Consider the following 192,334-nt stretch of genomic DNA (forward strand, 5'->3'; position numbering starts at 1 on the left):
CTTGTTCGCCTTCTGCACCTTCGGCATCTCGACCTTCGCGGCCTGCTCCTCGGTGATGAAGCCTTCGTCGGTCATCGACTTGACGACATAGTTGAAACGGTCCTCATACGCCTCGGGGTTCTCCGAAGGATCGGCGGCGCCCGGGCGCTGGATCATCGCGGCCAGAAGAGCAGATTCGCTGACATCGAGATCCTTGGCCGGCTTGTCGAAGTAATTCTGTGCGGCCACCTCGATGCCGTAGGAGCGCCGACCGAGGTAGATCGTGTTCAGGTAGTTCGCGAGGATCTGGTCCTTGGACTGCTGCTGGTCGATCTTCAGCGAGATGAACATCTCCTTGATCTTGCGATCGAAGGAGTGCTCATTCGTGAGGTAGAAGTTCTTCACGTACTGCTGGGTGATCGTCGACCCGCCGCCCGCGTACTTATTCGTCGCGACGCCGACAACAGCGCGGGAGAGGCCCTTGATGGAGATGCCGCGGTTCTCATAGAACGAGGTGTCCTCGGCCGCGATCGCGGCCTTCTGCATCGGCTCGGAGATCTCGTCGATGTCAACGGACTTGCGGTCCTCCACCTTGTACTGACCGATCGGCGTCTTGCCGTCGCTGTAGAAGATCGTCGAGGTCTGACCGGTCGCCTCGAGGTTCGGCTCGGGGATGTCGGTCGAGGCATACCCGATGGCGAAGAGCACGCACAGGGCGATGATGACGCTGAGCCCGCCGACGACGAGTACGCGGATGCTCGGCAGGTAACGAGTCCAGCCGCTGACACCCGCTCGCGGGTAGTTGAGCAGATTCTTCGTGTTCCTGCCGATGTTCTTCGCTGTGTGTTGTCCCTTAGCCACCCAAGGTCCTCCAGGTCAGTCAGCCTGCCGCATTGCGTGGCGACGAGGTCCGAAAAAGGTCAAAGACGCCAATCAGTCTCGCACGCATTCTTTAGTAGAGCGTGAAAAACTGCTGAACCCCGCGCCGAATCACCGGGCGAGGTTACCGAATGGTTCATCGAGTAACCCTGTTCAAGGCATCTCATCAGGCATTTTAATTCAAGCCCTGAGAATCAACCACGCCGTGTGCGTGTTTGCTCACATTCAAAGACTCAGTCTCTCTCACCTGCTGCTCGCCGAGGCGGCCCCGAGTGGGCACCGGACGGCGGCTCAGCTCTTGAGATCGAAGTCCGTGTCCGCGTACTCATTGCCCTCGACCACGGGCTCGCCGCTGAAGGGGTGCAGCTGGTCCTCGCGCGCACGCAGCTCGACACGGCGGATCTTGCCGGAGATCGTCTTCGGCAGCTCGGCGAACTCGAGACGGCGGATGCGCTTGTACGGCGCGAGGTTCTCCCGACAGTAGGCGAGGATCGACCGGGCGGTCTCGGCGTCGGCCTCGAACTTCTCGGAGACGACGACATAGGCCTTGGGCACGGCCAGACGCACCGGGTCCGGCGAGGGCACGACAGCCGCCTCGGCGACGGCCTCGTGCTCGATGAGCACGCTCTCGAGTTCGAACGGGGAGAGGCGGTAGTCGCTGGCCTTGAACACGTCATCGGCTCGCCCGACGTAGGTGATGAACCCGTCCTCATCGCGTTCGGCCACGTCGCCGGTGTGGTACACGCCATCGGCGAACGCCTCGGCGGTCTTCTCCTCATTGCTCCAGTAGCCGCTGGTCAGGCCGATGGGGCGAGGGTCGAGTCGGAGGCAGATCTCTCCTTCGTCGCCTTCTTCACCGGTGGCCGGGTCGATGAGGACCACGTCGAAGCCGGGCAGGGCCTTGCCCATCGACCCGTATTTCAGCTCCTGGTCCGGAGGGTTGCCGATCTGCAGGGTCGATTCGGTCTGGCCGAAGCCGTCGCGGATGAGCACACCCCAGTCACTCTTGACGCGGTCGATGACCTCGGGGTTGAGCGGCTCTCCGGCGCCCAGGGCCTTCGTCGGCGGTGTCTTCAGATGCTTCAGGTCGGCTTGGATGAGCATGCGCCACACGGTCGGCGGGGCGCAGAAGCTCGTCACCCCGACCCGGTCCATGGTCTCCATGAGCGCGTTCGCGTCGAAGCGTGAGTAGTTGTAGAGGAAGACGCAGGCCTCGGCGATCCACGGGGTGAAGATGTTCGACCAGGCGTGCTTGGCCCAGCCGGGCGAGGCGACGTTGAGGTGGACGTCGCCGGGGGTCAGGCCCATCCAGTACATCGTCGACAGGTGGCCGACGGGGTAGGACACATGCGAGTGGGCGACCATCTTCGCCTTCGAGGTCGTGCCGGAGGTGAAGTAGAGCAGCAGCAGATCATCGGCCCGCGACTTGCCCTGCGGGTCGAATTCGGTGCTCTCCTCGGCGGCTTCGGAGTAGGTGTAGTCCTGCTGGCGGGTGGCTTCTCCGCCGACGACGATGCGCACGACCTCGAGCTCGACCTCGTCGAATTTCGCGGCGTCCTCGGTGCCGGCGACGACGAATTCGGCCTTGCCGCGTTCGACCCGGTCATTGAGGTCGATGGGGCCCAGCTGCGTGGTTGCGGGCAGGAGGACGGCACCGAGCTTGATGCCGGCGAGCATCGTCTCCCACAGTTCGACCTGGTTGTTCAGCATGACCATGACGTGATCACCGCGCTTGACTCCGGCCCGACGCAGGTAGTTCGCGACCTGGTTCGACCTCGCGGAGAGCTCGGCGAAGCTCCACTTGCCCTCGGATCCGTCCTGCTCGACGATCCACAGCGCCGGATCGTCATTGTTCTCCGCGATCCGGTCGAACCAGTCGAGTGCGAAGTTGAAATGTGTGAAACGCGGCCATTCGAACTTCTCACGGGCGGTGTCGTAGTCGCTGCGGAGCTCGATGAGCTGATCTCGGGCTGCCCGGAACTCGTCGGTCACTGTCATTGCTGTCTCCTCACATCGTCGCCCGCGTCACAGCGTGTGACGTCTGGCACAAATCTACGCGATACCGAAGCTATCAGCACCACGCAGACGGGAGCTCAGCGGGGGTCGGTCACCGACCGTTGTCCTCCCACCAGGACCGCAGCTCTGCCTCGGCGCGTTCGGGACCCAAGGGACCATGTTCCATCCGCAGCTCGAGCAGATGCTTGTAGGCCTTGCCCACCAGGGGTGACGGTTCGATGTCGAGGATCGCCATGATCTGCCGGCCGTCGAGGTCCGGACGGATCGAATCGAGCTCCTCCTGCTCGGCCAGAACCTCGATGCGCTCTTCGAGATCGTCATAGGCGAACGCCAGCCGATCGGCCTTCTTCTTGTTCCGCGTCGTCACATCGGCGCGGGTGAGGATGTGCAGTCGGGTCAGCAGCGAGCCGGCGTCCGTGACGTAGCGGCGCACCGCCGAGTCCGTCCACCCGGCATCGCCGTAGCCGTAGAAGCGCAGATGGAGCTCGACGAGGCGGCCGACCGCCTTCGTCGTGTCCTTGTCGAAGCGCAGCGTCTTCATCCGCTTGGCCGTGAGCTTCGCCCCCACCGCGTCATGGTGGTAGAACGTCACAGCGCCCCCGGGCTGGAAGCGCCGGGTCGCGGGCTTGCCGACATCGTGCATGAGGGCGGCGAAGCGGACGACGAAGTCCGGGACGTGCAGGCGCTGCGGGTCCCTGTCGTCCATGCCGGCTTCCCGCTGTGCGGCGGCGTAGCGCTGTTCGAGGTCGATGGCCTGACGGAGCACGGTCAGCGAATGCTGGTAGACGTCCTTGTGCCGATGGTGCTCATCGGTCTCCAGACGCAGTCCGGACACCTCGGGCAGCACATGGTCGGCGACGCCCGTGCGCACGAGCAGATCGATGCCGGCTGCCGGGTCAGTGCCGGTCATGAGCTTGACGAGTTCGACCTGGACGCGTTCGGCGGAGATGATCTCGATCCTCTCGGCCATCTCACTCATCGCCTCTTCGACCTCGGCGACGGGAGCGAGTCCGAGCTGGGAGGTGAAGCGAGCCGCGCGCATCATCCGCAGCGGGTCGTCGGAGAACGAATCGGCTGCCGTCCCCGGCGTGCGGATGCGTCCGGCGATGAGATCCTCGAAGCCGTCGTGCGGGTCAACGAAGGTCTTGCCCGGCAGGCGGATCGCCATCGCCCCGATGGTGAAGTCACGACGGACGAGGTCGGCATCGAGATCCTTGCCGAAACGCACTGTGGGCTTGCGCGAATCCTCCTCGTAGGCCTCGGCGCGATAAGTCGTGATCTCGATCTGCACGCCGGACTTCACCGCGCCGATGGTGCCGAACTCGCGACCGATGTCCCAGTGCGTGTCGACCCAGTCCGCGATCAGCGCGAGGATGTCGTCCGGTTCGGCGTTCGTCGTGAAGTCGAGGTCGGGCATGGGACGGCCGAGCAGCGCGTCGCGGACGGAACCGCCGACGAGGGCGAGTTCGAAGCCGGCCGCAGAGAACCTCTGTCCCAGGGGGCCGAGGATGTGCTCGAGCTCATCGAGCTTGTCGTGCAGTCGGGTATGCGCGGTCTGCGGATCCACCGAGCTCCTTCTTCCAGCTGTCTGCTCTTGCTCCACCGCCTCGGTGCAGGCGGAAGTTCTGGCCTCCATAAGCCTACCGGGAGCCGATGACACGGAACTTCCAAGATTCGCCTACTAAGGTAGGAGAATGACCACACCGATGCCCAAGCCGGGACCCCGCACGTCCCGCCGCACCACTGTGGAGGAGATCTCCGCCGGTGGCATCGTCGTCGACTTCTCCCACCCGAAGCGCACCGTGGCCGTCATCGCCCGCATCAATCGGGCCGGTCGGATCGAATGGTGCCTGCCGAAGGGCCATCTCGAAGGCACGGAGACCCCCGCCGAGGCGGCCCGCCGCGAGATCGAGGAGGAGACCGGGATCCGCGGCCAGATCATCTGCCCGCTCGGCACCGTCGACTACTGGTTCACCGTGACCGGGATCCGCATCCACAAACTCGTCCACCATTTCCTCCTCCGTGCACAGTCGGGGACCCTGACCGTGGATAATGATCCTGACCAAGAAGCGATCGATGCGGCGTGGGTGCCCTTTGACGACCTGCGTTCGCGACTCTCCTTCGCCAATGAGCGCCGCATCGTCGCCGCCGCCCGCCCGATGGTGTCCCAACTGGAGCAGTGAAACCCATTCCCATCCGCCACATGCGATTCCTCACCGCCCTGCTGAGCACCCTCCTCCTGCTCGCAGGGCCGGTTTTCGCATTTCCCGTCCTGTCCGCGGCGCCCGCGGCGGCGAGCACGACGGACGGTGCCGCCGACGATGACGTCACGATCACCCTCGACGAGGTGACCCCCTGGGTCGACGAGGAGGGGACGCTGACGGTTCGCGGACACGTCTCGAACACGACGAAGAAGCCGATCGAGAACCCCAGCCTGAGGTTGGAGATGTCGACCCGCACGCTCGATTCGGAGTCCCGCCTGAGCTCCTGGAAGAAGAGCCAGGCCCGGCACCGGACCATCGCCGATCTCGAGGACGACGGTCCCGAAGCGCGCAAGAAGGCGGAGAAGGACGGCGGCGAGGACGAGAGCTCGCCAGGGACGAGCGTCGACGCGTCCTTCGACGACCGGATCGATCCCGGCGCCTCCGCTGAGTTCACCGTCACCGTGCCGGCGGACGACCTCGGGCTGAAGAAGTCCTCGCCCGTGAGCTCCTGGGGTCCGCGGGGCCTCGCCGTGCAGCTCGGCGACGAGTCCGGACTGCGTGCCTCGGAGATCGGCTTCACCACCTGGTATCCCGATCCGAAGTTCGATCAGACGAAGGTCAGTCTGCTCGCGCCCGTCACCCTGCCCGGTCACACCGAAGGCGGGCTCATCGATCCCGATCGGCTCGACAAGGCCATCGCCGAGGGCGGTTCGCTGGCGACGATCGGTAAGCTGCTCGAGAAGAAGGAGGTCGGACTGGCTATCGATCCTCGCGTCATCGCCTCCTTCGAAGCCGCGGTGGCCGAACCGCCCGACGCCGACGGCGAGGCACCCGAGGAGACCGAGGAGCCCTCCGACAAGGACGGCGGGCAGACCCGTACGCCGCAGGTCCCCGCCGCCGAGAACGACGAGGGCGATGTCAGCGCCGCCGAGCTCGAAGCCGAAGCCGATCAGCGCAAACGCCTCGGCTCCTGGTACCGGGACTTCGTCTCGGCGGCACAGAAGCACACGATCATCGCCCTGCCGTTCGGAGATCCGGACCTCAGCGCGCTGCGCGGCAGCAGGATCGAGCATCTGAGCACGTACGCACAGAAGCAGCGCGGACTCGTCAAGGACGTGTTCCCCGAGGCACGGACCGACATCGCCTGGCCGGTAGCCGGCAGCGCCACGAAGAACGGGCTGCGGGCGCTTGAGAAGACGGGCAACAGCGCAGCGATCATCAGCGATGAGCAGCAGCCTTCGATCACCGGCATCCACGACGACGCGCATTCGCAGACGACGATCACGGACGACGGGGAGTCGACGATCGACACTCTCGTCACCGATTCGAAGCTGACGGATCTCAGCGCCGAGGCGATCGCCTCGGATCATCCCGCTTCGGAACTGTCCGAACTCATCGCCGAATCGGCCGCGATCCAATCCGAAGCCCCGTATCGCACGCGTCGGCTGCTCGTCCCTCTGCCGCGCGCGGCCGCCTCGGAGGGGTGGGAGCAGACGGTCGAAGCACTCAACTCCGCACCCTGGATCGATCCGACCGGGCTCGATGAGCTCCTCGACTCGCCCTCCGAATCGCGGGGACTGCTCCAGTCGCAGTCCGATGCGCCGCACATCCGGAAGAAGGCGGTGAGATCCCTGGCCGAGACCCGCGCCGGCCAGGCGGAGTTCAACAGCGTCTTCACTGATCGCGAAGGCGCCGACATCCGGTTGGACCGTGAACTGCTCAGCTGCACCTCGGCGGCGTGGACGCTGGGCAGGAATGCGAACATCTGCGCCGATGCCGCGCGCGAGCAGAGCCGGAAGCTCATGGACAGCCTGCACCTGCGCAAAGGATCGTCGGTCCTCCTCGTGACCGGGGAGAAGACGACGATCCCGGTGACCATCGTCAATGATTCGCCCGCCGAGGCGACTCTGCGGATCCGGATGAAACCGGCCACTCCGCAGCTGCGGGCGCAGACCACGGAGACCGTGAAGGTGCCGGCAGCGGAGACGATGCGCGTCGACGTTCCCGTCGAGGGCCTGGCCAACGCCGATGTGCCGACCACGATCGAGATGGTCACGGCAGACGATGTCGTCCTTCCCAAGCACGAATCGCTCATGGTCAGGGTCCGCGCCGACTGGGAGAACATCGGCACCGCCGTGATCGGATTGGCCCTGGCCGCCGTGTTCGTGATCGGCTTGGTCAAGACGATCGCGCGCGGGCGCCCGAAGATCCCCGAACAGCAGCTGGCCGATGCGATGGCGCGCGCCCAGACCGACGAGAACGAAAAGAGGTAGCGCTTGTCCAGCTTCTCATCCTTGGCCCGGTCCTCGGCGATCATGACCGCGGGGACCATGACTTCGCGCGCACTCGGCTTCGTCAAAGCCTCGATGCTGGCCACGGCCATCGGCGTCACCGCCGTCCAAGCCGATGCCTTCGACGTCGCGAACAAGGTGCCCAACACCCTGTACATGCTGCTCGCCGGCGGTGTGGTCAACGCCGTGCTCGTCCCGCAGATCGTGCGTGCCTCCAAACGGGAGGACGGCGGCGCGGACTTCACGAACCGTCTGCTCACCCTCTCGTTCATGATCCTGGCCGGGGTGAGCATCGTCGCCACCGCAGCCGCTCCCGTCCTCGTCTGGCTCTATTCCTCGGGGTGGAGCGACGAGCAGATGGCGCTGGCCACGGCCTTCGCGTTCTGGTGTCTGCCGCAGCTGTTCTTCTACGGCCTCTACACGCTGCTGGGCCAGGTGCTCAACGCGAAGTCCTCGTTCGGTCCGTACATGTGGGCCCCCGTGCTCAACAACGTCGTCGCGATCCTCGGACTCGCAGCCTTCATCCTCATCTTCGGGACGAACAGCGCCTCCCCGCATGACCTCGACACCTGGACTCCGGACAAGATCGCGCTCATCGCCGGTACGGCGACGCTCGGTGTCGTGGCCCAAGCGCTCATCCTCGTCTGGCCGCTCAAGCGCATCGGCTTCAAGTACAGACCGACCTTCGGCTTCCGCGGCGTCGGCCTCGCTTCGGCCGGAAAGGTCGCGTTCTGGACGTTTGCGGCCATGCTCATCGGCCAGCTCGGCTTCCTCATCATCTCCCGCGTCGCCGCCGGAGCCTCGGTGCCCGGAGACGGGAACGCCTCGAACGCCGCCTATACGACCGCGTACCTCGTGTTCATGCTCCCGCATTCGCTCATCGCGGTCTCCCTGGCCACGGCCCTCTTCACCTCCCTGGCCAGAGATGCGGCCGAAAAGGACACCGCGGCGGTCGTCGGCGACTTCTCGATGGGCGTGCGGATGGTCGGTCTCGTCAACTCCTTCGCCGCCATCGCCTTCATCGTGCTGGCCTCACCGGTGGCCATGATCATCGCCGGTGAGGGGCGGGAACAGGCGACGGCGATCGGGCTGGTCATCATCACCATGGTCTTCGGCCTCGTGCCCTTCAGCGCGAACTATCTGGCCCAGCGCGTCTTCTACGCCTACGAGGACGCGAAGACCCCGTTCCTCATCCAGCTGCCGCAGATCGTCTTCCAGTCCCTGGCCGTGCTCTCGGCTTCGATCTTCCCGAAGTCGGTGACGGTCGCGATCATCGGCCTGGTGATGAGCCTCGGGTACCTGTTCGCGATGATCGTGTCGTTCGCCATCCTCAAGAAGCGCCTCGGCGAGATCGATCTGCGGGAGATCCTCACCTCGCATCTGAAGTTCCTGCTGGCCGCCATCGTCGCCGGCGGTGCGGGCTACGGTCTGCTCTGCTTCTTCCCGGACTTCACCCTGGCCGGACGCTGGCAGGCCTTCGCGACGACGGCGCTCGTCGGCACCGTGATGCTCGGGTTCTTCATCGGAGCTTGTTATTTGCTCAGAGTCAGAGAGTTGCATTCGATTATTGGCGTGGTTGCTGGAAAACTAAGAAGAGCAGCCTGAGCCCTTGAATCCCCACCGGAGGTGGTCGCCCTGATCGATATCGAACCCGGCATGGTGGTGGCCGGCCGTTACGTCGTATCGACTGTCGACCGCAGGTGGCTGCCCGAGAAGCCCGAAGTGGGCGCCGTCTGCACGGGACTGGATGCGATCCTCGACGAACCCGTGCTCATCCTCGTCGCCGATGCCGATGGGTCCAATGACGTCCTCGAGGCCGCCCGCCGCGTCTCGATCCTCGGCGACCCGCGCATCGCCCCGACCCTCGATGTCGGTCATTCGAACGGTCTCGACTACATCGTCATCAAGCGCATCGCGGTGACGCCTTTCAATCAGATCCTGCCCCGGTCCCCGCTGCCCGTCGACGCCGCCTGCGCCCTCATCGGCGAGGTCGGCTCGGCGCTGGTGACCTCGGCCAGACGGGGGCTCTTCCATATGTTCCTACGTCCGAGCGTCGTGGGGCTGACCTCGAAGGGTGCGGTGGTCATCGCCGGCATCGGCATCGATGCCGCACTGGCGCTGGACACCGGGCTCGTCGATCCTCAGGAATACACCCCGACGAAGGCCTCGCGTCAGGATGCCGCCGACCTCATCCATCTCTTCTACGCCGCTCTGACCGGCTATTGGCCGGGTGAGGATGCCTTCGAAGGCATCCCCGCGGCCGAGAAGGAGAATGCTCGCATCGCCCGGGTGAAGGCGCTCAACCCCGAGGTCTCCGACGAGCTCGACGACTTCGTCAGCGGAATCATCACGGGCGCGGATCCCGGTCCCGGTTCGGTCGCCGAGATCCTCGGCTATATCGACACCTGGGACGCGGAGCTGCTGCGTTACGTCAACCGCGCACCCGTGGCCGAGAACGAGTCTCTGTTCGAACAGTCACCGCGCAGCTTCGACGAGGCGACCAGCCTGCCCACGGCACGCTCCCGATCCATCGGCCCCGGCCCCGCAGGTTCGGCCAGCGCCAGTGAAGATCAGGTACAGGCCGCCCTCGTGCGCATCGGCATCACCCGTCCCGGAACCCGCGGTCTGGCCGCAGGAGTGGTCGGGCACACGACGGGCCGTTACGCCGATCGGATGCAGATGCGAGAGGCCTCGAGCTTTCCCATCGCCAAAGAGGAGCTCGACAACGCGGCTCAGGATTGGGACGAGTGGGAGCCGGAGCAGACCTATTCGGAGTACTCGGAGTACGCCGCACACGAATACGATGCGAACCTCACGACCCCGATCATGAGGCGGGAAGAGGATCCCGACCCCGACACCCAGGCGCTCGAGATCGTCCCGGAGGACGAGGGCGATGAGAACGACACGCGCGTGATCATGGACAACGACGAGGACGAGGACGACGGGTCCTGGTTCCTCGGCGGCATGTTCGAGACCAATGAGCAGCAGCGCGAGCATCAGCGCCGAGAGTACGAACGCGAACGCCGCATCGCGCAGGCCAAGGAGGAAGAGGCGCGCAGACGCCTGGCCGCCTTCGAAGCGAGCTCGGCAGCCAGACAGGCCGAAGCCAATGCCGCAGTGCCGCCGAAGGAGATGCGTCGGCTGTCTCCGGACACAGTCGACGACCAGACCGCCGAGGCGACCGCGAGTTCGTCAACCGTCCGTCCGGCCGAGCGCAAGGCCGCGGGCACCCCACGTCAGCAGCACAGCGAGTCCGCCGGCGCTTCGTCTTCGAAGCGATCGGGTGCCGGAGCCGGAGCTGTCGGAGCGGCGGCAGTCGGCTCAGGAGCGGCGGGCGCAGCGGCATCCGCCGGTGGTTCAGGCGCAGCCGGCGCCGATGCCGCCTCCGGCGGAAGCGGTGCCTCGGGGGGTTCGGACTCCTTCGATCGTGATCCCGCGGCCACGCGCAAGCCCTTCCTGTGGCTGGTGCTCGGCCTCTCGGTCATCGCCGTCATCGTCCTCGGCATCGTGATCATCAATCTCAACTCCGGCGACGACGAATCCACGCCGGTCACGGAGACCTCGGCGCCGAGCGAGAAGCCGACGAAGACGGAGGCGAAGAAGACCCCCGAGGCCGCTCCGCCGAAGATCGAGTCCGTCGAATCCCTCGATCCCGAGGGCGATGGTGAGGAGCACGACAGCGAGACCGAGAACGTGATTCCGAAGACCGAAGGCTCGTGGAACACCGATCGCTACAACTCGGCGAAGTTCGGCAACCTCAAATCGGGAGTCGGTCTGCTCATCGGATTCGAGGACGAATCGACTGTCAAGCAGGTCAAGGTCAAATCCGGGAACTCCGGCGGCAGATTCGAGATCCGCGACGGGGACGATCCGGAGGATGCCGAGGTCATCGGCGAGGGAGTCTTCGACGCCGATGGTGGTGTCACGGTCAAGTTCGACGAGGAGGTCACCACCGACAAGCTGATCCTCTGGGTCACCGAACTGCCCGAGTCCGAGGGCGGGTACAAGGCCACCGTCAGCTCCGTCATCTTCAAGTAGGCGATCGGACCGGTTAAGGACCGGCGATCGCCCCTCCGGCGGGTCTCGGAGGTGCCGGATCGCTGGTCAGGCGGCCGCAGGTGCGGAATAGTCTTCGGCCCCGTACGGTTATAGATACGAATGTCATTCCCGCGACACGCCATGGCGCGCCGGGCACAGCAAGCAGAAACAGGGATCTTTTCACATGACTGATACTCAATTGGTGATCATCGGCTCCGGTCCGGCCGGCTATACCGCAGCTGTCTATGCGGCGCGCGCGAATCTCTCGCCGGTCGTCATCGCGGGCTCGGTCACCGCAGGCGGCGAGCTCATGAACACCACCGATGTCGAGAACTTCCCCGGGTTCCCCACCGGTGTGCAGGGCCCCGAGCTCATGGAGAACATGCGCGAGCAGGCGGAGAAGTTCGGCGCCGAGGTGATCTACGACGATGTCTCTAACCTCAGGCTCAACCCTGGTGCTCATGAGATCGAAACCGCTCTGGGTGCCCGTTACACGGCGAAAGCCGTGATCCTCGCAACCGGTTCGGCCTATCGCGAGCTCGGACTGCCGAATGAGAAGCAGCTGTCCGGTCATGGTGTGAGCTGGTGTGCCACCTGTGACGGATTCTTCTTCCGCGACCAGCACATCGCCGTCATCGGCGGTGGGGACTCGGCGCTCGAAGAAGCAACGTTCCTCACACGATTCGCTTCGAAGGTCACTCTCGTCCATCGGCGGCAGGAGCTGCGCGCCTCGCAGGCCATGCAGGATCGCGCCCGTGCGGACGAGAAGCTCGAATTCCTCCTCGACAGCGAAGTGGTCGCAGTCCACGGCGAGGATTCCCTCACCGGACTGACCGTGCGCAGCACCGTGACAGGAGAGACCACAGAACTGCCGGTGACCGGCATGTTCGTAGCCATCGGCTCCGATCCGAGGACCAGTCTGTTCGCCGACCAGCTGGACCTGCGACCAGATGGTTATCTCAGCGTCGACGGGCGCACCTCGAAGACCTCCGTCGAGGGCGTCTTCGCTGCCGGAGATGTCATCGACTCCGTCTACCGGCAGGCCATCACCGCCGCCGGCTCCGGCTGCTCCGCGGCACTTGATGCGGAGCACTACCTCGCCGACCTCGAGGCCGCAGCGAAGCCGGCGACAGTCGAAGCGGCCGTCGCGTCCTGATGCGGTCTGCCCCGCTCAAAGGCAGGGAATGAAACCGAACGTCCTGCTGTTCCTGCTAGAGAAAATCGTTGTGAAGGAAGGTTAGCCATGTCGACAGAAGTCACTGACGCCACATTCGAAGAGACCGTTCTGAAATCCGACAAGCCTGTGCTCGTCGATTTCTGGGCTCCCTGGTGCGGTCCCTGCCGCATGGTCAGCCCGATCGTCGATCAGATCGCCGAAGAGCACGGCGAGAAGCTCAACGTCGTCAAGGTCAACACCGACGAGAACCTCGAGACGGCGAGCACCTACGGCATCACATCGATCCCGGCCCTCTACGTCTTCAAGGACGGCGAAGTGGCCAAGACGATCATCGGCGCCCGACCGAAGCCGGCCCTGGAGGATGAGCTCGCCGAGTTCATCTGATCAAGCTCTGAGGCGCCTGTTGTACTATCAACAGGCGCCTTAGGCATATCTGCGCCTCCCTACCCAGCACTTGACCCGTTACCGTTACACCGAAGATTGGCAACGCATTGATGAACACGACCAAACCGCGCTACACGCGTGGCGACATTTCTGAGATGCTGCCGAACATCAAATCGCAGATGGCTCGTCTGGGACTCAAAGTCGGAGACATCGAATCAGCGGATTTCGATCGGCCCTTCGAACTCGGCGTGCGCCAATTCCAGCAGGACAGGGGCATCCTCTGCGACGGAGTGCTCGGTCAAGAGACGTTTTCCGAGCTCGAACAAGCCCGATACCAGCTGGGTGACAGAGTGCTCCGTTTCGACCCCGTCAGGGTCCTCACAGGAGACGACGTCGTCCGCCTGCAGACGAAGCTCGCCGGTCTCGGCTTCTACCCGGGCCGCATTGACTCCGAATATGCTGCGCGAACCGAATCGGCAGTCAAGGAGCTGCAGATGAGTCTTGGGACCAAAGTCGACGGAGTCACCGGCCCGCAGACACTGCGCGGTCTCAACGCTATCGACCGCAATCACGACACCGGCAACCTCTTCGCCCTCCAGGAGCGCGCCCGTGTTGCAGCATCGGGCACCTCGCTCGTCGGGCGGACCTTCATCATCGAGGCCGCAACTACAGTTGTAGATTTCGAGACGCTCCCGATGACCGACGAGCAGAGCACGCTGGAAAGGCAGCTCACTCTCGATATAGCAACCCGCCTTGTCGGCCGCCTTGAAGCCATCGGTGCCGGTGCAGTGCTTCTCGAAGGTGACGCCGTCGAGGTGAATCGCGCAGACGCGCTCGGTGCGTCCGCGGTGGTGACGGTGACCGCTGATGTGAGCAAGTCCAAAGACGCGAACGGAATCGCAAGTTTCTATTTCGGACATGAACGCAACTCTGATCTGAACTCGCCAACCGGGCAGAAGCTCGCAGAACTCATCCAAGGTGAAGTCGTCGCCCGTACGGGAATGCTTGACTGCCGAGCGCACGCTCGCACCTGGTCATCTCTCAAGAGGCTCAAGACACCTAAGGTCCACGTTGTCACAGGCTACCTCACCAATCCGGGCGACCTGGAAAGTCTCCAGGACCCTTACGTTCGTGATGCCATCGCCGACGGGATCGCCGCAGGTCTGCAGCGCCTCTACATCCGAGAAGACAATGACCCTCAGACAGGGACCCTCAGCCTAGAGGCCATCAAGGCTCTCGGGTGAAGCCGCTGCCCACTGGCCCTATACTTCGCATACTTCCCTCGGATCACTAGACCGCCGGACCTGTTCAGTTCGACAGAGACGTGTCCCAAGCGACTGCTCCGCCATCAGTCAGCGGTAGCACACTCGTGCGCTTGTGCGACATCACAGACCACCTCTTGATCTCGGGCAATTTGAGCCGCTGACTGACTTCACCCGTTAGACAATCAGCCCTCAACATCTCCAGCCAATGGGGAAATAGACAACCCCCTTCCTTCAGTACACCTCGTCGATTGATGCAAACCGACCGGTCGAACCCAAAAGGCGTTCTGAAGACATTCGTCAACTCTCAGAATCACAGATGGCGTTCCACGTGAAACACAATCTCGCTCGAGCCGCCTGCCCGGTTAGAACACAAGGTCTGAAAGGCTCTTCCACCACACATAGACCAGCCCTTCGCGCCCTTCTTTCGTAACGTACACGCCGATGCCCACCAAGGGCGAGAACCGGAACGGCTGCACAATACCTAAGGCAACGAAGAGAAGTTCGTGACGCAAGAGAACATGCCGGGCACTGAATTCATTACAATTCAGCTCGCCGAGGGGTCCGGAGATGAAGGACCTTAGCGCAGTACAGTCCCCGAAATTGCTCGATGAAGTGATCCCTAGCTACCCGTTCCATTGAGCTCTCTTCTCGCCTACCCCTCGCAATTTCCGCAGATGTTTCCGCTAATAGCACTCCCAATGCAAGACCCACGAAAAATTGAGCTACTTGCCCCGGGAGCAGTACGGGATTCCTAAAGAGGTGATGACCGTACGGCGTCCACGAGATGTACCTGGACGATCTCCGTCGTCTGTTTCACGTGAAACATCTATTGTACGAGCGCGACCGTCTACTACTCGAACAGGAGGGAGGAGAGGGAGGTTCGAAGGGAGCAGTGATACACCTATTAGACGCCAACCAGTATCCGGAGAGGACGGAGCTTGCCGCGTAGATACAAGATGACCGGCGAGCCATCCAGCCTGTGCCTATCGCGTTCAGGATTGTACTCCGTTCGGAACGAGCTCTACTTCCGACACAATCGGACGAGTCGGATCTCGGCATATCCACTCTATATGTTCCACGTGAAACGTATCTATTTGTATGCCGGAGGAGCACAGCGCGACGTGTTCTCTCCGTTTCAGACCGGAATAGAAGCCCACGACTGCCCAGCGGGGCGAGACGAAAAGACCACAACCAACGGCCTATTGATACAGCCTGCTCGAACCTTCACATCAACTGACTAACTCCACAGGCGGCTGAAGCTATCCGATGCAGCGTTTCACGTGAAACGCGGTCCAAATGCATATTACGCGGACCAGTGCGCCTTTCGGTTGGCTTGTCGTCGGTGGGCGCGGCGTACAAGGGCTGCTGACAGCACACATTGGATGCATGGCGGATTTCCGTCACTTCTGATTCTCGCAATAGCGCCGGGCTAAGCAGCTGACAAGCAATCATGATGGCTTTTACCAGAAAAACAATACGGGCATGAAATCTACGTCGGTTCTCTTCACTCAAGGACGTAGCCTTTACAGATCGGTGCGCCTAGATTGCGGGAGGAATGCAAGTGATGCACTTACAAAGATGTACATGCGGGGCGTTGAGAAATCGGCTCCTACTCGTCACCACACCGACAGGTTGGTTCAGGGAACTTGGTTTCACGTGAAACCGGTTGTCTCGGTTTCACGTGAAACATTCTGATGGCCTTCCTCCGAACTACTGATTCTTCTGCGGAAAAAAGGCCCCGAAAGAGAGGACCTGTTGAATCGCCGTATATATGCCCTTCTTTCAGCCACCGCTGGGGACAGGCTGGCTGCGCCCGAATGCGATAGCGGCTCGCAGTTGGTGGGGATAGAAGCCGTGCGGTGGAGCAATAGCTATTTCACGTACACTAAACCACGTAGAAATAGACTTGGGACTGCGGCCGTTCCACGTGAAACGTCATTGTGCGGCGATCTCTTTTCTCTTGTGCCGGCATCTCTCTTCTATGAAGACATGAATTGCTGCACTCCACGGCAAATAGAGATAACAGCCCCGCGCGCACGCCGGCGCACGCAGTATGTTTCACGTGGAACGTAGACCTAATGGCCCAATAGATGCTTAAGGTTGCTAGAGCTGCTTCCACTCACCCCCGCACGTCCGCACGGTTCCGGTTGCAAGCCGGAGACGCAAAAGGCTCTCGGCGATACCGGCCTTCGATAACACAGCGGATTGCTACCCGCATACGCATTATCGAACGTAGCCGAGTGCCGGGAACTCCGGCACGTCGTACCGGAGTTCCCGGCACTTCCTGCAAGAGTTCGGTCACGGCAAAGCAACTAACGGGAGGAGATTTTCAACAGGTTCCGGCGGCCCCGGTAATTCGGTACCTCCTTCTTTCGTCAATGAGGACGCTACCCGGCTACTACATGGGAGGCGGTGTTGAAACAGGCGGTTTCACGTGAAACGCAGAAGGGGATAGTTACAAGGTAAGCGGACATCCTCGGCTATCGATAGAACTGTCCAGAGCTGCTTCTTCCGCCAAAGAAGCAATACCGGATGCCGCAACCAGAGAAACCAGCAAGAGGAAGATTGACGCCTCGCTTGCCTCAAAGACCGTTCTGCGCCGGCAACGACAGGTCGCTATGTCTGGGGTGTAGAAAGGGGCGACGTGGGTGCTCATGAATACCAGAAGGGGCCCGGAATCACCCGGGCCCCCATCGGATTGATCTGATAGAGCTACATTGGATCCGCTTCTGCTATACCGAGCAGGCCAAGGATGCGATCCAGATCTTCGTGGTTCGCAAACTCGACGCTCAGCTTGCCCTTCTTCTTACCGACGGAAATGTTCACCTTCGTATCCAGTCGATCTCCGAGACGCTCTGCAACCGCCAGGAACTCAGGCGCGACCTTCGTCGTTGCACGTGAAACATTGATCGAGTCGCCCCTGTTAAGGAGAACGACGGCTTCTTCCGAAGCCCGAACCGAAAGCCCTTCCGCGACGATTCTCTGGGCGAGAACCTCCATGTGCTCGGGGTCCCGAAGACCAAGAATCGCACGGGCATGACCGGCGGAGATAACGCCGGCAGCGACGCGGCGCTGCACCAAAGGCGGCAGACGCAGCAGACGGAGGGTGTTGGAGATCTGAGGCCGCGAGCGGCCGATGCGCTCGGAGAGTTCCTCCTGGGTGCAGCCGAAGTCTTCCAGCAGCTGCCCGTAAGCGGCAGCCTCTTCCAGGGGATTGAGCTCGGCACGATGAAGATTCTCGAGCAGAGCATCCCTGAGCATATCGGTGTCTTCGACATACCGTATGATCGCTGGGATTGTCGTCAGACCGGCGTCTTTCGTCGCACGAAGGCGACGCTCACCCATGATGAGTTCGAAGCGCGAGCGGTCGCTCGGCTTCTGACGTACAACGACCGGCTGCAGCACACCGATCTCGCGAATGCTGTGCACCAGTTCTGAAAGCAGGTCTTCGTCGAAGACCGTTCGTGGCTGCCGAGGGTTCGCGTCGATCAGGTCGACATCGATCTCGCCGAATTCAGTGTCTGCAATCGACTCGACACCCCCGGAGACATTTTCGTCACTCTCGACACCGCCTGCTGATTCTTCAGAAGCGTCGGCGTCGGTCTCAGAAGAGGCGTCAGGAGCTGTCTCAGTGGTTGATGACGCTGCGAGATCATCAGGATCGTCTGCCGCTTCAACTCCTGTCGCTGATTCTACTACACCAGTAGTGTCAGGCGTGACGGATTCTGTTTCGGGCTCGGCTCGACCTGTCGAGTCCTGATAGCCGGAGGATGTGTAGACGCCAGGATGCGTTTCGCGAACGTCCTCGCTCGCATCCTGCTCTGTCGCGGACTCAGTCACACCGTCGTCTGCCGCATCCTGTTCGTCCGCGCTGCCAGTAGTCTTCAGCGCGGTCTCTGGGGCGTCATTGAGGGGCGTTGATGCGATAGATGATGTCGATGCCGACTCAGAGGCCGACGCGGCTTCCGGGACACTTTCTACGGCCTGCGAGTCCGAGACCGTTGAATCCTTCGCAGAGGCGGGAGAGGACGCGGCGCCGGACGAGGCCGTCTCCGCTGGGGTGTTCTCCACCGGCTTCGAAGCGGCGGCCTTCGTACCTGCATTCCTGGTCACGGGGGCCTTCGCCTTCGCGGGACTGCTGACGGCCGTCGACTCAGCGCTCGATGTCTTCTTCGACGCTGCTGATGCTCTTGATTTCCTCTTCGCGGGAGTCGGCGCACCGTTCGTCTTACTCGAGCTCGTCTTCGCTGACGAGGAACCGGGGCCTGCGGTCTTCGAAGGTGTTGCCTTCGATGCTGGCGTCTTCGAAGGTGCCGTCTTGGAACCAGACGCCGAAGGGACCTTCGTCCTCTCCGCGGTCGACTCAGGCGACTTGGCCGATCCGCCTGCCTTCGTCTTGCGTCGTCGAGAGGACTGCATGGACGCAGCCGGATCATTGCGTGCAGTACGCGAGGTCTTCTGCTCCTTCTCCGTTTCCTCCCCACTGCCACCGGAGAAGAACACATCGACCGGACGATCGTTGGAGTTCGCGTCGGGGATCAATGCTCCGAGTCCTCGACCCAGGCCTCGTTTCTTGCGTTCAGCCACGACTTACTCCTCGATTCGCGATTTCTTCAGCGGCTTCTCGATACGAGAGGGCGCCGCTGGAATTGGGGTCATATGAGATCACTGTCTGTCCGTAGCTGGGAGCCTCGGAGATCCTCACCGACCGCGGGATCGCTGTGCCGAGAACCTGTTCTGGGAAGTGGGTGCGCACATCTTCGGCGACCTGGGCACTGAGATTGGTGCGCCCGTCGTACATCGTCAGCAGGATCGTCGTAATGGCCAGTTCCGGATTGAGATGCTTTTGGATGAGCTGGATGTTCTTCAGCAGTTGGCTCAGTCCCTCGAGCGCGTAGTATTCGCACTGGATGGGGATGAGGACCTCGCGCGCAGCGACGAAGGCATTGACGGTGAGCAGACCCAGACTCGGCGGGCAGTCGACGATGATGTAGTCGACGCGCCGACCGGCTTCCTCCTCTTCCCTGAGGTAGATCCCCAATGCCCGCTGCAGCCGCTGTTCACGGGCGACCAGGGACACCAGTTCGATCTCCGCGCCGGCCAGATCGATCGTCGCGGGCACACACTTGAGTGTGTCGAAGTCCGGACACTGAGCCACGGCCTCACGCATCGGCACGTCGTCGATGAGGACATCATAGATGCTGGTCACCTCGGAGTAGTGATCGATTCCCAAGGCTGTGCTCGCGTTGCCCTGCGGATCGATGTCGACGAGCAGAACGTTGAGGCCCTGATTGGCCAGAGCCGCCGCGATGTTCACCGCCGTCGTGGTCTTTCCGACGCCGCCCTTCTGGTTCGCGATCGTAAAGATGCGGGTCGAGTCCGGTCGTGGAAAGGTCGTCTGAGACAGTCGATCAGCCCGCCGGTTGTCCCGTGCGATCGCGGCACCAATGGGAGACGACTCATCCATGATCGGCATAGGGCGCACTCCATCATCCATCGGTTTCACAAAGCTCTATTCAGCCTAGACCTACTCTACTTCGTCCTATTTCTTCACGATCTCGACGACACGACTCGGGACTTCGAGGAGACCGTCTGCATCCACGACATGGATCTCGGGCTGAGACAGGCGATAGCGTTTGACCAGCTTCTTCGCCTTGACCAGCTCGCCCTCGACAGAGGCACCCTTGAGGGCGAGGATCCGGCCGCTGGGGCTGATGACCTCGCGAGTCCACTCGATGAGAGTCGTCATCGCCTTCACCGCCCGAGCGGTCACCACGGTGAACATCTCTTCGTCGACGAGCTCCTCGACCCGCGCTCGCACAATGCGCACATTCGACAGCCCCAGATCCTGGACGACCATGGTCAGCCATTCGACACGTCGTTCCATCGGCTCGATGAGAACGATCTTCGCCTCCGGGCGCAGCAGCGCGATCGGGATTCCCGGCAGACCGGCACCGCTGCCGACATCACCGACGACGTCGTTCTCACCGATGAACTCGGCAACCACAGCGCAGTTGAGGATGTGCCTCGTCCAGAGGCGGTCGACCTCACGCGGACCGATGAGGCCCCACTCGATGCCGGTGGTGGCCAAGTGCTCGGCATACCGCCGGGCTGTGGGGAATGCGGCACCGAAGTACTCCTCGGTGCCGGTTGGGGGAGTTTCGATCTCAGGCAGATCGGCGGCGGTGTCGGGCAGGTCAGTCATCGGCGAGCCGGATGACGACATGACGGCCGTCGCCCTCACCCTCGGACTCCGAGATCAGACCGGCGCGCGCCGCCTGATCGTGGATGATCTTGCGTTCGAAGCTGTTCATCGGTTTGAAGGCGAACTGCTCGCCCCCGTCCTTGACCTCCTCGATGGCCCGCTTCGCCTTCTTGATGAGCTCGTCACGACGGTTGTTGCGGAACCCGTCGATGTCGAGCATCAGCCAGGAACGCTGGCCCGTCTGGGTCTGCACGGCCAGACGGCTGAGCTCCTGCAGGGCACCGAGGGTACGTCCCTCCCTGCCGACGAGCGTGCCCAGATTGGAGTCCTCATCGTCCTCGCAGACGATGGACAGCTGTGCCCGGCCATCCGCGACGTCGATGTCGATATCGCCATCGATATCGGCCAGATCCAGCAGCTCTTCGAGGTAGTCCGCGGCGATCTCGCCCTCTTCCTCGAGGAGTTCGGCGCGGCTCGGCTTCGTCGAGGTCTCCTTCGAAATCTGTTCGGAGGTCTCTTCGGTCTTCTCTTCGGTCATGATCGTCCTCAGCGCTTCTTGTTCTTCTTGCGGTTCTTGCTCACGGGCTGCTGCCGTTGGCCGGTCTTCTTCGGGGCCTCCTCGGCGACAGTCTGTCCCTTGACCTCGTCCTGTTTCACGGGCTTGCCCTTGCGAGCCTTGCGCTCAAGCATCTCCTTCTCGGCCTTGGAGCCGGGAGCGGGCATATTGCGGATGACCATGTGCTGCTGAGCCATGGTCCAAGTGTTCGAGACCAGCCAGTAGATGAGGACACCGAGCGGGAAGTAGATGCCGCCGAAGCCGAATACGAGCGGCATGACGTAGAGCAGCATCTTCTGCGACTGCATCATCGGGTTGGCCATCGCGGCCTCCGACATGTTCTTCGCCATCATCTGCTTCTGCGTGATGAACATGGTGCCGGCCATGATGACGATGAGGACACCAGTGAGGAACTTGACACCGATTCCCGGGTCGGTGAAGACCGCAGACAGATGGATGCCGAAGACCGAGGACTGCTCCGCCTGCACCGCAAGGTCCCTCGTGAAACCGCCGATGGCACTCATCGACCCATCGGCGACCTGCGGCATATTCCGGATGACGCGGAAGAGGGAGAAGAAGATCGGCATCTGCACGAGCAGCGGCAGGCAGGAGGCCCACGGACTCGTCTTGTTGTCGCGGAACAGCGCCATCTGCTCCTCGGCCATCGCCTGGCGGGAGTACTGGTCCTTCTTGCCCTTGTACTTCGCCTGCAGGCGCTGGATCTCCGGCTGGAGCAGCTGCATCTTGCGCTGCGACTTGATCTGGTACACGAAGAGAGGGATCAGCAGAGCACGGATGACCACGGTCAGTCCGGCAATCGACAGCACCCAGGTCCAACCGTTGTCGGCGGGCAGGCCGATGGCGGTAAAGATCTCGTGGAAGATCGCGAGGATCCAAGCAACTACCCACTGCAGCGGGTAGAGCAGCTTGTCCATCAATCCCATTCAGTTCTCCTCGTTACAACGATTCTTCACGATCGTTCATTTTGCCATTGTTCACAGGTCTTCGCGACACGACGCCGGTGCCCCGAAGAAGTCCGCTGATCCGCTCTTCGGCGGGGACTGCGTGTCCGGAAGCATTCAGCTGCGGCCCTCGTCGCGGTGGATGGTTTTCGATCTGGCCTCCCGCGCCGAACCCGGCACATGGTCGACGCCGCCGTGGGACAGAGGGTTGCATCGCAGTATGCGCCACCCAGTCAACACCATCCCCTTGAGAACTCCGTGAATCTCGAAGGCTTCGAGGCCGTACATGGAGCAGCTGGGATAGTAGCGGCACACCTGACCGTAGAGCGGAGAGACGACGAGGCGGTAGGCCCGGATGAACCACACGAAGGGCATCCTGGGCCCGATCCTCAAGATCCAGCCGAGTGTGGGCCAGAAGCCTCCGGGACGGCGGGGCACCTCAGAGATATGTCTGAGATCATGCTCGGCGTCCACGACGGTCCAACTTCCTCCGGGCCTTGACGAGCAGTTCGTCGACCTCGGCCTCGAGGGACGAGAAATCCGCTTCGGCCGCATGCGGCAGGGCGCGGACGACGAAGAGCTCACCCGCGCTCAGCTCATCCAGACGGACGCGCATGATCTCACGCAGACGCCGCTTGGTGCGATTGCGCACTACGGCATTGCCGACGGCCTTGGATACGATGAAACCCACGCGAGTGGCGTGGGCATCATCGGTGTCTCTCAGGCTGTGTGCCATGAGATGCTCTGAGCGCACCCGGACTCCGGCTCTGAAGACTCGTCGGAAGTCTTCGCCGCTGCGAATCCGGTGTGCCGCGCTGAGCACACTCAGGCCGAAACTTCGGAACGTCCCTTGCGACGACGTGCGGCCAGGATCGAGCGGCCCGCACGGGTGCGCATACGCAGACGGAAGCCGTGCTTCTTGGCGCGCTTGCGATTGTTGGGCTGGAATGTACGCTTGCTCACTTCAGTCTCCGATTTCTAGGTTGCGGGTGAACGCCGGTGCGTTCTCACAAAAAACGGCGGTGAGAGTCTCGACCGCCGAGCACTCCTGTGCATGAGAGCCAAAAGATGATCAGGATAATCGGATGAAGCCCGGTACACAGGACACTCAATCATAGCGAGCGCGAATCCTGGCGGTCAAACGCGGTCGCCATGTTCCGCGTCACTTCCTCCCGAAGTCCACCTCGGTCCACCGCACGAAATCCGCCGTTCCTCACCGCCGCGATACCCAGGCTCGTCCACAAGTCACACCCATGTAGTTTTCCACAAGCTTATCCACGAGTGTGGAGAATTGCAGGGCCGAGTCGGCATGAGTCCACAAACTGTGGAAAACTATGTGGAAGTCATGCACAGGTGTGGATCGCACCGAGAACGAATTTTATGGAAGTTGAGGAGAAGTGACGGTGTCGAACTCCAAGAATGAGCTCATCAGCCGCTGGCGCACGGTGGTCTCAACCCTGGATCAGGACCCGGAACTCACGGCCCATCAGAAGGGATTCCTCTCCCTGGCCGTGCCCAAGGCGCTCGTGGACAATGCCCTCGTCCTCCTGGCTGTGCGGGACGAGCATACTCGCCGCACCATCGAGACGCGACTGCTCGGACCGCTGACCAGGGAGTTCTCAAAGGTGCTCGGTTTCGACGTGACCTTCGGCTTCGTCGTCGATCCCGAACTCGACGTGCCCATCCGCTTCGAGGACCTCATCGGGGAATCGACCCCGGGACCGCAGGTGCCCATCGATCCCGTCACCTCCACCTCGACGACGGGAGCGCCGACGGCAGCACATCAGCTGCATTCGCAGCCCCCGATGCCCCAGCAGCCGGGCGCAGACCAACCGAGCGCACCCCAGCCGCGCACGGAACCGCCCCGCACCGAGGCGGCGCCGCTGACTGACTCGGCCCCGACCGATCATTCCGGTCATCCCGTCCCCGGCTCCGCGCCGACGCAACCGGCGCAGGCGTACGCTCCGTCACCGGCTGCCGCCCCGTCGCCGAGTGCTCCGGCCACCTCGCGGATGACCGAACGCGAACTCAAGATCGCCGAGGCGACCGCCGCCCCCATGGTCCCGCCGGTCGATGCCCCGGGCGTAGCTCAGCTCAACCCGAAGTACACCTTCGACACCTTCGTCATCGGCGCCTCGAACCGCTTCGCCCATGCCGCCGCGTTCGCGGTCGCCGAGGCCCCGGCCAAGGCCTACAATCCTCTGTTCATCTACGGTGATTCGGGGCTGGGCAAGACCCACCTGCTGCATGCGATCGGCTACTACGCCACGCAGCTGTTCCCAGAGATCCGAGTCAAATACGTCTCGAGCGAAGAGTTCGTCAACGACTTCATCAATACGATCGGCTCCTCAAAGACTTCCAACGCGCTCCGGCCGGCCTTCCAGCGCCGCTACCGCGAGGTCGACATCCTCATGATCGACGACATCCAGTTCCTCCAGGGCAAGGACGCGACCGTCGAGGAGTTCTTCCACACCTTCAACGCCCTGCACAACGAAGCCAAACAGGTCGTCATCACCTCCGACCAGCCGCCCAAGATGCTCAAGGGCTTCGAGGAGCGGCTGCGTTCGCGCTTCGAGTGGGGTCTGCTCACGGACGTGCAGCCGCCGGACATGGAGACCCGTTTCGCGATCCTGCGTCGCAAGGCCGCGGCCGAACACCTCGACGTCCCCGACGATGTGCTCGAGTACATCGCCTCCCGTGTGTCCTCGAACATCCGGGAGCTCGAAGGCGCCCTCATCCGCGTCACCGCCTTCGCGAACCTCAATGATCAGCAGATCGACGCCTCCCTGGCCGAGACCGTGCTCAAGGACTTCATCACGCAGGACGACACCCCTGCCGTGACCGCCGCCGACATCATGGGACAGACCGCCGCCTACTTCAGTCTCACCCTCGACGACCTGTGCGGAACCTCCCGATCCCGCACCCTGACCACGGCCCGGCAGATCGCGATGTATCTGTGCCGCGAACTCACTGATCTGTCCCTGCCGAAGATCGGTCAGGCCTTCGGCGGACGCGATCACACGACCGTGATGCATGCGAATAAGAAGATTCGAACTCAGATGGCCGAACGACGGGCCGTCTACACACAGGTCACCGAACTCACAAACCGCATTAAACAACAGCACCGCCTATAGAACACGTCATGCACATCTGTGGATAACCCTGGGGACAGTCGCTCACAGCTGGGGACGAAGCGGTGGACAGAGCTGCTTATCGGGTGGAAGGATGTGAACTACATGCTTGTGTTTACCCAAGCGCCCACCGCGGCCCCCGTCGCGGTGCACAGCGCATCCACATGCACGTGAGCCGCTTCATCCCTTGATTACTCAGGGGTAGACAGCACTTGTCCACAATATCCACAGGTGCTGATACTTCTGCCAAGTGAATTCAACTCTCAAGAGGGCGACCGCCATCGACTGCTTCGCTCGGTGCGGAGGGCGCACGGGACTCGGTCAGCTGAGGTGTTGACGAGACGGAGAGTATTCGAACACAGCATCTCGGGCGATTCTCGAATCCGAGATCTGCCCGTCGTCACCCGCTTTTCGCTGCGCACTGCTGAGGTGGGCAGAAATCCGATAGGCTGTGTAAAGTTTTCCGAGCAGTATCGAGCCAGTGCCTCGCAAACCCGGAGTCTTGTGCCAGATGCCTTGAGTAGGTCGGGAGGCCACCCCGAAGGAGTAAAGTGAACGCGGAAGCATCCCCCTTGAAGTTCAAAGTCAATCGCGACGTTCTCGCCGACGCGGTGACCTGGGCAACCAAGACTCTGCCCAACCGCCCTTCCGCTCCGGTCCTCACCGGCATCCTCATCACCGCCGAATCCAGCGGCACCGTGCGTCTGGCCGTCTTCGACTACGAGGTCTCCTCCCGCGTGGAGATCGCCGCTGATGTCGCCTCTGCCGGCACCGTCCTCGTCTCCGGCCGGCTGCTCGCCGACATCTCCAAGGCTCTGCCCAACCAGGACGTCACTCTCGAGCAGATCGACTCGAAGGTCGACGTCACCTGCGGATCCTCCCGGTTCTCGCTCGTGACCATGCCGGTGGCCGAATACCCGGCGCTGCCGCAGGTGCCGGAGGACTCCGGCACCGTTTCCGCCGGTGAGTTCCAGAACGCCGTCTCCCAGGTCACGATCGCGACCTCGAAGGACGATACGCTGCCGATCCTGACCAGTGTCCGCGTCGAGATCGAGGGTGAGAAGGTCACCCTGCTCGCCACCGACCGCTACCGTCTCGCCGTTCGCGAATTCACATGGAATCCGGGTCGCCCGGACGTCTCCGCCGTGGCGCTGCTGCGCGGACGCACACTGTCCGACGTCTCGAAGTCACTCGGCGGCGACGTCACCATCGGCCTGAGCACCGATGCGGGCAAGGACCTCATCTCGTTCACCTCGGCCGGCCGGGTGACGACCTCCCTGCTCGTCGAGGGCGAATACCCGAAGGTCCGTTCGCTGTTCCCCGACTCGGTGCCGATCCACGCGATCGTCGAGACCGCAGTGCTGCGCGAAGCCGTGCGCCGCGTCTCGCTCGTGGCCGAACGCAACACCCCGCTGCGCTTCGAGGTCACCGACGGCCTGCTCACCCTGCACGCCGGGACCGGTGACGATGCGCAGGCCTCCGAGGCCGTCGAGGCGACCCTCCAGGGCGAGGAGATCACCGTGGGATTCAACCCTCACTACATCGCCGAGGGGCTCGCCGCAGTCGAGAGCCCCTATGTGAACTTCTCCTTCACGCAGCCGATGAAGCCGGTCATCATCGCCGGGCAGAAGGAACTCGACGCCCCCGCCGACGAGTCGTATCGCTACCTGCTCATGCCCACGCGCATCTGAATGTGGATATCCCGACTCTCCCTGCGTGACTTTCGGTCCTATCCGGAGCTCGATCTCGAGTTCGCTCCCGGGGTCACCACATTCGTGGCCGACAACGGGACGGGAAAGACCAATATCGTCGAGGCGATCGGATATCTCGCCCACCAGCGTTCCCACAGAGTGGCCTTCGACGCCCCGCTCGTGCACGAGGGCGCTTCGACGGCGACCGTATCCGCCCTGGTCAATCGGGATCAGCGGCATGCGACGGTCGAGGTGACCATCCAGGCCAAAGGGGCCAACCGGGCTCGGGTCAATCGGAACGCGGTCAAGCTCAAGGACATTCTCGGTCTCGTCTCCTGCGTCATCTTCGCGCCCGAGGATCTCAGCCTCGTCCGAGGTGAACCGGCCGAGCGCCGATCATGGATCGACACCCTCGTCGTGGCCCGCAATCCGCGCTACTCCTCGGTGATCACGGACTTCGAACGCGCACTCAAGCAGCGCAACGCCCTGCTCAAGCGTCTGCGCGAGGAGCGCGATACCGGCCTCGAGGCGACCCTCGACATCTGGAACATGGCCTATGCGGACGCCGCGGCCGAACTCGTCTTCGGCCGGCAGCGGATCCTCGCCGATATCGCCGGGCCGCTGCAGGAGAACTTCGCCTTCATCGCCGCCGATGCCCGGCTCGAACGGCAGGGAGCGCACATCGCATACGATTCGCGCATCGACTATGCGCAGGCCGAATCCGCCGCCGAGTGCCGGGAGCTGCTGCTCGCAGCCCTCGACCGGCGCCGGACTGCGGAGATCGAACGCGGACTGACTCTGCACGGTCCGGGCCGCGACGATCTCTCGCTCACCATCGGAAGCCATCCGGCCAAGGGATATGCCTCCCACGGGGAGACCTGGTCGCTGGCCCTGGCGATGCAGCTGGCCGGCTGGGATCTGCTGTCGGCCGATGCAGGGTCGGCCGCGGAACAGCCCGTCCTCGTCCTCGATGACGTCTTCGCCGAGCTCGACACGGGCAGGCGCAGCCGGTTGGCGTCCCGGATCACCGCCGCGGAGCAGGTCTTCATCACCGCCGCGGTCGACTCGGACCTGCCCGAGGGTCTCGAAGGGACGCGGATCGACGAGGCCACGCTCCTGGGCGGGCCCGGATCATGAGCGGCATCGCCAGAGACTTCTCCACCCCGGTCGCCGCCCTCGAAGCACTCGATCGGGTCCGCCGCATGGAGGTCACGGAAGCGAAGTTCGTCCGCAGCAGGCGGCGGTCCCGTCTGCGCGGTGAAGTCGTCTACTCCGGCTCCGGCCGGGACGGCCGGGATCCGAAGTCGGTCTCCTCGGTGCTCGGTTCGCTCATCTCCGACCGCGGCTGGTCGTCCTCACTCGACATCGGCAAGGTGCTCGGGCGATGGCCCGATCTAGTCGGTCCCCAGGTCGCCCAGCACGCCACCCCGATCGACTTCTCGCCCCCGCTGCTCGTCATCGCTGCGGACTCGACGACCTGGGCGACCCAGCTGCGCGTGCTCAAGCCGACGATCCTGCGCAGGCTCGAGGAAGGGCTGGGCTCGCGCACGATCACGGAGATCGAGATCAGAGGCCCGCAGGGACGCAGCTTCAAGAGGGGCCGCCGATCGGTGGCCGGCCGCGGTCCGAGGGACACCTTCGGATGAGGGGCCGCATACGGATGAGCGGGGACGGATTCGGGTGAGCGCGGGGCCGCCTCGGCGGATTTCTGCGACGAACGCAGAGGGCCTCAAACGGCCACAGCCGCTGTCGTGCGTGCCCGGGGGTACATCTGCGGCGTGAAAATTCGGGAAATCCGCCTTCACAGGCCGCTTACGGGCATTTCAGCCTCTGGCGCGGTAGAATGGGGAGCTGATAGCGACCATCCGAACAAGGAGTCACATGACGACCGAGGATCAGCCTCATTATGATGCCGGCGACATCACGGTACTCGAGGGTCTCGAGGCAGTCCGGAAGCGACCCGGCATGTACATCGGTTCGACCTCGGAACGCGGTCTCCACCACCTCGTGCAGGAGATCGTCGACAACTCGGTCGACGAGGCGATGGCCGGCTACTGTGACCACATCGAGGTGACGATCCTCGCCGATGGCGGCGTCCGAGTCAAGGACGACGGGCGCGGAATGCCCGTGGCCATGCACCCGACGGAGAACAAGCCGACAGTCGAGGTGATCCTCACGATCCTCCACGCCGGCGGCAAATTCGGCGGCGGCGGATATGCCGTGGCCGGCGGTCTGCACGGTGTCGGCTCGACCGTCGTCAACGCCCTGTCCGAGCGGCTCGAGGTCGAGGTCAAGCGTGACGGCTACACGTGGACGATGGACTTCTTCCGCGGCGTGCCCACCGGCGAACTGCAGCGTGGTGAGGAGACCGAGGAGACCGGGACGACGGTGACCTTCTGGCCGGACTCCACGATCTTCGAGACCACGGACTTCTCCTATGAGTATCTGCGTGCGCGGTTCCAGCAGATGGCGTTCCTCAACAAGGGACTGAAGATCAGCCTCACCGACGAGCGGCACAACGAGGTCGACGACGATGACGTCCAGATCGACGAGGACGAGGACCAGGAATGGAAGCCGCGGTCGGTCACCTACGAATACGAGCATGGTCTGCTCGACTACGTCCAGTACCTCAACTCGACGAAGAAGGCCGAGCTCGTCCACCCCGACGTCATCGTCTTCGAAGCTGAGGAGGGCGAGCAGACGCTGGCACTCGAGATCGCGATGCAGTGGACGACGTCCTACACCGAAGCCGTGCACACCTACGCCAACGTCATCAACACCCACGAGGGCGGTACACACGAAGAGGGCTTCCGCACCGCCCTGACCTCCCTGGTCAACAGCTACGCCAAAGAGCAGAAGCTGCTCCGGGACAAGGATCCGAACCTCACCGGCGACGACATCCGCGAAGGCCTGACCGCGGTCATCTCGGTCAAACTCGGGGATCCGCAGTTCGAGGGCCAGACGAAGACCAAGCTCGGCAACTCCGAGGTCAAGGGCTTCGTCCAACGCGTGGTCCGCGACGAACTCGGGCACTGGTTCGAGTCGAATCCGGCCCAGGCCAAGGACGTCGTGCGCAAGGCCCTGCAGGCCTCCCAAGCGCGGATGGCCGCACGCAAGGCCCGCGAGGCCACCCGCCGCAAGGGCCTGCTCGAGTCCTCGGGCATGCCGGGCAAGCTCAAGGACTGCCAGTCGAAGGATCCTTTCGTATCCGAGGTATTCATCGTCGAGGGCGACTCGGCCGGCGGTTCGGCCACCCAGGGCCGCAATCCGAACACCCAGGCGATCCTGCCGCTGCGCGGAAAGATCCTCAACGTCGAGAAGGCCCGCCTCGACCGGGCGCTGGGCAACAACGAGGTCCAGGCGATGATCACGGCCTTCGGCACCGGCATCGGCGAGGAGTTCGACCTCGAGAAGCTGCGCTATCACAAGATCGTCCTCATGGCCGATGCCGACGTCGACGGCCAGCACATCACCACTCTGCTGCTGACCCTGATCTTCAGGTACATGAAGCCGCTCATCGAACACGGATACGTCTACCTCGCGACTCCGCCGCTCTACCGCATCAAGTGGTCGAACGCTCCGCACCAGTTCGCCTACACGGACAAGGAGCGCGACGGCCTGCTCGAGACCGGACGGGCCGAGGGCAAGCGTCTGCCCAAGGACCTCGCGATCCAGCGCTACAAGGGCCTGGGCGAGATGAACTACGAGGAGCTGTGGGAGACGACGATGGATCCCGACCACCGTCTGCTCAAGCAGGTCTCCCTCGACGATGCGATCGTCGCCGACGAGATCTTCACCGTCCTGATGGGCGATGACGTGGATTCCCGCCGTCGCTTCATCCAGGAGAACGCGAAGGACGTCCGCTTCCTCGACATCTGATCGCACACCGGATGCCTCGAACCCGCACTCTTTGAACTGACCAATCGCCGCCGCACCCGGCTGAGACCCAGCCGGCCACGGTTAAGACACAAGGGAAGAGCCCACATTGGCCGACGAGAACGATATCGGAACAGAAATCAGCCGGATCGAACAGGTTGATCTCAACCTCGAGATGCAGAGGTCCTACCTCGATTACGCGATGAGCGTCATCGTCGGTCGTGCCCTGCCGGACATCCGCGACGGACTCAAGCCCGTCCACCGTCGCGTGCTCTACGCGATGTTCGACGGCGGCTACCGCCCCGACCGCAACTTCTCGAAGTGCTCGCGCGTCGTCGGCGACGTCATGGGCCAGTACCATCCGCACGGTGACACGGCGATCTACGACGCCATGGTCCGCCTCGTGCAGCCGTGGACGATGCGCTATCCGCTGGTCGCCGGCCAGGGCAACTTCGGCTCCCCGGGCGATGACGGCGCAGCCGCACCTCGTTATACCGAGTGCAAGATGGCACCGCTGGCCATGGAGATGGTCCGGGACATCGAAGAGGGCACCGTCGACTTCCAGGACAACTACGACGGGCGCAACCAGGAACCGGTGGTTCTGCCCTCGCGATTCCCGAACCTGCTGGTCAACGGCTCGGCGGGCATCGCTGTGGGCATGGCCACGAACATCCCCCCGCACAATCTCCGCGAGGTCGCCGCCGGCGCACAGTGGCTGCTGTCCCACCCCGAGGCGAGCAAGGAGGAGGCACTCGAGGCGCTGCTGGGCATCATCAAGGGCCCGGACTTCCCGATGGGCGCGACGATCCTCGGTCGCAAAGGCATCGAGGACGCCTACCGCACCGGACGCGGGTCGATCACTCAGCGCGCCGTCGTCGAGGTCGAGGAGATCCAGGGCCGGACCTGTCTCGTCGTCACCCAGCTGCCCTATCTCGTCAATCCCGACACCCTGGCCGCGAAGATCGCCTCCTATGTCAAGGACGGCAAGGTCGCGGGCATCGCGGATCTGCGCGACGAGTCCTCGGGCCGTACCGGTCAGCGTCTGGTCATCGTGCTCAAACGCGATGCGGTGGCCAAGGTCGTGCTCAACAACCTGTACAAGCACACCTCGCTGCAGGAGAACTTCTCCGCGAACATGCTCGCGCTCGTCGACAGCGTGCCGCGCACGCTGAGCATCGACTCCTTCCTGCGCCTGTGGGTCAAGCACCAGATCGAGGTCATCGTCAGGCGCACCCAGTTCCGCCTGCGCAAGGCCGAGGAGCGCGCGCACATCCTGCGCGGCTACCTCAAGGCCCTCGACGCCCTCGACGAGGTCATCGCCCTCATCCGCCGTTCCCCGTCCTCGGACGAGGCCCGCACCGGGCTGATGGAGCTGCTCGAGGTCGACGAGATCCAGGCGAACGCGATCCTCGACCTCCAGCTGCGCCGACTCGCCGCCCTGGAACGTCTGAAGATCCAGGAGGAGGCCGAGAAGATCGAGGCCCTCATCGCCGAGTACAACCATATCCTGGCCACCCCCGCCCGCCAGCGCGAGATCGTCTCCGAGGAGCTCGACGAGATCGTCGAGCGCTACGGCGATGACCGCCGGACGAAGATCCTCGCAGGATTCGACGGGGACGTGTCGATGGAGGACCTCATCCCCGAGGAGGAGGTCGTCGTCACCATCACCCGCGGCGGCTATGCGAAGCGGACCCAGACGAACCTCTACCGGGCCCAGCACCGCGGCGGCAAGGGCATCAAGGGCGCTCAGCTGCGCGGCGACGACGTCGTCGAGCAGTTCTTCGTCACGTCGACCCACAACTGGCTGCTGTTCTTCACGAACACCGGCCGGGTGTACCGGGCCAAGGCCTATGAGCTGCCCGAGGGCTCACGGGATGCCAAGGGCCAGCATGTGGCGAATCTGCTGGCGCTCCAGCCCGGCGAATCGATCGCGAAGGTGCTGTCCATCCGCGATTACGAGGAAGCGGAGTTCCTCATCCTCGCCACCCGCTCGGGTGTGGTGAAGAAGACGCGGCTGAGCGAATACGACTCGAACCGCACCGGCGGTGTCATCGCCATCAACCTGCGTGAGTACAAGGGCCAGCCCGATGAGCTCGTCTCGGCCCGGATCGTCGGATCCGAGGACCATCTGCTGATGATCTCGCGCAAGGGCATGTCCATCCGCTTCGCCGCCGATGACGACTCGATCCGTCCCCTCGGCCGCGTCACCGGAGGCGTGACCGGCATGAAGTTCAAGGACGACGACGAGCTGCTGACGATGGACGTCGTCCAGCCCGACACCTATGTCTTCGTCGTCACCGAGGCGGGCTACGCCAAGCGCACTCCCGTCGACGAATACCGGCTGCAGGGCCGCGGCGGCCTGGGCATCCGGGTTGCGAAGATCACCGAGCAGCGCGGAGACTTGGTGGGTGGGCTCATCGTCGAGGACGGCGAAGAGGTCCTCGTCGTCATGGAGAAGGGCAAGATCGTCCGGTCGAGTATCGACGAGGTTCCGGCGAAGGGACGCAACACCATGGGTGTGGTGTTCGCGAAACCCGGCAAAAAAGACCGTATTATCGCAGTGACCCGCGGTCCCGAGGCCGAGGTCGAAGACGAAGACGATGCCGAAGTCCCGGAAGGTGAGGTCGACGAGCCTCAGACCGGCAGCGAGGATGTGGAAGAGTGAGCGATAGCAACAAGCCAGGCTCAGGGAAGATCATACGCACGTCGAGCGGCTCCACCCGTCTGACGGCAGGATCGTCGAAGAACGAGACGAAGTCCGGCGAGTCGAAGCCCGCGGAGTCGACCGGCTCCGCGCAGGGTTCGGGTCAGGCCGAACAGAAGGCGACCGTCGTCGCTCCTCCCGCACCGAAGGCTTCGCCGAAGCCCAATCACGCTCCCACCACCGGTTCGGGACCGAAATCCGGGTCGACTCCGAACTCCGGCTCCGGAGCCGGCGCAGGCTCCACCTCGTCGCAGGCGACAGGGTCGTCGGGTGGCAACCGCACGGCCACCTCGGTGATGGGGAACGCCGCGAACACCGTCCGCGCCAGCTCCGGCAGCGTGAAGATGGGTGTGAAGAACATGGTCGACAGCGGTCAGGGCAAGAAGAAGAAAGGCCCGCGCACCGTTCGTCTCACCGTCTCTGCGGTCGATCCGTGGTCGGTGATGAAGATGTCGTTCCTCATGTCCGTGGCCATCGGCATCGCCACGATCGTCGCCTTCATCGTGCTGTGGATCGTGCTCCAGGCGACCGGTGTGATGAGCGGGCTCGAAGCGACCATGAGCGAACTCGCCGGCGCCGAATCGGCCGAGCGGATCGTCGGGATCTTCGGCTTCGGCCGTGTCGTGGCCGCAGGCTTCATCATCGCTGTCATCAACATCGTGCTCATGACCGCGCTGTCGACCCTGGCCGCGTTCATCTACAACATCGGCTCCCTCATCGCCGGCGGCTTCAATCTGACTTTGACAGACGACTGACCACCTTCCTCCCCGCACCCCGGGGAGGAAGATGTGAGGCGAGTCACTGGTAGTCGATTTGTATTTGTCAGTCCGGGTTCGGTATCGTTTTACATCGGGTTCACCCCGATAAGGGCCTATAGCTCAGGCGGTTAGAGCGCTTCGCTGATAACGAAGAGGTCCCTGGTTCAAGTCCAGGTAGGCCCACGTCCTGTCACAACAGGATGACCTTTCGAGGAGGATCATGAGGAAATGGATTCTCAGCGGTCTCACAGTCGTGGGGCTGGGAGTGTTCTTCCGGTGGCGGCGGCAGAACCAAGTCGCTCAGGCCGAATGGTCCAAGCACACCGACTCGGTGTGAGGGTGAGAACCCGCACGGGGGTATGGCGCAATTGGTAGCGCATCTGCTTTGCAAGCAGAGGGTTAGGGGTTCGAGTCCCCTTACCTCCACTCGAGAAGCTTTGAGACAGCACTCGTGACGAAGGCTCCGGACCACTGCGGTTCGGAGCCTTCGTCGTTTCATCCGCGTGCGGAACCTCATGCGCCGAAGTGGGGTTCTCCCCCTGTCCGTGCGAGTGCGGAATAGGCTAGCGTAGGTTTCCGTTGATCTCTCTGTCTGAGTGCAGCGTCGGCTGCTGCGCGCAGCGTCACAATCGCGCCGCCCGGGCCGGGGCGATGACAATCCACTTTCGAACGGAGCACCTCCTTGTCCAGCGACAGCTCACACTCACGCGCAGAGTCCGCGCCGCCTGAGACCATCGACCCCGCCGGAATGAGGGTCATCTGGCTGCTGCTCGTAGCCGCATTCGTCGCGATCCTCAATGAGACGACGATGGCCATCGCCATCCCCGAGCTCAATGCCTCTCTCGGCATTCCGCCGGAACTCGGCCAGTGGATGACGAGCGCCTTCATGCTCACCATGGCCGTGGTCATCCCGACCACCGGATTCCTGCTCCAGCGGTTCACCACGCGCCAGATCTTCCTGGCCGCTATGATCCTCTTCACTTCGGGCACACTCATCTGCCTGCTGTCTCCGGGCTTCGCGGTGCTGCTCGTCGGCCGCGTCGTCCAGGCCGGCGGCACCGGCATCATGATGCCCCTGCTCATGACCACGATGATGAATGTCGTGCCCGCGCATTCGCGCGGTCGCATGATGGGCCGTGTCGGCCTCGTCATCTCGCTGGCCCCGGCCATCGGTCCGACGATGTCCGGCATCGTGCTCGACACCCTCGGCTGGCGCTGGCTCTTCGGCATCGTTCTGCCCATCGGCCTCATCGCTCTGGCACTCGGCGCGAAGTGGATGACCAACCTCGGCGAATCCACCCATTCCCCCATCGATGTCATCTCCATCGTGCTCTCGGCGTTCGCCTTCGGCGGCATCGTCTTCGGGCTCAGCCAGTTCGGTTCCGGCGGTGAGACCGGTGCCTCGACCGCGGGCCTGGCGTGGGGCGCGATCGGCGGTGGTGCGGTCGTCCTCGCCCTGTTCGTATGGCGGCAGCTGGTCCTGCAGCGACGGGACGGAGCGCTGCTCGATCTGCGCGTCTTCAGCTCGCGCAACTACGTCGTCGCCGTGGTCATCATGGCCGTGGTGGCATTGGCGATGTTCGGCACCTTCTCCCTGCTGCCGCTCTACCTGCAGGACGTCGCCGGTCTCAACGCCACCCAGTCGGGTCTCGTGCTCCTGCCCGGGTCGGTCCTCATGGGTCTGCTCGGCCCCCTCATGGGTCGCATCTACGATGCGATGGGCCCGAAGACCCTGCTCGTGCCCGGCACGATCCTCATCGCAGCGGCGATGTTCTCCTACTCGATCGTCACCCCGGACACACCCACCTGGGTGCTCGTCGTCGTGCAGACCGGCATGTCGGTGGGTCTCGCAGCCTCTTTCACGCCGCTGTTCACAGCTTCGCTGGGCTCGCTGGATCGGCATCTGTACTCGCACGGATCGGCGGCGCTCAACACCCTGCAGCAGGTCGCGGGTGCGGCAGGCACGGCCCTGCTCATCTCGATCTACTCCGCCGCGCTCCACTCGGGGCAGGCCGCAGGCCGCAGCGTCGTCGACGCCGGTGCTCCGGGAGCTCACGCGGCGTTCCTCCTGGCCGCGATCATCGCGCTCGTGCCCGTCGTCCTCGCCTTCTTCATCAAGAAGCCCGAGGACCAGGAGGATCGCTCCGCCGAGGTGGTCGACACCGTCGAGACGGCACCGGGCGACTGATCGCACGATACCGAACGGAAAAGACCCGGCCGGCAGCGTTGATTTCGCTGCCGGCCGGGCCTTTTCCGGTGGTGCCGCTCAGGCGTGCACGCGGATGAGATGCTCGTTCGTGAAGGCCTGGAAGGCCCACTGGGCGTTCTCGCGACCGTAGCCGGAGCGGTTGATCCCGCCGAAGGGGTATTCGGGGCCGGACTCCATGTGGCCGTTGACGAGAGTCATGCCCGCGTTCACCTTGGAAGCGAAGGCCTGTCCCTTCTCGAGGTCATCGGTCCACACCGAGCTCATGAGACCGTACTCGGTGTCATTGGCCAGGCGCAGAGCATCCTCTTCGTCCTTGGCGCGGTAGACCATGACGGCAGGTCCGAAGAGCTCATTGCAGCCGAGATCCGACTTCGGATCGATATCGGACAGCACGGCAGGCGACATGAACCAGCCGGGACGGTCGAGCTTCTCGCCGCCGGTGTGCAGGGTCGCACCGTCGGTCACGGCCTTCTGGATGCGCTCGACGATCTCGTCACGGGCGCCCTCGGAGGAGACCGGACCCATGCCGACCTCGGGGTCGTCGAAGGTCGAGATCTTCGTCGCCTCGACGGCTTTGATCGTCTCAGCGAGGAATTCGTCATAGAGATCGTCGACGACGATGAAGCGCTTCGGCGAGGTGCAGACCTGGCCGGCGTTCGCCAGACGCAGCCCGACGAGCTTCTGTGCCAGCGCCGGCACGTCCTGCGAGTCGAGGACCACAGCCGGATCGTTGCCTCCGAGTTCGAGGACGGCGCGCTTGTAGTACTTCGCGGCGATCGCCGCGACCGAGGCGCCGGCACCTTCGGAACCGGTGAGCGAGAAGCCCTTGACGCGGAAGTCCTTGAGCACTTCCTCGGCGTGTGAGCTGTCGAGGTAGATGTTCTGGTACACGCCCTTCGGCAGGCCCGCCTCGGTGAGGAGGTCCTCGAAGAGCTGGGAGGACTCGGGACAGATCGAGGCCTGCTTCATCATGATGGTGTTGCCGACCATGAGGTTGGGCAGCACGAAGCGGGCGATCTGGTTGTACGGGAAGTTCCACGGCATGATGCCCAGCAGCACGCCCAGCGGCTGATGCTCGACATAGCTGCTGGCGGCTCCGGCCGCTTCGAGGTGGGTCGGCGCCAGGTTCGCGGCGGCGTTGTCGGCCATCCAGCGAGCCGTGCGGGCGACCTTGTCGACCTCGGCGAAGCCCTGCTTCTTGATCTTGCCCATCTCCCGGCCGATGATGTCGGTCATCCGATCGGCGTTGTCGTCTACGAGGTCGGCGAACGTGCGCAGGATGGCCGCGCGTTCGTGCAGCGGCGTGTCCTTCCACGACAGGAATGCCTCATGGGCGCGATCGATGTAGTCGGGGATCTCCTCGACGGGAACGGAGTCGAACTCCTTCTCGACCTCACCGGTGTTGGCATTGGTGACAGCGAATTTGCTCATGGAACGTCCTTTCACGGATTGACGATCTGTGCTCGGTAACAAACTATCGTCTCGCGCAATTCCACAACACTTGTGTCCACCTTCGGGCTGGAATCAGCGGATGCGCGCCGCTCGCAGTCGGGCCACCTCGACGGTTCGGGAGTAAAGGCGGCATCGACTCCTCAGGCAGTGATGTCGGGGGAAGTGACGTCGGGGGAAGTGACGTCGTGCAGGTGGTGCTGGACCTCGTGCAGCCCGTAGCGGGTCAGCGAGGCGATCGTGAACTCGCGGCCGTCGGCGCGCAGACCAGTTCTCCTCCACTGGTCCTCGCCGATGTCGGCCAGAGTCGCCGCGTATGCGGCTGCCGCGGTCTCGAGACCGGCGAGCACGTCAGCGGAGTTCTGGCTCCGGTAGTCGGATTCGACAGCCACCGCATCCCCGTCGAAGTTCGGCAGGGTGGGAGCCTCCTCGGCGAGCATGAGGAGGGTGCGGGCGCGGAACTCGGTGAGGACGTCTCTCAGGTGGGCGGCATATTCGACGGTTGACCAGCGGTCCTCTCGGATCCGTTCGGAGGCGTTCGGCGCACCGAGCGATGGAGTCCAGGCGGCGGCCGCCTCGGCGATGGTCGTCCGGACCCCGAGCAGATCCTCGTTTCCCGTGAAACCGCACTCCTCGCATCCCTCGTCGAGCACCGCTGCCCAGTCCCTGGTATCCGGTTCGATCGTGCTCATCCGTGCTTCCCGCTGTCCAAGGTCTTCTTGAGCACCGCGGCCTGGCTGATGTCGTCGCGCTTCGATGCGGTGAGCAGGGTCAGCGGACCCGAGCCGACAAGAGATTTCAGCTGTTCGAGCGCCTCGGCGCGGCTCTCGTCCTTGAGCTCCTCGCGATAGCGCCGGGCGAACTCGTCGAACTTCTCCGGATCGTGGGAGTACCACTTGCGCAGCTCGTCCGAAGGGGCGATGTCCTTGAGCCATTCGTCGAGCTCGGCCTTGTCCTTGCTGATCCCGCGGGGCCACACCCGATCGACGAGGATGCGCTTCCCATCGGTGGACTCGGCGTCGTCGTAGATGCGCCGGACCTGGATGTGCCGGTTCGCCGATTCCTTCTTCCCTGTCATCGTCGCTGACTCCTTTCGCTGGCCGGACTCCCAGTGTAGGACTGTGAGCGGCCGCGGAGCCGATGGATTCTTCTGCCGAGAACGCGCCAGTCTCTGCAAGGTCGATCTGTAGTCAGCAGTGTCAATACAGATTGTTCGAATTATTCGCGAAACCCTATGGACAATGATTTCCTATATGAAGTAGAATGGGGAAAAGCATTCACAGCGTCGTGAAGGGCAGGTGGGACCGATGAAGGATCAGCAGGATCCGGGCGACGACGAGTTCGACCCTGCCTCGAATGCTTCCTCTTCTGGGCCGGTGCCCGATTCCGGGCAGATCGGTTACGTTCAGCGTCCGTCGAGCATCGGCCCCGACTCCCCGAGGCGGCTTGCCATCGCTCCCGATTCCCCTATGGCGTCGGTGGCAAAGGTGCTGAGCCTGAGCACGACTGTGCAGCTCGCCGAGCTTCAGACCATCGCCAAGGCCTTCCTCGCCGAGGTCGTCGAGCGTCTCAGCTGTGCTTCGACCGAGGGAGGCAAGGTCCCTCAGCACGCCCCGTTCAGGCAGACCCTCGACCGCTCCCTCGCCGCCGACGAAGCGGCAGTCCGTGCGAAGACCGGAACGGATGGGACCGGAGTTCCGGTGCGTGGCACGACCGGCGCCGAAGCCGCGCTGGAGACGGCGATCAGGGCGATGCCGGACTTTCCTCGCTTCCGACTCGGACAGACTTTCGACAGGTGGGTGCACGAACTGGCTCAGACCGAGGACGTGGCCGAACTGTCCGCGCTGCTGGGCGCGACGTCCACTCATACGTTCGGCAGGATCATCATCGCCGTCACCCTCGTGCACGGGCTGCCACAGTTCCTCAGACGGTGCGAGGGCGGAGAATTCACCATCGAACACGTGCACGCGGCTGCCAGGGTGGCCAAGGACCTGCCGTTCGAGGACCTGCCGGAACTCGACGAGTATCTGGGAAGGCGGCGGGCCGATGTCACGATCGAGACTTTCAAGAAGTCGCTGGCGATGAAGGCCGCTTCCATGCAGGACGAAGACGACAGGTCCGCGCTGGCGTCGAGGCGCCGCAGGGTGTCGATCACGACCTATGAGGACGGGACTGCCTCGGTGACTCTCACGGGTCCCGCTGCGGAGCTCAAGGCGTTCCACCAGCGGCTCGAGGCATTTGCGCGAGCGATCAGGCATGGGAACATCGCGTCCCTCACCGCGGCAGACCCCGGCGACGTGGATGTGAGCGCTCTCGGCAGCATCGATTCGCTGATGTTCGACATCGCGACCCGTGTGACTCCGCAGCTGACCATCGAAGTCACTGCCCATGACACGGAGAACGGGACATCATCGGTCAAGGAGATCCCTCTGGAGCTGCCCGACCAGGGCGTTCCGACCGCGGCCAGGATCGTCAGCCTCGTCAACGATGCGGCGGCCGCCGCACAGGCAGAAGCCGAAGACGCGGCATCGTCCGGGACCGCAACCGCAACTGCTGCACCGGCCGGTGAGACAGCCGGCGATCGGGTCGATCAGCCAGCCGGCAGTGGTCGCACAGAGGTCTCAACAGTCGTCAAGCTCGTCATGCCCACGCACGGTCAGTGGATCCGGGAACAGGCGAAGATGCTGGTCACGGTGCCGTTCCTCACACTGACCGACCAGTCGCAGCTGCCGGGCATATTCTCCGATGGGGCACCGATCCCCGCCTCTGTGGCCCGATCGATCGCCGGGCAGTGCTCGACCTGGACGCGGATCATGACGGACCCAGTCACAGGCACTCCGCTCGACGCGCGGGCGCAGAGCTATCGCATCCCCATGGATGTGCGACTGCCATTGACCGCAAAATGGAGAGGATGCACCATGCCGGGCTGCACTCGTGATGCGGAGACGTCCGAAGTCGACCACATCATCCCCTTCGACCATGACAGCCCCGCAGCCGGCGGGCAGACCTCATTCGAGAACACCCACCCTCTGTGCCGGCCGCACCACCAGGCGAAGACAGATCGGAAATTCAGCATCCGGAAGACCTCGGACGGGCCGGTGGAGTACGTATTCTCCCATGGTGTGACCACCGAGGCGGCGCCGCCGGACGATCCGATCAACGCTCGGCACGCCGAACTCTTCGCGGATCTCGGTCCTCCGCCGGTGCGACAGCTCCGGCAGCGTGCACCGAACCGGAAGGGTCGACACGGCCGGAAGCGCGGGACAGGGCGTCCAGATCGTCGGCCGGAGCAGACGATCGATCCCTGGTCCAGCTCACGGATCGGCACCATCAGATGGGATTCCGGCGACCCACCGCCGTTCTGAATCGAGGCCTCCTCCGGTCTCGACGGTGCAAGAATGGACGCAGGAGCGGAGGGCAGGGCGCTCATCGGTGCCGGCGTCGTGCTGCTCGCCTTCGCGAGGTGGGCATTGGTCCCGGACTGAGCGTCAGTCCTCGGCCGGAGCCTCGCCCTTCCCGAGCGGCTGCACCCGCGGGGGCGGGAACTGAGGCGGCTGGGCGGCAGGCGTCGTCTCCAGGCCGGCGAACACCTCGGCGATGGCACGATCGAGCTGCGGATCGTCCTCGGCGAAGAGCTGCCCGGGATCGTGCTCGACCTCGATATCGGGGTCCACGCCGCAGTTCTCCACGTCCCAGCCCTTGCCCTCGAGCCAGAAGGCATAGCGGGGCTGGGTCACCTCGGTGCCGTCGACGAGTTCGTAGCGGCCGTCGATGCCGACGACACCGCCCCAGGTGCGCACGCCGATGACCGGGCCGATTCCCCTGGCCTGGACACGGGCGTTGATGATGTCGCCGTCGGAGCCGGAGAACTCATTGGCCACGAAGACCACGGGCCCCCGCGGTGCGTCCTCCGGGTCGGGGATCATCCGATCGTAGCTGCGGGCCGCGCTCCAGGCGATGACCCGATCGGCGAAGCGTTCGGCCACGAGCGAGCTCGTGTGCCCGCCCCGATTGAACCGGACATCGGCGATGACGCCTTCGCAGCTCATGGCCTGACGGAGGTCGCGGTGCAGCTGCGCCCATCCGTAGGAGGTCATATCGGGGATGTGGACATAGCCGATGCGTCCCTGAGACTTCTCGGCCACGTACTCCCGCCGTGAGCGCACCCAGTCCTGATAGCGCAGGGTCTCCTCACTCGCCAGGGGGATGACGGCGACCGTGCGGTCCCTGCGACGGCCCCGGCGCAGAGTGAGCGAGACGATGGTGTCCGCGGCTCCCTGCAGATGTGCGGCGGGCCCGGTCGCCTCGTCGACCGGCTGACCGTCGACGGCGACGATGACATCGCCGACCTGTGCCCCGACGCCGGCCTGCCGCAGCGGCGACCTGGCGTTCGGTTCGCTGCTCTCACCGGGCAGGATGCGAGTGATCGTCCACCCCTGCGCGGTCTTGGCCAGATCCGCGCCGAGGAAGCCGAGCTTCTTCGACTGGTCACCCGGGCTGGTGGGTGGGGAGACATAGGCGTGCGAGGTGTTGAGCTCGCCCACGGTCTCCCACAGGATGTCGACGAGGTCGTCGTGGGTCAGCGCCTTCGCGGCCACGGCCCGCCAACGCAGGGTCACGGACTCCCAGTCGACTCCGTTCATGTCCTCACGCCAGTAGTGGTCGCGCATGATCCGGGCGTTCTCCTCGAACATCTGGAGCCATTCGGCCCGCCGATCGAGCTCGAAGCGCAGGCGGGAGACATCGACGATGACTCTGTCATCGTCATCGGCCTCGACCTTCCGGTTCGCCGGGACCACGGTGATCTCATCGTCGGTGCGCACGACGATGAGCTTGCCGTCTCCGGACACCTCATAGTCATCGGCCGCGTCGACGACGGTGGTGAGCTTGCGTTTGGCGAAATCGAAGAACTGGATGACCTCGGCAGGCTTCTCACCGGCATCGCCGGCATGCTTGGAGCCGAGTTCTCCGCCCTCGGCATCTCCCTTGCGCATCCACAGCACGCCGCCCTCGACGGCCTCGAGGTCGCGGAAGACCCCGGAGGACACGGGAAACGGCAGGATCCGCTCCTCGGCTCCTTCGATTTCGAGCTCGGCGGTGGTCACGGGCTTCTCGCCCCGTGTCCGTTCGGTCTTCGCATCGTCGGCGACCTCGCCGATCGCCCAGCCGGAGGCGCTCGGGCCGAAGGGGGCTGCTTCGTCGGCGGTCAGCGGCAGCAGCCAGGGCCGGGTGACGCCGTTGAAGGACAGGTCGAACGAATGCTGGTTGTAGGCCGGGTCGAAAGTGCGGTCCGAGAGGAACGCAAGATACTTCCCATCGCGAGTGAATGTCGGCGAGAAGTCGTTGTACTTGCCCGTCGTCAGCGGCTGGGCCTGCCGGTCGGACTTCACATCGACGATCATCAGCTGGGCCAGCAGCTCCTCGCCCTGCGTCGGCTGCGACCACACGAGGTATCTGCCGTCGGGTGAGAAGCGCGGGCTGCGGGCCTCGCCGAAGCCCGAGTGGCCGACCAGCCGGGTGCGTCCGTTGCCGACGTCGACGAGGCGGATCGACCCGTCGTGGGAGATCGTGACGAGCGTCTTCCCCGCCGGGTCCGCCTGCAGGTCGAGAACCCGCCCCAGGGCACCGGCCCCGATCCGCCGAGGCAGCTTGTCCCCGGACAGGGACGCGACCTCGATCGCGTCCTCACCCTCGACATCCGTGATGAAGGCCGCCTGCCCGGTGGCACCGAGGACGACGGGCTCGCGGGTGCGGATCGACGAGTCCGCGCACAGGGCCCGGGCCGGACCCTCGCGGTGGGCCAGCCAGAAGGTCTTGCCGCGCCATTCGAGCACCGAGGCATTGCCCTCCCGGTCCGGGCTGATGCGCGAGATCCCGGTCTTCGGATCGAGGCTGAGCGGCTGCACCTGCGTGCCCGGCAGGGTCACCTCGAGGGTGCGCACGCTCGCATCGAGGCTGTCGAGGATCTTGATCTGCCCGCGGCTGTGCCACACGATGCGGGTGCCGTCGGTGGCGGCATCGCGGACATAGCCCTCGGCCTCGCCCTGATGGGTGAGCTGGCGGGCCTCGGAGGCCTGGGAGGTCGCCAGACCGTCGACGATCCACAGGTTCGCCTGCTCTCCGGCCCGGTGCGGGAAGCTCGCGGCCCGGTCCGAGGTGAACACGAGCGAATCGCCGACCCACAGCGGATCCGTCAGCGAAGCAGGCTCCTCGCGCAGCATCCGCTGCCATCTCGCCCCGGAACCGTCGTCAGCGCCGTCGCGGTCGAGCCACAGCCTCGGCGCGGTGCCGCCGCGGTAGCGCTTCCAATGGGCGGGCGGACGGCTGAACGGCGTCGTCAGGGCCGTCACGCCCGTGTGATGCCGGGCCAGGCCCGAGGCACGACCGAGCTGGAGGCGTTCGACGGATCCGTCGAGACCGACGGACCGCACGACATGGCTGCGCACCTCGAACTCACCGGCATTCGCCGCGACGAGGACGTGGGAGGCGTCCTGCCAGCCGAGCATCGTCATGGTCGTCGACCCCAGCCAGGTGAGCCGGCGCAGGGCACCGGTGGCCACCTCGGCGACCATGAGCTCGGGCTGGCCGGTCCGGAACGACACGAAGGCCACACGCGCCCCGTCCGGGGAGAACCGCGGCGAGCGGACCGGCACATGATCCGAGGTCAGCCGCCAGGCACGGCCTCCGGAGGAGTCGACGAGCCAGACATCGTCGTCGGCGATGAAGGTGATGAGATCGGCATGGACGTGGGGATAGCGCAGATAAGTCACGTGACCCACATTACAAGCAAAGGCGCCGCCCGGCCGCAGCCGAAGAACCGATGCCCAGGCAACTTGCACGCGGCAATAGAATGGCCCCATGCCATCTTTGACTTCCGTGCTCAGCGTCCGTTTCGCCGCCGCCCTCTCCCGCGCCTTCGGTGAGGACTTCGCACGACGCGACCCGGTCATCAGAAGCAGCCAGTTCGCGGACTTCCAGGCCAACGTGGCCCTGCCGCTGGCCAAGGAGCTGAAGTCGAAGCCGCGCGACATCGCCGCGAAGATCGTCGAGAACCTCGACCTGGCCGACATCTGCCAGCCCCCGGAGATCTCGGGCCCCGGATTCATCAACCTGAAGTTCACGCCCGAATTCCTCGCCCGCACCCTCGAAGTCGGCGATGCGGCGACAGCTCCCGAGAACACCGAGCCCCAGACCATCGCCATCGACTACTCGGCCCCGAACGTGGCCAAGGAGATGCACGTCGGCCACCTGCGCACCACCGTCGTCGGCGACGCTCTGGCCCGTACCCACGAGTTCCTCGGCAACACGGTCATCCGCCAGAACCACATCGGCGACTGGGGCACTCCGTTCGGCATGCTCATCGAGCACCTCCTCGACGTCGGCGTCGGCTCCGAGGCCGCGGCCGAGGTGTCCGAGAACCCGAATGCCTTCTATCAGGCGGCCCGGTCGAAGTTCGACGCCGACGAGGCCTTCGCCACCCGCTCCCGCTCCCGCGTCGTCAGCCTCCAGGGCGGCGACGAGCAGACCCTGGAGCTGTGGACCACGCTCGTCGGGTACTCACGCGAGTACTTCAACCGCATCTACTCCCTCCTCGACGTCACCCTGCGTGATGAGGACCTGGCCGGTGAGAGCACGTACAACGAGGTCCTCGCCGAGGTCTGCGACGAACTCGAGGCCAAGGGGCTGGCCCGGATCAGCGACGGAGCCCTGTGCGTGTTCCCCGAAGGCTTCACCGGTCGCGAGGGCGAGCCCCTGCCGCTCATCATCCGCAAGTCGGACGGCGGCTACGGCTATGCCACGACCGACCTCGCCGCCATCCGCAACCGGGCGACGAACCTCGGCGTCGACCGGGCACTCTACGTCGTCGGCACCCCGCAGGCCATGCACTTCGAGATGGTCTTCACCGTCGCGCGCGAGGCCGGCTGGCTGCCCGAGAACGTCAGCGCCGAGCACGTGAAGATCGGCAATGTGCTCGGATCCGACGGCAAGATCCTGCGCACCCGCTCCGGTGCCCCGCTGCGCCTGGCCGAACTGCTCGAGGAGGCAGTGTCCCGGGCGCAGACGACGCTGGCCGAGTCCAGTGCGGATTTCACCGCCGAGGAGGCCGATGAGGTCGCCCGCATCGTCGGCATCGGTGCGGTCAAGTACGCCGACCTCTCCGTCGCCCACGACACCTCCTACACCTTCGACCTCGACCGCATGCTCGCCCCCTTCGGCAACACGGCCCCCTACCTGCAGTACGCGGGCGCGCGCATCCGCTCCATCGGCCGCAAGGCCGAGGCCGAGGGCATCGCAGCCGATCGGGTGAAGAGCGCGCCGATCAGCCTCGGCGAACCGGCCGAACGCGAACTCGCGCTGTCGATCCTCGGATTCGCCGATGTCCTCGCCGAGGCGGCCGCCGGCTCCCAGCCGCACCGCCTGTGCACCTACCTGTTCGACCTCGCCCAGGCCTTCACCTCGTTCTATGAGCAGTGCCCCGTGCTCATCGCCGAGACCGAGGGGCTGCGGGACTCTCGCCTGCGGCTGTCCGCGATCGTGCTCGAGGTCCTCGAAGCCGGTCTCGGGGTGCTCGGCATCCGCGTGCCCGAGAGGATGTGAGCATCGGCGCTCGCACCCCGGCAAGGGGGATGCTGCCCTGGATGGTCTTGGGCATCGTCTTCCTCGCACTCAATCTGCGCACCCCGATCATCGCGCCGACGGCGATCCTGCCGCGGATCCAGGAAGGGACGGGCTTCAGCGCGGCCGGGCTCGGTCTGCTCACCGGACTGCCGGTCCTGCTCTTCGCGCTCGCCACCCCGCTGGCCGGGCGCTTCATCACTCGCCTCGGCGCCGAGGTCACGGTGCTCACCTGCCTGTCCGGGGTGCTGCTCGGCACCGTGCTGCGGTCGATCGGTCCGCCCTGGCTGGTGCTCGTGGGCACGGGCATCATCGGTCTGGCGATCACGCTGGGCAATATCGTCGTGCCCGTCATCATCCGCCGCGAAGTCCCCTGGGAACAGGTGTCGATGGTCACCGGGCTGTACTCGGCGATGATGAACATCGGATCGATGGGCACCCTCATCGGCACCGGGCCGCTGGCGGCGGCCTTCGGCTGGCGTTGGGCGCTGGCGATCTGGGGTGTGCTCGCCGTCATCGGCCTCGGATTCTGGTCGGGCCTCATCCGCACTCGGATGCGCCGCGAAGGCGCGGCCGCGCAGGCAGCGGAAGCCGCTTCTCCGGCGGAGGCAGGACCTCCCGGTGAAGGCAGCGCCCCTGCGGCGAAACAGCCCTGGAGTCAGGCGCCGGCGGCCTTCCGCGGCATCACCGCCCTGCTCATCGTCACTTTCTCGGGACAGTCGATCGCCTACTACGTGACGACGACCTGGCTGCCGAGCTATCTGGCCGACACGATCGGGCTGGCCCCGGCCGCGGCCGGCAGCACGGCCTCCCTGTTCCAGATCGCGGCGATCCTCGGTGCCTTCGGTGTGCCGCTGCTGGCCGCGAGATCGCAGCCGTGGACGCCCGTGGCGATCGTCGCCCTCCTCTGGCTGTCCCTGCCGGTGGGCCTGCTGCTGGCACCGGGAGCCTACGGACTGTGGGCGATCACCGGCGGCATCGCCCAAGGCGGCGGCTTCACTGCGATCTTCTCGATCATCGCGCGGACCGCCGGCAGCGACTCTCAGACCGCTTCGGCCTCGGCGAGGGTGCAGGGCGGGGGCTACCTGGCCGCCACTCTGGCCCCGCCGTTCGCCGGTTGGCTCAACACCGCCACATCCGGATGGACGGCACCGCTGCTCCTCGTCCTGGCGGCCACCCTGGCCTTCACGATCACGGGCCTCCTGGCCGCCCGACGGGCCGGTGGCTTCCCCCGCGGCGGAGCCGGCGCACGCGAGATCCTCGACGACTAGGCCTCAGTGGGAACCGGCCACAGAAGCGCCGAGGCGGCCCACCGCAATGGTGGGCCGCCTCGGCGCAGGATTCGCAGTTCGCTCAGTGCTTGGCGTTCGCGTCCTCGTCCGACTGTCCGGCCTGAGCCTCGGCGGGCTTGACGGCCGGCTTCGGAGCCGGGGTCTCGTCCTTCTCATCGGCCTTGGTCGCAGGCACCGAGGTCTGTGAGACCTGGGGCGTGGTGGCCTGACGCGAGGCCGGGGTCGACCCGACGGGGCGAGCATCGGCGGGACGGTTGTTCGGCAGCGGGGTCGACCAGGGATCCTCGACCGGCTGCGCCTTCTTCCACACGTAGTAGCCGATGCCCGCGGCCGAACCGATGACCAGGGTCCACACGACTGCGGCCTTGCCGCCGCCGGACTTGCGCGCGGTGTCCTTCTCGATCCTCTTCCCGGCACCGGCGAGAGCCTTGCGGGCCTTCTTCATGGCCTTCTTGTCACCGGTGAGACGGACGGCGAGGTCGTCGATGAGCTTCGGGGTCTCGACGTTGGCGAGGGAGTTCGCGGCGTTCGATGCGAACTTGCCGGCGCGCTCGGTCGCCTCGGGGCGGTAGGCCTCGAGCTTGTCGGCCCAAGCATGGACCTGATCATTGGCCCTGTCGGCCAGGGCCTCGACCTGGGGACGTGCCTTCTCGGCGAACTCTTCGGCCTTGCCGGCCAGAGCTTCGACCTGAGGGCGAGCCTTGTCAGCGGCGTCACGCAGCTTGGGCGCCGCGTTCTCGCTGGCATCGGCCAGGACTCGGAGTGACGTCTGCTTCGCGGAATCGAGCTTCGAAGTGAGCTGATCTCGAGTTGGGTTCTTCGACATGAACATTCCCAATCCTTAGATGTCGGTGGTCAGGTGATCACTGCCCAGTCTACGGCCTCCGGGCAAGGGCATGGGAGGCGGGCGTCATCGAATTGTCTGCGGATAGTCTGACAGAGTCGGCAATGGGACCGGTGTGAAACTGCATTCGCCGCCTCGGCGTGGAAGAATGAGGGCATGACTACAGTCTCTACGCACACAGCAGTCCTGCACACCAACCACGGTGACATCACCATCAACCTCTTCGGCAACCATGCGCCGAAGACCGTGGCCAACTTCGTCGAGCTGGCCCAGGGTGAGCGTGAGTTCACGGATCCTTCGACCGGTGAGCCGACCAAGCGTCCCTTCTACGACGGGCTCGGCTTCCACCGCATCATCTCGAACTTCATGATCCAGGGCGGCTGCCCGCTCGGCACCGGCACCGGCGGCCCCGGTTACACCTTCGACGACGAGATCCACCCGGAGCTCCAGTTCGACCGCAAGTACCTGCTGGCCATGGCGAATGCCGGCAAGCAGATGGGACGCGGCACCAACGGTTCGCAGTTCTTCATCACCACGGCCGAGACCCCATGGCTCAACGGCAAGCACACCATCTTCGGCGAGGTCGCCGATGAAGCGAGCCAGAAGGTCGTCGACGAGATCGAGGGCGTGCCCACCGGCGCGATGGACAAGCCGGCCGAGCCCGTCGTCATCGAGAAGGTGGACATCACTCAGCAGTGAGCACCATTCAGCAGTGAGTACCATGGTGTGATGGACACACCGGAGAAGGGCTCGGCGCGGGAAACCGGCCGGGCCCTTTCCGCATGCCCGCCGCTGGTCACCCGCACGATCCTCATCGTCACCGCCGTGGCCTTCCTGGCCGAGCTGCTGCCCGCCCTGGACCTGCTCCACCGCCTGAGTTTCGTCCCCGCACTCACTCTCGAACAGCCGTGGCGGGTGCTCACTGTGGCACTCGTCCACGCGCAGCCCTCACCGTTCCATCTGCTCGCGAATATGATCGGCCTGTTCTTCTTCGGATCCTTCGTCGAGCGCGCGCTGGGCCATGGGCGCTTCCTCGCCGTCTATCTCATCGGCACGGCAGGGGGCTCGGCCATGGTGCTCGTCCTCGCCGAACCCTTCAGCCGCGACTGGGTGACGAACCACATCGGCGCCTCCGGTGCGGTGTTCGCGATCATCGGCGTCCTGTTGGTGCCGACGCGACGCCTCGATCGCAATATCGCCGGCGTCGTGGCCTTCGTGGCGCTCAACTTCGGCTACGGCTTCCTCGTCGAGGGTATCTCCTGGCAGTCCCACCTCGGCGGGCTGCTCACGGGCTTCGTGCTCGGCTGTGCGGCGCTGTTCGTCCCTCAGCGCACCAGGAACTCGAGATCTGCGGCGACCGCGGTGTTCGCGGCGACCGCGGTGGGTCTCGTGCTCATCATGCTGGCGGCCGGGGCATGGCGTCTGTTCGGCCTGGGCCTGTGAATCGCACGAACTGTGAATCGCACGAGCTGTGGACCGGACGGGTTCCGAACCGAAAAGACATTTTTACCAGACCAAAGGCGATTTGTGTGCACTCAGCGGTGGAAAAATAGTTGTCCACAGCCTCTATCCACATGGTGGATAACTGACACTGATGTATTTCCGCAGATCAGAGGCCTAAAATAAGTTATCCACAGGAGACGCACCCGGCTTGGGTATAACTTGTGCCTTGTGGATTGTCGAAGTTATCGCCAGCGGGTGGACATGATCAGCCCCGCCACGAAGAAGGCGAAGCCGATGAGGATGTTCCAGTTGCCCCAGGCCTCGACGGGGAATGCGCCCTGCGAGACGTAGAAGGCGACCAGCCAGATCAGGCCGATGAGGAGGAGGCCGATGAGCACGGGCAGGAACCAGCTCGGGTTCGGCTTGATCGTCTGCTGACCCGAGGTGGAGGTGTAGCTCGCGGTCTTGCGCCCCTGTGAGCGCTTGGCCGGATTGCCCGAACGGGAGGTGCGCTTGGCGGTCTTGCCCTTGCTGCCTGAGGTCTTCGCGCTCGAGGTCTTCGAACCTGAGGTCTTGGAGGACTTCGACGACTCCTTCGCCTCGGCGGGCTTCTTCTCCGAGTCCTCGGACTCGACCGAATCCTTCCCGGCCTCGTCGGCTGCGGTCACGTCGGCAGGACTCTCGGTCTCGGTCGACTCGGACTCGGTCGACTCGGTCTCGACTGCCTCGACCTCGTCGCCGGTCTGCTTGCTCTCGGCCGCCGGTGATGTGCGAGAAGTGCGCTGGGGGCGCTGGGTCCGTCCTTTGGACTTGGCCACGAGTACTCCTTTAACGGTCGACCGCTGCGGGGGCCGCCGAGTGAATGGTTGGGGACAATCGGTGCCCAGTCTACTCGCGTCGGGGGTCGCAGCGAAAAACTCCGACAAGCCTGAAAGCGGCCCGAGAGCGCCCCGAACGGGGATTCTCATAGGATAAAGTGCATAGGGGTGTCCCCGCTCGTCCTGTGGACGAGCCCCGACAATGCAGTGACAGTCACGGAGCAGAAGTGGTGAATAGTTCCTCCTCGGGTAACGAGCCGGGCGCGAATCCGCCCTCGCGACCCACTATCCGTCCTGCGCAGAGACAGATTCCCTCATCTCACTCCACCGGTCACTCGGGCTCCGTCGACTCGGCGAACGCTCACAGCTCTGACGGTGAACAGCCGCTGCCCACGCGACGTGAACTGCGCCGCCGTGAGGCCGAGGCCGCAGCGGCTCACGGACAGCCGACCGCCGTCTACTCCGATGCCCCGCCTATTTATGCGGAGCAGGAGCCGGTGCACTCGAGCCAGGAGCCGGGGTACAAAGCCCACGCGCCCACGCACCCGAGCCAGGACGTCACGGGTCGGCGACGGCGAGGGCAGCCGGCGCAGCGTGAGCCGCTCGGACCGATCCGCGGGACGGTGCGGACCTTCGGCGAACTCTGCATCACCGCGGGCCTCGTGCTCATCCTCTTCGTCGTCTGGCAGCTGTGGTGGACCGACATCCAGGCCAACCGCGACAACGAGGTCCTCGCCGACGAACTGACCCAGGACTGGGCGAACCAGGACCCGAACGAACTGCCGGACGATCCCGACGAACCCGTGGTCGCCGACCCGGTGGAGAAGAACCATGCCTTCGGCATCTTCTACATCCCGCGCTTCGGCGACGACTATTACCGGACCGTCGCCGAGGGCGTCGACCTCGAGCCCGTGCTCAACCGGATGGGCGTGGGCCGCTACCCGAACTCGGCCATGCCCGGCGAAGTCGGCAACTTCTCAGTCGCTGGCCACCGCGTGACCTATGGCAAGCCGTTCAACCAGATCGCGAAGCTGCGGCCGGGCGACGAGATCATCGTCCAGACCAAGGACGGCTTCTACACCTACACTTTCCGCAATTTCGACATCATCCTGCCCGATGCCGTCGAAGTGCTCTCTCCCGTGCCCGATGAGCCCGAGTTCAAGGGCAAGGACCGGATCCTGACGATGACGGCGTGCAACCCGATGTTCTCGGCCCGGGAGCGCTACGTCGCCTACGCCGAACTCACCGACTGGACCCCGGCCCAGGACGGGCCCCCGAAGAACATCAAGGATTCGAAAGCATACGACAAGGTCAGTCAGAACGGTGGTGCTTAGGATGTACGCATTCATCTGGCGTCTGCTTCCCGGAAATTGGTTCGTCAAGCTCATCTTCGCCCTCATCCTCATCGCGGCGGTCGTGCTGCTGCTCATGCAGTACGTCTTCCCCGTCATCGCGCCCTATATGCCGTTCAACAACGCAACCGTGACGGATGGTGGACAATGACCAGGATCCTCGTCATCGACAACTACGACAGCTTCGTCTACACGCTCGTGTCCTATGTGCGCGAGCTCGGCGCGGCCGTCGACGTCGTCCGCAACGACGACATCCCGGCCGATGAGCTGTCTGCCGTCGTGAGCGCCTATGACGGCGTTCTCCTGTCCCCGGGACCGGGCGTCCCGGCCGAGTCCGGCGTCTGCCCGTCGCTGCTGGCCTGGGCCGAGACCGCCGAGATGCCGGTATTCGGGGTCTGCCTGGGCCATCAGGCCCTCGGCGAGGTGTTCGGCGCGACCGTGACCCATTCCCCCGTGCTCATGCACGGCAAGACCTCGACCATCACCCACGACGGCGAGGGCATCTTCTTCGGCTGCCCGAGCCCGCTGACCGTGACCCGGTATCACTCGCTGGCGATCGTCGACGAGACCCTCGACCTCGAGAGATTCACGGTCACCGCCCGCACCGACGACGGCATCGTGATGGCCATCGAACACCGTGAGAAGCCCCTGTTCGGCGTCCAGTTCCACCCCGAATCGGTCCTCACCGAATGCGGCTACCTCATGCTCGGCAACTGGCTCGAGGTGTGCGGGCTCGACGGTGCCGCCGAAGCGGCGGCGCAGATGTCGCCCTTGGCGACCGCGATCTCCTGAGGTTGTTCGCGCTCTGAGGGTGTTCGCCGAGGCGGCCGATCGTTAGGATCGTGTGCATAGCGATCTGAGAGGACCCGTCATGTCAGAACCGAGCTACTTCAGCGACGATCCGTACACCGAACTCACCGTCATCGAAGTGCCCGCGACTCCGACCGCCGTCGTCGAAGCGCGGGACGTGGCCATGGAAGACCTGCCGGCGCTGTTCGACCGCACTTTCGCCGGCCTCTTCCCGGCATTGTCCGAGACCGGAGCCGAACCCGTGGGCCCGGCATTCGCCCTCTACACGAAGCAGCCGAGCGAGACGGTGGATCTGCAGGTGGGCCTGCCGATCTCAGCGGGGCTGACCCGGGCCCAGCCGATCGGAGGCGGTCACATCGTGATCCCCTCGGAGCTGCCTGCCGGGTCGATGGCAGTGCGCAGCCATACCGGCGGCTACGACGGACTCGGCGAGGCCTGGGCACAGCTGCTCGAAGACGCTGCGGCCGCCGGGCATCACCCGGGTCTGCCGTTCATCGAACTCTATGTCACCGAACCCGGGCCCGAGGCGGATCCCGCGCACTTGCGCACTGACCTGTTCCTCACCCTCGACTGAGGCGTGAGACCGGGCTCGGGTTCGAGCGACTGCGGATCAGATCAGTCCCGGCCCGAGACATCGGCCCAGCCGTCGAACAGGCCGCCTCCGCCGCCCATCGAATCGGTGTCCTTGTCTTTGTCCTTATCCTTGTCCTTGCCGTCGTCGCCGCCGTCGCCCCCGTCGCTGCCTGCGTCATCGGACGGAGAGGTCGGGATGCCACCGGGCACCGAAGGCATAGTCGGTGACGGCTCCGGCGGCTTCTTGGCCACCTTCACAGTGATCTCCGTGCCCTGTTTGACCTCGCTGCCGCCGGTGGCCGACTGTTCGAAGACCTTCTTCTCGTCGTGCTCGTCGGTCTCGACCTCTTCGGTCTTGCACTTCAGCTGGTAGTCGTCGCCCTCGAGGAGTTTGCAGGCCTCATCGGCGGATTTGCCCGTGACGTCGGGGACCTCGACCATGCCGGAGGAGACGACGAGATCGACGTTCGAGTCGACATCGACCTCCTGGCCATCACCGGGTTTGGTCTCGATGACCACACCCTTCTCCACATCCGGCGAGTTCTGCGAGATGTGAGTGCCGGCCTGCAGCTTCGCGTCGTTGATGATCTTCCGCGCCTCCTCCTCTGTCTTGCCGGAGACGTCGGGGACCTTCACGGATTCGGGGCCGGAGGAGACGATGAGTTTGACGATGCTGTCCTTGTCGATCCTCTGACCGCCGGGAGGATCGGTCTCGATCGCCTTGCCCTCGTCGACCTCGGAGCTGTACTTCTCGGCCGTGTCGACCCTCAGACCCTGTTGGATGAGCGCAGCCTCGGCCTCGTCGGCGTCCATGCCCGCCACATCCGTGACCTCGACCTGGGGGATGGGCTCGGGTTTGTTGATCTCGTAGACCCACAGGGCCACGCCCGCCAGGGCCAGCAGGACGAAGATGCTGCCGATCCAGATCCAGGCGCGGGAGCGCTTCTGCGGGGGCCTGTCCTCCTGTGTGGCCATGATCGAGGACATGGGACCGGTCTCGGGAGCCGCCTCGGCGTCGGAGGCGTAGGGCATCGGCGCGGTCATCGGCGGGGCCATCATCGGATAGGCCCGAGTGGCGTCCGCATCGTCCTCGAAGCTCATGGGACGACCGTCGCGGGCGGCGAGCACGTCCTCGCGGAAGGTGAAAGCGTCCTGGTAGCGGGCGTCCCGGTCCTTGAGCAGCGCATGGAGGACGAGCCGGTCGACGGCCGGCGGGATGTTCGGATTGAACGTGCTCGGCGGCTGCGGGGTCTCTCCGACGTGCTGATAGGCCACGGCCAGCTGGGAATCGCCGACGAAGGGCGGCCGACCGGCCAGCAGCTCATAGAGCAGGCAGGCTGTCGAATAGAGGTCGGAGCGCGCATCGACGACCTCACCGCGGGCCTGCTCGGGAGAGAGGTACTGGGCGGTGCCGACCACGGACTGGGTCTGCGTCAGACCCGAATTGTCCTTGAGCGCGCGGGCGATGCCGAAGTCCATGACCTTGATGTCGCCCTCGGGCGTGAGCATGACGTTCGCGGGCTTGATGTCGCGGTGGACGATGCCGTTGCGGTGCGAGTACTCGAGCGGGGCGAGCACGCCGGCGATGACATTGAGCGCCTCGTCGACGGTGAGCGTGCCGTGATCGTTGAGAACCTCGCGCAGGGTCTGACCCTCGACGTACTCCATGACGATGAAGGGCACGGACACCGACGAGCCGCCGGACTCGACGAACTCCTCCTCACCCGAGTCGTAGACGGAGACGATGCCGGGATGGTTGAGACCGGCGGCGGACTGGGCCTCGCGCTTGAGCCGGGTGTGGAACGAGGGGTCGCGGGCGAGATCGGACCGCAGAAGTTTGATCGCCACCCGGCGGCCGAGCCGATTGTCGACGCCTTCGTGCACTTCTGCCATGCCCCCACGGCCGAGGAGCGCACGAACTTCGTAACGCTCCGACAGCACCTTGGGTTCAGTCATCTATGTCCTCCGCTTGTCTCACCCGGTTCATGGGTTCCTTCTCACCCGAGCCCGGGTCGAGTTCTCAGTATTGCAAACTCTCGCCTGATCGTTCAGAGCCTATTCACTGCCGTTGTTCCCGCCCGAGTTCCCACTGGCCTCGCCGCTGTTCGCGTTGCCCGAGGAGCCCGATCCGCCTCCGGAGCCGGTGTCGCCGCCTTCCGAGCCGCTGCCCGAACCGCTGCCTGAACCGGAACCGCTGTCGGATCCGCTGCCGGACTCCGAGGAGCCGTCCGAACCGCTTTGGCTGTCCGAACCGGACTCGCTGCCGGACTCGCTGCCGGAATCAGAGGTTGCCGAATCGGATCCGGAGCCCGAGTCCGAGTTCGACCCGCTGCCGTTCGAATCGGATCCGGAGCCCGAACCCCGGGACGAGGAGCTCGACGAACCCGAGGAGCTCGAGGTGCCCGAGTCGGAACTCGACTCCGAGTCATTGCCCAGGCCGGGATCGGACCCGGAGTCCGAGGCCGGCTCCTCCGGGGCTTCGGCGGGACCACCCGAGATGAAGAGGGTCACGGTGTCGCCCTCTTCGAAGGTGTAGCCGTTGTCGCCCTCGCCGACATCGGCGACGGTGCCGGCGGCCCGGCTCGAATCGATGGTCGTCGTCTCGACCTCGAGGCCCTTGTTCTCGAGGTTCTGCGTCGCCGAGGATTCGGTGAGCCCGATGTAGTCGTTCGGATCGATCTCGATCGTCTTCTTCGCCTCCGAGCTCGGCGCCGAGGTGGTCGGCTCCGGTTCGGGTTCGGCATTGCCGCCGCCGAGGAAGAACCACAGCAGCGAGCCGACCGCGATGAGCGCGATGATCGCGAGGATCCAGATGAGGACCCGGCCCTTGTTCGACTGCTTGTCCTTGTCCGGGTCCGTGTTCAGCGCGCCCGTCTTCTGCGGGTCGTTCGAGTCGAGTTCTCCGGCGCCTGCGGCACCGGCACCCGCGGCACCGACAGCGCCGGCCGCGGCCCCGTTCGGGTAGACCTGGGTGGCGTCATTGGACGCGGTGATCGGCATGGCCTTCGTCGTGGCCACGGGCTCGGGATTGTTGAAGACCTGGGTGAGCGCCTCGGAGGCGGCATTGCCGTGCCGCATCTGCGGCAGCAGCTCCTCGGCTCCGGCGACGTCGCCGCCCGAGAGCGCCTCGGCGGCCTTGGCCACCTTCATGGCGTCGGAGGGCCGGCGGTCGGGCTTCTTCTCGAGCAGGCAGTCGACGAAGCGGCGCAGCGGTTCGGAGACCGTGTCCGGCAGCGGCGGATGCTGCTGGTTGACCTGGGCGATGGCGATCGCGACCTGCGAATCACCGGTGAACGGACGCTGCCCGGCCAGCGCCTCATAGGCGATGATGCCGAGTGCGTAGAGGTCCGAACCGGGACCCGAGCCCTTGCCGGTCGCCTGTTCGGGAGCGAGGTACTGGGCGGTGCCCATGACCTGGCCGGTCTTCGTCAGCGGGGCCTGATCGGTGACCCGGGCGATGCCGAAGTCCGTGATCTTGACCCGGAAGTCCGGGGTCATGAGGATGTTGCCGGGCTTGATGTCGCGGTGGATGACCCCGACCTTGTGCGCGGCCCCCAGCGCCTGCGCGGCCTGCGAGACGATGCTCAGCGTATCGGTCTCTGACAGTGGCGCGCTGCGTTCGATGATGGCCGACAGCGCCTCACCGGGAACGTACTCCATGACCAGGTAGGGCGAGCCCTGTTCGTCGCCGTAGTCGTAGACTCCGGCGATGCCGGGATCGGAGACCCGCCCCATGTTCTGCGCCTCGGCGCGGAAGCGGGCGAGGAACGTCGATTCGGAGAGGTATTCGTCCTTGAGGATCTTCGCCGCGACCTCACGGCCGAGCACGGAGTCCACACCCTTCCAGACCTCGCCCATGCCGCCGACGGCGATTCGGGAGGTGAGCTTGTATCGGTTGCCCAACAGGGTGCCTTCAACGGGTCTCATTTCTCGACCACCGCTTCCATCATGTTCTTGGCGATCGGCCCGGCGACCGTCGCTCCATAAGCTTCGCTGCCCGCGTTTCCGCCGTTCTCGACCACAACCGCGACCGCCACCTCGGGATCGTCGGACGGGGCGAAGGAGATGAACCAGGCGTGGGGTGCCGCGCCCTTCGCGTGCTGGGCGGTGCCGGTCTTCGCGGCGACCTTCATGCCGTCGATCTTCGCCACCGAGGCGGTGCCGTTGTCGACGACCCCGGTCATCATCTGGGTGAGCTGCTCGGCCGTGTCGCCGGAGACTGGGCGGGAGAGCTCCTTCGGGCGCGTCTCGGAGATCGGTTCGAGGGTGTTCGCGTTGAGCACCCGGTCGACGAGCTGGGGCTTCATCATCTTCCCGCCGTTGGCGATGCCCGCGGTCATCATCGCCATCTGCAGCGGGGTGGCCTTGACGTCGTACTGACCGATCGCCGAGTACGCGAGCTGCGGCGGATCGAGGTCCGTCGGGAACGTCGAGGGAGTGACATTCAGCGGGATCTCGAGCTCCTTGCCGAAGCCGAACTTCTCCGCCTGCTTGCGGATCGTGTCCTCGCCGAGGTCCATGCCGAGTGAGGCGAAGGAGGTGTTGCAGGATTCGGCGAGCGAATCAGCCAGGGTCGGCTTGCCGCCGTTGCGGCAGGCACCCGGATGGGAGTTCTTGATCTGCAGGTTCGTCTGCGGCATGTCCAGTGCCGCCGGGCCGTTGAGGTTGGAATCCGGTGTGTAGTCACCGGACTCGAGGGCGGCCGCGGCCACGAGGACCTTGAAGGTCGATCCCGGCGGGTAGAGGTTGCCGCCGATGGCTCGGTTGTAGGCGGGCTTGCCCTCGGCGGATTCGAGGTTCTCGAAGGCCGAGCGTGCCTCGTCGGTGTCATGACTGGCCAAGGCGTTCGGGTCCCAGCCGGGGGTCGAGGCCATGGCCAGGATCTTCCCGGTCTTCGGATTGATCGCCACGGCCGCGCCGTTCTGGTTGCCCAGGCCGTCCCAGGCCGCTTTCTGCACCTTCGGGTCGATCGTCAGCTCCACGGCCGCACCTCGCGGCTGCTCGCCCGTAAAGAAGCTGCCGACCTTGTCATAGAACAGGGCGTCGGAGTCGCCGGAGAGGTAGTCCCCGGCGGCGCGCTCCATGCCCGAGGCGCCGGAGACGACCGAATAGTAGCCGGTGAGCGAAGCATAGGCGCGCGGATCGAGACCCTCGGAGCCGTACTTGCGCTGGTACTTGTACTTGTCGTCGACGGGCTCCGAATAGGCGATCGGAGTGCCGTCGACGAGGATCGGACCGCGGTCGCGGGCGAGCTGATCGAGGACCTGACGATTGTTGAGCGGATTGTGGTTGAGCGAATCCGCGGTGACGTACTGCACCCAGCTCGTCGATCCGAACAGGAGCGCGAACATGACGAATCCGACGACCGCGATATGTGTCAATGGCTTCTTCATCGTTCACCTCCGGCAGGTCCCAGGTAGTCAGTCGGTGCGTCCTCATCGGCGGGACCGAGGGTCGTGGTCGGCGCCTCCTCCTCGGATCTGCGCGCGGGCTCCTCGGATCTGCGCGTCCGTTCGTCAGTGTTGTGCGCCTGAGCGGAGGCACCGGCGGAGCCGGGCTCCGGATCCTCGGTGATCTTGAGCACGCCCGTGTGGAAGTCCTCGACGGGACGGCGGGCGTTGTCCGAGATGCGCAGCAGCAGGGCGATGATCATCCAGTTCGCGATCAGCGAGGAACCGCCCTGCGCGAGGAACGGCGTGGTCAGACCCGTCAGCGGGATGAGGCGGGTGACGCCGCCGACGACGACGAAGACCTGCAGGGCGATCGTGAAGGACAGCCCGGTGGCCAGCAGAGTGCCGAAGCCGTCGCGCAGCTGCTGGGCGGTGCGGATGCCGCGCTGGAAGATGAAGAGGTAGCACAGCAGGATGACGAAGAGGCCAGTCAGGCCGATCTCCTCGCCGAAGCTCGCGTAGATGAAGTCGGATTCCGCATAGGGAACCATATTCGGGCGGCCCTCACCGAAGCCGGTGCCGACGAGTCCGCCGTTGGACATCCCGAACAGCCCCTGGACCAGCTGGTAGGAGCCGCCTGGGGTCTTGTTGTACTCCTCGGGGCTGAGCGCATTGAGCCAACCGGACACACGCTGGCCCACATGGGAGAAGATGAACGTCGCGGCGACGGCGCCGGCCGAGAAGAAGCCGAGGCCGAGGATGATCCACGAGACCTTCGAGGTGGCCACATAGAGCATGGCTACGAACAGTCCGAAGAACAGCAGCGAGGTGCCGAGGTCGCGTTCGAACACGAGGATGCCGACACTGGCGACCCAGGCGATGACGATGGGACCGAAGTCGCGCAGGCGGGGGAACCGGATGCCCAGGATCTTCGGTCCGGCGGCCACGAGCTGGTCCTTGTAGCTGACGAGGTAGCCGGCGAAGAAGATGGCGAGCAGGATCTTCGCGATCTCGCCGGGCTGGAAGGACATGGGGCCGACGCCGATCCAGATGCGGGCGCCGTTGACCGTCTTGCCGAGACCCGGAACCAGCGGCAGCAGGAGGAAGAGGAGAGCCGCGAAACCGGAGACGAAGGTGTAGCGGCGCAGCCAGCGGTGGTCCTTGACGACGAAGATCACCGCGATGGCCAGACCCACACCGAGCGTCATCCAGACCAGCTGGGTCATGGCCGAGCCCTGGTACTCGTCGCGCCCGAGATCGACCCGGTAGATCATGGCCAGGCCGAGTCCGTTGAGCAGCACCGCGATGGGCACGAGCACGGGATCGGCGTACTTCGCCTTGATCCACACGATGATGTGGAGGACGAGGCCCAGGGCCGCCAGCCAGCCTGCGTAACCGTAGACGTTGGCCGGGACCGTGTCCTCGACACCGAGGCCGACGAGGGCATAGGCACTGGTGGCGACGGCGATAGCGAGAATCATGAGGCCGAGCTCGGCCAGCCGGTAGGTTCTGGGGCGCGCGACCTGGGAGGGAGCCTGGGACATCACTGCGACTCCCGGGTGATGGCGTCACTGGGGTCGGCGGAGGTCGAGCTCGGAGGGGACGGCGCCGGGTCGGTCGGACTCGTCGAGTCCTCGACATTGCCCGAGACGCCGCTGGAGCGCTCGGATTCCTTGCGCAGGTTGTCGATGATGCGATCGGCCTCGTCCCGCGAACCGGCGGGGATGGACCCGCGCAGGCGGTCCTGCGAATAGCTGTTGAGGCTTCCGACCTCGATGTCCGTGGTGTCCTCGAGACGGCTGAGCTCGATCGGGCCGAGCGTCGTGTCGATGCCGCGGTAGAGCGAGACCTTGCCCTCATCGGCGGCCACGTAGTACTGGCTGCTCACATAGTTGTAGGCGAAGAATCCTCCGACGGCCAAAGCGATGATGACCAGCCCCGTGATGATCCACCCGAGGAAGGATCTTTTGCCGACCTCTTCGTCGAGGTCGTCCTCCTCCTCTTCGTCGCCGGGCCCGGTCCGCAGCGGCTGAGTGGCGCCGTCGCGGGCCTTCGGATCATCGTCTCCGGACACGGCCTGCAGCGGCACGGTGTCGGTGGGCACATCCCCGTCGCCGTAATGCGTCGCGGTGTCGGCTGGGGACTCGGCCTCGGTGTTCTCCCCGATCGCGGCATAGCGGGGGTTGAGATGGACGGAACCGACGGAGACGCCGGCGGGGGTCTCGACCTCGCCTTCGAGCACGTCGCCGACGACGACGGTGACGTTGTCGGCGCCGCCGCCGGCCAGGGCCAGGTCGATGAGCTGACGACAGGCCTCGTCTGGGTCGGACACCTCGGTGAGCACTCGGGTGATGTCATCGAGGTCGGCGAACCCGGTCAGACCGTCGGAGCAGAGCATCCAGCGGTCGCCGATCTGGGCCTCACGCAGGGACAGGTCGAGGTCGGGAGAGGCGCCGACATCGCCGAGGACCTTCATGACCACGGATCGCTGCGGGTGGGTCTCGGCCTCTTCGGCCGTGATCCTGCCCTCGTCGACGAGCATCTGCACGAACGTGTGGTCGTGGGTGATGGGCTGGAGTCGGCCGTCGCGGAGCACATAGCCGCGCGAGTCGCCGATATGGGCCAGGGCGAAGCGGTTGCCCGGCGCGCGCAGCACCGCGGTGACCGTTGTGCCCATGCCCGCGAGCTCCGGCTGCTCGCCGACTCCGCGGCAGATCCGATCATTGGCCTCGAGGATCGAGGTGCGCAGCAGTTCGAGGGAGTCCTCGCCGCCGGGTTCGCGGTCGAGCTCGGCGAGCCTGGCCACGGTGATCGCCGAGGCGACGTCTCCGCCGGCGTGCCCGCCCATGCCGTCGGCGATGAGGAGGAAGTTCGGACCCGCATAGCCGGAGTCCTGGTTGTTCTTACGCACCAGCCCGGTGTGGGACCGGGCTGCCGAGCGGAGGGTGATGGTTCCGTCGGTCGTCACGATCGGGTCTCCAGGGTCGTGTGTCCGATGGTGATCCGTGTGCCGATGCGCAGTCGCACGGGGCCGGTCATGGGTGAGCCGTCGACGATGGTGCCGTTCGTCGAGCCGAGGTCCTCGAGCAGCCAGGCTCCGTTCTGCGCGGAGATCCGGGCGTGGTGGCTGGAGGCGAAGTCGTCATTGATGACGATCGTGTTGTCCGGTGCCCGGCCGAAGGTCACGGGCGCCCCGGAGAGCATGAGCGAGGTGCCGGCCAGAGGGCCGTCGGTGACGCGGATGGTGCCCGGGTGGGCGTGCGCGATGGGGGCGGCCGCCGGGGCCTGGCGCGGCGCGGGAGCCGGTCGGGAGGCCGGTGCGGGGGCGGACTTGGAGCCGCCTCGGCGGGATTTGCGGCCGCGTCTGGGACCGAAGATGTCCCGGCGCAGCACCCCGGCGACTCCGAACACGAAGAGCCAGAGGAGGACGAAGAAGGCCAACCGGAAGACGGTGACGGTGAATTCGCTCACTGGGCGTCCCGCTCGCTCTCGTGATAGTGGACTTCGGCCTCACCGGCGAGCAGGACGTCGCCATCGGCCAGGTTCGCCGAGGTGAGCTTGCGTCCGTGCAGGAGCGTGCCGTTCGTCGAACCGAGGTCATTGGCCACGGCGTGGTCGCCTTCGACGATGATCTCGAAGTGGCGGCGGGAGACGCCCGGATCGTCGATGACGAAGTCAGAGCTCGACGAGGAGCGGCCGAAGGTGTTCGTCCCCTGACGCAGCATCTGCGTGCGACCGTCGATGCTCACGCTGGCCTCGATGGTGCGGCTGCGCGGCGGCGGTTCGTGCGCGGCCGGGCGGACAGTGGGATTCGGGCGTGAGGAGGTGGCCGGTCGGGCCGGTTCGGCGCTGCGGCGCGGCGCCGCGGGTCGGGCCCCGGAGTTCGGTGACTCGCCGACGATCGGATTGGCCCGGGAGACGGGGTCGTAGCCGCCGCGGTTGGCCGGCTGCGCGGCCGGGGAGCCGTCGGGGCGCTCGGTCGAGGACACGACGCGGTACATGCCCGTGTCGAGGTCGTCGGCGAGGGCGAATTCGACGGACACGGGGCCGACGAAGCTGTAGGCCTGCTCGACGGCGTGATCGCCGATGACCTGTCTCAGGTCGGAGCGCAGCTCGGACTCGAGTCCGGAGAGGCGCTCATGATCGGTCGGGGAGAGCTCGATGACGTAGTGATTGGCCGTCAGCGTGCGGCCGCGGGAGACCACGGCGGCCTTGTTGTCGGCCTCGCGACGCAGCGCGCCGGCGAGTTCGACGGGTTCGACCTGTGAGCGGAAGGCCTTGGCGAAGGCGCCGTTGACGACGTTCTCCAGCCCCTTCTCGAAGCGATCGAGTATCCCCATGGCACCTCCTCATCAGGTGTTGCCGTTCGTAGACGAACCGTTCGCCACGCATCGCTGTGGTCCCTGACCAGGCGGTCCCGGCCGAGCACAGTCTGGGCACATCAACACCCAATCCTAACGCGGTGAGGCTCTCAACTCACGTCACGCGTGTTCTCGGGGCCAAGCTGTGCTCGGATTCCCGGCCCGCGTCCAGGGAAGACGGCGGGGGCGTGGAGCCTGCCGAGATGTGAGGGTCGACACGTTTGGGCGGTTTCGCGGTCTTCGGTTTCATGTTTCGCCCGCACGGATGCTAGAGTCTTCTCTGTTCGCGCGAGTGGCGGAATTGGTAGACGCGCTGGCTTCAGGTGCCAGTGGCCGCAAGGTCGTGGGGGTTCAAGTCCCCCCTCGCGCACAGCGAACGAGAAGCCCCTCATCCGGACCTGAGAAGGTCGGATGAGGGGCTTCTTCGTGCCCGGCTGCCAGCGGCTGCCGGTGCGCGGCCGACGCCTTGCGCTGCCGGCGCCGCTTCAGGCGCGTTCGTAGAGGCGGGCGCGTCCGCGGATGCCGGCGAAGCGGAATTCTCCGGTGCTCACGCGCGGCGTCGTGTGGTCCTCGGAGCTCGGCAGCTCGGCCGCGTGGAGTGCGCGGTAGTCGGTCATCGACAGCGGCACCCGCGCATCGAGGGCCTCGGTCACGGCCTGCACACGTCCGTGCCGCTCATAGCCGGGCACGACGCGTCCGGTGAGGAATTCGCCGACGCTGCCCGATCCGTAGCTGAAGAGCCCGATGCGCTTGCCCGCGAGATCCTCGTCGTGGTCGAGCAGTGAGCACAGGCCGGCGTAGAGCGAGGCCGTGTACGAATTGCCGAGGCGGCGGTTATACAGGGTGCTCGTCGCCAGCCCCGTGTCCCGCGGGCCTTCGCCTGCAGGTCCTTCGCCTGCTGAGTCTGCGGGGCTCGCGACGATCCGGTCGTCGAGTTCGACTCCTGTCAGGCCCGCGAGGTGGAGCTGGGCCTTCTTCGCCATCTTCGTGAACGGCTGGTGGTAGAGGATGCGGTCGATCTCATCGATGGCCGGTCCTCCCTGCTCCTGCAGGTCCGTCCAGGCGCCGGTCAGCGCATCGAGGTAGGCGGTGACGGACAGCGCGCCGTCGACGATCGCCGTGGTCGAATCGTTCGGCCGCCAGAAGTCGTCGACATCTGCCGAGTTCAGACCCGAGAGCGGCTCGATCTCGAGCAGCCGCGGTTCGGCGGTCACGAGCATCGCCACGGCCCCGGCTCCCTGCGTGGGCTCACCGGGGGAGTCGAGCTCATAGCGGGCGACGTCCGCGGCGATGACGAGCACGCGCTGGTCGGGCGAGCGGGTGACGATGCCGACGGCAGCCTGCAGGGCCGCCGTGGCCGAATAGCAGGCTTCCTTCATCTCGACGACGCGCATGCGCGAAGGCAGCCCGAGCAGTCTGTGCACGGCCATTCCCGCGGCCTTCGACTGATCGGTGCCCGACTCCGTGGCGACGATGAGGGTCCGCAGACCCTCGGTGCCGCAGCGCTCGACGATCGGTGCGGCCGCGGCCGCGGCCATGGTGACGATGTCCTCGTCGGGGGCCGGGACGCTGAACTCGTCCTGGCCGAGGCCGAGGCGGAACTTGTCCGGATCGGTCCCGTTCGCCTCGGCGAAGTCCTCGAGCCTGACCACATGATGGGTGGTGGCCAACTCGATGTCGTCGATGCCGATCGCACTCATGCCTCGCCGTCCTCTCTGCGTTCCATCTCGATGTGGGTGGCCATGAGCTCGCCGGGATTCGTCTGCGCGGCGAGCAGGGACAGCTCGCCGCAGAGCACGGTGGCGGCCATGAGCGCGGCCAGGCGGCGGGAGTTGGCCCCCGGCTCGCGGTCGTCGCGGCAGCCCAGCCGCTCCAGCGCCTCGTCCACGTGCGGCAGGTCCTTGCCGTTGCCGACGGTGCCGACGATGAGGTGGGGCAGCGTGGTCGAGAAGTACAGTCCCTCGGGACGGTTCTCCGCATAGGTGATGCCCTGGGAGCCCTCGACGATGTTCGCCGCGTCCTGGCCGGTGGCCAGATAGAAGGCGAGCAGCATGTTCGCATAGTGTGCGTTCGCCGAGCGCAGGGCACCGGCGATGGTCGAGCCGACGAGGTTCTTGCGGATGACGATCTCGGCCATCTTCTCCGCGCTCGAGCGCAGGCGGCGCTCGACGACCTCGTGGGGCAGCAGGATCTCGGCGACGACATTGCGTCCGCGTCCGAGGATCCCGTTGACCGCGGTGGCTTTCTTGTCCGAGCAGTAGTTGCCCGAGACCGAACCGTAGTCGAGTCCGAGCTTCCAGGACAGGATGCGCTCCATGAGCGTGTCCGAGGCCTGGGTGACCATATTGTGGCCCGAAGCGTCGTTGGTCCGGAAGGCGAAGCGGACGAAGAGCAGATTGCCCACGATCTCCGGGTGGATCTCGATGAGCCGGGCATGGGCGCTGCCGGCGGCCACGAGCTCCTCGAGTTCCGGCATACGGTGCCGGATCGTCTGGGCGGCCGCCTCGGCGCCGATGGCCGATTCGGCCACGAAGAGGACGGACCGGGTCATCCGCTCATCGACGATGACGGTGCGGATGCCGCCGTCGATCTCGCGTGAGATCGAGGCTCCTCGACCGACGGAGGGCCACAACGGGGTCTCGTAGGTCGCCAGGGGCACGGCCACCTCGGTGTGGGTGCCCGCCGGGACCAGCGCTTCGCCGCTGACCCGCAGGGGACCGACCCAGGTGGTCGGGATCCCGGTGATCGTGGTCTGCTGATTCACTGCTGATTCCTCCTCGAATGGACATCGGTGCGGTGCGCCAGGGCGACGACGTCGATTCCGCGCAGGCGGCAGAACTCGCCGAGGCGGCCCCGCACGAGCAGATCCGTGCCCGTGAGATCGGTGGACCGCTGCGCACCGAGCAGGGCGAACAGCGCCCTCGTCTGAGTCTGCCAGGTGCGGATGAGCTCGACGAGCCCCGCCGGACCATGATCGAGCACGGTCTGCAGGAAGGTGCCGGCGACTCCGACGGCCCGGGCCCCGCAGGCCAGCGCCTTGACGACGTCATAGGGGTTGCGGACCCCGCCGGAGGCGAGCAGCACGGGGGCCGGTTCGCTGTCGGCGGTTCCGGCGGGTGGGTTGGTCCAGGCGGGTGGGGCGTCGAGCAGGCAGGCCAGGGCCGACTGTCCGAAGCCGGTGAGCATCGAGAAGTCGTGTGCGCCGGCCCGATCGTTCTCGATGCGCAGGAAGTCCGTGCCGCCGGCACCGGAGACATCGGCGAATCCGACGCCGATCTCGGACAGCCGCGTCAGCGTGCGGCGGCTGAGCCCGAAGCCGACCTCCTTGACGATGACCGGCACAGGGCAGGCCGCGACGATCTCGGCGAGGCCGCCGAGCCATTCGGAGAAGTCCCGGGTGCCCTCGGGCATCGCGGTCTCCTGCACGGGGTTGACGTGGATCTGCAGGGCATCGGCGCCCAGCAGCTCGACGGCACGGCGGGCGTCCTCGGCGCTGCGACCGGCACCGAGATTGCCCATGACGAAGCCGTTCGGGTTCTCCTCACGGATGACGGTGAAGCCCTTCGCGGCCTGGTCGTCGTCGAGGGCCACGCTCATCGAACCGCAGGCCATGGGCAGGCCCGTCTCGGCGGCGGCGATGGCCAGGTCCCGGTTGATCTTCGCGGTCGTCTCGGTGCCGCCGGTCATGCCGTTGACGTAGAAGGGGGTCGGCCAGGTCCAGTCACCGAGGGTCACGGACAGGTCCACCCTCTCGGGACTGGTGCCGTCCAGGGCGTGGTGGACGAACTCGAGGTCGTCGAAGTCCGTGCGCCGCGGCCCCTCGGTCTGCTGGGCCGAGGCCAGGCGCACATGGTCGTCCTTGCGTGCGGCGCGGGAGGTCGAGGCCCCAGGGGTCTCAGAACTCATCGATATCGCCTTCCTCTCGGTGGGTGCCGAGGCCGAGGTGCCGGATGCCGTGGGCGGCCCAGCCGGTCAGGATGGCCTCTGTGGTGCCGGAGTCCTCCCGGGTCAGGGCGATGCCGCAGTCCCCGCCGCCGGCGCCCGAGGGCTTCGCGGCCGCACCTTGGGCCTCGGCGATCTCGCACAGGTGCTCCAGCGCCTCGGTCTCGATGAGGCTGCCGGAGGATTCGCCGAGGCGCTGGAGCAGCGTGCGGGCCGCACGGATGGTCTTCAGCGCCTTCTCGGGATCGTCGGCGTCGCAGGCGGCCACGAGGTCGTCGACGAGGCTGCGGGACTCGGCGGCGAAGGAGGTGAAGGGGCGCGGTTTGGCCTCGCCCGGTGTGTGCACGCGTTTGACGAGGTGCTCGGTCGAGGCCGGCGATCCCGTCCAGCCGACGAGCAGCCGCAGGGACTCCGGCGGGGTGATCCGCCTGACCCCGGAGCCCGCCCATTCGCTGCACTCGAGCGCCGAGGCGACCCCATGGGCCTCGCGATGGGCGCGCAGCGCCGCACGGTCGGGGGAGGAGTAGCGGATCCAGCCGCCGAAGGTGCTCGCGGCCAGATCCCCGCCCGAGGCGTTGGGGGCGATCGCGATGGTCGCGAGCAGGGCGAGCTTGAAGCGTTCGGCGGCGCTGAGGCCGAGGGCGTAGAACTCGTCGAGGGCGGCCACGGTGGCCACGGTCACCGCAGCCGAGGATCCGAGCCCGAACTTCCGGCCGTCGGCGTCGTCGAGTTCGCTGGAGATGTCGAGATCGAAGTAGCGGGGGGAGGCGCCGCGGGAGGCGCACAGCTCCTCGACGGTCGAGATCGCCGAGAGCACGTAGTCGGCGGGCCGGTGCTCGACGACGATGGCCTCGCCGCCCTGCTCCCGCCGCCACACCAGCGGAGCCCGACCGTATTCGGAGGAATGGATGCGTCCGGCGTCCTCGCTCTCGGTCAACCGCACCGTGATGCACCGGTCGACGGCCACGAGCACGGCCGGCTCCGCCGGAGAGACGACGGCGTACTCACCGGCGATGAACAGCTTTCCGGGCGCCCGGGTGACGATCATGCCCGGCCGCCTTCGTCGGCGGTGAGCAGGTGGGCGCCGGGCCCGGGGCCGACGATGCGCACATCGCCGAACGCGGTGAGCCTGCCCGCCAGCGCCTCGGCCTCATGGGGCCGGACGATGACGGCGACGTTCGGGCCGGCATCGGCGGTGGAATAGGCCTCGAGCCCCTGCTCGCGCGCCTCGGCCACGGCATCGAAGATCGCATGGCTGGTCGGGTTGAGGAAGCGGATCGGGGGCACAGTGGACTGGATGAGCCCGTGCATGCGCAGGGCGTGGGATTCGGTGATCTCGCCGATGCGGGTGAAGTCGCCCGCGCGGCAGGCGGCGAGCATCTGCTGCAGGTAGTCCTCGGTCGAGGACACCCAGCCGGGGTAGAACGGGGAGGTGGCGGCCGTCAGCCGCATCGCCTCGCGGGAGGACACTGCCTTGCGCGCCCGGTCGACGGTGACGATGATCATCCGAATGTCCGGGGCGGCGACGGATTCGGCGAAGGAGGACGCGTCGTCGCCGGCATGCCAGACGGCCATGCCCTCGGCGATGGAGCGGCAGGCGGAGCCGGAGCCGAGGCGGGCCAGCCGGCTGAGGTCGCGGCTGCCGAGGTCGAGGTCGAAGGCTGCGGCCGCGGCGGTGGCCAGAGCCGCGAATCCCGAGGCCGAGGAAGCCAGGCCGGCGCCGGTGGGCACCGAATTGCGGGAACGGACGAGGACTCGGTCATCACGTCCGGCCAGAGCGCGCACGTGGTCGAGGAAATCCGAGATGCGTGCGGTCTGACCGGCATCGGCGAGGCCGCCGTCGAGTTCGAGGACATCGGCCTCGGCGCCCGGGGCCGGGGTGACCGTGGTCGTCGTCGCGAACTCGTCGAGGGTCAGCGAGAGGCTGCCGGCTGCGGGCAGGATCAGGTCCTCATCGGCCTTGCCCCAGTACTTGACCAGGGCGATGTTCGGGTAGGCCCGCGCCGTCGTCGTTCTCATGTCGGTCTGACCTCCGTCGTCCAGGTGCGCGGTGCTCCCGCGGCGCGCAGCGCCTCCGCCAGCTCCTCGGCGGCTTCGTCGTCATCGGCCAGAGCCAGCACGCAGCCGCCGAGGCCGCCGCCGGTGAGCTTGGCACCATGGGCTCCGGCCGCGGTGGCTGCGTCGACGAGGGCGTCCAAGGTCGGGTTCGAGACCCCGAGGCCGCCGAGCAGACCGTGGGCCTCGAGCATGCGCGAGCCGATCGTGACCCGATCGCCGGAGCGGATGTCGTCGACCGCGGCATCGGTGAGTTCGGCCAGCCGGCTGATGGTCGCCCCGATGCGCGAGGGATCCGCATCGCGGCGAGCACGGACCCCTCCGACCGCCTCGGCGGTGGAGCCGTGATGGCCGGAGTCCGCGAGGACGAAGACGAGGCGCTCGCCCACGTCGATGGTCTCGGCGCACCCGGTCTGGAACCGGATCGGGGCGGGCTTGGCCACGGCCCAGGCGTCGATGCCGCTGGGCCGGCCGTGCGCGACGGCCTCGGCGGCCTGCACGATCTCGTGGAGGGTCTCCTCGGCGAAGACGGTGGCTTCGAGGTTCGCCACGGCTCGGGCGACGGCGGTGGCCACGGCCGCGCTCGACCCCAGTCCCCGGCTGTGCGGGATCGCTGAGCGGATGAGCAGCTCCACCTCGGCGTCGGGGTCGTCGACGGCCGAGAGGGCGGCTCTCAGACCCGCGACGACGGGCCCCATCGGTTCGGGTGCGGTCTGGGCGGTGCCGGAGAAGAGCTGGCTCTCGATCCGGGTCTCCTGAGCGGGTGACCGGCGGATATCGGCCTGCACCCCGAGCCCGTGCAGCGGCACGGCCACGGCGGGCGAGCCGTAGACGACTGCGTGTTCGCCGAACAGGATCGCCTTCGCATGGGCGAAGCCCTGGGCGGTGCCCGCAGCGGTCGGAGGCGGATCGGTCTGAGAGGAATTGTGCATGCAGAAGCGTTTCGGGGTCTGTGGAATGATTCCACCATCATATGCCGTACCCCGGCCCATCCCGAAGACGAGGTGACCTCGGTCTCGGCTCGGACCCCCGCGCGGCGAGGAAGATCACATGATCTGCGGGTGCGGACGCTCTCTCACAGTCCTGTGTACACCGACCCGGGGTTGAAGATGTTGTCGGGATCGAGGGCCTGCTTGATCCGGTGGTTGAGCTCCATGACGTCCTCGCCGAGGTAGGGCGCGAGCCAAGGGGCCTTGAGTCGGCCGACGCCGTGCTCGCCGGTGATCGTGCCGCCGAGGCCGGTGGCCAGGTCCATGACCTCGCCGTAGGCGATCTGCGCACGCTTCTGCTGCTCTTCGTCCTTCGGATCGAGGACGAGCAGGGGATGGGTGTTGCCGTCGCCGGCATGGGCGATGACGGCGATCGTCACCTCGCGTTCGGCGGCGATCCTCTCGATGCCGAGCACCAGGTCGCCGAGCTTCGGCAGCGGCACTCCGACGTCCTCGAGCAGCAGCGCGCCCTTCTTCTCCACCGCGGGGATCGCGATGCGGCGGGCGGTGACGAAGGCCTCACCCTCATCGGGGTCCTCTGTGAGATAGCACTCGGAGGCCGTGTTGAGCGAGCAGATCTCCTGCAGCCGGGCCGCCTGCACCCCTGAATGCTCGCCGGGCTCGTCGGACTGCATGACGAGCATCGCCTCGGCCTCACGGTCGAGACCCATGCGCAGTTCGTCCTCGACGGCGTTGATCGAGGCGCGGTCCATGAATTCGAGCATCGAGGGCCGCATCTCGCGGGCGATGTCGAGCACGGCCTTCGTGGCGTCGTCGAGCCTGCGGAACATCGCGACCACGGTCGTCGGCGGCAGCTGGGCGGGGATGAGGCGCAGGGTCACCTCGGTGATCACACCGAGCGTGCCCTCGCTGCCGACGAAGAGCTTCGTCAGGGGCAGGCCCGCGACGTCCTTGAGCCGGGGGCCGCCGAGCTCGACCGCCCGGCCGTCGGCGAGGACGACGGTCATGCCGAGCACATAGTCCGTGGTCACCCCGTATTTCACGCAGCACAGGCCGCCCGCGTTCGTGGCGATGTTGCCGCCGATCGAGCAGAACTCGAAGGAGGAGGGGTCCGGCGGGTACCACAGGCCGTGCTCGGCCGCGGCGGCCTTGACCTCGGCGTTGAACGCGCCGGGCTGGACGACGGCCATCCGGGTGATCGGATCGATGCTGATCTCGCGCATCCGATCGAGGGAGAGCACGATGCCCCCGGAGATCGCCGAGCTGCCGCCCGAGAGTCCGGAGCCGGCTCCGCGGGGCACGATCGGAACCTTCGCCTCGGCGGCGATGCGGACCACCGTCTGCACCTCTTCGGTCGAATTCGCTCGGACCACCGCCAGCGGCACTCCGGCGTCGGGATCGTTCGCCCGATCCCAGCGGTAGGCGTCCATCGAATCGGGATCGGTGATGACTGCCGAGGCCGGCAGGGCGGAGGTGAGGGAGGAGACAACATCCATGTTGTGATCGAGCCTTTCGCGCGGAGTTCGGCACCCGGAGTCCGCTCCCGACATTACCAGCCCTCGGGAGCTCACGGCGTAGTCTGAACTCATGACCGTCGCCCCCGACCAGCCGCCCGCCGCCTGCGTGCTCGGGACCATTCCCGGCTCCGGGATCGAGGGGTCTCGGATCGGCATCGTCGACCTCCATAGGACAGGTGCGGAGATCGGTCGATTCGACCTCGCCGAGGCGGACCTGCCCGAGTTCGCCCGTGACCGTGAGGATGCGGCCGCGAGCGTCGGGGCTGGGGGAGGCCGGGCGAATGCCTCCGGGCCGAGGTGGATCTTCAGCGACACCCCGAAGTGGTATCCGACTCTGCTGGCGGCGGGGGTGAGCATCGGACGCTGCCATGACCTGCGGCTGGCGCACGCGATCCTCGCTCGCTCCGAACTCGTCACCGCTCCCGGGCCGATCCGCGCCGCCGAGGAGTGGGACGCGGCACCCGCGGACGACAGCGCCGACGCAGGGGCCGCTGCGCTCTTCGAGGTCGATTCCGGTCGCGGCCATGTCCGGCAGGTGCCGCATGACATCGCGGCGGCGCTGGCCGAATCCGCTCGACAGCGGGCCGCCGTGGACACCGCGAGCGATCCCGGGCGGCTGCGGCTGCTGCTGGCCGCGGAATCGGCGGGCGGACTCGTGGCCGCTGAGATGCGCGCAGCCGGAGTCCCCTGGGACGAGGCCGCACACGACCGGATCCTCACGGACGCCCTCGGTCCCCGACCGCTGCGCGATGGGAAGCCGGCGAAGATGCTCGCCGTGGCCGAACAGGTGCGTGCCGCACTCGAGGACCCGCGGGCCGATCTCGATTCCCCGAACCGTCTGCTGGCGGCCCTGCGCAATGCCGGCATCAACGTCGCCTCGACCTCGAAATGGGAGCTGGCCGGCAGCGATCATCCGGCGATCGCACCGCTGCTTAAGTACAAGAAGATGGCGAGGCTGCTGTTCGCCAACGGCTGGCGCTGGCTCGACGAATGGGTTGCAGACGGCCGCTACCGTCCCGTCTACGTGCCCGGCGGGGTCGTCACCGGACGGTGGGCGGCCAGCGGGGGCGGGGCCCTGCAGATCCCGCGGCAGCTGCGCCCGGCGCTGCGCGCCGACGAAGGCTGGCGGCTCGTGGCCGCCGATGTCGCCCAGCTCGAACCCCGGGCGCTCGCCGCCATGTCCGGCGATTCGGCGATGGCGGCGGCCGGGCGCGGCCGAGACCTCTACTCGGGGCTCGTCGAGGCCGGGATCGTGGCCACACGGGCCGAGGCGAAGATCGCCGTGCTCGCAGCGATGTACGGGTCGACGACCGGTGAGGCCGGAGCGCTCGTGCCCCGCCTGCGCACGAACTTCCCCGCTGCCATGCAGCTGGTCGACTCCGCCGCCGAGGTGGGCCTGCGCGGGGGAGTCGTGTCCACCTGGCTGGGGCGGACCTCCCCGGTGCCGAGCGAGGGCTGGCAGCGCCTGCAGAGGGCGGCGAACCGCTTCGATGCGAGCGGCGCCGATGAGCAGAGGGCCCGACGTGCCGCCGGAGACCAGGGACGATTCACCCGCAATTTCGTCGTCCAGGGCACCGCGGCCGAATGGGCGCTGGCCTGGTTGGCCGATCTGCGGCTGCGCCTGGCCCGACTGCCCGCCGTCGATGCCCGGCCGGCGACCGCCTCGGGGCCGGTGTTCTCTTCGCGGGCGCATCTCGTCTTCTTCCTCCACGACGAGGTCATCGTCCATGCTCCGGCCGAACAGGCCGAGGAGGCGGCCGCCGCGATCAGGGAGGCGGCCGCCTCGGCGGGCAGGCTCCTCTTCGGGAACGCCCCTGTCGACTTCCCGCTCGATCTGAGCATCGGTGAGAGGGCGATCAAGGGCTGAACTCGCACACGCAGGCGGCAGCGCGCATGGAATAGACTGGCCTGCTGGACGATGCGGCCCGGCCTTCCGAGTTCGAGCACAAGGAGATCCTATGAGGGAGCATGATCACCGCTTCGGCGACGCTCCGCTCGTGCTGCTGATCTTCTACACGATCTTCATCGGCCTGGTGACGCTGACGCCGCGGCAGCTCGACACGAGCCCCGAGAGCTTCATCGGTCGGCTGCTGGCCTTCCTCGCCTCCCACCGGCTCACCCAGTGGCTGAGCTATGAGCGGGTCGAGATGCTGGCCAATGTGGGCATGTTCGTTCCCTTCGGGCTGCTGCTCGCCCTGCACCTGGGCAGAAAGCGCTGGTGGTGGGGCTGGGTCATCGGGTCCGCCTTCTCCGGCGTCATCGAAGGCGTCCAGGGCACCGTGTTCACGCAGACGCGCTTCGCCACTCTCAGCGATTTCGTGACGAACACGATCGGTGCGGGCCTGGGCGCGGTTCTCGCCCTGCTCGTCATGGCGGCCTTCCCGCCGCGCGAGGATGCGGGCTCGGCCGACCGCGTCGTCAGGTGAGCCGTCAGGTGAGTCGTCAGGTGGGCCGTCAGGAACGGGCCAGTCGCGGCCACCAGCAGCCCACGCGTCCGGCGTACTCGCGGTATTCCTCGCCGAAGCGCTCGAGCAGATCGGCCTCCTCGTGGGGGCGGATGAGCCAGTTCCACAGCAGCGAACCGATGAGCGCATAGACGACGACCAGCCAGGAGCCGATGAGCAGACCCATCGAGACGCCCTGGGCGAGGCCGGCGACGGCCATGGGATTGCGGACGAAGGCGTAGGGGCCGCGGGAGACCAGATGGTGGGCCATCTGCGCGGGCAGCGGGGTGCCGGAGCCGAAGTTCGCGATCGTCCGGGCCGACCACACGCCGATCACGCTGGAGAAGGCGAGCAGGGCGAAGCCCGCGACGGCCAGCAGGATCGGGAACTTGTAGGAGAGGTTCCACCGGTCCTCGAAGGCATTGATGATCACGGGCACGATGATGAGGAACACGCCCCAGAAGATGACGACCTGGATCGTCGTGCGCAGCAGGAGGTGGGAGCGCACACGCGTGTTCGAGCTGTGGAAGGCGAAGGGGCCGATGAGGATCCACTCGGAGGGGATGCGCCCGAGCAGCACGAGAGCGCCGAAGAGGACGCTGCCGACGGCGGCGAGCACCATGAGCACGGCGCCGAGACCCGCCTCCGTGGTGGCGGTGGCGTAGATGACCATGCCGAACGCGACGAGCACTGTCCAGCCCGTGGCGATCCACACGGCCCAGCGGAGGTCGAGGGCGGCCAGCGCCGAGGCGATGACGAAGAGCGGGATGTCGACGAACGCGATGAGCAGCGGGTCGATGCCGCCCAGCGTGGCCGTCTGCAGCGCGGGAATCGTGCTGATGCCGAGCCACCAGGCGGCTCCCGCGAGGGCCTGGAGGGCGAAGTACATGCGGCCGTGGAAGATCCGCAGCCGCTTCTTCGGCTTGTTCACGCTCGTCACATGCCGGCTCATGCGAACGCCGTCCCGCGGAAGCACACGGTCGTGGCGCCGCCGACCCAGATCCCATCGTCCTCGGCCGAGATCGAGACGACTCCGCACCGGCCCAGCGCGGTGCCCTGGGTGGCAGTGTAGGAGGTCGGGGCGAGGCCGGCTCCGATGAGCCACTGGGCCACGGAGGCGTTGAGGCTGCCGGTGACCGGGTCCTCGGCGACGCCGACTCCGGGCACGAAGGCGCGGATCTCGTATTCGTGTTCGGAGCCGTCGGGGTGGGCGCCGAGGACGCCGAGCTTCGTGTCGGCGATGGCGGAGAAATCCGGTTCGAGAGCCAGGACCTGGGCTGCGCTGGCCAGCCGCACAGCGGCCCATCCGGGGCCGTTGTCGACCCATTGGTGGCCGAGGATGTCCGTGCGCTCGACCCCGAGTGCGTCGGCGATCTCACTCACGTAGGCCTCGTCGAGGTCACCTGTGCGCAGCCGTTCGGGAGCGGCGAAGGAGAGGGTGGCCCCGCCTCGGCGCAGGCGGACGAGTCCGGCCCCGCACTCCTGGACGACCTCGCCGTCGCTCAGCGGCACTCCGCCGGCATCGAGCCAGGCCGCCGCCGAGCCGAGCGTGGGGTGGCCGGCGAAGGGGAGTTCCCGGGACGGGGTGAAGATGCGCAGGCGGTAATCGGCGCCCGGGTCGGTGGGAGGGAGGACGAACGTCGTCTCCGACAGATTCGTCCAGTTCGCGATTGCGGCCATCTCTGTGTCGCTGAGCCCCTCGGCGTCGAGGACCACGGCGACGGGATTGCCGCGGTAGGGCTCGCTGGAGAAGACGTCGACTTGGGCGAATGCTCGATCACGGGGCAAGAGGGGACTCCTTCGTTGAAAGGGCGCCGTTCTTTGAGGGGTGCGCTCTTCCTATGGTAAAGGGATGCGGCGCCGATGCCGGGACGAGGGCGCGCCGCGTCGCAGAGTTCAGGAGTGCTGCCGGCGGGCGAGGGCTGCGGGCAGTCGAAGGAATATTGACTGAAGTGAGCAGGTCGGCATCAGAATGGGTCATGGACACAGTCGCCCAGGTCATCAGCCCACCGCCGCGCATCGGCATGTTGGGCGGTGGATTCATGGCTCGCACCCACACGCGGGCCGCTCGTCTCGCCGGAGCCGTGCTCGGCGTGGTCGGGACATCGGGGCCCGCGAGCAGCCGGACGGCCGCGGCCGAACTCGGTTACGAGAGCTCCGCGGTCGGGGCGGACTTCTTCGAAGAACGGCTCGACGTCGTCCATGTCTGCTCGCCGAACAGCACGCACCTCGACCACTGTCTCAATGCGCTGGACTCCGGCTCCCACATCATCTGCGAGAAGCCGCTGGCCACCGATTCATCCGCCGCACGGGCCATCCTCGACAGGGCGGAGGCCAGAGGCCTGGGCGGGACCGTTCCCTTCGTGTACCGGTACCACCCGATGGTGCGTGAGGCCCGGGCACGGATCCGACGCGGGGACGCCGGGGCCGTGCTCACCGTCGACGCCCGCTATCTCCAGGACTGGCTGCTGGACGCCGAGGACGACAACTGGCGCGTGGACTCCGCATCCGGCGGCCCCTCTCGTGCGTTCGCCGACATCGGCTCCCACCTCGTCGATCTCATCGAGTTCATCACCGACGAACGCATCGTCGCCCTGTCGGCAGCGACGCGGACGGTCCACCCCCGCCGAGGCGGTGCCGCGGTGACGACGGAGGACACCGTTGTGATGACGGTCGAGATGAGCGGCGGCGGGATCGGGTCGATCCTCGTCTCCCAGCTGGCGCCGGGGCGCAAGAACAACCTCGTCGTCGAGGTGGCGGGGTCCGAGGAGAGTCTGCGATTCGCCCAGGAGCAGCCGGAGGAGCTGTGGGTCGGCCGCCGCAGCGGCAGTCAGCTCCTCGTCCGCGACCCTGACGTCCTCGTACCCGATGCGGCCCGCCTCTGCGAGGTCCCGGCCGGGCATCCGCAGGGCTACCAGGACGCCTTCAACGCCTTCATCGCCGACTCCTATGCGGTCTTCGCCGGGCAGAGACGCGAAGGTGTGCCGATGCTCGCCGACGGTCTCCGCGCGGCACTCGTCACGGAAGCCGTCCTCCGCTCGGCGGAGCAGAGAACCTGGGTCGAGGTCGAAGCGCTGTGATCGATCGTGACGGAGGCTGACGATCGTCTGAGGACGTGGCTCAGGCTCGGTTCGTAGACTGAGCGGCTATGGACTTCAAGCAGGCAACGGCGACGTGGTGGGACGCGATCACCTCGGGATTCGGACGGCAGGACGGCCTGGAGCTCGATGCCCTCCGGCTCGTGCTCGTCATCGGGGTGCCCCTGGGCGTGACGCTGACCCCGGGAATCTGGCGCTTCTTCGGTCTCTTCGTGACCTTCGTCCACGAGCTCGCCCACGCTTTCGCCGCCCTCACGACGGGACGGGTGGTCAAGGGCATCTCACTGAACTTCGACCATTCGGGGCAGATGAACTCCTTCGGCAGGGTCGGCTTCTCTGCCACCTGGGCGGGATTCTGGGGGTACCCGGCACCGGGCCTGCTCGGACTCGTGCTCATCACCTCGGCGGTCTTCGGCTGGGCGCCTTTGGCGCTGTCGGTGGGAGCACTCGTCCTGCTGGTCGCTCTCCTCTTCATCCGGAACCTTGCGGGTGCGGTCATCGCCGTGGTCACAGCGGTCGCGGCCCAGCTCATCGTCGTGTTCCTCCCGCTCGAGTGGATCTCGGTCTTCGTCGCCGCACTCGGCACGGGGCTGGCGATCGGCTCCCTCAAGGACCTCGTCAAGGTCATCCGCGTCCACACGCGCCGACGTCACGTGCAGCAGTCCGACGCCTATATCCTCGCTCAGGGCTCGAGTCTGCCCTCCGGAGCCTGGCTGACGCTGTTCGCGCTGGTGATCATCTCCTGCGCGCTCGCCTCGGCGCGCGTCCTGTACACGGCGGTGTCGCTCGGAGCGGTCTGACCGGGAGGCTGGGACCAGGCGGCTGGGACCAGGCGGCTGGGACCGGGCGGCTGGGACCGGGCGGCTGGGACCAGGACGGTTCCCGCCGTCCTGCTGGTTCGTCGGCCGTACTGCTGTGCTCTCGTGTCAGTGGCGGATGGCAGAATCGAACCATGGCTGCGCATCCGAAGTTCTCCGCTGTTCTCTTCGACTGCGATGGAGTCCTCGTTGACTCCGAGAGCATCACGAACGGCGTCCTGCATCTGATGCTGCGGGAGCTGGGCTGGCAGCTGACGCCCGAGGAGTCCATCGCACGATTCGTCGGCAAGATGCTCCGTGACGAGTCCGATGTCATCGAGGAGCACACCGGATTCCGCATCGACGAGGAGTGGATGAACGAATTCCGGCGCCGCCGCAACGCCGAGCTCGAGTCCTCCCTGCAGGCGATCCCCGGTGTCGTCGACGCCGTCCGCCGCATCGCTGAGCTCTATCCGGGCAGGATCGCCTGCGCCTCGGGCGCGGATCGGCCGAAGATCGAACTCCAGCTGAAGAAGATCGGGCTCTTCGACGTCTTCGCCGACCGCATCTTCTCCGGAATGGAACAGCCGAGCTCGAAGCCCGCCCCAGACGTCTACCTGGCCGCAGCCGATTTCCTGGGGGCCGACCCCGCCGAGGCGGCCGTGATCGAGGATTCGCCGACCGGAGTGATCGCCGGCGCCGCCGCACGATCCCATGTGCTCGGTTTCTGCCCGGACTCTCCGGTGCACCAGAGCGCCGAAACGCTGCTGGCCGCCGGGGCCGCCGAGACCTTCACGGCAATGGACCGGCTGCCGGATCTGCTCGTGGAGTAGGTCTCGGGGGACCGTTTCAATTTTCGGAGAACACCTCTGACCAGTAAACATAATCAAATGGCAGCGCAATGCAAACACATTCTGTTTGTAATCGAATTGTTACATTCTTTGAGTCTCTTCAGATGTACAATTGTGTTGAGGCATTCACATCGACGTGAAGGGCGGTGAGAACGATGAGGGAACCGCAGAATCCCGGTGAAGACGGTCTCGACCCTGCCTCGAACGGCGCCTCCTCTTCCTCTCAGCAGCCTCTGGTCGGCCCCGATTCGCCCCGGCGCCTCGACGTCGATCCCGACTCACCCATGGCTGCGGTCGTCAGCATCGCACGGTTGAGCACGGGTGCCCGCATTGCAGAGTTCCAAGCTGTTGCCGGCCTCTTCCTGGCAGAGGCGGTCGATCGCCTCCGCTATGGCACAGGTGAGGACACTTACCATCACACGACATTCACGCAGACCGTCGATCGATTCCTCGCTGCGCGAGCGAAGTCGCAGACCGATGAGGTCGAGCCGGCGGATCCCTGGGCGGCGCTCGGAACCGCTCTCGACGATCGAGCGATCGATGCCCCCGACGACGTGGACACGAGTGCTGAAGGCCAGTCGTCCGAGGGCGATCGGTCGTCGGAAGTCTGCCACTCGTTGCCGTCCCCATCGGAATCGCTTCCGAACTTTCCGAAATTCCGGCTCAACCGGACCTTCAACGCCTGGGTGCACGACCTCGCCGCGCGGGAGGACGTCGCCGAGCTGACCGCGGTGCTCGGGTCCACCACCGACCGCGCCTACAACGAGATCGCGAACGCCGTCACGCTCGTCTTCGGGCTGCCGAAATTCCTGGAACGCTGCCTCAACGGCGAATTCACGATCGAGCATGTGCTGACGGCGACTCAGGCGGTCAAGGACGTGGCCTTCGAATACGTTCCGCGCTTGGACGACTACCTGGGCACTCGTCGGGCCGATATCACCATGGAGACCTTCCGGAAGTCCCTGAACCTGAGGATCGCGGCGCTCTTGCCCGTCGACGATCGACTCGAGGTCGCCGCAAAACGTCGCCGTGTCGACATCACGACCTATCCCGACGGGACCGCCTCGGTGACGCTCTCGGGCCCTGCGGTCGAGCTCAAGGCCTTCTACCTGCGCATCGAAGCATTCGCCCGCGCGATTCGCAACGGGAACATCTCCGCGCTCACCGACGAGAACATCGCCGGCATCGAGGTGGGCGAGCAGGACGGCATCGCCGCACTCATGTTCGATATCGCCACGCGTGCGACACCGCAGATGACCATCGCCGTGACAACACACGATACGACGACCGGGGAGACCTCCACCGAGGAGATCCCGCTCGAGGTGAAGGAACAGTGCGACCCCACGGCACCGGTGACCGCGGAAGACGTCGACCGTGCGGCACGGACGGCACAGCGCGAAGCCGAAGCTGCCGCCGGTGCCGGCGCCGGAGCCGAGACGATCATCAAGCTCACCATGCCCACCCACGGCCAGTGGGTGCGAGAGCAGGCGAAGATGATGGTCACGGTGCCTTTCCTCACCGCAGTCGGCGGCTCGGTGCTGCCGGGAACGTTCTCCGATGGCTCGCCGCTTCCGCTCGATGCGGCGAAGGTGATCGCCGGTGACTGTCCGACCTGGCACCGAATACTCACCGACCCGGCGACGGGGACCCCGATCGATGCACGCTCGAGGAGCTACTGCATCCCTGCAGATGTGCGCGCGCCGCTGATCGGAAAATGGCAGTCATGCTCTGCGCCCGGATGCACACGACGGGCGGAGACCTCGGAGGTCGACCACATCATCCCCTTCGATCATGATGACCCCGCACGAGGCGGACAGACGACCTTCGACAACCTCCACCCCGTCTGCCGACCCCATCACCAGGCGAAGACCGACCGGAGATTCTCCGTCCGCATGACGGATGACGGGGCGGTCGAGTATGCCTTCGCCCATGGTGTGGTGGCGACGATGCACCCCCCGGACAACCCGATCAGCGCCGAACACGCACGGCAGGTGGAGAGCTGTGCCCAATCGGACACGGCTCCGGAATCATCCGGCACAGACGGATCGGTCCTCCGCTTCACCTCGGAATCCGAAGAGAAGCGAAGGACCGGGAATGAAGACCGGAAGGCCCGACGGTCGAGGCAGGCACAGGAATCGATCTGGGATGTCCGCTGGGACCCCGAAGACCCTCCGCCTTTCTGATCAGCTGCTCTGATCGCCCTCGTCCGCAGGACCGAGACCGGCCCGCGGTGGGCCTGTGGCTAGACCTCGTCCTCCTGGATCATCCGGCGAATGTCCTCCTGGCACTTGACCTCGCCCTTCTTGGCCGCCTCGACGACCTTGACGTGCTGTTCCTCGGTGACGACCGGAATCTCGTCGCCGTTGGAGTCGACGATCTTGCCGTCCTTGACGGTATCGCCCTCGGTGAGGATGGCCTCGTGGTCGATGAGGCGCTGCAGCTCCTCCTTGCGGATGACCCGTCCTGTGCCGGCGACGAAGACCGAGCGATCCGTGCGGTCCTTGGTGTTGGCCCCGATGTGGTTGAAGACGAGGTTGAGCAGCACGGCCATGAGCGTGGCCGAGGAGATCCCCGAGTGGAGGATGATGCCGACCCACGAGGGGAAGGCGTTGTAGAAGTCGGGCTCGATGACGGGGATGATGCCGAAGGCCAGCGAGACCGCGACGATAATCATGTTGAGGTTGCCCTCGTACTCGACCTTCGAAAGGGTGCGGATGCCGGACGCGGCGACCGTGCCGAAGAGCACGATGCCCGCACCGCCGAGCACCGGCATGGGAATGGCGGCTACGACTCCGCCCATGACCGGCAGCAGACCGAGGACAACGAGGATCGCACCGCCGGCAGTGACGACGAAGCGCGACTTCACACCGGTGATCGCGACCAGACCGACGTTCTGGGCGAAGGCCGACTGCGTGAAGGAGTTGAAGATCGGAGACACCGCCGAGGACAGCATGTCCGCGCGCAGACCGGCTGCGATCCGCTTGGAGTCGACCTTCGTGCGAGCGATCTCGCCGACGGCGATGATGTCCGCGGTGGTCTCGGCGAAGGTGACGATGACGACGATGAACATCGAGATGATCGCTGCGGCCGAGAACGTCGGCATGCCGAACGCGAAAGGCTCGGGGATGGCGAAGATCCCGCGGTCGAGGACATGGGAGAAATCGGCCCAGCCGAAGATGAGGCAGCCGACGGTGCCGATCACAATGGCCAGCAGGATCGACAGACGCGAGACCATGGCGACTGGGATGCGGCTGAGGATGAGGACGATGGCGAGGGTGGCAACGGTGATGAGGATGTTGCGGATGCTGCCGTAATCGGCGGCCTCGGCGTCTCCGCCCATGGCCCAGCCGGCCGCGACCGGCATGAGCGAGAGGCCGATCGTCGTGATCACCGTGCCGGTGACCACCGGTGGGAAGAACTTCACGATGAGCGCGAAGGCGGGAGCGACGAGGAGGCCGATGGCCGAGGCCACGAGCACCGCGCCGAAGACTTCGGGCAGGCCGTCACCGCCGGCGAGGATCGACGTCATCGTCGCCACGCCGGCGAAGGACACGCCCTGGACCAGCGGGAGCTGCGAACCGAAGAAGGGAACGCCCACCGTCTGCAGGATGGTCGCCAGACCGCCCATGAACAGACAGGAGGCGATGAGCACGCTGATCCCGCCGTCATCGAGTCCGGCGGCCTTGCCGATGATGAGCGGTACGGCGATGATGCCGCCGTACATGGTCAGCACATGCTGCAGACCATAGGCGAACGAGCTGCCGATCGGCAGTCGCTCGTCCTCCGGACGCTGCGTCTTCTTCGTTTCGCGCAGCGCATCGTTCTGTGGTGATTGCTTGGATACCGACATCTATCTCTCCGTTGAGCTCGTCCCCGAGCGACGGCCCCTCACAGACGCCCCAGATGGGTAGTGAGCAGGCTCCACTTCGACCGAGGAATCGGTTTCTGTTTTTCCGACATGCGAAATGCAATTTCCTTATCGCAAAATAGTAGGTGAATCACATTTGGCTTGCAAGCCGGTTTCGTGACTCACCCCACATGTTAGAGTTCAGTCCTGCCGGTGTGCTCGTCAGACGCAATGCATATCTACTGATCGTTCGCTCAGTTGAGTGGTTCGGATCCATCGTACATTTGGACCTTCCGTGCCGACGACTCGAGTCTGTGTCGCAGGTCACCGGGCGGCGGAGCAGCAGACGCCGAAAAACCTGAGCTGGTGGCGTCGGCCCCAGCGCTGTCGTCACTCACCGAAGATCGAACCGGTCACAGGTTCGCGATCAGAAAGGCGACGACATGTCCCAGGCATCCACATCCACCCCGGCCTCGAACAGGCTCTGGCTCAAAGATCCTCTGGCAGTCCACCTCGGTGCCGGGGTCGATCCGGCTGCGGCGGCGCGGGGGATCGTCATCGACCGGGACTCGGGCATCATCGTCGAACTCGTCCCCGCAGGAGGAGAACCGAGCGGCAGCGATGCGACCGGCGGCGATTCGGCCGGCGGCGCGCAGACCGCGCGGGCCGCGCAGGCGATAACCGTCGTCGATGCTTCGGCGCACGTGATCACTCCTGGCCTGGTCAACACGCACCATCACTTCTACCAGACTCTCACCCGCGCGTGGGCGCCCGTGGCGGATATGCCGCTTTTCGGATGGCTGATCAACCTGTACCCGGTCTGGGTGCGTCTGACCCCGAAGGCGCTCGAACTCGCCACGACCGTCGCCATGGCCGAGCTGCTCGAATCCGGGTGCACGACGGCCGCCGACCACCACTACCTGTTCCCGACAGGGATGGACGAGGCCATCGACGTCCAGGTCGAGGTTGTCCGCCGGCTCGGCATGCGGGCGATGCTCACCCGCGGGTCGATGTCGCTGGGGGAGAAGGACGGAGGTCTGCCGCCGCAGCGGACCGTGCAGGACGCCGAGGTGATCCTCGCCGACTCCCGCCGCCTCGTCGAGGCCTACCACGAGCGCGATGAGGGAGCGCAGGTGCAGATCGCCTTCGCCCCGTGCTCCCCGTTCTCCGTGACCACCGAGCTCATGCGGGAGAGCGCTGTCCTGGCCGAGGAACTCGACGTCCGACTCCACACCCACCTGGCCGAGACCATCGATGAGGAGGATTTCTGCCGCGAGCGCTTCGGCCTGCGCACCGTGGACTACCTCGAATCCGTCGGCTGGCTGGGCGATCGTGCCTGGCTGGCCCACGGGGTCCATTTCGACGATGACGAGGTCCGCCGCCTCGGCGAGGCCGGCGTCTCGGTGGCCCACTGCCCGACCTCGAACATGCGCCTGGCCTCGGGCATCGCCCGTGCCGTCGAGCTCGAGGACGCCGGCGTGAACGTGGGCCTCGGCGTCGACGGTTCGGCCTCGAACGACGCCTCGAACATCATTCGGGAGGTCAGGCAGGCCCTCTACATCCAACGCCTGCGCTACGGCGCCGAGGCGGTCACCTGTGCTCGCGTCCTCGACTGGGCGACCAAGGGTTCGGCGGCCGCACTCGGCCGCGACGACATCGGCACCATCGAGGTCGGGCGGCAGGCGGACCTGGCGATGTTCCGCCTCGACGGGCTGTCCTTCTCCGGCTCGCACGATCCGATTCCCGCCCTCGTCCTCTGCGGAGCGGAGAAGGCCGACAGGGTGATGGTCGGCGGCCGGTGGCGGGTCGTCGACGGCCACGCCATCGGCGCGGACGGAGTCGAACTCGACAAGGAGGCCCTCATCGCGGCCCATCAGGAGGAGGCGCGCCGCCTCGTCGCCGGGTGAGGGAGGCCGGTCGCGTGCCGGGGTCTCAGCTCTCCGGCTTCCGGAAGACCTCGCGCATATGGTCGCCGGTGAGGAAGTCGCCGACGCCGATCATCACGAGGCTGAAGACGATCTGCTCGGTGATCATCCATACCGGGTAGAGGCCGGGGATCGCCGCCATGACGAGGGTGATGACGGGGAAGATCTGGGTGAAGAGCCGCAGGCGCTGATAGCCCCAGTAGAAGCCCTTCGTCGCGCGCCAGAAGAAGTAGAACAGGGTCGCGGTCATGCAGAGGACGACGACCGTGCGCATCCACACGGCGAAGGGCACGGGCTCGCCCGCTCGAGCGATGACGAAGGCGTAGACCACGGCACCGAATCCGAGCGCGAGTTCGAACACGAGCAGCCAGGCGATCCACGTGAAGGCCCGCTTCGTCTTCGGCAGCTCGAGGCCGGCGGACGGCACGAGGATGCCGGCCTTGCCGCCTCCCGCGAGACGGTCGATCCTTGAGAACAGCTTCTCCATTGCCATGACTTCAGGCTAGCCCCGGATGCGAGGGCAGACATCAATCGAAAGTCGGGTTCGGACTTCAATCCTGTGGGTCAGGAACTCAGACGTCGATCCTGATGAGGTGGAACTATGAAGAAGATATTCAACGCGGCATTCGCATATATGATCATCGGCGTCCTCGCCGGACTGTTCTACCGGGAGTTCACCAAGGCCAACGACTTCCCGGAGGGGGAGTTCACCCAGCTCGCGGTCGTCCACACGCACCTGCTCACCCTCGGCTTCATCGTCCTCCTCGTCGTCCTGGCGCTGGACAAGGTGTTCGGACTGTCCGGGACCGGACTCTTCTCGTGGTTCTTCATCACCTACAACATCGGCGTCGTCCTCACCGCGGGCATGATGGTCTGGCACGGCTCGCTCACCGTCCTCGGCCAGGAGTCGAATGCCATGATCGCCGGCATCGCGGGTCTCGGCCACATCGCTCTGAGCATCAGTCTCGTCCTGTTCTTCCTCGCCCTGCGCCGGAAGGTCGTGACCGGCCGAGCACATGGCGATGAATCGGCGAGAATGGTGTCATGAGCAGTGTGAGGATCCTCGCCGTCGAGCACGAACACGGAACCGGCCCGGAGCGCTTCGGCACCTGGCTGGCCGAGGCCGGCGCCGAGGTGGAGGTCGTCAGGCCCTATCGGGGCGAGGACCTGGCCGAGAGCTTCGCCGGACTCGAGGGTGACGGAGTGTTCGATGCCCTCATCGTCCTCGGCGGCTCAGCCGGCCCCCTCGACGACATCGACAACCCGTGGTTCCCCGAGGTCAGGGACCTGCTCAGACGTTCAGCGGACGGAGAATTCCCGAGCCTCAACATCTGCCTCGGCGGGGAGCTGCTCGCTGCGGCCGCCGGTGCCGCGATCTCACGCCGGACGCGCCCGCAGATCGGGGTCTACGGGCTGCGGGCCACCTCGGCGGGGGAGCGCGATCCGGTCTTCTCCGCACTCGCGGGCGCAGAGATCCCGGCGGTGCTCTTCCACCAGGAGGAGATGGCGCTTCCGACCGATGCCGCGCTCCTGGTCACGGGTTCGGACGCCCCGGTCCAAGCGTTCCGCCTCGGCGAATTCGCTTGGGGCACTCAGTTCCACCCCGAGACCGACGCCGCTCAGATCGAGCGGTGGCTGGCCTCCGATCCGCTGCGGCTGCCGGAGGGAAAGACCGAGGACTCGATCCGGGCGGAGGTCGCCGCGGCGGATGCAGAGCTGGTGGAGACCAACCGGCGGCTCGCGCACAGCTTCGTGGACTTCCTGCGGACGCGGCGCGGAACCGGGCGCAGCGCTTCCTGATGGAACACAGCGCTTCCTGATGGAACACAGCATTTCCTGACAACGCGATGGCCCGCCTTCTCCCAGCGGTTCGTGCTGGGAGAAGGCGGGCCATATCGGTGCCTGCGCGACGCGGGCGTCGCCGGGCGATCAGGCCTCCTTGAGCTTCTGATCCGTGTTCGTGTAGTTGATCGAATCGGCCGTGGTGCCGACCAATCCCATCGTGACCCTCAGCAGTCCCGGCTCGACGTCGTCCATGGGCGGCGGCGTCTCCGGACCGAGGGTCAGCGACTTCCCGTCCTTCGTCGTCGCCGTGATCGAACCGATGTAGACCGTGACATCGCCCTTGAGCGTCATCGTGTCGGCCTTGGTCACCAGTCCGTGGTCCTCCTCGGGCGGACGCACGGTGAGCGAGAACCCGGTGATCTTGATCTCCTCGGCCTGGATCTTCAGCGTGACGATCGAACCGCCGTCCGCAGTGGGTACGGAGACGAAAGAGATTCCGCTGAGGCCCTTGAACGACAGCGAGTCGGAGCCCATGGCCGCCGGATTCTCCGTGAAGATCGGCGCGTTCTCATCACGCTGAGCGTCCTTCGGGAACTTGCCGTTGGGCTTCTCGGTCGGTTCGTCGCTCGGCTCTTCGGTCCCCAGTCCTCCGGGTTCGGTCGGCTCCGGCGATTCCGGCTCCGTCGGTTCCTCCGAAGGCTCCTCGGACGGCTCATCCGTGGGCCCGGGCGAAGGAGGCTCCGTCGGCTTCGTGGGAACGTCGGGTGAGACCGTCGCCGCGGGTCCGGGGGTGCTGAGAGCCTCGGGCTCGTCGGCCTCGCCGCATCCGGCCGTCGTCGAGCACAGCGGAGACGAATGAGCGGCCGTCGTCGTGGCTGCGCCGAGAGTCGAGGGAACGATGAGGACAGCTGCCGCCAGGAGGGACGCCGTGCGGCGGCTGGGCGCCCTCATGCAGTCTCCTCGTCGCCTGTCGAGTCTCCCCTCCGCTCGGCAGGCGGTGCCTGAGCGTCCGAAGCACCGGTCTTCGGTCCCCGCGGCCCCATCCACGCGACCACGAGGATCGCCCCGATGGTCGACAGCAGCATCCCGAGGACGAACCCGCCGAGGTTGACCCCGATGAGCGAATAGACCGCAAGAACGAGGGCGATGATCCCATAGAAGATATGGTGCGTGGGGCGGAAGATCACGGAGAGGCCGAGTACCGCGAGCGCGATCGGAACGACCGTCGCCTGCAGCCCCTCGATGCCGAACTGGATCTGCATGTTCCCGGTGTCGAGCTGTCCGGAGAAGAAGAGTTCGATTCCTCCGAGCACGACCAGCACTCCGCCGATGAAGGGGCGCTGCCGACGCCAGTGCCGGAAGGCGCGGCGCTTCCCGGGCTCGACGCTGCCGGTCGGTTCGGCGTCGGATTCGGTCATCTCAGCGTCGGTTCCTGTCGGCTCAGCATCGGCTCCTGTCATCTCAGCGTCCGATTCGCGGTGCTTCTTCTGCTCGCTGGCCCGACGGCTTCGCCGCGACAGCGCGAGCAGGCTCGTCTGCTCCACCGTGGCCCCCTGTTCGGCGGTTCCCGCTTCGCCCGTCGCTTGCGCGTTGGCTGCTGCGTCCTTCATCAGAAGCACGACTCGGATCCGTCAGTGAGCTTCAGCGACATGTCCTTGAGGGTGAAGACCGAAGCCGTGGTCGTCCACGAGTCCTGTTCCAGGTCCTTGATCGAAATCGTGTCGGAGTCCTGAGCGAAGTCGCCCTTGGAGCCCTTGGCCTTGGTGTTGACGTCGGAGGCGTCGACGCCGATTCGGATGTTCTTGAACTCCGCGTCGCCCTTGAGCCCCGTCATGCCGATCTGCAGGTCCTTGGCGGAGGCGGGAGTGCCCTTGCCGCCCGCCTTGATGAGAACGCCGACCTTGCCCAAGGGGGTGTCTGTGACGGCCGACTGGCAGAGGTTCTCGAGTGTGGCGTCCTTGATGTTGGCGGTGACGACGGAGTGCTTGCCGCCCTCGGCGTCCTTGGCGATGCCGCTGTACTGGGAGAAGCCGGTCCCCTCGAGCTGCGAGGAGGTGATCTGGAACTGAGTGCCGGACACGGCGAACGAGACCGGCACCGCACCCTGAGCAACTCCGCCCATGAGCCCGGCGGAGACGATGCCGGTGGGAATGGCCACCAGGGCGATGCGCCCGGCATGGGACGAGGTGAGCTTGCGGATGCCGCTGAGCTTCGGGAACTTCATTGATCCTCCTGTGGTGCCGACTGCTGCGTCGACGTAACTGCTGTGACTTATGTTACTCACGGGTGTTACTGGACAGTACCTGCTTCGGCGTTTTCGCGTCAACAGTTTCGCACAACTGAAGCTGTAGTGTTCCGACCCTCCGCAAGTGCTGTGATCGCCTGCGAATGGGGCATAAGGCACCTTGTGACCAGGACCTTCACCGACTCCCACGGCGACTGAGCGGGAGCTGACAAGCCCCTGGGTAATTGTTAGGTTGATCACAGGTGCCGGTCCCGGACCAACCCTCCGGACGAATGGCTATCTTGCGCCTGCTGATATGAATCCCATAACCGAACATCTCGCCCAGACCACCGCCGAGGCGGGCCTCAGAGCCGCCGGCGTCGATGCGGCCATCGAGTCGTTCCTCGGGCCCGCGGCCCAGGCCTTCAGCAACATCGTCTTCTTCGAGCTCCAGATCGGCGAGCTCGGAATCCCTCTCATCGTCGTGTGGCTCATGGCCGCAGCGGTCTTCCTCACCTTCTATCTGCGCTTCCAGCCGCTCACCGGCCTGAAGTACTCGGTCGGAATCATCCGCGGGCGCTTCACCCGCAAGACCGACCCCGGCGAGGTCTCGAGCTTCCAGGCGCTCGCCACCGAGCTCTCGGGCACGGTCGGACTCGGCAACATCGCCGGCGTCGCCGTGGCGATCACGATCGGCGGCCCGGGCGCGGCCCTGTGGATCATCATCTTCGGCTTCTTCGCGATGACCGTGAAGATGGCCGAGGCGACGCTGGGCGTGAAGTATCGGCAGATCAACGCCGACGGCAGCGTCGCCGGCGGCCCGATGTACTACCTGCGCGACGGCCTCGCCGAGATCGGCCGCCCGAAGCTCGGCAGGTTCCTCGCGGTCTTCTACGCTCTGACCACCGTGCTCGGCGTCATCGGCGCCGGCAATCTGTTCCAGGCCAACCAGGCCGCCGCGATCCTCGTCAGTGCCACGGGCGGTGACTCGAGCTTCTTCGCCGACAAGCTCTGGCTCATCGGTGTGGTTATCGCGGCGCTGACCGCGCTGGTCATCCTCGGCGGGATCAAGAAGATCGGCCAGTGGACGTCGAAGCTGACTCCGATGATGGCGGTCCTCTACTTCCTCTCCGTCATCGTCATCCTCGTGATGAACGTCGATCAGATCCCGCACGCCTTCGCACTCATGTTCGCAGGCGCCTTCAGTCCCAGCGGCGTCGCCGGCGGAGCCGTGGGCGTGGCCATCGTCGGCATCCAGCGCGCCCTGTTCTCCAATGCCGCCGGCGTCGGCTCCGCAGGCATGGCGCATGCGGCTTCGAAGACGACGAAGCCCGCGACCGAGGGGTTCGTCGCGATGTGGGAGCCGCTCATCGACTCCGTCATCATCTGCACCCTCACCTCGCTGGCGATCATCACCACAGGCCTCTACGGCGAGAGCACCGAGGACGGCATCGGCCTGACCTCCGAGGCCTTCGCCACCGTCGCGGGCTGGTTCCCGATCCTGCTCACCATCGCCGTCGTCCTCTTCGCGTTCTCGACGATCCTCGCCTACGGCTACTACGGTCAGCAGGCCCTGGGGTATCTGACGGGGAATTCGAAGAAGGCGGACAAGGCGTATCAGATCTTCTGGATCGTCGCAGTGGTCATCGGCGCTTCGATGTCGCTGGACTCGGTCATCGCCTTCTCCGATGCGATCTTCTTCCTCATGGCCTTCCCGAATCTGCTCGGCATCTATTTCCTCTCCCGCATCCTCCGCCTCGAGATCCTGCGCCTGCGCAAGAGGATCGATGTCGGCGTGATGAAGGAGATCACCCCCGCCGAGCTCCAGGTCGGCATGGGCGACCACGAGCCGACCCTGGAGCAGATCAAGGCCGCCGAGGCGGGCCGGAAGCGCAAGCGCGACAAGCTCCGTGAGGTGCGGGATGCGCTGCGGAGGAAGAAGCTGGATCGCGAGAAGGTCGAGGACTGAGCGGCCCTCAGCCGCGCAGACGCTCGAACTCCGCGCGCAGGGCGTGTCGGACGGCGATGATGCTCGGTGTTCGGGCGCTGCCGGTGCGGATCGCTGTCGAGATCCGGCGGCTCGGGGAACCCGGCAGCGGGGTCCTCCGCGGTGCCGGGGCGCCTGTGCTGCCCCGCGCCGCACGCAAGGCCAGGTCCGGGACCAGCGCCGAGGCGAGTCCGAGTGAGACGAGGCGGACGAGGAGGAGGACATCGGAGGATTCGAACTCGACGGCGGGTTCGAAGCCGGCCCGCCGGCACTCCGCCAGCGACCACTGCCGGGCCGGAGCGCCGGGAGCCTCCATCGCCCAGACGTGGTCGGCGCACCGGCCGAGGTCGATGCCTGCGCTCGTTTCCTGCGAGGTGATCAGGCACAGCTCGTCGTCGCCGAGGTGCTCGACCTGGACGCCTTCGGTCCGGACGCCCGGGCGAGCGGGATAGTCCTCGAGGAGGACGAGGTCGAAGTCGCGTGCCAGCAGAGCGGGAACGCCGTCCTCGACCGGGATGTGGGAGGTCTCCACCCGCAGCTCGGGACAGTCGCGGGCCAGAGCCGCCAGGGCGCCGGGAACGATCGTATGCAGCGCCGTCTGGAAGGCCGCGATGCGCACCGTGCCCACGACCTTCCGCCCGGCCGCGGCGATCTCGGCCTCTGCGGCCTCGAGCTCGCCGAGCACCCTCTCGGTGTGGGCGACGAGGATCTTCGCCTGCTCGGTCAGCCGCACACCGCGGCCCACCCGCTCGAGCAGAGGTGCGCCGACCTCCGACTCGAGGGCTTTGAGCTGGTGGGAGACCGAGGACGGGTCATTGCCGAGTGCAGCCGCGGCCGCCGCGAGGCTGCCGCGCACACTGACCTCGCGCAGCAGGCGGAGCCGAGTGAGGCTGAGCATCGTACTCCGATCGTTCAGGCGAACCGACTCATGGTGGAAATTCATGAGTGATGATGACTCTCATACTATCGATCACATGTGTTTCTCGCCCTAGTCTCGATCCGAGGCCATACGGCCGGTGCCGCAGCGGCACGGAAGGATCAGTACGGAGGAGAGGAACTCATGGACGCGGAGACCACCGCCCCGACAGCAGAGCTGAGCATCGACGGAGACCGCCTGTGGGCCGATCTCATGGAGCTCGCGACGATCGGAGCCTATGACGACGAAGCCACGGGGCTCAGAGGCGTCGACCGGCAGTCCCTGACCGATGCGGACAGGGCGGGCCGGCAGCTGCTCATCTCGTGGATGGCCGAGCTCGCACTCGAGGTCACCATCGATGAGATGGGCAGCATCTTCGGCAGGCGGGAAGGCTCCGATCCCGGCCTCGCCCCGGTGCTCATCGGTTCGCACATCGACACGGTCGCCACCGCAGGAGCCTTCGACGGCTGCCTCGGCGTGCTCGGCGGCCTCGCCGTTCTGCGGGCCTTCGACGCGATCGGGCTGCGCACCCGCCGTCCGATCGTCGTGGCGGCCTGGACGGAGGAGGAAGGGGTGCGGTTCGGCACTGACATGCTCGGATCGGCCGTCGCCGCCGGACGGCTGAGCCTCGACCACGCCTACGGACTCACCGATGCCGAGGGGCGCAGTCTCGGCGACGAGCTCGCCCGCATCGGATTCAAGGGTGAGCGCCCCGTGCGCCTCGACCCGCCGCACGCCTATGTCGAATGCCATATCGAACAGGGACCCGTGCTGGCTCAGGAGGATCGGCCGATCGGCATCGTCACCGGCGTCCAGTCGATCTCCTGGCAGAAGGTCACTCTCCACGGCCGCGCCGCCCATGCCGGCACCACGCCCACCGAGCTGCGCGTCGACGCCGGTCTCGCCGCCACACAGATCGTCGTCGAGGCCCGTCGCATGGTCGGCTCCGGAGCCTACGGACGCCTGCGTGCGACCGTCGGACGCATCGAGACCTCCCCGGGCCTGCCGAGCGTCGTCCCGGACCGGGCCGAGATCACCGTCGACCTGCGCAATCCCGATGATGAGGACATGGCCCGCGCCGAAGCGGACCTCGCCGCCTTCATCGAGACCCTGCCCGAGACCCAGCCCGGACTGCGGATCGAGACCGCACGGATGGCCAGGACGAAGGCCGTGCCCTTCAGTGAGGCCGTGCAGGACACCCTCGAGACCGCGGCCAAGGAGCGCGGCCATGACTCGATGCGGATCATGTCCGGAGCCGGACACGATGCACAGGAGATCGCCGCGATCGCCCCGGCCGCCATGGTCTTCGTCCGCGGGCAGCATCAGGGGATCAGCCACAACCCCCGCGAGTACTCCACCCCCGAGGACTGCCGGGCAGGCATCGAGGTCCTCGCCTCGGCCGTGCGGGAGCTCAGCGCCTGAGCGCTGCTCAGCCGGCGAGGGCGGCCCAGTTCTCCCTCGTCAGCGCCACGGCCCGAGCCCGATCCGCGGAGCGGACGGCGGCGATGATGTCGACGTGCTGGTCGGGGGAGGCGGAGCCCCGGACCGAATCGAAGTGCAGATATTCGGTGCGCCGCAGCGTGGCGGTGACGACCTCGAGGTGATCGGGGATGAGCGGATTGCCGCTGCGGGCCAGGGCGGTCTCGTGGAAATCGTCATCGGCGGCGATGGCCGCCTCGGCGTCGCCGGACTCCAGGGCGCGCCGCAGGCGGGCATTCGCGGCTCCCATCTCGGCGGCGGCCTCCTCGTCGAGCCGGTCGAAGGCGAGATCCATCGCCAGCGCATGGAGTTCGGCGGCGATCTGGCGCGCGCTGCGGATGAGCTCGGGGTTCTCGGGAGCGACCCGGGTCATCTTCCCCGGCTGGGCGACGACGAGTCCGGCCTGGGACAGGCGCTGCAGCGCTTCGCGCACAGGAGTGCGCGAGACCTGCAGCCACGCCCCGAGCTCCTGGTCCCGCAGCTGCTCCCCGGGAGCCAGCTGACCGCGGACGATGGCATCGCGGATCGCCCGGTACACGTCATCGCGCAGCAGGGTGCGGTGCGGGACCGGGGCATCAGTCGGAATCGGCACACTCGGCCCCTCTCTTCTCGAATGGTCCCGAAGCCCGGGACGCGGCGTCGAACCCATTGTAGTCCTCACCGGTATGTAATATATTGCATATCGCAGGGAGTGATCCAGAGCATGATTTCGCTCCTGCCCCGGCACCCACATCGTTGAGAACCACCCACATCGTCAAGAGAACAGAGGACCCCATGGCCATCACGGACTTCGAGCGCTACCCACTCACCTTCGGACCCAGCCCCGTGCACGAACTCAAGCGACTGGGCGACCACCTCGGCGGGGCCCGGGTCTGGGCCAAGCGCGAGGACGTCAACTCCGGTCTCGCCTTCGGCGGAAACAAGACGCGCAAACTCGAGTACATCGTTCCGGACATCCTCGCCTCGGGGGCGGACACGCTCGTCTCGATCGGCGGCTACCAGTCCAACCACACCCGGCAGGTCGCGGCCGTGGCGGCTCACCTCGGGCTCAAGGCCCGCCTCGTGCAGGAGCGCTGGGTCGATTGGGAGGACCCGGGCAACGACAAGGTCGGCAACATCGAGCTCTCGCGCATCATGGGCGCCGATGTCCGCCTCGACTCGGCGGGATTCGACATCGGCATCCGCTCGAGCTGGGAGAACGCCTTGGCCGAGGTCGAGGAAGCCGGAGGCAAGCCGTACCCGATCCCGGCCGGAGCCTCGGAGCACAGGTTCGGCGGCCTCGGCTTCGCGAACTGGGCCTATGAGGTCGCCGACCAGGAGAAGGAGCTCGGCGTCTTCTTCGACACCATCGTCGTGTGCACGGTGACGGGTTCGACCCATGCGGGCATGATCGCCGGCTTCGCCGCACTCGAGGCGGCCGGGGGCCCCAAGCGCAAGGTCATCGGCATCGACGCCTCCGCGACGATCGACAAGACCCGCGACCAGGTCAAGCGGATCGCGAACACCACGGCCGAACTCATCGGACTCGGCCGCGAGATCACCGACGCCGACGTCGACATCCGCTCGGGCTGGGAGGGCCCGGCCTACGGCCTCCCGGATGAGTCGACGGTGAACGCCATCCGCACCACCGCACAGATCGAGGGCGTCATCCTCGACCCCGTCTACGAGGGCAAATCGATGGCCGGTCTGCTCGACCTCGTCGGCGACGGCACGATCGACAAGGACTCCACGGTCCTCTACGCCCACCTCGGCGGACAGCTCGCGCTCAACGCCTACTCCTCGATCTTCTGAGAGCAGGGACCGATGACGATCAACACCGAGCCCACCGAGGATGAGGAGCTCCATCAGTTCGAGACGTCGACCCAGGTCAGCCCGCCCGGACGGAACGATCGTCCGCTGCGGGCATCGGCCTCGGGGACGGACGAGGTCCTCGACGAGATCGCGCAGCGGGTGCTGTGGCTGGCGACGTCGATCATCGATCGGGCCAACCGCGGCCGGACGAACCCCGACGGGGTCAAGGTCGGCGGGCACCAGTCCTCGTCGGCGTCGATGACCGGCATCATGACCGCGCTGTGGTTCACGGCTCTGCGCTCGCACGATCGCGTCTCGGTCAAGCCGCACGCCTCGCCGGTGCTCCACGCGATCAACTACCTCCTCGGCGACCTCGAGGTCGGCCACCTCGATACGCTGCGCTCGCGCGGCGGGCTCCAGCCCTACCCGTCGCGGACGAAGGACCCGGACACCGTGGACTTCTCCACCGGATCCGTGGGCATCGGCGCGACCGCACCGATCTGGGCCGCGCTGTCCCACCGCTACGTCTCCGATCGCTTCCCCGAGACACCCGAGGCCGGGCGCTTCTACTCCCTGCTCGGGGATGCGGAGATGGACGAGGGGGCCGTGTGGGAGGCGATCATCGATCCCGAGGTGCGCACGCTCGGAGAGATCGTGTGGATCGTCGACCTCAACCGGCAGTCGCTCGACCGGGTCATCCCCGATGTGCAGATCAAGCGGCTCCAGGGCATGTTCGACGCCGCCGGGTGGCAGGTGCTCACCTGCCCGTGGGGCCGCCGACTCGAGGCCGTGTTCGCCGCCCCGGGCGGACAGGCGCTCGAGGACCGGCTCGTCTCGATGCCCAACCCCGAGTACCAGCGGCTGCTGCGCGCTCATCCGAGCGAGGTCCACGACCGCCTGCTCGCCGGCCTGTCCGAGGGAGAGGCCTCTGCCCTGCGGACCGTCATCGACGACTTCGACGCCGATGGTCTCGCCACCCTCATCCGCGACCTCGGCGGCCACGACCTCGGCCAGCTCATCTCGACCTTCGAGGCCATCGACGACTCGCGGCCGAGCGTCGTCTTCGCCTATACGATCAAGGGCAAGGGACTGGCCACCGAGGGGCATCCGGGCAACCATGCCGCGCAGCTGACCGAAGCGCAGATGCGCGACCTGGCGGCCGCCTCGGGGATGGAACTCGAGAACCCCTGGGTCGGCTTCGACCCCGACAGCGCCGCCGGGACGCTGTGCGCCGAGACCGCGCAGCGCCTGCGGCGCGAGGACTTCGAGACCCACGCCGTCGCCGAGGTGCCCGCCGAGCTCGGCTTCACCCCGAAGTCAGTGATCTCCACCCAGGCGGCGCTGGGCCGGTTCCTCTCCGACCTCAAACACGTCGCCCCCGAGGTGGCCCACCGGGTCGTCACCGTCTCCCCGGACGTCGCGACGTCGACCAACCTCGGCGGGTGGATCAACAAGACCGGGATCTGGTCTCCGGCCGGGCGCGAGGACTGGTTCTCCGACGATCGGGAGCGGGTGCTGCGCTGGCAGGAGGGCGCGGGCGGACAGCACATCGAACTCGGCATCGCCGAGGTCAACCTCGTCTCCCTGGCTGGGGAGCTCGGTACGACGGGGTCGCGCTGGGGACAGCCGCTGCTGCCGATCGCGACGATCTACGATCCGTTCATCAACCGCGCGCTCGAGCCCTGGACCTTCGGCCTCTATGCGGGCGGGCGCTCGATCATGGTCGGCACGCCCTCCGGAGTGACGCTGGCTCCCGAGGGAGGGGCGCACCAGTCCTTCAACACGCCCTCGGTGACCCTCGAGATCCCGGGACTGACGAGCTGGGAGCCGGCCTTCGCGCAGGACCTCGAATGGACCCTGCTCGAAGCGCTGCGCGAACTCGCCGATCCGGACGGCGATTCCGCATACTTCCGGCTGACGACGCGACCGGTGAGGCAGGAGCTCGCGGCGGTGCCCGAGGATGCGCTGCTGCGATCCCGGCGCCGGGAGCAGGTCATCGCCGGCGGCTACCGGCTCAGCGGGCATCCGGCCGCCGAAGACGAGGTCACGCTCGTCGGCGCGGGGGCGATCATGACCGAGGTCATCGAGGCCGCGGCGCGGCTCGAGGCCTTCGGGGTGCGCGCGGGGATCGTGTGCCTGAGCTCGCCGTCGAAGATCTTCCGGGCCGTCCAGGAGCGGTCGAAGGTGAGTGCGAGCAGCCGCTCGGCGATCGCCGAGGAGCTGCTGCCGGCCGCGCATCCGGCCCCGCTGGTGACCGTGCTCGACGGGCACCCGCACACCCTGGCGTTCCTCGCCGGGGTCCGTGGGGACCGCACCCGCAACCTCGGGGTCAGCGATTTCGGTCAGGCCTCCTCGGTGAGTGAGGCCTATGCGATTCACGGGATCGATGCGGCCTCGATCGTCGGCAATGCGCTCGACCTCGTGGGCCGCTGAGCATGCTCCCCCGGTGGTGCTGGGGGATTTCGGACGACAGACGCAGTATGTACCGGGTCCTCTCAGCATATTCATGGGGTACAGTCAGAAAACGTTCCGAACAATGATCTGAGTCACGTCGTGCGCCGGCGTTGGAAAGTGAAGTGACGACATGGATGCGGTCGCCGAGTTCTTCGATACGATCAGCGGATTCGTCTGGGGTCCGTTCCTGCTCATCCCCCTGCTGCTGGGCACGGGCCTCTATCTGACGATCCGCCTCGGCGGTCTGCAGTTCACCAAGCTGCTGCCGGCGCTGAACCTCGGCATCCTCAAACGCAAGGACGCCGGTTCCGAGGGTGACATCTCGCAGTTCCAGGCTCTGACGACGGCGTTGGCGGCGACGGTCGGCACCGGCAACATCGTCGGTGTGGCCACCGCGATCGGCATCGGCGGGCCCGGTGCGCTGTTCTGGATGTGGATGACCGGTCTGCTCGGCATGGTCACGAAGTACGCCGAGGGATTCCTCGCCGTGCGCTTCCGCGGCACCGACGACGCCGGTGAGAAGTCCGGCGGCCCGCAGTACTACCTCGAGCGGGGGATCAAGGGACCCTTCGGCAAGGTCCTGGGCCTGATGTTCGCGATCTTCGCGGTCCTCGCCTGCTTCGGCATCGGCAATATGACGCAGGGCAACTCGATCGCGGCGAATGTGGAGTCGAGCTGGTCGATCCCCGCCTGGGTCACCGGCGCGGTGCTCACGGTGCTCACCCTCATCGTGCTCGTCGGCGGCATCAAATCCATCGGTCGGGTCACGGCCGGCCTGGTGCCGATCATGATCGTCTTCTACGTCCTCGGCGCGATCTACATCCTCATCGCGAACATCGGCGCCCTGCCGGCGGCCTTCGCGCAGATCTTCACCGAAGCCTTCACCGGCACCTCGGCGGTGGGCGGGTTCGCGGGCTCGGCGATCATCGTCGTCGTCCAGATGGGCGTCGCCCGCGGCCTGTTCTCGAACGAATCGGGTCTCGGCTCGGCTCCGATCGCGGCGGCCGCCGCGAAGACCTCGCATCCGGTCCGCCAGGGGCTCGTGTCGATGACGCAGACCTTCATCGACACGATCATCGTCGTCAGCTTCACGGGTCTGACGATCATCGCCACCGGCACCTGGGACGAGATCGACCCGGAGACCGGAGAGCAGATCAGTGCGGCCCTGATGACCGGTGAGGCCTTCTCCCACGGCCTGCCGGGGCACTGGGGCCACTGGGTCGTGACCCTCGGCATCGTCCTCTTCGCCTTCTCCACCCTGCTCGGCTGGTCGTACTACGGCGACCGCAACGTCGAACGCCTCGTCGGCCGTCGCGGCGTGCTGCCGTTCCGGATCTTCTTCTCCCTCGTCGTGTTCGTCGGCTGCACCACCGAGCTCGAACCGATCTGGAACTTCTCGGACGTGATGAACGGCCTCATGGCCCTGCCGAACCTGCTCGGCATCCTCATCCTCTCGGGGCTGATCGCCCGGGAGACGAAGCACTATCTCAAGCACGATCCGCAGCTGCGGGCGGAAAAGGACACGATCGAGTCGTTCATGGTCGACCAGCCCGGCTGGGCAGAATGGAAGGCAGGCGACGAGATAGGCTCTTCGCGCCGCTTCGACTGAGCGCTCCGGCAGAGTCACCTGTGCGGATTCCGTCGGATGTGCTTCGGAATCCGCACAGCTTCGGTGTGGCCGGCGATCGCCGCTCCGTACTGATGATTCCCCCGGGTTCCGGCACTTGTTGCACACGTCACGTGTTGATAGCGTGTGATGCAGGCATACGCAATCCGTCGATTGAGGCGGTGATCAGGTGTGCAATTGCTTAACCGGCGCCAACAGGTGCCCGAGTCGAAGGAGTCTGGAATGAGCAACGTAGGCAGTGCTGCAGGCGGTTACCGCGTCGAGAACCCGGCCACGGGCGAAATCGTCGAGAAGTTCGACAACGCCACCGACGCGCAGATCGAGGAGGTCCTCGAGGCCGCTCACCAGGGCTTCCTGAGCTGGCGCGAGAAGACCATCGAAGAGCGCGCGGCCGTCGTCAACAAGGTCGCCTCCCTCTTCGGCGAGCACAAGGAAGAGCTCGCGAAGATCATCGCCGAGGAGATGGGCAAGCCCGTCGCCGAGGGCATCGAGGAAGCGGAATTCTGCGAGGAGATCTTCAACTACTACGCCGACAACGGACCGGAGTTCGCCGCCGACGAGCCCATCAAGTCGATGTCGGGCGGCAAGGCATTCATCCAGCGCCGTCCCGTCGGTGCGCTGCTGGGCATCATGCCGTGGAACTTCCCCTACTACCAGGTCGCACGCTTCGCCGCACCGAACCTCGTCCTCGGCAACACGATCATCCTCAAGCACGCCGAGATCTGCCCCCGCTCCTCGGCGAAGATCGCCGAACTCATGAAGGAAGCCGGAATTCCCGAGGGCGTGTACAACAACGTCTACGCCACGCATGAGCAGATCGAGACCATCATCGCCGATGACCGGATCGAGGGCGTCTCGCTCACCGGCTCCGAGCGTGCGGGCTCGGCCGTGGCCGCCACCGCCGGCAAGAACCTCAAGAAGGCCGTGCTCGAGCTCGGCGGCTCCGATCCCTACATCGTCCTCGACACGGAGAACATGGACGAGGCCGTCGACACCGCATGGGGCACCCGCCTGTACAACACCGGCCAGGTCTGCAATGCCAACAAGCGCATGATCGTCATGGACGACATCTACGACGACTTCGTGTCCGGACTGACCAAGCGCGCCCAGGAATGGGAGAAGGGCACCCCCGCCGAGGCGGGCGACGGCAAGTACTCGCCGCTGTCCTCTCGCGGGGCGGCCGAGAACCTGCGCAAGCAGCTCGACCGCGCGGTCGAGCAGGGTGCGACCCTCGTCGGCGGCGAACTGGCCTCCGACGGCTCGGCCTACGTCTCGCCGGCGGTGCTGACCGGAGTCACCTCGGAGATGGACGCCTACCGCGAGGAGCTCTTCGGTCCCGTCGCCACCGTGTACAAGGTGACCAGCGACGACGAAGCGCTCAAGCTCGCCAATGACACGCGCTTCGGCCTCGGCGGCGCCGTGTTCGCCAAGGATCAGGACCGGGCCGCGAAGCTCGCGCAGCGCCTCGACGTCGGTATGTCCAACGTCAACACCCCTGCGGGTGAGGGTGCGGAGATTCCGTTCGGCGGCACCAAGCGTTCGGGCTTCGGCCGCGAACTCGGCCCCTACGGCATGGACGAGTTCGTCAACAAGCGCATGTACTACGTGGCTGACTGATTCGGCCGCCTGGCTTTCGCTCGGCTTTCGCTTAGCTTTTGCCCGGCTTTCGCCGAGACAACTGTGGAGCGTCGAGGCAACGGTGTGCGCACCGTTGTTTCGGCGCTCCACCGTCGTTTGGACGCTCTTGACAGATGCCACTCCTTGGCAGACACAGACCCCGGGCGGTTGCCGCTCAATCGCCTTCTGACCTCGCATTATAGGAATACTCGATAGGCATATCAGCCTTTCGGGGCTTCTTCCCGGCGACGATCGAGCCAAGACTGAGAACTGCAGGAACTTCGAGTTCGATCTCGGGCTCCGGTGCGCTGGCCACGCCACCGGCCGGAGCCGCAACGTGAAGGAGCAGTTATGAGCCAGACGTCGTTTTCCGTCAACGATCGCGAGTACACACCGGGGCCCGACCCCGTGGTCGTGATCTGCATCGACGGCAGCGAACCGGCATATCACGAGTTGGCCATCGAGCACGGCAGGATGCCCTGGCTGAAGAAGATGCTCGAGACCACCGGACGGTCATGGGATGCCCACTGCGCGATCCCGACGCTGACGAATCCGAACAATATGTCGATCGCAACAGGCTGGCCCCCGGCCGTGCACGGGATCTGCGGCAACTACATCCTCGACCCTGCGACGGGCGAGGAGGTGCTGATGAACGACCCCAAGTACCTGCGTGCCCCGACAGTATTCGCCGCCGCCGTCGATGCCGGGCTCGATGTCGCCGTCGTCACCGCCAAGGACAAGCTGCGGGCCCTGCTGGCCAGTGGGGTCACCGAGCCCGGACTCGACCCTGCAGGATCCGGAGAGATGGTCAGCCCACGGCGGACGGGCATCTGCTTCTCCGCGCAGAAGGCCGACACCGCGACGAAGGAGGCCAATGGAATCGACGGCGTCCTCGATTACGTCGGCATGCCGCTGCCGGATGTCTATTCGGCCGAACTGAGCGAATTCGTCCTCGCCGCCGGTGTCCGGCTCCTTGCCGATCGCCGTCCGGACATCATGTACCTCACGCTGACCGACTACATCCAGCACAAGAACGCTCCTGGCACCGATGTCGCCGACGACTTCTATGCGATGCTCGACTCCTACGCCGCACAGCTGGACGAACTCGGTGCCGTCGTCGCCATCACCGCCGACCATGGCATGAGTCCCAAGCACAAGGACGACGGAACGCCACGGGTCGTCTACCTCGAGAGCGAAGTCGACTCCATTCTGGGAATCGGCGCGGGGGAGACCGGAAGCCGTGTCATCCTTCCCATCACGGATCCCTACACCGTCCATCACGGTGCGCTGGGCTCCTTCGCCAATGTCTATCTTCCCGAAGGAGCTGACCGGGAGAAGGTCATCGCGGGGCTGGCCGACAAGGAAGGGCTGACAGCGATCCTGCGTTCGGAGGATGCAGCCGAGCTCTACTCGATGCCACTGGACCGGATGGGGGACATCACGGTTCTGTCCGATAAGTTCTCGGCAATCGGCAGATACCCGGAATGGCACGATCTGAAGAACCTCGACGTGCCGCTGCGGTCCCACGGCGGCCTCGGGGAGCTCGACATTCCGTTCCTCATCAACCGCGCAGTCCCCACCCCCGAGGAGACGAAGAGCCGAGGTCCGAACGGTGAGGAGGCCGCACTGCACAACTACGACGCCTTCTGGATCGCGACCACACACGTGAGCGCACACGCGCCCGTGGCCAGCGCGGCCGCCACCGGAGCCTGATCGGACACACCCTCGAGCAATCTCCGCGCATCCCCATACGCACTCAGGAAACGACAGGCATCAGGAGATCGCAATGGCGCGAATGACCAATGATCCACAGAATCTGACCCAAGAGACCACCGACGTGCTACCGCCGGAATCGCCGGCCCCGGCAGGAGCGACCACGAACCGGCAGGTGCTGCTGAAATGGCAGATCCGCATATTCGCCCTCAGCTGGCTCGCCTATGCGGCCTACTACTTCCCTCGCAATGCGATCTCCGCTGCCAAGGTGGGCATCCTCGACGACGGAGTGATCAGCCGGGCGGGCCTCGGCTACCTCGATTCCGCCTATTTGACGGCCTATGCCGTCGGCCAGTTCATCTGGGGGGGGTGCCCCTATATTTATTCATAGGCCCTGAACGGGGTCTGGTCGCTGGTCCTGGTATGGCTGATTTGCCCTGTCATTGATGATCCGGGGGGTGTTGCCGCCAGGAATCCAGGACGCGCGTTGACTGCTGATAGGGGCTCGGCCCAACAGTGTTGAGGTCTCGTCGTAACGTGGGTGCCAGCATCGGGTGTCATGACATACCTGCGACCACAGAACTGATGGTCGAGGAGGACTGTCATGAACACCGAATACGACGTCTGGTTAGGACTCGACGTTGGCAAAACATCTCATCACGGATGCGGGCTGGGGTCCTCAGGCGAGCGAGTCTATGATCACGAACTCCCGCAGGATGAAGCTGCGCTTCGTCACGTAATCACGACTCTGCAAGACGATCACGGTCGAGTGCTCGTCATCGTTGATCAGCCCAACACGATTGGGGCGCTTCCTGTCGCGGTTGCCCGGGATTGTGGAGCCGATATCGCTTATCTGCCGGGGTTGGCGATGCGCAAAGCTGCTGACTTGTATCCGGGTCAGGCGAAGACCGATGCCAGGGATGCGTTCATCATTGCCGACACCGCGCGTACGATGCCGCATACTCTGAGGTCCGTGGATCGGGAGTCCGATGTCCTGGCTAATCTCAAGGTCCTGGCCGGCACGGATGAAGACCTCGCGCATGACATCACCAGGGCGATCAACCGGTTGAGGTCGTTGTTGCTCCAGACCCATCCCGCGCTGGAACGCGTCTTCAAGGGTACTGTCCTGACCAGGTCGATTGTGTTGGATTTACTGATCAGGTACCGCGGGCCGGCCGGTCTGCGTACTGCTGGTAAGTCGGGGGTGAAGCGGTGGGCGAAGAACCATACCCGCAAGGATCCATCGGCCTTGATTGATGCGATCTTCGACGCTCTGGCCGAACAAACGGTGACCGTGCCCGGGAGTGAGGCGTCGGAGTCGGTGGTGCCGCGTCATGCTGCCAGGATCAAGGCGTTGAAAGCTGAGCGTAAAGAGATCGAAGTAGAAGCTGAGGAGTTGGCGGATTCGCTCCCTCTTCTTCAGGTCTTAACGTCCATGCCGGGAGTCGGCGTTAAGACCGCATCCCAGATCCTCCTGGCAGCCGGTGATTTCTCTGCGTTCAAGACTGCTGGCCATTTGGCCGCGTATGCCGGTATTGCTCCGGTGACGCGGCGGTCGGGGACATCGATTCGGGGTGAGTTCCCGTCGCGGGCGGGCAACAAACGGTTAAAGAACGCCCTGTTCCACTCAGCGTGGGTGGCGTCGTGTCATGACCCATTATCGAAGGCGTATTACGACCGGAAACGGGCGGAGGGCAAGCGGCATAATGCTGCGGTGATGTGTCTGGCTCGTCGCCGGCTCAACGTCCTGTTCGCGATGGTCAAGACCGGGGCCTTCTACGAGGCGAAGACCCCAGCTGCTGCTTGACAATGAATGTAACGGGCCATGGCGGAGAGGTACGGCCAACGCGTGGTCGTCACCGGCGGCATGTTCTTCGCCGCCGTCGCCGCGCTGGTCATGGGCATCATCCCGGCGCTCTGGCTGTTCATGCCTCTGATGATCGTTCAGGGTCTCGCCCAATCGACAGGCTGGTCGTCGCTGTGCAAGAACATCGCCTCGTTCTTCACCGTCGGCAAACGCGGTCGCGCAATGGGCTTCTTCTCCACGAGCTACGCCTTCGGCGGCCTCATCGCGGTCCCCTTCATGGGATGGGTCGCCTATACGGTCTTCGAATCCTGGCGGTGGGCGTTCTTCTCCGGGGCCGCCGTGATGTTCGTCGCGCTCATTCTCTTCCTCATCTTCCAGAGGAACAGACCCGAAGAGGTGGGGCTTCCCGGAATCGACGAGGATCAGTGCCGCTTCGACGAGAAGTACCGTCATCGTCCCTCCGGCACAAGGGCACCGGTGCCGGTGGTCAAGGTTCCCGCGGAGAAATTCCGCTTCCGCGATCTGCTGGCGGCGGCACGGCATGATTCGATGGTGCTGCGTCTGGGCATCGTCTACTTCATGATCAAACCCGCTCGCTACGCCATCCTCCTCTGGGGGCCGGTCATGGTCGTCGATGCGATGCCCGGTGTCGACAAGATCACCGCGATCATGGTGCCTGTGACATTCGGCCTCGCCGGGGTCGTCGCCCCTATCGCCATCGGCTGGCTCTCGGACACGATCTTCAAAGCCAGGCGCGTCCCGCCGAGCGTGATCAGCCTCCTCAGCCTCGTAGTCGCTCTGGCCCTGTGGCAGCCGGCCACCTCCCTGGGATCGATCACGGTGATCGCAATCCTCCTCGGCGTGGTCGGGCTCACCGCCTATGCGGCCGACGCGATGATGTCCGGCATCGCCGCAGTCGACTTCGGTACGAGCAAGTACGCTGCCGGAGCCACCGGTTTCATCAACGGCTGCGGCTCGATCGGCGCGATCCTCGGGGGTCTTCTGCCCGGTCTCATCCCCGGCGCGGCAGTCTTCTACATCTTCGCCGGCACCGCACTCATCGCCGCAATCATCCTCATCCCGTCCTGGAACAAGCGTCCCGCAACCACTTGATTGAGAAAGGCCTCACAATGACAACACTGACTGATGACAGTCGACTCACTGTTCCCACCGACCTCTCGCTCCCGCCGCACGTGGGCAGGAACTGCATCGCAGGCGAATGGGTCGAGGCGCGAAGCGGTCGGACCTTCTCCGATGCCAATCCCGCCCATCCGGACCAGATCATCGCCGAGGTGGCCGATTCCGGAGCCGATGACGCGGCAGCGGCCATCGCGGCGGCAGGTCGGGCCGCTCCCGAGTGGGAGGCGCTCGGCAGCATCGAACGCGGAAAGATCCTCTTCCGTGCCGCCGAGGTGATGGAGCGCAGAACGGAGGAGCTCGCGAGAGTCATCACTGCCGAACAGGGCAAGAAGCTCACCGAGGCCCGGTCCGAGGTCGGCCGGGCGATCGAGATCCTGCGCTTCATCGCCGGAGAGGGGCGCAGACTCTCCGGATCGACGCTGCCCGCTGACGAGCCGCGTTCGATGGCACTGACCTGGCACCGCCCGCTCGGCGTCGTCGCATTGATCACCCCATGGAACTTCCCGCTGGCGATTCCCGTGTGGAAGGCGGCTCCGGCGCTGCTCTCGGGCTGCACCGCGGTGATCAAACCATCTCCATTGGCACCACTGAGCACGGCGATCATGGTCGACATCCTCAATGAGGCTGGGGTCGCGCCCGGGGCGATCAACCTCGTGCAGGGCGATCGGGAACCGGGCGAGGAGCTGAGCTCCAATCCCGAGGTCAGGGGCATCTCCTTCACGGGTTCGCTCCCTGTGGGCCGGAGCATCCAGCAGGCGGCGGCACCCCGATTGGCGAGGACTCAGCTCGAGCTCGGGGGAAAGAACGCCGTCATCGTCCTCGCGGATGCCGATCTCGATGCGGCAGCCGACGCGATCGTGCACGGTGCCTTCGGCCAAGCGGGGCAGCGGTGCAGCGCGACGAGCAGAGTCGTCGTCGAATCTGCCGTGAGAGAGGATCTCGTGAGCAGGATCGTCGATCGAGTGTCCGATATGGTGCTCGGTGATCCGTTCGACGCGCAGACCGATCTCGGTCCGGTCGTCGACTCGAGCCGCCTCGACGCGTGTATCAGGGGAGTCGAAGGGGCACTTGCCGTCGGGGCCAGGGTGCGCGTCGGCGGACATGCCGTTGCGGATTCGGCGAATCCCCACGGCGGTCACTATATGGAACCGACCGTGCTCAGCGAGGTGCCGGCGGATTCGGAGATCGCGACGGAAGAGGTCTTCGGGCCGGTTCTGTCTGTCATCGATGCCGAGGACTTCGATGATGCGATGGCGATTTCGAACTCGGTTCGCTACGGCATGTCGGGAACGATCTTCACCGAGAACCGCGCGCACATCTTCGATGCGCTCGAACGCTTCGAAGCGGGGATGCTGCACGTCAATCGCCCCGGGGTCGGCGCCTGGCCCCATCTGCCGCATATGGGTGCGAAGCTCTCGCAGTACGGTGCGCCGGAGTGTTCGGCCGACACCTGGGAGTTCTACACTGAGCTGAGATCGGCATGCATATCGTTCTGAGGACGGCGGCTCCCTCCAAGACGGTCCTCGGGCACAATGGCGATCGTGGCTATCGATCTCAACGTCCTCAGTCTGCGGATCTTCCTCTCCGTCGTGGAGACCGGATCGCTGTCGAAGACGGCGCGCAGCCTCTTCATCTCACAGCCCTCGGTGTCCTCGCACATCCGGAATCTCGAACGCTCTCTCGACGTCCGACTCCTGGAGCGGGGCCCGCAGGGTGCGGATGTCACCGAGGCGGGGCGGCTCTTCGCTCATCGGGCTCGGGAGCTCATGCAGACGCTGTCGGGAATCAACGACGAGATGGCGGCGGTCAAGGGGTCGATGGACCGACGGCTCTCGGTTGCCGGAACGACGACTCTCGGCTCGCATCTGCTTCCTCGGGTGATCGGAGACTTCCTGGGCCGCGAACGCGAAGCGCAGACCGAGCTGCTCGTGGGAAATTCGGAACAGGTTCTCGAGTGGATCATCGAGGGGCAGACGGGTTTGGGACTGACTTTCGGAGATGTCGACGTCGAAGAGATCGACGTGACGCCTCTGCTGTCGGAACGGCTGCGGATCGTCGTCAGTCCCGATCACCCTCTGGCGGGACGACAGATCGAACCACAGGAACTGGCGAAGAGCCGTTTCCTCGTCCGCGAGCATGGTTCGTCGACTCGGGAAGGCCAGGAGCGCGCGCTCGCGGCCTGGGGAATCGCCGACGCTCCCCGCTGCACGATCTGGACGGCGGAAGCCGCCAAGGAAGGGGTGTGGGCGGGCCTCGGAATCACACTGATCTCCGAGCACGTGGTCGGACGGGAGCTGCACAACGGCAGCCTCGCAGAGGTCCATGTCTTCCCCCGCCCAGAGCCCCGAGAGGTCTATCTGCTCAGCGCCAGGGGATTCGTCCACAGCAGGCTGGAACTCGAGTTCCGCCGACATCTGAAAGTACTCGACGGCTGGCCGTCCTGAACTGCCGGGCACGGAAGCCGCGGATCCGCATCAGTGAGGATGCGGAGCGAGAAAGGAAGCCATGACCACCATCGCCGATACCACCAGCGTGAACTCCACCCGTGCCCAGGCCGCGGCCACTGACCTCCTCGTGGTCGGTGCGGGCGTCGTCGGTCTCGCCCACGCTTACGAGGCACTCCGTCGCGGCCTGAGCGTGCGCGTGATCGAACGTGATCACCGAGCCAACGGAGCGTCGATCCGCAATTTCGGCCATTGCTGCATCACCGGGCAGGGAAACGACATCATCGATATGTCCTACGCTTCGCGCAGCGGGTGGCTCGACTGCGCCGCGGACGTGGGGTTCTGGGCACCGGAGGCCGGGGCCGTCGTCGTCGCGCGCAGTCCCGAAGAGATGGCTGTCGTCGAACAGTTCCGTGATGAACGCGGCACGGAGGCTGTTGAGATGCTCACCGGAGAGGCCGTCGCCTCCCGCCTGGGCCGGGCCAGCGGACCGGAATTCCTCGGCGGGGCGTTCCTCCCTGCTGATCTGCGCGTCGATCCCCGGACAGCGGTGGGATCGATCGCAGAGTGGATCGCAGCCCAGCCCCGGGCCGATGTCCGCTTCGGGGTCACGGTCGGGGCCATCAGCGACGGTCGTGTGCACACGACGGCGGGAGACTTCGACGCGGAGAAGATCGTCGTCTGCGTCGGCCACGACCTCGACTATCTCTACCCCGAGGTGGCCGGTCGTTACGAGGTGACGCGCTGCTCGCTGCAGATGGCGATGGCGCCATCTCCGCAGACATTCACCACCGCTGCAGCAGTGCTGACCGGAACCTCCCTGACCCGGTACGACGGTTTCACGGCGATGCCGGGCCACGAACAGCTCACCGAAGCGCTGAGCCGGACGAGTCCCGAGCTGCTCGAGCTCGGAGCGAACATCATGTTCACTCTCCGTCCGGACGGCACGGTGCTCCTCGGCGACAGCCACAGCTACGACATCACAATGCCGCCGTTCCAGGAGGAATGGATCACTGACAGGATCATCGAGGAGATCTCAGGGATCCTCGGTGCTCGCCTGCACCTGCAGCAGAGGTGGCAGGGAGTGTATGCCTCGAGTCCGCAGACCTCGCTGCTCATGGAAGACATCGACGAACACACGCGGGCAGTATCCGTGACTTCCGGCATCGGCATGACGATGAGCTTCGGGATCGCCTCTCGGACTTTCGAATCATGGGGCGTCGACAGGGTCTCAGCGACGGTCTGAGCTCGGGCGACGAGGTCGGTCTGTGAGGGAGGAGTCAGGTCTCGTCCATGCGCTTCACCTCGGCCGGGAGTGAGGGGAGCGGCCCGATCCCAGGGTCGCGAGCACCTCTGTCGGACTGAGTCCGGAGTCGCTGAACCAGCGATGCGCCGCCTTCTCGGCAAGACCTTCGGCCTGGTCGATGAGGGCCCGGCCGCTGGCGGTGAGGACGAACTCGCCGGACTCCGCGCGCGAGAGCCAGCCGAGCTTGACCAGCGGGAGGCTGGAGCGCACGGCATGCGACCGGGGCTCGCCCATCGCCTCGGCGAGGTTCTCCCGGTTCAAACCCTGCGGCTGGACACCGATGAGGCGCAGTCGGCGGAGGTCGTCCAGGCTGAGCCCCACGCGCGAGAGTGCAGTGCCGATCGCGGTGTCAAGAGAACTCTTCGCCCGGGCCAGAGCCAGTGCGGCCTCGAGGTTCGGTGCGGCGCCGGAGTCGGCGTCAGGGCCGGAGCCGACGGTCGTGTCGCGGTTCATGAGCGTGTCCTCGGACGCACCTTGACCTCTTCGACGCAGACTGCCGAGACGTTCATGGTCCTGCCGCCGAGACCGCGTGAGGCCAGGTCGGCAGCGGAGAGCTCCTCGGCTCGGATGCTCGCCAGAGTCTCGGCATCGTCGCGGTCCGCCTCGTCGCTGGTGATGAGGAATCGATGCTGATAGTTCACGAGTTCGGGCGTGTAGAGGAACGTCCCCTCGGGGGAGAAGCGCGCGGAGAGCATGTCGTGCTCGTCCTGTGCCGCGCGGAGGCTGCGGCGCTGTTCCGCGTCGAGTCCGGTGAAGCGGCCGCGAACGGTGATGCGGAAATTCCAAGTCATTGTGGGGCCTCCTCGGCTCGGGTGGCATGGTCGAACAGGGCGATGATCTCGCTCGCCTCGATGCTGGGGTGGGTCGGCACCGCCGCGTCGAGGACGGAGCGCAGCGACAGAGCCATCGTGGCGGGATCGAAGCTGCGCATTTCGCCTCGGCGCTGGCCGTCCTCGAAGAGCGCCACGAGATCGGCGATGGAATCGGCGGAACGCTGGCCGTAGGACTGCGCCGCTGCAGCGGGCCGGCTGAGGTAGCCCACCGCTGCGATGATGGCTGCGGCCCGAGCGGGTTCGCGGCGACAGTAGTCGATGTGTGTGGAGATGTAGGCCGCTAGCCGGTCGTTCGCGGACCCGGCCGAGCTCAGCGCCCCGTCGAGCTCCGGTCCGAGATCCTCGACGACGAACTGCACGACCGACGCGGCGAGTTCGTCCTTGTCGGAGAAGTTCCCATGTACTGCGCCGCGGCTGAATCCGGCGTTCTCCGCAACCGCGATGAGGGTGGTGCCGCGCACCCCGTGTTCGGCGAAGAGCTTCGCCGCCGATTCGATGAGGCGCTGACGCGTGAGCTCCTGGCTCTCCTGGCGCGTCAAGCGGGGGATGGGTGTTTCGCTCATGAATCCAGGATACATTGAAGTATCCGAATACTCCAAAGTATTTCAATCCGAGGGCGGCAGTGAGGCGGCGTGGACCACGTTGTACTGTGGGAACGGTCGATACCCTGGAGGTCTGAATTGCCGATCACTGCGACGATCCTCGATGTGGCACTCGAACTTCCCGATCAGCTCGCGCTCGTCGGGGACGGGGCCCGGCTGAGCTATGGGGAGCTCGTCGAGGACTCCCGCGTCGCGTTCGCCGTCGTCGACGCCCTCCACCGGGCGCAGTCCGCGCCGCCGGCACCGGCCGCCGAGGCCCAGGGGGTCCCGATCACGGCTGTGAGCACCACCTCGGCGTTCTTCACCGCCCGCCTCATCGCCGGCCTCGCCGGCTATCGTGCCGTCTCCGCGACGATCGATCCGCGCTGGCCGCTCGACCATCAGATCGGTGTCATCCGCACGACGGGGATCGGCCTCGTCATCAGCGATTCGCCTGCCCTCTCCGAGGCGCTCGCCGCCACCGGATGGACCGGGACCGTGATCACCCCGGCGGAATTCGCCGCACGGGAGTCGCAGATCCGCGGCGCAGGCGCCCAGGCCCCGGCCCCCACCGTCCGCGACGGGTCCGAACCCTTCCTCATGCTCTTCTCCTCGGGCACGACGAGCAATCCGAAGGCCTTCATCAAGACCCGGCAGCAGTACCGGGACAACGTCGCCGTCTCGTCCGCGCACCTCGAACCCCTCCCGGGCGTCGCGTCCCTGGCCCCCGGCCCGGTCTCCTACAGCCTCACGCTCTACGCGGTCATCGAAAGCCTCGCCACCGGCGGCAGCGTCCACGTCGCCGATGAGTTCGACCCCTTCGCGATCGGCTCCCGGATCGCCGCCGAGGCCATCACCCGCATCGTCGCCGTCCCCGCCGTCGTCAGAGCCCTCGCCGAGGCGGCCGGACGCAGCCCGGAGAGGTTCCGCGGACTTCAGCTCGTCGTCACCGGCGGGGCCAACCTTCCCGCGAGCATCCGATCGGCGCTCGCCGCAGTCCTCCCCGACACCCGCCTCATCAGCTACTACGGCGCCGCCGAGATCGGCTTCATCGGTGACAGCCGCGACGGCGACGGCACCTGGATCCGCATCTACCCGACGATCGGTGCGCAGATCCGCGACGAAACCGGCGCCGAGGTGGCCGAAGGCGAGCTCGGGACGCTGTGGATCGACGCCGCCGCCTGCTCGGACGGCTACGTCGCCGGCACCACCGACGCCGTGCTCCGCGGCCCCGACGGCTGGGCGACGGTCGACGACCAGGGGCGCATCGTCGACGGACTCCTCCAGCTCGCCGGTCGAGCCGGCGATATCGCGGTCACCGGCGGCCACAAGGTGTCGCTGCCGGAGGTCGAACGGGCCTTCGACACGTTTGCCCACCTCGGCGAGGCGGTCGCGGTCGCGGTCGACGATGCGAACCTCGGCAGCCTGATCGCCCTCGTCATCGAAGGCGGCGCCGAGGCAGAGCCGGCTGCGGACGGCACGTCCGGACCACTCGCGGACAAGGCGGCGCTGCTCGAACACGCGAGGACCCGGCTGGCGCCGCAGTTCGTGCCCCGACGCATCTATGTGCTCGAGCGGCTGCCACGGACGGTGGGCGGGAAGATCCGCCGCGCCGAAACCGCCCGGCTCATCATGGACGGACAAGGAGAGCGACTGTGAGAGAAGAACGACGCGTGGTCATCACCGGGATGGGGGCGATCACCCCGAACGGCCACGACCCCGAGGCCCTGTGGGAGGCGGTGCGCTCCGGCCGCAGCGGCATCGATGTGCTCTCAGGCGAGGAGTTCGCCGATCTGGCCGTGCGGATCGGCGGTCAGGTCAGAGGCTTCGACGCCGAGGCCGTGCTGCCTCGGGCGCTCGCCCGCCGTCTCAGCCCGATCCAGCACTGGGCCATCGCGGCTGCGGATCAGGCGCTCGCGCAGGCCGGAATCGTCGCTCGTGAGTCCGGGGCACGCGAAGATGGAGCCGAGGCCCTGCCGTGGGAGCGCGAACGCGTCGGAGTCATCGCCGCCACCGGGTCCGGACCGGTCGACGCCATGCAGGCGGCGACGCGTTCCCTTCTCGCCGATGGACCGCGCTCGGTTCCGCTCACGCTGTCCATCCACGGCGCCCCCGATTCCGCGGCCGCCCTGCTCAGTCAGCGGTGGGACTTCCGCGGCCCCGCCCAAGGCGTATCCGCGACCTGCGCCTCCGGCGCCATCGGCCTCGGCGAGGGTCTGCGGAGGATCCGCCACGGCTACGCCGACGCCGTGCTCGTCGTCGGGATGGAGGACTGCCTCAACCCTGTCAACCTCTCCTCGAACGCGAACATGCGCGCACTCGCCGCCGGGTTCGAAGACCATCCGAGCGCGGCGAGCCGCCCCTTCGACCGGTCGCGCTCCGGGTTCGTCATGAGCCAGGGAGCGGCGGCGATCCTCCTCGAATCCGAGGCCGGAGCCGCCGCCCGCGGGGCCTCCCCGCTGGTCGAGCTCGCCGGCTTCGGAGCCGCGAGCGACGCCCACCATCCGACGAATCCGCATCCTGACGGCCGTGGAGCGGCAGCGGCCGTACGCGAAGCGCTCGCCGATGCGGGACTCGGACCGGCCGACATCGATCACATCAACGCCCACGCGACAGGCACCCCCGCCGGTGACGCCGCCGAACTCGCGGCCTTCGACGCCTCCCTGGGTGCGGCTGCCCGGACGATCCCGATCAGTGCGACGAAGTCGAGCACCGGGCACCTCCTCGGCGCCTCGGGAGTCGTCGAGGCGATCATCGCGAGCCTGAGCATGAGGGACCGGACACTGCCCCCGACACTCAACCTCGAGACCTGCGAATTCGACGGCTGGGACATCGTCTCCGGCCAGGCCCGCGAACTGACCGGCACCGCTTCCGGCCCGGGATCCTCGCTGACGGTCGACACCGTGCTGTCGACTTCGTTCGGCTTCGGCGGACACAACGGCGCCCTCGTCCTGCGCCGGCCGAAGCCCTGATGCCTGGCCGAGGCCCTGTATCCTCGCACCCCTGCGACCCCAACCCCGCACCGAAGGAGACATCATGACCGACCGTGAGACCCAGCTGCATGAACTGGGGGAGACGTACCTGCCCGCAGAGGTGCTCGAGCGCTTCCGTGAGCGCGCCGACATCTTTGATCGTGAGAATCGGTTCTTCGATGAGGACCTCGCTGAGCTCAAGGCGCTCGGCTACCTCGAGCTGTTCGTTCCCGAATCCCACGGCGGACCGGGGCTGAGCCTCTTCGAGGTCTCTCGGCTGCAGCAGCGTTTGGCCTCCGCCGCCCCGGCCACGGCTCTGGCGATCAACATGCACCTCATGTGCACCGGCGTCGTCAAAGCCATGAACGACCGCGGTGACGACTCGCTCAACTGGGTCTTCGACGAGGTCATGGCCGGAGAGATCTTCGCCTTCGGGATCTCCGAACCGTCCAATGACTGGGTGCTGCAGGGATCGAACACCGAGGCCGTGCCCATCGCCGACGGGGGATTCGAACTCACCGGCGTGAAGATCTTCACTTCCCTGTCCCCGGTGTGGACCAGGCTCATCGTCCACGGCGCGATCACTGCCGATGACGACGGGATCGCCGGGCCCGACGCCGACGAACCGGCGGAAGGGGAACTCGTCTACGGGTTCATCGACCGCGACGCCGCGGGCATCGCCGTCTCCGATGAGTGGGATGTGCTGGGCATGCGCGCCTCGCAGTCACGGGCCACCGTCCTCGACGGAGTGGTGATGCGACCCGAGCGGGTCTCGCGCATCATCCCCGCCGGCAAGCACCCCGATCTGCTCACCTTCGCCATCACATCGAACTTCCAGCTGCTCATCGCCGCCGTCTACGCCGGAGTCGCCGCCCGTGCCCTCGAGCTCGGGGCCGCCGGACTGCACAGGCGGAAGTCCGCGAAGTCGGGCACGAGCTTCGCCGAGGTGCCCGAGGCCCGCACGCGTCTGGCCGACGCCCACCTCGACCTCATGCCCGTGACCGCGATGATCGATGCCTATTCGCGCGACTTCGACGAGCTCGTCGATCACGGCGCCGGGTGGCCGCTGCGGCTGGTGGGAGCGAGGATCAAGGCCGCCGAGGTGGCTCGCCGGAACGCGGAGACCGCGCTCATGTGCACCAGCGGCGGCGGATTCGGCAACAGACACGAACTCTCCCGCCTCTACCGTGACGCCGCGGCCGGCCTGTTCCACCCGCCGAGCGCCGATGCCGCTCGCCCGATGTACGCAGCGGCCCTGCTCGACGGGTGATACGCGGCGCTCAGCCGACGTGCTGGACCTCGGCGTGGCCTCGCCGCTTCGCAGCCGGGACCCAGCGGGGATCCGGTTTCGCCCGAGTGACGATGGCGACGACGAGGAGGTTCGCCGCGATCGCCCACAGGCCGCCATTGACGCCCAGCAGCGGGTCGTGGCCCGTGTAGTGGAGGCCGACCATGACCACGGAGCCGGTGATGAGTCCGGCGGCCGCGGCCTGCTTGGACATCCGCGGCCAGTAGAGGGCGAGCAGGGCGGCGGGTACCACCTGAGCGAGACCTTCGTAGCTGAGCACGGAGAGCTCGACGAGGGCATCGGGCATGAGCAGACTCATCACCAGCGCGATCACCCCGACGGCCAGGCACACCCACTGGGACAGCGTCTTCTGACGCAGCCCCCGCGCGGTCAGCTGCTCGGTGGTCATCGATGCCGCGTTCTTCGGTCCGGCCAGCCCGCCGCCGAGGACGGTCCGCCCCCACATCGACCCGATCGAGAGCATGTACACGCTCATCGGCACAATCGCCGACAGGGCTCCCGCGACGCCGATGAGCGCGACGATCGGAGCGGGCAGGGAGTCGATGACCACGGAGAACAGGGCGAGATCGGCGTCCTTGAGAGCCGGGACGACGAAGAGCGCGGCCACTCCGACCATCATCGGCACGAGCAGCAGCAGCTGGTACCAGGGCAGCAGGATCGAGTTCCGACGCAGGGCGTTCGCCGAGGTGCCCGAGAGGTAACCGGCGATCGAGGTCGGGAACACCGTGATCGTGATGCCGTTGAGGACGATCGTCGAAATGAACCAGGCGCCGCCGTAGATCCCCTCGCCGGCGCCGGGGAACGTCAGCCACTCGGACTTCTCGGTCACCAGCCGGTCGAGCAGGGGCGCGAGCCCGTCGAAGTAGTGCAGCGGCACGTAGACCGCGAGGAAGGCGACAGCGAGGATGACGAGGCCGTCCTTGAACACGCTCACCCATGCCGAACCGCGCAGGCCCGAGACCAGGATGAAAGCCTCGGCGACGATGAAGGAGATGATCGCGGCGAGCTTGAGATCGATCGCTCCGTAGCTCATGGCGTTGACCACGGCGCCCATGCCCTGGATCTGCAGCTGGATGTAGGGGACGATGAAGATCGTCGCGAGCACGGCGACGAGGATCGCCAGCCCACGGGAGCGGAACCGGTGCTCGACGATGTCGGAGAGGCTGACGAGCTTGTGCCGGGCGGCATAGGTCCAGAACAGGGGACCGACGAGGTAGGCGACGACGAGGCCGATGCTCAGGTAGCCGATGAGGTAGAGGATCGGCACGCCGTAGGAGTAGGACCAGCCGGCGGTGCCGAGGAACGAGAAGGACGTGTACGTCTCACCGGCCATGAGCAGGAGGATGAAGACGAAGCCGAGCCCGCGCCCGGAGACCGACCACTCGTCGAGGGACTTCTCGCGACCGCGACCGGACCAGACGCCGATGGCGATGGTCGCGAGCATGGCGAGGCCGAAGATGATGCAGGCGATGACCGCGGAAGTGCTCACGTGTCGGCCTCCTCTCCAGACGCTGAGGAGGCCCCTCGGCTCTCATCGCCGTCGATCTCATGGTCCTCGCCGAAAGCGATGTCGGCGGGGATGTGCTCGGGCGCATTCCGCCGGTAGAAGCGATCGCCGCGAGCGGCCATCCACACGAAGAACCAGGTGAGGATCGTGACGATGATCGTGTAGGTGATGACGAACGGCAGCCCCAGAATCCGCGGTTCGACCGAGTTCGCCACGACCGGCGTGAGGACGTAGAGAACGACGGGGACGATGAGGAGGAGAAGCGAGAACCGCCGCCGAGGCGGACTCGACGGCGGTGCCGGATCATGAGCGCGCGACATGCACAACCTCTTTCACACCGGCAGAGCGCCGGTCGGTTCACACCGGCACCTGCCGGTCGGTCAGCGGACCGGGCCAGGCTAGCGACGGGCCTCAGCCCCCGTACAGGACGGTCCGGATCGTGGAATGGGAACGGAACCCGCGGACCTCACCCTTGATTCACCACACATGCTGTCGCTCGGCGTGGGCCTTCGTTAGTCTCGACGGCACGAAGCATCCGACATCCGGCCGGATCTCTGCAGGATCGGAGGAGAACAGTGGCAGAGGACAATTCCACTTCGACCGAATCGTCAGGACCATTGGACGAGGTTCCCGCCGCAGGGCTGCGCAGGGTCCGACGCTGGTGCGTGGTCATCGCGGTCGGAGGCTTCCTGTTCGGCTTCGACACGGGAGTCATCTCCGGAGCCCTGCTGTTCATCAAGAAGGACTTCTCCCTCAGCTCCTTCGAACAGGGTTCGGTCGTGAGCATCCTGCTGCTCGGTGCGCTGGTCGGTGCCCTGAGCGCCGGGCGCATCTCCGATCCGCTCGGGCGGCGGAAGGCCCTCGGGATCCAAGGCGTCGTCTTCCTCATCGGCACGGTGATCGCCGTCCTCGCGACCGGATACTGGATGCTGCTGATCGCGCGGCTGATCCTCGGACTTGCGGTCGGGGCCGCCTCGGCGACCGTGCCGATCTACCTCTCAGAGGTGGCACCGACGGCCATTCGCGGTCGCATGCTCACGCTCAATCAGCTGCTCATCACCATCGGCATACTCATCGCCTACTTCACCAACCTCGCCTTCTCCGGATTCGAAGGCTGGCGGGCGATGATCGGCGTCGGAACGATTCCGTCCCTGATCCTCCTCGCCGGGGCCCTGTGGTTCCTTCCCGAATCGCCGATATGGCAGCTCGTCCACGGACGCGAGGACGAAGCGCGCAGGTTCTATGTGTCGATCTCCGATGAGGAGACTGCCGACGCCGTGATCGCCGAGCAGCGGAAGCAGCAGGAAGAGGAGAAGGAGGAGAACGAGAAGCGCGACGCGGCCGAGGCGCAGGGATCCGGTGAGGATTCCGGTGAGCGGTCCGAGGAACAGGTGGACAAGGGCTGGAAGGTCCTGCTGCTCTCACGGGTCAGACCCGCCCTCATCGTCGGACTCACCTTGGCCGCGATCCAGCAGTTCGGGGGCATCAACACGATCATCTACTACGCCCCGTCCATCATCGAGTCCACCGGGCTCACCGCCTCGAAGGCGATCTTCTACTCCATCGCCATCGGGGCGATCAACTTGATCATGACCATCGTGGCCAACCGGCTCATCGACCGCAGCGGGCGGCGCAGGCTGCTCATCGTGTCGCTGTCGGCGATGGCGGTGACCTTGGGTCTGCTCGGCCTGTCATTCGTTCTCGGCTGGTCCCCGCTGATCTCGCTCGTGTTCATGGTCATCTACATCGCCGCCTTCGCCATCGGCCTCGGTCCGATCTTCTGGACGCTGGTGGGCGAGATCTTCCCCTCCGACGCCCGTGCCCACGGTTCGGGAGTCTCGACCGCCGTCAACTGGGGTTCGAACTTCTTCGTCAGCCTGGTCTTCCTCAGCGTCGCCGATGCCATCGGGCAGGGGCAGACGTTCTGGATCTTCGGCGTCATCTGCGCCTTCGGCCTGTGGTTCGTCGGGCGCTATGTGCCCGAGACCAAGGACCGCGAATTCGAAGAGGTCGATGCCGCTCTGCTCAGACGCTTCCGCCATGACCCCGAGACCGGCGAGAAGACGAAGTCGCGGCAGAAGGCTTCGGGTCAGAAGAAGTCCGGGCAGGAGTAAGGGTCTCGCCCGTGTCGACCTGGCAGCAGCTGCGCAGGGCCGGTGCTCGGGCCCTCTCGCGCGTGCGCCGGGCCTTCTGGCCGCTGTTCCAAGGGGCGCTGGCGGCGACCATCGCGTGGTGGATCGCCTTGAATCTGGCGGGTCACCCCAATCCCTTCTTCGCCCCCATCGCAGCTTTCATCGCGCTCAACGCCAACCAGGGCAAGCGAGGCACGAATGCAGTGAATCTGGTCTTCGGGGTGCTGCTGGGCATCGTCGTCGGTGAGACCGCCCTGCAGGTCCTCGGCACCGGCTTCGCCGCCATGGGAATCGGCATCTTGGTGGCGACGACGATCGCCCTGGCCGGCGACGGAAGCCGACTCGTCATCGCGCAGGGAGCCGTGGGTGCGATCCTCACGGTCGCCGGAGGCAAACCGGAGTTCGGGCCCGAACGCGTCGTCGATGCGCTCATCGGCGCAGGAATCGCCCTCGTCTTCAGCCAGCTCCTGTTCCCCGCCCAACCCCTCGACCTGCTCAGACGTGCCGAACGCGATGTGCTCGATGCGATGGCAGAAGCCGTCGAACGCGCGTCCCAGGCACTCGAGGACGATGATGACCGTGCCGCCGAGGATGCGATCGGCGGTCTGCGCTCCCTGCGGGACAAACTCACCGAGCTCTCTGACACCCGCAAGTACAGCAGCCGCACCGCGCGCCGCGCCCCGGTCTGGTGGTGGCGTTCGGAACCGATCGTGCAGGAGAGCGAGAACGCCGGACAGCTCGACCTGCTCAACAACAGCGTCCTCCTGCTCGTTCGATCCGCGCTCGCCGTGCCTGCTGAGAAGCGAAGCGACTGCGTCCCGGTCGTCACCCGGATCGCCGAGGTCATCAGGCAGCTTGCCCACGACCCCGGCGATCGGGAGAACCGGCAGCACGCGGCTGAGGGGGCGCTCGCCGCGTTCCGCGATTTCGACCCCGGGGAGGACGAGGCGACGATGTGGAGACAGACTCATCTGGCCGTGCGCATGGCCGCGATCGACCTCATGACCTTCGCCGGCGTCGAATCCGGACAGGCGGTGACCCTGATGGACGAGCACGACGCCGAGGTGGACGTCACCGAGCCGCCTCGCGCAACGCGGTTCCCGTTCCGCTTCCGAGGGCTGCGGAAGCGGATCAGAGCTCGGGCAGCAGAGAGATCGGGTTCTCGATGCAGTCGGCGACGAAGGTGAGGAACTCGCTCGGCTCGGCGCCGTCGCAGGCGCGGTGATCGAAGACGAAGCTCAAGTACATGACCCTGCGGACGGTGAGCTCACCGTCGACGACCCACGGGCGCTCCTTGATCCGCCCCAGGCCGAGCATGGCGACCTCGGGCAGGTTGATGATCGGCGCGGATCCGTCGACGCCGAAGACGCCGTAGTTGTTGAGCGTGAACGTGCCGCCGGTCAGCTCGGCCGGATCGAACCTGCCGGTGCCGGCCTTGTCCACGGTCGCGGCCACGGAGTCCCGCAGCTGCCGCAGGCTCATCCCATCGGCTCCGTGGACGACGGGGACCATGAGACCGCGCGGCGTCTGCGCGGCCAGGCCTAGGTTGATGTCGCCGTGGGTGACGATCTCACCGGCTGCGGTGTCGATCGAGGAGTTGAGGATCGGGAACTTCCTGAGGCCGGCGATGACGAAGCGGGCGACGAGGGACAGCAGCGAGTACTTCTCGCCCGTGCGCTCTTCGAGGACGCGCTTCGTGGCCAGCAGTTCGGTGGCGTCGACGTCGAGCCAGATCGTCGCCTCGGGGATCTCCTGCCGCGACTTCGACAGGCGCTCGGAGACGACCTTCCGCAGTCCCGTGATCGGGGTGCGGGTGTCGCGGTCGCCGGCGGCTGCTGCTGCAGGCTCCCCCGCCGGGGCGGTTCCCGAGCCGGTGGGCATCTGCGGTTGGGAGGTCCCGGATTCGATGGCGGTGAGGACATCAGCCCTCGTCACGACTCCGCCGGGTCCGCTGCCGGGCAGGTGCTTGGCGCTGATCCCGTGGTCCTTCGCGAGCCTGCGCACGAGAGGCGATGACACGGGAGAGACAAGCTCGGGGGCCCTCTTCGCGCCGAACGAGCGGTTCCTCGTCGACCTGGTCTTCGGTTCGGAAGTGCCGTAGCCGATGAGGTTCGCACCGCCGGACTCGGTCTCCGCCTCGGCGACGGAGAACAGGACCTGACCGGCGGTGACGGTGTCACCGGCCGCGGCGTGGAGGCTGATGATGCGTCCGGCGTAGGGGCAGGGGAGTTCGACGACGGACTTGGCGGATTCGACCTCGACGACCATCTGATCGACGTGGACCTCGTCGCCGACGGCGACCTTCCACGAGATCAGCTCGGCCTCGGTCAGGCCCTCGCCGAGGTCGGGGAGGATGAACTCGCGCGTGCCGGTGCCCAGATCCGCACTCATCACAGCTCCCAATCCCAGGACTCGAGCGCATCGAGCACGCGTTCGACGGTGGGCAAGAAGTACTCCTCGAGCTTCGGGGACGGGTAGGGCACGTCGAACCCGGTGATCCGCAGGATCGGGGCCGACAGATGGGTGAAGTCGCGTTCGGTGAGGCGGGCGGCCACCTCGGCGCCATAGCCGCCGAACCGGGCGGCCTCGTGGATGATCGCCGCCCGCGAGGTTTTGCGCACCGAGGCCGACACGGTCTCGTCGTCGAACGGTGACAGGGTGCGCAGGTCGATGACCTCGACGGACAGGCCGTGCTCGGCGCCTGCTTCCGCGGAGTCCAGCGCGGTGCGCACGGTCGGACCGTAGGCGAGCAGCGTGACGTCGGTGCCTTCGCGGATGACCTGTGCCCGGTTCATCGGTGCCGTGGTCACCGGCAGCGACAGGGTCTCCTTCATCCAGTACCGCGACTTCGGCTCCATGAACACCACGGGATCATCGGAGGCGATCGACTCGCGCAGCAGCGCATAGGCATCGGCCGGATTCGATGGGGTGACGACGGTCAGCCCCGGGGTCGAGGTCCAGTAGGCCTCGGAGGAGTCCGAGTGGTGTTCGACGCCGCCGATGTCGCCGGCGTAGGGGATCCGGATCGTGATCGGCAGGGCGACCCTGCCCTTCGTCCGGTTGCGCATCTTCGCCACATGGGACACGATCTGCTCGAACGCGGGGTAGGCGTAGGCGTCGAACTGCATCTCGACGACCGGGCGCATCCCGTTCATGGCCATGCCGATAGCGGTGCCGATGATCCCGGACTCGGCCAGGGGCGAATCCCACACCCGGTTCGAACCGAATTCGGCCCGCAGACCTTCGGTGACGCGGAAGACCCCGCCGAGGCGGCCGACGTCCTCGCCGAAGATGAGCACGGTGTCGTCCTCGGCGAGGCTGTCGCGCAGGGCCCGGTTCAGCGCCTTCGCCATCGTCACCGCTTCCGCGGCGGGGGCCGAAGGGGTCTGAGTGCTCGTGTCGACTTCGACGCTCATGCCCGACCTGCCGCTGCGAGTTCGGCTTCGAGGACCTGCTGCTGTTCGGCGAGATCGGTGCGCGGCTGCGCGTACACGTGGGCGAAGAGCTCGAGCGGGTCGATCTCGGCCTCGCGGTTCATCGCATCGCGGACGGACTCGGCCAGGGCCTCGGCGGCCGCGGCGATCTCCTCGATGCCGGCGTCGTCGACGGCGCCGGTCGACCGCAGATACTTCTCGAGACGGTCGATGGGATCGAACTGCCTCCAGTGCTCGACCTCCTCGGCCTCGCGGTACTTCGTCGGATCATCGGAGTTCGTATGCGACTCCATCCGGTAGGTCAGGCACTCGATGAGGGTCGGCCCGTCCCCGTTGCGACCGCGCTCGAGCGCGGCGGTGACGGCGGCGAACACGGCGGCGACGTCATTGCCGTCGACCCGCAGGCCCGGCATCCCGTAGCCCGCGGCCCGGTCGGCGAGCATGGTCGCGTTGGTCTGCTCCCGCAGCGGGGTCGAGATCGCGTACTGGTTGTTCTGGAGGACGAACACGGTCGGCGTCTGCCACACGGAGGCGAAGTTGAAGGCCTCGTGGGCGTCGCCCTCACTGCTGGCGCCATCGCCGAGGAAGGTCAGAGTCGCCGCATCCGCTCCCTTCAGCTTCGCCGCCATGGCGAAGCCCGTGGCGTGCAGGGTCTGCGTCGCCAGCGGTGTCGCCGCCGGCGAGGTGTGGTATTCGTTCGGGTCGAAGCCGCAGTGCCAATCGCCGCGGAAGGCTGCGAGGATCTCGCCCACCGGCACACCGCGGGTCAGCAGCGCTGCCGAATCACGGTAGGTGGGGAAGAGCCAATCGCCGGGGGCCAGCGCGGTCGTGGCCCCCACCTCGGCGGCTTCCTGACCGGCCGCCGAGGGGTAGGTCGCGAGCCGTCCCTGTCGGGTCAGATGCGTGACCTGCGCTTCGAACCGTCGGACGAGGACCATCTGCCGATAGAGACCGGTCAGAGTGCGGTCGCCGGGAATCCGCAGCCCTGCCGTGGGGGTGCCGGTGAGCCGGCCATCCGCGCCGATGAAGCTGATCGGCTGCAGCTGGGGCAGTGAGCGGCCTGTGGTGGGAACGTCGATGGTCATGACCCCATGGTGACGTGAGGCACGTCACTGATCCATGGCTGCGCGCCAGTCGAGGACGGGCGGCCATTCGTGCCGCCAACTTGGGACGAAGAGACTGATTCGGGCAGGTCGCATGGACGTTTGGCCCGGGTGCGTGAGGGGCGCTGTCGGACGCGGGTGCGTTGTTTCCCGGCTCCTTCAGATCTCGCCCCAGCGATACCCGCGCGAGGTGAAGGCCGCGGCGACCGAGTCCTTCTTGCCCTCGACCTCGCCTCTGAAGGCCTGATGGCCGCCCTCGGTGAGGATGGTCAGCTTGCCGTCGGCGAAGTACGCGGTGGAGAAGGAGGTGCGGGAGATGCGCAGCGGGTGGTCGTTCTCGCGGCCGATGACGATCTCGTCATCGTCGACGAGAACGGGAGTGTTCGAGCCGGCGATGACGGCGGTGGCGATGACTCCGAGGACCGCCCCGACGATCGGCCTGATGGTCACCACCCAGGGCTGGTCGAAGCTGCTGAGCTTCTCGATCGGATCGCCGAAGGGGATGGGGAACTTCGCGGCCAAGGAGCCCAGTGCGGGCAGGAGGAAGCCGAGGGCGATCCCCAGGCCCACGCAGACGACGCCGATGACGATGACGTCAGTGCGGGTGAGTTTGAAGACGGCGGGCCCGGCAGATGCGCCGGAGTGATGATTGTCCGTGCTCACGTCGATCCTCACTTCCGAGACTGGGATACAATCGTACCAAACCGGTACATGACTGTTCCATTAGATGCGTATTCGCTGATGAGGGAGATGATTCGCGCGTGTCCGAAGCCGCCGGTATGCGGAGACTCGGTCGGGAGGCTCTGCTCAGGGAGTCGCTGTCGGTCCTCGCCGAGAACTCGCAGGCCTCGATGCTCGAGATCGCCCGGGTGATCGGCGTCGGGCGGACGACTCTCTATCGTCACTTCGGGGATCGGGAGGCCCTCGTCGCCGAGGCGGCCCGCCTCGGTGCGCGCATGTTCGGTGCGGCCGTCATGGACGCCCGCCCCGATGTCGGTTCGGGCCTCGAGGCCGTCGAGCGGGTGTGCGAGCGGTTGTTCACGGTCCCCGAGGTCCTCACCCTGATGTTCGCGGACGAACCGATCATCACCGATGACGTCTTCGCCGAGGTGGGTCGCGAGAGCCGGGCCGAACCCGCGGGGGCCGAGTCTGCGGAGGGCGCACCGGCAGAGGGCGGACCCGCGGAGAGGGGAGGCGACGACGTCCTCGAGAGGATCATCGCCCGAGGGCAGTCCGATGGTTCGATCACGAATGAGGTGCCATTGACGTGGGCGGCGATGTACGTCTTCCTCACCATCGGATCGGGCCACCTCTTCGGCGTCGTCGGAGAGGGCTCCGACTCTGATCCGCGGCGGCACGGACTCGAGCTGACGCTCCGTGCGGTACGGAGGACGCTCGCCGCTGAGGCCGACGACTGACGGCGCGTGCGCGCCTGGCTGATGAGGCGGCTGACGGCCCGAGGCGGTATCCGGAGAAGATCGCGCGGATCTGTTGCGCCGTCTCGAATATCAGGTTAGGCTCACCTATGAGATATAGGGAACATCGGTCTTGCCTAAGGCAGTTGACACACCTGCTTGAAGTGGCTGGTCCGGCTTCTCTGTTTCTCGCTGTTTCATACGTCAAGAGATCCTCGGAGCTGAATCCATGCCGCGAACTTCCAGGCCCATGCAGGTGCTGCCGATCATCCTGCGTGAGGCGGAAGTCACCGGCATCGCGGACATCACCCCGAACATGCGACGCCTGACGCTCTCAGGCGATCAGCTGGCGGCCGGTGAGGTCGACGGGATGCCACGGCCTGCATTCCGCTCCGAGGGTTTCGACGATCATGTGAAACTCGTGATCCCGCCGTCCGACGGCGCCTCCCTCGACATCGGCGAGCAGGAGGAGTTCCGCTTCAAGTGGAACCGCGAAGCGCTCGACCGCGCCCGTGATTACACCGTCCGGAGCGTCGACCCTGCGACGAACTCCTTCGCCGTCGACGTCGTCCGCCACGATTCCGGCCTCGCCTCCGACTGGGCTTGCGACGTCGCGGTCGGCGATCGCATCAGCTTCGCGGGACCGAAGACCTGCGCGGGCCTGGCCGAAGGAATCGACTTCCATCTGCTCATCGCCGACGAGACGGCCCTGCCTGCGGTCGGACGCTGGCTCGAAGAGGCGCCCGCCGGCACCCGGGGCCACATCATCGTCGAGGTCCCCACCGCCGATGACATCCAGGAAATCCCCACGAAGGCCGACGTCGAGATCGACTGGCTCGTCCGCGGCTCTGCGGCTCCGGGCGAGTCGAGCCTCATGCGCGAAGCCGTGAAGAGCCTCAGGCTGCCCGCAGGCCGCACCTTCGCCTGGTGCGCGGGCGAGACCCTGACCATCGCGCCCATCCGCCGCTTCCTGCGACGTGACCTCGGCCTGCCGAAGGAGGACGTCGAGGTCGTCGGCTACTGGCGGAAGATGCCGACGCGCCCCGTCGCTCCTGCCGAGGAGACACCCGCCGAAGCGCGCCCCGCCGAGACGAGTCCGATCGCGGCGACCGCCTCCGATGCCGAGGACTCCGCCGAGCCGACCAGCACCCGCGATGTCGTCCATCAGGTCCACGAGATGACCGAACTGCTCCCCGCGATCATCACCCGGACCGCCGTCACCCTCGGCATCAACGACCTCGTCGCCGGGGGAGCGTCCACCACCGAGGCGATCGCCGCCGAACTCGGCATCGACTCCGAACGCGCACAGGCGGTGCTGACGGCCATGTGCTCCCTCGGGCTCCTCTCCCGCAAGGACGACACCTATCGCAACACCCCGACCGGAGCGGTCCTCACCGGCGACGGTGCCGCCGACGGGCTCGACCTGAGCGATCCGGCGCTGCTCGACCTCTTCTCCCTCGTCGATCTCGTCGACGTGCTCCGCGGCGGTTTCGCCGCCCGCACCTCCCGGGCCTCGGCGATCGAGGCTTCCACCTGGCATGCCCAGCGTGCTGCCGACCCGGAGCTCGACGCCGCCCATCGCAGACGCAGCCTCGACCACCTCCAGTACGTCCTCGACCTCATCCTCGACCTCGAACCCGTGGCCACGGCCGCGGACCTCGCCGTAGCCGGCGACGTCGACGCCGAGGCGGCGGCCGCCCTGACACGGAAGGCCCCGGATGCCGGGCGGACGGTTCACACTCCCGGCTCGGAGGCCCTGGCCGGCCGACGAGCCTGGCCGAGCGTCGACTGCACCCTCGTGATCGCCGGTCTGTCCGGACGGTCCCGACCGGAGGTGGACTCACTGCTTCGCCGGATGCTCGCGGCGAGCCGGACGCTGGTCCTTGTCGAAGCGTTCACCGATGACGCCGAGAGCGACGACCATCAGGCGGAGGAGCTCATCGCGACCTTGGCCACCACCGGGAACCCGTCCCTGACCACCGGCGGCCTCGCCGCGGCTCTGCGCGGACTCGGTGCCGCTCGCGTCGAGATCAGGGACATCGGATGGGGCTTCGGACGTTTCCGCTCGGCCGTGATCGCCGCACGTTCGTGAACCGGGCACCAGCCCGCCCGGCAGCCGGCCGAAGACCCGCCCAGAACTGAATACGCAGGATGAGAATAAGGAAGACCATGCCATTGACACGCCTGAGCACAGCCGTCATCGCCGCAGCCGTCGGCCTCGCCCTCCTCGCCGGCTGCGCAGGCGGCTCCGAGGAAGCGGCCTCGGGAAATGCCTCCGAGACCCGCACCGTCGCCGATGCCACCGGTGCGAAGGTCGAGGTGCCCGAGGACCCGAAGGCCGTCGCGACCCTTCACTACGCCGCCACCGAGACCCTCATGGATCTCGATGCGCCTCCCATCGTCCAGGGAGAGTACCAGGACCCGGCGGTGCCCGAGGAATGGCTCGACGAACTCGAAGACATCCCGGTCGTCAGCCAGCAGGAGCCGGACCTGGAGAAGCTCGCCGAGGCGGAGCCGGATCTCATCCTGTCCCCGAACATCTTCGAGCCCGAGATGGTCGAGCAGCTCGAGGAGATCGCCCCGGTCTACCAATTCACCCTGCGCGGCGGCGACCGCGCCAACTGGCAGCAGCGCGTGAAGGAGGTCGCCGACGCCGTCAACAGAACCGATGAGCTCGATGAGCGCGACAGCGGCTTCCAGGCCCGGCAGAAGAAGCTCGCCGAGAAGTATGCGGAGGTCACCGAGGGGACGACGATCGGAGTCGTGTCCTCCTTCGAGGAGAACTCCGCCTACCTGTGGGGCAGCGAGAACATGCTCGGCACCGTCCTGTCGCCGCTCGGCTTCGACTGGTCGGCCGACGAAGACGCCATGGTGAAGAAGTACGGCAAGGCCGATCAGGGCGGGAACAAGTCCGACACCGTCGAACCCGAAGCTCAGATCTCACTCGAGGTGCTCGACAAGAGCCTGTCCGATGCCGACATCATCTTCGTCAATTCGGATCTGCGGGGGGACTACGACAAACTGACGAAGGCGCTCCTCGACTCGGCCGTATTCAAGGAGCTGCCTGCCGTGAAGGAAGGGCACGTGTACCCCATCGGCAAGGCCACGATCGCCGGCTACGCGGACGCGGAATACGGGCTCGACCTCGCCGAGAAGGCGATCACCGAATACCAGGAGGGCTGAGCCGGGCCTCAGCCGGCGCCGGGACGGTGGCCCTCGGCCTCGTCGAGGATGAGCAGCGAACGGGAGGACACGACTCCCGGCACCTCGTGGATCCGCCGGAGGATCACCTGCGACAGGGCTGTATTGTCCGGCGCATTCACGGTCACCAGCGCATCGATGTCGCCGCTGACGGCCTGCACCTTCTCGACGAAGGGCAGCGCGGCCAGATCATCGCGGACCTGAGGCCAGGGGCGCTCGCCGATCTTGACGACGACGACCGCGGTCACGCTCATGCCGAGCGCCTCGCGGTCGACCTCGGCGGTGAATTTCCTGATCGCCCCGGATTCTATGAGTGTGGTGAAGCGCTTGTGCGCGGCCGACCGGGAGATGTGGACGCGCTCGGCCAGCTGGCGCACGCTCAGCCGGGAATCCTCGACGAGGGCAGCGATGATGCTGCGGTCGATGTCGTCGAGGTCGAATGCCACGGGGCGCTCCTTCATCGTTGATGTCGGCGTCCTGCCTGCCCGGACGCAGTGTGCCGGGAGGGTCGGTCGGTTGGCCTCCATTCTAGGGCCCCGCCTCGGCGCGGGGAGCCATCCGGGACCCGGCGCGGGGAGAGGATCCGGAGCATTGGACAAATTCTGTCGATCGTTCGTAAAGTAGCGAAGATGTCTGTGGTGCATACCACGTACCATTGGTGACTGGATACATGGCCGGATTCAGACGGACCCGGTTAACGGACGACAATCAGCCACCTGTAGATTATGAGACGGAAGTCTCATTGCAGGTGCAGCTGCTTCACGAAACTAAGGAGTCATCCTTGAAGATCGCGGTGTTGGTCAAAGAGGTCCCGGATACCTACGGTGACCGGAAACTGAACTTGGAAACCGGGCTGGCCGATCGCGGCGCCTCGGAAGCCGTCCTCGATGAGATCGGTGAGCGCGCGCTCGAAGTCGCGCTGGCCCACAAGGACAGCGACAGCGGGACCGAGGTGACCGTCATCTCGATGTCGCCCGACACCGCGACAGCCACGATCCGCAAGGGTCTGGCAATGGGGGCCGACGATGCCGTGCACGTGGCCGATGAGTCACTGGCCGGCGCGGACCTCGGACTCACCGCCGAGGTGCTGGCCGCGGCCCTCCGCCGCAGCGGATTCGATCTCATCGTCACCGGCAACGTCTCCACCGACGGCAACGGCGGCATGATGCCGGCGATGCTCGCCGAGCACCTCGACTACCCGCATGTGACCGGACTGTCGACAGTGGAGCTGTCCGACGGCAAGGTCGCCGGCACGCGCCCGATCGAAGGCGGCCAGCAGCAGGTCTCGGCCGAACTGCCCGCGGTCATCTCGATCACCGAAGCCCTGCCCGAGGCTCGCTTCCCGAACTTCAAGGGCATCATGGCCGCGAAGAAGAAGCCCTTCGAGGTCATTTCTCTCAGCGATCTGGGCATCGATGCCGAGGACCAGTCCGTGGCTCGCTCGATCATGGTCACCGTCGCCGAGAAGCCGCCGCGCGAGGCCGGCGAGAAGGTCGTCGACGAAGGCAATGGCGGAGTCGAACTCGCCGAATACCTCACCAAGAACCGTCTGGCCTAAGGAGAATCGTCATGTCAGAATTCCCACAGGACTCCATTCTCGTCGTCCTCACCGCCGATGCCGAAGGTCAGCTGGAGAAGCCGGCCGCCGAGCTGCTCGGCGGTGCCTCTGAGATCGGCTCGCCCGTCGCCCTCGTGCTCGCCGCTTCCGGCGGGGCCGACGCCGCGGGGCAGAAGGCCGCCGAACTCGGCGCCGTCGCGTCGCTGACCGTCGAGTCGGCCGGGGACAACCTCGGCACCTCCGCCGTCGACGCCGTGGCCGCCGCCGCCGAGCTCACCGCTCCCGACGCCGTGCTCGTGCCCAACACCCTCGACGGCCGCGACATCGCCGGCCGCTTCGCAGTGCGCACCGGTTCGGCCGTGTGCGTCGACGCCGTCGGCGTCGAGCGTGACTCCGAAGGCATCGTGGCCGACCATTCCGTCTACGGCGGTGGCTACACCGCCTCCTCGGCCCCGACCTTCGGCGCCCCCGTCGTCACGGTGCGCCTCGGTTCGATCGAGACCCGCGCCCAGGCGCAGACGGCGAACGTCCAGGCCCTCGAGGTCGCTGACTCCGGCAAGCGCGCGGCATCGGTCGATTCATTCGAGGCCATCGTCGAGACCTCCTCGCGGCCCGAGCTGCGCGGCGCGCAGAAGGTCGTCTCCGGCGGCCGCGGCGTCGGCTCGGAGGAATCCTTCGAGCTCGTGGGCGAGTTCGCCGATGTCCTCGGTGCCGCCCTCGGTGCCTCGCGCGCGGCAGTCGATGCCGGCTACATCGCCCAGTCGCATCAGGTCGGACAGACCGGTGTGTCCGTGTCCCCGCAGCTGTACGTGGCACTCGGCATCTCCGGTGCCATCCAGCACAAGGCCGGCATGCAGACCTCGAAGACCATCGTCGCGGTCAACAAGGACGGCGAGGCCCCGATCTTCGATATCGCCGACTTCGGTGTCGTGGGCGACCTGTTCAAGGTCGTTCCGCAGGCAATCGAATCCCTGAGAGAGAACAAGTCCTGATATGGCCACCTATTCCAGTTCACTGCGCTCGGGTCTGCCCCGGGTCGCAGGTGGTGATCCCTGGCCGGCAGAGGGCACCATCGGCGCACCCTTGGAAGAGGGTGCCTCGCCGGGCACGGAGGAACTGGATGCAGGTTCCTCCGCCGAGATCGTCGACGAGGGGCCGACGGAGACCGTCGCCCCTGATGTGACCGAGGACATCGCGGACTCCGCTGAGCCTGTCGAATTCGCTGAGCCCGCCGCTGCCGAGGTGCCTCTGCGCCGTGGTCTGCCGCGTGTCGAGGGCGGAGAGCCGTGGCCGCCGGAGGGCCTTGCGCCCGCCGGAGTGAAAGCCGTCGGCGCGACTGCAGGCGCTCCCGGACCGTCCGAGAGCGGATCGGCAGAGGCACCTGCCGTCGAGACAGAAGACTCTTCCGAAATGGAGGGTGCGGTCGAGGACTCGTCGTCCGCTGCACCGGCTGCCGCAGCCGCAGCGGCCGCGCCCGCGGCTGCGAGCGAGGTTCCGCTGCGTCGTGGCCTTCCGCGCGTGGCCGGCGGAGAGCCGTGGCCGCCGGAGGGCTTCGCACCCGCCGGAGTCAAGGCGCCGGGCACTTCCGCTGCTGCCGCTCCGGTCTCCGCCGAGCCTGCTCCTGTCGAGACGAGCGGAGGGGAGGCCTCCGCTGCATCTGCCGCTGAGGAGCCCACCGCTCCCGCCGCGGCCGTTGCCGCGGGCACCGGTGCCGCCGCTGGAGTCGTCGCGAGCGGATCGGGTGAGCTGTCCGATGTCCCGCTGCGCCGTGGTCTTCCGCGTGTGGCCGGCGGTGACCCCTGGCCGACGGAAGGGTTCGCCCCGGCATCGGCTGTCAAGCCCTCCACGGTTGGGGCAGCCGGTGCGCAGGCCTCCGAGCCGGTGGCTGAAACTGCATCATCCGATGCAGGCACGCCAGCCGATACCGCCGAACCGACTGACGGCACCAAGCCCGCAGCCACGACCTCCGGCAGCTCAGCAGCTGAGAAGAAGCCGCAGGGACGGCGCACCGGAATCGGCGGCGTCGGGGCCGGAGCGGCAGGTGCCGGTGCCGCCGCCGGTGCAGGCGCTGCCGCTGCCGCGAGCTCGGAGAAGAAGCCCGACGACGCGGCGCAGAAGAAGCCCGCGCAGCGCAAGCCCATGGGCAAGCCCGCAGCCAAGGCCACCGACAGGCCCGCTCAACGCAAGCCGATGGCCAAGCCCGCCGCGAAGGAAGCGGAGAAGCCCGCGGCCCGAACTGCGGACAAGCAAGCTGCGAAATCGGCACCGGCCGCGAAGGCCGCGCCGACGAGCTCGGGCGGAGCCGCCTCGGCGAAGCCCGCAGCGAAGAAGGAACCGGTCATGATCGGTTCGAAGTCGCTGGGCCAGTGGTCCAAGCTCGTCGGTCTGTCCCTGGGCGGCCTCATCGTCGCAGCCGGGATCATCGTGCTCGCCGCACGTGGGGTGACGACGCTGCCGGGCGTTCCGGAGTTCCTCGAACGCTACCCGGGCGAGTATCACCAGCCCGACTTCGTCGATCCCGGCTTCCCGGGCTGGGTGCGGTGGACGCACTTCCTCAACATCTTCTTCATGGTGCTCATCATCCGTTCGGGTCTGCAGGTGAGACACCAGCAGAAGCCGCCGGCGTTCTACACCCCGAAGAAGGGCGGGAAGAAGGTCAGCATCAACCTCTGGCTGCATACCGGGCTCGACCTGCTGTGGCTGGCCAACGGTGTGGTGTTCGTGGTGCTGCTCTTCGTCTCCGGGCACTGGGCGCGCATCGTGCCGACCAGCTGGGAGGTCTTCCCGAACGCCGTCTCGGCGATGCTGCAGTACATGACGCTCGAATGGCCGATGGAAGATGCGTGGGTGAATTACAACTCGCTGCAGCAGCTGATGTACTTCATCATCGTGTTCATCGCCGCCCCTGTGGCTGCGATCACGGGACTGCGGATGAGCGAGTGGTGGCCGAAGGACGCCGCCAAGCTCAACAAGTTCTACCCGGCTCCCTTGGCTCGGGCGCTCCACTTCCCGACGATGCTGTTCTTCGTCATGTTCATCCTCGTCCATGTGTTCCTCGTATTCGCGACCGGAATGCGGCAGAACCTCGGCTATATGTTCGCCGGGACGAATGCGCTGGGATGGGCCGGTCTCATCTGGTTCCTCGTGGCGATGGTCGTGGTGGTGGCCGGCTGGTTCGCCGCCAGACCGCTGCTGCTGGCACCGATCGCGAACCTGTTCGGACGCGTCTCGAGCAGGTAGGCGAGACCGCGCGGCCGTGAACTCCCGAGCCGCGTCTCCCAGGGGCGGATCCATCTCGAAATCGTCCGCGATATCGAGGTGGATCCGCCCCTGCGTTACATTCAGGCCCCGCTCCGCGAGAGGACGGTCGTGCTGCGCTGAGTGCCGCGATTGCGAGGCCGGCCCGCGGTGGGCTGATCCCGGTTACGGGGCGGAGCGCACACCGGAGCCAGCACAGGCGCGAGGCTAGACTGACGGTCATGAGCGAGACCCAGGCGGAGGTCGGCCCGCGCATCGGCGACCAGGTGTTCGAGGCGATGCAGGCGAGCATCCTCAATGGTGAGTACCCCAGCGGACAGCGGCTGCGGATCCGGCAGCTCGCCGCATCCCTGGGCACGAGTGTCATGCCCGTCCGTGAATCGCTCGCCCGGCTCGAGGAGGTCGGACTCGTCGAGACCAGTCCGCACCGCGGCGCCGTCGTCAAGACGTTCACCGCCGCGGAGCTGCTGCAGATCTATTCGGTGCGCCGCATCCTCGAAGTCGAAGCGACCGTGCACGGCGTGCAGAAGCTCGACGCTGCAGGGCGGGTCAGGCTGGACGAAGAGTTCGCGGCCATGGAGACCGCCCTCGCGGCGGGAGATGCTGCAGGCTACCTCGATCACGACGAGGAGCTGCTGGCGACGATCTACTCCGCCTCCGGAAATCCCGTCCTCGTCGAGACGATCCGCACCCTGTGGCTGCGCTGCCGCGCTTACAAACTCGTCGGCGCCAGGCAGGAGATCGCCGCCGACGCCCAGGCTCCTCTGCTCAAGCACCAGCGCCGACTCATTGAAGCCGTGGACGTTGAAGACGCGTCAGCGGCCGCCGAAGCCACCGAGGACTCATTCGACGATGCGCTCCGCCGGATCCGCGCCGGTCTGGTCTCCTAGAGACATCAGGGGTTCGGGTGTTCGCTCAGCGCCTCGGCGATGGCCTTGGCCTCACGCCGCAGCAGCGCGACGAGGCGCTCGACCCGGGACCCGGTGACCCGGTCGGCGATCGAGGCGATCGACAGGGCCGCGCGAGGACGGGACCCGCGGATCCGCAGGGGCACGGCCACCGCCCACGAGCCCTGGGCGAACAGGCCGGGATTATGGACGAAGCCGTCGATGCGGGCCTGCTCGATGATGTCGCGCAGCGCTTCGATCGAGACCTTCGGGTACCGTTCGGCCAGGATCTCAGCGTTGGCCGCGAACTGCGCGTCCACCTCGGCGGGGGAGAGTTCGGACAGGATCGCCAGAGATCCGGCACCGATGCCCAACGGGTGTCTGTCACCCACGGACAGGGCGTTGTTGAAGATCTCGCCGAAGCCCTCCTCACGGCGGGCGCAGATCGAATAGCTGCCCGTGCGCAGGGTGAGGAACACGGTGTCCTGGCTGAGCTCGGCCAGACGCAGCAGGCTCGACTCGGACTCCGTGACCAGCGGATCCACCGATTTCTGGGCCAGCTGACCGAGGATCTGCGACTGCACGCCCAGCCTGTAGCCGCCCTCTTCGAGGCGTTCGACATAGCCCATGGCGATGAGTGCCTGCAGCATCCGGTGGACGCTGGCCTTGGGTCGTCCGCTGATCGAGGCGAGCTCGGACAGACTCGCACCCTCGCGACTCTCGCCCGCGATGAGGCCGACGAGGTTGAGCAGGGTCAGCGCGCGTTGGATGCTCTGGGCACCGGTACCCGGTTCGAGCGCATCGACGGCATGAGCGACGTTGAACGAGGCGGAGCGGCGCAGGATCCTCCCGCGCATCCTGATGCGGTGCTCTTCGCGGAGGTCATCGTCGGGGTCGGCGCCGTTGTGCATGACTCCATTATGGACCGCGGCGAATGACCGCTGATCCACAGTGCTGATCCATGATGTGGAACGACAGTGTCCGGACGAGAGGGAGCAGCACGGCTCCGGATCCTAGACTCGAAGCGTGATCGACTCGAGAACGGAGACGGGCAAGGTGGGCGAAGCGGTCCTGCAGATCAGTGACGTGACATTCCGGCGCGGGCAGACGCAGATCCTCCACGGCATCGACCTGCATGTGCGAGCCGGCGAGCACTGGGTGCTCATCGGGCCCAATGGTGCGGGGAAGTCGACCCTGCTCAGCTTCGCCTCGGCGCAGGTGTTCCCGACCTCGGGGACCGTTGATGTCCTCGGACAGCGGATGGGCCGGGTCGAACTCGCCGCGCTGCGACGACTCATCGGACATGTGAATCCGCGTCATCCGCTGCGGTCGGATCTGAGTGTGCGCGAGGTCGTCCTCACCGGACTGACCGGCACCATCGAACGCCCGCTGCGGTGGGAGCCCGAGCCCGCCGAGATCGCGCAGGCCGACGCTCTCATCGCCGAGGTGGGGCTGAACTCCCGTGCCGAAGCGGGCTGGAAAGTGCTGTCCCAGGGGGAGCGGGGTCGGGCGCTCGTGGCCCGCGCGCTCATCGCCGATCCGCAGCTGCTGCTCTTCGACGAACCGACCACCGGCCTCGACGTCGCCGCCCGCGAACAGCTCCTCGAGACCATCGACTCCCTGTCCGTGCGTTCGCCCCAGCTCGCGACGCTGCTGGTCACCCACCACCTCGAGGAGATTCCGGAGACCACTACGCACGCCGCGCTCATCTGCCAGGGGCGACTGACCGCAGCAGGGGCCATCGACGAAGTGCTCACCTCGGAGCAGGTCTCCGCCGCCTTCGACCACCCGATCGAGGTCGGATACGCCGACCGGCGCTGGTCGGCCCGCGCCATCCGGCAGACTGCGGCGGTGGGCTGAGGCGGCGACCGCCATTGCGCCGGCACGCGCGCGGGCCTAGGCTTGAGGCATGAAGATGAGTACCGTCTGGAGCGTCATCGGCGCGATCATCGCCATCATCATCGCGTGGTGGGTGGTCAACGTCGCATTCTCCATTGCGTGGTTCCTCGTCAAAGCGGTCATCACCGTCGTCGTGGCGCTCGCCATCTTCGGCCTCATCAAGGCATCGCTGAAGTCCAAGGACCGCGACCGAACGCGCTGACCGAGCGTCTCAGAGATCGCCGAGGCTGGTGTTCGCCCCGCAGAGGACGACGCAGACTTTCTCCCCGTCCGTCGGCACATAGCCGTTGGTTGCGCCGTCGCTCCGGCCCCGCACTCCCGCCAGCGCCGTCGCCGCAGCATGCTCGACCGCCAGGCGGTGGTCGTCCCACAGATGCGCTCGCGCGGCGATGATCGCCGCATCATCGACCAGCACCGAGGTGACCAGATCCGATCGTGCCGCAGCCAGCGCCAGGGGAGTCGCCCGTCGTGCGCCGAGTGAATCGGCGGCCACGGAATCGACGGTCACGTCGACCGGTTCTCCGGCTTCGAGCGCGGCATTGAGCGCTCGACAGTTGCGCGGCTCCACCGCCACCGTGCGCACTCCGGCATGAGTCGCAGCGGTCGCGACGCCGGCGAACAGGCCGCCTCCGCCGACCGAGACGACGACCGTGTCGAGATCGGGCACCTGTTCGAGGATCTCGGTCATGAGCGTGCCCGCTCCGGCGGCGATGAGCGGATGGTCATAGGCGTGCGAGGCCAACGCCCCCGATGACGCGACGAAATTCCGGCAGGCCTCGGCCGCCTCGGCGAACTCCGCACCGACGAGTTCGACGGTCGCCCCATAGGAGCGCAGCCGCTCGACCTTGACGCCCGGAGCCGTGGTCGGCAGGAACACAGTGGCGGGAACGTCTGCCTCGCGGGCCGCCCAGGCGCAGGCCAGGCCCGCGTTGCCGCCCGAGGCGATCGTGATCCCCGCCTCGGGGAAGCAGCCGGCCTCGAGATGGGCTCGGATGAAGTTCTGCGCGCCCCGGGCCTTGAACGTGCCCGTATGCTGCATGAATTCGAGGGCGAAGTGCAGCCCGTCCTCCGGCGTCGAGGTGACCGTGACCGGGCGCACGCGTCCGGCGATCCGTGCGGCGGCGGATTCGATGTCGGGATGGGTCAGCTCAGGCATGCCACCAGCCTATGCGAGACCGGCTGCGGAGGTTGCGTCTCCTGCGGGTGGATCCACCTCGATTTTCCCGTGCGGATCGAAACGGATCCACCCGCAGGAGACATGCGCACAGCGGACGCGGACTGGGCACGGGGCACCGGGGCGCTGCTGACGCCGCCTCAGTGATGGATGGTCAGGCCGAGGTCGACGCCCTTGGTCTCCTTGACCAGGCTGACGCCGATGAGCGAGATGATGCAGACGATGATCATGTAGATCGCGATCGACAGCGAGGTGCCGGTCTCGGCGAGCAGGGTCTCGGCGATGGTCGGTGCGAAGGCGCCGCCGAGGATCGCGCCGAGCGCATAGCCGATCGACACACCCGAATAGCGGACCTGGGCAGGGAACATCTCCGCATACATCGCCGACATCGGACCGTAGGACAGGCCCATCCCGACGGTGAGGACGAAAATGCCGACGCCGTAGAGCCAGATGTTGGCCGTGTCGATCATGAGGAAGGTCGGGATGAGCCAGACGATGAGCAGAACGTAGCCGATCTGGAATGTGCGCACCCGGCCGAGGCGATCGGACAGAGCGCCGCCCCACATCGTGAACACCAGCCAGCCGAAGCTCGCGAGCGTCGTCGCCAACAGCACCGGTGCCCGGTCGAGACCGACCGTGCCGCCGTCTTCGAGCGGTCGGGAGGCGTAGGCGGCGAAGAAGGCGATGATCATGTAGCCGACCGCATTGTTGCCGATGAAGATGAGGGCGGAGAGCACGACTTCCTTCGTGTTCTTCCGAAACAGGGTTCCCAGGGGCGCCGAGGACTCGGCCTTGCGCTCGGCGAGTTCGGCGAAGACGGGACTCTCCTCGACCTGGCGGCGGATGTAGTAGCCGACGATGACGAGGACGACGGAGAGGAGGAACGGGATCCTCCAGCCGAAGCCGGCGAACTGCTCGGGGCTGAGCACCGTGGTGAGCACCCAGATCACGCCGGTGGCGAGGATCATTCCGACGGGTACGCCGATCTGCGGGTACGCGCCGAAGATGCCGCGCTTGGAGATCGGTGCGTGCTCGACCGAGAGCAGCGCGGCCCCGCCCCATTCGCCGCCCGCCGAGAAGCCCTGCAGGATCCGCAGCAGGGTGAGCAGGATCGGCGCGCCAATGCCGATCATCGCGTAGTTCGGCAGCAGACCGATGAGCGAGGTCGCGGCTCCCATGAGGATGAGCGTGAGGACGAGCATCTTCTTCCGTCCGATGCGATCGCCGAGGTGGCCGGCGATGATCGCGCCGAGCGGCCGGAAGAGGAACGAGATGCCCAGTGAGGCCCAGGCCATGATCTGGCCGAGTGCCGGGTTGTCCGAGGCCAGCGGGCCGAAGTACTGGGCCGAGAGGACGAGGCCGGCGGCCTGGGCGTAGATGAAGAAGTCGTACCACTCGATGGTGGTGCCGACGAGCGTGCCTGCGAGGACTTTGCGTTCCTCATGGGTCATGTTCTGTGCGGAGGTCTGTGACATGCGAGCGGTCTCCATTGACGTTCGGGCTGATGGGTGTCGGGCGCGCTGCGCCCCCACCGTCTGACCGCCGACTGCGCCGGTGATGCACCGGAGTCCGCCGGTGCTGTCCGCAGCGCTCGCCTTCGAGCAGCCGCTGGGCAGGAGCCGGCTGGCAGACTGTTCGGTCAGTAATTGCCTCCGACTATATTGCAGGAAGTGGTCGATGTCACCTGCGTGTCAGCCGAGGCCCCGTGCCCCTGGCCGCGGTGCTCAGAGTACGATCTCGATGAGATGGGGGCCGTCGTCGGCCAGCGCCGAAGCGAAGCTGCGATCGAGGTCCTCAATCGTGTCGACGCGTGACGCGGGCACGCCCATGCTCTGTGACAGTGCGCTCCAGTCGATGCTCGGCTGATCGATGTCGAGCAGAGAGCTCGCCTTCGGGCCGAACTCGGGAACACCGACATTGGCCATCTCGTTGCGAAGGGTCTGATATCTGCGGTTGGCGAAGACGAGGACGACGATGTCGAGCTGCTCCCGAGCGTAAGTCCACAGCGACTGCGGCATGTACATTCCAGAGCCGTCCGACTCCAGTGCGATGACCTTGCGATCGGGGCTGGAGACAGCGGCTCCGACGGCCACAGGGAGGGCCCATCCGATCGATCCGCCCGTTCCCCCGAGATAGTCGTGACGCCGCGACTGCGCGGTCTGTGCGTAGAAGTCGCGCCCGGTCGTGATCGATTCGTCGAGGACGATCGCATTCTCCGGGACTGCCCCGGACAGCCACGCCGCGAGCTTCTCAGCGGTGATCGATCCGCTCGGAAGACCTGCCGGTGAGAATTCCGCTCGGAAGGACGGGAGCAAGCTGTCCTCTGAGCTGACGCCGCGTCCGACGGCTTCATCGAGCGTCTCGAGACTCGACAGCGAGTCGGACCCGATGGGACTGACCGTGTAGAAGGTCGTTCCCGGAGCTGTGAGGACGCTCGGTTTGTCGGGGTAGGCGAAGAAGGCCACCGGCGGCTTCGCATCGACCAGGACGATCGCGTCGAACTTGCGCAACAGCGCGATGGAGGGCTCGACCGGGTAAGGGATCTTGGTGACCGTGTGTCGTCCTTCGCCGCGTTCCGTGCGTGGCGCGAATGTCTCGGCGAGAAGGGAAGCTCCCGTAGCCTCGGCGATGCGTGCAGCGATTTCGAGCTGCGGTGCGCGCAGCGAGCGTCCTCCCAGGAGGATCGCCGTCCGGGAGCCGGCGGTCTCAAGACGGCGTGCAGCAGCTTCGACGAGATCTGCATCGATAGCCTGGATCGGAGGATTCACGGCTGTGGGAGTCCCGTCGATCCGATCGGCGGGGTTCCAAGCGGTGTCGGCCGGGAGGATGAGTGAGGCGACCCGGCCCGGTCGGCTGAAGCCGATTGCGTCGGCGGCGTCTGCGGCGATCGTGTTCGCCGAGGGGGAGGTTCGAACCCAATCGCTGAACGGACGAGCCGCACCCTCGATGTCCGAGGTCAGAGGAGCATCGAGTTCGCGATGGTACCCGGCGTGATCACCGATGACGTTGACGATCGAGGAGCGAGCGCGCAGACCGTTGTGGAGGTTCGACAGGCCGTTCGCCATTCCCGGCCCGAGGTGGAGCAGAGTGGCCGCGGGCCTGTCGAGCATTCTCGAGTAACCGTCGGCAGCCCCCGTGGCCACACCCTCGAACAGGGCGAGTACACCCCTGACCTGAGGATTGCGGTCGAGGGCGGCCACGAAGTGCATCTCCGAGGTTCCGGGATTGGCGAAGCAGACGTCGATGCCGTTGTGCCCCATCGATTCCAGCAGGCTCTCCGCACCATTCATGTCATTCTCCTTCAAGTCTGTGTTCGTCACCGTCGAAGTCTCGTCACTCGCACCGACGGGATCAGGTTAGCCGACCCAGGATGAACCGTCCGAGCGGGGATCTGAAGCGGCTTGGACGCTGTCACCGCGAAGATCGATGACGTTGGCGTGGCCGAGGGAGTCGGAATGCCGCGGCACAGTTCGCAGCTCCCCTTCGGCCCCCGTGGCGAGGATGCTTTTCACCTCGGCGTCGACATCGTCTTCGACTGTGATGGTGCGGACAGGTGCGGACGCAGCTTTCGCTCCTGACACCCAGCGGGGCCAAGCGGTGGCTTCAGCTGGAGTGGCACCGCGGAGCAGGTGGATGAACAGGCGGGAATGGATCTGCGCCTGAGCTTTGCCGCCCATCGTCGCCTGGACGATGACGGTACCTCCCGTTCCATCAGTGATGAGCACCGGCATCAGAGTGTGCGGGGGACGCGTCCGCGGTCTGACGAACTGCGGTGAGGCAGCGTCCAAGGAGAACATGGAGCCCCTGCATTGGAACAGGACCCCGGTCTCCGGGTCGAAGCACAGGGAGCCGAAGGACGAGTACAGGCTCTGGATGAGCGAGACGGCCAGCTCACCGTCCGAGGCGGCGATGCCGATCGTGTCCCCGCCCGCCGCCGGCGCCGGTACGGGTTCGAGATCGTCCCTGACAGCGGCGAGCAGCTCTGAGCCGGTGACGCCCTCGGCGAGGACCGAGTCCCGGATGGCATCGGACTGGGTGAATGATTCGATCCACACCTCGGCGAGTGCGGCATCTGTCATCGCGGAGACGTCGGTGCTTGTGCCGAGAGAAGTCGCCAGGTCGTCGAGCAGCCGCAGCAGCCCGAATCCCTGGGAGGGGGCGCCGCCGGTGTGAACGGTCAGACCGGCGAAATCCATCGACAGTGAGGGGGTGGACCGCACCTCGTATTCTGAGAAGTCTTCCGGTGTGAAATCCGGACGCACCGTCGTGAGATAGGAGTGGACCCTCGAAGCTGTCTGGCCGTGGTAGAAGTCGTCGAGACCAGCTTCGGCAAGGCGGGCGAGAGTGGCGCCCAAGGCGGGGTTGGCCGCATGGGTGGCGTCAGCGAATTCAGGACCGAACATCGCCTCCATGAGCTCCCGACCCGCTGCCGACTCCTGCGAGACCTCATCGATGAGGGTGCGCACGGAGCGGCCGATCTCATAGCCGCGGGCATGCTCGACGGCAGGAGCGAGAATCGTCGGCAGGGGAAGGGATCCATAGTTGTCATGGAGGTGCTTCCAGCCCTTCACCGCTCCCGGCACCGTGATCGATTCCGGCCCCCGCGAAGGCACCCGCCCCGAAGTTCCCCAGGCCTTGCTGTCGACACCTGCGGGAGCATAGCCGAAGGCGTCGATGAGCTCCGGTTCCGCGCTTCCCTGAGCCACCAGCGCGGTCAGATCGCCGCCGATCGAGGTGTTGTGGGGGTAGACGACGGTGAGCACCGCCGCCGCAGCGAGCGCGGCATCGACGGCGTTGCCGCCTTCGGTGTACATGAGTTCGCCGGCGGCGGTGGCGAGGTGATGGGGTGTGGCGATGGCGCGCTGAGCAGGCATGGGAGTCTCCAGTGATGGTGCGGTATCGGTGTCGGAAGCCGGGTCGCCCGGCGGTCTGCTGCCGGACGGCTCGAGGCCGGGATCAGAGGATGCGGGAGAAGAACGTCTTCGTTCGCTCGTTCTTCGGGCGCGAGAAGATGTCCGTCGGCGGGCCCTCTTCTACGATGTTGCCGTCGGCCATGACGACAAGCCTGTCGGCGACCTCTCGCGCGAATCCCATTTCGTGGGTGACGAGCATCATCGTCATCTCTTCGGCCGCGAGCTCCCGAACGACGTCGAGGACCTCACCGACCATCTCGGGATCGAGGGCCGAGGTGGGCTCGTCGAAGAGCATCAGACGGGGACGCATCGCCAGCGCGCGTGCGATCGCCACGCGCTGCTTCTGGCCGCCGGACAGACGTGAGGGCTTCGTGTCGGCGCGGTTGGACAGTCCGACCCTCTCCAACAGCTGCATTCCGCGGTCCCTCGCCTCCGACCGTGACAGCCCGAGAACCTTCCTGGGCGCGTGGGTGACGTTGTCGAGGGCCGTCAGATGAGGGAAGAGGTTGAAGTGCTGGAAGACGAAGCCGATCTCCTTGCGCGCGTCCCGGAGACGAGGGCCCCTGAGTTTGCGAGGCGTGCCGCCGGTGCCGTCGCGGTGCTGGACCTCCATGCCTGCGACATGGACCTGACCGCTGGTGATGGGGTTGAGGCCGTTGACGGTGCGCAGGAGGCTCGTCTTCCCGGCGCCGGAGGGGCCGACCAGGACGACGACCTCGCCGCGTTCGACCTGCAGGCTGACGGAGTCGAGGATGTCGACTCCGCCGAGCTCGAGATGGACGTCGTCGATCTGCACCAGCGGGGCAGTGGACGTGCTGTTCATGACCGAGTTCTCTTCCTTTGCGGATGGTGTCAGGGTCTCTGACATGTCACACTCCCGTCTTCGCGTCGGCTGGGGCAGGCAGAGGGGTCACCAGTCCGGGACGTCTCGCCCTCTTGCTGGGGATGAGCAGCTCCAAGGTCCGTGAGAGCACCCCCTGTTGGGAGTCGAGTCCCATGTAGCGGTCGAGGCGGTTCTCGATGAGGCCCTGGATAAGAGTCCAGATGGTTGTGAGCGCCAGATAGTAGATGGCCGCAACCAGGAAGATCTCGAACGTCCGGAAAGTCGAGGCGCTGAAGCCCTGAGCCACTAGGAACATCTCACTGACGCCGATGATGCTGAGCACGCTCGTCTCCTTCATCAGCTGATTGAAGATGTTCCCCAGCGGCGGCACCATCGTGCGCACGGCTTGGGGGAGGACGATGGTGAGCATCGTCTGGTGAGGTTTGAGCGCGAGGACTTCCGAGGCCTCGAACTGGCCGGAATCCACGCTCGAGATGCCGCTGCGGACGATCTCGGCGATATAGGCCGCCTCGTGGATGGTCAGGGTGACTATCGCGGCCTGGATCACTGCTTGGATCGTGAAAGGCCCGGCGTGGATGTCGCTGAATCGGAAGATTCCCGCGGCGGCCAGACCGGAGTAGACGATGACCAGCTGCACGAGCAGCGGGGTGCCCCTGATCACCCAGATGTAGAGGTTGCCGATCGTCTTGAGCACGATGTTGCCGGAGCGCAGGAGCAGTGCGATGAGTACGCCGAGGACCAGCGCCAGCACCATCGCGACGATCGAGATGGCAATAGTCACCCACAGGCCGGCGACGAAGTCCTTGTTCGGTGTCAGCAGATTGGTCCAGAAGAATGCCCAGTCGAAGTTCATTCCTCCTCCTCAAGTGCCATATCGGCGGAATCGTACTGTTTGAGGATCTCCTCGTACTGACCGGACTTGACGAGTTCATCGAAGGCGTCGGAGAGCGCATCCTGCAGCTGCGAGTTGTCCTTCTTCACCGCAGCGCCGATGTCGATGAGGCCGAAGGGCTTGCCGACGACCTGCATCTGACCGTTGGTCTTGCCCACGGTGTAGACCGCGGCCGACTGAGTGTCGACGAAGGCGTCGATCTGGCCTGTCTGCACCTGCTGCATACCCATCGTGCCGTCCTCGACCTTGACGGTGTCGATCGCGCCCTTGCCGCCCTCGGAGCAGGTCTCCTTCTGCTTCTTGACGTACTCCTCGGCAGTGGTCGAGACCTGATAGCCGATCTTCGTTCCGCACAGCGAGTCATCGAAGCCGGCGATCTCCTTGGGGTTGTCCTGGCTGACGACGACGGCCTGACCGGACTGCATGTACGGCACGAAATCGACGATCTCCTCTCGCTCGGGTTTGATGTAGAGCGAGGACATGATGACGTCGCATTGCGTCGCCTGCAGGGTGGGAATGAGAGAAGCGAATTTGGTCTCGTGGAATTCCGTCTTCAGGCCCATGAGCGGACCGAGGACGCGGGCGATGTCGGTTTCGCTGCCGGTCTCGACGTGGTCGGTCGTGTAGTAGGCGTTGGGCGGATTTCCGAAGGAAGCGCAGACGGTGAGCACTCCCTCCTTCATCGTCTTCGGGGTGTCGACGACAGCTTCGACGTCCTTCCCGATATCGACATTGGCCGTCTCCGCCTGTGCGCTGTCGCCGCCATCGGAGGAGCCGCAGGCAGCCAGGGAGAGTGCGGCGAGCGCGGCTGCCGCCACCGAGCCCCAACGGTTGAGAGACTTCATCGTCTGCACCTTTCTAGTGGTCCAACCAGTTAGCTGGGATGAACAGTAGCAGTGCGAATGTGACGTATGCAACACGATCGTGTACATTCTTGGAATACGAGAAAGCACCGTGTCGGCGCGGTTCTCCGGGTATTCGGGGGTGTCGTGGGCGAACGCAGGTCAGTTGCGACCATGGTTCTGCGCGTCGTGCCGGCAGCTGTGCTGCACGACAAGTGGTCGGACCAGTAGAGATTCGACGGGAAGGCAGGTGGCGTGGTGAGCAGAGAGAGTTCCGCGCACTCCGTAACAGGCCTGCGACCGGACTGCGGTCGGAATCTGGAGGCGAGATGATTGGGGCCGGTCCGGCCCTGACCGGCACCTCGACGATGATGCGTGCGGTGATGGACGCCATCGGTTCGGGTGAGCTCGAGCAGGGAGAGAAGCTCGATTCCGAGAGGGCGTTGGCCGCTCGGTACCGGATCAGCCGGACGACGGTGCGAGAGGCGCTCAAGGAGCTCGAAGTCAGAGGGTTCGTCCGGCGCGTGCATGGCAGCGGCACTTTCGTCAGCTTCGATCGCGAGAATGAGCACAAACGCTCGATGCTGGGCACGGGGACGGAGACCGAGCGTCAGTTCCGCGAGGTGATGGACCTGAGGCAATCGCTCGAACCGGCGATCGCCTTCCGGGCTGCCAAACGCAGCAGCGCCGAGACCGACGCCCTCGAGGAGATCCTTGCTCGCGCTGAGGCGATGGACCCGGCGAATCACTCCGACTTGGCAGCTCTCGACACGGAGTTCCATGTCGCTATCGCCGCTCTCACTCTCAACCCGCTGCTCGTCGACCTGCTCACGGAGACCCACGAGGTGTTCGGATTCACCCGAAGGGCCGAGTTCCAGTCGGAGAGTCGCATCCGCACCTCTCTCAACGGGCACCGTGCGATCACCGACGCGATCGCACGCGGCGACGGACCGGCGGCGCGAGAGAGCATGGAAGAGCATCTGAGGGACATCTCCCAGGTCATCGCGTTCTGAAGCGGTGCTCGTGGAGCCCACTCGACCGCGCATTGCGCTTTGGCGGTGGTCATCGATGAGTCAGTGCTCCGATGGGATGTTGCTGCTGGGTGCGGTTATCGTGGCCGTGAACGCCGCGTCTCGGGCTGCGCGCGCCACGTCCTGTTGGTTGCGGACTGCGCGCCGCGTCCTGTGGGCCGCGGCCTGCGCGGGCAGCGGAGACGAGCGGGACCGCGCCGCGAGCCGAAGAGACACGAGAGCCGAAGGAGAGGACCCGACGATGGCAGCCACCGTGATCCTGGTCAATGGGCTCCCCGCCTCGGGGAAGTCCACACTCGCCTCTGACCTCGCCGCAGCGGCGGACGTGCCCTTCCTCTCCGTCGACGAGGTGCTCGAACGCCTCGTCGATTCAGTGAACTACCGCTTCCCCAGGGATCCGGCTCACGAGCTGGCGGACAGGGTGGCGTGGAAGCTGGCCGCTCTGGTCGAGGACACGGTGGTGGTCGAGTCGTTCTGGGCTCTGGAGCGTGATCTCGACAGCGTCAAGGAGGGGCTGCGGACCGCCGGGGCCGAGGAGGTCGTCGAAGTGTGGTGCGACGCTCCCTTGGAAGAGGCCGTCGAGCGATACGAGCACCGCGACCGACACGGCATCCACGAAGACGACCCGAACGACGTCGACCTGTGGCGGCGCAGCGCACCGCTCGAATTGGGACCGGTCGTGCGCATCGACACGAGCACCGATTCGGCCAAGGCATCGGGAACGCAGGTCCTCGCCGCAGTGCGGGACGTTCTGGCCCAGAACGCACGATCGGGCTCTTCTGACACCCCTTGAATGCGTCGGGCAACACAGCTAAGTTCAGGAAACCACGCGGAAACCTCAGAGAGGGAGGCAGCATGAAGGGCAAGCTTCTACTGGCAGCAGGAATCGGAGTGGGGTATGTCCTCGGCTCCCGTGCCGGACGACAGAGCTACGAATCGCTCAAACAGGCCGTGCAGGACCTGTGGAGCGACCCCAAGGTCCAGGACCGTGTGTCCGATATCGAAGACACGGTGAAGGAGAAGGCTCCGGTCGTGCAGGACAAGGCCGAGCAGGCGCTCAAGAGCGCCGGCGAGAAGTCGAAGCAGGTCGGCAGTGACGTCAAGTCGAAGATCTCCGGCGACTCGGCTCAGGGCCCCACGGAGGACATCCATGGCTGAGATCTCGGACACCGAGCACTTCGGGGCCAGCCGAGCGGCCATCGAGGCAGAGCTCGGCGTCATCGCCACCGAGTGGGAGCAGCAGGGCCGCCTCGAGCCGGTGGTGGACAAGGACACCGGGGAGATCCACCCCGACGCCGAACAGGAGCTGCTCAACCGCTTCTGACCGGTCTCATCGCACTCCTATGACAATTACCGACCGATTGGTTAGTATATTCTCCAGGAATCGGCAGCGGCGCCGAACTCGGCCGCCGTGAACCGGGAGACGTCGTTTCACCAGGGAGAGCAAGCATGACCGAGACCCTCAGTTCCTATGTGGCCGGAGGCTGGCACACGCCTGGTGCGACCGACAGTGCCCGTGCGGTGCACGACGCAGGCACCGGTGAGCTCCTCCACCAGGTGAGCTCCGCGGGCATCGACTTCGCTGCCGTCGACGCCTACGCCCGGAACACCGGTCTGCCGGAACTCCAGAAGCTCACCTTCCACCAGCGCGGGGTCATCCTCAAGAAGCTCGGAAGCTGCCTCATGGAGCGGACCAAGGGCTATCACGAGATCTCGTTCACCACCGGCACCACGAAGCGCGACGCGTTCGTCGACATCGAGGGCGGCATCGGCACGCTCTTCACCTACTCCGGCATCGCCCGCCGTCAGATGCCGAACTCGACCGTCCACCTCGATGGCGGGATCGAGCGCCTGTCGAAGAACGGCACCTTCGTCGGCCGGCACATAATGACCTCCAGGCAGGGTCTGGCGCTGCAGATCAACGCCTTCAACTTCCCGGTCTGGGGCATGCTCGAGAAGTTCGCCCCGATGTTCGTCGCCGGCGTTCCCGTCGTCGTCAAACCCGCCACGGACACCGCCCACCTGACTCGCGCGGTCGTCGACGACATGGTCGGATCCGGCCTTCTCCCGGCCGGTGCCATCCAGCTCGTCAGCGGCGACGTCACCCCGCTCTTCGACCACCTGTCCGAGCAGGACACCATCGCCTTCACCGGCTCCGCTGCGACCGCTCGGCGCCTGTCCGGACTCGACTGCGTCACCGAGCGCGGCACCCGATTCTTCGCCGAGGCGGACTCGCTCAACTTCTCCCTGCTCGGCCCCGACGCCGGCCCTGGCACGGAGGAGTTCGACCTCTTCGTCTCCGGCGTCGTCGCCGAGATGACCGTCAAGGCCGGACAGAAATGCACCGCGATCCGTCGCACCCTCGTGCCCGAGGCCCACGCCGAGGCGGTCGGTGAGGCCATCATCGCGAAGCTCTCCACCCAAGGGGTGGGTGATCCGCGGGAGAAGTCCACGCGCTTGGGCCCGGTCGTCTCCGAGAAGCAGCGCGCCGACGTCCTCGATTCCATCGACGCCATTCTCGCCGGCGGCGCCCACCTGCTCGCCGGCGGACGGGAGGAGTCCGACAGGCTGGCCGCCGAACACGGCGGTGCCTATGTCGCGGCCACCGTCCTGCAGGCCGATGATGCGTGGGCCGATGCCGTCCACGACATCGAGGCCTTCGGGCCGGTGACCTCGATCATCGCCTATTCCGACACCGAGGAGGCCGTGCGTTTGGCCGCCCGTGGCCGCGGTTCGCTGGTCGGCTCCGTCGTCACCCACGATGCTCGGTTCGCCACCGAATTCGTCCGCCGGATCGCCCCCTGGCACGGGCGCGTGCTCGTCCTCGATCGTGATGATGCCGAGGAATCGACCGGGCACGGCTCACCGCTGCCCAACCTCATCCACGGCGGGCCGGGTCGTGCCGGCGGCGGAGAGGAGATGGGCGGTCTGCGCGGCGTCGAGCACTTCATGCAGCGCACCGCGATCCAGGCCTCACCGGACATGCTCACCGCCATCGGCGGGGAATGGGTGAACGGATCGGAGCGCCGCCTCGGCGAGCATCCCTTCACGAAGTCGCTCAACGACCTGCGTATCGGCGATACCCTCGACTCCGAGTGGCGCGAGGTCACACTCGACGATATCGAGCACTTCGCGAACTTCACCGGCGACACCTTCTACGCGCATATGGACGAGGAGGCGGCGGCCGCGAACCCGTTCTTCCCGGGCCGCGTGGCCCACGGCTACCTCATCGTGTCCTTCGCGGCCGGTCTCTTCGTCCAGCCGGACCCGGGCCCGGTGCTTGCGAACTACGGCCTCGAGGGGCTGACCTTCATCACGCCCGTCTCGCCGGGCGACAGGCTCAAGGTCACGCTCACGGCCAAGCGGATCACCCCGCGCGAGACCGATGAGTACGGCGAGGTCCGGTGGGACGCACAGGTCGTCAACCAGAACGACGAACCCGTCGCGAACTACGACGTGCTCACCCTCGTGGCGAAGGAGCACTGAGGCGGCGGGCCCGGGGGACGCGGACGGTCAGAGAGGCCGGTCGGACCCTCAGGGTGGCCGGGGTCCGGGCGACCGCATCGCCGTCGGCGACGATCTCGATGGGATCCGCGCCCTCGGGGGTCGAGATGTGGACCTCGCGGGCGCGGCCGAAGTGGATGTGCGGGTGCCGATCGTGCTTACCGGAGCTGAACGCGACGAGTTCGGCGGCGAGTCGCGGCAGGGCGACGTCCTTGAGGAGGACGATGTCGATGAGCCCGTCGTCGAGGGCGGCTGTGGGGGAGAGCCTGAGCCCGCCTCCATAGCGGCCGGAGTTGGCGAAGCCCGCCGTGTAGCCGCGGAAGGCGGTGCGCTCGCCGTCGACGGTCAGTTCCAGATCGATGCATTCGGGCGGCAGGATCGCGCGCACGATCCCGTACAGATAGACCCAACGGCCCTTGACGCACTTCGCTGCGTTCGCATGCCGCTGCACGGCCGAATCCAGGCCGAGGCAGACGTTGCCGAGGCTGACCTTCCCGTCGAGGTCGAGGACGTCGATGACGCGGTCGCGCCCCTCGGCGATGACGGACACGGCCGCCTCGATGCCCTTCGGGATGCCGAGCTTGCCGATGAGGTCGTTGCCGCGGCCGCCGGCGATGATGCCCAGGGCGGTTCGAGTGCCGAGGAGTCCGGCCGCGACCGAGCGTGCCATCCCATCGCCGCCGAGCGCGACGACGACGGGCGCCCCCTGTGCCGCGAACTCCGCGGCCAATTCACCGGCGTGATCTTCGCTGTCGCTCGTGATCAGTGCGGCCTCGAGTCCGTGGGCGGCGAAGGCCGCACGCAGCGGCTCGATCCGCCTGAGCACGGCGCCGTCGCGGGCCGCGGGATTGAGGATGACGACGACTGCCGTCGGGTCCGGGGCCCCGTTGCCCCGCGCGCCGTCATTCATAACGTGGTCGGCCCATTCATGAGCTTGCCGGGATTCATGATGCCCGCCGGGTCGGCTTCGGCCTTGGCCGCACGCAGCATCCGCAGCCACAGATCGCCTGTCTCTGCGCCGAGCCAGGGGGCATGGTCCGCCCCGATCGAATGGTGATGAGTGATCGTGCCTCCGCCGCCGACGATGGCATCGCCGGCCGCGGTCTTCATCGCCTTCCACTGCTTGAGCTCCTCGCCTTCCTGAGCTCGGGCGAAGACGGTGTAGTAGAGCGAACAGCCCGAGGCGTACAGGTGGGAGATGTGGCAGAGCACCAGGGCCGGTGTGCCGCGTTCAGCCGATGTCTTCTCGATCTCCGCCCGGATCGTATCGTGGAGTTCCTCGATCCGGGACCACGGCGCCGCCGTCTCCAGGGTCTCGACCAGGATGCCCTCGGTCAGCAGCTGATCGCGCAGGTACGGGGTCGAGAAGCGGTGCTTCTCCCACATGGCCTCAGGGGTGGCTCCCAGCCCCACGCCCCTGTGCTGACGGGCGATCGTCCGGGCGGCCGACCGACGGGCTCGGGCCTCGGCGGTGCGGCCGTCGAAGCGGACCACCAGCAGGCAGGGCGTCGAGATGCCGCGGGCGCGCAGATAGGCGAGCACACTTCTGCGCTGGAGTCCGCTGCCGAGCTGCGCGAGCCCGAAAGCGGTCTCGTTGACATCGGAGAGGCGCGCGATATCCGGCCGCAGCCCTGACTGCTCCATCTCCCGCAGAGCCGCGGCGCCCGAGGCGAAGTCGGGGAAGAACCAGGAATCGGGCACGCTCGCCTCCGGCAGGCGTCTGATCTGCAGAGTCACCTCGGTGATGATGCCGAGAGTCCCTTCGGAGCCGACGAACATCTGGCGCGGATCGGGCCCGGCCGCCGTGGCAGGAGTCGAACTCAGTCCGATCGGACCGTTCGGGGTCGAGCAGCGCAGCCCGAGCACGTTCTCGTCGGTGCGTCCGTATCCGGTCGACTGCTGACCGGCTGACCGGGTGGCGACCCACCCGCCGACAGTGCTGAACTCGAAGGACTGCGGGTAATGGCCGAGCGTGAGGCCTCCGGCCTGCAGACGCTCTTCGAGGTCCGGTCCGAACACCCCGGCCTGGACGGTCGCCGTCAGCGACTCCTCGTCGATGTCGAGGATCTCATCGAGCCGTGACAAGCTGAGGCAGACGCTGCCGGCCAGACCCGGTCGGAACGCATCGAGGCCGCCGACGACGCTGGTGCCGCCGCCGAACGGAACGACCGCGATGTGCTCCTGCTGGCAGACGGCCAGGAGTGCGTCCACCTCGGCGGCGGAACCGGGCCAGATCACGGCATCCGGAGCGAACGGCAGCTCGCCTGTGCGCAGCCGGATGAGGTCGGGCAGGCTGCGTCCTGCCGCATGCCTGACGCGGATCGCATGGTCGTCGCGGACGAAGTCCTCGCCCACGACCTCGACGAAGCGGGCGTGCACCTCGTCCGGGAGCTCGGGCTCGGGCAGGCGGATGTCCTCGAGTCGTACGGGCCGGCGGTCGACGCCGCGGGGCCAGCCGCACACCTTGCTCAGCAGCTTCCTCGCCCCGGGCTTGACCGGGCCGTCGTGCCCGTCCTCGCCCCAGCCCCACCAGCGCATCCGCGGTTGAGTGTCCATGTTCGTCATCCTTCGTGTCGCGATTGTGTGATGAGTTCCGGGGCGATCCGGGCCACAGCGTCATAGAGGTCGGCGCGATCGGCGTCGACGAGTCCCCAACGGGTCCGCCGGTCGATGACGTCCTCGACCGTGAGGGCGAGCTCGTGCTCGACGGCGAAGCGCACTTCCGCGCCGGTCAGTGGGATTCCCTTGCGCACGGGTTCGTTGAGTGAGGGATCGGCGTCGCCGTAGGCTGCCACCTCCGCGGCATCGGTGCCGTAGCGGGAGACCAGATGTTCGGGCAGTCCGGACGCAGGTGTGCCCTTGCCGACGAGCCCGAGTCCGCTTGTCCGGCACGGTTCGGCCGGCAGACCGCATGTCTTGACGGCGTCATCGACGGCGTCTTCGGCCATGCGTCGGTAGGCGGTGAGTTTGCCGCCGACGATGGTCAGCGTCCCGGTCCGCGGGTCGCGCAGCAGGGCGTGCTTGCGGGAGAGGTCGGCGCTGCCGGAGGCTCCTGTGCTGTTCGAGGGTCCCGTGCTCCTGATCAGCGGGCGGAAGCCCGCGTAGCTGCCGACGATGTCCTCAGGGGTGAGCTCGTCGTCGAGTACGGCGTTGATCGTGTCGAGGAGGAACGTCTCCTCGGCGCCGTCGGGGTGGGCGCGTTCCGGGATCGGACCATGGTGCCGGTCGTCGGTGAGGCCGATCATGACCAGGCCGTTGTGCCACGGCACAGCGAAGACGTACCGGCCGAAGTGACCGGGGACGGGCGCGGTGACGGCTGCGCTCGGATGTCCGAGACGCGCCGCTCGGACGAGGATGTGCGAGCCCTTGCTGGGGGCGAGTTCGACCTCGTCGGAGAGAGTATCGGACCAGACTCCGGCGGCGTTGACGATCTGTCGGGCGCTGATCGTGTGGGTCTCATCGGTGAGGCGGTCGGTGAGGTGGACGCGGCCGCGTTCGATTCCGGTCGCCTCGGCGTAGGTGATGATGCGCGCACCATGAGCCGCCGCCGTGCGGGCGAGGTCGATCACCAGCCGGGCGTCGTCGACGAGCTGACCGTCCCAGCTGAGCAGGCCGCCGCGCAGACCCCGCGAGGTCGTGGCGGGGGCGAGTCGTCGGACGGCGGCGGCCGAGATCCGGCGGGGATGGGGGAGCAGTCGCTTCGGGGTGCGGGCAAGCATCCGCATGATGTCGCCGGCGAGGAATCCCGCGCCCGTCATGGCGGCTTCGAGGCGACCGACGCCGGTGTGCAGCGGGTAGAGCATCGGCACGGGACGGATCAGGTGGGGTGCGATGCGGCGCATCAGGCGGCCGCGTTCGACGGCCGATTCCCAGGCGATCGGGAAGTCCAGCCGTGCGAGGTAGCGCAGTCCGCCGTGGGCGAGCTTCGAGCTCCAGCTGCTGGTGCCGGAGGCGAGGTCACCGCGTTCGACCAGAGTGACGGACAGGCCGCGGCTTGCGGCGTCCAGGGCGACACCGACGCCGGTGAACCCGCCGCCGATGACGACGATGTCGGTGCCAGTGCCAGTGCCAGTGCCAGTGCCGGTGCCGGTGCCGGTGTCTGCGGTCGCGGCGCGCAGGTCGCGGGCCCGCTGTGCGGCGTTGAGCGCGGGATCCCCGGCGGGCCCCGGCGTGCCGTCTGCTGAAGTGGTGGAAGCCATTGCGATGCTTTCTGGTACGAAGTCGTACCAGTTTGCAATCGCCGTCGAGTGTTGTCAAGATCACAGTGTGACGAGTCGAGGGCGCCCCTACGCCGGGGCCAGCCGCGAGGCGCGGGAGAGTGCCAGGCGTGAACGGATCATCGCGGCCGGGATCGAGCTGTTCGGAACCGAGGGGTATCGGGCTGCCACCGTCGGGGCCGTCTGTGAGGCGGCCGGCCTCAACAAGCGCTACTTCTACGAATCGTTCGCGAGCCTGGAGGATCTCCTCTGCGAGGTCTACGAGCGCGTGGTCGCCGACCTCCGCGCCGCAGTGCTCGCCGGCGGTGGGGACACCGCCCCGGAGGTGCTGCGCGGTTTCATCGCGGCCTTCCTAGGCTGGGCGCAGGCCAACCCCGTGCGGGCGAAGGTCCACCTCTTCGAGGTCCTCGGGGTCAGCGCCCGCGTCGACGAGCTCTACCGCTCGCATGGGCGATCGATCGGTGACGAGCTCGTCGACCGACTTGTCAGGGCGTCCTCCGGACCTGCGCTGACCCCGGCGAGGCAGCGCATCCTCGGCGATGTGCTCGTCGGCGCCGGACTGCAGCTCGTCGTCGACTGGGTGATCAGCGGATACGACCCGCCCCGCGACGATCTCCTGGCCGAGGCGGACGAGACGATGAACTGGGCCATGGCCGCGGGGATGGCGGCACTCGGCTTCGGGTGAGCGTTCTGCCCTCGATGCCCCAGCGGGCTGAGGGGCCTTGTCGCAGCGGCCGGGCTGTGCTTGCCTGGGTCCATGAGAGCCGAACAGATCACTGATCCGATCGCCTTTCACGGCGAAGGGCCCGTATGGTCGCCGTCCTGGGGCGGGCTGCGCTGGGTCGACATGCTCGCCGGGGACATCCTCACGCTGCGAAGCGACCGCGTCGAGCGACGGCATGTCGGAGACGTCGCGGCGGCAGTGCGTCCGCGCAGCCGAGGCGGAGCCGTCATCGGCGTCGAGCGCGGATTCGCCCTCGAGAGCGAAGCGGGTGAGATCACTGCGCTGTCCGAGCTGTGGTCTGAGTCGGATATCCGCATGAATGACGGCGGCTGCGACCCGCAGGGCAACTTCTGGTGCGGATCGATGGCCTACGACCAGCGTGCCGGAGCGGCCTCCCTCTACCGTCTCAGCCCAGATGGGAAGGCCGAGGTCATGCTCGAGGACGTGACCATCTCGAACGGCATCGACTGGAGCCCCGACGGTTCTCTCGTCTACTACAACGACACGGCCACGCAGCAGATCGCCGTCTTCGACTTCGATCCCGTCGAAGGGCTGAGCGGCCGCCGCGTCCTCGTCGAACTCCCCGACGGCGGTCTGCCCGACGGGCTCACCGTCGACGCCGAGGGTTGCGTCTGGACCGCAGTGGCCAACGGCGGTGCCGTCCACCGCTACCGAGCCGACGGAACCCTCGACGGCGTCGTTGAGGTCGCAGCCGGGAAGACGACAGCGTGCACCTTCGGCGGGGAGAACCTCGATCGGCTCTTCATCACCTCCTCCCAGGAGGACGTGGACACCTCCGCGGATCCGCTGGCCGGTGCGCTCTTCGCCGCCGAGGTGGGGGTGACCGGTCAGCCGGTCCGTCCTTTCGCGGGGTGATCTCAGGTGCTCGCGGGCCCGGCAGCCGCTGTCTCAGGCCTCCAGGCCCTGGAAGGCCATCGTGGTCACGGCCTCGGCGATGGTGTCGGGGTCGACGGGGTAGCTCGGGCGGTACCACTCGGTGATCGAGTTGACCATGCCGAAGAGCAGGCGGGTGATGAGACCGGGGGTGAAATCGGAGCGGAGGCCGCCCTCGGCGATGGCTTCGGAGACCAGGCCGCGGATCTTCTCATCGATGCGGCGCCGCTGTTCGAGCGCTTCGAGCTCGACCGGTGAGTTTCCGCGCACTCGCAGCAGCAGGGTCACGGAATGGTGGTATTCGATGAGGATGAGCACGCTGGCGCGCACGGCCAGGCGCAGGCGCTCGAGCGCCGTGATGCCCGTCCGGTGGCTCTCGGCCTCGACCGCCGAGTCGAGGGCGCCGATCCCGCGATTGATCGCCAGGTGCAGCAGCTCTTCCTTCGACTTCACATGATGGTAGATCGCAGACTTCGTGATCCCCAGTTCGCGGGCGACGGTGTCCATCGAGGTGCCGTCGTAGCCGCGGGAGACGAAGACCTCGGTGGCCTTGTTGATCAGTGTCTCCCGGTCGTATCCGGGACGTCCGCGGCGGGACCGTTTGGAACCGTCCGCCTCGGCGTGGGACTGCGCCTCGGCGGGTGACTGCGCCTTGGCAGGTGCCTGCTCGGAGGCAGGGGACGAGCGCACGACCGTCTCGGTGGAGGCGGCCGACGGGTCCGTCGTGGTCGGCGGCGTCGGCGCAGGTGAGGACGATTCGGGCATGCGCATCAGTCTAAAGCACCCCTTCGGCGGCCGCCGCGACGTGCGTCACAGCCGCCGGACCCGCAGCCGCCGGACCCGCAGCCGCCCGACCCACAGCCGCCGGGCCCGCAGCTGGCGGAACCACGGCGGTGAGGTCACCTGTCGGGTTCCGGTTCGCAAGGCGCGTCGTCATCTCAGCGCACGCCGTCCCGGCGGTCGATGATGCGTTTGAGCTTGCCGACCGAGCGCGGCAGGGCGCCGGGCATCTTGAGGGCGACATCGCAGGAGACGCCGAGTCGCGCCTTGATCCGCGCCGCGACAAGGCGGTCGAGGCCTTCGAGCTCGACGGCGCCGATGCCCTCGCGGGCCTCGACCTCGACCGTCATCTCGTCCATCCTGCCCGGGCGGGTGAGCACGAGCTGGAAGTGCGGGCTCAGGGGTGCGAACTCGAAGAGCACGGACTCGACATTGGCGGGGTAGACGTTGACGCCGCGGATGATCATGAGGTCGTCCGAGCGGCCCGTGATGCGCGAGATCCGACGGAAGTTCTCCCGCGCGGTGCCCGGCAGCAGCGTCGCGAGATCGTGGGTGCGGTAGCGGATGATCGGCAGGGCCTCCTTCGTCAGCGAGGTGAAGACGAGTTCGCCCTCCTCGCCGTCGGGCAGCACCTCACCGGTGAAGGGATCGACGATCTCCGGGTAGAAGTGGTCCTCCCAGATCGTCGGCCCGTCCTTCGTCACGGCCGATTCGCAGGCCACGCCCGGGCCCATGACCTCGGAGAGGCCGTAGATGTCGACGGCATCGATGTCGAAGGACTGCTCGATCTCCTTGCGCATCTCGTCGGTCCACGGTTCGGCGCCGCAGATCGCGGTCTTCAGGCTCGTGGTCGTCGGGTCGATGCCCTGTTTGCGGAACTCATCGAGGATCGTGAGCAGGTAGGTGGGCGTGGCGGTGATGATATCGGGCTTGAAGTCCTGGATCAGCTGCACCTGACGCGGGGTCTGCCCGCCGGAGATCGGCACGACCGTGAAGCCGTGGCGTTCGGCGCCGTGGACGCCGAGACCGCCGGTGAACAGACCATAGCCGTAGGCGTTGTGCATCATCTGTCCCCGCTTGCCTCCGGCTCCGAGGACGGAGCGGGCGATGAGGCTGCCCCACTTGTCGAGGTCACCCATGGTGTACCCGACGACGGTCGGCAGCCCGGTGGTGCCCGAGGAGGCGTGGATGCGCGCGACCTGCTCCTGAGGGACCGCGAAGAGTCCGAACGGGTAGTTGTCGCGCAGGTCCTGCTTGTTCGTGAACGGCAGCTTCGCGATGTCCTCGAGGCTCGTGATGTCCGCCGGAGTCACGCCGAGCTCGTCGAAGGCCTTCCGGTAGAAGGGCACCTTCTCGTACACGGAGGTCACCGTGGTCCTGAGGTTCTTCAGCTGGTCGGCGCGCAGCTCGTCCAGGCTCATCCGTTCGCCGGCGTCGAGGTCGGGATCAGTCATCATCGTCTCCTTGCGAAATCTCTTTTGCAGATCTGTGAGCCGCCGCGGCGGCGCGCCGGCTGCGGTGCCGTGTCGTCAGCGGGGTGGCTGGGTGTGGTGAGTGTTGGGTCACTGTGTCCAGGCGGGCGAGGTCACTGCTTTCGTGGAGGCAGTGTGCGGGAGCGGCCGCGGTAGGTGGCGATGACCTCCTCACCGCGAGTGACCGTGACGTCGTAGATGCCCGAGCGGCCCTGCTTGACGACCTCCCTGCCCCGGGCGACGAGCTCGTCGCCGATGAAGGAGGGCTTGAGGAAATCGATGTCCCCGCCCGAGGCGACCGTGACCGAGCCGGGATAGTTGCAGGCCATCGCGAAGGTCGTGTCGGCGAAGAGGAAGACGTAGCCGCCGTGGGTGATGTCGTGGCCGTTGGTCATGATCTCGGTGACCGTCATCGAGCACTGCGCCCAGCCGGGGCCGTGATCGTCGACGGTGATGCCCAGGTGCTGGGAGGCTCGGTCATTGGCGAACATCGCCTCGGCGCCGGTGGCCGCCTCTGCGGGCCCCGCTTCCGAGGGCACCGCCTCCGAGGGCCTTGCCTCTGCGGGCCCCGCTTCCGGGCGCATCGTGGTGTCGTGGGCGGATCGGCCCATAGTCGGCTCCTCTTCGAGTCGCGGTGCGCTGACCTCGTGGGCAGCGGTCTCTGCGCGTGAACGACGGCGGAAGATCCCCTGCGCTCCCGGGGAGAGCCGCCGGCGAATAAACGACCATCTGGTCAATAAATATCGTTGTGTTCGGCGTCACTTGTCAAGTCGCGGGGATGTCTTCTCGCGTGGCCCGGCAGGAGGGGTGTGCCGCAAGGTGTGCGCCAGTTCCTGTCGCGAGAAGCAAGTGGTCGCAATCGGATGGGTTCGCGTCAAACGGTGGTCGCAATCGGACGGAAATCTTCGCCCAAAGTATCCGATAGCGACCATCTCTCAGTCGATGCTGCGGTGAGGTGCGGGCCGGACGCGTTCAGGTGCGTTGCGACTCGGCGTGGGGTGTGCCACACTGAACGCAAGGAATACAGAACAAACGGTCAGTAATTGGTCTCGGCAGCGGATCTCGCAATAGACCCGACCCGGGATCGAGTGTCTGTTCGGCGAAGACAGTGTGAGGACCGATGAGGACACGTCCAATGGCGGAATTGTCAGAGGTGGAATGGTCATGACAACAGACATCACAGGCTCGACGGCCTCGTCCGGCGACGTCTCCGTCGAGGAGCTCGAAGCGCAGTTCGAGGCGACGATCGAGGCCAAGGACCGGATCGAACCACGCGACTGGATGCCCGAGGCCTACCGCAAGACGCTCATTCGGCAGGTCGCGCAGCACGCGCACTCGGAGATCATCGGCATGCAGCCGGAAGGCAACTGGATCTCCCGCGCGCCCTCGCTGCGCCGCAAGGCGATCCTGCTGGCCAAGGTCCAGGACGAAGCCGGGCACGGTCTCTATCTCTACTCGGCCGCCGAGACCCTCGGCGCCACGCGCAACGAACTCACCGAGAAGCTCGTCGCCGGCAAGCAGAAGTACTCCTCGATCTTCAACTATCCGACCCTGTCCTACACGGACGTCGGCACGATCGGCTGGCTCGTCGACGGTGCCGCGATATGCAACCAGGTGCCGCTGTGCCGGACCTCCTTCGGCCCCTACGGTCGCGCAATGATCCGCATCTGCAAGGAGGAGTCCTTCCACCAGCGGCAGGGCTACGAGCTGCTGATGACGATGATGCGCGGCACCGAGGCCCAGCGCGAGATGGTGCAGGAATCGGTCAACCGCTTCTGGTGGCCGTCCCTGATGATGTTCGGGCCCCCGGACGACAACTCCCCGAACACCGAGCAGTCGATGGCCTGGGGCATCAAGACCCACACGAACGACGAACTGCGCCAGAAGTTCGTCGACATGTCCGTCCCCCAGGCCGAGGCCCTGGGCGTGACCTTCCCCGACGAGGGACTGAAATGGAACGCCGAGCGCGGACACTACGACTTCTCGACCCCGAACTGGGACGAGTTCTGGGCCGTCGTCAAGGGCAACGGGCCCTGCAACGAACAGCGCCTGGCCCATCGCAGGCGCGCCTGGGACGAGGGTGCATGGGTGCGCGAAGCCGCGCTCGCCTTCGCCGAGAACCAGGCCGCCGAGGCGACTGCCGACCGTAGAACCGCCCCCGCCGCCGATACGACCCCCGCCGCCGATACCACCCCCGCCGCCGGAGTCGACACCACCACACCCGAGGAGACAGCGAAATGACCGAGACCAATCCCGGCTCCACCTCGGCGAAGGACGAATCCGCTGCGGGCTCGACCCGCGGCGAATGGCCGCTGTACGAGGTCTTCGTCCGCGGCAAGCGTGGACTCAACCACGTCCATGTCGGATCCCTGCACGCCGCCGATGACCAGATGGCCGTCCACCACGCCCGCGACGTCTACACCCGACGCAACGAAGGCGTGAGCATCTGGGTCGTCCGCGCCTCCGACATCACGGCCTCGAGCCCGGACGAGAAGGACCCGATGTTCGCCCCCAGCGGCGACAAGGTCTACCGCCACCCCACCTTCTACGACATCCCCGCCGATGTCCCGCACATGTGAGGAGGGCCGAGACATGACTACCGAACACACACCGGCGGGCAGCGAGCCCACCGTCAACGTCGCACATGATGAGGCCGGAACCAACGTCGAGCACGACACGCACGACAACGCCTACTCGGGTCTGCTCGTCAACGACGCCAACTGGGCCTTCGGCACCGACTTCGAGGATCCCCTGGCAGGCGTCGACACCACCGTGCCCGAAGGCATCGACGCGGCCGACCTCGGCGTCTACTGCCTCATGCTCGGCGACGACGCCCTGGTCTTCTCCCAGCGGATCTCCGAATGGTGTGCGGGCGCCCCGGACCTCGAGGAGGACATCGCCCTGGCGAACATCGCCCTCGACCTCCTCGGCCAGGCGCGGCTCCTGCTCGCCCGCGCGGCGGCCGCCGACCCGAACCTCGTGCCCGAACTGCCCGAAGGCTCGCCCGTGCCCGATGAGGACCGGCTCGCCTACTTCCGCAACGACCTCGCGTTCCGCAATGTCCGTCTGGCCGAGGTTCCCAACGGAGACTTCGCCGAGGCGGTCGCGAAGATCCTCATCTACTCGACCTGGCGCCTGTCGATCTTCGAACGGCTCGCGGCCAGCCGCGACACCGTGCTCGCGGCGATCGCGGCCAAGGGTGTCAAGGAGATGTCCTACCACCGCGACTTCGCCGGCCGCTGGGTGCTCATCCTCGCCCGCGGCACCGAGGAGTCGAGGGCCCGCCTGCTCAAGGCACTCGACGGTCTGTGGCCGCTGTGGACCGAGCTCTTCGAGACTCACCCGGTCGAGGCCGCCGTCGCAGCCGCCGGCATCGGCGTCGATCCCGCCGAGGTGGCCGACGAGGCCGGAGTCATCATCGACCAAGTCTTCGCCGCCGCCGGCATCGACCGTCCCGAGAAGGGCGGCCTCGCCGGAGTCGGCGTGCACGGGCGGAAGGGCCGCGACGGGCTGCACACCGAGGCGCTGAGCAGGATGCTCGCCGATATGCAGGTCGTCGCCCGCGAACATCCGGAGGGACGCTGGTGACCGCCGTGCTCGACACCCAGCAGCCCGCCACCGGCACCGAGGCGATCGACCGTGCCCGTGCCGCCGCCGGTCGCGTCACGGACCCGGAGATGCCGATGCTCACGCTCGTCGACCTCGGCGTGCTCCGCGATGTGAGCATCGAGGACGGCCGCGTCGTCACCACCATCACCCCCACCTATTCGGGCTGCCCGGCGATGGCGACGATGCGCGATGATCTGCAGCGCGAACTGCTGCACGCGGGATTTCCCGATGCCGAGGTCCGCGTGTCCCTGACCCCGGCCTGGACCAGCGACTGGATCACCGAGGCCGGGCGCAAGGCACTCAAGGACGCGGGCATCTCCCCGCCCGGGCAGGCGCCTCGCCGTGAGGGGCCGGTGGCGCTGACCCTCATGCCCACCCGCCGCGCGGTCACCTGCGTGCTGTGCGGTTCGGACAACGTGCACCTGTCCTCCGAATTCGGGCCGACCGCCTGCAAGGCCATGTACCAGTGCCTCGACTGCCTCGAACCGTTCGACCACGTGAAGGAGATCTGATGACCGAGACGATCAGCTCTTCGACCGGAACCGCTTCCCGTTCGAGCTTCTACCCGCTGACCGTGAAGTCGGTCGACCACCTCACCGAGGACTCGGCGGCAGTGACTTTCGACGTGCCGGACAAATACGCCGAACTCTTCGACTTCGCCGCCGGCCAGTCCCTGACCCTGCGCCGCAGCATCGACGGTCAAGAGCACCGCCGCACCTACTCGATCTGCGCCCCGGCAGGCAGCGATCCGCGCATCGGCGTGCGCGAGATCCCCGAAGGTCTCTTCTCCCAATGGCTCGTCCACGAGGTGCGCCCCGGCGACGTCGTCGAAGTGCAGCCGCCCTCGGGCAGCTTCCGGGCCGATCCCTCGATCGGCGGCAGGCACCTGTGCATCGCGGCCGGTTCGGGCATCACCCCGATGCTGTCGATCGCTGCGACTGTGCTGTCGAACCCCGAGGCCTCGGTCACTCTGCTCTACGGCAACCGCCATACGAACACCGTGATGTTCGCCGAGGAGCTCGCCGACCTCAAGGACGCCCGCAACCAGCAGCTCGACCTCATCCACGTGCTCTCCCGCGAGCCCCGTGACGTCGAACTCTTCTCCGGCCGTCTCGACGAGGACAAGCTGCGGCAGCTGCTGTCCTCCCTGGTGCGGACCGAGAGCCTCGACCATGTCTGGCTGTGCGGACCTTTCGGCATGCTGAACGACGCCCGCGCCGTCCTCGCCGAATTCGACGTGCCCCCGGAGAAGATCCACTTCGAGCTCTTCTACGTCGACGAGCCCCCGCCGGAGGTCGTCCACGCGGACAAGGTCGTCGAGGGAGCCACCAGCGAGGTCACCGTCGTGCTCGACGGAAAGCGCTCCACCTCGGCGATGTCGCAGGGCAAGACGATCCTCGACTCCGCGCAGGAGACCCGCTCGGATCTGCCGTTCGCCTGCAAGGGCGGAGTGTGCGGGACCTGCCGGGCGAAGATCTGCGGCGGCGAGGTCGACATGGTCCGCAACTACGCCCTCGAGGACGCCGAGGTCGAGGCGAACTTCGTCCTCACCTGCCAGACGTTCCCCGTCAGCGACGAGGTCACGGTCGACTTCGACTCCTGATCCGCCGACAACCCCGGACCCCGAGCCCACCACGCCGTCTGCGCCGAGTTCGAAACCGAACCGAAGGTCGCCCTCGAAGTCGCAGGTCAGGCTCTGGCCGAGCGGATCGCGAGCTTCGCGTCCCTGGCGGTGCGGCTGAGCAAATCGGCTTCCACGCTCCCCGCGAGGTCCACCCGCTGATTGATAATGTGGCCCAGGCCGTGCTGTTCGAGACCGAGGAGAAGTTCGCCCGCATGGACGCTTTCCTCTCCAAGCGCGAAGCCAAGAAGGCGAAGAAGGCCGCCGAGTCGGCCGCACAGACGGGTCGGACCACCGACCGGACGGCCGGGACCGACCCGGAGAAAGGCGACATCGCATGAATGAGACCGAACCCGCCGGCACCTCGGCGGCCCCGCGCGTGCCCGAGACCGTCGGAGTCTACGGCGGCGGCCGGATGGGAGCGGGCATCGCCCATGCCTTCGCCACCGCAGGCGCCCGCGTCATCGTCATCGAGAGCACCGAGGACACCGTGGCCGCCGCACGCGAGCGCGTCGATGCCTCGATCGAGAAATCGGCGTCGAAGGGCATCGAGGTCCCCGGAACCGTCGAGGTCGTCCGCGACCCGACCCTGCTGGATCAGGCCCTCCTCGTCGTCGAGGCCGTGCCCGAGGACGTCGAATTCAAACAGGAGATCCTCGCCGGCATCGCGAAGTACGCTCCGGCCGCGAGCATCGGCACGAACACCTCGGCGCTGTCCATCGACGAACTCGCCGCCGCACTGCCGCGGCCGCAGGCGCTGATCGGCCTCCACTTCTTCAATCCCGTCCCCGTCTCCGAACTCGTCGAGGTCGTCGTCGGCACCCACACCGACCCGGGCCTCGTCGAGGTCGCCAAGGGGTGGGTCGCAGGACTGGGCAAGACGGCGATCACGATCAGGGACTCGCCCGGATTCGCCTCCTCCCGCCTCGGCGTGGCCCTGGCCCTCGAAGCGATGCGGATGGTCGAAGAGGGTGTGGCCGAGCCTGCCGACATCGATCGGGCCATGACTCTGGGCTATCGGCACCCGGCGGGGCCGCTGCAGACCACGGACATCGTCGGCCTCGACGTGCGTTTGGGCATCGCCGACCACCTCGCCGCCGAACTCGGCGACCGTTTCGCGCCTCCGCAGATCCTGCGCGACAAGGTCGAAGCCGGCGAACTCGGCCGGAAGACCGGCCAGGGCTTCTACACTTGGTGACACCTCGTTCGCTCATCCGAGCCAGCGAGTGACCGACGGCCATGACCAGACGCAAAGGAGCATCCATGACCGAGATCCAGCTGAGGAACCGCGACCGGATCGCCGAGATCGTCCTCGACGGACCCGAGACCCGCAACGCCCTCGACGCGGACGACCTCCGCGATATCGCCGCGGCCGTGGCCAAGGTCGCCGAGGCGATCCCGAACGTGCGTGTGCTGCTCATCCGCGGTGAGGGCAAGGTGTTCTGCTCCGGCCGCGACATCAGCGGCGTCGACGTCGACACCGATGACGCCCGCGCGTTCCTGGCCGAGGTCTTCGCCCCCGTCTTCCAGGCGATCCGCGCCCTGCCGATCCCCGTCATCGCCCAGGTCCAGGGCGCTGCGCTGGGCCTCGGCTTCGGCGTCGCCGCTGCCGCCGACATCATCTTCGCCGCAGACGACGCGAAGTTCGGCTCTCCCTTCGCCGCGATCGGCGCGATGCTCGACTCCGGCGCGCACCATGTGTTCCTCGATCGTCTCGGCTACCACCGGACCATGGACCTCATCGTCACCGGCGACTTCATGACCGGCGCCGAGGCAGCCGCCGCCGGGATCGTCTCCCGTGCGGTTCCGGCTGCGGACCTGTCGGACTTCGTCGAGTCGAAGCTCGAGAGGATCGTCTCCGGACCCGCCGAGGCCTTCGCCATGGAGAAGGGCTTCGTGCAGAAGATCGCCGACGATCGACCGAGCCTGTCCGAGGTGCTCGCCGAGGAGGCCGCCCTGCAGGAGTCGGCCCGGCAGACCCCCGATTACGCCGAAGGTTTCAAAGCGTTCCAGGAACGCCGCAAACCGAACTTCGAATAGACCTCAGCCGAGCCCGGTGGAGTCAGCGATCGGTCGCATCTCCGGGCGTGTCATCAGGGCTCCTGAGCGTCATTCGGCTCCTGGCTGTCGTGCGGCTGGTCGCCGTCCGCCTCGGTGCTGGTGCGCGCGGACTTCCAGCGCCGCATCGTGACGATCGTGAGCGCGATGACCAGGGCCCAGGAGATGCCCACGGCGATGGCGTTGAGCACCGTCGGGTCGCCGATGAACGCCCCGACTGCCACCAGAGACAGCTGCCCGGGCAGGGAGGAGACGAGGGTGGCGCTGAGGAACGTGCGATTGTCCACGCCCAGGGCCCCGCTGCCGTAGTTCACCGGCCAGTACGGGAAACCAGGCATGAGGCGCAGAGCGCACACCGCGTAGAAGCCGCCGCCGGTGAGCCTGGACTCGACGGACTCGGCATGGGAGCCGAGCAGCCGCAGCACCGTGTCCCGGCCCAGCGCCCGGGCGATCCAATATCCGCCCCAGCAGCCGAGGACGACGCCGATCATCGACAGCAGGGTGCCGAAGGGCAGACCGAAGACGAGTCCGCCGGCAGTGGCCATGATCGTCACCGGGATCGGAGTGGCGGCGACGACCGCGTAGATGATGATGAAGACGCCGAAGCCCCAGAAGCCGGCGGCCGCGATGTCGCTCTGGAGCACGTCGATGGAGGGCAGGCGGACGTTGAAGACCGCCCACACGCCGGCCAGCAGGAGCAGGGCGAGGGCGATATTGCGCAGGATCGTCGACCAGTCGAGACGGGAGCGGCCGGAGCGGGCTGCGGGGGCACGAGAATCGCCGGAGCGGGGCGACCGCTCCGGCGTCGAGGCGTCATCGTGTCCGGGCATGGATCGATCCTACGTCCGGTCCCGGGCACGACGGCAAACCGTCGGATCGGATCAGGCGGCGGGACCCTCGGTCAGCGTGACCTCCGCGGTGTGACTCTGACCGGAGTCGTCCGTCCAGGTCAGGGACACAGTATCGCCGGGTTCGTGGTTCGATATGGCTTCGGACAGTGAGTTGCCGTCGGTGATCGGGGTCGACCCGATCGCGGTGATCGTGTCCCCGGCGGCAAGCCCCACCTCGGCGGCGGGAGTGTCTTCGTAGACTCCGGCGACGACCGCACCCTCGGTGGCTGCGGAACCGGGCTGCCCGGACTGGCGCGACTGACCCGATTGGCCGGACTGGTCCGCCTGACCGGACTGGCTGACGCCGATGCCGAGGAAGGCCGGGTAGCCGAGGGTGTTCGTGCTCGTCTGCTCTCCGTCGATGATCGCATCGGCCGTGGTCAGCGCCGCCTCGATGGGGATGGCGAAGCCGGTGACCACCGCGGTGCCCGAGGAAGCGGCGGTGTCCATGCCCACGACCTCGCCCTCGTCATCGAGCAGGGCCCCACCCGAGTCGCCGGAGACGATATCGGCCTGGACCTCGATCATCCCGTCCAGGGTCTCCGAGTCCTCGGTGCCCTTGGCCGTCGTGGTCACGGAGGCGCCGAGGTCGGTGACCGTTCCGTCAGCGGCCATGAGCCGACCGCTGCCCTCGGAGTTGCCGACGGCGGTGACGTCGTCACCGACGTCGACGGTGTCGTCGTCGATCGTGGCCGGCTGCAGGTCCTCAGCGTCCTCGAGCTGGAGCACAGCCACATCCTCGGTCGAATCCGAGCCGACGACGCTCGCAGTGTAGGTCTTGCCGGTCGTGGTCACGGTGACGGCGATCTTCGTGGAATCGGCGATGACGTGGTTGTTCGTCAGAACGAGTCCGTCCTTGCTCAGCACGATTCCGGTGCCGGCCGCCTCGGCCTTCTCATAGCCGAGTTCGGTGTCGATGAGCACGACGCCGGTGGACTCCTTCGCACTGGCCGCTGTGGCCTCCTGCTGGGTCGAGCCGTTGTCTCCCTGACCGGTGTCGGGGGACTGTGCGCCGCCGCCGGGGGTGGTTCCTCCGCCGAGGCTGCCGTTGCCGCTTCCGGGTGTCGTGCCCGATGTCGTACCGCCGGAGTCACCGCCCTGGGTGCCGCTGCCCTGTCCGGTGCCGCCCTGGCCGAGGTTCGGCGACTCGCTGCCGCCCTGTCCGGTGCCACCCTGTCCGCTGCTGCCCTGGCTGGGGTCGGTCGGCTGTCCGGTGAAGGGGGCGGCTGCCTCGGTGGTCCCGGCCGCGACCGTGTGGGCGTGGGACACTGCGGCGGCCGGCAGGCCCGCGGGCGTTCCGACGCTCAGTGCGAGGGCAGCCGCTGCTCCGGTGACGGCAAGGGCGAGTCGACGCCTGCGTGGGCGGGATCGGGTGACGGCGCTCGCCGTCGTCTCGGTGCCGAATGGGTTCTCACCGTTGTACCCAGCGCCGGTCGCCGTGTGTGCTGACCTCGTGCGCCTCGACTCGTTCATGGTCTGTGCCTTTCTCCGTTCTGCGGAAGTTCTCTGTGATTCCTATTGAGCATCCGTACGCTGTGGCCCAGCTGTGGCGCAGCTGGAGCCAAGCTTCGACTTTTGAGGACGGGGTACGAGTACACATCGGGTGACGGCTCTCAACGCGTCATCTCAGATCGAATGTCGAGCCGAGAATCTCACCTTATTTGGGTGGAATCCGATGCGCGGTTCCCTGTCATCACGCTGGCGATAGCCTTCGGTGGGGCAACTGGCGCCCCCGGCGCAGCTGCGGCCGAGGAACAAACCGCAGCTCTGCGATGTGGAAATTATGGGAAAGCCGGGTGGGGGGCTTCGACACATCGGGGAAAACCACAAGAAAGAGTGGCAAGGAAAAGCATCAGGTGGTGACTGGTACGCACTGATGGAGTTCGCCAACAAGCAAGTGCTCAAGAAGCCAGAGAAGGCTCCACGGCAAGCAAATGACACCTACGCCTACTGTGCCCCGGTCGAATTGAAGCACAACGGGAAAGTCTTTGATAGGTTCAAAGTTCCGGTCTCGCATAAGGGTAAGAACATCATCACGTCCTTCACCTCGAGCAAATGCAAGTAGATGAGTAAAGAAATCAAAGATCTTGATGGTCCTCGCCGGCCGACTCGCAACGATGGTCGCGGTCGCAGGCGATGTTGAGATTCGTGGCCCGATGATGACTATTCCAATCCGTGATCTCGAGGGCTCTCTCGTCTCGTTTGATTACGATATTCGTGGCCTCGCTGCCACGGTAGAGGACGTGCGATCTGATGCCGTCGCCGCGATGGGTAACGAACGTGGTGGGCAGCATGCCGCACTAGCGTTGATCGCCAACGGGATTATGGAAGACCACCCTGACTGGGACTTCTCGGTTGATTCCACCACCGATGACAACGAAGACAGTGACGTTGACCCAGTTTCGGTGAACATCGAAGACTTCTCTGTTATTGACCCGGAACACTACCCCGAGGGGCTTCCACCCGGCTACGAAACGCGGTAAACATAACCAACCCCGGGGTACAAATTCGAGGGGGCTGAGTTCTGCACCTTCAGCGTCGGAGCGACCCCGCCGCATGCTAGCGAGTGGGGAGACAGCTCGGAGTTGGCACTGCCTGCCGACAAGGGTTAGTGCTGTGCCTATGGCCTACCGCGATGCTCCTGGCTGCTCGGCCGGTAACGTGACGCCTCTCAGATAGGGATGTAGGAATCGTCGTTTGGGAAGAGTCCTTTATCGCTGTCTCTCTGAAGTTCCGTCCTGCCGCCCCGTTGACTCCTCCGAAGCTCAAACGCGACCTTTCCCAAGTTCAGAGCTTTTTCGTGCTGACTTGTGGCATACCTCCATCGCCTCTCTGTCACTCCTCGTAGTCGGCTCAGAGCCAACGTAAATGCGGAGTGAAGAGCCTGGTGAAATTGCCCATGCAGGCATAGCTGATCGTGAACCACGCAACGGCCAGGAGGTAATGGAGGCGGCCGATGGCGTGGAGGTCGCGGATCGCGGAGGCCAGCGAGCTCGGGCCGATGCCGATCGCGCGGGCATTGTCGTCGAGGGAGTGTCCGAGCAGGCGTGCGCAGTGCGCGCTCTTGTCCTCCCCCGCCGAGGTGAGGTGCAGTTCCCGACGATTGCCGGATCCCGGAGTCGCACCGTTGGTGATGAGGTCGTCGGCGAGCAGCGCCTTGACAATTCCGGACCCTGCCGCCTCGGTGACGCCGAGCGACTTCGACAGGGTGCGCCCGGTGATGCTGGGGAGCTGACCGAGGGTGACGAGAGCGACGTACTGGTTGTAGGTCATTCCCTCGGGACGGAGCATTTGCTCCGCCCGCCTGTCGAGTGTGCGGACCAGGTCGTGAAGCTCATGAGCGAGATCCATAGGAGTAAATTGAGCATTTAAGATAATCGAGGGCAGGGGTCATTCGACGATTATCTGCGGCCTGTCAATTGGCAGCACGTCAGACCGCGGCCGGTCGGTCCACGTCCGCTCGGATTACGGCCGGTCGAATCTCAGCCCGTCGGGAACGATTGCAAAAGACCGATCCCTGTCGGTTCTACCGGAAATCGGAGATCTCCCGCTACGAAGACGATGGGCGACCGGGTCAGGGCAGCCTCGGCGAGGGTCAGGCGGTGAAGATCGCGACGGCCTTGATCACGGTCAGAGCCAGTCCCCAGACGAGGCCGCCGACCACGACGACGGTCAGAGTCGTGCCGACGGTCTTGTAGGCACCTCCGACGGGAGACTGCGGGGAACCGGAATCGGGAACTTGCGCGATGGGGGTGGAGTCATTCATGAGCTCAGCTCTTCCTTCAGTTCTCTTCGAGGGCGGCGGCTTGTCGGGCTGCGACGTCCTCTTCGCGCTCGAAGTGCTTGTCACTGACCGGGCGGATGAGTGCATTGGCGATCAGCCCGATGACCAGGGCGCCGACCATGATGAACATCCCGGGCGTGTAGAGCGCGGGACCGGACTTTCCGGCCGCTTCCCCGGCCTCGACGACGGAGTTGACGATGAGCGGCCCGGCCACACCGGCCGCCGACCACGCGGTGAGCAGCGCACCGTGGATGGCCCCGACCTGATAGACGCCGAAGAGGTCCTTGAGGTACGCGGGCACGGTGGAGAATCCGCCCCCGTAGAAGGAGATGATGATGAGCGTGGCCAGGACGAAGAGGATGAGCGAACCGCCGCCGAAGAAGGCGACGAGGAGGTAGAGGACCGCGCCGCCGCCGAGGTAGAGCATGTAGTTGTTCTTCCGGCCCAGGTAGTCCGAGGTCGTCGACCAGATGAAGCGGCCGCCCATATTGCCGATCGAGAGCAGACCGACGAAGCCGGCGGCCGCCGCGGCGGTGATGCCGAAGTAGGCCTGGATCATCGGGGCAGCGTTCTCGAGGATGCCGATTCCGGCGGTGACGTTGAGGAAGAGGGCGACCCACAGCAGCCAGAACTGCGGGGTCCTGATCGCGTTGCGCACGGACACATTGCCAGTCGTCTGCATCGGCTTCGAGGTCGCCTGCGAAGGGTCGAAGCCCTTCGGCGCCCATTCGGGGTGCGGGACGCGGATGACGAAGGCACCGGCGGCGATGACCACGGCGTAGACGATGCCGAGGGTGATGAAGGTCGGGGTCAGGCCCGCGACGAGGTTCTCGGGTTCGGCACCGCCGCCGTAGAGGTTCATCAGCTGGTTCGACATCGGGCTGGCGATGAGAGCACCGCCGCCGAAGCCCATGATCGCCAGGCCCGTGGCCAGGCCGGGACGGTCCGGGAACCATTTCATCAGCGTCGACACCGGCGAGATGTAGCCGATGCCCAGACCGATCCCGCCGATGACGCCGTAGCCGAGGTAGACCAGCCACAGCTGACCGGCCACGATGCCGAGGGCGGCGATGAAGAAGCCGATCACCCAGCAGGTGCCTGCCGCGACCATCGAGGCGCGCGGTCCGTTCTTCTCCACCCAGGGGCCGAACACGGCGGAGGAGATGCCGAGCATGAGGATCGCGATCGAGAAGATCCAGCCGATCGAGACCTCACCGGCGTCGAAGTGCGACATGAACGGGATCTTGAACACGCTGAAGGCATAGACCTGTCCGATGCACAGGTGGATGGCCAATGCCGCCGGTGGGATCAGCCACCGGTTGAAGTTCTTCGGCGCGACGATTGCCGAGCGCGTGAGAATGGAAGCCACGGGAAGTCCTTTTTCGCTATGGAATCCGTGTCGGCGTCGACAGCGGAGAGTGGACGGAGCGCGGACGTATCGCGCTCCTGTTCCCCTCAAGGGTAGGGCTCACCCAAGGATTTTTCGAGGAATGCTCAGCAATTCCTGCAGAAGTGTCTCGAGATTCCCGTTCAGCGGGAAGTGAAGCCCGCGACCGCCTCAGAGGTTGATCGTAACGTCGGCCTGCTTGCGCAGCTTCTTCGCGTACTTCTGGGTCGCCTTGTTCGACTTCTCGCTCTTGACCTGCTCTTTGAGCTGGGGGCGCATCTCATCGATCGAGGGCACCTCGGGGGCCTGGCCCTGTCCGCCCTGCTGGGCCATCTGCTCCTGCTGGGCTTTCGCCTTCTCATAGGCCTGGCCGATCTCTTCGCCGCTGACTTCGAACTCACCGTATTCGTCATCGATGAGGCCTTCGATCTTCAGCTGGTTCTTCAGCTCCGAGCGGACCTTCTTCTCATCCATGCCCTGGTCCTTCATGGCGGACAGGAAGTCCTTCTCGCTCATCTGCCCCGACTTCGCGGATTCCTTGAGCGCCTTGTCGATGTCCTTGTCCGAGACCGAGATCTTGCGCTTATCGGCCTCCTGGGTGAGCACCTCGGTGCTCACGAGGTTCTCGGCCGTCTGCTTCTTCAGGCCCTTCTCGTCGACCGGCTGACCCGACTGCTGAGCCTGCATCTGCATCTGCTGGTACTGAGTCTCGAAGAGAGGGACGAAATCGTCCTTCGTGATCTTCTCGCCGTTGACTTCGGCGACGACCTCGGGGATGTCCTTCGTGTTCGGTTTCCCCTGTTGGCCCTGTTGGCCCTGCTGGTCTTGTCCAGCGGAGTCAGCACCGGGGGACTGCTCGGCTGCGGCCGAGGACTCCTGCGGTTTCGCGTCGTCGCCCTGGCTTCCGCACGCGGCCAGCGCCACGACGGAGACGGACATGGCCAGGCCCAGCAACCACCGGTTGGTTCGCACAATCACTCCTGCTCTCGGATTCAGCCTGCCAGATTAACAGCGACGATTCACCGAAGAATGTGTGGAATATGTGTGTCTCTTGGCAAGGGCTCCTGCGGTCGGCCGCTGCCGCGCCTCGTCGCGGCCCGACTCGGACCGATCGGGGCTGACCACGAGCCGCCTCGGCGGGTACACTTCAGCTACCGGACGGGGGCGGCCGCGGACACACATCCGTGAAGCCTGGGGCGAAAGGAGCCGATCATGGAATCGACGTTTCGCGGGGTGTTCCTTACCTGCACCGACGTCGAGGCGACCGCCGCCTTCTATCGCGAGATCGCGGGCCTTCCGCTCGAGGCCGCGGGCGACGAGGACTACACGTACTTCGTGTTCGAACTCGACGGTGTGCAGATCGCCCTCCACGGTGCTGAGGCGTTCGCCGACTACACCTTCCCGCCGGTTGCCGAGTCGAACCTCACGCACCTGTACTTCCGGATCCCCGACCAGGCGGAGTTCCTCGAGCGGATCCGTCACGCGGGCACCCCGCTCGTCGACGTCGACGAGGTCGTCGTCACCGTCGAGGACCCCGACGGCCGGAAGGTCATGTTCGGCACGGCATGAGGAGGTGCTCCGCACAGGTCTCACGTGGGCGACTGTTTCTCAGTAGAGTCGGAGTCACAGACCGTCCGGCCCGAAGGAGCACCTGTGTCCAGTTCCGCAGCAGCATCTGCGCCCATTCCCGATTTCCGCACCGAAGCGCAGAGCCACCTCGGCGATCTCATCGCCCTGCGCCGGAGACTGCACGCTGATCCCGAGCTCGGCTTCGACCTGCCGCGCACGCAGAAGGCCGTGCTCGACGAACTCGCCGGCCTCGGACTCGAGATCACGACGGGCAAGAGCCTCACCTCGGTGGTGGCGGTGCTCCGGGGCGGGAAGCCTGGCCCCGCAGTCCTGCTCCGCGGTGACATGGACGCGCTGCCGGTGAAGGAGGAGACGGGCCTCGACTTCGCCTCGACGAACGGGAACATGCACGCCTGCGGGCACGACATGCACACTGCGGGTCTCGTCGGAGCCGCCCGCCTGCTCGCCGCGCACAGGGACGAGCTGCCCGGATCGATCATCTTCATGTTCCAGCCCGCCGAGGAGGTCGAGGGCGGTGCCGAGCCGATGATCGCCGAGGGCGTCCTCGACGCCGCCGGAGTGCCGGTCGTCGCCGCGTACGGGATCCACGTGGAGGCCGATGAGCGCGGGCGCTTCACGACCAGGGGCGGGCCGCTCATGGCCGGATTCGCCGATCTCAACCTCACGATCCACGGCGCCGGCGGGCACAGCTCCCAGCCGCAGTCGACCCGCGACCCGGTGCCCGCGATCGCCGAGATCGCGCTGGCGCTGAACACGATGACGACTCGGTCCTTCAGCATCTTCGACCCCATCGTCGTCTCCGTCACCCAGCTCGAAGGCTCCCAGGCGAGCAACGTCATCCCGGACTCGGCGAAGCTCGCCGCCTCCATCCGCTTCCTCTCCGCCGACTCACTGACACTGCTGCAGGAGAGAGTGCACGAGGTCGCCGAGAACATCGCCCGGGCGCATCGCTGCACCGCCGAGGTGGACTTCCAGGTGGGCTTCCCCGTGACCGTGAACAACCCCGGCGAGACGGCGACGGTCCTCGGCCGCCTCGGCGAGGTGTTCGGTGAGGAGAGGGTCGTCGAGGCCGAGCATCCGCGGATGGGCTCCGAGGACTTCTCCTATGTGCTCGAGAAGGTGCCGGGGACCTTCGTGTTCCTCAGCGCGACTCCGGAGGGCATTGATCCTGCGGCGGAGACGAACCACTCGCCACGCGTGCAGTTCGACGACGGTCTGCTCGGCGATCAGTCCGCGGCGCTGGCGCATCTGGCGTTCGCGCGGCTGGCCGACGAGGCGGGGTGAGGCGGCTCGAGCGCCGTCCTCCGTCGAACCGGGCCCTCTCAGGCGTTCGAGGGGACGGTTTCGGCCGCCTCGGCGAGGGCTCGCCTCTTCGCGCCGCGGTGACCGATGACGGTGGCAACCGCGATGGCGACGGCGACGAGGGCGATGCCGATCCATTGATTGAGCATGAGCGTCGCTGCGCCGGCCAGCGCTCCGATGAGGATGAGGATGACTGCGAGCAGGCGTCGGATCCACCGGATGCTGTCGCCGCCGGCCAACCGCGAGTCGGAGGCCAGCCCGACGATCGTCGAGGTCACGACCACGGTGGTGACATCGGCGATCTTCATCTTCCGAGCAGCGGCCGCCTGCGCCCCCATGAGCGCCGATAGCGCCGAGGTGAAGACCGTGCCGGCGAGGCCGACCTCGGGGTCGGGCATCAGACCAACGTACAGGGAAAGCCCGGCACAGCCTGCGGCTACGATCGCGAAGATCAGCGTCGTCCGCCTCTGCCAGGCCTCGCCGATGTCACCGAGGATCCGGCCGGACAGGGCGGCGCCGATCATGAAGAAGACGAGAGCGAGCGCGGGCCTGAGGACGGGAACGCCGTCGGCCCCGGCCAGACCCATGCCGAGGATGACGACGTTGCCGGTCATGTTCCCGGTGAAGACCTTGTCGAAGCCGAGGTAGCCGATGGCGTCGACCATGCCGGTCGAGAAGGTCAGCAACAGCAGCATGGCCAGGTCGAGTCGACGTGTCATCGGCTCCCTTTCGTCGGAGAGTGTGGGAGTGCCGCGGCGGTGCATTCCGAGCGTCGGGAATTGGAATGCACTTCGGCCGTCCCATTATTCGGAATATCCTCAGCGTTTGTATACAAAACTTTAAGCGCCCTATAAATTGTATGCAAATACTGCTTAAGGTTTGAGATCACGAGGGAGTGCGAGTGAAAAAGCGGATAGTTGCGGTGCTTGCGGGTGCCGCTCTGCTGGCCGGATGTGTGCCGGTGCAGCCATTGGGTGAGCCGCCCGAACGGTCCGACGTGAAGTCGATCGACGCTGATCCCGCAGACTTCCGCGATGGTGGCGACCTCGTCATGGCGCTGTCCTCGGAGCCCGACCGGCTCGACCCGACCACTTCCTCATCGCTCTATACCCGCTATGTCATGCAGACGATGTGCCAGAAGCTCTACGACATCGACGAGAACGGTGAGATCACCCCGATGCTGGCCACTGCGATGCCTTTGATCTCTGAGGACGGAAAGACGGTGCGGATCCCCGTCAGAGACGGCGTGAAGTTCGCCGACGGGACGGAATTCGACGCCGAGGCGGTCAAGACGACGATCGAGCGCGGAATCAATCTCGAGGAATCATCGAGAGCCGCAGAACTCGGGCCCATCAACGAGGTGTCCGCGCTCGACGCCCACACAGTGGAGGTCACCTTCGACCAGCCCTTTGCCCCGTTCACCGCAGCGCTGGCCGATCGAGCCGGGATGATCATGTCTCCCACGGCGCTGGAGAAGGAGGGCGAGGACTTCGGCGACAATCCGGTCTGCGTGGGTCCGTTCAAGTTCGAGAAGCGCATCGCGCAGACTTCGATAAAGGTCGTCAAAGACCCGAACTATTACGACGCCGACAAGGTCCACCTCGATTCAATCACCTATCAGATCATGACCGACGCCAATATCCGAGCCGCGAACATCCGCTCCGGAGACGTGCAGGTCGCCGATACGATCTCCCCCCAGGACGTCGATGCTTTGGACGAAGAGTCGGGGATCGGTCTCCTGCAGTCGAACTCCCTCGGATATCAGGGACTGACTGTGAATATGGGGTTCGGCGACGCTCCGGAGAACTTCGAGACGCCCTTGGGCCAGAAGCCCGAAGTGCGCAGGGCACTGTCGATGGCGATCGACCGCAAGGCCCTCGTCAACACCGTCTTCAACGGGTGGTTCTCGCCTGCGTGTTCCGGCATCTCTCCCGACAGTCCGTTCGCCACGGAAGCCAGCGACGAATGCGTCGACTACGACCCAGAGAAGGCCAAGCAGATCCTCAAGGATGAGGGAGTCGAACTTCCGCTGACCGTGAATATGAAGGTATCGAACACGCAGGACACATTGCGGTTCGCCCAGGCTGTCCAAGCTGCCGCCAAAGAAGCGGGCTTCGACATCAAAGTGCAGCCGATGGAGTATACCGCTCTGCTCGATGCGCAGGACCGCGGTGACTACGAACTGCTTCAGCTGGGATGGTCAGGACGAGTGGATCCACACGGCAACCTCTACACCTTCCACTATCCCGGTGCTGCCAATAACGTCACCGGCGAGGACGATCCGCAGCTCAATGATCTTCTCACCAGCGCCAGCGAATCCACGGACGAGGGCGAGCGAGCCGACCTCTACGGCCAAGCATCTCAGCGGATCGGGGAGATCAACTCGATCATCTACCTCTACAGACAGAAGAACCTCACCGCATACACCGAGGACGTCGCTGGAATCGACGTCTATTCCGACGGCGTCGTTCACCTGTCCGAGGCCGGCTTTCTCAAGAACGGAGGTCAGCGATGACTCGGTTCGTCCTCACGAAGATCCTGCACGCGATCATCACCTTCGTGCTCTCCGGAATCGTCATCTTCTTCGGAGTGCGGCTCCTTCCGGGTGATCCCGCCTTGGCCATGGCCGGTGAGGAAGCGACACCCGAGCGGCTCGACGCTATCCGCGCTGATCTCGGTCTCGATCAGCCTCTGCTCGTCCAGTTCCTCAAGTTCATCGGTTCCATCCTCACCGGTGACCTCGGGGATTCCACACGAACGGGCCTCCCGGTGACCGACATGATCGCGACGACGCTTCCGGTGACTCTGTGGCTGGCTCTCTACGCCATCGTGGTCGCAGTCGTCGCCGGGATCGCCCTGGGAATGATCGCGGAGCGCTTCCGCGGGAGGTGGCCCGAATTCGGAAGCAACTTCATCGCCCTTCTCGGTCTCTCGGTTCCGAATTTCTGGCTCGGGCTCCTGGCCATCCTCGGCCTCGCGGTGAGTCTGGGGTGGTTCCCTGCCTCCGGGTACGTCGATGTGCTCTCGGATCCGATCCGCGGCATCTACTATCTCACCCTGCCCTCGGTCATTCTCGGCACCAGCCTGGCTGCCGTCATCACGCGACAGACGCGAGCTTCGATGATCGAGACCATGGGAACCGACTATGTGCGGATGGCGCGAGCGAAAGGGCTCTCGCGGCCGCGCGTGCTGTTCCGCTACGGGCTGCGCAACTCACTCATCGTCCTCGTCACCATCGTCGGTCTGCAGCTGGGCGGCCTCATCTCGGGTGCCGTGGTCACTGAGCGCATCTTCGCGCTGCCCGGCATCGGCAAGCTCACCCTGGATGCAGTGTTCTCCCGCGACTATCCGGTCATCCAGGCCGTCGTCCTGGTGATCACTGCGTCGTACATTCTGATCAATCTGGCCGTTGACATCCTCTATTCGGTCATCAACCCACAAATCCGCGTCAGCGAGGATGCCTCATGAGCACACCGATCGTCACCAACACGAACAAGAGCACCCAGGGTCTCGACCCGGAGTTCCACGCCTCGACGAACAGAACACTGTGGCTGATCAAATCGATCGTGGGAACTCCTCTGGGGCTCATCGGCTCGGTCATGGTCGTTCTCGTCGTCCTCATCGGCGTCTTCGCACCGCTCATCGCGCCGTACGGGTTCGCCCAGACGAATTTCCATGTGCCATTTCAAGTTCCGGGGACCATCGGCTATGTCTTCGGCACAGATGACCTCGGGCGAGACATCCTGTCGAGACTGGCATTCGGAGTCCGGGCCTCACTTCAGGTGGGTCTGCTGGCTGTCCTGCTCGCTGTCGTCGTCGGAACACCATTGGGGCTCTTGGCCGGTTACTTTCGCGGTCTCGACTCGGTCATCTCCCGATTGACCGATGTCACCCTGGCCTTCCCGTTCCTCATCATCGCGGTCGGTCTGGCTGCGATCTCCGGCCCGAGCCTGTCGAACGCCGCGATCGCCCTCGGTATCTCGCAGGTGCCGACGATGATCCGCGTGGTCAGAGGAGAGACGATGCGGCTGAAGTCCGCCGACTTCGTCAAGGCGGCCATCGCCACCGACGCGTCGAAGGCCAGAATCCTCGGCATGCACATCCTTCCCAACGCTGCCTCGGCGATCATCGTTCAGGCCACGGTCATCCTTCCCACCGCCGTCATCGGCGAATCGATGCTCTCCTTCCTCGGCTTGGGAATCCAGCCGCCATCGCCCAGCCTGGGGATCATGCTCTCCGATGCGCAGCAGTACATCTTCCGTGCACCGTCCACAGCGCTGTTCCCCGGTCTCGCAATCCTCTTCATCTGCCTGGCCTTCAACCTCTTCGGCGACGCCCTGCGCGACGCCCTCGACCCCAACTCCAAGAAGGGACACTGACTTGTCATTCACTCCACCTGCGACTTTCACCACCCGCCCCACGCTCGAAGGCCACTTCGGTATGGCGGCCTCCACCCACTGGCTGGCTACCGCCGCCTCGCAGGCCGTGCTCGAACGCGGTGGCAATGCCTTCGACGCCGCTGTAGCCGGCGCCTTCCTCCTGCACGTCGTCGAACCGCACCTCAACGGCCCGGCTGGTGACATGACGGGCATCTTCGCGACAGCCGAGGATCCGTCGAATCCGAAAGTCATGATGGGACAGGGGCCGGCCCCAGCTGCGGCGACGATCGAGCACTACCGCAGCGAGGGCCTCGATATGGTGCCCGGAGCGGGGGCGCTCGCTGCGGCGGTTCCAGGAGCGGTCGATTCGTGGCTCAACCTGCTCGAGCATCACGGCACCTGGGAGGTCGCGGATGTCCTCGACTTCGCTATCGACTATGCCGACAACGGACATCCGGCTCTTGCTCGCACTGTCGGGACGATCGAGCGGGTTCAGGACCTGTTCACAGAACATTGGCCGAGTTCAGCGGCTCAATGGCTGCCGGAAGGCAAGGTCCCGGAGGCTGGAGAACTGATCTTCAACCACGCCTACGCCGACGTTCTGCGCAGACTCATCGCGGCCGGCGGGGAAGAGCCCACACGGGAAGGCAGGGTCCAGGCCGCTCGCCGCGAGTGGAAGACCGGCTTCGTCGCCGAGGCGATCGCAGAATTCATCACTGCCCCCCACCGGCATTCGACGGGAAGCGACCACGCCGGAGTGATGACCTTGGAAGACATCGCCGGATTCGATGCGCACTTCGAGGAACCCGTGACCATTGACTTCCGCGGCCATCAGATCGCGAAGATCGGCGCATGGGGGCAAGGGCCCGTGCTTCTGCAGGCGCTGAAGATTCTTGAGGGATACGACGATGAGCGTCTGGACCCCTCCAGTGAACTCGGCGCCCACACCATTCTCGAGGCGCTCAAGCTGGCGATGGCCGACCGCGACACGTACTACGGTGACGGCGAAGTCGATCTCGACTGGCTGCTCAGCGACGACTACGCTGCAAGTCGGCGGGCGCTCATCACGGAAGAGGCTTCTGCAGAGTTCCGCCCGGGGACCAGCCGTAAAGGTCTCGCTCCGGCATTCGCACCGCCACTCGTCCTCGAAGGTGCGGACCGGGAGGAGCTCATCAAAGCGGGGATCGGCGAACCCACCGTGCAGAAGAACGGCGTCAACAACGGCGACACCTGCCACATCGATGTCGTCGATCGCTGGGGCAATATCATCTCGGCAACGCCCTCGGGCGGGTGGCTGCAGTCCTCACCGACCATTCCGCAGCTCGGCTTCGGCCTCGGCACCAGGCTGCAGATGATGTGGCTCGATGAGACCGCTCCGTCGGCTCTCGCCCCAGGCAAGCGGCCCCGCACGACCCTCACCCCGACTCTGATCTCCAAAAACGGTCAGCCAGTCATCGCACTCGGCTCTCCCGGCGGTGACCAGCAGGAACAGTGGCAGCTGCTGCTGATACTCCGGCTTCTCGTCGGCGGTTACGCGGCTCAGGAAGCCATCGACGCCCCGGCTCTGCACACGACTGCGTTGGCCGGGTCCTTCTGGCCCCGCACGTGGGTCCCCGGGGGAGCGGTCGTCGAGGATCGCCTCGGCGATGAAGTCATCAACGGTCTCATCAGCCGGGGACACGCGGTGACCAAGGCCGGCGACTGGGAGTTGGGCCGGCTGTCGTGTGTCTCCCGGGACCCAGAAACCGGACGGATGACGGCAGGGGCGAACCCGCGCGGGGCCCAAGGCTATGCGGCAGGCAGGTGAATGACGTGAGCGGAGAATTTGTGCTCGAGGTCTCGGGGCTGGAAGTCTCCTACGAGTCACCGGTGCTCCACGATGTGAGTTTCACTCTCGCGCCGGGGGAGCGTCTGGCACTTGTGGGGCAGTCGGGTTCGGGAAAGTCGACGACTATCGGAGCAATCTTGGGACTGCTTCCCGGCGCGGGCAGAGTCAGCGCCGGATCGGTGAAGTATCGTGGCGAGGAACTGGTCGAGGCGGACCGACAGAGGCTGCAGGAGCTGCGTGGCCGATCGATCGCGCTCGTGCCTCAGGACCCGATGGCCAGTCTCAACCCGAGCATGCGCGTGGGCGACCAGATCGCTGACGCCCTGTGGACCTACGGGGTCAAGGACTCGGCTGAGCTGACTCGTAAGGTCGTGCAGCTGATGACTGATGCGGGTATCCCGGACGCGGAGAATCGGAGACGCTCCTATCCCCATGAGTTCTCTGGCGGAATGCGGCAGAGGGTGCTGATTGCGATTGCGCTGTCGGGAGACCCCGACCTCATCATCGCCGATGAGCCGACGTCGGCACTCGATGTGACGGTGCAGAAGCAGATCCTTGATCATCTGCAGAAGCTTGTCACGGAAAGAGGCACTTCGCTGCTGTTCGTCACTCACGATCTGGGAGTGGCCGGCGAGCGGACCGACACCATCCTTGTCATGCACCAAGGACGAGTTGTCGAACGTGGTGCGCCCCAAGATGTCCTCGGTGACCCTCAGGACGAATATACGAAGTCGTTGGTCAAGGCGGCACCGAGCATCGTCGTCGAGCGTGAAGGCCGACCGCTGGCGGATCCAGACGGTGTCGATGAGGCGACGCAGCCGGAGAAGGTCCTCGAGATCAGCGATCTGCACAAGGTGTACAGGCTTCGTGGGCGCGGCAAGGAGGTCCATGCACTCAAAGGTGTGAGCTTCTCCGCGCAGCGCGGTCAGACGACCGCGGTCATCGGCGAGTCGGGATCCGGAAAGTCGACCATCGCGAAGATCGTCCTCGGTCTCGAAAAAGCGACGAGTGGCGAAGTGCTCGCCGGAGGTCGCAATGTCGACGCGACTTCGCGGGCTGAGCGCAGCACTCTGCGTCGATTCAGTCAGCCGGTGTTCCAGGATCCGTACTCCTCGCTGAATCCGATGTGGAGCATCGGACGGATCATCCGCGAACCGCTCGACGTGTTCAAGATCGGCGGGACGGCTGAACGCAGCGCGAAAGTCCGAGAGGTGCTCGAACAGGTGGCGCTGCCGGAGTCGATGCTCGAGCGTCGGCCTGCGGAGCTGTCCGGCGGACAACGACAGAGAATCGCGATAGCCCGGGCCCTCATCAGCGAACCGGAACTGCTGATCTGCGACGAAGCAGTATCCGCGCTCGACGTATTGGTCCAGGAGCAGATTCTCGACCTTCTTCGCGACCTGCAGTCGAGCCTGGGGGTGAGCTGCCTGTTCATCACCCATGACCTTGCAGTCGTCTCGAACTTGGCAGACGATGTTGTTGTGATGAAAAGCGGAGAGATCGTAGAAGCTGGAACGACGAGAGATGTCATCGAGCATCCGAAAGCCGATTATACGCAGAGGCTTCTGACGGCTGTTCCGGGTTCCGGCCTGCTCAATGTCTGAGCCTGAACGCACGACCCCGCTCACCTCGAGCAGCGTCAGCGTCGGGGCACAGATCCGTGATGACATCATCAAGGGGGTCCACCCGTCGGGCACCAAGCTGCGGGAGGCCGCCCTTGCCAAACAGTACGATGTCTCGCGGATCCCGGTTCGGGAGGCGCTTCGCTCGCTCGAAGCCGAAGGGCTCGTCGAGTCTCGGCCGTACAGCGGCAGCATGGTCGCGCCCTCCCCGATCGAAGATGCCGAGGACCTCTTCGAGATCCGCATCGTTCTCGAATCGGCGACGGCGAAACGCGCGGCGAAGCGTGCAGCCGAACTCAACGGCAGCGATGTACCCGATCCCAAGTGGCGCGCCCAGCGCAAGGAGATCAGCGACATCCTCGACGCCGGTGACATCGTCATAGGGCAGGAACGCTACGAGGAACTCGCCGTGCTCAACATGCGCTTCCACTTTGCCGTCGCCGAACTCAGCGGGAGTCTGTCGTTCATCAGCCTGCTGCGTCAGATCTCGGGCAAGATCGAATGGCTGTACTCACTCAATGTCACTCGGCGCGGCCCCCAAGCCTGGCCCGAGCATCGGGAGATCATCGCGGCCATCGACGCCGGTCAGCAGGCCGAAGCCGCCGAGGTGATGGCCCGGCACGTCCGCCGCAGCCGCGATTCCTACTTCGCGATGATGGCCGAACAGTCTCAGACCACCTGAGGGCGCCCTGATACCTCGAGCAGATATCGGGGAGGGCGCCCTCAGATGGAGTGTAGGGAGATCGAGCCCTGGGCGGGCTCAGCGACCGTCAGCCGTCGGCCAGCAGCCGGTCGAGCTTGTTGTAGCCCTCGACGATTCCATGCTCCATCCCCGAGGCGACCATGCCGTCGCGGGACTCGAGCGAATCGAAGACCGAGGTCGAGGTCAGCCGGGTCCGCCCGTCGCCGAGGGCGGTCAGAGTGAGGATCTCGAGATTGACGGCATCGGGGAAGCCTTCGAAGGTGAAGGTCTGGACGATGCGCTCCTTCTCCCGCACCTCGTGGAACGAACCGAAGAATCCGTATTCGCCGTTTTCGTCGGACGCGACGTAGCTCCAGTTGCCTCCGGTCGTCGGATTCCATTCGCGGATCGTGTTCGTGATCGTATCCGGACCGCACCACTTGACGAAGAGCTCCGGGTCGATGTGGGCACGGAAGACCTTGTCCGGGCCGGCCGCGAAATCGCGGGTGATCGTTACGGTCTGCACGCCCTCGGGGACGTCGAGTTTGAGCGTCGAGTAGTCGGCGGTGTCTGTGGTGGTCATGTCATGCTCCTTCGCGTGATGTGGGTTCGTCCTCGTCCATCTGTTCGAGGACGGCGTCGAGGCGCTGGTAGCGCTGCTCCGCCTGCTGCCTGTATCTGTCGATCCATTTCGTCATGAGATCGAAGACTTTGTCTTCGAGGTGGACCGGTCTGCGCTGGGCCTCACGGGTGCGAGTGACGAGGCCGGAGTCCTCGAGGACCTTGAGGTGCTTCGACACGGCCTGCACGCTCACGTCATAGGGTTCGGCAAGCTCGTTGACCGTCGCATCGGCGACGCTGAGCCGAGCGACGATGTCCCGGCGCGTGGGGTCGGACAGGGTTGCGAAGACCTTGGAGAGCTGATCTGCCATTGAGCCTCCTGAGGGATGAGAACTATTATTCAACCAACCGGTTGAAAGGTAGCCTAGGTCTCGCACCCGCAGATAGTCAATCGTTTGGTTGAATAAAGTTCTCGAACGTTCCCCGCCGCGCCGATTTTTCTTCGCGCCCATTCGCCGAGCAAGCGAACCTGACGTACAGTCAAAACGACCAGTTTCGCCGCACCGACAACGATGTCTGGAGAAGATGATGCCCAACCTGCGACAGCAGCTGTTCCGAATCAAGCCGGTCCCACGGCAGAAGGAAGACGTCGAGACCGACCTCAAGCGCACGATCGGCCTGTTCTCACTCACGATGGTCGGCGTCGGCTCGACCATCGGCACCGGAATCTTCTTCATCCTCTCCGAATCCGTGCCGGTGGCCGGGCCTGCTGTGATCTGGTCGTTCGTCATCGCCGGAGTCGTCGCCGGCCTCGCTGTCATCTGCTATGCCGAGCTCGCCGGCTCCGTCCCCGTCTCCGGATCGTCCTACTCCTACGCCTATGCCACCCTCGGCGAGCTTCCCGCTATGGGAGTCGCCGCCTGCCTGCTCCTCGAATACGGGGTGGCCGGAGCGGCGGTCGCGGTCGGCTGGTCGCAGTACGTCAACCAGCTGCTGTACAACCTCTTCGGCTTCCAGATCCCGCACGCCCTGGCCTATGCGCCCGAAGAGGGCGGCATCGTCAACCTCCCGGCGATCATCCTGCTCGCGATGTGCTGCTTCCTGCTGGTGCGCGGCACCGGCGAATCCATCGTCGTCAACGCCATCATGGTCTGCCTGAAGATCGGCGTCCTCGTCTTCTTCATCTGCGTCGGCGTGACCGGCTGGAACACCGACAACTTCTCCGACTTCGCCCCCTTCGGCATCTCCGGCGTCGTCGCCGGCTCGGGACTGATCTTCTTCAGCTACGTCGGCATGGACGCGGTCGCGACAGCCGGAGACGAGACGAAGAACCCGAAGAAGACGATGCCCAGGGCCCTCATCGCCGCCCTCATCATCGTCACCTCCGTCTACGTCCTCGTCGCCGTCGCCGCGCTCTCCGCCCAGCCCTGGGAAGAGTTCGAAGGCCAGACTGCCGGTCTCTCGGCGATCCTCGAGGCCATCGTCGGCTCCCAGTGGCCGGGCACCGTCGTTGCCGCCGGTGCTGTGATCTCGATCTTCTCCGTCACCCTCGTGTCGATCTACGGCCAGTCCCGCATCCTGTTCACCATGGCAGGAGACGGCATGATGCCCAAGCTGTTCCGCGACGTCAATCCCCGCACGCTCACCCCGGTCAAGGGCACGATCGTCGTCACCGTGGTCATCGCAGTCCTCGCCGGTTTCATCCCCCTGAACTTCCTCGCCGAGATGACCTCGATCGGCACCCTCGTCGCCTTTGTCGTCGTCTCCCTGGCCGTGATCATCCTCCGCGTGCGCGAACCGAACCTCGAACGCGGCTTCAAGGTTCCCTTCTACCCGGTGCTGCCGGTGCTGTCGATCATCGGCTGCTTCTGGATCATCTCCAGCCTGCAGGTCATCACGATCGTCGTCTTCGTCATCTGGACCGCCATCATCCTCGGGCTCTACTTCGTCTTCGGCCGCAAATCGTCCGTCCTCGGCAGGCAGCTCGCCGAGGCGGGTCCCGCCCTTCAGGAACCCAATGATCCCGCTGGAGGTCGATCATGACCATCGTCGTCGGAGCCGCGCCCGGCCAGGACAACAGCGCCGCCGTGGAACTCGGCATCGTCATGGCCCGCACCTACCGGAAGACCCTGACAGTGGCCGCGATCAGCTCGACCGCCTGGCCGCCGAGCCGAGACAAGATCGACGCCGAATACCAGGCGCACATCCGCAGAATCGCCGAGGCGACCCTCGACCAGGCGCGCGATCTCGTGCCTTCCGATATCGAGGCCGACTACCTCGTCCGCGGTGCCGGCTCCTCGAGGCGCGGACTGCTGGAGGTCAGCGAGAGCGTCGGAGCACACCGCCTCGTCGTCGGTCCGGCCGCCGACGGGAGGCACGGCCGGATCGCTCTGGGCTCGGTGTCGAACGGGCTGCTCCACAGTGCGGAACTGCCCGTGGCGCTCGCCCCGGCCGGCTACCGCGCCGAGGCGGGCGCGAAACTGCAGCGGATCAGCGCGGCCTACAGCGGCTCCTCCACCTCGGCGGGACTCATCGTCGGAGCCGCCATGGTCTCCGCGGAGTCGGATGTGCCCTTCCGGATCGTGTCCTTCGCCCCGAGGCCGCGCGTGCTGTCCGCGGCGAGCATCGGGCTGAATGCGGAATCGCACGTCGTTGATGAGTGGGCCGAGGTCGTGAGAGAGCACACGGACAAGATCCTGTGCTCGATCGACCAGCTCGACATCAGACCAGGTGAGACGGATGTCGCTGTGGGCACCGGGCCGGACTGGTCGGCGGCGCTCAACGCCGTGGAGTGGAAGCACCCCGAGGTGATGATGCTCGGCTCGTCGGGGCTGGGCGCGCTCAAGCGCGTGTCGCTGGGAAGCCACGCGATGCGGATCCTCCAGAACTCGCCTGTGCCGGTCGTCGTCGTGCCCCGGCGCGCGAAGGAGAGCTATATGCGCGGCATGTGAGATGTGCGAGGGGCGGCTCGCCGCGAGAACCAGGCCATTGCGTGGCGGGCAGCCGCACTCTCATGTCCAATACTTGAACAGTTCCAGTCTGCGTTTCGGGACGACGCTACCGTGGTCGATGGTCACAACGAAGTGGCTGAACCGAACGAGAGGAACCATATGGAACTGCAGCGCCTGGGGCCGATCGGCCAGGAGATTCCCGCCGTCCGCGTCGACGATGTCTGCTTCGATCTGCGCCCGCTGACTGCCGACATCGATCCGAAGTTCTTCGCAGCCGGCGGAGTCGAACAGGTCACTGCGGCCCTCGAGGCCGGTGAACTCACGCCACTCGACGGTGCCGACGATCTGCGCATCGGCGCACCGCTGACTCGTCCCTCGTCGATCGTGTGCGTGGGCATGAACTATGCCGAGCACGCGGCAGAGGCCAGGGCCGCACCTCCCGAGCGTCCCGTCATCTTCTTCAAGATGCCCTCGACCATCGCCGGGCCCACGGATCCGATCGAGCTGCCGCCCGAGGCTGCGAAGGCCGACTGGGAGGTAGAGCTGGGAGTGGTCATCGGCACACGAGCCTACCGGGTCGCCTCGGCGGAGGACGCGATCGATCATGTCGCCGGCTTCGTGCTGGCCAACGACCTGTCCGAACGCCGCCTGCAGATCGAGGAATCCGGCGGACAGTGGTCGAAGGGCAAGAACCTGCCCGGCTTCACTCCCTTGGGCCCGTCGATCAGGCCCGCCGCCGAGGTGGACTCCCGTTCGCTGCGCCTGCGCAGCTGGGTCAACGGTGAGGTCCGACAGGATTCGTCGACCAGCGACCTCATCTTCTCCGTCGGGGAGATCATCCACCAGCTCAGCCAGGCGATGGCGTTCGAGCCGGGCGACGTCATCCTCACCGGCACGCCGCAGGGAGTGGCGCTGTCCGGCCGGTTCCCCTATCTGGCCGACGGTGACGTCGTCGAGATCGAGGTCGAGGGGCTCGGCCGCCAGCGACAGGTCGTCACCGTCACGCAGTGAAGGATGAGCGCCGAGGCTGCGCGGCCCTCATCGGCATATCGGCGGGGCCGCCGCTCGGCGCCGCTGCCGCTGCTCGACGCCGCTGCCTTCAGGATGTCCGACCGGCGGCGACCGAGTCTGCGATTCCTCTCGCGTCGGTGGTGCTCAGCAGGACCTCGTCGAACCCCGTCATCTCCCGATCGGTCTGCAGGCGCAGCAGCGGCAGCCCGCGCTTCATCGCGACCAGCCTTCGGGTGCCTGAGAAATGGGTGAACGTACCGAGCTTGCGGCGGCCGGAGATGGCCAGCCCCGAGCGCATGCCGAGCACTTCTGATGTCCACCCGGGCTCCGCTCGTGCTGCGCGGATCGCGTGGGCGGGAACGTGAAAGGTGCTGCGGCCCGTCATCATCGATTCCCATCCGGGAAATCCGACAGTGAGGCCGTGCTGATCGTATTCGACCTGCGTCATCGCAGTCTCCTCTGATTCAATGTGAGTGTCTGTTCGAGAATATTATCACGATGATAACAATGGAGGAAGTCCCATGGTCGCTGAGGATCCGTCCGCTGAGTACGCCGAGGGATCGGCGGTCGACGCTGTGCTGCATCCGGTGCGGATGAAGATCGTCGGGCAACTCGGTGGTCGCACGATGACGACGACGCAGCTGCGCGAAGCTCTGCCCGAGGTCAAGCAGGCGACTCTCTACCGGCACATCTCGGCGCTTCTGGAGGCCCAGGTCCTCACCGTCGTCGACGAACGGAAGGTGCGGGGAGCGGTCGAACGGACCCTGGGCCTGGGGGAGCGGCTGGCGCATGTCGACCACGAGGGCCTCGATGCGATGGATGACGTCCAGCTGCGTTCGGCGTTCCTCGGCTTCCTCACCAGTCTGTCGTCCGACTTCGAGCGTCTCCTCGATGAGAGCGGCCGGGAGGACCGAGGGCTGCTCGGCTTCACCCGCGCTCCGCTCTACATCGATCCCGAGGAGCTTCCGGCGCTGCAGTCCGGACTCATGGACCTCCTCGCGCCCTATCTGGAGCCGAGACGAGAAGGGCAGAGGCGCTTCAGCCTCGCCACCGTCCTCCTTCCCGAGGTCGACTCGGCTTCCTCGGAGCAGTCAGAGCAGTCAGAGAAGTCAGCGGAAAATGCTTCTGCGGATTCGACCGGCGCCGAATAGTCGGGCATCGGCCGCTCCGGAGAGGCCGGCCGCCCCGCTCACGCCCCGACGGCGGATATCCCCGCCGCAGCCGGCGACACCTGGCACCATGGGAGAACCGAACCACGCACGACTAGGAGCATCGTTATGAGCAGGCACCGACTTCCCCTCACCGGTGTGCGAGTCCTCGAACTCGGAAACTACATCGCCGCGCCCACCGCCGGCCGGATGCTCGCCGACTTCGGCGCCGAGGTGATCAAAGTCGAGCGCCCGGGAACCGGAGACGAGATCCGCAATTGGCGGCTCAAGGCCGGCACCACCTCGATGCTCTACCGCACGATCAATCGCAACAAGAAGTCCGTCGTGCTCGACCTGCGCTCCGAGGAGGGGCGAGAGGCCGTGATCGAGCTCGTCCGCCGCAGCGACATCGTCCTGGAGAACTTCCGTCCCGGCACCCTGGAGAAGTGGGGACTGGGCCCGGATGTCCTCGAGCAGGCCAATCCGGAGCTCGTCCTCGTCCGCATCTCCGCATTCGGCCAGACCGGGCCGATGGCCGCGCGTCCCGGCTTCGCCGCCGTGGCCGAGGGATACTCGGGCTTCCGCGAGCTCGTCGGCGACCCCGATCGCCCGCCCGTGCGCGTGGGCATCTCCATCGGCGACTCGATCGCCGGCATGCAGGCCGCCTTCGGAGCCGTGATGATGCTCTTCGACCGTCAGCGCCAGAAGATCGCCGGAGCCGCCGAGGCGGTCGTCGGCTCCGCTCACAGCTTCGAAGGGGAGGGGCCGCTGTCCGAGCGGACCGTCGACGTGGCGCTGAACGAGGCGATGTTCTCCGTCATGGAGTCCCTCGTGCCCGACTATTCGGCCTTCGGCGAGATCCGCACCCGCACCGGCGGACGGATGGAGGGCATCGCGCCGTCGAACGGCTACCTCTGCGCCGGTGGGAAATCCGTGGTCATCGCCGGCAACGGAGACGGGATCTTCGGGCGGCTGATGAATGCCATCGACCGTCCCGACCTCGCCGAGGATGCCGAACTGCAGACGAACGCCGGACGCTGGGGCCGTCGGGAGGAGCTCGACGAGGCGATCGGCGCCTGGTGCGCCGAGCGCGAAGTCGACGAGGTCGTCGAGATCCTCGAGGACGCCGGCGTCCCCGCGGGCCCGATCTACACCGCCGAGGACCTCGTCGCCGATGAGCAGCTGGCCGCCCGCGGGATGATCCAGAACCATGACGTCTCCACCGGCGAGGAGGTGCTCGAAGACGTCGCTTTCCCCGGAGTCACCCCGGTCATCGGCGGCGAATCGATCGCCATCGACCACCTCGGGCCCGACCTCGGCGAGCACACCGAAGAAGTGCTCGACTGGCTGGGCCTCCACCGCGAGGGCACGGCAGCCGATGACGAGAGCGGGGCGAATACCGAGGACTGAGTCCCGGTGAACGGGACTTTTGCTGGGCAATTCTCCCAGCATTCTCACATGGCGAACACAGCCTGGCCCGGGAACAGAGCGCGTTGTATAACGAGATCAGCCCCGCGCACAGTCGCACGGAGGTGAATAGTTTCCCGTTATTCGGGAGCATGTGAGAAGGAGTCCCATTGGCCCGGCCCCACACAGTCGAGATCCTCGACACCACTCTGCGCGACGGACTGCAGATCGAGAAGACGCTCGTGCCCACCGACGTCAAGGTCGTCCTTGCCGAGAAGCTCATCGCCGCGGGACTGAAGCAGATCGAGGTCGGGTCCTTCGTCAATCCGAAGAAGGTCCCGCAGATGGCCGACACCGACGAACTCCTGCGCCGTCTGCAGCCGCACGAGGCCGACGGGGTCGAGTTCTTCTCCCTCGTCTTCAACCTCAAGGGCGCCCAGCGGGCCGTCGACGCCGGAGCGAAGAACATCAAACTCGTCCTCTCGGCCTCCGAGGGGCACTCGCGGGCGAACTCCGACGCCTCCGTCGCCGAGGCGAGCGAACGTCTCATGGCAGCCGCCGACTATGCCCGTGACGAGGGGCTGCGCTTCGACATCACGACCGCCGTGAGCTTCATCTGCCCCTTCGACGGCATCACGGACGCCGGCCACCTCGTCGAGGTCCTCCGCCCCTTCGTCGAGGCCGGCTCCCACGGCATCGGCGTGGCCGACACCATCGGCAACGCCAGCCCCTCCCTGGTGCGTCGGAACACTCAGGCCGTGCGCGAGGCTTTCCCCGACAGACCGGTCAACCTCCACCTCCACGACACCTACAACTTCGGGATGGCCAATGTCATCACCGCCCTCGACCTCGGGATCGCGAACTTCGACGCGGCCATGGGCGGGCTCGGCGGCTGCCCCTTCGCCCCGGGCGCGGCAGGCAACATCGGCACCGACGACCTCGTCCACCTCCTCCACCGCGAAGGAGTGGCCACCGGCGTCGATGTCGCGGCCCTGACCGAGGTGCGTGAGCCCCTCATCGCCGCCGTCGGACACGGACTGACCTCGAGCCTGTCGGACATCCCCGCCACCCCCGCGGCCTTCGACGACCGCTTCGCCCCCGCCTCGGCGAGGGACAGCGCATGAGCACGGAACCGCTGCCGCTCGAGGGCATCCGCGTCATCGAGTTCTCGCACATGGTCATGGGCCCCAGCTGCGGGATGATCCTCGCTGACCTCGGCGCCGAGGTGGTCAAGGTCGAACCGCGCGGCGCCGGGGACAAGACCCGCTACCTGCCCGGCTCGGGATCCGGACTGTTCCCCGCGTTCAACCGCAACAAGCACAGCGTCCAGCTCGACATCGCCGAGGCGGACGACCGTGACACGGTCCTCGAACTCATCGATTCCGCCGACGTCCTGCTGGAGAACTTCCGTGTCGGGAAGATGGAGTCGATGGGCTACGGGTACGCCGAGCTCTCGGCCCGCAATCCGCGGCTCATCTACTGTTCGCTCAAGGGCTTCCTGCCCGGCCCGTACGGGAACCGGGCGGCCCTCGACGAGGTCGTGCAGATGCTCGGCGGGCTCGCCTATATGACCGGTCCGCCCGGCCAGCCTCTGCGCGCCGGCGCGAGCGTCAACGACATCATGGGCGGCATGTTCGGCGTCATCGGCATCCAATCGGCGCTGCGGGTCCGTGAGACCACCGGACGCGGCAAGCTCATCAACTCCGCCCTGTTCGAGAACAACGCCTTCCTCGTCGGCACCCACATGGCCCAGGCGCAGATCAGCGGTGAGCCGCCGCGGCCGATGCCGACCCGGCAGGCGACGTGGGCCGTGTACGACATCTTCCGCGACGCCGATGACAACCAGGTCTTCGTCGCCGCCGTCTCCGATGGGCAGTGGCGCGACCTGTGCGAGGAATTCGGGCTGAGCGGGCTCGCCGCCGATCCGGACTTCCTGACCAATCAGGGCCGAGTCGACCAGCGCGAACGCATCCACCGCGAACTCCAGACGGCGCTGTCGGAACTGACGCTGGCCGAGATCGAGGAGAAGTGCACCCGCCGCGGACTGCCGGTCGCGCCGGTCAATACCCCGGCCGACCTCACCTCCGACCCGCACCTCGTGGCCTCCGGGGCACTGGCGTCGACCGGTCTGCCGACCGGGGGCGAGGTCGACGTGCCGCTGCTGCCGCTGACCTTCGATGGCCGGCGGCTCGGCCTGCGCAGCGATGTGCCCGAACCCGGCCGGCACAACGGGCACTACCGGGATGGCTCCGCGGTGCCGAACGGCCCGCCGTCGCCAGGACAACGGGGCCCCGACGACAGCTGAACGAGCCGGCGAGGCCAGAAGACTCAGCGACACCGCAACACCCAGCACCACCGGAACACCCAGTGCCACCGGAACACCCAGCGACACCAGAACACTCGGCGACAACTGAACAAAGGGGAAGACACATGCGATCGACGATGATCACGCGCACGCGGCGGGCCGCCTCGGCGGGTGCGGAGACGAAGAGGAACGTTCGCACACGCGCAGTCGGAGTCGGGGCGGTCCTCGCGGGACTCGCCCTCGTGGCCACCGCCTGCGGCAACAAGGCGCAGCCGCCCGGCGAGGGCGGGGACTACCCGAAGGGACCGGTCACGGTCACCGCGCCGGCCGAACCCGGCTCCGGATGGGACACCACGGCCCGCGCGATGGTCGAAGCCCTCCAGCAGGAGGACATTGTGAGCACCCCGCTGCCCGTGCAGAACAAGCCCGGCGGCACCGGCTGTTCCTGGATCACCTCGATGATGCAGCAGGAGAAGGGCAAGGACGACCAGATCGCCGTCACCTCCCTGGCCAGCCAGACGATGAAGGCCCGCGGCCTGTGCGAATACGGTCCCGAGGACACCACACTCATCGCCACCCTCTACGTCGAGGACTTCATGGTCGTGACCCCCGAGGACGGAGACTTCAAGGACCTCGACGCCCTGGTCAAAGCGCTCAAGGACGACCCGCAGAAGGTCACCGTCGCGGCCGCCGGCGATGACACGCTGCCGTTCGCGCTGTTCGCCGAGGAAGCCGGCATCGACCCGGCCGACATCAACTTCGTCAACTACGACGGCGGCGGCGAACAGACGACAGCCATGCTCAACGGGGACGCGAAGGTCGCGATCGCCGGCATGAGCGAGTTCCGTTCGGTGCTCGAATCCGGGGACATCAAACCGCTCGTGACCTTCGCCGAGAAGCCCCTGGCCGCGCCTTTCGACTCGGTGCCCACCGCCAAGGACTCCGGCTACGACGTCACTCTCGGCAATTGGCGCGGCGTGTTCGGCCCCGCCGAGATGCCCGATGAGGCCGTGGATTTCTGGGCCGAGGCGCTGGAGGACATGAGCGAGACGGACACCTGGAAGGAGACGCTGAAGAACAACCAGTGGGCCGAGGAGTTCCGCACCGGCGACGATGCACAGGCCTACGTCGACGAGGCCGCGAAGACGGTCGAGGAAGGCGTCAAGGAAACCGATCTGGGCAACGGCGAATGACCGCGCAGCGCACCGACCTCATCACCGGCGGCGTCATCGCCGTCATCGGTGCGGTCTACTACATCGCGACGTTCTCCATCCAGGAGACCGCGAACATCGTCACCCCGCGCACCTTCCCCGCGATCGTGGGCATCGCGCTGATCGTGCTCGGCCTCTTCCTCGCCGGCCAAGCCGTGTACAGGGCCCGGAAGACCGCCCTCGCCGAGGCGGGGCCCGGGGTCGGCGACGCCCCCGGCGTGGGGATCGGGGACGGCGCGGCCGCCTCGGCGGGGGAGGCGGCAGATCCGCACGAGCCGCGCGGCGGGGTCACCCTCGAAGTGCCGCCGGAGCCGGCGACGCGGAAGGTCGTGTTCCAGTTCGCGCTCTTCTTCGTCTATCTGGCCATCCTCATCCCGGTCGGCTTCCTGCTCTCGACTGCGGCATTCCTCATGGGGCTGACCAGCATCTATGCGCCCGAGAAGTGGATCCGCAACCTCATCTTCTCCGTCGTCTTCGCCGTCATCGTCTACGGTGCGTTCGTCTACGGACTCGCCGTGTACCTGCCGGTCGGGATCCTGGGCTAGGTGTACTTCCCCGTGAGGTTGTGAACACGAGCTGATGGCGTGAGTCCACCGATGCCGGTATGGGGTCGGTGGAAATTA

General features: G+C 66.2%; 170 protein-coding genes and 3 tRNA genes (1 of these 173 cut by a window edge). 98 read left to right on the top strand and 75 right to left on the bottom strand.

Going from position 1 to position 192,334, the window contains the following annotated elements; translation table 11 throughout:
* From IIE29_RS06605 to IIE29_RS06615, 3 genes are all read right to left on the bottom strand, one after another.
* Nucleotides 1-840: the beginning of a transglycosylase domain-containing protein gene (locus IIE29_RS06605; protein WP_343071820.1), read on the bottom strand. It extends 1,563 nt beyond the left edge of the window; only the first 840 of its 2,403 coding nucleotides appear in the window; its start codon is at nucleotides 838-840; its stop codon lies off the left edge, out of view.
* Between the two features lie 309 nt (nucleotides 841-1,149).
* Nucleotides 1,150-2,856: an AMP-binding protein gene (locus IIE29_RS06610; RefSeq protein WP_209324433.1), complete on the bottom strand. Its 1,707-nt coding sequence runs from the start codon at nucleotides 2,854-2,856 to the stop codon at nucleotides 1,150-1,152.
* Between the two features lie 109 nt (nucleotides 2,857-2,965).
* Entirely contained in the window at nucleotides 2,966-4,441 is a 1,476-nt protein-coding gene (locus IIE29_RS06615; protein WP_343071821.1) for a CCA tRNA nucleotidyltransferase, read from the bottom strand.
* A 127-nt stretch (nucleotides 4,442-4,568) separates the two neighbouring features.
* On the opposite strand from IIE29_RS06615, the gene IIE29_RS06620 reads away from it, so the two are divergent.
* From IIE29_RS06620 to IIE29_RS06650, 7 genes are all read left to right on the top strand, one after another.
* On the top strand, nucleotides 4,569-5,057 hold the full coding sequence (locus IIE29_RS06620; RefSeq protein WP_209324435.1) for an NUDIX domain-containing protein: 489 nt from the start codon (nucleotides 4,569-4,571) through the stop codon (nucleotides 5,055-5,057).
* Between the two features lie 20 nt (nucleotides 5,058-5,077).
* Nucleotides 5,078-7,351, top strand: a complete 2,274-nt coding sequence (locus tag IIE29_RS06625) for a DUF6049 family protein (RefSeq protein ID WP_209324436.1) — start codon at nucleotides 5,078-5,080, stop codon at nucleotides 7,349-7,351.
* 3 nt (nucleotides 7,352-7,354) lie between these two features.
* Nucleotides 7,355-8,974 (top strand): murein biosynthesis integral membrane protein MurJ, encoded by a 1,620-nt coding sequence (gene murJ, locus IIE29_RS06630; RefSeq protein ID WP_209324437.1) that lies wholly within the window; start codon nucleotides 7,355-7,357, stop codon nucleotides 8,972-8,974.
* Nucleotides 8,975-8,995: 21 nt separating this feature from the next.
* Entirely contained in the window at nucleotides 8,996-11,407 is a 2,412-nt protein-coding gene (locus IIE29_RS06635; protein ID WP_209324438.1) for a protein kinase family protein, read from the top strand.
* A 184-nt stretch (nucleotides 11,408-11,591) separates the two neighbouring features.
* Entirely contained in the window at nucleotides 11,592-12,563 is a 972-nt protein-coding gene (gene trxB, locus IIE29_RS06640) for a thioredoxin-disulfide reductase (protein WP_209324439.1), read from the top strand.
* A gap of 87 nt (nucleotides 12,564-12,650) precedes the next feature.
* Nucleotides 12,651-12,968, top strand: a complete 318-nt coding sequence (gene trxA / locus IIE29_RS06645; RefSeq protein WP_209324440.1) for a thioredoxin — start codon at nucleotides 12,651-12,653, stop codon at nucleotides 12,966-12,968.
* 155 nt (nucleotides 12,969-13,123) lie between these two features.
* Entirely contained in the window at nucleotides 13,124-14,212 is a 1,089-nt protein-coding gene (locus IIE29_RS06650; RefSeq protein WP_343071836.1) for an N-acetylmuramoyl-L-alanine amidase, read from the top strand.
* A 1,245-nt stretch (nucleotides 14,213-15,457) separates the two neighbouring features.
* Here the strand turns inward: IIE29_RS06650 and IIE29_RS06655 are convergent.
* Both IIE29_RS06655 and IIE29_RS06660 read right to left on the bottom strand, forming a co-directional pair.
* A complete protein-coding gene (locus tag IIE29_RS06655; protein WP_209324441.1) occupies nucleotides 15,458-15,745 on the bottom strand; it encodes a hypothetical protein in 288 nt (95 codons plus the stop codon).
* Between the two features lie 1,200 nt (nucleotides 15,746-16,945).
* Nucleotides 16,946-18,073 carry a ParB/RepB/Spo0J family partition protein gene (locus IIE29_RS06660; RefSeq protein WP_343071822.1) on the bottom strand — a complete coding sequence of 376 codons (1,128 nt, stop codon included), beginning with the start codon at nucleotides 18,071-18,073 and terminating at the stop codon, nucleotides 16,946-16,948.
* Between the two features lie 67 nt (nucleotides 18,074-18,140).
* Between IIE29_RS06660 and IIE29_RS16820 the strand changes: the two genes are divergently transcribed.
* Nucleotides 18,141-18,896, top strand: a complete 756-nt coding sequence (locus tag IIE29_RS16820; RefSeq protein WP_246475815.1) for a hypothetical protein — start codon at nucleotides 18,141-18,143, stop codon at nucleotides 18,894-18,896.
* Here IIE29_RS16820 and IIE29_RS06665 read toward each other — a convergent pair.
* From IIE29_RS06665 to rpmH, 7 genes are all read right to left on the bottom strand, one after another.
* The gene (locus IIE29_RS06665) at nucleotides 18,813-19,709 is read right to left on the bottom strand and encodes a ParA family protein (RefSeq protein ID WP_246475774.1); all 897 of its coding nucleotides are present in this window, start codon (nucleotides 19,707-19,709) and stop codon (nucleotides 18,813-18,815) included. The two genes, IIE29_RS16820 and IIE29_RS06665, sit on opposite strands and share 84 nt — an antisense overlap.
* Nucleotides 19,710-19,775: 66 nt before the next feature.
* Nucleotides 19,776-20,438: a 16S rRNA (guanine(527)-N(7))-methyltransferase RsmG gene (rsmG, locus tag IIE29_RS06670; RefSeq protein WP_209324442.1), complete on the bottom strand. Its 663-nt coding sequence runs from the start codon at nucleotides 20,436-20,438 to the stop codon at nucleotides 19,776-19,778.
* Entirely contained in the window at nucleotides 20,431-20,976 is a 546-nt protein-coding gene (locus IIE29_RS06675) for a Jag family protein (protein ID WP_209324443.1), read from the bottom strand. Before IIE29_RS06675 ends, rsmG begins: the two co-directional genes overlap by 8 nt.
* Nucleotides 20,977-20,984: 8 nt before the next feature.
* Nucleotides 20,985-21,938, bottom strand: a complete 954-nt coding sequence (gene yidC / locus IIE29_RS06680; protein WP_209324444.1) for a membrane protein insertase YidC — start codon at nucleotides 21,936-21,938, stop codon at nucleotides 20,985-20,987.
* 135 nt (nucleotides 21,939-22,073) lie between these two features.
* Nucleotides 22,074-22,331, bottom strand: coding sequence for a membrane protein insertion efficiency factor YidD (gene yidD, locus IIE29_RS16695; RefSeq protein ID WP_216629603.1), 258 nt, complete (start codon nucleotides 22,329-22,331; stop codon nucleotides 22,074-22,076).
* Between the two features lie 82 nt (nucleotides 22,332-22,413).
* Entirely contained in the window at nucleotides 22,414-22,779 is a 366-nt protein-coding gene (gene rnpA / locus IIE29_RS06690; RefSeq protein WP_209324446.1) for a ribonuclease P protein component, read from the bottom strand.
* Nucleotides 22,780-22,781: 2 nt separating this feature from the next.
* Complete coding sequence (gene rpmH, locus IIE29_RS06695; protein WP_166975345.1) at nucleotides 22,782-22,919, bottom strand: 50S ribosomal protein L34; 138 nt, start codon at nucleotides 22,917-22,919, stop codon at nucleotides 22,782-22,784.
* A gap of 440 nt (nucleotides 22,920-23,359) precedes the next feature.
* Here rpmH and dnaA point away from each other — a divergent pair, with 440 nt between their 5' ends.
* From dnaA to IIE29_RS06745, 10 genes are all read left to right on the top strand, one after another.
* On the top strand, nucleotides 23,360-25,090 hold the full coding sequence (dnaA, locus tag IIE29_RS06700; RefSeq protein WP_209324447.1) for a chromosomal replication initiator protein DnaA: 1,731 nt from the start codon (nucleotides 23,360-23,362) through the stop codon (nucleotides 25,088-25,090).
* Nucleotides 25,091-25,638: 548 nt separating this feature from the next.
* Nucleotides 25,639-26,778: a DNA polymerase III subunit beta gene (gene dnaN / locus IIE29_RS06705; protein ID WP_209324448.1), complete on the top strand. Its 1,140-nt coding sequence runs from the start codon at nucleotides 25,639-25,641 to the stop codon at nucleotides 26,776-26,778.
* Complete coding sequence (gene recF, locus IIE29_RS06710; RefSeq protein ID WP_209324449.1) at nucleotides 26,779-27,915, top strand: DNA replication/repair protein RecF; 1,137 nt, start codon at nucleotides 26,779-26,781, stop codon at nucleotides 27,913-27,915.
* On the top strand, nucleotides 27,912-28,424 hold the full coding sequence (locus tag IIE29_RS06715) for a DciA family protein (RefSeq protein ID WP_209324450.1): 513 nt from the start codon (nucleotides 27,912-27,914) through the stop codon (nucleotides 28,422-28,424). Before recF ends, IIE29_RS06715 begins: the two co-directional genes overlap by 4 nt.
* Nucleotides 28,425-28,659: 235 nt before the next feature.
* Nucleotides 28,660-30,657 (top strand): DNA topoisomerase (ATP-hydrolyzing) subunit B, encoded by a 1,998-nt coding sequence (gene gyrB, locus IIE29_RS06720; RefSeq protein ID WP_209324451.1) that lies wholly within the window; start codon nucleotides 28,660-28,662, stop codon nucleotides 30,655-30,657.
* A gap of 106 nt (nucleotides 30,658-30,763) precedes the next feature.
* Nucleotides 30,764-33,319 (top strand): DNA gyrase subunit A, encoded by a 2,556-nt coding sequence (gene gyrA, locus IIE29_RS06725; protein ID WP_209324452.1) that lies wholly within the window; start codon nucleotides 30,764-30,766, stop codon nucleotides 33,317-33,319.
* Nucleotides 33,316-34,113: a DUF3566 domain-containing protein gene (locus IIE29_RS17120; RefSeq protein WP_343071823.1), complete on the top strand. Its 798-nt coding sequence runs from the start codon at nucleotides 33,316-33,318 to the stop codon at nucleotides 34,111-34,113. Before gyrA ends, IIE29_RS17120 begins: the two co-directional genes overlap by 4 nt.
* A 112-nt stretch (nucleotides 34,114-34,225) precedes the next feature.
* A tRNA-Ile gene (locus IIE29_RS06735) sits at nucleotides 34,226-34,299 on the top strand.
* 170 nt (nucleotides 34,300-34,469) lie between these two features.
* Nucleotides 34,470-34,542 (top strand) — tRNA-Ala (locus IIE29_RS06740).
* 322 nt (nucleotides 34,543-34,864) lie between these two features.
* Entirely contained in the window at nucleotides 34,865-36,304 is a 1,440-nt protein-coding gene (locus tag IIE29_RS06745) for an MDR family MFS transporter (RefSeq protein ID WP_209324617.1), read from the top strand.
* Between the two features lie 78 nt (nucleotides 36,305-36,382).
* On the opposite strand, the gene IIE29_RS06750 is transcribed toward IIE29_RS06745, so the two are convergent.
* The 3 genes from IIE29_RS06750 to IIE29_RS06760 all read right to left on the bottom strand — a co-directional run bounded on the left by IIE29_RS06750 (nucleotide 36,383) and on the right by IIE29_RS06760 (nucleotide 38,852).
* Nucleotides 36,383-37,756, bottom strand: coding sequence for an NAD-dependent succinate-semialdehyde dehydrogenase (locus IIE29_RS06750; protein ID WP_209324453.1), 1,374 nt, complete (start codon nucleotides 37,754-37,756; stop codon nucleotides 36,383-36,385).
* Nucleotides 37,757-37,917: 161 nt separating this feature from the next.
* Nucleotides 37,918-38,466, bottom strand: coding sequence for a DinB family protein (locus IIE29_RS06755; RefSeq protein ID WP_209324454.1), 549 nt, complete (start codon nucleotides 38,464-38,466; stop codon nucleotides 37,918-37,920).
* Entirely contained in the window at nucleotides 38,463-38,852 is a 390-nt protein-coding gene (locus IIE29_RS06760) for a DUF488 domain-containing protein (RefSeq protein ID WP_209324455.1), read from the bottom strand. Before IIE29_RS06760 ends, IIE29_RS06755 begins: the two co-directional genes overlap by 4 nt.
* A gap of 229 nt (nucleotides 38,853-39,081) precedes the next feature.
* Here IIE29_RS06760 and IIE29_RS06765 point away from each other — a divergent pair, with 229 nt between their 5' ends.
* The gene (locus IIE29_RS06765) at nucleotides 39,082-41,139 is read left to right on the top strand and encodes an HNH endonuclease signature motif containing protein (protein WP_209324456.1); all 2,058 of its coding nucleotides are present in this window, start codon (nucleotides 39,082-39,084) and stop codon (nucleotides 41,137-41,139) included.
* A 123-nt stretch (nucleotides 41,140-41,262) separates the two neighbouring features.
* On the opposite strand, the gene IIE29_RS06770 is transcribed toward IIE29_RS06765, so the two are convergent.
* Complete coding sequence (locus IIE29_RS06770; protein WP_343071824.1) at nucleotides 41,263-44,544, bottom strand: S41 family peptidase; 3,282 nt, start codon at nucleotides 44,542-44,544, stop codon at nucleotides 41,263-41,265.
* A gap of 88 nt (nucleotides 44,545-44,632) precedes the next feature.
* Between IIE29_RS06770 and argS the strand changes: the two genes are divergently transcribed.
* Nucleotides 44,633-46,372: an arginine--tRNA ligase gene (argS, locus tag IIE29_RS06775; RefSeq protein WP_209324458.1), complete on the top strand. Its 1,740-nt coding sequence runs from the start codon at nucleotides 44,633-44,635 to the stop codon at nucleotides 46,370-46,372.
* On the top strand, nucleotides 46,369-47,661 hold the full coding sequence (locus IIE29_RS06780) for an MFS transporter (protein ID WP_343071825.1): 1,293 nt from the start codon (nucleotides 46,369-46,371) through the stop codon (nucleotides 47,659-47,661). The genes argS and IIE29_RS06780 overlap by 4 nt, the downstream gene beginning before the upstream one ends.
* A gap of 82 nt (nucleotides 47,662-47,743) precedes the next feature.
* Here the strand turns inward: IIE29_RS06780 and IIE29_RS06785 are convergent, their stop codons facing one another.
* Entirely contained in the window at nucleotides 47,744-48,508 is a 765-nt protein-coding gene (locus tag IIE29_RS06785; RefSeq protein WP_246475775.1) for a hypothetical protein, read from the bottom strand.
* A gap of 174 nt (nucleotides 48,509-48,682) precedes the next feature.
* On the opposite strand from IIE29_RS06785, the gene IIE29_RS06790 reads away from it, so the two are divergent.
* Nucleotides 48,683-49,225, top strand: a complete 543-nt coding sequence (locus IIE29_RS06790; protein ID WP_209324460.1) for a peptidylprolyl isomerase — start codon at nucleotides 48,683-48,685, stop codon at nucleotides 49,223-49,225.
* A gap of 30 nt (nucleotides 49,226-49,255) precedes the next feature.
* A complete protein-coding gene (locus IIE29_RS06795; RefSeq protein ID WP_209324461.1) occupies nucleotides 49,256-49,969 on the top strand; it encodes a rhomboid family intramembrane serine protease in 714 nt (237 codons plus the stop codon).
* A 242-nt stretch (nucleotides 49,970-50,211) separates the two neighbouring features.
* Here the strand turns inward: IIE29_RS06795 and IIE29_RS06800 are convergent, their stop codons facing one another.
* A complete protein-coding gene (locus IIE29_RS06800) occupies nucleotides 50,212-50,787 on the bottom strand; it encodes a cell division protein CrgA (RefSeq protein WP_209324462.1) in 576 nt (191 codons plus the stop codon).
* 497 nt (nucleotides 50,788-51,284) lie between these two features.
* Between IIE29_RS06800 and IIE29_RS06805 the strand changes: the two genes are divergently transcribed.
* The 4 genes from IIE29_RS06805 (at nucleotide 51,285) to IIE29_RS06820 (ending at nucleotide 53,523) form a co-directional block, all read left to right on the top strand.
* A complete protein-coding gene (locus IIE29_RS06805; RefSeq protein WP_343071826.1) occupies nucleotides 51,285-52,121 on the top strand; it encodes a class E sortase in 837 nt (278 codons plus the stop codon).
* A gap of 1 nt (nucleotide 52,122) precedes the next feature.
* The gene (locus tag IIE29_RS06810; protein WP_166968632.1) at nucleotides 52,123-52,290 is read left to right on the top strand and encodes a hypothetical protein; all 168 of its coding nucleotides are present in this window, start codon (nucleotides 52,123-52,125) and stop codon (nucleotides 52,288-52,290) included.
* Nucleotides 52,287-52,931 carry an anthranilate synthase component II gene (locus IIE29_RS06815; protein WP_209324463.1) on the top strand — a complete coding sequence of 215 codons (645 nt, stop codon included), beginning with the start codon at nucleotides 52,287-52,289 and terminating at the stop codon, nucleotides 52,929-52,931. Before IIE29_RS06810 ends, IIE29_RS06815 begins: the two co-directional genes overlap by 4 nt.
* 79 nt (nucleotides 52,932-53,010) lie before the next feature.
* Nucleotides 53,011-53,523, top strand: coding sequence for a GyrI-like domain-containing protein (locus tag IIE29_RS06820; RefSeq protein WP_209324464.1), 513 nt, complete (start codon nucleotides 53,011-53,013; stop codon nucleotides 53,521-53,523).
* Between the two features lie 41 nt (nucleotides 53,524-53,564).
* Here the strand turns inward: IIE29_RS06820 and pknB are convergent, their stop codons facing one another.
* The 7 genes from pknB to IIE29_RS06855 form a co-directional block, all read right to left on the bottom strand.
* Nucleotides 53,565-55,478, bottom strand: coding sequence for a Stk1 family PASTA domain-containing Ser/Thr kinase (gene pknB, locus IIE29_RS06825; RefSeq protein ID WP_209324465.1), 1,914 nt, complete (start codon nucleotides 55,476-55,478; stop codon nucleotides 53,565-53,567).
* A gap of 99 nt (nucleotides 55,479-55,577) precedes the next feature.
* Nucleotides 55,578-57,449 (bottom strand): protein kinase domain-containing protein, encoded by a 1,872-nt coding sequence (locus tag IIE29_RS06830; RefSeq protein ID WP_209324466.1) that lies wholly within the window; start codon nucleotides 57,447-57,449, stop codon nucleotides 55,578-55,580.
* Nucleotides 57,446-58,915: a peptidoglycan D,D-transpeptidase FtsI family protein gene (locus tag IIE29_RS06835; RefSeq protein ID WP_209324467.1), complete on the bottom strand. Its 1,470-nt coding sequence runs from the start codon at nucleotides 58,913-58,915 to the stop codon at nucleotides 57,446-57,448. Before IIE29_RS06835 ends, IIE29_RS06830 begins: the two co-directional genes overlap by 4 nt.
* Nucleotides 58,912-60,456, bottom strand: coding sequence for an FtsW/RodA/SpoVE family cell cycle protein (locus tag IIE29_RS06840; RefSeq protein ID WP_209324468.1), 1,545 nt, complete (start codon nucleotides 60,454-60,456; stop codon nucleotides 58,912-58,914). The genes IIE29_RS06835 and IIE29_RS06840 overlap by 4 nt, the downstream gene beginning before the upstream one ends.
* The gene (locus tag IIE29_RS06845; protein WP_209324469.1) at nucleotides 60,456-61,880 is read right to left on the bottom strand and encodes a PP2C family protein-serine/threonine phosphatase; all 1,425 of its coding nucleotides are present in this window, start codon (nucleotides 61,878-61,880) and stop codon (nucleotides 60,456-60,458) included. Before IIE29_RS06845 ends, IIE29_RS06840 begins: the two co-directional genes overlap by 1 nt.
* A complete protein-coding gene (locus IIE29_RS06850) occupies nucleotides 61,877-62,383 on the bottom strand; it encodes an FHA domain-containing protein FhaB/FipA (protein WP_209324470.1) in 507 nt (168 codons plus the stop codon). Before IIE29_RS06850 ends, IIE29_RS06845 begins: the two co-directional genes overlap by 4 nt.
* Complete coding sequence (locus IIE29_RS06855) at nucleotides 62,380-63,252, bottom strand: DUF3662 and FHA domain-containing protein (RefSeq protein ID WP_209324471.1); 873 nt, start codon at nucleotides 63,250-63,252, stop codon at nucleotides 62,380-62,382. Before IIE29_RS06855 ends, IIE29_RS06850 begins: the two co-directional genes overlap by 4 nt.
* Before the next feature lie 307 nt (nucleotides 63,253-63,559).
* On the opposite strand from IIE29_RS06855, the gene IIE29_RS06860 reads away from it, so the two are divergent.
* Nucleotides 63,560-63,643, top strand: a tRNA-Leu gene (locus IIE29_RS06860).
* Between the two features lie 115 nt (nucleotides 63,644-63,758).
* On the opposite strand, the gene IIE29_RS06865 is transcribed toward IIE29_RS06860, so the two are convergent.
* The 7 genes from IIE29_RS06865 to IIE29_RS06895 all read right to left on the bottom strand — a co-directional run bounded on the left by IIE29_RS06865 (nucleotide 63,759) and on the right by IIE29_RS06895 (nucleotide 71,716).
* Entirely contained in the window at nucleotides 63,759-64,973 is a 1,215-nt protein-coding gene (locus tag IIE29_RS06865) for a hydroxymethylglutaryl-CoA synthase family protein (protein WP_209324472.1), read from the bottom strand.
* Nucleotides 64,970-66,037 (bottom strand): hydroxymethylglutaryl-CoA reductase, encoded by a 1,068-nt coding sequence (locus IIE29_RS06870; RefSeq protein WP_209324473.1) that lies wholly within the window; start codon nucleotides 66,035-66,037, stop codon nucleotides 64,970-64,972. Before IIE29_RS06870 ends, IIE29_RS06865 begins: the two co-directional genes overlap by 4 nt.
* Nucleotides 66,034-67,179 carry a type 2 isopentenyl-diphosphate Delta-isomerase gene (gene fni / locus IIE29_RS06875; protein ID WP_209324474.1) on the bottom strand — a complete coding sequence of 382 codons (1,146 nt, stop codon included), beginning with the start codon at nucleotides 67,177-67,179 and terminating at the stop codon, nucleotides 66,034-66,036. Before fni ends, IIE29_RS06870 begins: the two co-directional genes overlap by 4 nt.
* Nucleotides 67,169-68,263: a phosphomevalonate kinase gene (locus tag IIE29_RS06880; protein ID WP_209324475.1), complete on the bottom strand. Its 1,095-nt coding sequence runs from the start codon at nucleotides 68,261-68,263 to the stop codon at nucleotides 67,169-67,171. Before IIE29_RS06880 ends, fni begins: the two co-directional genes overlap by 11 nt.
* A complete protein-coding gene (gene mvaD, locus IIE29_RS06885) occupies nucleotides 68,260-69,234 on the bottom strand; it encodes a diphosphomevalonate decarboxylase (RefSeq protein ID WP_209324476.1) in 975 nt (324 codons plus the stop codon). Before mvaD ends, IIE29_RS06880 begins: the two co-directional genes overlap by 4 nt.
* The gene (gene mvk / locus IIE29_RS06890; protein ID WP_209324477.1) at nucleotides 69,231-70,202 is read right to left on the bottom strand and encodes a mevalonate kinase; all 972 of its coding nucleotides are present in this window, start codon (nucleotides 70,200-70,202) and stop codon (nucleotides 69,231-69,233) included. The genes mvaD and mvk overlap by 4 nt, the downstream gene beginning before the upstream one ends.
* Before the next feature lie 143 nt (nucleotides 70,203-70,345).
* Nucleotides 70,346-71,716 carry an FAD-binding oxidoreductase gene (locus IIE29_RS06895; RefSeq protein ID WP_209324478.1) on the bottom strand — a complete coding sequence of 457 codons (1,371 nt, stop codon included), beginning with the start codon at nucleotides 71,714-71,716 and terminating at the stop codon, nucleotides 70,346-70,348.
* Nucleotides 71,717-71,807: 91 nt separating this feature from the next.
* Between IIE29_RS06895 and IIE29_RS06900 the strand changes: the two genes are divergently transcribed.
* Both IIE29_RS06900 and IIE29_RS06905 read left to right on the top strand, forming a co-directional pair.
* The gene (locus IIE29_RS06900; RefSeq protein ID WP_209324479.1) at nucleotides 71,808-73,604 is read left to right on the top strand and encodes a bifunctional 3'-5' exonuclease/DNA polymerase; all 1,797 of its coding nucleotides are present in this window, start codon (nucleotides 71,808-71,810) and stop codon (nucleotides 73,602-73,604) included.
* A 91-nt stretch (nucleotides 73,605-73,695) separates the two neighbouring features.
* A complete protein-coding gene (locus IIE29_RS06905; RefSeq protein WP_209324480.1) occupies nucleotides 73,696-74,163 on the top strand; it encodes a VanZ family protein in 468 nt (155 codons plus the stop codon).
* Between the two features lie 28 nt (nucleotides 74,164-74,191).
* Here the strand turns inward: IIE29_RS06905 and IIE29_RS06910 are convergent, their stop codons facing one another.
* Together IIE29_RS06910 and IIE29_RS06915 are read right to left on the bottom strand one after the other, a co-directional pair.
* Nucleotides 74,192-75,121, bottom strand: a complete 930-nt coding sequence (locus tag IIE29_RS06910) for a methyltransferase family protein (RefSeq protein WP_343071827.1) — start codon at nucleotides 75,119-75,121, stop codon at nucleotides 74,192-74,194.
* An 8-nt stretch (nucleotides 75,122-75,129) separates the two neighbouring features.
* A complete protein-coding gene (locus tag IIE29_RS06915; RefSeq protein WP_209324482.1) occupies nucleotides 75,130-75,969 on the bottom strand; it encodes a PhzF family phenazine biosynthesis protein in 840 nt (279 codons plus the stop codon).
* A gap of 191 nt (nucleotides 75,970-76,160) precedes the next feature.
* On the opposite strand from IIE29_RS06915, the gene IIE29_RS06920 reads away from it, so the two are divergent.
* From IIE29_RS06920 to IIE29_RS06935, 4 genes are all read left to right on the top strand, one after another.
* The gene (locus IIE29_RS06920) at nucleotides 76,161-77,261 is read left to right on the top strand and encodes a Gfo/Idh/MocA family protein (protein ID WP_209324483.1); all 1,101 of its coding nucleotides are present in this window, start codon (nucleotides 76,161-76,163) and stop codon (nucleotides 77,259-77,261) included.
* A gap of 68 nt (nucleotides 77,262-77,329) precedes the next feature.
* On the top strand, nucleotides 77,330-78,079 hold the full coding sequence (locus IIE29_RS06925) for a M50 family metallopeptidase (protein WP_209324484.1): 750 nt from the start codon (nucleotides 77,330-77,332) through the stop codon (nucleotides 78,077-78,079).
* 152 nt (nucleotides 78,080-78,231) lie between these two features.
* Entirely contained in the window at nucleotides 78,232-78,909 is a 678-nt protein-coding gene (locus IIE29_RS06930; RefSeq protein ID WP_209324485.1) for an HAD family hydrolase, read from the top strand.
* Nucleotides 78,910-79,082: 173 nt separating this feature from the next.
* Nucleotides 79,083-81,110, top strand: a complete 2,028-nt coding sequence (locus IIE29_RS06935) for an HNH endonuclease signature motif containing protein (RefSeq protein ID WP_209324486.1) — start codon at nucleotides 79,083-79,085, stop codon at nucleotides 81,108-81,110.
* 59 nt (nucleotides 81,111-81,169) lie between these two features.
* Here IIE29_RS06935 and IIE29_RS06940 read toward each other — a convergent pair whose 3' ends face one another.
* Nucleotides 81,170-82,777, bottom strand: coding sequence for a nucleobase:cation symporter-2 family protein (locus IIE29_RS06940; protein WP_209324487.1), 1,608 nt, complete (start codon nucleotides 82,775-82,777; stop codon nucleotides 81,170-81,172).
* A 440-nt stretch (nucleotides 82,778-83,217) separates the two neighbouring features.
* Between IIE29_RS06940 and IIE29_RS06945 the strand changes: the two genes are divergently transcribed.
* Nucleotides 83,218-84,681 (top strand): 8-oxoguanine deaminase, encoded by a 1,464-nt coding sequence (locus tag IIE29_RS06945; RefSeq protein WP_209324488.1) that lies wholly within the window; start codon nucleotides 83,218-83,220, stop codon nucleotides 84,679-84,681.
* Between the two features lie 25 nt (nucleotides 84,682-84,706).
* On the opposite strand, the gene IIE29_RS06950 is transcribed toward IIE29_RS06945, so the two are convergent.
* Complete coding sequence (locus tag IIE29_RS06950) at nucleotides 84,707-85,192, bottom strand: hypothetical protein (protein WP_209324489.1); 486 nt, start codon at nucleotides 85,190-85,192, stop codon at nucleotides 84,707-84,709.
* Between the two features lie 108 nt (nucleotides 85,193-85,300).
* Between IIE29_RS06950 and IIE29_RS06955 the strand changes: the two genes are divergently transcribed.
* Nucleotides 85,301-85,747 (top strand): DUF2871 domain-containing protein, encoded by a 447-nt coding sequence (locus tag IIE29_RS06955; protein WP_209324490.1) that lies wholly within the window; start codon nucleotides 85,301-85,303, stop codon nucleotides 85,745-85,747.
* Entirely contained in the window at nucleotides 85,744-86,499 is a 756-nt protein-coding gene (locus tag IIE29_RS06960) for a type 1 glutamine amidotransferase (RefSeq protein WP_209324491.1), read from the top strand. Before IIE29_RS06955 ends, IIE29_RS06960 begins: the two co-directional genes overlap by 4 nt.
* A 129-nt stretch (nucleotides 86,500-86,628) precedes the next feature.
* Here the strand turns inward: IIE29_RS06960 and IIE29_RS06965 are convergent, their stop codons facing one another.
* Genes IIE29_RS06965 through IIE29_RS06975 form a run of 3 tightly spaced genes read right to left on the bottom strand, consistent with a single transcriptional unit; the run spans nucleotide 86,629 to nucleotide 88,708 of the window.
* Nucleotides 86,629-87,435: a hypothetical protein gene (locus tag IIE29_RS06965; protein ID WP_209324492.1), complete on the bottom strand. Its 807-nt coding sequence runs from the start codon at nucleotides 87,433-87,435 to the stop codon at nucleotides 86,629-86,631.
* On the bottom strand, nucleotides 87,432-88,094 hold the full coding sequence (locus tag IIE29_RS06970) for a DUF6114 domain-containing protein (RefSeq protein WP_209324493.1): 663 nt from the start codon (nucleotides 88,092-88,094) through the stop codon (nucleotides 87,432-87,434). The genes IIE29_RS06965 and IIE29_RS06970 overlap by 4 nt, the downstream gene beginning before the upstream one ends.
* Entirely contained in the window at nucleotides 88,094-88,708 is a 615-nt protein-coding gene (locus IIE29_RS06975; RefSeq protein ID WP_209324494.1) for a DUF6230 family protein, read from the bottom strand. The genes IIE29_RS06970 and IIE29_RS06975 overlap by 1 nt, the downstream gene beginning before the upstream one ends.
* 316 nt (nucleotides 88,709-89,024) lie before the next feature.
* Here IIE29_RS06975 and IIE29_RS06980 point away from each other — a divergent pair, with 316 nt between their 5' ends.
* On the top strand, nucleotides 89,025-90,677 hold the full coding sequence (locus IIE29_RS06980) for an alanine/glycine:cation symporter family protein (protein WP_209324495.1): 1,653 nt from the start codon (nucleotides 89,025-89,027) through the stop codon (nucleotides 90,675-90,677).
* Between the two features lie 7 nt (nucleotides 90,678-90,684).
* Here the strand turns inward: IIE29_RS06980 and IIE29_RS06985 are convergent, their stop codons facing one another.
* The gene (locus tag IIE29_RS06985; protein ID WP_209324496.1) at nucleotides 90,685-91,593 is read right to left on the bottom strand and encodes a LysR family transcriptional regulator; all 909 of its coding nucleotides are present in this window, start codon (nucleotides 91,591-91,593) and stop codon (nucleotides 90,685-90,687) included.
* A 162-nt stretch (nucleotides 91,594-91,755) separates the two neighbouring features.
* Here IIE29_RS06985 and IIE29_RS06990 point away from each other — a divergent pair, with 162 nt between their 5' ends.
* Entirely contained in the window at nucleotides 91,756-93,033 is a 1,278-nt protein-coding gene (locus IIE29_RS06990; protein WP_209324497.1) for a M20 family metallo-hydrolase, read from the top strand.
* Nucleotides 93,034-93,040: 7 nt separating this feature from the next.
* On the opposite strand, the gene IIE29_RS06995 is transcribed toward IIE29_RS06990, so the two are convergent.
* Complete coding sequence (locus IIE29_RS06995; RefSeq protein ID WP_209324498.1) at nucleotides 93,041-93,682, bottom strand: GntR family transcriptional regulator; 642 nt, start codon at nucleotides 93,680-93,682, stop codon at nucleotides 93,041-93,043.
* 182 nt (nucleotides 93,683-93,864) lie between these two features.
* Here IIE29_RS06995 and IIE29_RS07000 point away from each other — a divergent pair, with 182 nt between their 5' ends.
* The 11 genes from IIE29_RS07000 (at nucleotide 93,865) to IIE29_RS07050 (ending at nucleotide 108,929) form a co-directional block, all read left to right on the top strand.
* Nucleotides 93,865-94,881, top strand: coding sequence for a 1-aminocyclopropane-1-carboxylate deaminase (locus IIE29_RS07000; RefSeq protein ID WP_209324499.1), 1,017 nt, complete (start codon nucleotides 93,865-93,867; stop codon nucleotides 94,879-94,881).
* 12 nt (nucleotides 94,882-94,893) lie between these two features.
* On the top strand, nucleotides 94,894-97,314 hold the full coding sequence (locus IIE29_RS07005; protein WP_209324500.1) for a transketolase-like TK C-terminal-containing protein: 2,421 nt from the start codon (nucleotides 94,894-94,896) through the stop codon (nucleotides 97,312-97,314).
* Nucleotides 97,315-97,465: 151 nt separating this feature from the next.
* Nucleotides 97,466-98,944 carry an alanine/glycine:cation symporter family protein gene (locus IIE29_RS07010; protein ID WP_209324501.1) on the top strand — a complete coding sequence of 493 codons (1,479 nt, stop codon included), beginning with the start codon at nucleotides 97,466-97,468 and terminating at the stop codon, nucleotides 98,942-98,944.
* A 240-nt stretch (nucleotides 98,945-99,184) separates the two neighbouring features.
* Nucleotides 99,185-100,579 carry an NAD-dependent succinate-semialdehyde dehydrogenase gene (locus IIE29_RS07015; RefSeq protein WP_209324502.1) on the top strand — a complete coding sequence of 465 codons (1,395 nt, stop codon included), beginning with the start codon at nucleotides 99,185-99,187 and terminating at the stop codon, nucleotides 100,577-100,579.
* A 351-nt stretch (nucleotides 100,580-100,930) separates the two neighbouring features.
* The gene (phnA, locus tag IIE29_RS07020; protein ID WP_209324503.1) at nucleotides 100,931-102,292 is read left to right on the top strand and encodes a phosphonoacetate hydrolase; all 1,362 of its coding nucleotides are present in this window, start codon (nucleotides 100,931-100,933) and stop codon (nucleotides 102,290-102,292) included.
* 73 nt (nucleotides 102,293-102,365) lie between these two features.
* Nucleotides 102,366-102,683 (top strand): hypothetical protein, encoded by a 318-nt coding sequence (locus IIE29_RS07025; RefSeq protein WP_209324504.1) that lies wholly within the window; start codon nucleotides 102,366-102,368, stop codon nucleotides 102,681-102,683.
* Nucleotides 102,684-102,896: 213 nt separating this feature from the next.
* On the top strand, nucleotides 102,897-104,099 hold the full coding sequence (locus IIE29_RS07030) for an IS110 family RNA-guided transposase (RefSeq protein ID WP_209324505.1): 1,203 nt from the start codon (nucleotides 102,897-102,899) through the stop codon (nucleotides 104,097-104,099).
* Between the two features lie 18 nt (nucleotides 104,100-104,117).
* Nucleotides 104,118-105,212 (top strand): MFS transporter, encoded by a 1,095-nt coding sequence (locus IIE29_RS07035; RefSeq protein ID WP_209324506.1) that lies wholly within the window; start codon nucleotides 104,118-104,120, stop codon nucleotides 105,210-105,212.
* Nucleotides 105,213-105,229: 17 nt separating this feature from the next.
* A complete protein-coding gene (locus IIE29_RS07040; protein ID WP_209324507.1) occupies nucleotides 105,230-106,735 on the top strand; it encodes an aldehyde dehydrogenase family protein in 1,506 nt (501 codons plus the stop codon).
* Between the two features lie 45 nt (nucleotides 106,736-106,780).
* A complete protein-coding gene (locus IIE29_RS07045) occupies nucleotides 106,781-107,683 on the top strand; it encodes a LysR family transcriptional regulator (protein ID WP_209324508.1) in 903 nt (300 codons plus the stop codon).
* A 61-nt stretch (nucleotides 107,684-107,744) separates the two neighbouring features.
* On the top strand, nucleotides 107,745-108,929 hold the full coding sequence (locus tag IIE29_RS07050; RefSeq protein ID WP_209324509.1) for a TIGR03364 family FAD-dependent oxidoreductase: 1,185 nt from the start codon (nucleotides 107,745-107,747) through the stop codon (nucleotides 108,927-108,929).
* Nucleotides 108,930-108,983: 54 nt separating this feature from the next.
* On the opposite strand, the gene IIE29_RS07055 is transcribed toward IIE29_RS07050, so the two are convergent.
* Genes IIE29_RS07055 through IIE29_RS07065 form a run of 3 tightly spaced genes read right to left on the bottom strand, consistent with a single transcriptional unit; the run spans nucleotide 108,984 to nucleotide 110,385 of the window.
* Nucleotides 108,984-109,442 carry a helix-turn-helix domain-containing protein gene (locus IIE29_RS07055; RefSeq protein ID WP_209324510.1) on the bottom strand — a complete coding sequence of 153 codons (459 nt, stop codon included), beginning with the start codon at nucleotides 109,440-109,442 and terminating at the stop codon, nucleotides 108,984-108,986.
* Entirely contained in the window at nucleotides 109,439-109,780 is a 342-nt protein-coding gene (locus IIE29_RS07060) for a DUF6204 family protein (protein WP_209324511.1), read from the bottom strand. Before IIE29_RS07060 ends, IIE29_RS07055 begins: the two co-directional genes overlap by 4 nt.
* Complete coding sequence (locus IIE29_RS07065) at nucleotides 109,777-110,385, bottom strand: TetR/AcrR family transcriptional regulator (RefSeq protein ID WP_209324512.1); 609 nt, start codon at nucleotides 110,383-110,385, stop codon at nucleotides 109,777-109,779. The genes IIE29_RS07060 and IIE29_RS07065 overlap by 4 nt, the downstream gene beginning before the upstream one ends.
* 117 nt (nucleotides 110,386-110,502) lie before the next feature.
* Between IIE29_RS07065 and IIE29_RS07070 the strand changes: the two genes are divergently transcribed.
* From IIE29_RS07070 to IIE29_RS07080, 3 genes are all read left to right on the top strand, one after another.
* Complete coding sequence (locus IIE29_RS07070; RefSeq protein WP_209324513.1) at nucleotides 110,503-112,062, top strand: class I adenylate-forming enzyme family protein; 1,560 nt, start codon at nucleotides 110,503-110,505, stop codon at nucleotides 112,060-112,062.
* On the top strand, nucleotides 112,059-113,375 hold the full coding sequence (locus IIE29_RS07075; protein WP_209324514.1) for a beta-ketoacyl-[acyl-carrier-protein] synthase family protein: 1,317 nt from the start codon (nucleotides 112,059-112,061) through the stop codon (nucleotides 113,373-113,375). The genes IIE29_RS07070 and IIE29_RS07075 overlap by 4 nt, the downstream gene beginning before the upstream one ends.
* Nucleotides 113,376-113,439: 64 nt before the next feature.
* Nucleotides 113,440-114,645 (top strand): acyl-CoA dehydrogenase family protein, encoded by a 1,206-nt coding sequence (locus IIE29_RS07080; protein ID WP_209324515.1) that lies wholly within the window; start codon nucleotides 113,440-113,442, stop codon nucleotides 114,643-114,645.
* 10 nt (nucleotides 114,646-114,655) lie between these two features.
* Here IIE29_RS07080 and IIE29_RS07085 read toward each other — a convergent pair whose 3' ends face one another.
* Together IIE29_RS07085 and IIE29_RS07090 are read right to left on the bottom strand one after the other, a co-directional pair.
* The gene (locus IIE29_RS07085) at nucleotides 114,656-116,173 is read right to left on the bottom strand and encodes a sodium:solute symporter family protein (protein ID WP_209324516.1); all 1,518 of its coding nucleotides are present in this window, start codon (nucleotides 116,171-116,173) and stop codon (nucleotides 114,656-114,658) included.
* Complete coding sequence (locus IIE29_RS07090) at nucleotides 116,170-116,511, bottom strand: DUF3311 domain-containing protein (protein ID WP_209324517.1); 342 nt, start codon at nucleotides 116,509-116,511, stop codon at nucleotides 116,170-116,172. The genes IIE29_RS07085 and IIE29_RS07090 overlap by 4 nt, the downstream gene beginning before the upstream one ends.
* 255 nt (nucleotides 116,512-116,766) lie before the next feature.
* Here IIE29_RS07090 and IIE29_RS07095 point away from each other — a divergent pair, with 255 nt between their 5' ends.
* Nucleotides 116,767-118,305 carry a sugar porter family MFS transporter gene (locus IIE29_RS07095; protein ID WP_209324518.1) on the top strand — a complete coding sequence of 513 codons (1,539 nt, stop codon included), beginning with the start codon at nucleotides 116,767-116,769 and terminating at the stop codon, nucleotides 118,303-118,305.
* 11 nt (nucleotides 118,306-118,316) lie between these two features.
* On the top strand, nucleotides 118,317-119,510 hold the full coding sequence (locus IIE29_RS07100) for an FUSC family protein (protein ID WP_209324519.1): 1,194 nt from the start codon (nucleotides 118,317-118,319) through the stop codon (nucleotides 119,508-119,510).
* On the opposite strand, the gene IIE29_RS07105 is transcribed toward IIE29_RS07100, so the two are convergent.
* The 4 genes from IIE29_RS07105 to IIE29_RS07120 all read right to left on the bottom strand — a co-directional run bounded on the left by IIE29_RS07105 (nucleotide 119,455) and on the right by IIE29_RS07120 (nucleotide 123,523).
* Complete coding sequence (locus IIE29_RS07105; RefSeq protein ID WP_209324520.1) at nucleotides 119,455-120,714, bottom strand: dihydrolipoamide acetyltransferase family protein; 1,260 nt, start codon at nucleotides 120,712-120,714, stop codon at nucleotides 119,455-119,457. The two genes, IIE29_RS07100 and IIE29_RS07105, sit on opposite strands and share 56 nt — an antisense overlap.
* The gene (locus tag IIE29_RS07110) at nucleotides 120,714-121,739 is read right to left on the bottom strand and encodes an alpha-ketoacid dehydrogenase subunit beta (RefSeq protein ID WP_209324521.1); all 1,026 of its coding nucleotides are present in this window, start codon (nucleotides 121,737-121,739) and stop codon (nucleotides 120,714-120,716) included. Before IIE29_RS07110 ends, IIE29_RS07105 begins: the two co-directional genes overlap by 1 nt.
* A complete protein-coding gene (pdhA, locus tag IIE29_RS07115) occupies nucleotides 121,736-122,842 on the bottom strand; it encodes a pyruvate dehydrogenase (acetyl-transferring) E1 component subunit alpha (protein WP_209324522.1) in 1,107 nt (368 codons plus the stop codon). Before pdhA ends, IIE29_RS07110 begins: the two co-directional genes overlap by 4 nt.
* 177 nt (nucleotides 122,843-123,019) lie before the next feature.
* Nucleotides 123,020-123,523 (bottom strand): YqeB family protein, encoded by a 504-nt coding sequence (locus IIE29_RS07120; protein WP_209324523.1) that lies wholly within the window; start codon nucleotides 123,521-123,523, stop codon nucleotides 123,020-123,022.
* 98 nt (nucleotides 123,524-123,621) lie between these two features.
* On the opposite strand from IIE29_RS07120, the gene IIE29_RS07125 reads away from it, so the two are divergent.
* The 3 genes from IIE29_RS07125 to IIE29_RS07135 all read left to right on the top strand — a co-directional run bounded on the left by IIE29_RS07125 (nucleotide 123,622) and on the right by IIE29_RS07135 (nucleotide 127,458).
* The gene (locus IIE29_RS07125; RefSeq protein WP_343071828.1) at nucleotides 123,622-124,278 is read left to right on the top strand and encodes a TetR/AcrR family transcriptional regulator; all 657 of its coding nucleotides are present in this window, start codon (nucleotides 123,622-123,624) and stop codon (nucleotides 124,276-124,278) included.
* Between the two features lie 226 nt (nucleotides 124,279-124,504).
* Nucleotides 124,505-126,367, top strand: a complete 1,863-nt coding sequence (locus IIE29_RS07130) for a siderophore-interacting protein (RefSeq protein WP_209324524.1) — start codon at nucleotides 124,505-124,507, stop codon at nucleotides 126,365-126,367.
* 77 nt (nucleotides 126,368-126,444) lie between these two features.
* Nucleotides 126,445-127,458 (top strand): ABC transporter substrate-binding protein, encoded by a 1,014-nt coding sequence (locus IIE29_RS07135; protein WP_209324525.1) that lies wholly within the window; start codon nucleotides 126,445-126,447, stop codon nucleotides 127,456-127,458.
* A gap of 8 nt (nucleotides 127,459-127,466) precedes the next feature.
* Here the strand turns inward: IIE29_RS07135 and IIE29_RS07140 are convergent, their stop codons facing one another.
* Entirely contained in the window at nucleotides 127,467-127,922 is a 456-nt protein-coding gene (locus tag IIE29_RS07140; RefSeq protein ID WP_209324526.1) for an Lrp/AsnC family transcriptional regulator, read from the bottom strand.
* A gap of 335 nt (nucleotides 127,923-128,257) precedes the next feature.
* Between IIE29_RS07140 and IIE29_RS07145 the strand changes: the two genes are divergently transcribed.
* The 4 genes from IIE29_RS07145 to IIE29_RS07160 all read left to right on the top strand — a co-directional run bounded on the left by IIE29_RS07145 (nucleotide 128,258) and on the right by IIE29_RS07160 (nucleotide 133,182).
* The gene (locus IIE29_RS07145; protein ID WP_209324527.1) at nucleotides 128,258-129,034 is read left to right on the top strand and encodes an electron transfer flavoprotein subunit beta/FixA family protein; all 777 of its coding nucleotides are present in this window, start codon (nucleotides 128,258-128,260) and stop codon (nucleotides 129,032-129,034) included.
* Between the two features lie 11 nt (nucleotides 129,035-129,045).
* Nucleotides 129,046-130,026 carry an electron transfer flavoprotein subunit alpha/FixB family protein gene (locus IIE29_RS07150; protein ID WP_209324528.1) on the top strand — a complete coding sequence of 327 codons (981 nt, stop codon included), beginning with the start codon at nucleotides 129,046-129,048 and terminating at the stop codon, nucleotides 130,024-130,026.
* A 1-nt stretch (nucleotide 130,027) separates the two neighbouring features.
* Entirely contained in the window at nucleotides 130,028-132,274 is a 2,247-nt protein-coding gene (locus IIE29_RS07155) for a cytochrome b/b6 domain-containing protein (protein WP_209324529.1), read from the top strand.
* Between the two features lie 239 nt (nucleotides 132,275-132,513).
* Complete coding sequence (locus tag IIE29_RS07160) at nucleotides 132,514-133,182, top strand: GntR family transcriptional regulator (RefSeq protein WP_209324530.1); 669 nt, start codon at nucleotides 132,514-132,516, stop codon at nucleotides 133,180-133,182.
* Nucleotides 133,183-133,187: 5 nt separating this feature from the next.
* On the opposite strand, the gene IIE29_RS07165 is transcribed toward IIE29_RS07160, so the two are convergent.
* Complete coding sequence (locus tag IIE29_RS07165; protein ID WP_343071829.1) at nucleotides 133,188-134,129, bottom strand: IclR family transcriptional regulator; 942 nt, start codon at nucleotides 134,127-134,129, stop codon at nucleotides 133,188-133,190.
* 76 nt (nucleotides 134,130-134,205) lie between these two features.
* Between IIE29_RS07165 and IIE29_RS07170 the strand changes: the two genes are divergently transcribed.
* Together IIE29_RS07170 and IIE29_RS07175 are read left to right on the top strand one after the other, a co-directional pair.
* On the top strand, nucleotides 134,206-135,039 hold the full coding sequence (locus tag IIE29_RS07170) for an ABC transporter ATP-binding protein (RefSeq protein ID WP_343071830.1): 834 nt from the start codon (nucleotides 134,206-134,208) through the stop codon (nucleotides 135,037-135,039).
* A gap of 49 nt (nucleotides 135,040-135,088) precedes the next feature.
* Entirely contained in the window at nucleotides 135,089-135,280 is a 192-nt protein-coding gene (locus IIE29_RS07175) for a hypothetical protein (RefSeq protein ID WP_209324531.1), read from the top strand.
* A 9-nt stretch (nucleotides 135,281-135,289) separates the two neighbouring features.
* Here IIE29_RS07175 and IIE29_RS07180 read toward each other — a convergent pair whose 3' ends face one another.
* The 7 genes from IIE29_RS07180 to IIE29_RS07210 form a co-directional block, all read right to left on the bottom strand.
* Nucleotides 135,290-136,234, bottom strand: a complete 945-nt coding sequence (locus IIE29_RS07180) for a serine/threonine dehydratase (RefSeq protein ID WP_209324532.1) — start codon at nucleotides 136,232-136,234, stop codon at nucleotides 135,290-135,292.
* Between the two features lie 158 nt (nucleotides 136,235-136,392).
* Complete coding sequence (locus IIE29_RS07185) at nucleotides 136,393-137,727, bottom strand: MFS transporter (protein ID WP_425491440.1); 1,335 nt, start codon at nucleotides 137,725-137,727, stop codon at nucleotides 136,393-136,395.
* Between the two features lie 249 nt (nucleotides 137,728-137,976).
* Nucleotides 137,977-139,542 (bottom strand): acetolactate synthase large subunit, encoded by a 1,566-nt coding sequence (locus IIE29_RS07190; RefSeq protein WP_209324534.1) that lies wholly within the window; start codon nucleotides 139,540-139,542, stop codon nucleotides 137,977-137,979.
* Between the two features lie 66 nt (nucleotides 139,543-139,608).
* A complete protein-coding gene (locus IIE29_RS07195) occupies nucleotides 139,609-141,126 on the bottom strand; it encodes a gamma-glutamyltransferase (protein ID WP_209324535.1) in 1,518 nt (505 codons plus the stop codon).
* An 82-nt stretch (nucleotides 141,127-141,208) separates the two neighbouring features.
* Nucleotides 141,209-141,988, bottom strand: a complete 780-nt coding sequence (locus tag IIE29_RS07200) for an amino acid ABC transporter ATP-binding protein (RefSeq protein WP_246475777.1) — start codon at nucleotides 141,986-141,988, stop codon at nucleotides 141,209-141,211.
* A 46-nt stretch (nucleotides 141,989-142,034) separates the two neighbouring features.
* Complete coding sequence (locus IIE29_RS07205; protein WP_209324537.1) at nucleotides 142,035-142,862, bottom strand: amino acid ABC transporter permease; 828 nt, start codon at nucleotides 142,860-142,862, stop codon at nucleotides 142,035-142,037.
* Nucleotides 142,859-143,746: an ABC transporter substrate-binding protein gene (locus tag IIE29_RS07210; RefSeq protein ID WP_209324538.1), complete on the bottom strand. Its 888-nt coding sequence runs from the start codon at nucleotides 143,744-143,746 to the stop codon at nucleotides 142,859-142,861. Before IIE29_RS07210 ends, IIE29_RS07205 begins: the two co-directional genes overlap by 4 nt.
* A 326-nt stretch (nucleotides 143,747-144,072) precedes the next feature.
* On the opposite strand from IIE29_RS07210, the gene IIE29_RS07215 reads away from it, so the two are divergent.
* From IIE29_RS07215 to paaZ, 5 genes are all read left to right on the top strand, one after another.
* Nucleotides 144,073-144,756 (top strand): FadR/GntR family transcriptional regulator, encoded by a 684-nt coding sequence (locus tag IIE29_RS07215; protein WP_209324539.1) that lies wholly within the window; start codon nucleotides 144,073-144,075, stop codon nucleotides 144,754-144,756.
* A 259-nt stretch (nucleotides 144,757-145,015) separates the two neighbouring features.
* The gene (locus tag IIE29_RS07220; protein WP_209324540.1) at nucleotides 145,016-145,567 is read left to right on the top strand and encodes a P-loop nucleotide/nucleoside kinase family protein; all 552 of its coding nucleotides are present in this window, start codon (nucleotides 145,016-145,018) and stop codon (nucleotides 145,565-145,567) included.
* 62 nt (nucleotides 145,568-145,629) lie between these two features.
* A complete protein-coding gene (locus IIE29_RS07225) occupies nucleotides 145,630-145,932 on the top strand; it encodes a YtxH domain-containing protein (protein WP_209324541.1) in 303 nt (100 codons plus the stop codon).
* Nucleotides 145,925-146,098, top strand: coding sequence for a hypothetical protein (locus tag IIE29_RS07230; RefSeq protein ID WP_209324542.1), 174 nt, complete (start codon nucleotides 145,925-145,927; stop codon nucleotides 146,096-146,098). The genes IIE29_RS07225 and IIE29_RS07230 overlap by 8 nt, the downstream gene beginning before the upstream one ends.
* Nucleotides 146,099-146,223: 125 nt before the next feature.
* Entirely contained in the window at nucleotides 146,224-148,260 is a 2,037-nt protein-coding gene (paaZ, locus tag IIE29_RS07235; protein WP_209324543.1) for a phenylacetic acid degradation bifunctional protein PaaZ, read from the top strand.
* Here the strand turns inward: paaZ and IIE29_RS07240 are convergent.
* Genes IIE29_RS07240 through IIE29_RS07250 form a run of 3 tightly spaced genes read right to left on the bottom strand, consistent with a single transcriptional unit; the run spans nucleotide 148,235 to nucleotide 152,477 of the window.
* On the bottom strand, nucleotides 148,235-149,188 hold the full coding sequence (locus IIE29_RS07240) for a diacylglycerol/lipid kinase family protein (protein ID WP_209324544.1): 954 nt from the start codon (nucleotides 149,186-149,188) through the stop codon (nucleotides 148,235-148,237). The two genes, paaZ and IIE29_RS07240, sit on opposite strands and share 26 nt — an antisense overlap.
* Nucleotides 149,185-150,834 (bottom strand): FAD-binding oxidoreductase, encoded by a 1,650-nt coding sequence (locus IIE29_RS07245; RefSeq protein WP_209324545.1) that lies wholly within the window; start codon nucleotides 150,832-150,834, stop codon nucleotides 149,185-149,187. The genes IIE29_RS07240 and IIE29_RS07245 overlap by 4 nt, the downstream gene beginning before the upstream one ends.
* 5 nt (nucleotides 150,835-150,839) lie before the next feature.
* Nucleotides 150,840-152,477: a glycerol-3-phosphate dehydrogenase/oxidase gene (locus IIE29_RS07250; RefSeq protein WP_209324546.1), complete on the bottom strand. Its 1,638-nt coding sequence runs from the start codon at nucleotides 152,475-152,477 to the stop codon at nucleotides 150,840-150,842.
* A gap of 67 nt (nucleotides 152,478-152,544) precedes the next feature.
* Here IIE29_RS07250 and IIE29_RS07255 point away from each other — a divergent pair, with 67 nt between their 5' ends.
* Together IIE29_RS07255 and IIE29_RS07260 are read left to right on the top strand one after the other, a co-directional pair.
* Nucleotides 152,545-153,180 carry a TetR/AcrR family transcriptional regulator gene (locus IIE29_RS07255; protein WP_209324547.1) on the top strand — a complete coding sequence of 212 codons (636 nt, stop codon included), beginning with the start codon at nucleotides 152,545-152,547 and terminating at the stop codon, nucleotides 153,178-153,180.
* Between the two features lie 72 nt (nucleotides 153,181-153,252).
* The gene (locus tag IIE29_RS07260) at nucleotides 153,253-154,095 is read left to right on the top strand and encodes an SMP-30/gluconolactonase/LRE family protein (RefSeq protein WP_209324548.1); all 843 of its coding nucleotides are present in this window, start codon (nucleotides 153,253-153,255) and stop codon (nucleotides 154,093-154,095) included.
* A 33-nt stretch (nucleotides 154,096-154,128) separates the two neighbouring features.
* Here the strand turns inward: IIE29_RS07260 and IIE29_RS07265 are convergent, their stop codons facing one another.
* From IIE29_RS07265 to paaI, 3 genes are all read right to left on the bottom strand, one after another.
* Nucleotides 154,129-154,878 carry a TetR/AcrR family transcriptional regulator gene (locus IIE29_RS07265; RefSeq protein ID WP_209324549.1) on the bottom strand — a complete coding sequence of 250 codons (750 nt, stop codon included), beginning with the start codon at nucleotides 154,876-154,878 and terminating at the stop codon, nucleotides 154,129-154,131.
* 173 nt (nucleotides 154,879-155,051) lie between these two features.
* On the bottom strand, nucleotides 155,052-156,347 hold the full coding sequence (paaK, locus tag IIE29_RS07270) for a phenylacetate--CoA ligase PaaK (protein ID WP_209324550.1): 1,296 nt from the start codon (nucleotides 156,345-156,347) through the stop codon (nucleotides 155,052-155,054).
* 131 nt (nucleotides 156,348-156,478) lie between these two features.
* Nucleotides 156,479-156,976: a hydroxyphenylacetyl-CoA thioesterase PaaI gene (gene paaI, locus IIE29_RS07275; RefSeq protein ID WP_246475779.1), complete on the bottom strand. Its 498-nt coding sequence runs from the start codon at nucleotides 156,974-156,976 to the stop codon at nucleotides 156,479-156,481.
* A 553-nt stretch (nucleotides 156,977-157,529) separates the two neighbouring features.
* On the opposite strand from paaI, the gene paaA reads away from it, so the two are divergent.
* The 8 genes from paaA to IIE29_RS07315 all read left to right on the top strand — a co-directional run bounded on the left by paaA (nucleotide 157,530) and on the right by IIE29_RS07315 (nucleotide 163,635).
* Entirely contained in the window at nucleotides 157,530-158,606 is a 1,077-nt protein-coding gene (gene paaA / locus IIE29_RS07280; RefSeq protein WP_216629607.1) for a 1,2-phenylacetyl-CoA epoxidase subunit PaaA, read from the top strand.
* Nucleotides 158,603-158,944, top strand: a complete 342-nt coding sequence (paaB, locus tag IIE29_RS07285) for a 1,2-phenylacetyl-CoA epoxidase subunit PaaB (protein WP_209324551.1) — start codon at nucleotides 158,603-158,605, stop codon at nucleotides 158,942-158,944. Before paaA ends, paaB begins: the two co-directional genes overlap by 4 nt.
* A 13-nt stretch (nucleotides 158,945-158,957) precedes the next feature.
* On the top strand, nucleotides 158,958-159,953 hold the full coding sequence (gene paaC / locus IIE29_RS07290) for a 1,2-phenylacetyl-CoA epoxidase subunit PaaC (protein WP_209324552.1): 996 nt from the start codon (nucleotides 158,958-158,960) through the stop codon (nucleotides 159,951-159,953).
* Nucleotides 159,947-160,486: a 1,2-phenylacetyl-CoA epoxidase subunit PaaD gene (paaD, locus tag IIE29_RS07295; protein WP_209324624.1), complete on the top strand. Its 540-nt coding sequence runs from the start codon at nucleotides 159,947-159,949 to the stop codon at nucleotides 160,484-160,486. The genes paaC and paaD overlap by 7 nt, the downstream gene beginning before the upstream one ends.
* Nucleotides 160,486-161,577: a 1,2-phenylacetyl-CoA epoxidase subunit PaaE gene (gene paaE, locus IIE29_RS07300; protein ID WP_209324553.1), complete on the top strand. Its 1,092-nt coding sequence runs from the start codon at nucleotides 160,486-160,488 to the stop codon at nucleotides 161,575-161,577. The genes paaD and paaE overlap by 1 nt, the downstream gene beginning before the upstream one ends.
* Nucleotides 161,578-161,765: 188 nt before the next feature.
* Complete coding sequence (locus tag IIE29_RS16825) at nucleotides 161,766-161,936, top strand: hypothetical protein (RefSeq protein WP_246475780.1); 171 nt, start codon at nucleotides 161,766-161,768, stop codon at nucleotides 161,934-161,936.
* The gene (locus tag IIE29_RS07310; RefSeq protein WP_209324554.1) at nucleotides 161,933-162,793 is read left to right on the top strand and encodes a 3-hydroxyacyl-CoA dehydrogenase family protein; all 861 of its coding nucleotides are present in this window, start codon (nucleotides 161,933-161,935) and stop codon (nucleotides 162,791-162,793) included. Before IIE29_RS16825 ends, IIE29_RS07310 begins: the two co-directional genes overlap by 4 nt.
* A 65-nt stretch (nucleotides 162,794-162,858) precedes the next feature.
* Entirely contained in the window at nucleotides 162,859-163,635 is a 777-nt protein-coding gene (locus tag IIE29_RS07315) for an enoyl-CoA hydratase/isomerase family protein (RefSeq protein ID WP_209324555.1), read from the top strand.
* Nucleotides 163,636-163,688: 53 nt separating this feature from the next.
* Here IIE29_RS07315 and IIE29_RS07320 read toward each other — a convergent pair whose 3' ends face one another.
* Nucleotides 163,689-164,483 (bottom strand): TVP38/TMEM64 family protein, encoded by a 795-nt coding sequence (locus IIE29_RS07320; RefSeq protein ID WP_209324556.1) that lies wholly within the window; start codon nucleotides 164,481-164,483, stop codon nucleotides 163,689-163,691.
* A 51-nt stretch (nucleotides 164,484-164,534) separates the two neighbouring features.
* Entirely contained in the window at nucleotides 164,535-166,016 is a 1,482-nt protein-coding gene (locus IIE29_RS07325; RefSeq protein WP_209324557.1) for a S1C family serine protease, read from the bottom strand.
* A gap of 310 nt (nucleotides 166,017-166,326) precedes the next feature.
* On the opposite strand from IIE29_RS07325, the gene IIE29_RS07330 reads away from it, so the two are divergent.
* Entirely contained in the window at nucleotides 166,327-166,608 is a 282-nt protein-coding gene (locus IIE29_RS07330) for a hypothetical protein (protein WP_209324558.1), read from the top strand.
* A 22-nt stretch (nucleotides 166,609-166,630) separates the two neighbouring features.
* Nucleotides 166,631-167,026, top strand: coding sequence for a hypothetical protein (locus tag IIE29_RS07335; RefSeq protein WP_209324559.1), 396 nt, complete (start codon nucleotides 166,631-166,633; stop codon nucleotides 167,024-167,026).
* Nucleotides 167,027-167,396: 370 nt separating this feature from the next.
* On the opposite strand, the gene IIE29_RS07340 is transcribed toward IIE29_RS07335, so the two are convergent.
* The 4 genes from IIE29_RS07340 to IIE29_RS07355 form a co-directional block, all read right to left on the bottom strand.
* Nucleotides 167,397-167,834 (bottom strand): MarR family transcriptional regulator, encoded by a 438-nt coding sequence (locus IIE29_RS07340; protein WP_209324560.1) that lies wholly within the window; start codon nucleotides 167,832-167,834, stop codon nucleotides 167,397-167,399.
* 304 nt (nucleotides 167,835-168,138) lie between these two features.
* Nucleotides 168,139-168,309 (bottom strand): hypothetical protein, encoded by a 171-nt coding sequence (locus IIE29_RS07345; protein WP_209324561.1) that lies wholly within the window; start codon nucleotides 168,307-168,309, stop codon nucleotides 168,139-168,141.
* A gap of 16 nt (nucleotides 168,310-168,325) precedes the next feature.
* A complete protein-coding gene (locus tag IIE29_RS07350) occupies nucleotides 168,326-169,696 on the bottom strand; it encodes an L-lactate MFS transporter (RefSeq protein ID WP_209324562.1) in 1,371 nt (456 codons plus the stop codon).
* Nucleotides 169,697-169,885: 189 nt separating this feature from the next.
* A complete protein-coding gene (locus IIE29_RS07355; RefSeq protein ID WP_343071832.1) occupies nucleotides 169,886-170,686 on the bottom strand; it encodes a SurA N-terminal domain-containing protein in 801 nt (266 codons plus the stop codon).
* Nucleotides 170,687-170,926: 240 nt separating this feature from the next.
* Here IIE29_RS07355 and IIE29_RS07360 point away from each other — a divergent pair, with 240 nt between their 5' ends.
* Nucleotides 170,927-171,283, top strand: a complete 357-nt coding sequence (locus IIE29_RS07360; RefSeq protein ID WP_209324563.1) for a VOC family protein — start codon at nucleotides 170,927-170,929, stop codon at nucleotides 171,281-171,283.
* 84 nt (nucleotides 171,284-171,367) lie between these two features.
* Nucleotides 171,368-172,588: a M20 metallopeptidase family protein gene (locus IIE29_RS07365; RefSeq protein WP_209324564.1), complete on the top strand. Its 1,221-nt coding sequence runs from the start codon at nucleotides 171,368-171,370 to the stop codon at nucleotides 172,586-172,588.
* Nucleotides 172,589-172,626: 38 nt separating this feature from the next.
* Here the strand turns inward: IIE29_RS07365 and IIE29_RS07370 are convergent, their stop codons facing one another.
* The gene (locus IIE29_RS07370; protein WP_209324565.1) at nucleotides 172,627-173,325 is read right to left on the bottom strand and encodes a YoaK family protein; all 699 of its coding nucleotides are present in this window, start codon (nucleotides 173,323-173,325) and stop codon (nucleotides 172,627-172,629) included.
* 182 nt (nucleotides 173,326-173,507) lie between these two features.
* Between IIE29_RS07370 and IIE29_RS07375 the strand changes: the two genes are divergently transcribed.
* The 6 genes from IIE29_RS07375 to IIE29_RS07400 are packed head-to-tail and all read left to right on the top strand — an operon-like array spanning nucleotide 173,508 to nucleotide 181,117.
* Entirely contained in the window at nucleotides 173,508-175,121 is a 1,614-nt protein-coding gene (locus tag IIE29_RS07375; protein ID WP_343071833.1) for an ABC transporter substrate-binding protein, read from the top strand.
* Nucleotides 175,118-176,074: an ABC transporter permease gene (locus IIE29_RS07380; RefSeq protein WP_209324567.1), complete on the top strand. Its 957-nt coding sequence runs from the start codon at nucleotides 175,118-175,120 to the stop codon at nucleotides 176,072-176,074. Before IIE29_RS07375 ends, IIE29_RS07380 begins: the two co-directional genes overlap by 4 nt.
* The gene (locus IIE29_RS07385; RefSeq protein WP_209324568.1) at nucleotides 176,071-176,985 is read left to right on the top strand and encodes an ABC transporter permease; all 915 of its coding nucleotides are present in this window, start codon (nucleotides 176,071-176,073) and stop codon (nucleotides 176,983-176,985) included. The genes IIE29_RS07380 and IIE29_RS07385 overlap by 4 nt, the downstream gene beginning before the upstream one ends.
* A gap of 1 nt (nucleotide 176,986) precedes the next feature.
* Entirely contained in the window at nucleotides 176,987-178,792 is a 1,806-nt protein-coding gene (locus IIE29_RS07390; protein WP_209324569.1) for a gamma-glutamyltransferase family protein, read from the top strand.
* A complete protein-coding gene (locus IIE29_RS07395) occupies nucleotides 178,789-180,417 on the top strand; it encodes a dipeptide ABC transporter ATP-binding protein (protein ID WP_425491441.1) in 1,629 nt (542 codons plus the stop codon). The genes IIE29_RS07390 and IIE29_RS07395 overlap by 4 nt, the downstream gene beginning before the upstream one ends.
* Nucleotides 180,410-181,117 carry a GntR family transcriptional regulator gene (locus IIE29_RS07400; RefSeq protein WP_209324571.1) on the top strand — a complete coding sequence of 236 codons (708 nt, stop codon included), beginning with the start codon at nucleotides 180,410-180,412 and terminating at the stop codon, nucleotides 181,115-181,117. Before IIE29_RS07395 ends, IIE29_RS07400 begins: the two co-directional genes overlap by 8 nt.
* A gap of 88 nt (nucleotides 181,118-181,205) precedes the next feature.
* On the opposite strand, the gene IIE29_RS07405 is transcribed toward IIE29_RS07400, so the two are convergent.
* Together IIE29_RS07405 and IIE29_RS07410 are read right to left on the bottom strand one after the other, a co-directional pair.
* Entirely contained in the window at nucleotides 181,206-181,700 is a 495-nt protein-coding gene (locus IIE29_RS07405; protein ID WP_209324572.1) for an SRPBCC family protein, read from the bottom strand.
* A 1-nt stretch (nucleotide 181,701) separates the two neighbouring features.
* Nucleotides 181,702-182,049, bottom strand: a complete 348-nt coding sequence (locus IIE29_RS07410; protein WP_209324573.1) for an ArsR/SmtB family transcription factor — start codon at nucleotides 182,047-182,049, stop codon at nucleotides 181,702-181,704.
* Between the two features lie 217 nt (nucleotides 182,050-182,266).
* Here IIE29_RS07410 and IIE29_RS07415 point away from each other — a divergent pair, with 217 nt between their 5' ends.
* From IIE29_RS07415 to IIE29_RS07425, 3 genes are all read left to right on the top strand, one after another.
* Nucleotides 182,267-183,721, top strand: coding sequence for an APC family permease (locus tag IIE29_RS07415; protein ID WP_209324574.1), 1,455 nt, complete (start codon nucleotides 182,267-182,269; stop codon nucleotides 183,719-183,721).
* Nucleotides 183,718-184,629, top strand: coding sequence for a universal stress protein (locus IIE29_RS07420; RefSeq protein WP_209324575.1), 912 nt, complete (start codon nucleotides 183,718-183,720; stop codon nucleotides 184,627-184,629). Before IIE29_RS07415 ends, IIE29_RS07420 begins: the two co-directional genes overlap by 4 nt.
* A 159-nt stretch (nucleotides 184,630-184,788) precedes the next feature.
* Nucleotides 184,789-185,640, top strand: coding sequence for a fumarylacetoacetate hydrolase family protein (locus IIE29_RS07425; RefSeq protein WP_209324576.1), 852 nt, complete (start codon nucleotides 184,789-184,791; stop codon nucleotides 185,638-185,640).
* Between the two features lie 88 nt (nucleotides 185,641-185,728).
* Here the strand turns inward: IIE29_RS07425 and IIE29_RS07430 are convergent, their stop codons facing one another.
* On the bottom strand, nucleotides 185,729-186,088 hold the full coding sequence (locus IIE29_RS07430; protein WP_209324577.1) for a hypothetical protein: 360 nt from the start codon (nucleotides 186,086-186,088) through the stop codon (nucleotides 185,729-185,731).
* A gap of 73 nt (nucleotides 186,089-186,161) precedes the next feature.
* Here IIE29_RS07430 and IIE29_RS07435 point away from each other — a divergent pair, with 73 nt between their 5' ends.
* From IIE29_RS07435 to IIE29_RS07460, 6 genes are all read left to right on the top strand, one after another.
* Entirely contained in the window at nucleotides 186,162-186,791 is a 630-nt protein-coding gene (locus tag IIE29_RS07435; RefSeq protein WP_209324578.1) for a helix-turn-helix domain-containing protein, read from the top strand.
* Nucleotides 186,792-186,917: 126 nt separating this feature from the next.
* Nucleotides 186,918-188,198, top strand: a complete 1,281-nt coding sequence (locus IIE29_RS07440; RefSeq protein WP_209324579.1) for a CaiB/BaiF CoA transferase family protein — start codon at nucleotides 186,918-186,920, stop codon at nucleotides 188,196-188,198.
* Between the two features lie 167 nt (nucleotides 188,199-188,365).
* A complete protein-coding gene (locus IIE29_RS07445) occupies nucleotides 188,366-189,319 on the top strand; it encodes a hydroxymethylglutaryl-CoA lyase (protein WP_209324580.1) in 954 nt (317 codons plus the stop codon).
* Nucleotides 189,316-190,500 (top strand): CaiB/BaiF CoA transferase family protein, encoded by a 1,185-nt coding sequence (locus IIE29_RS07450; RefSeq protein WP_209324581.1) that lies wholly within the window; start codon nucleotides 189,316-189,318, stop codon nucleotides 190,498-190,500. The genes IIE29_RS07445 and IIE29_RS07450 overlap by 4 nt, the downstream gene beginning before the upstream one ends.
* Nucleotides 190,501-190,625: 125 nt before the next feature.
* On the top strand, nucleotides 190,626-191,693 hold the full coding sequence (locus IIE29_RS07455) for a Bug family tripartite tricarboxylate transporter substrate binding protein (RefSeq protein ID WP_209324582.1): 1,068 nt from the start codon (nucleotides 190,626-190,628) through the stop codon (nucleotides 191,691-191,693).
* Nucleotides 191,690-192,256, top strand: coding sequence for a tripartite tricarboxylate transporter TctB family protein (locus IIE29_RS07460; RefSeq protein WP_209324583.1), 567 nt, complete (start codon nucleotides 191,690-191,692; stop codon nucleotides 192,254-192,256). The genes IIE29_RS07455 and IIE29_RS07460 overlap by 4 nt, the downstream gene beginning before the upstream one ends.
* Nucleotides 192,257-192,334 lie beyond the last annotated feature (78 nt).

It is taken from the genome of Brevibacterium renqingii (assembly GCF_017808095.1).
GTDB lineage: Bacteria > Actinomycetota > Actinomycetes > Actinomycetales > Brevibacteriaceae > Brevibacterium > Brevibacterium renqingii.

Excerpts from the sequence above, each read along its gene's own strand:
- IIE29_RS06610 (WP_209324433.1), bottom strand. The coding sequence starts at position 2,856 with ATGACAGTGACCGACGAGTTCCGGGCAGCCCGAGATCAGCTCATCGAG.
- IIE29_RS06620 (WP_209324435.1), top strand. The coding sequence starts at position 4,569 with ATGACCACACCGATGCCCAAGCCGGGACCCCGCACGTCCCGCCGCACC.
- IIE29_RS06625 (WP_209324436.1), top strand. The coding sequence starts at position 5,078 with ATGCGATTCCTCACCGCCCTGCTGAGCACCCTCCTCCTGCTCGCAGGG.
- trxB (WP_209324439.1), top strand. The coding sequence starts at position 11,592 with ATGACTGATACTCAATTGGTGATCATCGGCTCCGGTCCGGCCGGCTAT.
- trxA (WP_209324440.1), top strand. The coding sequence starts at position 12,651 with ATGTCGACAGAAGTCACTGACGCCACATTCGAAGAGACCGTTCTGAAA.
- IIE29_RS06650 (WP_343071836.1), top strand. The coding sequence starts at position 13,124 with ATGCTGCCGAACATCAAATCGCAGATGGCTCGTCTGGGACTCAAAGTC.
- IIE29_RS06665 (WP_246475774.1), bottom strand. The coding sequence starts at position 19,709 with ATGCCGATCATGGATGAGTCGTCTCCCATTGGTGCCGCGATCGCACGG.
- rsmG (WP_209324442.1), bottom strand. The coding sequence starts at position 20,438 with ATGACTGACCTGCCCGACACCGCCGCCGATCTGCCTGAGATCGAAACT.
- IIE29_RS06675 (WP_209324443.1), bottom strand. The coding sequence starts at position 20,976 with ATGACCGAAGAGAAGACCGAAGAGACCTCCGAACAGATTTCGAAGGAG.
- yidC (WP_209324444.1), bottom strand. The coding sequence starts at position 21,938 with ATGGGATTGATGGACAAGCTGCTCTACCCGCTGCAGTGGGTAGTTGCT.
- yidD (WP_216629603.1), bottom strand. The coding sequence starts at position 22,331 with ATGCCCTTCGTGTGGTTCATCCGGGCCTACCGCCTCGTCGTCTCTCCG.
- recF (WP_209324449.1), top strand. The coding sequence starts at position 26,779 with ATGTGGATATCCCGACTCTCCCTGCGTGACTTTCGGTCCTATCCGGAG.
- IIE29_RS06715 (WP_209324450.1), top strand. The coding sequence starts at position 27,912 with ATGAGCGGCATCGCCAGAGACTTCTCCACCCCGGTCGCCGCCCTCGAA.
- gyrB (WP_209324451.1), top strand. The coding sequence starts at position 28,660 with ATGACGACCGAGGATCAGCCTCATTATGATGCCGGCGACATCACGGTA.
- IIE29_RS06745 (WP_209324617.1), top strand. The coding sequence starts at position 34,865 with ATGAGGGTCATCTGGCTGCTGCTCGTAGCCGCATTCGTCGCGATCCTC.
- IIE29_RS06750 (WP_209324453.1), bottom strand. The coding sequence starts at position 37,756 with ATGAGCAAATTCGCTGTCACCAATGCCAACACCGGTGAGGTCGAGAAG.
- IIE29_RS06755 (WP_209324454.1), bottom strand. The coding sequence starts at position 38,466 with ATGAGCACGATCGAACCGGATACCAGGGACTGGGCAGCGGTGCTCGAC.
- IIE29_RS06760 (WP_209324455.1), bottom strand. The coding sequence starts at position 38,852 with ATGACAGGGAAGAAGGAATCGGCGAACCGGCACATCCAGGTCCGGCGC.
- IIE29_RS06765 (WP_209324456.1), top strand. The coding sequence starts at position 39,082 with ATGAAGGATCAGCAGGATCCGGGCGACGACGAGTTCGACCCTGCCTCG.
- argS (WP_209324458.1), top strand. The coding sequence starts at position 44,633 with ATGCCATCTTTGACTTCCGTGCTCAGCGTCCGTTTCGCCGCCGCCCTC.
- IIE29_RS06785 (WP_246475775.1), bottom strand. The coding sequence starts at position 48,508 with ATGTCGAAGAACCCAACTCGAGATCAGCTCACTTCGAAGCTCGATTCC.
- IIE29_RS06790 (WP_209324460.1), top strand. The coding sequence starts at position 48,683 with ATGACTACAGTCTCTACGCACACAGCAGTCCTGCACACCAACCACGGT.
- IIE29_RS06795 (WP_209324461.1), top strand. The coding sequence starts at position 49,256 with ATGGACACACCGGAGAAGGGCTCGGCGCGGGAAACCGGCCGGGCCCTT.
- IIE29_RS06810 (WP_166968632.1), top strand. The coding sequence starts at position 52,123 with ATGTACGCATTCATCTGGCGTCTGCTTCCCGGAAATTGGTTCGTCAAG.
- IIE29_RS06815 (WP_209324463.1), top strand. The coding sequence starts at position 52,287 with ATGACCAGGATCCTCGTCATCGACAACTACGACAGCTTCGTCTACACG.
- IIE29_RS06820 (WP_209324464.1), top strand. The coding sequence starts at position 53,011 with ATGTCAGAACCGAGCTACTTCAGCGACGATCCGTACACCGAACTCACC.
- pknB (WP_209324465.1), bottom strand. The coding sequence starts at position 55,478 with ATGACTGAACCCAAGGTGCTGTCGGAGCGTTACGAAGTTCGTGCGCTC.
- IIE29_RS06830 (WP_209324466.1), bottom strand. The coding sequence starts at position 57,449 with ATGAGACCCGTTGAAGGCACCCTGTTGGGCAACCGATACAAGCTCACC.
- IIE29_RS06835 (WP_209324467.1), bottom strand. The coding sequence starts at position 58,915 with ATGAAGAAGCCATTGACACATATCGCGGTCGTCGGATTCGTCATGTTC.
- IIE29_RS06840 (WP_209324468.1), bottom strand. The coding sequence starts at position 60,456 with ATGTCCCAGGCTCCCTCCCAGGTCGCGCGCCCCAGAACCTACCGGCTG.
- IIE29_RS06855 (WP_209324471.1), bottom strand. The coding sequence starts at position 63,252 with ATGGGGATACTCGATCGCTTCGAGAAGGGGCTGGAGAACGTCGTCAAC.
- IIE29_RS06865 (WP_209324472.1), bottom strand. The coding sequence starts at position 64,973 with ATGAGTGCGATCGGCATCGACGACATCGAGTTGGCCACCACCCATCAT.
- fni (WP_209324474.1), bottom strand. The coding sequence starts at position 67,179 with ATGAGTTCTGAGACCCCTGGGGCCTCGACCTCCCGCGCCGCACGCAAG.
- IIE29_RS06880 (WP_209324475.1), bottom strand. The coding sequence starts at position 68,263 with ATGATCGTCACCCGGGCGCCCGGAAAGCTGTTCATCGCCGGTGAGTAC.
- mvaD (WP_209324476.1), bottom strand. The coding sequence starts at position 69,234 with ATGAGAACGACGACGGCGCGGGCCTACCCGAACATCGCCCTGGTCAAG.
- mvk (WP_209324477.1), bottom strand. The coding sequence starts at position 70,202 with ATGCACAATTCCTCTCAGACCGATCCGCCTCCGACCGCTGCGGGCACC.
- IIE29_RS06895 (WP_209324478.1), bottom strand. The coding sequence starts at position 71,716 with ATGGATGTTGTCTCCTCCCTCACCTCCGCCCTGCCGGCCTCGGCAGTC.
- IIE29_RS06900 (WP_209324479.1), top strand. The coding sequence starts at position 71,808 with ATGACCGTCGCCCCCGACCAGCCGCCCGCCGCCTGCGTGCTCGGGACC.
- IIE29_RS06905 (WP_209324480.1), top strand. The coding sequence starts at position 73,696 with ATGAGGGAGCATGATCACCGCTTCGGCGACGCTCCGCTCGTGCTGCTG.
- IIE29_RS06920 (WP_209324483.1), top strand. The coding sequence starts at position 76,161 with ATGGACACAGTCGCCCAGGTCATCAGCCCACCGCCGCGCATCGGCATG.
- IIE29_RS06925 (WP_209324484.1), top strand. The coding sequence starts at position 77,330 with ATGGACTTCAAGCAGGCAACGGCGACGTGGTGGGACGCGATCACCTCG.
- IIE29_RS06930 (WP_209324485.1), top strand. The coding sequence starts at position 78,232 with ATGGCTGCGCATCCGAAGTTCTCCGCTGTTCTCTTCGACTGCGATGGA.
- IIE29_RS06935 (WP_209324486.1), top strand. The coding sequence starts at position 79,083 with ATGAGGGAACCGCAGAATCCCGGTGAAGACGGTCTCGACCCTGCCTCG.
- IIE29_RS06940 (WP_209324487.1), bottom strand. The coding sequence starts at position 82,777 with ATGTCGGTATCCAAGCAATCACCACAGAACGATGCGCTGCGCGAAACG.
- IIE29_RS06945 (WP_209324488.1), top strand. The coding sequence starts at position 83,218 with ATGTCCCAGGCATCCACATCCACCCCGGCCTCGAACAGGCTCTGGCTC.
- IIE29_RS06950 (WP_209324489.1), bottom strand. The coding sequence starts at position 85,192 with ATGGCAATGGAGAAGCTGTTCTCAAGGATCGACCGTCTCGCGGGAGGC.
- IIE29_RS06955 (WP_209324490.1), top strand. The coding sequence starts at position 85,301 with ATGAAGAAGATATTCAACGCGGCATTCGCATATATGATCATCGGCGTC.
- IIE29_RS06960 (WP_209324491.1), top strand. The coding sequence starts at position 85,744 with ATGAGCAGTGTGAGGATCCTCGCCGTCGAGCACGAACACGGAACCGGC.
- IIE29_RS06965 (WP_209324492.1), bottom strand. The coding sequence starts at position 87,435 with ATGAGGGCGCCCAGCCGCCGCACGGCGTCCCTCCTGGCGGCAGCTGTC.
- IIE29_RS06970 (WP_209324493.1), bottom strand. The coding sequence starts at position 88,094 with ATGAAGGACGCAGCAGCCAACGCGCAAGCGACGGGCGAAGCGGGAACC.
- IIE29_RS06975 (WP_209324494.1), bottom strand. The coding sequence starts at position 88,708 with ATGAAGTTCCCGAAGCTCAGCGGCATCCGCAAGCTCACCTCGTCCCAT.
- IIE29_RS06980 (WP_209324495.1), top strand. The coding sequence starts at position 89,025 with ATGAATCCCATAACCGAACATCTCGCCCAGACCACCGCCGAGGCGGGC.
- IIE29_RS06985 (WP_209324496.1), bottom strand. The coding sequence starts at position 91,593 with ATGCTCAGCCTCACTCGGCTCCGCCTGCTGCGCGAGGTCAGTGTGCGC.
- IIE29_RS06990 (WP_209324497.1), top strand. The coding sequence starts at position 91,756 with ATGGACGCGGAGACCACCGCCCCGACAGCAGAGCTGAGCATCGACGGA.
- IIE29_RS07000 (WP_209324499.1), top strand. The coding sequence starts at position 93,865 with ATGGCCATCACGGACTTCGAGCGCTACCCACTCACCTTCGGACCCAGC.
- IIE29_RS07005 (WP_209324500.1), top strand. The coding sequence starts at position 94,894 with ATGACGATCAACACCGAGCCCACCGAGGATGAGGAGCTCCATCAGTTC.
- IIE29_RS07010 (WP_209324501.1), top strand. The coding sequence starts at position 97,466 with ATGGATGCGGTCGCCGAGTTCTTCGATACGATCAGCGGATTCGTCTGG.
- IIE29_RS07015 (WP_209324502.1), top strand. The coding sequence starts at position 99,185 with ATGAGCAACGTAGGCAGTGCTGCAGGCGGTTACCGCGTCGAGAACCCG.
- phnA (WP_209324503.1), top strand. The coding sequence starts at position 100,931 with ATGAGCCAGACGTCGTTTTCCGTCAACGATCGCGAGTACACACCGGGG.
- IIE29_RS07025 (WP_209324504.1), top strand. The coding sequence starts at position 102,366 with ATGGCGCGAATGACCAATGATCCACAGAATCTGACCCAAGAGACCACC.
- IIE29_RS07030 (WP_209324505.1), top strand. The coding sequence starts at position 102,897 with ATGAACACCGAATACGACGTCTGGTTAGGACTCGACGTTGGCAAAACA.
- IIE29_RS07035 (WP_209324506.1), top strand. The coding sequence starts at position 104,118 with ATGGCGGAGAGGTACGGCCAACGCGTGGTCGTCACCGGCGGCATGTTC.
- IIE29_RS07040 (WP_209324507.1), top strand. The coding sequence starts at position 105,230 with ATGACAACACTGACTGATGACAGTCGACTCACTGTTCCCACCGACCTC.
- IIE29_RS07050 (WP_209324509.1), top strand. The coding sequence starts at position 107,745 with ATGACCACCATCGCCGATACCACCAGCGTGAACTCCACCCGTGCCCAG.
- IIE29_RS07055 (WP_209324510.1), bottom strand. The coding sequence starts at position 109,442 with ATGAACCGCGACACGACCGTCGGCTCCGGCCCTGACGCCGACTCCGGC.
- IIE29_RS07060 (WP_209324511.1), bottom strand. The coding sequence starts at position 109,780 with ATGACTTGGAATTTCCGCATCACCGTTCGCGGCCGCTTCACCGGACTC.
- IIE29_RS07065 (WP_209324512.1), bottom strand. The coding sequence starts at position 110,385 with ATGAGCGAAACACCCATCCCCCGCTTGACGCGCCAGGAGAGCCAGGAG.
- IIE29_RS07080 (WP_209324515.1), top strand. The coding sequence starts at position 113,440 with ATGACCGACCGTGAGACCCAGCTGCATGAACTGGGGGAGACGTACCTG.
- IIE29_RS07090 (WP_209324517.1), bottom strand. The coding sequence starts at position 116,511 with ATGTCGCGCGCTCATGATCCGGCACCGCCGTCGAGTCCGCCTCGGCGG.
- IIE29_RS07105 (WP_209324520.1), bottom strand. The coding sequence starts at position 120,714 with ATGAGTGCGGATCTGGGCACCGGCACGCGCGAGTTCATCCTCCCCGAC.
- IIE29_RS07110 (WP_209324521.1), bottom strand. The coding sequence starts at position 121,739 with ATGAGCGTCGAAGTCGACACGAGCACTCAGACCCCTTCGGCCCCCGCC.
- pdhA (WP_209324522.1), bottom strand. The coding sequence starts at position 122,842 with ATGACCATCGACGTTCCCACCACAGGCCGCTCACTGCCCCAGCTGCAG.
- IIE29_RS07130 (WP_209324524.1), top strand. The coding sequence starts at position 124,505 with ATGCCGCGAACTTCCAGGCCCATGCAGGTGCTGCCGATCATCCTGCGT.
- IIE29_RS07135 (WP_209324525.1), top strand. The coding sequence starts at position 126,445 with ATGCCATTGACACGCCTGAGCACAGCCGTCATCGCCGCAGCCGTCGGC.
- IIE29_RS07150 (WP_209324528.1), top strand. The coding sequence starts at position 129,046 with ATGTCAGAATTCCCACAGGACTCCATTCTCGTCGTCCTCACCGCCGAT.
- IIE29_RS07155 (WP_209324529.1), top strand. The coding sequence starts at position 130,028 with ATGGCCACCTATTCCAGTTCACTGCGCTCGGGTCTGCCCCGGGTCGCA.
- IIE29_RS07160 (WP_209324530.1), top strand. The coding sequence starts at position 132,514 with ATGAGCGAGACCCAGGCGGAGGTCGGCCCGCGCATCGGCGACCAGGTG.
- IIE29_RS07175 (WP_209324531.1), top strand. The coding sequence starts at position 135,089 with ATGAAGATGAGTACCGTCTGGAGCGTCATCGGCGCGATCATCGCCATC.
- IIE29_RS07180 (WP_209324532.1), bottom strand. The coding sequence starts at position 136,234 with ATGCCTGAGCTGACCCATCCCGACATCGAATCCGCCGCCGCACGGATC.
- IIE29_RS07185 (WP_425491440.1), bottom strand. The coding sequence starts at position 137,727 with ATGTCACAGACCTCCGCACAGAACATGACCCATGAGGAACGCAAAGTC.
- IIE29_RS07190 (WP_209324534.1), bottom strand. The coding sequence starts at position 139,542 with ATGAATGGTGCGGAGAGCCTGCTGGAATCGATGGGGCACAACGGCATC.
- IIE29_RS07195 (WP_209324535.1), bottom strand. The coding sequence starts at position 141,126 with ATGCCTGCTCAGCGCGCCATCGCCACACCCCATCACCTCGCCACCGCC.
- IIE29_RS07200 (WP_246475777.1), bottom strand. The coding sequence starts at position 141,988 with ATGAACAGCACGTCCACTGCCCCGCTGGTGCAGATCGACGACGTCCAT.
- IIE29_RS07205 (WP_209324537.1), bottom strand. The coding sequence starts at position 142,862 with ATGAACTTCGACTGGGCATTCTTCTGGACCAATCTGCTGACACCGAAC.
- IIE29_RS07210 (WP_209324538.1), bottom strand. The coding sequence starts at position 143,746 with ATGAAGTCTCTCAACCGTTGGGGCTCGGTGGCGGCAGCCGCGCTCGCC.
- IIE29_RS07215 (WP_209324539.1), top strand. The coding sequence starts at position 144,073 with ATGATTGGGGCCGGTCCGGCCCTGACCGGCACCTCGACGATGATGCGT.
- IIE29_RS07220 (WP_209324540.1), top strand. The coding sequence starts at position 145,016 with ATGGCAGCCACCGTGATCCTGGTCAATGGGCTCCCCGCCTCGGGGAAG.
- IIE29_RS07225 (WP_209324541.1), top strand. The coding sequence starts at position 145,630 with ATGAAGGGCAAGCTTCTACTGGCAGCAGGAATCGGAGTGGGGTATGTC.
- IIE29_RS07230 (WP_209324542.1), top strand. The coding sequence starts at position 145,925 with ATGGCTGAGATCTCGGACACCGAGCACTTCGGGGCCAGCCGAGCGGCC.
- paaZ (WP_209324543.1), top strand. The coding sequence starts at position 146,224 with ATGACCGAGACCCTCAGTTCCTATGTGGCCGGAGGCTGGCACACGCCT.
- IIE29_RS07240 (WP_209324544.1), bottom strand. The coding sequence starts at position 149,188 with ATGAATGACGGCGCGCGGGGCAACGGGGCCCCGGACCCGACGGCAGTC.
- IIE29_RS07245 (WP_209324545.1), bottom strand. The coding sequence starts at position 150,834 with ATGGACACTCAACCGCGGATGCGCTGGTGGGGCTGGGGCGAGGACGGG.
- IIE29_RS07250 (WP_209324546.1), bottom strand. The coding sequence starts at position 152,477 with ATGGCTTCCACCACTTCAGCAGACGGCACGCCGGGGCCCGCCGGGGAT.
- IIE29_RS07260 (WP_209324548.1), top strand. The coding sequence starts at position 153,253 with ATGAGAGCCGAACAGATCACTGATCCGATCGCCTTTCACGGCGAAGGG.
- IIE29_RS07265 (WP_209324549.1), bottom strand. The coding sequence starts at position 154,878 with ATGCCCGAATCGTCCTCACCTGCGCCGACGCCGCCGACCACGACGGAC.
- paaK (WP_209324550.1), bottom strand. The coding sequence starts at position 156,347 with ATGACTGATCCCGACCTCGACGCCGGCGAACGGATGAGCCTGGACGAG.
- paaI (WP_246475779.1), bottom strand. The coding sequence starts at position 156,976 with ATGGGCCGATCCGCCCACGACACCACGATGCGCCCGGAAGCGGGGCCC.
- paaA (WP_216629607.1), top strand. The coding sequence starts at position 157,530 with ATGACAACAGACATCACAGGCTCGACGGCCTCGTCCGGCGACGTCTCC.
- paaB (WP_209324551.1), top strand. The coding sequence starts at position 158,603 with ATGACCGAGACCAATCCCGGCTCCACCTCGGCGAAGGACGAATCCGCT.
- paaC (WP_209324552.1), top strand. The coding sequence starts at position 158,958 with ATGACTACCGAACACACACCGGCGGGCAGCGAGCCCACCGTCAACGTC.
- paaE (WP_209324553.1), top strand. The coding sequence starts at position 160,486 with ATGACCGAGACGATCAGCTCTTCGACCGGAACCGCTTCCCGTTCGAGC.
- IIE29_RS07310 (WP_209324554.1), top strand. The coding sequence starts at position 161,933 with ATGAATGAGACCGAACCCGCCGGCACCTCGGCGGCCCCGCGCGTGCCC.
- IIE29_RS07315 (WP_209324555.1), top strand. The coding sequence starts at position 162,859 with ATGACCGAGATCCAGCTGAGGAACCGCGACCGGATCGCCGAGATCGTC.
- IIE29_RS07320 (WP_209324556.1), bottom strand. The coding sequence starts at position 164,483 with ATGCCCGGACACGATGACGCCTCGACGCCGGAGCGGTCGCCCCGCTCC.
- IIE29_RS07325 (WP_209324557.1), bottom strand. The coding sequence starts at position 166,016 with ATGAACGAGTCGAGGCGCACGAGGTCAGCACACACGGCGACCGGCGCT.
- IIE29_RS07330 (WP_209324558.1), top strand. The coding sequence starts at position 166,327 with ATGGGAAAGCCGGGTGGGGGGCTTCGACACATCGGGGAAAACCACAAG.
- IIE29_RS07340 (WP_209324560.1), bottom strand. The coding sequence starts at position 167,834 with ATGCTCCGTCCCGAGGGAATGACCTACAACCAGTACGTCGCTCTCGTC.
- IIE29_RS07345 (WP_209324561.1), bottom strand. The coding sequence starts at position 168,309 with ATGAATGACTCCACCCCCATCGCGCAAGTTCCCGATTCCGGTTCCCCG.
- IIE29_RS07360 (WP_209324563.1), top strand. The coding sequence starts at position 170,927 with ATGGAATCGACGTTTCGCGGGGTGTTCCTTACCTGCACCGACGTCGAG.
- IIE29_RS07370 (WP_209324565.1), bottom strand. The coding sequence starts at position 173,325 with ATGACACGTCGACTCGACCTGGCCATGCTGCTGTTGCTGACCTTCTCG.
- IIE29_RS07380 (WP_209324567.1), top strand. The coding sequence starts at position 175,118 with ATGACTCGGTTCGTCCTCACGAAGATCCTGCACGCGATCATCACCTTC.
- IIE29_RS07385 (WP_209324568.1), top strand. The coding sequence starts at position 176,071 with ATGAGCACACCGATCGTCACCAACACGAACAAGAGCACCCAGGGTCTC.
- IIE29_RS07400 (WP_209324571.1), top strand. The coding sequence starts at position 180,410 with ATGTCTGAGCCTGAACGCACGACCCCGCTCACCTCGAGCAGCGTCAGC.
- IIE29_RS07405 (WP_209324572.1), bottom strand. The coding sequence starts at position 181,700 with ATGACCACCACAGACACCGCCGACTACTCGACGCTCAAACTCGACGTC.
- IIE29_RS07410 (WP_209324573.1), bottom strand. The coding sequence starts at position 182,049 with ATGGCAGATCAGCTCTCCAAGGTCTTCGCAACCCTGTCCGACCCCACG.
- IIE29_RS07415 (WP_209324574.1), top strand. The coding sequence starts at position 182,267 with ATGCCCAACCTGCGACAGCAGCTGTTCCGAATCAAGCCGGTCCCACGG.
- IIE29_RS07420 (WP_209324575.1), top strand. The coding sequence starts at position 183,718 with ATGACCATCGTCGTCGGAGCCGCGCCCGGCCAGGACAACAGCGCCGCC.
- IIE29_RS07425 (WP_209324576.1), top strand. The coding sequence starts at position 184,789 with ATGGAACTGCAGCGCCTGGGGCCGATCGGCCAGGAGATTCCCGCCGTC.
- IIE29_RS07430 (WP_209324577.1), bottom strand. The coding sequence starts at position 186,088 with ATGACGCAGGTCGAATACGATCAGCACGGCCTCACTGTCGGATTTCCC.
- IIE29_RS07435 (WP_209324578.1), top strand. The coding sequence starts at position 186,162 with ATGGTCGCTGAGGATCCGTCCGCTGAGTACGCCGAGGGATCGGCGGTC.
- IIE29_RS07440 (WP_209324579.1), top strand. The coding sequence starts at position 186,918 with ATGAGCAGGCACCGACTTCCCCTCACCGGTGTGCGAGTCCTCGAACTC.
- IIE29_RS07450 (WP_209324581.1), top strand. The coding sequence starts at position 189,316 with ATGAGCACGGAACCGCTGCCGCTCGAGGGCATCCGCGTCATCGAGTTC.
- IIE29_RS07455 (WP_209324582.1), top strand. The coding sequence starts at position 190,626 with ATGCGATCGACGATGATCACGCGCACGCGGCGGGCCGCCTCGGCGGGT.
- IIE29_RS07460 (WP_209324583.1), top strand. The coding sequence starts at position 191,690 with ATGACCGCGCAGCGCACCGACCTCATCACCGGCGGCGTCATCGCCGTC.